Genomic DNA, 169,069 nt, shown 5'->3' on the forward strand with positions numbered 1-169,069 from the left:
CCGGCATTGCCGCCGAGGAGGACGGACACCCCTGCCTGAACGCGCCGCCACAGTTGCCGCCCTTCGTCCAGGGCGTCGAGCAGTGCGTCCACCCGGCCGTCCAGGAGGACCACATCGGCCGCACTGCGGGCCGGATCGCTGCCGCGGGAACTGACACCGATACCCACGCTGGCCGCGCGGATAGCCGCAGCATCATTGGCACCGTCCCCGACCATGGCGCACACGCGTCCGGCGCGCTCGAGAGTCTGCACCACCTGCACCTTGTTCTCCGGAGTCATCCGCGCGAACACGAGACACTTCTCGACGGCCTCCTCCTGACCACGATGCGAGAGGGTGTCCCAGTCGGAGCCGCTGATCACCTGCTCGGACGACACGGTCAATCCCAGTTCCTGTGCGATGGCGGTGGCAGTGACGGGATGGTCACCGGTGAGCAGCCGCACCCCGACCTGCTGGCGTTCCAGTTCCGGCAGCAGGCCGGCGGCCTCCGGACGCGGTGTGTCCGCGATCCCCAGGAATCCGACGAGTTCGAGCCCGCTGCTGCAGAGTTTCTCGAACACGGCACCGTCGTCGGCAGCGCGCCGGGCCTGGAACGCGGTGACGGTGCGCCGCGCGACGGCGATCACCCGAAGCCCGTCGGCGGCCATCGCGAGGACCCGGGATTGCACTTCGTCGTCGTCGATATCGGGGCATGCGGCCAGAACCGTCTCCGGTGCACCCTTGAGACACAGGTGTGTGCCGGACAGTGCCGCCGAATAGGGTCGTCCCGATCGAAACGGGAGGTAGGACCACTGCGCCTCGTCGCCGCAGTCGAGCTGCTGGGCGGCCTCCGCAATGGCGACGTCGGTGGCATGGTCCGCGGGACGTCCGTCGGGCGTCACGGCACTACGCGCAGCGCACATCAGCAACTCGTCGTGGTCGACGGCAGGCTCGGGCACGACTCTGATGACACGGAGCCGGTTCTCGCTCAGCGTTCCCGTCTTGTCGAAGCACACTACGTCGACGCGGCCGAGTGCCTCCACCGAGCGCGGCGCTCGCACAAGAGCATTCGACTTGGTCAACCGGCGCGCCGCCGCCTGCTGCGCGAGAGTGGCGACCAACGGCAGCCCCTCGGGAACCGCCGCGACCGCGACCGCGACGCCGCTGGTGACCGCCTGACGCAGTCCCGTTCCGCGGAGGAAGCCGACCGCGGTGACGAGGGCCCCGCCACCGACGCTGACCGGGAGCACACGGTCGGTGAGGCTGCGCAGCTGAGCCTGCAAGCCGACGTGCGATGCACCGGTGGGACTGATCGCCCCGGCACGTCCCGCCTCCGTCGCCTCCCCCACGGCAGTGACGACCGCGGTGGCCGTTCCGGTGAGAACTGTGCTACCGCCGAACACCATGCAGGAGCGCTCGCTCAGCGGTGCACCGGGTGTCGGCGACGTCTGCTTCGCCACCGGCAGCGACTCCCCGGTGAGGGAGGATTCGTCGACCTCGACACCGGACACCTCGATCAACCGGCCGTCCGCGGGAACGACCTCTCCCGGACCGATCTCGATCACGTCACCGATCCGCAACCGCGATGCCTCGACTCGCTCGCTGACCCGCTCCTGCCCGGATCCGCTCACCCGATGTGCGGGCGGGTCGCCCGCAGCGAGGAGCCGGCTCAGCAGTCGTTCCGCATGCAGGCGCTGTACGGCGGACAGTGCCGCGTTCCCGGTCAGCACGGATCCCACGAGCACAGCGTCGATCGGCGAACCCAGCAGGGCGCTCGCCGCCGAACCGGTCGCGAGAATGGGTGTCAGCGGATCCGACAGTTCGGTGCGCATCGCGCGGCCGAAGTCCCAGACGAGCGCCACCGGCCAGGCCGCGAGACTGCTACCCCATTCGAGCGGTGCCAGCGCCCAGTCGAGCGCACGGGGGCGCGCACCTATGTCGCCGTCGCCTTCCTGAGCAGGAAGGAGTCGCCGCACCTCCTCGACAGGCATCTCGTGCCAGGCGTGCACGGGGGCCGACGGCGGAACGGACGCGTTGATCACGCGCCGCGCCAGCGAGTGTCCTGTCCACAGGCCGGCCGCCGCACCGGCCGTGATCGGCCCCGGGCCCCGTCCGCGCACACCGGGAAGCATCAAGAGTGCGCCGAGTACCGATGCCGCCGTGGCGATCTCGACGCCGCGCCGGCTCGCGGTCCGCGCGTCGGGCAGTGCACGGAGAATCCGCCACACCCCGGCGAGATCGTCGACGAGCACGTCCGCCGGCCACGGCGGGGCCGCACCGTCCACCAGGACTCCGACGCCGACATCAGCGGACGCCAGCGCGCTGGGCGCCCCCGCTGCCACCACCGCAACAGTCGCGCCCTCGGCCTGCAGATGAACGACCGTGTCGCGAAGATCGCGGTCGGGTGGGCCGCGGAACTCGCCCGCGCCACTGCTGGGATGGAGATCGTCGAATGCTGAACGGAGACTCCCGAGCGACTCCGTGTCCACGGAGACCACCGCGACTCCGGAGGTGCGTGCCTGCGCGAGCACCGCGGCCGCGAGCGGGTGATGAGCCGGTGTGACGAACACGGCCGCGTCCTCGTGCTCGCCTGCAGCGTCGAGATCACCCGGCAGGTCGGCCAGAAGGTGCCAGCCGGGCCCGAGCTCTTCGCGGTCGACGGCCGATCGCGCGGCTTCCCAGACCTTGGTGCGATCGGCGTCGCGCACTCCGCGGATGCGACTGACACGCAGCTCCGCCGTCTGCAGAATCGACGGATCCATCACGACCGTATCTACCCGGTCGAGGCACCGGAGCGCGCCGGGGCGCAACGTCAACGCGCCGTGGCGGTCCGCCAGACCACGTCCCAACGTGGCCGCGAATGTCTCGCGGGCGGTGCGGGTCGCCTTGGGGGCTGCGACCAGCACGGCGTCGCCTGCCCCGGCGGCACTGCGTGTGGCGACACCAACGGTGGCCGCGCCGACCAGCTGCGCAACAGCCGCGCGGTCGGCATGCCGTTCGACGGGACCGGATGTGCGGTCGGGTTGTTGCTGATGCGGGGAGGTGTGATCGGCAGCGTTCGCCGCCAGCTGAGGCTCACGGCGGTGCCAGGCCTGCCGGGCAGACCACGCTTCGGCGGTCAGCGCCGACCGCAAGCCCACGTCCACCGCCAGGGACGACGGCGCCTGACGAATGACATCACTGAGTGCCTGGGCGGTGGCCAGGACGAGTTCTGCCGCATCCGGCCCCAACCGGTCTTCGACGAGCTTTCGCAGTCGCGGCTGATAGTTCACGGCCGTGACCACCGTGGTCAACGCCGAACCGGGCACCTGGGGAAGACGCAGGGCGCGGCCCGCGACGGCCACCGCCAGGCCGGTGGTGACCGCCGCTAGAGCGAGGCAGCTCTCGGCGAGCGTCACATCGTCGCCGGGCAGTTCCGACGGATGGTCGCGATCGTCCCCGGTTCGCGCCCGCTTCTCGGCGGTGGACACGATGGCGCTCAGCTCCTCGACCGACGGGGCACCCTCGCCGTGGGACACGATCAGCCGGGACAACGGGCGGTTGAGCTGCACGCTCTGAACGCCGGTCGTGGCGCGGACAGCGTCGAGTACCTCGGCGGCCACGTCGTCGCCGCGGGGACTGTCGAGTCCACGAACCTCTATCCAAACCCGGCCACGCCCGGCACTGGTGCGGCGTGCCGGCGTTCCGCCGACAGCCTCGGCGGCGATCGACGTCGCGACCCGAGCGGTGGTCGTCATCAGATCGGCCGCGACGGCGCCGCTGTGCGTCACCACACCCACCCCGAAACCGACGCTGCGTACCGGTACGGACGCGGCGGCGGCGAGATATCGACGTAAACCCACGTCGCCTACTTCGCGCGCGTCGATCGTGAGGCCGACGCCGACCCTGCACGCGACCTCGCGGGCGGTAGCGCCTTCGCCGGAGTCTTGCGGGCAATCGCCTTCTTCGCCGGGACCGACTTCTTTGCGGGGGCTTTCTTGGCGGAAGCGTCCTTGACGGGAGCGTCCGGTGTGCCCGCCGGCATCTTTGTTGCCGCAGCCGCCGTCTTTGCCGGAGCTTTCTTTGCCGGGGCCTTCTTTGCCGGGGCCTTCTCGACAGGAGCCGCCTTCTCCGGTGCCGGGGCGGCCCCGGGAGAGGGCGCAACGACCGACGTCGCCGCAGGGTTCGAAGCAGGAGCAGCGCCGGAGGTAGGAGCAGCGTTCGCGGCCGGCACATCCCTCTGCGGCGGTGACGAGGTGACGGATTCCGAATTTGTCCGAACGCGGGAACGGGCGGCGTTGATCTGCCGCAGCGCCAACGCCGTTCCACCGACAGCGACGACCACCGGCCACTCGACGAGACCGATCGCACCTACCGCCGCCAACGTCGCTACCGCCGTCGACGTCGAATGGCTGCCGCTGTCGAACCCGCTTCGGGCCCCACTCGCGGCGCCGCGCACAGCCCCGGTCGCGACGCCCCGCAGACCGCCGACGACGCTACCGATCGCGGCACCGCCGACCGCACCGACAGCACTCGTCGTGGCGGTCGCGACCCCGGTCACGGCGCGTACAGTGCCGTCGACGATGTCCATATCGGCTCCCCTCGGCTGTGTCCACAGACCACCGCAACGCGGCGGCATCACACACTGCGTTACCCACCCCAGGGTATTCTCAATCCCGCAGACCGGCGAGCCAGATTTTGCAACACCTGGCCGATACTCAGATGCTGTTCTGCCTCAAGTCAATTCGCTCGCCCTGCTCGGTGCGCCAGAAACTCCACCCGTCGTGCGTCTCCACGTCACCGCTGATATGACTGGCAACCGCGCTGGCCGCGGTGGTGGGGTCGGGAAAGCGGCGGCCCTGCATCGGACCGCGCACGATTTCGAGGCTGTGTGTATCGGAGTCGAAGCGCCCCACCAACCGGTACCCCTCGAAGTCGGCGACCACCTCGAGTCGGGTATCGATCACCTCGTCCAACAGAGCGGCCGCTTTGGCGGGCTTCTTCCGGGCATTCGTGCGAGCCAGCGCGTCGGCGTGCAGCGCCTCCGCGGTCTTCGCCCGCTGGGCGTCGCTGTACAGGCTCGGGTCTTTTGCCCCCGACAGTCCCAGCAGATCCCAGCGACCCCGTCCGTGCGCGACGCGACTCAGTGGAATGGCGTGGTGTCCGGTTCGCGTGCGGCCGGGGGTGTCCATCATCCACAGGTCCACCTCGGCGCGGATGTCGTCGGCGACCTCGGCGGACGGAACCACGAAGAACTCGTGAGGTTCGCTCGCCAGGTCGACGAACACCCAGAACTGCGAGCCCGTGTCGTCGTCGTCGAGCGACTCGTCCTGCTTACGGGCCTGCCAGTCGCCGCTGAGCTTGGACCGCACCCGCACGATGCGGCTCTGGCCGTCGTCACCCCAGACCTGAACAGGATTGCGCCGCGAATGGGTGAGCCGGACTGCTTTGCCGCCTCGTTCCGTGACGTCGGCGATGAAGGCCTGGATTCCCCGGCTGGCGGTGTCTTCCACTTGTGTACGTGTCCATCCGTGATGCTGCGTCCCGTACGCAGGTGGAGAGAGGTGTGGCGACGGGTTTGCACAGCACGACTCGGCGTTCTTCCCTCACCATACGTGCAACTACCCGCCCAGCGGTATCACCCGGGCGCGCGAGCCGCATCCCGCGCCTCGGCGAAACCACGCCGACACCGGCGCGCCGGGCTAAGCGTCCACCACGGAGTGTTTCGACGCACTATGACGTGCTTTGCTGCTCACAGCCGATGCAGCAGCGAGCGCTTCCTCGAACTCGCGTCGACCCGATTGCGATCCGAGCAGCATCGCGAGCCGGGTGAGGAAACCTTCCCGGTCCGTCTCGTCCGCCTGGTCGAGTGCCTCCGACAGTCCCATCCACACGTTCTCGCGTACCAGTTCCTCCGGTGTCGCACCAGCCTCGGTATGAGCGGGGACGACACCGGAGGTCGGCGCGGTCGCAGACCTCAGGTGCTCGTGAACCTTCCCGAGCAGCGATACATCGCGGATCCGGCACAGGACGAGCCCGTCCGGGCGGATGACGAACAACTCCCCCTCGGACGCGCCGAGGGCCCGCGACAGCACACCGTCGCCGTCGTCGAGCACCGTCAGGTCGGTGGCCGGGTCCACCTCGACACCGGCGGGAGGAACCACGATCGCCCGCACCGATTCGGGCGACAGCGCCATGGCGAGTGCGGCGGCGTGAACCGCGATCACGTCTGCTGCTGCGACGTCGAGTCCGATGCCGAGCACAGCGAATCCCGTTCCACATACCTCATTCAATGACGACTCCACCGTGCCGCTCGTCGTGACGACGCGCACCCGCCGATCCTCCATCGGGTCGCCGGGCAGCACTCCGGTCGTGCCCTGGACCACCGGCCAGGTCAACGGTGACAGGTGTGCGTGCGTGGCGCTGGACTGTCGCGGGTTGATCAGGTGAGCGAACTCCGGACGGGTGGTTGCCAGCGCCAGCACTGCGTCGCGGGTGGTCCGGTAGCCGTGACTCCCCGGCGACATGATGAGCGTCGACTTGCCGGCGTTGTCGACGTTCTGTTGCCACGCCCCCCGGCGTTCCGTCGAATACGCTTGCAGCAGCACCTCGTCGGCGGTTCCGTGCACGACGGCGGCAAGCTGCCAGGCCAGGGTCTCCGCGTCTTCCATTCCGGAGTTCAACCCGCGCACACCGAAGATCGGCACCAAATGGGCGGCGTCACCCGCGAACAAGATCCGGTCGTGCGTGAAGGTTTCTAATGCGAGCGCGTGCGCTCGGTAGAAACCGTGCCATTCGAGGGTCCACGGCACGTCATTCTCGAGCCACTCGAGGTGCCGGGCGATGCGGTCGCTGATCCGGTGTTCCTGGGTTTCGAGTTCGGCGTCGTCCGAAGGATCGAGCTGGTAGTCGATGCGCCAGATGTCCCGCGGCTGCTGGTGCATGATGATCGTGGACCCGGGATTGCTCGGCGGATCGAACCACACCATCCGCTCGGCAGGCAGCTTCGACTCCCAGTGAATGTCGGCGATCACGTAGCTTCCCTCATAGCTGTTGCCCTGCAACCGAAGTCCTGCCAACTCACGCATCCGACTTCGGCCACCGTCCGCGGCGACGACCCAGCAGGCACGGAGCGTCCGCGCACCGAAGGCAGTATCGATGTCGAGCGTCACTTCCGTGCCCGCCCGCACGACGCCCACGACGCGCGCCGACCAGTGCAGCGTGATCAGCGGATGCGCGAGCAAAGCCTCTGTCATGATCTGCTCGATCTCGGACTGCGAGACGTTGACCATCGGTCCCCGCACATCGTGCTCACTGTGCGGCATCTGGAAGTGCAGCACCTCCTGATCGCGGTAGTAGCTGCGACCGCCGACCCACGGAAGAACGATCTTCTCGAGTTCGGGTCCGACGCCGAGTCGGACCGCCACCTCGAGGCTGTGCCGGGAGATGCAGATGGCGCGGCTACCGAACGACACCTGGTCGGCAGACTCGAGGACCGTTACCGCGATTCCGCGCTGCGCGAGTCCCAGCGCGACGCCCATACCCACCGGCCCGGCGCCCACCACGACGACGGGCAGTGGCTCGTCAACCGCTGTCATCGACGTGAAGTCGGTCGCCGGGTACTTCGGGGGTTGGAAATAGGTGGACATGTCAGGAAACCTTCTCTTCGTCGCGAACGTCGTTCGTCTCCGGCAACAGCAGAATGGCGACCAGACTGACGACCGCGATCACGACGAAGTACGCGGTGACGGCCATCGAGTTCTCGAACACCTGGAACAGCCACGTCGCCATGAACGGCGCCAGCCCGCCGCCCAAGATGGCGCCGATCTGGTAGCCGAGCGACGCCCCGCTGTACCGGATGTGCGCAGGGAACAGTTCGGCGAACAGTGCCGACTGCGGGCCGGCGGTGGTGCCCAGAACCGCAGCCATCACGACCATGGCGAGCAGCATCACCGGAATCGATGCCGTGTCGATCAGCGGGAAGAACACCGCCGCCATGACGACGAGCGCCACCGAACTCCAGGTGTAGACGCGCCTACGACCGAAGGTGTCGGATTTTGCGGCCGAGATCGCCATTCCCGCCATCCACACGGGGCATGCCACGATCAACAAGGTGAGCATCGTTCCGCGGCTGAAGCCGAGTTCTGTGGTGCCGTAGGTGAGGACGTAGACCATGAACACATAGGCGATGCCGTTGGTCGCGATGAAGGTGCCCGCCGCCAGCAGGACGGTCCGCCAGTTCTTGGTCAGAACCTCGACGATCGGCATCTTGACGACGGCGTCGGTCTTCTTCACCTCGGTGAAGGCGGGACTCTCGAGCACGCCCAAGCGGATCCACATCGCGACTCCGACCAGTACCGCGCTCATCAGGAACGGCACCCGCCACCCCCAGGTCTGGAACGCGTCGTCCGGCAAGAGCTGAGTGACGGCGAGGAACACGACGTTGGCCATGATCACCCCGGCGGGTACGCCCATCTGCGGAGCGGCACCATACAGTCCGCGCTTGCCGGCAGGCGCGTTCTCGGTGGCCATGAGGACGGCCCCGCCCCACTCGCCGCCGACGCCGATGCCCTGGACGAACCGCAACACCACCAACAGGATCGGGGCGGCCACACCGATCGCCTCGAAGTTGGGCAGCAACCCGATGCCGACGGTCGCGGCGCCCATCATCGTCAGCGACAACACCAGCATGGACTTGCGGCCGATCCGGTCACCGAAGTGGCCCATGACGACGCCACCGATCGGCCGGGCGATGAAACCCACGGCAAAGGTGGCGAACGCGGCCAGTGTGCCGGCGAACGTCGAAGCGCCGGGAAAGAACTGGGGTCCGATCACCAGGGCGGCGGCAGTGCCGTAGATGAAGAAGTCGTACCACTCGATCGCGGTGCCGACGAAGCTCGACAGGACCGCCCTGCGAGCTTCCTTGGGAGACACCGTCGGTGCCGCCTCGGTGATTGCCGTCATGAATCTGCCTTCCCGTCTGCCGCGCCCACTCATCGCGCTAGGAAAACAATGACGCGCCTCACAAGCCTTGAAAAGCGGGACTATCCCCGGTTCATGTGCGGAAAATCCGCGGAAGGTGGAAGAGGCCCAGTTCAGGCCGGATCGCCGTCGCCGGTATTGGTGGAAACGAACCGGATGAATGCTCGCGCCGCCCGGCTCAGCGTCGCCCCCTGATGCCAGGCGACCACCACGGTCACCGACGGCGGCTTCGGTTCGGCGATCGGTTTCACCACAACGGGCAGGCCCTCATAGGTCACGTCGACCCGGGGTCGCTGGAGCAGCAGCGTCCATCCCAGCCCACGCCCCACGAAGGCACGGGCCGTTTCGAAGTTGGCGGTGCGGTAGGCCACGCGCGGGGCGAACCCGGCGCCTCGGCAGACGTCCATCGCGTGATGGGTGCTCGGCGGCGCGTCCAGCAGGACCATCGGGTGCTCGGCCAAGTCCGCCAGCCGCACCGGCCCGTCGATGCCTGCCAGCGGGTGATCGGCCCCGAGCACCACCATCGGCTCACGGGTCATCAGGGGAACGGTGCGCCACTCGGGCGAGAGCTCGAGGTCGTACACGATGGCGACGTCGAGTTCGCCGCCCTCGAGTTCGGTGCGGAGCCGGTTCTGCGTGTCTTCCCGGAACTCGACGGAAGCCCTCGGATACTCGGCGGTGAACGAGTAGAGCATCGCCGGGAGAATCGTCGGCCCGAGCGCCGGATAACACCCGACCGCAATGGGGCCGGCCACCACACCTCCCGCACCCGACGCGTCGGCCTGCAATTCGCCCGCCTGCTGCAACAGGGTGCGTGCCCGGGACAGCACCGCTTCGCCCGTCGGCGTCAACTGCACCCCGCGGGCGCGGCGGCGGACGCACAATTGGGCCTTCAGTGCTTTTTCGAGGTCGGTGACGGCCGCGGACAGCGCGGACTGCGACAGATGTAACCGCTCGGCAGCACCGCTGATGGTGCCCGTTTCGGCCACGGCCACGAACGCCGCCAGCTGGCGCATCGTGTACGCGGGAACGTTGTCGGTCCGGGGCATGAACGACACGGTAACGTGCGCCGCCGGTCAGCGAACAGGTCTGAAGCCTGCTCCGAAGCTCTGCTGTGCGTCGATGTCCGCCAGGATGGGACCGATCTTTCCGTAGATGAACGGCGCCTCCGGGGCGGCGTCGAGCCCGGCGCTGATCCCGACCAGCTTGTCGCCCACGACGAGCGGCCCACCCGAATCACCCGGACCCATGAGGGCCCAGTTCTGCAGGTGAATTCCCGCGAAGGCAGCAAGGGCCCCGCACGTCTTGCCGGTGGTAGGGCCGTATTTACAGGCGATGTTCCAGGGTTCCGCGTCGCCGACACTATTCACGATGACGTCACTGCCCTCGCCGTACCTACTCGGCGCGACGACCGCCGGATTCAACTCGAGCACCGCGTAATCCACCGCATGGAACGTTCCGGCGGGATTCGTCGACCAGATGTCGGTCTCCCACCCGATCGGTCCGCGGTCCGCCTCCCCGATCTTGTAGATGGGGGTGCCGGCCTGCTGATGGCAGTGCCCGATCGTCAGGGCGACGAGACGGCCGGCATCGTCATTTCCGACGGCCGCGATGGTGCAGAAGCCGTCGACGTCGGGATTCGTCGTGTATGCGGTGCCCGGTCCGACATGGACGCCCGGGTCGGCATGCGCTGCAGGCGTACTCACGAAGGCCACAGCCAGCAGCCCGGTGAGGAGGAGAAGCGCATTCTTCATGGTCAGTCCTGTCCGCCCGCCGACGCGTGGCCCCGAAGCCCCGCGGCCACAGCCTAACCGACCTCGCCCCGGACGGCGCGTCAGTCGGCGGCGAGCATCCTTGCACCACAGGCGTTCAGCTCAGTCGACAGTGCGCCGGGGACGCACTGTCTCACTCACATCGGGGAGCTCGTGGCCAGCAACACCCGTAGGCTGTCGGTGACGACGCGGGCGGAGATCGTGGGATCGATCGCGCGCTGAATGCCCAGGCCCACGCCCAGACCGAGGATGCTGCTCGCCGCATCCTCGGCCGGCATCGGCAGCGTGACCCCGAGCGACTCCGTGAACGACGTCAAGAGTTTCACCGCGATGTCGCGCGCGGCGCCGAGTGTGGCGGTGAGCGCCTCGCGCAGCTCCGGATCGTGCCGGGAGAGCACGATCAGTTCGAACTCGAGCATCGTCCATCCCACGTCACCGAGAGTGTTCTCCGCCCAGGACTCGAACGCGCCGAGCCGGTCTTCTACGGTGTCGCCGTGGCCGAGGGCCGCCGCGATTTCGGCGCCTTTCGTCGCGTGGATCGAACCGAGGACCTCGAGGCACAACTCCTTCTTGTTCTTGAAATTGGAGTAGACCGCGCCCTTCGAGTAGCCGGCCGCGTCGGCGACCTTTTCGAGCGACGTTCCCGCGTAGCCGTCGGCCAGAAAGAGGTCCCGTGCTGTGGACACGAGGTGCGCACGCGTCTGCGCCTGACTCTCCGACCTGGTCAAACGCCCCATGTGCACCCTTTCTTCGGCGGCCTTCGAGATTAATCCAACATTTCATATACCGTCGGTATCTGAAATCTGCTAGGTTCTGCATATGACGCCCAGTGACACACATCTCAATAGCGGCTTGGTGCTCGTCGGTGGCACTCGAACTCAACTCGCGAAGGGAGTGCGTGCATGACGCACTACGACATCCTCGTCATCGGCGCCGGCATATCCGGCATCGGATCGGCCATCCGGCTGAAACAGAACGGCATCGAGAATTTCGTGATTCTCGAGAAGGGCGACGCGCTCGGCGGGACCTGGCGCGACAACACCTACCCGGGCTGCGCGTGTGACGTACCCTCCGCTCTGTATTCCTATTCCTTTGCCCCCAACAGGGAATGGTCTCGCCTGTTCGCCGGGCAGGAGGAGATTCGCCGCTACATCGAGCGGACGGCCGGCCACCACGGAATTCCCGGGCACGTGCAGTTCGGAACCGAAGTCCAGCGGGCTCAGTGGAACGAGGACACCCGGCGATGGACGGTCGCCACCACCGCAGGAACCTTCACGTCCGACGCGATCATCGCCGCGGCGGGACCGTGGAACGAACCGCTCGTCCCCGACGTCCCCGGACTCGACACCTTTCCCGGTGAGGTCTTCCACTCGTCCCGCTGGAACCACGACTTCGACCTCACCGGTCGACGCGTCGCCGTCGTCGGAACCGGGGCGTCCGCGGTGCAGTTCGTTCCCGCGATCCAACCGCACGTGGCGGAACTGCACCTTTACCAGCGGACGGCGCAGTGGGTTCTACCCAAACCCGATGTCGCACTGCGCGGCGTCGAGCGCGCCGTCCTGCGCCGGGTTCCCGGCGCGATCCGGGCGTTGCGGCGGGTCGAGTACACCATCATGGAGTCGCTCGGACTCGGGTTCCGGCACCCCTGGATTCTGAAGGTGGTGCAGCAGATCGGTAAGGCACAGTTGCTGGCCCAGGTGCGTGATCGCGAACTCCGAACGTCCCTGACGCCCGATTACACGCTCGGGTGCAAGCGCCTGCTGATGTCGAACACGTACTATCCGGCGCTGACGCAGCCGAACGTGGAGGTGCATGCCAATGCCGTCGCGTCGGTGCGTGGGAACGTGGTGGTGGGCACCGACGGCGAGGAACGGGAGGTGGACGCCATCGTCTTCGGCACCGGCTTCCACATTCTCGACATGCCGATCGGGGCACGAGTTTTCGATGGCGAGGGCCGGAGCCTCGACGATCACTGGAAGGGCAGTCCTCAGGCGTATCTGGGCACCACCGTCGCGGGCTTCCCCAACGCCTTCGTCCTGCTGGGACCCGCGCTGGGCACCGGCCACACCTCGGCATTCATGATCCTCGAGGCGCAACTCGACTACGTGATGCAGGCGCTCACGCACGCCCGCAGCAGGGGGTGGAGCCGGTGGGAACCGCGCCGAGAGGTGCAGGACGCCTTCAACGCGCAGGTGCAGAAGGCTCTGGCCACCACCGTCTACAACGCCGGTGGGTGCCAGAGCTACTTCCTGGACGTCAACGGGCGCAACAGCTTCAACTGGCCGTGGTCGACCGATCGAATGCGTCGCCGCCTCGGCCATTTCGACGAGGCGGCGTACGAGGTGTCGTGCGAGGCTGTGGTTACAGCGACTTCGCGATGATGCCCTTCATCACCTCGTTGGCGCCCGCGTAGATCTTCTGTACGCGAGCGTCCTCGTACATGCGGGCGATGAGGTACTCGCGCATGTAGCCGTATCCACCGTGCAATTGAACACAGCGGTCGATCACCTCGCACTGTTTCTCGGTGAGCCAGTACTTGACCATCGCCGCCTCGGACGGGTCGAGTTCACCGCGCAGATGCTCCTCGATGCAATGGTCGAGGAACACCTGGCAGGTGCGCGCGATGGTCTGGCATTCGGCAAGCTCGAACGCAGTGTTCTGGAACTCGAACAGGCTGTGACCGAACGCCTGCCGCGACTTCGTGTACGCCACGGTGTCTTCCACCGCACGCTTCATCGCACCCGCGGCCTGCGCCCCGATGATCAACCGTTCCTGCACCAACTGGGCCATCAACTGCCCGAAGCCCTGCCCCTCGGACTCACCGAGCAGATTATCGACGGGTATCCGCACGTCGGTGAAGGACAACTCCGACGTGTCGGCACCGTGCTGGCCCACCTTGTCGAGGACGCGTCCGACGGTGAAGCCGGGACAGTCCCGCAGATCGACGATCACCAGCGACACACCCTTGGCGCCGGCCTTAGGATCGGTCTTGACCGCCAGGACAATCATGTCGGCGGACGCACCGTTGGTGATGAACGTCTTCGAACCGTTGATCACATAGTCGTCGCCATCACGGATGGCCGTGGTTTTGATCGCCTTCAAGTCGGAACCGGCGCCCGGCTCCGTCATGCCGATCGCACCGAGGATTTCCCCGGTCGCCATTCCCGGCAGCCACGCCTTCTTCTGCGCTTCCGAGCCGTACTCGACGAGGTAGTGCGCGACGATACCGCTGTGCACGGCGATTCCGAACGCGAGGTCACCGGCGTAGCCCTGGGCCTCGAACACGGCAAGGTCGTGGGCGAACGTGCCCCCGCCCCCGCCGTATTCCTCGGGCACGGAGCAGCACAACAGTCCGAGCTGACCGGCAGTGTGCCACACAGATCGGTCGATGCGATGTTGCGCGTCCCACTTGTCGTTGTGCGCGACCACTTCTCGCTCGAAGAACCCGGTCGCGAGCTCGGACAAGGCCCTTACTTCGTCGTCGTGCCACGATGGGACGTGCTTCTTCATGTCCGTACGCCTCAGACTCGACGGAACAGCGCGGCGAGGGCCTGGCCCCCACCGATGCACATGGTGACGATGCCCAGTTCGAGGTCCCGGCGGACCAGGTCCTTGGCGACCCGCAAGCTCAGGATGGCGCCGGTGGCGCCGACCGGATGCCCGAGCGCGATGGCCCCGCCGTACGGGTTGGTCTTTTCCGGGTCGAGCTTGGCGTCCCGGATCACCGCGGCCGCCTGCGACGCGAACGCCTCGTTCAGCTCGATCACGTCGATATCACCCGGGGTGGTGCCGGTCTGCTCGAACAGCTTCTGCAACGCCAACACGGGGGCGTACCCCATCAGACCCGGGTCCATCGCCGCGGTCGCGACGGCCTCGAGGGTGACGAGCCCGGTCAGGCCCTTCTCGCGGGCGGCGGACTGGGTGGCCAGCACCAGGGCCGCGGCTCCGTCGTTGATACCGGACGCGTTGCCGGCGGTCACCGAGCCGCCCTCCTCGAACGCCGGACGCAGCTTCGCGAGGGTTTCGAGGGTGGTGCCGGGTTTGGGGTGCTCGTCGACCTCGACGGTGATCGGACGGCGCCCGCTGATTTCGACCGGCGTGATTTCCTCGGCGAAAGCGGCCTTCGCGGCGTCGGTGGCGGCGCGGCGCTGGCTCTCGACAGCGAACTCGTCCTGCTGCTGCCGGCTGACGTCGTACTTGCGGGCGACGGCCTCGGCGGTGCGGCCCATGTGGACACCACCGAACGGGTCGGTGAGGATCGCGACTGTGCCGTCGACGAGCGAACGGTCACCGAGCTTGTACCCCGACCGGGCGCCGAAATCGTAGAACGGCATCCGGGACATGCTCTCGTCGCCACCGGCGAGGGCGAAGTTCACCCCACCCCAGCGCATCTGCTGCGCCGCGGACCACACCGCCTGCAGGCCGCTGCCGCAGAGGCGGTTGACCGTGTAGGCGGGGGTGCTCTCGGGCAGACCTGCTGCGAGGGCGACCCGGCGGGCGTTGTAGGCGTCCGGCCCCACCTGACCGATGCAGCCCATGACCACCTCGTCGATGTCGTCACCGGCGACCCCGGCCCGCCCCAGCGCTGCCCGCGCCGCGGTCGCACCCAGCTCGTGCGCGGGCACACCGGCGAGCGTGCCACCGAAGCTGCCGACCGGCGTCCGCGCGCCGTCGATCACCACGATCGGTTCAGAAGAATTCATCAGATGCCCTTCCGTCTTGCTCCCGGTCCGGGGAGATAGTAGGACATCAAAGTAGCGCGCCCGTCGAAACGGGTGTCGAGTGACCTGCGTGTGGTTCCTCGGCGACCCCACTGCGTCGACGAACTTCGTCGCCTTTATCCCGGGTACGCCCAGAGGGCCGTTATTTGTGCAGACAGCACTGCACCTCGGCGTCTCCGCGTGACCGTGGCACCCCGATCTTGCCGATCCAGAGATGCCCATGGACGTCTCTCGGTCCACCCATAACCGGGCCTCGCGCAGTGCCGCTCCCTTTAGGGCGCCGATGCCCGTCCTGCCCGCCGAGCGGCACATCAGACGCGCGTTGCGTGCCAAGTGCTATCGGACCGGCCGTCCGGCACGACATGCTGTAATCATGCACAACAGACGAAGCAATCGCATGACCGACCTTGGCCAGCAGACAGCCGGCGTGTGCAAGCAGTTGGGCACGCTGGCCGACGTGCAGCGCCACCTCGACAACGCCGCCGCGGTGCTCGGGGACGTGATCGCGTGAACACGCCCGCTGACCTTGACGAGCAGGTCACCGCAGTGCGGGATGCGCTACACGGCCTACGCCGAACCCTTCTCGACCTCGAGCGCACCTACGCAGACCTCGATGCGACCGCGCTCGCGGTGGACGACCTCGGCGCCCTGGCCACGGCGCCGGAGGTGTTGGAGAGCGCCGTCGATGCCCTCCGCGCCGCCCAGGACACCCTCGGAACCGCTGACGCCGACCTCGACGTGGCGAAACGACACACCTCACGGCTGAAAAGGCGCGAATGACCGCGGCCGGCTTCCGCGGTTTCCCGGCGGTTCAACTCGCTGGAAAGTCCGCCGCAGGTCCACCCACCTCTTCTCGGCGAATGGTCGTGAATCAGTTCGAGCCGACGCACACCCCGAACGAATTCCCAAAAAGGGCAAGTCCACCAGCCTCGGCCGGCGGACCTAGGACACCGCGACAGTCCCGAAGCTTGGGGTGATTGCCCACTGGAACTGATCGAGATCGGGCGGACACATCCACAGGTGCGGCGACAACCCGCTGCCGGTGACCACCGCCACCGGGGTATACCGGAAACAAGCCTCCGCAGTTGTAAGCTGGCTGAGATCCGTGGGGGTCACGCCTCGGCAACCGCCGGGCCTCGCCAAGTACCGGCTGCCGGGGGATAATCCCACTAGGAGGATCGTTCGCGCCGAAGACGATGCCCTTGCACAAACGTCGACCCCGGCCCAGGGCCTCAGGACCGCCCGAGTGTGCCGGGGTCGGCCCGAGCAGGACGGGTGTGCTCGTGCGGCAGCAAACTGCGTGCGGACCCACACCGGAAAGCAACGACCGACGTGGAGCGCTCCGATTGATCTTTCTTCGCTGACATGCGGTAACAAGTCGGAGCCCGTCACCGAAATAACAGATGACGCAGTCAACCGCGGGCGCTGGAGCCGAAAGGCGAGCAGGCAGGTGAACGGACTGCTCAGCACGCTGCCGGAATGGCACCGGGAGATCGTGATCCTTCGCCTCGTGGTCGGTAAGTCAGCCAGGACCCGGCCGTGGGGAGTACCACGGAAGCTGGCGGCATGGCTCAACACCGAGCCATCGCAGGTGACGAGGGTAGGTGAGAGATTTGGCTAGGGGCATCACCCGCAACGGCAATCCCGATGCCGATCTCCCAGACGACGACGCACCGGTGGACGTCGCGGCAGTACGCCGCGACGACGCGCTGATCGACGCGATCGCCGGTGGTGGTCCCGTCGCATCGGATTCGTCGGAACAGGACCAACTCGCGCTTCTGCTGACCAACTGGCGCGCCGATATCGTCGCGGCGCCGATGCCAACCGGTCCGCTGCTCGACGACGTGATCGCGGCGATCGACGCCTCCGACACCCGTTCCGCACGCAGCGCCGCCCGCGGCACGCTCCGCCTGTTGCGACCCATCGCCGGCGCTGCCGCCGCGATCGCGATCGTCATAGGTGGCGTCACCATCTTCTCGTACAACGCCGCACCCGGCGATCCACTCTGGAGCGTCAAATCGGTGGTGTTCAGCCAGCAGGCCGATTCGACCGTCGCGCAGATCGACACCACCTCCCAGCTGCAGGAAGCCGAGCGGCTGATCGCCGCGGGCGACGCGGAGGCGGCGAAGAACCTGCTCGAGGGGGCCGCCGACCGTGCCGGCGGGGTCCGCGACGCCGACACCCGCAACGAACTCGAAGCATGGCGGGCGAAGCTGGCCGCAGAACTCGAGAAGATCGCTCCCACCACCCCGCCGACGACGACCACAACGGCCGGTACCGCCACCACCGAAGCGCCGACGACGACCACCGAACTGCCGGCTACCGTGCTGGAAGCACCGGGTTCCACGACGGCGCCCGGAGTCGAGCAGCTGCCGGAAACCCCGCCCCCAGATGTGCAGCTTCCCGGACCACCGCCCACGTCAGTGCCGCCGCTCCTCACGACGACGCTCACGCTTCCACCCGAGACATGGCAGTCCCCCAGCCCTGAACCCACCATCACGATGGTCCCGCCTCCGCAGCTGCCCGCGCCTGTGCCACCGGACGACCCGACTACGCAACCACCCCCACCGTCGGAGAACCCGACCATGCAGCCACCCCCACCGTCGGACAACCCGATTACCCAACCGCCCACCCAGGAACCACCCCCGGAGCCTTCTCCGGCACCGCTCCCGCCGCCAATCCCGACCAGCTGAAGACACGGCGGCCGCGCGGCGCTCTGCGGTTCCCGCAAACATTCGCTGCGAATGCTGGGCACCAGGACGCACCCGGCCCGAAGTCAGATGCGATGCACGCTTGACACCGGACGACAGGTGGAAGGTCCGCGCGGCGGGCGCGCCCCGATGATGCGCGAAACTTCCCTACTACTCACCGGGGCCGCCGGCTCACCGGTCGAGTATGCCGACCACGCAGCACCGGAACGGCGAAACGACACACGTCATGTCAACGAACCCACGCCCCGCTGACGACGCTGAAGAAACCGCTCGCGCTGATCATCGAGCAACACCACACCACGGTGCTGAACGCGGTGATGTTCACGGGCAATCAGCAGGCGCACCGACGCGGTCCGCCGCGTCAGCTCGGTCGCCCGCCTGGCCGCTCTCCGATCGCCGAGCAAGTACGCCGCAGCACGGTCACACTCGATCAGGATCTGCTCGTACGCAAGCCGTATCGGCGCCTGTTCGTCGAGCCGAGCCACCGCCACGTCTTCGACCAACTGCAGCGGAAGCCGCGCCAGTCGATAGTTCACACGTAGAAGGGCCAAGGGCAGGGAGCTGAGTGTCACGCTCGGAATCGTAAGCACGACGAAATACCTTGTGCCTAGTGCCTTAAGTCCCGTTGTTGATTTCCACATTCTCCGCAGAGCGCGCTCGCGCCCAGTGGTTATCGTCCCGATCGCCGCCTTATTGCGGCAGCCGTGGGCTCCGGCGTCCTACATGACACACCCAGCACCCAGTTCACTGCGACCGACACGATCTCCCCGTGCGGGTATTCGCCGGAGAGACCGTCGACTCAGCCCCAAATGACCGGGTCCTCCTCAGACCCCAAGTTTCGCACCAGCCATCGCCCGTCGACCAGATGCATGAGGACCGGGCACACATAGCGGGGGTCGTATGGCTGCCACACGCCGCCCGCCAGTGTCGAGGTGTCGTACACATAGAGCACTTCGACTCCCGGGGCGACCAGCCGTGTGCCGGTACCGATTCCCCATGTCGCCGGATCCGGCAGCATCGCCCGGAACGACCGCACGTGTACGCGCTCGAAATGTACCCACAACGGATGATCCGGCTCTGGTTCGGCGAGGGCTGCCGCAACTGCCTCACCATCCCAACCGTCCGCATCGATATCGCGACGATTGTCCTGCACCCAGTTCCGGGCCAGCACCACCCGGAAATCGGGATCCACATTCGGCCACACCCACAGCAGATCCCCGTCCACACACACCGGAGTCAAGAACGCCCACGCCGCATTCACCAACTCGGCATGCCCGAGGAACCGCACCCGCTCGACCGGATCCATCGCACGAAGCTGCCGGTACGTCTGCCGCACCTCGGGCGGCAGGGAGTCGATCTGCTCGTCGGTCAGCTCCGGAAGAGACGACACCACCGATTCCGCACCTGCGCCGGAGGCTTCGTCCGGGGCGCCGAGCAATGCCCGGACGGCGTCGACGAACCGCGGGGTCAGCCGCGCGAGTACCTCGAGCAACTCCCCCACCGTGCGCGGCGGGAGCGTGTTGCGGGCGACCAGCACGTGTATGCACTCGAACACCGCTTCCGAGTCCAGATCGAGTTGATCGCACAGGAATTCGTCGGGGCGGACGACCTCGACGTCGAACGGGTCGAGCACCGCACGCGGAAAGTCCTTCAGATCGGCGGTCACGATCAAAGCCGCGCCGGATCGTACCGCCGCAGCCAGAACGTGCCGGTCCTTCGGCTCGTTGGCCATCGCGGGAATCAGCTCCCGATATCCGCGTGATTCCTCCTCCGCGAAGGGGAACGCCCTGCGCATCTGCTGCACTCGCCGCGCCGCCTGTTCGGGTGAATTCCCGAACCGCTCGCCAGACAGATTCCGTTCGACCTCGTCGAGTAGATCCGGCGTCCAGACCGGCCGGAACAGCTCGGCATCGGCGAGGGTGAGCAGCAGATCATTCAGCGTCTGGGAAAGCATGACGCACGCGTCGAGAACCACCCGGAAGGCAGCCATCTCGGATCAGCGGGTCGAGATGAAGCCGTCAGCGGCATCGCCGGAATCCGCGGTTTCTTCGCGGGCCATCTCCTCGAGTACCTGGCCACGACGCGCCCGTTCACCCTGCTGGAACTCGAGCACGTCCGCCAACTCCACCCGCCGATGCCGACCAGGTGAGGTGTACGGGATCTTCCCCGCCTCCAACAACCGCACCAACGTTGGCCGGGTGACGCCCAACAGGTCTGCGGCCTCCTGCGTCGTCAGCACCGTGCGATGCGGCTCCACCGTCACCGCCTGCCCCCGATCCAACGCAGTGACCGCGTCGACGAGTAACCCTCGGACACTGTCCGGCAGGGGCACCGACCCTTCCGGAGTCGAGATCGATACCTCCTCAGAACCAGCGAGAACATCCTTCAGCGCGGCGAGACGATCCCGATCGTCGGTGGGTGGCGGCAACACCGTGCGGTTCATCAGAGCGGCCATAGCCCACCATAAAACGAAAAAAACGAACACGCAATCAGCGCCACCGCCAGGCCTAGCCGCGCACCTACCGAGCCGGCCAATCCCACGCCGAGCTGCACGCGAGCACCTGGACAGGCACCTCACCCCGCCGAATGGCCGGTCCGGATCGGTGGGGCATGGAGAACTATAGAAACACCCGATCAATTCTTCACACGCTCGAGGCTTCCATGCTTGAAAACCCCGCCCCACCCCCGAGGACATCACCGGCAACGCTCAACCCCTCCGCTGCAGACACCGGCGCCCTCTGCCGGGATCGCCCCGAGCCCAGCCCAACCGGCAACCGCTTGGCCCGGCGACGACGCGCCGCCCGCACCGGCGTTCCCACCGGCTCTCCCGAGCTCGACTGGCTACGACAATCCCTGCACGCCTGCGATCTCCTCACCAGCGTGCACTCCATCAGCCCCACGGACCGGGCGCTCGTTGCCTTCGCCATCGAATGGGCCCCCTACGGCGGCGCCGACGCCGAGGACCTGTTCATCAGATTCGGCGTACAACGCAACAGGTTCCTCCATCTCCTCCAAGCCGCGATGACCCCGCGACCATCAGACCTGGGCCACCTGCGCAACCTCAAGACCACCCTCTGCAACGACCTTCTCCGCGCATGGAATGACACCCCACCACAACGAGAACTAGTGCCGCAGGTTATCGGCACAGAGGTATTTGAGGGCAGCACAGAACCGTCGGCGAACGCGAACCAACGCTGACAGCCGTCCAGGGCGGATGCGGTTGACGGGACCAGCCTTTCCGGACGAGGGACTTCACGTTTTCCCGTCGACGCCGAACCCCGTCGTGGACGTCGAGGACACCGTCACCGCGGTCGCCGAAACGCTGAGGGATTGGCGCTGCCCCTGGTGTGCCTACTGCTGCTCGCTGACCCAGTCCGCCATCACGTCCGCCAGGGCTTGGGCGCCGCGGTTGCAGTCGCCTGGTTCGGCGAACTCGGCGGGCGAGTGGGACACGCCGGTGGGGTTGCGGACGAACATCATCGCCGTGGGCACCTTTGCGGACAGGATCCCGGCGTCGTGTCCGGCCGCCGTCGGCAGAACGGGCACGTCACCGAGGTGCGCGAGTGAGTGGCGCAGTCGTTCGCGGGTGGACTGCGGGAACTCGACGATCGGTGTGACGGATTCGGCGTCGACGTCGAGACCGATACCGTCGGCGGCCGCGTATGCCCGTGCCTCCGCGGTGATTTGCTGGACCAGCTTGGTCAACGTCTCCTCGTCTGCGGCCCGCGCGTCGAGCCACGCCCGCACTTCCGACGGAATGGTGGAAGTACCGGCTCGGCTACGACGATGCGCTCGACGTCGTCGGCGTGCACCTCGTCGGCGGCATCCTCGGCACCGTTCTGATCGGATTCCTCGCAGATCCGGCCGCACCCAGCGGCGCCGCGGGACTCTTCTACGGCGGCGGTGTGGACGTGCTGTGGCGCCAATGTGTCGCCGTGGCAGCCGTTGTCGGCTATTGCTTCATCGTCACGCTGGTGATCGCCGCGGCGCTGAAGAAGTTCATGGGCATCCGCGCCGACCAGGACAGCGAATACGACGGCCTCGACGTGTCCGTGCACGGCGAGACGGCCTACGTGCTCGATGCCGTCGGCCTCACCGGCGCCTCGAAGCACGGCACCGACGCGGTGCTCGGTGCGGAAGCAATCACGACCAGGGCGGCGGACCCCGCCAAGGCCTGATCCCGGTCTCGACACAGCCGATGGCCCTGCCCCGCAGCACTCCGCGGGGCAGGGCCACCGTGTGATCAGCTACGTCAGACTCTGAGCCAGACTCCGCAGCCTCGCGCTGTAGTTGTTCGGCTGAGCGGACAGGAACTGACTCAGCAAGATCGTGTCGAATTCCTCCATGGCGGCCGAATCTGCAGTAATCGGATCATGATTCGCCACCTCGCGCTCCAGAAGTTCGACCGCATCACGCCAGCCGCGGATTGCGGGGCTTCCGAGTTCCATCTGCGGCTCGAATATCAGCGGTTCAGCGAGAGGGCTTCCCAGGATTTCCTGCAAGTGCTCCTCGAGACCTTCGCGCGCCAGGCGGATGATCAGCTGAGATTGCCCTTCATGCCACTGCATGGTCGCGGGGCGCCCCGGCTGCAGAATCGACGCGACCGACATCGTCGAATCGAACTCCTCAGCGCCAGAGGTAATTCGGGCCGTACCCGACAGCGGGATCTGAACGAGGAAGAAGTCGCCGAGCTCATCCGAGCTCATCCGCGCATCGGTGCCGTAGTCGAAATAGTAGAGCCCGATCGCGCCCGCGGTGGCCAGATAAACCGGCTCCAGACGATCGAAGGGCAACGCGGACCCGTCGTCGGACGCTATCTGAACTGTCGCTAACACGGAAACCACGACCTTTCGAAATCAACCGCCACTCTACGCCCGGCGCGGAGGCAGAGGAAGGTAGAAATCTCGATGACTGCCGTCAGTCCTCGTGGTGGTCGGGGTATGCGGTGACCGCGAGAAATCGGATCGGCAACCGCACGAGATCGTTGGGACCGTGCAAACCTTCACCGTCGAGGAGCAGCGAATCCCCCGGCCGCAGCGTGTACTCGGCCTCACCATGCCCATACACCATGACACCTTCGAGCATGTAGAGCAGTTCGGTGCCCGCGTGCTGGAACAACGGGAACGTCTCGCTGGCGTCGGTGAGTGTGACCAGCACCGGTTCGAGTCGCTTGTGCTGCCCGCGCAGTGAGCCGAGAAGTTCGTAGTGATGCCCCACCCGGGTCCCTCGCCCGACGATGACCGCACCGTGGCCCGCCTCGACGTACACGGCGTCGCGGGCAGCGTCCGCACCCCGGAAGAGTGAGGTCACGGGTACGTCCGGTCCCGCCGCCAGCCGCGCCAACGTCGACAGACTGCACGACGTCTGCGAGTTCTCGATCTTCGACAACATCGCCTTGGAGATCCCGACTTTTGCCGCCATGTCCGCCACGGAAAGCCCACTGGCCTTGCGGAGCGCGCGCACCTGCTTGCCGATCACCTTCTCGAGATCAGGGCCGGTCGGCGTATCGGACGGCACCTCACGCTCGACGGGCGCGGGATCACCCGTGTCGCGGTGAACCCCGGTCTCCGGGCGCGCCTCGCTGCAGCGGACTTTCCGGCCGCGGCGATCTTCTACTGGTGAGCCGTGCAACCTCGACGACACTGATCATGAGGGAGAGTGCCCGAGCTCAGCCCAGAGCCAGGTCATACTCGGTCGACGCCTGCGCGCTCGGAGTGCGTTCCGAGTTCAGGAATTCGCGGACCAGTTGCATCGTCAGAGCGGGCAGCTCCAGCTGAGGAACGTGCCCGCAATGAGGAATCACTACCGATTCCGCGGTAGGCATCGCCTCGCTGACGTGGCGAGCGAAGCCGGCCGGAACGAGTCGGTCCTCGCTCCCCCACAGGAACAACGCCGGTGTCCGAAGGTTGGGGAGTCGTCCCCAGAACCCGGTATCGCCGAAAGCTTCCTCGGTATAGATGTTGAACAAGGCCGACAGCGCAGCGCGACGGTGTGCACCGGAGCTCATGGCAATCTCGAATTCGTCGACGGCAGCGTCGAACCAACTCTGTGGCACTCGGTTCGGGTCGGCGAACATCGCCTTCACACCCGCCATCACAACAGGACGCGGCACGGGGGCCGTGGGTAGGCGCGCCACATCCACGGGCAGCAACTTGACGAGTGGTACCAACTGCCGGAATCGGCGGAACGCCGGCGACGGACAGAGCAGGACCAGCTTGGCGACCGCCTCGGGATCGTGCATGGCCAACTCGAGTGCGAGGCGGCCACCGAGAGAGTTGCCGACGACGATGGCGCCGCGGGCGTCGACCGCATCGAGGAAGGCTCGAAGCCAGGAGTACAGCTGATGGGCGGTATAGGTCCAGCACGGTGCTTCCGAGGCACCGAACCCCGGGGTGTCGGGCGCGATGACGCGGTGGTCCTCGGCCAGGTCGGCCAGCACCGGGAGCATGGACGCGTTGGTGGCACCGAGGCCGTGGAGGAGAACGACTGGCGGCGCGTCGGCTCGGCCCGCTTCCAGGTAGGCCGTGCGTACGCCACCTGCGTCGACTTCCCGCGACTGCGGCCGCGTCGACAACTCGACATCCGGCGCAAACGCCCCGCCGATCTGAAGCACGGTCGCGAGGCTGCCGCGTGTGACGAGGTCGCCGTCCAGAAACGCGTCGACCCCGCTACGTCGACCGATCAGGACGTCGGCGAGCGTGTCTGCGTCGGTCCGGATGGTGCACGTGGGCTTCCGAGGACCGTCCGCACTGCGGAGTTCTGCGACACCGCTGTCGATCGACACGGTCCAGTGACCGTGACCGGCGATGTCGAGTACCACGGTGGCCGACTCGCCGCTCATCACCGTGTCGGTGAGGTCGCGCGGGAAGTGGGTGGCCAGCATGCTGGCTGGATCGATCGGTTGCCCCTCGCCCATGTGCTCTTCCTTCATTAACTGCCGCGGCGCGTGTCCCCCGGCGTCGTGGGCAGCCGATTACCCGGCTGATCGGAAGTTGAACATTCCGAGCTTCCGAAGGGGACTCCTCGTTCATCGGGCGAATGACAATGTCCGACGCCTCGACGTGAAAGTTTTCTGACGCGTGCGTGACACATCCCGTTTCTGGGTACAGGTTTCCTCACATGTTCACCGCGCTCCAGCAGTGCGGGCTGGGTGAGCGTCGGGTGGCGAGAACGCCGCCACCTACGTCACGTCACGATCGAGGAGTTCACATGCCTTCATATACGGACCTTCCCAAGCCACTGTCGGACGTGTGGGAATGGCAGGTGCATGGCTTGTGCCGTGGCGTCGACTCGTCGCTGTTCTTCCACCCGGACGGACAGCGCGGGCGCATCCGGAAGCAGCGTGAGCTGCGAGCCAAGCAGCTGTGCAACCGTTGCCCGGTGATCGTCCAGTGCCGTGAGCACGCGCTGGCTGTCGAGGAGCCCTTCGGAGTGTGGGGAGGAATGTCCGAATCCGAGCGGCAAGCCGCCATCGAACACCGGCGAGGCGACATCGCCATATGATCGCCGACATCGGCCCGTAGATTGGATACGTGTGCGCGCCGGTTCAAATCCGGTGCAGCGGCTCTATTTGCGCTCCGGACTCCCCGACCATGCCGTCAGTTCGGCGATGTCGCCGTACAGCGCCGACTGGTAGGTGAGCATCAGCTCCTCCACTCCGTCGAACTGATCTCCCACGTGGTGGGTGTTCACGGCCGATAGTTCCCGTTCGCCTGAGCGGGCGATGAGGTCGTCGATTCGACTGTCCAGGCTCATCGCCCGGTTGACGGCCAGCACGGAGCGCAACTGCACTTCGGCTCGGGAGAGCAGGTCACCGATCCGCGCCAGCGCCGCAACGCGGTCCACCAGCTGGTCCCACACCGGTGTCAGTGCAGTCTGCCGGAGTTGAATCTGCCGCCGACCACTGTCGGAGTGCGTGACGCGCAGTGCCTCGTCGAGCTCGAGGCGAATGCCGCGCAACGCCACGGTGTCGACAGCGATCTGCGTCAGCTCGTCGGCGAGGTCGAGTTGGTGCCGCTGGACAGCGAAGTGCTCGGAGCGCCACACCGGGGACCCGTCGATCCTGTCGTACAGCATTCCGGCGAGGTAGAGGAGCGTGTCGTAACCGTCGGCGAAGGTGTCTTCGTCGAGGTCGACGCCGCGGCCGAGAGCGTCGGCCACCCTTCTTCCGGCCGCCGCCATTACAGTGTTCTGCGACGCCTGGCCGATCCGCTCCGCAGCGGTACCGCGCGCAATTTTCGCAGCCCGCTCGAAGGCGCTTCCGGTCAACGGTGTCGGCGTCCGCTGCAGAGCCCGAAAGAGCGCCTCACGCTTCTCGAGGTCGAGATGCACGCCCTCCCTCCGATCACGGCGCATCGCCCTCACACCGCTACCGTAATGCGCTGTCGACATCACCACTGCCGACCGATACGCCTGCAGTTTCCTGGCGAGTTCGGTGGCGCGGTACTTGAAGAGCAGCTGCGCCGGCCCGGGGCGCAGTGTGTCGCAACGATGGGCCACCTGGTGGTATTCGTCCGTCAGAAGACGCAGGTGACCGAACCCACCGATCGATGGGATCGTCCTGCCGGTGCGACGGCGGTTCGCGAGCACCTGCCGGGTGGCCGCGTCGAGGTGTCCGGCAGCGATCAGCACGGCAGCCTGATCGGACAACGGCGGGTGCGTTCCCGAAATCGTGGCTCGCTCACACCAACGCCGAACCTCGAAAGAAATCCGAGCCCTACGCTCTTCGTCGGTGTCGATCATCGGCGGGATCTCGCCGTACGGGGACTGGCCACTCTCCGACATCGGACCTCCTGCACACCGGCTTCTGGGCAGATCGCTCTCTAACTACTGTCCCAGAAAGTAGACGGACGCGCCGCGACCGCTTCGGCCGGACGCAGTTCTAAGCTCTCCGCATGAGTCTCTCGGTCCGCGCGGTGCTGCTACTCACCACGGCGTTGCTGATGACCGGGTGCGCAGGCTCGGTGAGCGGATCCGCCGATACCGCGGCCGCCCCGTCGACCGCCTTTTCCGCCACTACCCCGTCGAAAACGACCACGTCGACGCCCCCTACTTCGATGCGGAGTGCGGCCCCGTCAACTCCGAGCGTGGTTCCCAGTGCAGTGACGAGCGTGCCCGCAAGAACCCGGGAAGTCGATCCGCAGCATTACGCGGGTACCGCGGCGGGGAGCTTCTACTTCACGACGCCCAGTACGAAGTTCCACTGCGCGATCCTGACCGGCGGCGACCTCCCGACGGCAGGTTGTCACGGCCAGATGCCGGAGTCGGCTCCGGAGGTTCCCGGATCCGGCGCCCCCGACATCCCGGTACCGCCCAACGCCGTCGAAGTGACTGGTTCCCGCTCGGGTCAGTTCATCAGCGCGGGTGATCCGCGGTACTACCCGCTGGGCGGTTCGCCGGCCACCGTTCTGCCGTACGGCAGGTCGCTACGCGTGAATGATCTGACCTGCCACGTCGAGGAGACCGCGGGCGTCACCTGCACGAGCGACGCCGGGCACGGATTCACCGTGTCCGACAGGAAGTTCCGCGTGTGGTGAAGGGCCCCTCACGACGGCGCAGCCGGGTGCGTACGGTGGCATCCGCTGTCAGTGGTTTCGCAGGGCATCAATCAGCTCACCTTTGCGTTTCGACGAGTATCCGGATAGTCCGACATCCTTGGCTTTCTTCTTCAACTCGTCGACGGTCCAGTCCTCGTACGACTGCGACTTTCCGCCCTTACGGCCGGTTCCGGAGCGCCCGCGCTTGGCGGCCGCGTTCGCGATCCGCGCCGCTTTCTGCTTCGACGCGCCGTCCTTGCGTACTTCCTCGTATACCTTCTCGTCTTTGATCGATGACCGCGGCATGGTGTGTCTCCTCGATGGGAAAAGGTCCGGCACTGTCCGATTACCCGGGCGGCTGTAGATCACACAAGATGACTCGGCGTCACGCCGGCCGGATCAACGATGGTGGTTCCGGGGAACCAGCTTGTCGTCAATGCGGTGACGGTCGCCGACGTCTGTGACGAGCGGGGTGTCAGCGGATGCACTGCTGTGACGGCGTGCATCGGAAGTGGCGGCTCCCCCGGAGCGGCATTACGGGTACGGAAGCTGCTCGCCGCCGCGGGCCGCCAGGATCGGCTCCATGACGCCGATCTCCTCGCTCTGCTCCTTGATCATCGATGTCGCCAGCTGCGCCACCGCGCGCGTGGTGGCGTGCTGGGCGGCGTAGGAGGCCATGTCGAGGCCACCACGATGGTGGCGGATCATGAGCTGAAGGAAGGCCGTCTCGGCCGCCGGTCCCGTGAGCCGACGAAGCTCGTCCATCTCGGCCCAGCTCGCCATTCCAGGCATGTGGGCGCCGGAGTGGTGACGGTCGGTTCCCATCCACGCCATCGGTTGCGGGGAAGTCTGCGGTTGGTCGAGCAGCATGAGCCAGCCGCTGAGCACACCGATCTCCTGGTTCTGGGCGGCGGTGATCTGCGTGCACAGTGCATCGATCATGGGCTCACGCGGAGACGCCAGGGCGTGACACAGTTCGATCGCCTGCAGGTGATGGCTCGACATGTCCTGTGCGAAGCCCACTTCCAGAGGCTCGAGCGACATGGTGGCGGCGCGCGGCTGGTCGGGCTGGTGCTGCCACCATGCCCCGACGACCACGCCGAGAAGGACACACGCGAGCCCTGCGGCCGCATAAGCAAGACGTTTCATGTCAGCGGGTACACACCGTTCCGGAACTGCAGCGCCAGGAAGCCGTTGTCCATGCACGTCACCCATAGTTGGTCGCCGCGAAACTCCGGAGGCGACATGCACCAATCGCTGGACATGTCGATTCCGATCGGCCGGGTACCCGGCCCGACCGCGTCCGCTCCGTTGATATCGCCCTCCAATGCGGCCCGCGCGACCGCGATCGAACCGATCAGCGGAAGGCCGACTATCGAGCCCAGAGTCGCGTGCGTCGAGTTCTCGAGCCGACCGGCCTTGTCCGGTTGCCCCGGCGGAACGAAGTACGCGATCTCCTTGATGTCGTGCAGGTCGCGGACGTCGAAGACGCGAATACCGGATTGGATCCAGCCGCAAGCCAGCGCCGTGGGGTCCACGGGCCGATCCACACTGCAATAGTGCGCGTCGTAACCGAAGGCGCCGTTGCCACCGTTGTCCTGGGCCCACACGTCCATGTTCTGCGGCAGGTTCACCTCGAGCTTGATCGTGTTGATCAAACGCAGATTCGCATCATCGGACGAGTCGATCACCTTCACGCCACCGGATCCGCCTTCGTCCACGGTGAAGATGACCGGTGCGCCGTCCACGGTGACGGGGATGGTGTGCTGCGTCAGCTGACCGTCCGACCACAGTCTGCGGCCCACGTGCGGCACCACGGGAAAGAGATCGCGGCGCTGAACGGCGCTGATGTCCAGCACGGTGATACCCGCCAGCGTCGAAATATACATGCGGTTTCCATCAGGCGTGATCCCGAAGCCGTGGTTCGACACACCGGTCAGGCCCGTCCAGACCACGCGGGGTTCGGCGGGGTTGCTGACGTCGACAGCCGACAACTGGCCGCCGGCAGTGCCTGCAGCCCAATATGTCCGGCCGTCCGGCGAGAAGCCGCCCTCGTGCGTCGTGATCGGCAGCGGGAGCGACAGCTGCGTTCCCGTCCCCGGATTGAGGAGCCGCGGACGCGTGCAGTCCTGGGATACGTCGTAGATCGAGAATCCGCCGATGCCGGTCAACAGTCCGACGCCCGTGCCCGCGAGCAGACCGCGCCCTGGATCGACCTTGAGCGACTCCCAGGTGCCGGCCTGCATCGGCGGCTCGATCAGGGTCCCGGTGTGACGCGGGCGGGCCGGGTCGGATACATCCACTACCTGGACGCCAGGGCCTGGGCGGTCGAGCCGGGTGGGAATATTCGATCCCACATACACGCAGTTGCCATACGCGGCGCTGACGATTCCCGCCCCTTGACCCTGGAGTTGGCCGACCAGTCCGAGGTTGCACGAGTGCGGTTCCTGGCTGCGTCCACTCCGGCGGTCCGCGAGCGGCACCTGCCCTTGTATCCCCGACTCCTGATCCGACCCCGGTCCGCACTCGGCGCGATCGACCGCTGTGCGTTGGACGGAAAGGAAATCCGTCACCGGGTCTGCGACCGCGGGCGCGGCAACGAGCCAGACAGCGAGGACTCCAGCTAACGCGGCAACCCGGCGACCTCGGTGGGAGCGGTGTGAACCCATGCGCGACATGCTAGGTATTTCACACCAGAAACACCGGCGTTTCTGGAAAACAGTTCGATTCTTCGATTCGCGCACCGGCACCGCGCCGAAACGGTGCCGAGGGTGTAGCGACGCCGAACAGGCTCGGTGCGCGTCTACCCTGGCACCATGCGCGAGTCGGCAGGATCCACAGCCATTGAGCCACTTCCCGCAGGCCGCCATCGGCTCGACCCGACGGCGGTAGCGGCCTCCCAGCGGTACCGCATCGACATTGCCGCCCTCGACGTTCTGGCCGAAAAAGGCTACGCGGCAGCAACAGTGGCCGACATCATCACTTCCGCGCGCGTGTCCCGACGCACGTTCTACGAGTTCTATGCGAACAAGGGTGAGTGCTTCGTCGCCGTGTGCGCGCTCGCGACCCGGATCATGGCGGAAGAACTCGACGCGGCCACAGACACCTCGCTGCCCTGGCAGCTGCAGCTGCGCGCCCACATTCAGCGATACCTCGAAGTCCTGGCCGCACAACCCGGCGCAGCGTATGCCCTCACTGTGCAGACGTTCGCCACCCCCGAGCTTCGGCAGGCCCGCGAGGCGATGTTCGACAGTCTTCTCGATCGAATGCGCGGACTTCATCAGCTCGCCCGTCAGCAAGATCGCACGCTCCCCCACCTGCCCGACGACCTTCTGCGGCTACTTGTCGGGGGCTTCGACGAACTGTTGCGCACGAATCTGCGCGCGCGTGACGGGCACAGTCTTCCGTCGCTTGCTCCGATGATGACGCGGGCAGCGATAGCGATCCTGCAGAGTTCCGGAACAGCGGAGCGCTGACGGATGTCGACGTCGCCGAAGCCCACCCGACTCACCCTCGATCCGGAAGAATTGCTCGCGGCCGCGGTTGCCCAAGCGGAACTGGGCGCCCGGGAGGGCGGCATCCCGATCGGCGCCGCCCTCTTCGCCGGCAACGGAGACCTCCTCGGCAGTGGCCGCAACCGTCGCGTCCAACACGACGACCCCTCGGTGCACGGTGAAACCGATGCCTTCCGGGCCGCCGGACGTCAGCGTGACTATCGCTCGACCGTCATGGTGACGACGCTGTCGCCGTGCTGGTACTGCAGTGGACTGATCCGCCAGTTCAACATCGGGGCGGTCATCATCGGCGAGAGCGTCACCTTCACCGGAGGGCACGAATGGCTCCGGGAGCACGGGGTCGATGTGACGGTTCTCCGCGATCAGCACTGCATCGACTTGATGACCGAGTTCATCGAGACCCAGCCGGAACTGTGGAACGAGGACATCGGGGTCGCCGACTGAGGGAAGCCTGCTCTGCGCAGGGTGGCCTGATCCTCACCCCGGGGTCGGTATCGGTACCGAGCACGCTCGCACAAGATGGAATCACGTCAGAAACACCGAGCTGACACCCTCGCCGCCTCCGAGAAGGAACACCAGATGTCGAAGAGTCGTTCACCCCGAACCCGCGTGATCGCAGCGCTCGTAGGAGCCGCCGCTGCATTGTCGATCGGGATGGTGGGTCCGGCGGCTGTGGCTTCCGCCGAGCCTCCCTGCAAGGTCAACTGCCATCAGCCGAATCCGAAGCCACTACCCAAGGACCTCGGAGACAGCTGCCAGTTCTGCACATCGACGCCCGGCGGACCAGCGCAGCCGCCACCTCCGCCGCCGCCCCCGCCACCGCCGCCCGCCTGACAAAGACCAGCCGACACAGAGCCCCTCGCCCCGCACACGGAGCGAGGGGTGTCGGCGTGTCCGGGTCCGTGCGTCCCGAATCGACCGCATTCCGGCCAGGTGTTGCGCCCCACACCCGACACCCACCCCCTACCCTGAGTGCATGCGCATAGGAGCACATGTCCGCCAGGACGACGATCCGATTGGATACGGCGAGCGCCTGGGGGCAGACATCATCCAGATGTTCCTCACCGACCCCCAGAAGTGGAACAAACCGCCCACGCATCCGCGGACCGACGAGATCCGCGAGAGCCCCATCGACGTCGTCGTCCACTCCTCCTACGTGATCAACGTGGCGAGCCTCAACAACCGGCTCCGTATGCCCTCACGTAACGCTGTGGCGCAGCAAGCTCAGGCCGCCGCAGACATCGGCGCATTCGGACTGGTGGTGCACGGCGGCCACGTCCGCGACGGTGAGGACGTCAGCGAAGGGATAGTCAACTGGCGCAAACTCTTCGAGCGCCAAGCCGACAAGGGCGGTTTCCCGGTTCCGATCCTCATCGAGAACACGGCAGGTGGCGACTTCGCGATGGCCCGCCACTTCGACGCGATCGACAGGTTGTGGCAGGAGGTCGGCGACTTCGGTGCCGGCTTCTGCCTCGACACCTGCCACGCCTGGGCCGGCGGTGAAGACCTGGTGGGTGTGGTCGAGCGGATCAAGGCCATCACCGGACGCATCGACCTCGTGCACCTCAACAACTCGCGGGACGAGTTCAACTCCGCGCGGGACCGGCACGCCAACCTCGCCGACGGAACCATCGACCCGGAACTGCTCGCCGAGGTCGTACGCACGGCAGACGCACCCGTAGTCCTCGAAACGCCGGGTGAAGGACTCGCCGAAGATCTGGCTTTTCTCCGGGAGACGGTCGGAAGCTAGCCGGTATGGCTAACCGCGGGACGAGCCGGGGAGTGCACGCGAGGGCCCATTCATCCACGTTCACGTATTCGGGCCGAAGTTGCCAGACTTTTCAGCACCGCCTGGTGTGGATCCACACCGGAGGTACCTTGACATCACTGCACACGTAACTGGCCACGTAGACAGTCAACCGGTTGGTACTGCCCAACGTATCTGGGTGAGTCGCAGCTTCGCCAGGGGTGGACCGGCGGGTATGCATATGAGGCAAAGCCATCGGCGGACGACTCGGTCAACAGATACTGTGTCGGTCGAGATCATGGCCGAGCCGCAGCCGTCGCGATCGCTTGGGCGCGCCCCAGCACGATGTGCGGTGCCCATCGACGAACCTCGGTGCCTGGTGGTCAGTATTCTTGTCACACGTTCGAGAAAAGAGTTTGCGGATGAAGAGAGCTGACGGCGTCGGCGAGTGGGTGGCATATTCGGGCATCGGTGTCCACGAAGTAATCCTCGCCATCACAAGGGCCGCGGACAGAAACCTCGTGGAAATCGCGGACGAGATCGTCGCACGACTCACTTTCGAGATCGCTGAGTTCACCGCCGACGAGCCCATTGTCGAACAGTTGAACGCTGGTGCCGCACACAACTTCGCCATCACCATGCGGATACTTCGACACGAAATCGAGATCGATCAGGTTGATCCGTCCGAACCTGCGAATGAACTTGCCCGACTACTCGCCCAACGCGAGATTCCGATCACCGCACTGGAGCACGCCTACCGCCTGTACCAGGACAGTGTTGTTCGATGGTGCCTTCGGGAGCTGGCGATCCGCAGTGACGACGCGGCCGTAACCGCACAGGCTGCATTGGAGATCACCACACTGGTATCTGCCCACGTCAACCTGATTGCCCAGAATTTGTTGACGACGTATGAGGCTGAGCGAGATGCATGGCGGCTTCGGCGGAGCGCCTCCCGCTCCGCACGTATCAAGGACATACTGGGCAACCAAGCGATCGATATCGCTTCAGCCGAGGCAGCACTTGGCTACCGCCTCAACCAATACCACATCGGGGTGATCGTGTGGACAGTACGGAGCGAAAGGCCCGATGACGAGCTCAGTCATCATGAAGGAGCGGTAATTGCACTCGCCCGGCACCTAGGCATCTCCGGCCACCCGCTGTTCGAGCCGCGCGACGAACACACCGGATGGGCTTGGCTACCCCTTGGACAACAAGACAACCTCGACCTCGAGAAATTCGCTTCGATCACAGCGAATTGGGACCAGCCAGTTTCGGTGGCGGTTGGTGCACCTCAGAAGGGCGTCGCCGGGTTCGTCCGCACTCACTCCCAGGCCAATCAAGCTCGAACTGTTGCCCAGGCCTCGCGCGTCCCGACCCCACGAATCATTTCCATTGCCGATATCGGCGCGGTCGCGCTGATGTGCAGCGACCTCAGCGCGACTCGCGCCTGGGTCGCCGAAGTTCTGGGTCCGTTGGCCGCTGATGATCCGGCGGCCGAGGATCTACGCACTACATTGCGTGAATTCCTTCGCACCGGTGGGAGTTATGCCGCCACCGCCACTGAGTTGCACATGCACAGGAACTCCGTCGTCTACAGGATCCACAAAATCGAAGATCAGCTCTGCCAGAACGTGCGCGAAAGACGGCTGGAACTCGAGAACGCTCTAGAGTTGTGCTTCTGGCTCGGCGGGGCGGTGCTCGCTCCGGACCCGGACAAAGCCGGGACATCCTGATTACTGGTCTATAGCCGGCACCGAGAGGCAACCGGACACGTCGGACGACCCGCGAAGGGCGTCTCTGCTTCCTGTAGGGGCCACGCGAGGAAGCGATCACCTAGTCGCACGCTCGGTGCCGGTGCTCGCGCACGCTCATGCCGGACACCTGGGCAACGTGCAGTCGGCAACTGAGGTCTGTCGCGCACCAATGCAGCCGCCGCCGGTGAGTGTCGGACGCAGCCCAGATTATGACAGCCCACACAGCCGTTACCGAATGTGATGGGGCGCACAAAACTGGACCACATCTGTGTGCGGCCAGCACGGTGATATGCCGCCGGCACCCTCTTAGCGTCTAAGTAACAACTTCAATCCTGCCGACGCGACGACATGTGTGGACACAGAGCCGGGAGGCGGCCAGAACCTCTCGGAGACGAAAGATTTCATGCCACCAACGCTACCGCCGCAAAAGCAGAAGACAGAACGCTTTGACGGGTAGCTCACCGTCCGGGAACAGCCGGACGCCCGCGTGACCGGTTCGTTCGCGAAAGAAAACAGAGAAGGGGACTTCCAGATGTCGAACCGACACCTGCTTGTCATAGGCAATGGCTGCGGTGGTACCGAAGCGGCATTTGCCGCACGCACCTCCGGATGGGAGGGACCTATCACCCTGCTGGGTGACGAGAGGTTTCAGCCATACCATCGACCACCCCTCTCGAAGACCTACCTCAAGGGTGAAGTCACCGCAGAATCATTGCACCTGCGGGGCGACGTGGCATATGAACGCAGTGCGATCACCCTCCACGCAGGCCATCGCGCTCAGGCGATCGACCGCAAGCATCGCAAGGTCGCAATGTCCGACGGTACCGAAATCGGATACGACGAGCTGATTCTTGCAACGGGAGGCCGACCGCGGACGCTTCCGGTCGCAGACGCGCTTCCCCAGAAGCCCTCGAATCTCCACTATCTCCGCACAAGGACTGATGCAGACGCGCTTCGAGATGAACTGCGCCCCCAACGGAGCGTCGTTATCATCGGCGCCGGATACATCGGTTTGGAGGTGGCCGCGGCCGCCGTCCGGATCGGCATGACCGTCACCGTGCTGGAGGCTGCGTCCCGCGTACTAGCTCGCGTTACTGCACAGCCGATCTCCGAATATTACGAGGCCGTTCACCGTGAGGCGGGGGTCAATATCCTTACCAACTGCGTGGTAGAAGGGCTGGAGACTCGAGGAGACGGCCGCATCGAAGCAGTTCGCTGCTCGGATGGCACACGACTCGCCGCCGATCTGGTCGTCGTTGGTATCGGGCTGATACCGAACAGTGAATTGGCCGCAGAAGCAGGCCTCGAGGTCGATAACGGCATCGTGGTCGACGACGACCTTCGCACAGCTGATCCCCACATCATGGCTGTAGGAGATTGTGTTCGCCAGTACAGCCATTTGTACGACCGCTTCGTCCGTGTCGAGTCGGTCCCCAACGCACTCGAACAGGCACGCAACGCCGCTGCCGTACTGTGCGACAAGCCGACCCGCCCGACTGGCGCTCCATGGTTCTGGTCCGATCAGTACGACCTGAATCTGAAGATGGTCGGCCTGTCGGAAGGGTACGACCGCTTGGTGTTACGAGGAAGGCCCGAAGACCGTTCCTTCAGCGCCTTCTACGTAGTGGGTGACCGAGTGCTTGCGGTGGACACAATCAACCGACCTGCCGATTTCAACGTGTCCAAGCGACTTATCTCGGAGCGAATTCCTGTGACCGCGGACCTGCTCGCAGCGAGCGACGTTTCGCTCCGGGATCTCGTCACTTCGACACAACCGTCAATTGCAAGTTCCACAGCCAGAACCTAGGAGGTTTACCGACCATGCCGAAAGCAACCTTCATCTCCCCTGACGGAAACCACGACGAACTGAGCGTCGCGTCCGGAACCACTCTTATGCAAGCTGCAGTCGGGCACGGCATCCGTTCGATCGTGGGTGACTGTGGTGGCAGCGGCGCCTGCGCAACCTGCCACGTCTACGTGGAGCAGGAGTTCCTCGACAAGCTCACTCCCATGGATTCCAACGAGCAAGAGATGCTCGAATGCGCCTCCTCCCCCGTGCAAGACAACAGCCGATTGAGCTGCCAGATCGCGATGCACGACCACCTCGACGGAATCACCGTCGAAGTCGCCCCGACCCAGTGGTAGTTGACCGAACAGACGCAAACCAAACAGTACTGATCAGCGGTTCTTAATGCCGCACACGTCGACAGACAGATGAAGGAGCTCACATGAGAATGCAGGACAAGGTCGCACTCATCTCGGGCGGCGCACGAGGTATGGGCGCTTCCCACGCTCGAATGATCGTCGCCGAGGGCGGGAAGGTCGTCATCGGCGACATCCTTGATGACGAGGGCGAAAGTCTGGCAAAGGAACTGGGAGCGGACAAGGCGGTCTACACACGACTCGACGTTACCGATTACGCCGATTGGCAAAACGCTGTCGACCTGTCAGTGAGGACGTTCGGCAAGCTGAACGTCCTCGTGAACAACGCGGGCATCGTCAATATGGGGTCGCTGACCGACTATTCCATCAAGGAATGGGACGACATCATCGCCGTGAATCAGACCGGACCGTTCCTGGGCATCAAAGCCGCCACGCCGTCGCTGATTTCGTCTGCGCCATCGTCCATCATCAATATTTCGTCGACCGCCGGCTTCCAAGGCATCGCCGAACTTCACGGCTACACGGCCTCCAAGTTCGCCGTGCGTGGTCTGACCAAATCGGTCGCGCTCGAACTGGCCCAGCACGGCGTTCGGTCGAACTCCGTCCATCCCGGGACCGTATCGACGCCGATGAACGCCGACTTGGATGTGGCGGACTTCAACCCGATGAAACGCATGGGCAGCGTCGAGGAGGTTTCACAACTGATCATCTACCTCGCCAGCGACGAATCCAGCTTCGTTACTGGGGCCGAATTCCTCATCGATGGAGGGGAACTGGCGGGCATGGGGCCGCTCAGCTCGAAATAGCACCACCTGAAGATAGACAGCAACAGAGACCGAACGGTCCCACATCACCAACAAGCTATAGCGGAAGTGAGCGAATAATGGGAACAGCACCTGAAACGATCGTCCCAACCCCCGCAAGTAACTTGCCGGCGAATGTTTCGCCGGACCGGGTGGTTGATTTCGACATGTTCAACCCGCCCCACATCGACCAAGGCGCCCAGGAGGCATGGAAGCACCTCCAGGATCCCGGCATGCGCGATCTCGTGTGGACTCCCCACAACGGTGGGCACTGGATTGCAACGCGGGGCTCACTGATCCAGCAAATGTTCACGGACTTCGAGCACTTTTCGAGCGAATGCCCCTTCCTGCCCCGCGAGGCGGGCGAACAATACAGTTTCATTCCCACATCGATGGATCCGCCCGAGCAGCGACCGTATCGGCGCATTCTCAACGCGAGCGTCGGACCCCATACCATCGACCGCATCGGCGATGACATCAGGGAGACCGCACGGGCACTGATTGGGGACATCCGCACCACCGGCAGTTGCGACTTCACCAAGGAGTACGCGGAGGTCTTCCCGATCAAGATCTTTCTCATGATCGTGGACCTTCCGCTCAGCGATGCCCCGAAGCTGAAGTACATCGGGGATCAGATGACCAGGCCTGACGGCTCGATGAGTATGGGCGAGGCAATCGATCTCTTCTTCGAGTACCTGTCACCCTTTATCGACGCTCGTACGGAGAATCCGGGCGATGACGCGATCAGCACCGTCGTGCAAAGCCAGGTCAACGGCCGACCGATCACCAAGGACGAGGCACTGAAAATCTGCGGCCTTCTTCTGCTGGCAGGGCTGGACACCGTGGTGAACTTCTTGAGCTTCACGATGCACTTCCTGGCCACGCATCCTGAGGAGCGGCGCGCCCTTGTCGCTGATCCCCAGCTGATACCGACCGCCACCGAGGAGTTGCTGCGGCGCTTCGGATTGGTATCCGATGCCCGCCTGATCAAGAAGGACATCACCATCGACGGCGTCGATCTCAAAGCGGGCGACATGGTGGCGTTGCCGACCATGCTCTACGGTCTCGACGACCGCAAGAACAAGTGCCCGATGGATGTCGACTTCGGTCGGGAGGAAATCGACCACATTACGTTCGGTCACGGCGTACACCATTGTGCGGGCGCTCATTTGGCGCGTGTCGAAATTCAGACGACCTTGGAGGAGTGGTTGGGGCAGATTCCCGAATTCGAGGTTGCCGACCCGTCGGGGGTGGGCTTCCAGTCAGGAATCGTGAGCTCCATGACATCGGTTCCATTGCAGTGGACTACTGATTAATCGAAGACACGCCGCGATCGACATACTGGCCGATCAACGCCTCTCAGGAACGAGGGCAGTGCACCGTAGGTGGCATTCGTAGCGGATGCCGCCGAGGGAGTGGCCTCACGGCTATCAAGGGTCTCCCCTTATTCGCCGTGAGCCACTCCCTCGCCGCGGGCGCTGTCGTTCCGCATGTGTCTGCCCGTCGCGATGACTCGACATCGAACCGATCGATCACCGAGGAGAATCCTCCCAGTGCGCACATCTACGTTGACGTTGACAAGTCGCGACGCAGCTGCGATTCTGGTCACAGGGGAAACGCCGCCTTACGAGAACGTGACCAAGGCAGGACTCCGACGTCCGTTCGCCCCCAAGATTGGAGATGCACGCATGAGTAATTCGGTGACCCGAGTCCAGCAAGCTCTGTCCGACCTCGCCGCCGGCCGGACCGTTGCGCTCGCGGGCAGTGCGGGCGGCGATCCCGATGGCTACCTGCTCTTGGCGGCGGAGAAGGCATCCCCTGCCGCGCTCGCATCGATGGTCCGCCATAGCTCTGGTTTCGTCTGTGCGGCGGTCACCCGGCGTGTCTGCGAACGTCTCGGGTTGCCACCGATGGTGGGGACGATCCCGGACCAGGCCAGCGACTGGTATACCGTCTCGGTGGATGCGATCGCTGGGGTGGGTACGGGGATTTCTGCCGCCGACCGGGCACGCACCCTCGCAATGCTCGCCAACCCCGACAGCGCGACCGGCGACTTCACCCGCCCCGGCCATGTCGTACCGGCCCGGGCGCGCGAGAACGGGGTACTCGAGACCCGCGGTCCAGCGGAAGTCGTAACGGACCTCGCTCGTGCGGCCGGTCTACGACCGGTCGGCGCCTTTGCTGCGCTCGTCTCGGAGAAAGATCCCACCCGCATCGCGAACGAGGACGAAACCCGTGATTTCGCTCAGGCACAACAATTGACATGGTTGTCTGCGGACGACGTTGTCATCTATCGCCGGGTATCCGAACTACACGTCCGATGCACCTTCACCATCACTCGGGAAAGCCCTTACGGCGAGCTACTCACCTCCGGATTTCGGAGTGAAGTGACCGGCACCGATTACATCGCCTACCGAATCGGTCGACCCCAGAGTGCGGACGCGCCATGGATCCACGTTCACCGCGAATCAGACTTCGCCCCGCATGCCGACTCCACAGACCCTGATCGTCAGGCCATGTTTGCGCGGATAGCCGCACACGGTGACGGCGTAGTACTGATCGAACGCAACACGAACGACCTCGATTCGTACACCCTCACCTCAGAGCAGCAGGACCGCAGACGCATTGACCGGAATGCGGACATTGCACAGGTAATCCGAGAGCTCGGAATTTCGTCGTTGCAGCTGCTGGACCCGCCAGCCGATCTTCTCGGGACCCTGGAGATCATGGGAATCGAGGCGTCGGTGCTGTCCCAAGCTGATGCGGGTTCGACTGTGAAGGCACGGACCTGCACTACGACAAGCACCGCACACACCGTCGCCGGGCTGGTGCGACATGGTGACCAGCGGGGTCGTGAACTCGGCTTCCCCACCGCGAATCTCGAACTCGACACCGAAGCGGGGAGTCCCTCGTCCGAGGCTCACCTGGTGGATGGCGTGTGGGCAGGTCACTGCGCGCTTCCCGATGGCAGGTCGATCCCCGCCGCAGTCTCGATCGGTCGACGTTCGACATTCTACGGCCGTGTGGGGACGCGATTGCTGGAGGCACATCTACTCGATTTCGATGAGAATCTTTATGACCTCGAAGTCACCGTGCATCTCGAATACTGGATTCGCGGCCAAGCGACCTTCGCCTCGAAGGAAGAACTCATTGCCGCGCTCGAGGACGATGTTCGGCGCACCAAGGAGCTTCTGTCCGACACTTATCCCACCGCCGGATAGCTGAGCGGATCCCTGACGGAGACGGAACCGATCAGCGACGTGATGAATGCGTGCCATAGTTCGGCGGCTGGCGCGATCCTCGATCAGTGACCGCTCCAGAACCTTCGTCGCGACTCCGCAGAATCCAGACGACGTGTCACGACTGGCTGCGCTCAACCGTGGTTGCGACCTCCTCAACCCTGGTTGCGGCCCCATAGAGACGGTCAGCGCACTCCCCTGTGCGGTGGCGCGTGGGATGCGATCAGGAGGACCTCCAGTATCGCGATGCGGCCGGCGCCGAGTTCGATCGCATTGCGCAGGTGCAGCTTCATGCCGGGAAGAAAACGATGGGTCGGCGTTGCATCCACCGCCAGGGCAATAAGTTCTTTGGTGACGGCGCGCACGTTTTTCGTCTTCCATGGGAGACCGCAATACTCGCAGAATGCAGCGAATCCTTCGGGAGAGATCCGTATCAGCGCAGCAAGGAAACCAGGTAGCTCATCCTCTAGGCGCTGACGGTAGGGGTCGCTTCCTACGTATCGCTCCCAGAGGAGACGCTGGTCGGCATCGAGCGCTGAATTCGCCTGCTCGTTGTGCCGTTCCGAGGTGAGAGCGTGGAGGTGTTCGGCGGTTGCGAAGAGGGTGTGCACTCCGAGCCCCGACACCAGCATGAGTACCTCGTGGACTTGATCCGCGGTCGCTCCCAGGTCGAGCGCCTCCTGCATGTAGCGTTCGGCACCCACGATATCCATAGTGGTCACGGACGCGCGGACTGCGAGTTCGACCAGCGCGCGGGTCAGCGGGTCCAACGGTTCCCCGTCGCCGACGTCATTGAGGTACGCGTCGGCAACGGCGCGCAGTTGATCGAGCGAAACTTCATCGCGGATGGACGGTACCGACGGCCGCGCAGAGTCGGGCGGGCCCTCGGACTCGGTCACCGCGGGACGGCTTCCGTGTGCAGCAATCGGACGATAACGGTGGCTTCATCGGGACTACGGCGAGTACCGCACACCACGGAACCACCGACGGACGTGATCCGTTCCCCGTCGTCGGTATTCGTCATGTCGGCCTCGCTCGTGAGTCGGTACAGCGGCTTCTGGGTGAGGCCACAGAACTCGTGTTTTCCGCCTTCCGACGCTATGCGATCGCGAACACCGTGTCAATCAACGTTGAAGTAGATTTACATCAACGTTGATGGATTTCCCGTCTTCCGCCGCGTAGCATCCCCTACGTGGCCAGAACACCAGTGACGAGAAGCAGCGGTATGAGCCGGCGCCGCCGTAGCGCGCAGAATGACAGCAGCCCCAGCTATCAGGCGAAACGCCGTGAACTCCTCCAAACGGCGGCTGATGTGTTCCAGGAAAAGGGTTACGACGCCGCCACGTTGAACGACATTGCGGAGCGTTTCGGAACCGATCGGGCGTCGATCTACTACTACTTCGCCAGTAAGAAGGAATTGTTCCAGGCCCTGTTTCAGGACGTTGTGATCGGCGTTCTCGACGATAACGTTTCTGCTGGAACAGAGATCGCGGAGATCGACGCCGACGCCCCTGAGAAGCTCCGTCGACTCGTCGAATTACTGATGCTCTCGTACGAGAACAACTATCCCTACATCTACCTGTATATCCAGGAGGACATGGCGAAGCTCGAGTTCCAGTCGACCCCGTGGGCCAAGGACATGCTCCGGAAGACGAAGCGTTTCGAGGCAATCGTTGCCGGCGTCCTCGAGCAGGGGGTGGCAGAGGGAACCTTTCGTAAAGATGTTCCTACTGCACTGATGGCGAAAGCGTTGTTCGGGATGATCAACTGGACCCATCGGTGGCTCAAGCCTGGCTCGCACAGGGTTGACGCCAGACAGACCATTGACGCGTTCTGCGCGTTGTTCTTCCAGGGCGCACTGGCCAAACCCGCTTAGATCCGTCCAGCGTCTACGTAACTCTCATACTTTCTGACACTGACGTGGCCGACGTGGGAGATGTAAGTACTTCACGGCTGCGCGTAGCGCCTTGTGATGCTGCGGGCTTGACCGTGCCCCACACCGACGCTCGAGGTACAGGAACAAAGGGTTCTGGCCGCGCTTGCGAACAACTCTGCCGCGCCCGAGTAGTGCACGTTTAGCGAGGTTCACAGGCTGCTACGTGATCACGATTGCCGCCTACCTTGCACCGTGCGCACCATGCCCGGTGGTAACCGCCCGGGCGGGAGAGTGTGTCGTTGCAGCCCGGGCACTGTCCCGACGTGCCCCGGGCCGGGACGGACGCCACCGTCATACCGACCCCGGCACCGGTGTGCGCGAGAGCGTCGACGGCTTGCGGCGCGCGGACAGCGCGGCCCGATTGTTGTTCACCCGGCCGTGTCCCCGGGTTTCCAGGGTGCTGAGATCTTCCACCCCGATCACTGCCGCGCCCGCTGCTGCGGCGTAGTCGACGGTGTGACGGACGAAATGGAAGGCGAGTTCCCGTTTGACACCGACCGCGGCGCGGTGGGCGGGGAGGACAGCGATCTTGTCGTCGACGGAACCTTGTCAGGGGCAGGTCGGCCGAGATACGCATCGAGATCAGCGCGATCACATACTCGCTGCAGAACCTGTACGCCGGGAGCGTTATCCGGCCTTCCGACGCAGCCTTGCGAACTCCCACGACTGACAGTTCAGGTACACCGCGACCTCACCAATTCACATGAAGCGGAGAGTAGCAGACAGGATTAGGAAGTATCAGAGACTACGTCAACTGTTGGGAGCCTTTCGCCGTTCCCGAGCGGGTGGGGCGCCGTGAGCGCGCGACCTACATCGCGGCCCGCGGCACGTCCACAACCGTTCCTCGTCTACCGGCCGGTCCACTGCGGCTTTCGCTTCTCGGCGAACGCCGCTCGCCCCTCGAGCCGGTCGGCACTGGCCGCATACGCTTCGATGGGTTCGTAGCGGGTCGCCAACGCGATGTCCAAGGGCCAGTCCAATCGGGACAGCACGGCATCCTTGGCCGCCTGCACGGCGAGCGGGGATGCGGCCGCGATACGCTCGGCCCACTGGTCGGCGGCCTTACCGAGTTGCTCGGGTGCGACGACTTCGTTGACGAGTCCGTACCGTTCGGCGTCGACGGCAGTGATCCGGTCCCCGGTGAGAATCATCGCCATGGCGATGTGATGCGGAAGTTGCCGAATCGCGCGGTGCATGATGCCTGCCTCGCCGATGATTCCGACCTTCGTTTCCGGGATACCGAACTGGGCGTTGTCCGCCGCCACAATGATATCCGCGCACATCGCCAGCTCGAATCCGCCACCCACGGCGTACCCCTGGACGGCGGCAACGAGCGGTTTGCGCAGCTTCAGCAACGGGCCTCCGACGCCGGTGAGTCCACCGCCGAGGGCCATCCTGCGACCGTCGCCTTCCGTGCCGCCGCTCACGTCGGCGCCGGCACAGAACGCCTTCTCCCCGGAGGCTGACAGGACGGCCACCCACAGGTCCGGGTCGGCGTTGATTTCGGTCCACGCCTCGTACAACGCCTGGTCCATCTCGGCATTGATCGAGTTCAACGCCTTGGGGCGATCGAGTGTGACGCGTGCGATGTGGCCATCGCGTATGAACGTGACTCCGCTGCTCATGATGTTGCCTTTCCGGATGGTACTGACGAAGTGGAGGGTGGGGCATCGACCGGCGCACGGTACGAGGCAATGGCCGCCTTCAGGCCGACCTCGGCAATGAAGGCACGAACCTGCGCCACCGAGGGCGATAGATGTAACAGCGCGTCCATTTCTGCGCCACCCTGTGCGGCAGTGCGTACGCCCATGGCCTCCATAGCGCGGTTGACCGACAGTTTCTTGATGCGCAAGAGATCGGAAGGAACCCGGGCTATTTGGGCGGCGAGGCGTTCGACAGTCTCGACGACGGTGTCTGCCGGAACGGCTCGGTTCGCCCACCCCCATTCAACCGCGGTGTCACCGTCGATCGAGTTGCCGGCGATGAAGGCGAGTTCCTTCGCCCGCTTGGGTCCGACCAGCGGCGCCCACAGCGGGGCTATGTATCCCCCACCGAGCGGCACAGCCGGTTCACCGATGCGCGCATCATGCGCCACTATCGTGAGATCGGTGAATACACACATCTGCGTAGCGCCCGCGATGCAGTAACCGTGGACCGCCGCGATTACCGGTTTAGGGTGATCCCAAATCGCGAGATAGCGATTAACGTTGCGCGCGAGTCGTTCTCGATCCGACACCGGGTCCTTGGTGGTGGTATATTCGCCGACCTGGTCGATGTCGTAGCCGGCGGAGAAGCCCTTTCCTTCGCCGCGGATCCCGACGACGGGACCGCCGGTGGTGGCGAGACGCTCGAGGGCGTCGCTGAACTCGTCGAGGAGCGCATTCGACAGGGCATTCGCTTTGTCCGGGCGGTCAAGGACGATCCAGCTGATCGGCCCGCGGTGCTCGACACGCAAGTTCTGGTACTCGGTGTCTACTTTGGCGGTAGTGGTCGGCGTGGTCATGCCGAGGCACGTCCGATCGGGATCTGCTTCTTGACGTGGAAGTCGACGACACCTGCCGCGCGCAGTTCACGGCGAGTGAAACGCCAGCCGTGCTCGTCGTCGCGCACCAGAACATCGTGGTACTGGCCGAAGAAGTGGCCGTCCGGCTTGCCTTCCTTGGTGTACTGATGCCACGCATACAGCACCGAGCGGACGGTCGCAGTGCGCATTTCCTCGTCGAAGTCGACAACGACGTTGGAGACATGATGACTAGTGGCGGTGAAGAAGGTGCCGATTCCGTCGAGGGTCTTTCGATAGGCGTCGCGTCCCTCGGCGCCGAAGTCGGGTCCATACGCGACGTAGCAATCCGACGTGAACAGGGCCGCGAGATCGTCGGGCTGGTTCATATCGAGGTAGTACGCGTAGTCGTACAACACTCGTTCGACTTTCTGGGCCTCGACGAGTTCGGTCAGTTCTCGACTCGACAGTGCACTGGTAGTCATGATCTTCCTCCGATGTGATGTGGCGATGTGCTGAGTGCGGATTCCTCGATGCCAGGCGTGTACTGGCGGTGAAGCTGCGCTGAGGCGCCTCTGGACGAGAAACTACCAACAAGCTACACCGACTTTCAACGCTTGTGTAGACGCACTTTCCCCCCATGCACCGCCCATCCCGTGTCTCAGGATCAATATTTGAGCACTTCATGACGCTTCTGGCGTCCAACCCACGCTCCATCTGTTATCAACATGTTTGTAGAAATTTGTCAACGTTAGAGTTGACATTCCACGAAGGTCGATGCGACGATCGTCTTCAGAGCGACGCACGTCACATGCCCGACCGAGACGGAGACTTCATGCAGTTCCACCTCGAGCAGACCAGGGTGATCCCAAGGCGCTCGGAGCGCGAGGACGGCATGGCAGCACAGCGGTGGACCCGTACCCGCGAAACCAGACTCGACGCAAGCACACACACACCGATCAGGCCTTTGGGTCCTGAGCCGAGAAGGACAACCCGATGACACTCACCGACACCAACACAGTGATCGACCCGGGACATTTCCGGACTGTGCTCGGCCACTTCCCGACCGGCGTCGTGGCGATCACCTCCACTGATTCCGCGGGAGGTCCGGTCGGTATGGCCGTCGGCTCCTTCACATCGGTATCGCTGGATCCCGCGCTGGTCGCGTTCCTCCCCGACAAAAATTCCAGCACCTTCCCGAAGATCCGGGAATCCGGTCGCTTCTGCGTCAACGTGCTCGGCGCCGGCCAGCAGGACGTCTGCCGAAGTCTGGCAATGAAGGGATCAGACAAGTTTGCGTCGATCTCCTGGACGCCGACCAATCGCGACAATCCGCGTATCCACGACTGCATCGCCTGGATCGACTGCACAATCGAAACAATCCACGACGCCGGTGACCATTTCCTGGTGATCGGTCGGGTTACATCGCTCGAGGTCGATGATGCCGCCTCACCACTCATCTTCTTCCAAGGTGGCTACGGCTGCTTCTCGTCGACCTCCCTCACCGCGCCCGGTGAGGCTGACCTGCTGCGGCCCCTGAGCATCGTCGATCAGGCACGTTCGGAAATGGACGCGGTCGCCCGCGAACTGGGAGTCGAATGCTGCGCCTCGGTCGCGATTCGGGATCAGCTGGTCCTGGTCGGCAGCAGCATGTCAAGCACTCTACCGACGTCACCACACACCCGCCTCGGGCAGCGAATGCCCTTCGTACCCCCACTCGCCCTCCCACTGATGGCATGGTCCGAGGGACGCGAACGCGACAAGTGGATCGGACGCGGCGGCGAGGCTCTCGATCGTGCCTTGCTTGCGCAGGCGGTGTCCCGTGTCCGCGACCGCGGCTGGTCACTCGTGCTTCGCAGCGACGCACAAGTGCGGTTCGAAAGGGCCGTTGCGCGTCTGCCGCTTACCGGTGCCACCGGCGATCTGGCGTCTGACGTCACCGAGGCCGCCCGCGCCCTCAGTTTGGAGGGATACGAACCCGCCGAAATCGACCCTGCTGCCACCTATGACGTCCGGATCATCAGCGCTCCGGTATTCGGCAAAGACGCCCAACCGGTGCTGCTGCTGAGCCTGTACCAACTCCCCCGCCAACTGTCCGGCGCGACGGTCGAACAGTATCGGAATCGATTGATGACGGCGGCCGAGAGGGTCACCGCGAAGCTGGGCGGATGCACGCCCACCGTGATCTGACCATCCTCGAGGACGGGACGGTTCCGGCCGACCCAGTTGACAACGAAGGGAAAGCGATTGCCGGGCTTACTCATCGCCAACCGCGGCGAAGTCGCTTTGAGGATTATCCGCACCGCCCGCAGATCCGGACTTCGCACCGTCGCGGTTCACAGCGTCGACGACTCCGAAGCAACCCACGTCCGAGCGGCCGACGAGGTGTGCCCGCTGTCGAGTTGCGGCGCGGCTGCCTACCTCGAGATCGATCAAATGGTCAACGCAGCCATCACGTCCGGATGCACCATGCTCCACCCGGGATACGGATTCGCGAGCGAAAATCCGGAGCTGGCAGACGCCTGTGCACGCGCAGGTATCACATTCGTGGGACCCGACTCCGAGACCCTCCGGCTCTTCGGTGACAAGTCGGCGACGAGGGCTCTGGCCGAAGAGATCGGAGTTCCTGTCCTTCCCGCGACAAACGGTGCAACGGGTCTTCCGCAAGCGCTGGCCTTCATGGAAGCGCACTCGGGCGGCCCGGTCATGGTGAAGGCTCTCGCCGGCGGCGGCGGCCGCGGAATGCGGGTCGTCACAGACTCCGCCGACATCGGGCAAGCGCTCATTCGTTGTGGATCCGAGGCGCTGCGTGGTTTCGGGCAATCACAAGTCTATGTCGAGCGCTACCTTCCCCGCGCGCGGCACATCGAAGTTCAGGTGCTCGGCGACGGTGTCGGCGACCCGATACACCTCTGGGACCGCGACTGTACGATTCAGCGCCGCCATCAGAAGCTTATCGAGATCGCGCCTGCTTCGCATTTGCCGGACGCGACGCGATCGGCTCTTCTACGCTCCGCACTCGATCTCGCGCGGGCAACACACTTCCGAGGTGCCTGCACATTCGAATTCCTTGTCGATGCCGACTCCCCCGACATCTACTACTTCATCGAAGGAAATCCACGACTGCAAGTCGAGCACGGTGTCACCGAAGAAATCACGGGCGTGGACCTGGTCGCAGCCCAGATTGCCATAGCGGAGGGGGTGTCGCTGACGGACCAGGGTCTTTCCCAGGAGGCCATCGGAAACCCCCGCGGGATCGCTGTCGAAGCGCGAGTCACCCTCGAGCCCGCGGTCGCCCCCACACAGAAGATCACGCGATTCGACCTCCCGGCCGGGTCCGGTATTCGGGTGGAAAGCCACGGCTACGCCGGTATGCAGGCAACCAATGACTACGATCCGCTCCTGGCCAAGATCATCGTTCACCGACTGGGCGCGACCTTGGCACAGGTTCTCGCTCACCTCGAGACCCAGCTAGGTCATATCGTCATCGAGGGGGTGCCCACCAACCTGCCGCTGCTGCGCTCGGTGCTGGCCGACCCTGCAATTTCGGGCGGTGCGATGACGACGAGTTTCGTCGACGATTACCTGCTCAGATCATCGCGCATACCGGTGCAGGCGGAAGACAGCCAGGCGACCGACCTATTCGCACCGTCGGCCGGAACGGTGGTTTCGATCGCCGGCGAATCCGGGCAGTGGGTAGAGCAAGGGGAACCGGTTGCGATTCTCGAGGCCATGAAAATGGAGCATGAGATCATCGCCCCGGCCGCCGGACGGCTGGAGAAGGTGACCGTGCAGGTCGGCGATTTTGTCGCCGAGGGAGCCCGGGTCGCAACGCTTGCGGCGGTCGCCATCGACGACCAGCCCGCGGATACCACAATCGCAACTTGTGGACTTCCCGACTTGGACGACCTCCGTTCCGATGTCGCCGAAATCAGAGATCGCCACGAAGCCGGTCTGGACGCCGCCCGCCCACAAGCCAGCGCAAGAAGGCACGTGGCCGGGAAACGGACCGCCCGCGAGAACCTCGCAGACCTTTTCGACCCGAGCTCCTTTCGTGAGTACGGCCCGCTTGTCATCGCGGCGCAACGTCGAAGGCGGACGCTGGACGACCTCGAAGCCAATACGCCCGCCGACGGCCTCGTCGCCGGATTCGGCCGGGTGAGCGCGGCCGAGTCCGACGCACAGAACACCCAGGTCGCCGCCCTCGCGTACGACTACACCGTGCTGGCGGGAACCCAGGGACTGCAGAACCACAAAAAGGCCGAGCGGATGTTCGAACTCGCCCGGCGACGGGGCACCCCGGTGGTCATCTTCGCCGAAGGGGGCGGCGGCCGTCCCGGGGACACCGACAATCAGGCCAAGGCAACCGGGATGGACTTGGGGACGTTCGTCGCGTTGGGTCGGCTCAACGGACACGTTCCGACGGTGGGCATTGCGGCCGGCCGTTGTTTCGCGGGCAACGCGGCACTGCTCGGTGCCTGTGATGTCATCATCGCAACCGGCGACGCGAACATCGGGATGGGTGGACCGGCCATGATCGAGGGAGGTGGGCTGGGGGCGTTCTCGCCGGAAGCGATCGGACCCGCCACGGTCCAGGCGGCCAATGGGGTCGTCGACATTCTCGTCGATGACGAGGCTGCGGCCGTGGCCGCCACCAAGAAATACCTTGGCTACTTCCAGGGCTCTGCCCGTCAGTGGTCCTGCGCCGATCAACGTCGACTGCGCAACGCTGTACCCGAGCGACGATCGCGGGTGTTCGATATTCGTGCGCTCATCCACACCCTGACCGATGAGGAGTCGGTACTCGAGCTTCGAAAGGAATTCGGGCGAGGAATGGTTACGTGCCTGGCTCGGGTGGAGGGTCGACCGGTGGGCATCGTCGCGAACGACGGACGTCACCGCGGCGGCGCGATCGACAGCGACGGGGCCGACAAGATGGCGCGCTTCCTTCGGCTCTGCGATACCTATGAACTGCCGATTGTCTCCCTCTGCGACACCCCTGGATTCATGGTAGGCCCCGAAGCAGAAGAGACGGCTATGGTGCGGCATGTCAGCCGGTTGCTTGTCACCGGCCCTAATCTCGCTGTTCGACTGTGCGCGATCGTAATCCGCAAGTCCTACGGACTCGGAGGGCAGGCCATGGCCGGCGGAAGCTTTCGAGTCCCGGACGCGATGCTCGCTTGGCCGACTGGAGATCTCGGCGCTATGGGGCCCGAAGGGGCAGTGCGGCTCGGGTTCCGCCGAGAACTCGACGCGATCGACGACCCGCACGAACGCGAGCAGACCTTCCAGACTCTATTGGCCGACTACGAGGCCCAGGGGCGTGCCACGAACGCAGCATCGGTGTTCGAGATCGACGATGTCATCGATCCGGCCGACACCAGAGCGTGGATCGTCGAGACCTTCGACCGCGCAAACAGCAAACCCGTTGAGCGGGTTCGGTGGCATCTCGATACCTGGTGATACAGCAGCGGAAGCGCCCGCCCCCCGAGGGAGACGGGCGCCCGCTCACCGTCAGTCTTCGAGCGCCGCGCGATGCTGGTCCCGATCGACACCGCGAATCGTGAGGAGGGCGATCACGCTGATCACGGCGCAGCCGAGTGTGTAGTAGGCCGCGGACAACGGATCACCGGTCGCCGAGGCCATCCAGGTGATGATGTACGGCGCCGTGCCTCCGAACAAGGCCACCGAGAGCGCGTAGGTGACGGAAATTCCGGTGGCTCGGTTTCGCGTGCGGAAGCGTTCGGAAAGAAAGGCCGGCATCGGTCCCCCCACTGCACCGATAAGCACCCCAGCGAGCGCAAGCGCGGTCAGGCCACCCACGAAACCGAAGTTGAGCATGGCATAAAGGGGATAGGAAAGCACCACAACGGCCACTGAACCGCCCAGTAGGACAGGACGACGCCCCACTCGATCGGACATGGCACCGAAGATCGGCATGGAGATTGCCGCGATGAGCCCGGTGATCAACGCGAGCAGGTAGGAGCGTTCGAAGGACATCTCGAAGCTCTTCGACAAGAACGCCGGCATCCCGACCATGAAGGTGTTTCCGACCGCGTTGTAGACGACGACGGCACCCATCGTGACGAGAAAGTAGATCAACGAGCGTCCTTGCGGTGCCGACGAATCCTCCGACGACGGGTCATGCGCTGCGCGTTCGCTAGTCATGTGCTTGAAGTGCGGTGTCTCGTCGACGCGCATCCGCAGATAGAGGATGACGACACCCATTGGCGCAGCGAGCAGGAAGCCGACTCGCCATCCCCACGACGCCAACTGATCGGCGGAAAGGGCAATCGCCAGCACTGTTGCCACTCCACCACCGAGAACGAATCCCAGTGTGGTCCCGACGAAAGACCAGGACCCGTACACGCCGCGTTTGTTCGACGGAGCGGACTCCACCATCAGTGAAACGGCGCCGCCCATCTCACCGCCCGCCGACAGGCCTTGGCCGACACGGCAGAGAGTGAGAAAAATCGGCGCCAGCATCCCGATGTGGGCATGCGTGGGCAGGAGTCCTATAGCCGTGGTGGCCGCGGCCATCAGCCCGATGATCATCGCCAGTACGGGCCGGCGTCCGATTCGATCGGTCAAACGACCAAAGACGACTGCGCCGACAGGACGCAGGAAGAACGCGAGCGCGAAGATGAGAAACGTCGACAGGATCGCCGTCGTCGGATTGCCGGAAGGGAAGAACAGTGGCGCGAAAATCGGTGCCATATATGCGTAGATGGCGAATTCGTACCATTCGACGAGGTTGCCGAGAGACCCGGCGATCAGCGCCTTCCGGGAGGCACGCAGATCGAGCACCCTCTCGGTAGAGGAGTCCGGAGTAATGGCGTGAGTCATTGCGATTCCGTTCTGGTGAGAGCCAGCGAACCACCTAGTGGGATCGGCCGACACTGGTGTGTGATACACGGCACAGCCAGGAATGAGGCTGGCACATCCACAGTTCCCTGTCAACGGCGATGTAGATAGATCGCCGATCGCGCCACGCACTGCATTCAGTCGATTTTCAACTCACACGTTGACAAAGTGCGCGACCGGCTGCGACCATGGCAACAACGAATAATCAACGCGAACGTTGAACGAGTCGTCATCGCTTGATTCTCTGCCGCTACAACGTTCGGCCCCCGCGAGAGGTAGTCAGATATGCAGACAGCCAGTCCGGTCACATCCGCAACCGCGACCGAGTCGAGTCAGTTCAACCCGGATCGCCTCAGTGAGTCCGAGGTACGGACTGCGGTTTCCATCGCGAATGTCCCCGCTCTGCTCATGGTGGTCTACCAAATGACCGGAGACGGGAAGTGGCTCGAGCAGCCCTACCGCCCCACACGCGGCAAGGGTCTCGGCGACCACGACTCCGGAGGACTCACCGAGGAGATCCAGGAGGAAATTCGCCAGGCGGCAGTGCACGCAATCCTGGACTTCCAGGCCGGAGTCAAGCCCGCGATCGAGGCACCGACAGCTGAACAGACAGTCCGGATGATCAGCGTCTGCATGGGCGAGCCAGTCGCAGACCAGTACGGTCCGATGTTGTCGCTGGAGCTGGCGCGACGCGCAGCGCCGAACGCCCCCGAGCTCGCACTCCCCCCCGTCGATCCACCCGTCGGATTCAACGTCATCGTGATCGGCACGGGTGTCGCCGGCATCGCAGCAGCTCATCAGCTCGAAGACATGGGCATCGATTACATAATTCTCGAAAAGCAACCGGAAGCCGGTGGCAACTGGTGGCAGAACACTTACCCCGGCGCCGGCGTCGACACCCCCAGCCACCTGTATTCCTTTTCGTTCGCCAAGAACGACTGGAACACCCACTTCGAACTACGCAACGAACTGCAGGAGTACTTTGGGCGCGTCCTCAAGGAGGTCGGCGGCAACGAACGAGTCCGGTACAACACCGAAGTTCTCGCCGCGACCTACGACGAGACGTCACGAGGGTGGCACGTTGAGGTACGAAACGCTGACGGATCGATCGAGACCTTGCGCTCCAATGTCGTCATCAGTGCTGTCGGTGTTCTCAATCGGCCGGTAACACCGAATCTCCCCGGCATGGAGAGCTTCCGCGGAACGAGTTTCCACTCAGCCAACTGGCCCGAAGGACTCGAGGTCGAAGGCAAGCGGGTCGCCATCGTCGGTACCGGCGCCAGCTCGATGCAGATCACTCCCGCCATCGCGGATCGGGTCGAGCACCTGACGGTCTTTCAGCGCTCACCACAATGGGTGGCACCCTTCGAGAAGTTCCGGATGCCCATCCCTACGGAACTTCGGCGACTGTTGCAGTCGTGCTCCCTTTATCACAGCTGGTACTGGATTCGACTGTTCTGGCAGTTCGGCGACAAGGTCATCGAATCCCTGCGCGTCGATCCCGAGTGGGAACACCCCGAGCGGTCTGTCAACGCTCGGAATGATGCGCACCGTGAGTACTTCACTCGGTACATCACTGCACAGGTCGGCGACCGTACCGACCTCCTCGACAAGGTGATGCCCGACTACCCACCGTTCGGCAAGCGCATCCTGCTCGACAACGGTTGGTACGAGGCCCTGCGTCGGGACAACGTCGACCTCGTCAACGAATCGGTCGCCGCCGTGACCGAGACGGGACTCGTCAGCGCATCCGGAGCCGAGATCGACGCCGACATCATCGTCTGGGCTACGGGGTTCGAGGCCGCCCGCTTCGTCTCCTCGCTGGATGTGCGCGGAGTCGATGGACTGTCCCTGCGAGAAGCATGGAATGATGACGACCCACGGGCGTACCTGGGCGTCTCGGTTCCCCAGTTCCCCAACTTCTTCATGCTCGGCGGCCCGAACTCCTTCCCCGGTAGCGGCAGCTTCATGTTCTTCATGGAAGTTCAAATGCGGTACATCCGGGGCCTACTGACCAAAATGTTCGAACATGACATCGCCGCCATCGACGCACGAACCGATGCAACCGAAGAGTACAACGAGCTCGTCGACACCACCCACGACCGCACCGTCTGGACCCACCGTGGGATGTCGACCTACTACCGCAACTCGCGCGGACGAGTCGTCTTCGTCATGCCGTTCCTCAACGTCGAGTACTGGGAGATGACCCGACGGCCCGACCTGGAGAACTACACAGTCAGATGATGGTCGAACACCAGTGAGGGACTGAAGTCCGCCGCGCGCGACTCACCCCGAAGCCGGTGCCGGTGCTGAAAACAGTCACACCGGCGCCGGCATTGAGGCGTACCGATGTCGACCACCGGACATCCCAGTGAAGTCCGCCTGGAAATGGTCACCCTCCGTTGACCGCTCAGTCCCGGTCTTCTGTGTGATCAGCATCCGTGCTGTGGTCAACGGACGGCTCCCCGAGGGCGTCGACTGCCGGATCGAACCTCAGCGAAGCGCCGTACTGATGTGCTTCGTGGTACCTATTCGGACCGAGTGCTTCGAGGGTCAACGCCTGACACTCGTCGTGGTAGACGGTCAGGTTGTGGAACAAAACTGCGGAACTACCCACGGAGCAACCCATCGCCTCGGCCGCGCCCATGAGTACGGCCGCCCGCTCGTACGTCTGTCGTCGGCATGCGATCCATGACAGAGCTTCCAAACAGACAGCACCGTCGAAGTCATCCTGCTGAACTGCCGCGACTTCCCTCGCCCACAATGAGTAAGATCGATATACCGACTCACCGCGGAATTTCGTGACCGCGAGTACTTGCTCATGGCAAGTGATAGCCCGAGGAGCGTCACCGTTCAGCTGGTACGCCATCCGAGCATCATTAGAGTACAGACGTGCAAGACGGAATCCTGTTCCTCCCCAAACACTCTGAGGGCTTCTTCCAAACGCGAGCATGCGCGAGGAAGATCGCGACTGTAGATCGGGTGGAGCCCATCGGCATGAGCAATCCGCGCATGAGTCAGCTCGTCCTCAGACGTGTGCGACCAGTGCCTCTCTCTCCGCGACGAAGTCAGCTGCGGCAGAGAAATCGCCCTGTACTTCGGCGAGAACGCTCGCGGCATACAAGGCCTTGACGCGTTCGGCCGTCGAATCCCGGGGTCTTGCGCGCGAGTGCACGACCGAGCCAGTTCCGTCCTTCGTTGAACCGGCCACGGGTGAGCCAGAACAGCAGCAGCGTCGCCGTCATAGTCAGGCTGGATTCGATCGCAGCATCGTCATCCCCGGCCAAGCTGAATTCCAACGCCTCTCGCAAATTCGAGTTTTGACGTTCGAGACGAGTGATCCACTCCAGTTGGTATGCACTGATCCACTCTGCCTCGGCTACCAAACGCCGATGCCAGTCGTGGTGACGCCGACGCAGGTCCACGAATTGGGCTGCCTCTTCCGCCTTCTCGCGGCCATATTCGCGGAGCGTCTCGAGCATCCGGAAGCACACTGTGGTGCCCCATTCCTCGCGAATCAGAATCGACTTGTCAACTAACGATGTCAACGCATCGAGTAGGTCTTCCGGTGACATCACCAGGCCGCAGATCCCATTCGCGTCATCCAGTTCGAACACTCCGGCGAATACCGAATCCGAGCCCATACCTGCCGTTCGCGGGGGGTGCACAGGTAATAACTCCAGTCGACCGATAGCCGCAGTGTCTGTTGCCGTGTCGGTGCACCACGACTGCCCACGGTCAGCAGTCTGTATCTGTCCGTGAGACGTTCGAGGACTTGTCGACACCGAAGCCACCCTTACCAATCTCCACAGGGTGGTCGAACCCGGCCGCAGTCAACTCCGTGGTGAGATCAACGGGCAGGTCACGTTGCGTAGCAAACGGGTCGCCCGCGACCATCCCTGCAGCTATTGCCGACGGCAACTTCGGGACAGGGCATGACGTACGAACGCCCCAGCATGATCGTGCAACATATCCCATGCGATCACCTCCCACGCTATTTCCAGATTGCGAGGTTCAGCTCTCGGATTCACCCATATCAACGGCCCCTACTGCGGACCTGGACCAAGTGCGGCGGCCGGTACCATTCCGAACACTCATTACGAGCACCGGGGAGAGTCCCCACCCCCGTTCAGCCGGTTCCGGCGGAGCATGCTCCCTGATCGCCCACCGTATTGCCATCAAGGTGATCTGCTAGCGGTCACCCCGCTGGCGCGGTAGGCCTGCGCCGATTGCGGCTCTCCTGCTGTGATCGAGGGTGGAGTTCGTCGAGGGTGAGGGCGCACGACGTTGTCCCAGTGGCGTTCTGGTTAGTCCAGTGGTCAGTTGGCTACACGTGTGGGAACGGCATGCGCGAGGCCAGGATATCGAGTTAGGTGTTCGAAAAGACGGTGATCGAGGGCATCGCTTTCGACCACACGGCCACGGCGGTGGCGCGCCCGGACAGCTGCCTGGTCCGCACCTTCGTCGAGGCCGACGCCCCGCGGGTGTGCTGCCGCGGACACGGAGTCACGGTGACGCGGCGCCCTGGGACCGGCACCGCCCCCGCCCGGGCTGCGGCGGATCAGGATCGACGAGATCTCGTACAAGAAGGTCCACAAGTATTTGACGGTCGTCGTCGACCACGACGCCGGCCGGCTGGTGTCGGCGGCCCCGGGTCGTGACGCGGCCACACCGTCCGGGTTCTGCGACCTGCTCGGGGCCGAGCAGGTCGCAGAAGATCACCACGTCACCTCGGACGCGGCCGGGTGGCGTGTGGGGTAGATCTTCCGGCTCCCGGTCGAGCAGGCCGCTGCCAAACTCGACCGCTGGATCGACTGGGCCCGGGGGACGCACCCCCGATGCCGTCATCGCACTCGCGGTGCTCAGCTCGGGGGTGCGCGCCGGGTTTCCGATCAGCTCTCGAGGCACTGGCAGGCCGTACGCAATCTGCCCGCGGCGGACGAGCCGAACCTATTGGGCGAGCATGCCGGCGTCGATAAGGTGTTCGGCACCGGTGATGTAGGAGGATTCGTCCGAAGCAAGGAAGAGCACGAGATTGGACACCTCGTTAGGATCGGCGATTCTTCCCAAAGGGATCAGTCCGAGCGCGTCACCGCCCGATTCATCGGTAGCTTCCACCATCATCGGGGTTTGAATAAATCCCGGATGAACGGAATTGACCCTGATATTTTTCGGCCCATACTCTATCGCGGTTGCCTTCGTCATGCCGCGTACCGCGAATTTGCTCGCAACGTAGGCGAGGCTGGGAAATCCGTAGTTGGCCGCGATTCCGGCGATGGACGAGATGTTGACGATGGCGCCGATTCCTGCGTGTTCCATGGACGGTAGGACCGACTTCATCCCGTAGAAGACCCCGTCTTGGTTGATCGCGCACACCGTCCGATAGTCGGCCTCACTCAGTTCTGCGGTCTGTGTAACGGGTCCGAGAATACCCGCGTTGTTGACGAGGACCGTGATGTCACCAAAGGCACGGACGCCGTGTTCGACCACCTCGGCCCACGACTGCGGATCAGTGACATCGTGATGAAGGAAAAGGGCATTGCCCCCAAGATCTTCGGCCAACTCTTTGCCAGCGGCATCAGACAAGTCTGTCAAGATGACCTTGGCGCCCTCCTCGACGAATTTCCGGGCGTGGGACGCCCCCATTCCGCGGGCCGCCCCGGTGACGAGTGCGACTTTGCCGTCCAGTCTGTTCATAGGTTGATTCCTTCTGCGAGAGTGTGCGACTTCAGGACTTCGATTCGTGGCTGCAATCGAGCTGGCTGATAACTACCCGAGATCTGCAGAGTCAGCTCTGGCACCGCGAATGTGACGAGCGTCGCAGATAACTACCCACCCTGTCAACGTCAACGTAAATGTAAACATCCGGCCATAGATGCCTAGAACCCGGTTAGCCGACTACATGTGCGTCACCGACGAAGGCCGTCGCTACCTGGTGGCGGCCAGTCATTCCAAGCTTGCGGAGGATCCTCACGACATGGCCCTCGACCGTGCGGGGAGACAGGACCATCCGCGCCGCGATCTCTTTGTTCGACAGTCCATCCGCAATAAGTCGGGCGACTTCGAGTTCGCGCGGTGACAGCAGTGCGGCAGCTGACGACCCCGAAGATCTGCGCTCGGTAGGCACTTCCTCTTTCAGGGCAAACCGGACCATCTCCGGTATCGACATCTCCGCCCCACGGCGGCGACATTGTGCGAACCGCTCATCCCCGAGACCGGTGCGGGCGGCCGACTCGAACTCGGCGCGCCGCTCCACCCAATGCCGGGATCCATAAAGTTGCATGCCGAACGACTCCCACATTCGCGACGCCGCGCCGAGAAGGACCGCCGAACGTTCTTTGGACCCTGCGGCCGCCTCCGCCCAACTGAGCAGGTCAGTTACCAGAGACGTGCCGACCACGTCGTCGAGAAACTCCCTTTTCAGGGCGAGGCTTTCCATCGCACGGCGCAGTGCCTCATCGTATCGTTCATCCGCCAAGGCAGCGAGACCGAGGCCATAAACGGCATAGGACAGCATCCATCGCTCCCCCGCGAGTTCAGAGTGCACACGCACAAACTCGAAATGCTCGAGCGCGCGCACAGTGTCCAGCGTGGAGCAGTAGAACATTCCCATTTCAATATGGAGTGCCCACAGCAGATCGATGTTCTCGGGCAGTTCCTCATACCGGTTCAGAGCGTCTTTGAATAGCGGTTCGGCCGACTCGAAGTCACCGTCCAGGTAATCCTTCAGTCCTTTGGTCTGCGTTGCGAAGGCTATGGTCGCGTCGTCATCGCACGCCGAGGCGAGTCGGATCGATTCGTCGAGAACGTCGGACGCCGCCGACCGATCGCCTTGCATTGTCTGGACCAGCCCCAGGGTCGCCAGCAGCCGGCCTCGGCGAGCTGTGGGAGCGGTATCTCTCTCGGCGATACGCATCAACCACATCCGATGCTCACGCACCGAAAATCCAGAGGACCAGAGGAACCAGGCCGTTGAGACGAGTTCGGTTGCGGTGGAAAGCATCTTGTCGCTTCCCGCCGATAGCGCGGTGTGCAAGGCCTTGCGCAGATTAGCCCGGTTGCTTCGCAGCAATTCGCCTGCCCGCTGTTGTCCGGAGCTCGCCCAGGACTCGACGGAGGACCTGACAAGCGTTGAGCACGACTCGAGGTGCCTCAGTTGTAGTGCGTCGGCTTCGGCCGGACTGAGCTTCCCGGCTCCGTATTCGCGGATCGTTTCAAGCATGCGGAATCGGGCCGAATCACCCCGCTGCTCGCGTTGCAGCAGCGATTTTCCCACGAGTGCGGAGATGCCGTCGAGGATCAATTGTGCGGGTAGGTCGTCATCGCTACACACCTGTTCGGCCATCGGTAGGTCGAACTCGTCGACGAAGACGGACAAGCGCGCCCATAGCTTTTGCTGGGCCGATGTACAGAGCTCGTAACTCCAATCGACCGTGGCCTGCAAGGTGCGATGCCGTTCGGGTCCGGACCGATTTCCGGTCGTCAGCAGCTCCAGTCGTCGATCGAGCCGCTGCTCGAGGTCTTGGACCGAAAGCACGCTCAATCGTGCGCAGGCGAGTTCGATCGAGAGCGGAATACCGTCCAGCTGGCTACATATTCGACGGACAGTGTCGCGATTGCGATCGGTGATGGAAAAGCCCGCAAGCACTGCTGCCGCTCGGCTTTCGAATAGCTGGAGGGCGGCGCCGACGGATCCGGAATCGTCGGAGCGTGTCGTCGAGAGTGGTGCCAACGTGAAAACGTGCTCGGCTGGGACAGCGAGACGTTCACGACTGGTGGCGATGATACTGACCTGCGTCGTGTGGCGAAGTAGGTAGGCGACAAGCTCCGCACAGGAATCGACGATGTGCTCACAGTTGTCGAGAATGATCAACATCTGCTTGTGCCTGAGGTAGTGAACCAAGACCTCCTCGAGCGGACGCCCAACCAGGTCGGTTTGACCGATCCCCAGTCCGTCGAGGACCTCCTGAGCAAGAAGCCCCGATGTCTTCAAAGACGCCAGTTCAATGAAGCGCACGCCGTCGGCGAATGCCCTCCGGAAGTCGGTGGCTGTCTGAACAGCGAGGCGGGTCTTTCCGATGCCGCCAGGACCGGTAATCGTAATCAGGCGTGTGGTACCCAGGAGCCGCCGGAGGGCGAATAATTCCCCGTCTCGACCGACGAACCCCGTCGAGAAGGTCGGAATACTGCTGCCGTACTGGGGATACGGAGCGACTTCTAGTGGCTGGTTCGACGATTCCGACCGAATGTGGCGCACCAACTTGGCGAGGGTGTTCCGCGATCTGTCCCAACCGATAGCACGGTGAATGTCGGCGATGCTGATGTCCGGGTCTTCGGCCAGCAGGGTCCGAATCGCCGGTTCGAAGGCGTCGGCGACCGACCCCTTCCGGGGACGGTGGTCTGTGGGCGGCTCGTCATAAGCAAGTGCGCGACGAACAGTATTCCGCGACATACCAAGACTCTCGGCAATCCCCTTGATCGTTGCGCCCTTCGCGTGCAGTTCGCGTATTTCGTGCCATTCGTCGGCGTTCACGATGCCTTCCTGGGTACCCCGCGCGGCGTGGTGTCAGGGAACCCCGTCCACTGCGCCATCGTGACACTGTGCAACTACGGGGTCAAGATCTGACAGCATGTGACACGACGCCGGCCATGACGCGCAGCCCCGGCGTGAAACCGGCTCTGACCTGCACGAAGATGTCTCTCGTACGAGCCCGACTAGATGCGTAGTGGATCGCGTAGAGGAACGGGTTCCATACACGCCGCTGAGTCGGCAGAGTGATGGGCACCACACCGACGCGGAGTTCCGATGAGGAGCTGTTCCGTTAGTCGGCGGCTCAGCGCCCGGCGGATGGAGGACACTCCGCCGGCATCCGATGGAACTCCCCTGGTGTTCACGATCGAGCGAGGAACGACATGGTTGACAATGGTGACTGGTGCGAGGTGCTACCGGTTGCAGATCTCCTGGTCCGCGGGGCCCGGAGCCATCCTGACCGGGACTTGATTGTCTTCCCGGACAGCCGATACACCTACGCAGACGTGCTCGAACGGGCAACACACGTTGCGCGGGGACTCATCGCCCTCGGGGTACGTCGAGGCGACCACGTCGGTCTGCTCGCCCCGAACGGAATCGAGTTCATCGAGGGCTTCTTCGGCGCGGCGCTGATCGGCGGTGTGATCGTTCCGCTCAATGCCCGACACAAGGCCACTGAGCTCGGGTACATCGTCCGAAACGCAGACTTGGCCGCAGTGTTGACGGTGTCCGGGGATGACGCTTATGTCGACTTCGTCGATGTCATGCACGACGCTCTTCCATCATTGGCCGAGGCCGCCACGGACCGGGACCTGCACCTCCCGGAGGCACCCCTGCTGCGGCAGGCGGTACTCCTCCGCGGTGAGAGCAACAACCGAGGGTTCGTCGGCCGCTCGACGCTTGATGGGTTGGCGGAGACGGTTCCCCCCTCGGATGTCGATCAGATTCGGCGGCGAGTCAGAATTCGCGACGCCGCAGCAATCTTGTACACCTCGGGCACAACGGCGAACCCCAAAGGGTGCATCCTTACCCATGAGGCTTTGACCCGCGGACCAGTCGAGCGCGCCGGCAAACGGCTCGTGACGGACGACCGTCACATCAGCTGGGCAGGTGGACCGCTGTTCCACATCGCCGCACTCTCGCCACTGATCGGGGCGATGGGTGCCGGAGGCACCTATGTCACCGACGTCTATTTCGAGCCCGGTCGTGCCCTCGCACTGATGAAGCGGGAGCGCCCGACCACCGTCTGGCCGTGGTTCCCCGCGATGATGCAATCGTTGATGGACCACCCGTCATTCGACGCATCAGTGCTCGACTCACTTCGCTATCTATTCTTGATTGGACCTCGCGTGCTGATCGAGCAGGTGCAGCAAACCTTCCCGTCCGCGGAACTCGTGGCCGCGTGCGGGATGACCGAAACCGCTGGCATCTACGCGCTCAGCGAGCGATCCGACACCATCGCCGACCGATCGGGAACCCAGGGCAAGGCCGCCCCTGGAATCGAGCTGCGCATCGTCGATCCCGACACCGGCGCCGAACAACCTCAGGGCACCCCGGGCGAAATGCTCGTGCGCGGGTATTGCGTCACGGAAGGCTATTACAAGGATCCGATCAAGACAGCAGCTGCCATCGACACGGATGGGTGGTTCCACACCGGCGATTTGTACAGCCGGACAGAGACGGACTGCCTCGTGTTCCACGGCAGGCTGAAGGACATGCTCAAGGTCGGCGGCGAGAACGTTGCCGCCATCGAGGTCGAAGCCTTCCTGTGTGAGCATCCGGCCGTCAAGACCGCTGCCGTGATCGGCCGACCCGACGAGCGTCTCGACGAGGTTCCGGTGGCGTTCATCGAAATTCGCGCAGGCCACAATGTCGAGCCCGATGAACTGATCGAGTTCTGCCAAGGCAGGATCGCCCGGTACAAGGTCCCCCGCGCGGTGCACCTCGTCCAACCCGATGACTGGCCGATGTCCGCGACCAAGATCAACAAGCGCGCACTCGCAGAGCGCCTCACGGAAATAGAAACCGGCGTCGGCGCGCTCTAATCCTGATCCGTAGTTATTCATCCACAGTACGACCATCCCGAATCATGTCTGGAGAAGTTCGTGACAACCCCTGAACAAAACATAGAAATCGCGAACAATTTCGCCAAGGTGTTCTCGACAGGAGACGTGGACGCCATCCTCGACTGCCTCCACCCCGATGCCACGTACTGGGTGTCCGGTCAGATCGAGGGAATGTCGGGCACCTACGACAAGAAGCGACTTGGTGAACTCCTCCGCGGTGTGACAAGCATCTACAAAGAAGGCGCGCTGCAGATTACACCTACAGGTGCAGTCGCCCAGGGTGACCGGGTTGCCGTCGAGGCGGAGTCCTACGCAGAACTCAACAATGGCCGCGTCTACAAAAACCAATATCACTTCTTATTCGAAATCGCTGACGGAAAAATCATTCACGTCAAGGAGTACATGGACACCAAACACGCTTACGACATCTTCTACTCCTGAGCTGACCCGCCCGGCGAGGCGCGGGTGCCCCAAAGTCCTCGCCCAGAAACACCCTCCCCCGATGAAAGGACAGAACAATGGCAATGGAAACAGGACTGATCGTCCACCCGTACATGCGCCCCGAACGAACCGCGCGCCAGACGTTCGATTGGTGCGTACAGCAGGCCATCGAGACCGACGAGATCGGCTTCGATTCGATCATGTTCTCCGAGCATGCCTCACAGCGTTGGGAGAATATCCCCAACCCGGAGTTGATCATCGCCGCGGCCGCACGCCAGACCGAGCGGATCAAGTTTGCGCCGATGGCTCACATCCTTCCCCACCACAATCCGGCGAAGCTCGCGATCATGGTCGGCTGGCTGTCTCAGATCCTCGAGGGCCGGTACTTCCTCGGCGTCGGTGCCGGCGCCTACCCGGACGCCTCCTACATTCATGGCATCAAGAACGGTGAAGACACCCAGTTCACCAACGAGATGGTCCGCGAGTCCCTCGACATCATGGAGAAGATCTGGAAGCGCGAGCCCTTCTTCTACGAGGGACGTTTCTGGAACGCCGGCTACCCGGAAGAGAAGCACGGCGACGAGGGCGACGACCAGCACAAGCTGGCCGACCTCAGTCCCTGGGGTGGTGCACCGGAAATCGCCGTGACCGGATTCAGCGCAAAGTCACCGTCGATGAAATTCGCCGGCGAACGCGGATTCCGGCCGATGTCGATCTTCTCCGGGCTGGACGCCCTGAAGATGCACTGGGACATCTACTCCACCGCCGCGGAGGCCAATGGACACGTCGCTGACCGTTCGCGCTATCACGTGTCCCAGACGGTGTTCGTCGCCGACACGGACAAAGAGGCGAAGCGGCTTGTGATGGAAGGGCCGATCGGATACTGCTTCGAGCGCTACCTCATTCCGATCTGGTGGCGATTCGGGATGATGGACGGATTCATCAAGGACGCCGGAGCGGACAGGGCCGACGTCGACCTCGAATGGGTTGTCGACAACGTGTTCTGTGTGGGCTCACCCGACACCGTGGTGGAGAAGATCAACACGTTGTTCGAGGCCAGCGGCGGATGGGGCACGCTGCAGATCGAATCCCACGACTACTCCGACGATCCCGCCCCCTGGTTCAATTCTCTCGCGATGATCCAGAGCGAAGTAGCGCCGAGGATTTCCCTTCCGCAGCCCGCCGTCTCCGCCGGATAACAAAGTCGAACTAGAGACCGGGGGCCTGCTCCGCGCACCGGATCAGGCCCCCGGCAGCTGGTCTCCAGACCACTCACTCGATTTCGAGCCACGAACACAACGGCCGATCGGAGCGTGGGGGAATCGCCAGTTCGCCAGGACGCGGAAGTCAGGAATTCGGCTCGTTGCGGTAACCGCTTCCCCTCGATCAACGGCATTCACATCTTGCGCCAGGACGGCTACCAGGCGTCGCCTCTGACACCGCACTGGAATTTCGTGAACAAACGTCGAGACATATAGGAGCAGGCATCAGCATGGCAACGATCAAAACCCGCGGAGCGATCCTGCGCGAACAGCCAGGTAAGTTCGAGATCGTCGAACTGGATCTCGACGAGCCTCGGCAGGGCGAACTACTTATCAAGATGGCAGCATCCGGTCTCTGCCACACCGAGGCCAGCATCGCCGCCGGGCACATGGGCATCGGCCACTTTCCGATGTGTGTCGGACACGAAGGAGCCGGCGTCGTGGAGATGGTCGGCCCCCATACTCCCGGCTGGGAGGTCGGCGACCATGTCGTACTTTCCTGTTTACCGCAGTGCGGACGCTGCAAGATGTGCGCAACAGGCCACGGCAACCTCTGCGACCTCGCACAGCACTTGATGCTCGGCTCCCGATTCGATGACCCCCAGAGCTGGCGGATGTCCCTCGACGGTAAACCGGTCGGTCAGTGGTGTGGTGTTTCTACGTTCTCCGAATACACCACGGTAGGTGTGGTGTCCGCAGTCAAGATCGACAAAGCCATCCCCCTTGACAAGGCCTGCTTAGTGGGGTGCGGCGTCAACACGGGTTGGGGATCCGGTTTCAACATGGCGCAGCCGGTCCCCGGCGACACCGTGATCGTCATGGGCATCGGTGGCATCGGCGCCTTCGCCTTGCAAGGAGCCCGTCACGGCGGTGCTACCAACGTCATTGCAGTCGATCCAGTGGAATTCAAGCGATCGACGGCTCTCGAGATCGGCGCGACACACGCCGCCGCCGATATGACCGAGGCGACCGAGATCGCCCGAAGCTTGACCAACGGGCAAGGCGCGGCGGCAACCATCGTCACCGTCGGCACCCTCGAGCCTGAACACATCACCGAAGCCTTCGACTCCGTCGCGAAGCGCGGCACCGTCGTACTCACTGCGCTTGGCGACTCGGCGCACATCGGACTGCCGATTTCTCCCTTCGAGCTGACGCTCTATCAGAAGCGAATTCAGGGATCGATGTTCGGCGGAGTATCCCCGATGTGGGACGTCACCAAGATGCTTGACATGTATTCGGCCGGTCAGCTCAAACTCGACGAAATCATCACTCGCACCTACTCCCTCGACGAACTCGATCAGGGGTACGCCGACATGCACGCTGGCCTCAACATCCGCGGCGTCATCATCTACTGATCCTCCGATGCCGCTAGCTCCAGCGACGCAGACCTCGAGCGGCATGCATGCCGGAACCAACCCGGGCACGTCGACAACTGTATCCGGGTCGGTTTCGGCAGTCATCGTTTGAATAACGACTTCATAAGATGTCCAAGAACCCCTCTGGCACTCGTACTTGCATCGTCACCCTATTCGGCAATTCATCGCTTCTTGTCCTGCCCGACAGCGGTCGCCGACTCCTGATTGCGACGCACTGCACCCTCGCGTATGAGGAAACTCGCATAACTTTTCGAAGGGATCAATATGACCGACGCGGTACTCGTGGACGTCGTCCGCCTCGCCTCCGGCAAGGGCAAGCCGGGCGGCGCGCTGTCCGGCACCCACCCGGTGGAACTCCTCGCGCACGTGCTGCGCAGCCTCGTCGAGCGCAACGGCATCGACCCCGCGCAGGTCGACGATGTCATCGGCGGCTGCGTTTCTCAAGTCGGTGAGCAGGCGGTGAACATTTCGCGTACCGCACTACTGTCGGCCGGGTTCCCTGATTCGGTCCCGGCCACCACCATCGACCGCCAGTGCGGTTCGAGCCAGCAGGCGGCGCACTTCGCCGCGCAGGGCGTCATCGCCGGCGCCTACGACATCGTGATCGCCGCGGGTGTCGAGTCGATGTCCCGCGTGCCGATGGGCACGACGACCCTCGGGCAGGACACGTCCGGCCCGGGCATCGCGGCCCGTTACCCCGAGGGCCTGGTCAACCAGGGAATCTCCGCCGAACTGATCGCCGCCAAGTGGAAGTTCGACCGCGACACCCTCGACGCCTACTCGGCCGAGTCGCATCGCCGCGCCGCCGACGCCGCCGCGAAGGGGTTGTTCGACAAGGAGATCCTGCCGATCGAGGTGACCAACGCGGCCGGTGAGACGGTGACGCACCTCGTCGACGAGACCGTGCGCGCCTCGACCACCGCCGAGGGGCTGTCCGGGCTGAAGTCGTCGTTCTACTCCGAAAAGTACGCGGCCCGGTTCCCCGAGGCGCAGTGGCACATCACCCCGGGCAACTCGTCCCCGCTGACCGACGCTGCGTCCGGCGCACTGATCATGAGCGAGGAGATGGCCGCCAAGCTGGGCCTGACCCCGCGGGCACGGTTCCACTCGTTCGCCGTTGCGGGCGATGACCCGGTCTTCATGCTCACCGCCCCGATCCCGGCGACGAAGAAGATCCTCGCGAAGTCGGGGCTGAGCATCGACGACATCGACGCCTACGAGGTCAACGAGGCGTTCGCCCCGGTGCCGCTGGCGTGGGCACACGAGTTCGGTGCCGACCCGGCCAAGCTGAACCCCCGCGGCGGTGCGATCGCCCTCGGCCACGCGCTCGGCTCCTCGGGCACCCGCCTGCTCGGCACACTGGTCAACCAGCTCGAGGCCACCGGCGGACGCTACGGCCTGCAGACGATGTGCGAAGGCGGTGGGCTGGCCAACGCCACCATCATCGAACGCATCTGACCCCGACGCCCAGCGGTGCTTCCACCGGCGGCCAAGACCCTCGATCCAGAAGACAAGCAGCGGCACTGGGCGTCCAACTCTTCGTCATACACGGCCACAACTATTCACGGTCGGCAATGCATCAGTTGTCCAGAACAGAGGAGAACCAATGAACATCACCGAAGCCGTTGCCGTTGTCGCCGGTGGAGCATCCGGCCTCGGCAATGCCACCGCCCGCACCTTGCACGAGCGTGGAGCACACGTCGTATTGCTGGATCTGCCATCCTCCGGAGGAGACGTCGCTGCGAAAGAGATAGGCAAGCGCGCCTACTTCGAGGCCGCCGACGTCACCTCCTCTGGTGACGTCCTGTCGGCGATCGACTTCGCCGCATCCCTCGGTGATTTGCGGGTGGTAGTCAATTGCGCTGGCGTGGGAACACCAGGCAAGGTTCTCGGAAAGAGCGGACCCCTTCCGCTCTCAGATTTCGAGCGGGTAATTCGCATCAACTTGATCGGAACTTCAACGTGCTTCGACTTGCAGCCGAGAGGATTGCGCAGACCGAGCCGGTGGACGGCGAGCGTGGCGTCATCATCGACACCGCATCCGTAGCAGCATTCGACGGTCAGATCGGTCAACCGGCGTACGCGGCATCGAAAGGTGGAGTCGCGGCAATGACCTTGCCGATTGCTCGCGAACTTGCGCGCCATCTCATCCGAGTAGTCACCATCGCACCCGGAATCTTCGAAACGCCGATGCTGGCCGGACTTCCCGCGGATGCGCAAACCTCACTCGGCAAGCAAGTTCCACACCCATCTCGCCTCGGCCGAGCCACCGAGTACGCGGCTCTCGCGGCTCATATCGTCGACAACGCCATGCTCAACGGTGAAACCATCCGCCTCGATGGGGCCATCCGCATGGCACCGAAGTAGACAGCGGCTCTATCACTTGGGCGGCGTAGTCGGACTTCGAGGTCAACGTGATAACTGCTGCCGACGGCCGGACCGCCGTGAGGAAATCGGCGATTTCGGTGCCGGCTTCTGCCTCGCCTGGGCCGACGGAACCATCGACCCGGAACTGCTCGCCGAGGTCGTACGCGGAAGATCCTCTCCGAACCGCACTCGACCAGTACGGTGATCTGATCCGCTGAACGAGGAGGAACTCCGTGCGACGCACACTCCCTGCCATCCTGATCGCCGCTGTGACCGCCCTGTCCCTGGCAGGATGCAGCAATTCCGACTCCGGCCCGGTCATCGACCAGGTGCGCGAGGCGGGCGTCCTGAAGGTAGGCACCGAGGGCACCTACACCCCGTTCAGCTATCAGGGCCCCGACGGTCAGCTCACCGGCTATGACGTCGAGGTCATCCGCGCCGTCGGTGACAAACTCGGTGTGTCCGTCGAGTTCACCCAGACTCCGTGGGACTCCATCTTCGCCGGTCTGGAAGCGAGGCGGTACGACCTGGTCGCCAACCAGGTCACCGTGAACGACGAGCGCACCCAGAAGTACGACCTGTCGACGCCGTACACGGTGTCGGAGGGTGTGATCGTGACCCGCGCCGACGACAACTCGATCACCGGACTCGACGATCTGAACGGAAAGACCGCAGCACAATCCGCGACCAGCAACTGGGCTCAGGTCGCAAGGGACGCCGGGGCAAACGTCGAGTCCGTGGAGGGCTTCGTACAAGCGATCACACTTCTGAAGGACGGACGGGTCGACGCCACCGTCAACGACAACCTCGCCGTCGCGGAGTATCAGAAGCAGACGAATGACGCGGGCGTGAAGATCTCGGCCGAGACCGGCGACACGAGCGAACAGGCCTTCGCTGCCCGGAAGGACAGCGGCCTGATGCCCGACATCGACAAGGCGCTCGCCGAACTGCGTGCCGACGGCACACTGGCGAAAATCTCGGACAAGTACTTCGGCACCGACGTGTCAGCGCCGAGTAACTGAGCCGGCACGCACGAGGAGCGCCGGAGTGGACGACGCAACGATCCAACTGATCCTGGACAACCTGTGGCCGATGCTGAAGGCCACACTCACCATGACGATTCCGCTGACTATCGTCAGCTTCACCATCGGTTTGGTCATTGCCCTGCTCGTCGCGCTGGCCAGAATCTCCTCGATCACGCCGTTGGCGATCGCGGCCCGCTTCTACACCTCGATCATCCGGGGCACACCGTTGCTGGTGCAGCTGTTCATCGTCTTCTACGCGTTGCCGCAATTCGGGGTGACGCTCGAACCGTTCCCGGCGGCGGTGATCGCGTTCAGCCTCAACGTCGGGGGTTACGCCGCGGAAGTCATTCGTTCGGCGATCCTGTCCATCCCGAAAGGTCAGTGGGAAGCTGCCCAGACCATCGGCATGGGATACACCACGACGTTGCAGCGGATTGTGCTCCCCCAGGCCGCCCGGGTCGCCGTTCCGCCGCTGTCCAACACGCTCATCTCGCTGGTCAAGGACACCTCCCTGGCCTCGACGATCCTCGTCACCGAACTGCTGCGCGTCGCGCAACTCGCCGCCGCACCCACGTTCGACTTCTTCGCCCTGTACGGTGTCGCCGCGCTGTACTACTGGGCGATCTGCATCGTCCTCTCGGCCGTTCAGGGCCGACTCGAGGCCCGACTCGACAGGTATGTGGCCAGATGACCGACACCCGCACCCCGCTGCTCCACGTTTCCGGCGTCGAGAAATCGTTCGGTGAACATCGCGTGCTGCGCGACATCAGCTTCGAGGTCCTGCCCGGCACCGTCACCGTGATCATCGGGCCGTCCGGTTCGGGAAAGACCACGGTGTTGCGAACACTCAATGCGCTGGACCGCGCGGACGCCGGCGTGATCTCGATCGGTGAGGTGTCGGTCGACTTCGCTGCCCAGGTGGACCGGTCCACCCTGGCTCGGTTCCGGGCACAGAGCGGCATGGTTTTCCAGGCCCACAACCTGTTTCCGCACAAGACGGTGCTTCAGAACGTCACCGAGGGTCCGGTGGTCGTCCAGAAGCGGCCGAGAGACGAAGCGCGCGCCGACGCTCTGGCACTGCTCACCCAGGTGGGACTGGAGGACAAGGCGGATCAGTACCCGTACCAACTCTCGGGTGGCCAGCAGCAGCGAGTCGGAATCGCCAGGGCGCTCGCGCTGAAGCCCAAACTGATGTTGTTCGACGAACCGACGTCCGCACTCGACCCCGAACTCGTCGGCGAGGTCCTACGCGTGATCCGCGATCTCGCGACCGAGGGCTGGACCATGGTGATCGTGACTCACGAAATCCGGTTCGCGCAGCAGGTGGCCGATCAGGTCCTGTTCATCGACGGCGGCGTCGTTCTCGAACGCGGTACGGCGAAGGACCTACTGACGAACCCGACCGGACAGCGGCTACGGCAATTCCTGCACCGCATCCTCGATCCGCTCTGATGGGTCAGCGAACGGCCTTCTCCAACAGCACGACGCTGGGCCATTCGACCTCGAAGTCGCGGCGGCCCACCAGGAAGAAACCCTGCTCCTCGTAGTACGTGCGCAGCCGACTGTTGGTCTCCACGCATTCGAGCCGGACGACGGACACGGCCTCGCTCCGGGCGTGCTCGTCCACCCACCGCAACAGTTGCGCTCCCAACCCTGGACTTGCATGGCGGCGATCCGTCATCACCCGCGCGACGTAGGTAGCGGGAATCTCGTCGTCGACCCAGATGTCGGGATCGGCGCGCAGTACGCGCAGGGCGCCCGCCACGATTCCACCGGAGCGCGCGACGCGCCATTCTCCGGCCTCGATCTGCTCACGCACATCGGCGAGCGACACATCACCGCGGCACGGCGGGTCGATCTGCTGCTCGGCAAGCCAATCCTCTGCGTCCCAGTGCATCTGGACGATGTCTTCCGCCTGATCCAGCACTGCCTGCTCCACCGTGACCGCCATGCACTCACAGTAGCGACCCCACGGTGAAATCAAATCACCGCTGCGCCCGTGTCGATCTGCGGTGATGTGACCGGGATTACAGTGTCCGTGTAGCCGCTGGAGCTTTAGCTGTGCATGTGTGGCAGAAGCAGATCTGCCTGCCCGACTTCGACGGGGGCCTCGTCGAGCCACTGCGCAGTCTGCTCCCGGGCCCGCCGTATCAACTCGTCCGCCTCGCCGAAATCTGCGGGGCTGGTGTCCAGTGGACAGAGGGGTGGCACGACCTTGATATCGGCAGCGCCCTCATAACGTTCGATATCGAGCGCAAGGCGTTGATTGATCGCGAGCGTCACCCCGAGCAGAGCCATCCCGAGTGCGCTGCGGGGAACCTCGGACAGCGTGCAGGCATATCCGGTGGGCAGTACCCACACCGTCGTGGCACCGAGTTCGATGGCATGCGAGATCGGGGTGTTGTTGACCACGCCACCGTCCATCAGCGCGCGACCCTCGACGACTACGGGCGGGAGAATTCCCGGAATGGCAGCGCTGGCAAGGACGGCATCGACAGCGGGACCGCTCGACAGCCGAACGTCCTTGCCGGTCAGCACATCGGCTGCGATCACGTGGAGCGGGATCGGAGCGTCCTCCATCCGCCCGAAGCGCAAATGCTTCTCGAGAATCCGCCGGATTCCCCGGTTGGAGACCAGATGATTGTCGATCCCGACGAAACCCACGAAGCCGGTGAACAGGCCGGTCGGGAACACCGAGCTCCGCTTCAGCCCGCGCCACAGATCGGCCAGTTCACGTAGATCCGATTCCGAGGACCCGGCCGCCAGCCAAGCGCCGTTGAGCGCACCCACAGAAGTTCCGACGATGAGATCGGGGCGAATTCCCCTGCCTATGAGCGTTTGCAGCATTCCGACCTCGATAGCTCCGAGGCTGGCTCCACCCGACAGAACGAAAGCGGTCGTCATGTCGCCACGGTAACCGGTCAGGTCCGGCGATACAGCGCATCGATATCGGCGGCGAAGCGTTCGGTCACAACTGGACGCTTGATCTTCAAGGTGGCCGTCAATTCCCCGTCCGCCTCGGTGAGGTCGCGGTCGAGGATGACGAACCGTTTGATCGACTCGGTGTGGGAGACGGTGGTATTCGCGTCGTCGACGGCATCCTGAAGCTCCGCGCGCAATTCCTCGTCTTCGCGCAGATCGGCGACCGATGCGTCGGCAGGCCGCCCATGGGCTGCCTTCCACTTGTCGAATTCCTGAGGATCGACCGTGAGCAGCGCACCGATGAACGGGCGACCGTCACCCACGACCACGGCCTGCGACACCAGTGTGTGCGAGCGCAGGCGATCCTCGAGGGGCCCCGGTGACACGTTCTTGCCCCCTGCGGTGATCAGAAGGTCCTTCTTGCGCCCGGTGATGGTCAGAAAGCCTTCGTCGTCGAGGTAGCCCAGATCACCGGTGCGGAACCAGCCGTCGTGCAACGCCTCCCGAGTGGCGTGCTCGTTGCGCCAGTAGCCGCCGAAGACGACGTCACCGCACAATTCGATCTCACCGTCCTCGGCGATGCGCACGCCGTGTCCGCCGAGCGGCCTGCCCACCGTTCCGATCTTTTGCGCCCCGGGAACGTTCACGCAATGCGCGGCAGTGGATTCGGTGAGTCCATATCCTTCGTACACGGGTACGCCCATCCCGCGGAAGAAGTGCCCGAGGCTCGGCATGAGCGCTCCGCCTCCCGAGATCGCCCACCAGCAGTCGCCGCCCAAGGCTGCCCGCAGCCTGGCGTAGACCAACTTGTCGGCGACGGCGCGGCGCAGCGCGAGCAACGCTCCCGGTCCACCGTTGTCCTGGGCCCGGCTGTACTCGACGGCCGTCGTCTCGGCGAAGTCGAAGATCCGCTTCTGCAGGCCACCACCGGATGCCGCCTTACGGGCGGCACCGTCGCGCACCTTCTCGAAGACCCGTGGAACACCGAGGATCGAGTGCGGGCGAAAACGTTCGAATTCTCCCGTGACCGTCCCGAAATCGGACCAGTGCGCCTGGGTGGCCCCCGCCTCGAACATTGCCAGGGACACCGCCCGGGCCAGAACGTGTGCCAGGGGAAGGAATGTGAGGACACGGTTGCCGGGACGCGCCACGTCCCCGATCGGCGCAGCGAGGAGGGCCCGCACCTCCGACAAGAAGTTGCGGTGCGTGAGAATGCACCCTTTGGGTCTTCCGGTGGTTCCCGAGGTATATACCAGCGAGGCGAGATCGCCCGCGGTCAGCGCGACGACTCGCTTGAACACCTCGGAGTCGTCGACCGAGCGTCCGGCCTTGATGAGGGTGCCCACCGCATCCTCGTCGATGGTGAAGATGTGCTTCAACGTGTACGGGATGCCGTCGCCCTCGAAGCTCGACGCATGAGCCGGCGTCTCCACCACGGCAGCCACCGCCCCCGAGTCCTCGATGATCCACCGGATCTGATCGGGCGACGAGGAGTCGTAGACCGGAACCGAGGCAGCGCCGGTCGCCCAGATGGCGTAGTCGAGCAAGGACCATTCGAACCGAGTGGACGACAGCAGTGCTACCCGGTCGCCCGGCCGGACACCATGGGCGATGAGGCCCTTCGCGACCCCGGTGACGAGTGCGGCGAAATCCTTGGCCGTCACGTCGACCCAGCCATTGGCCTCCGGCCGGGCGTACATCACCCGGTCGGGCGTGCTCTCGGCATGCGCGAACACCGTCAAGACCGCGTTCTCGTGCTCGGAGACGCTGAAGGTCGGCGGGCTCGTGAACTCACGCACGGGTGTCGTCTCCGTTGCTCTCGAAGGTCGAGGGGCGCCGCGAAGGGTCGTCTCCGCCATGACGGAATCGGCGCAGATGATCGGCGAACGCGGCGATGTCACGGTCCGACCAGGACGCCATCCGGTCGCGCACCTCCTCGACCCGCCGGGCATCCGCGCCCGCAAGCACGGCGACACCGGCGTCGGTGAGGGTCAGCGGATGGCCGCTGCGAAGCGGTCCGGCCTCGGCCCGCACCCACCCCTCGTCGATGCAGACACGCAGCTGCCGCGACACCGTGGAGCGGTGCACTCCGAAGGACTCGGAGATCTGGGTGGCCCGGCACCCGGGATTGCGGGCGATGTACGAGAGCAGCGAATGTTGAGCGAATGTCGGCGAACCCGCCGGAGGTCCGTCACCGGCGACGAGCTGGCGGACGAGCCGGACGAGTTCGTCATGGACAGCCACGACGCCCGATGCGGACGACTCACCCGATTCGACCTCGTTGTGTTGCACACTGCAACTATATCGAGACTCCCGCGCCTCGGCCACTCGCACCCACTTCCCTCGCCGCTCCTCGACCCGCCGCGGCGGCCGACACACTCACGCGTGGTGCTCATACTGCTATCCCCGACCCGGAAAAACCCGAAAGCGGGAAACCCTCGAGGGTCACAATTGGAGAACGCTTCGCCCTGTGCCGACTCCCAGTGCTGCAACGGTATCTGTCCGGCATCGCTCAGAACCTTCTGTGCGCGGGCTCCGGGTCCAGCTATCGGCCAGCAGCAAACCGCCGCATAAATTCGTTGCGACGGACAGAATTCTCGCGGCAGGCTGTCGAACATGCTCATACGACGGGAAACTGCCCACGACGTCGCCGCGATCGCCGAGGTCCATCGCCAGGCCTTCGACGGCGACGCCCCCGTCGAGGTCGACCTCGTCGAGCGACTCCGGACGAGCCCGGCGTGGATTCCGCCGCTGTCCTTCGTCGCCGAGTGGCACGACTCGGTGATCGGACACGTGTGTCTGACCCGCGCCACCGTTGCTTCGACGCCGGTGCTGGCATTGGGCCCCATCGGTGTGCTGCCGGGCCACCAGCGCGGTGGGGTCGGTTCGGCGCTCATGCATGCCGCCCTCGGCGCCGCTGATTCCCGTGACGAACCGCTGGTAGCACTGCTGGGCCACCTCGAGTACTACCCCCGGTTCGGGTTCGTCGCCGGATCCTCCCTCGGGATCGAACCGGACGAGCCTTCCTGGTCGTCCCATTTCCAGGTTCGCCGTCTCACTACCTGGGACACCGCCCTGTCGGGAATGTTCCGGTACGCCGCGCCGTTCTATCAACTCTGAGGCGAGTGCACAGTGTGCAGCTCCCGAGCCGCTGGTAGTTTGCCAATAGACAAGCAGGATCCGAGGTAACGACAGTGACGAACGCCGCCGACAGCGTCCGAACGGGCGACGTCGTCGACACCTCCGTGACGACGACCATCGTCCGGCGGGTCAGCCAGGGGTGCGAAGAAGAGTTCGCCGATTGGATTCAGGTCGGCCTCGGTCTGGCACGCCTCTTCCCCGGTTTCCTCGGCGGCGGATGGCTCAAGGAGAGCAGCACGTCCGCTGTGTGCGTCATCGTCCTCAAGTTCGAGACGCAGGCGGCCCTGGACAATTGGCTGACGTCTTCGCTGCGGAACGGATGGTTGCGGACCGGCGAGAACATCGCCGTCGAAGATTCCACCGACCGGATTTCGAGCATCGCGGGATTGTTCGACCCACCCCGGCCTGCGGATCGGTTACCCGACCCCGGTACGCCCACACCCACCTAGTCCGTGCCTGTGAGCGCACCCTCCTCCCTGCATGTCGGACTACTCGCCTACGGTGACTGACGTGACGTCGCCTTGGTCGGAGGGACAGGTCGCATCGGTAGCGGCCGATGCCGGCTCTCTCGCTGCCGCACGCACGCTCTCGGCGTCGTGGTCGGATACCGGCCACAGCGGCACCGCACTGTGGGGACTGTGCCGGGGTAGCGGCAGGAACCCGTACCGCACGGTGGTCGATCTCGACGGGCCCGCTTTCTCGTGTTCGTGTCCGAGCCGGAAATTCCCTTGCAAGCACGCGCTCGGGCTGCTCCTGCTCTGGTCGCAGGGGCGGGTCCCGGACGCGGCCGACTTCCCGCCGTTCGCGCGCGAATGGCTGGGACGACGGGCCACGCGGGCAAGCGAACCAGGTCTGCCTGCTCCCCCGTCGACCGCCCAGGGGAAGGCTGCCGAACGTCGAGCCGATCGGGTGGCCGCGGGCCTCGACGAACTCGACCTGTGGCTCACCGATCAGATCCGCGGTGGGCTGGGATCCACGGACACGTCACCCCCCGCATTCGATGCGGTTGCGGCCCGAATGGTCGACGCGCAGGCTCCCGGCGTCGCATCGGCGTTGCGTCGGCTCGCCTTCGCCGTCGCGTTGCGCCCCGACTGGCCGGCGAGATTGCTTGCCGAGTACGCCAAGCTGCATCTACTCGTGGTCGCGCATCGTCGTCTCCCCGAACTGCCGGAGCCGTTGCGGGCGTCGGTCCGCGCCCACGTGGGATACCCGGTCTCCACCGACAAGGTGCGTGGTGAACCGGCTGTGCGTGATCGGTGGATGGTGCTGGGCTCCCAGACCACCGAAGAGAAACGGCTCTTCACCCGCAAGGTGTGGTTACTCGGCCGGGATCACGGCCGTTGGGCACTCTTGCTCGATTTCGCCCACGGCACACCGAACTTCGCGAACGCCGTTCCGCCGCTCGGTTCCCTCGTCGACGCAGATCTGCACTTCTATCCCGGCGCCGCGCCGTTGCGCGCCCTGTGGGGCACCGACCACGGTGCGGCAGAACCGTTCACGACGCTTCGCGCGGGAGGCATCGACCCGGCCCTCGACGCCTTCGCCCACGTCATCGGCGCCGATCCGTGGGTTCGTTCGTGGCCCGTGTTGCTGGGCGGTGTCACGCCGACGGTCACGGACGAGGGATGGCTGCTGGTCGACGCCGAAGGGCGAGCGTTGCCGGTCACCGGTGACGAGAGAAATCTGTGGACACTGCTCGGCATCTCCGGTGGCCACCCGGTCACCGTGTGCGGTGAGTGGAACAGTGAGGCACTGACTCCGGTGTCCGTGTTCGACCGCGGTGTCGTCCACTCGCTCGTATCCGCAACGGCCCCCGCCGTCGCGACCCGCACGGCAGGCAGACGACGATGAGCGAACTTCTGTCGACGGCCCTCCTCGGTACGGCCCGGTCCACTCCCGCATTACAGGACCTCGCCACGGGGGCACTGGCGCAATCGATTACCGGCGATCCTGCCGAAGTGCTACTGGGTGCGGCCGCTCTGGAAAACGCCCATCGAGTAGGCGGGGTCACTGCCTCCCTGCACGTAGTGCCTGCGCCCGCCGACGAGGACGACCGAGTGCAACTGCCCCCGGCGGCGGCCGACCACCTGATGCAACTGCTCGCCGCCAGGTCGTGGACACTGACGGAGTGGTTCGCCGTAGCCGTCGAGCGCGGGTACCGAGCGCCGGATCATCTCGTCGCCGACCTGATGTCCGCGGCACGGAGCAACGACACGCACCGGGAGAACATTCTCCGGCTCACCGGACCACGCGGACAGTGGCTGGCCGCCCAGAACCCGGAATGGTCGATGCTCCGGCGGACAGCCGATCGCCTCGAGGTGTGGCATCGCGGCTCCCATACGGAACGTCTGCAGTGGCTCACGGCGATGCGCTCGGTGAATCCGGCGGCCGCCACGGCGGAACTGCAACGTACGTGGGAGACCGAACGCGGCGAGCACCGGGCCGCGTTCATGGCAGCACTGGCCACCGGGCTCGGTGACGCGGACGCCGCCCTCCTCGAGCACGCACTCGACGACCGGCGCAAAGATGTTCGCCAGCATGCAGTCCAGTTGCTGCGCCAACTTCCCCGCTCGGCGTACGCGCAGCGGATGGCTGCCCGCGCCCGCGCGTGGGTGCGGGTGGAGAAGAAGCCCCTCCGCACCCGCCTGGTGGTGAACATGCCGGGTTCGCTCGACGATTCGGCGCGGCGTGACGGCATCGAAAACGTGCACTTCAAGAACAAGGGAATTCGGAGTTGGTGGCTGCGAATGGTGGTCACCGCGGCACCACTGTCGGTGTGGGACGACATGATCGGATCCGCATCCCAGGCCCTGGACATCCGTATCGAGGATCAATGGCGTGATGTGATGACCGAGGCCTGGGTCAATGCGACAGTGTTGCAGCGCAACCCGCGATGGGCGTCCGCCTTCCTGCACAAACAGGGCCGGCAGACCGAGCGGCGCGTCGTCCCTCTCGTTCCCGCCGGTGAGCGGCTGCAGTACATACTCGCCGGCCACGCCGACTCCTATCTGCTGGGCGTGGACGGGGCGGCACTGTTCGAGGATCTCCCGCACCCGTGGCCCCTCGAACTCGCGCAACGCATCATCGCCCGATTCGAGGACATCGCGCTGCGGCACGCCTCGACAGGCAAGGAACTCGGACAATTGTCCCGGCACAGCCACTACTCGACGCTGCGCAGTGCCGAGACACACTTCCCTTTCAGGGCGGTTCCCCTGCTCCACGCGGCCGCCGAACGCACCCGCGACCACGGCTGGCAGCAGGCGTTCTCGACGGCCGCCGCCAACATCGAACACCGCCGAACGCTGCTGAAGGAGCTCGAGTGACCGAGATCGTGGCCGGCCAGGCCGACCTGCTGCGTCCCCATGCCGAGCAGAACTACGCCGAAGAACTTGCGGCCCTCGCCGCCCAGGACACCCGGCCGCGGCCGCCGTCGTGGAAGATGTCGCCGTGGGCCGTCGTCACGTACCTACTCGGGGGCGAACTCGAGGACGGCACCGTGATCACCCCCAAATACGTTGGCCCCCGCCGGTTGATGGAAGTCGCAGTCGCTACCCTGGCCACCGATCGGGCACTCCTGCTCCTCGGTGTCCCCGGGACAGCCAAGACGTGGGTGTCCGAACATCTTTCGGCCGCGATTTCCGGAACGTCGACGCTACTGATCCAGGGAACTTCCGGAACCCCGGAGGAGGCCATCCGGTACGGGTGGAACTACGCCCGGCTCCTGGCCGAAGGCCCCAGCGCGGGAGCCCTCGTCCCCTCCCCGGTGATGACCGCGATGGAGAGCGGCCGGATCGTCCGAGTCGAGGAGCTCACCCGAATTCCGGCCGACGTGCAGGACGCGCTCATCACCGTGCTCTCGGAGAAAACCCTGCCGGTGCCCGAATTGGGCATCGAAGTGCAGGCAGCCAAGGGTTTCAACCTCATAGCCACCGCCAACGACCGGGACCGCGGTGTGAACGACCTTTCCTCCGCACTCCGCAGGCGCTTCAACACGGTGGTCCTGCCGCTGCCCGCCAGCGAGGAGGACGAGGTCGCCATTGTCACGCGGCGCGTCGAGCAATTGGGCGCCTCATTGGAACTGCCGAAAATCCCCGCGACGGTCGACGAGATTCGCCGAGTGGTCACCGTGTTCCGCGAATTACGCTCCGGCGCCACCTCGGACGGTCGTACCAAGCTGAAGTCGCCGTCCGGAACATTGTCGACCGCGGAGGCCATCTCCGTGGTGACCAACGGATTGGCGCTCGCCGCGCACTTCGGCAACGGCACGTTGGGGCCCTCTGATGTGGCCGCAGGCATCCTCGGATCCGTACTGAAGGATCCGGTGGCAGACAAGGTGGTGTGGACGGAGTATCTCGAAGCGGTTGTCCGTGAACGCGAGGACTGGTCGGACTTCTACCGAGCCTGCCGGGAGGTCACCGGGTGAGTTCCGATGTCCGTGTCTTCGGCATCCGCCATCACGGGCCCGGATCGGCACGGTCGGTGCGACGCGCACTCGAGGCGTTCACTCCCGATGCAGTCCTGATCGAAGGGCCCGCGGACGCCGATCCGCTGATCGCACTGACGGCCGCCGACGCCATGAAACCGCCGGTGGCATTGCTAGCCTACGCCACCGGGGAACCGCGGACGGCTGCGTTCTGGCCTTTCGCAGTGTTTTCCCCTGAGTGGCAGGCACTCTCGTGGTCCGCGGAGCACGGAGTGGACGTGCGGTTCTGTGATCTCCCCGCTGCCCACACGCTCGCCGCCGAATCCGCCGAATCCGATCGCACAGACCCGTTGGCCCAGCTCGCCGCGGCCGCCGGATACGACGACCCCGAACGCTGGTGGGACGCAGTCGTCGAATCCGGCACCGGCGCAGACTCGTTCGACGCCATCACCGAAGCGATGTCCGTTCTGCGCAATGCCACCGACCTCGACGAGGAGACGAGAAGACGCGAGGCCTACATGCGCCAGACGCTGCGCAAGGCCATCAAGGGCGGCGCTCAGCGCGTGGCAGTGATTTGTGGCGCCTGGCATGCGCCGGCGCTCTCCGGGCCGCTCGGCCCCGCCACCGCCGATGCGCGAATCCTCAAGGGCCTGCCGAAGATCAAAACCTCACTGACGTGGGTTCCGTGGACCCATTCGCGTCTGTCCACGGCCTCGGGGTACGGAGCGGGCATCACCTCACCGGGTTGGTACCACCACCTCTTCACCGCCGGCGACCGTACGATCCCACGATGGCTCACCAAGGTGGCCCGCGTGCTGCGCGCCGAGGACCTCCCGGTGTCGAGCGCGCACGTCATCGAGGCGGTACGCCTGGCAGACACCCTGGCCGCCATGCGCTCACGTCCCCTGGCCGGCCTGTCCGAGGTCACCGAGGCAACCCGCGCCGTGATGTGCGACGGCAACGACGTCCTGCTCGACCTGATCACCCGGCGACTCGTGGTCGGTGAGGCACTCGGCGGCGTCCCGGACGACACACCCACCGTCCCGCTCGACGCCGACCTGCGTGCACGGGCAAAAACGCTCCGCCTCAAGCAACAGGCCACGGAGAAGACACTCGACCTCGATCTTCGAAAGGACATCGACGGCACGCGCTCCCGGTTACTCCACCGCCTGCAGCTCCTGGGGGTCGGGTGGGGCGTTCCCGCGAACAGCGAGATCAACGCCACCGGGACGTTCCGCGAAACGTGGTCACTGACTTGGAAGCCGGAACTCGCCGTCGCCATCATCGAGGCATCACTCTGGGGAACGACAGTCGAGGCCGCAGCCACCGCCAAAGTACGGGCCGAGGCGTCGGATGAGGACGTCTCCCTCGCCCAGCTCACCGCACTTCTCGAGCAGGCGCTGCTGTCGAACCTCACCGATGCGCTGCCCGAACTGCTACGTGCGCTGGACACGGCCGCCGCCCTCGACCACGACGTGATGCATTTGATGGATGCGCTGCCGTCCCTGACCCGGACCCTCCGCTACGGTGACGTCCGCGGCACCGACATCTCGTCCCTCGCCCGCGTCAACGACAGCCTCCTGGTGCGGATCTGCGCGGGACTGGGATCGGCGCTGTCGGGATTGGACGACGACAGCGCGATCGAGATGCGCCGGGCGATCGACGGGGTCCATGCCGCCGTGATGCTCCGCGACGAGGATCGCGCGTCGAAACGATGGCTGGGTACACTCGCCGGGCTCGTCGATCGCAGCGATGTGAACGGCCTGGTGATCGGCCGGATGGTCCGGCTGCTCCGCGACGCCGGCGCGATCAGCGAAACCGACTCCGCGACCAGGTTGTCGCGGGCATTGTCCGTCGGCGCCACACCGTTCGCTAAGGCAGGATGGGTGGACGGCTTTCTCGGCGGCGGTGGCTTGCTTCTCGTCCACGATCGGGAACTGCTGCGCCTGCTCGACACGTGGGTATCGGGACTGGGTGAGCAGGGCTTCGTAGACACGCTGCCGTTGCTGCGGCGAACATTCGGCGCCTTCGACACCGGGGAACGTCAGGCGATCGGCCAGTGCGTGCAGGGCGGAAACCGAACCGAAGCTGCAGCTCCGGTCGACCCGCGGCGGGCCGCGGTCGCGATCCGCACGGTGGCCGACATTCTGGGAGTGCCGTCGTGAGCGAAGACGTCGAGCGGTTACGACGGTGGCGGTTGCTGCTCGGTGACGCCGCCGAGGAGTCGACGGGCGGGCTGGGCTCCAAGTCGGATGCCGCGATGGACGGTGCGCTGTCCGCCCTCTACGACGCGAACCCCGAGGACACCGGTAGCCGTCGCCGCGGTGCCGGCCTGGGAAGCTCGGCGCCGAAGGTGGCGCGGTGGCTCGGCGACATCCGGACGTACTTCCCGAGCACCGTCGTCCAGGTGATGCAGAAGGACGCCGTCGAACCCGACGTCCACCTCGTCGGCACGCTGCTGAGCCTCAATCGGGTGATGCCCGAAACGAGCAAAGCCACCGCCCGCATGGTCGTCGACACAGTGGTCCGGCAGATCGAGGAACGCATCGCGCAGAAAACACGGACCGCGGTGACCGGCGCCATCAACCGGGCTGCGCGCACCACCAATCCGAAGCTCCGCGATGTCGATTGGAACCGCACCATCCGCGCCAACCTCGCCCACTATCTTCCCGAGTACAAGACCGTGGTGCCGGAACGGATGATCGGGTACGGACGTCGATTACCGTCGGTGCACCGCGACGTTGTCCTCGCCATCGACCAGTCGGGGTCGATGGCGTCGAGCGTCGTCTACGCCTCCGTCTTCGGCGCCGTTCTCGCATCGATGCGCGCACTGAAAACTTCGCTCGTCGTCTTCGACACGGCCGTCGTGGATCTGACAGACAAACTGTCCGATCCCGTGGACGTCCTGTTCGGCACGCAGCTCGGCGGCGGCACCGACATCAACAGGGCCATCGCCTACAGCCAGTCGCTGATCGACAGACCGACCGAATCGCTGTTCGTGCTCATTTCGGACCTGTACGAGGGCGGAATCCGCGGCGAGATGCTGCGGCGGATGTCTGCGATGAAGACTGCCGGGGTCCAGGTGATCGTGCTGCTGGCACTGTCCGACGACGGCGCCCCGTCGTTCGACCACGACAACGCGGCGGCCCTGAGTGTTCTCGGGGTTCCCGCATTCGCCTGCACACCGGACAAGTTCCCGGAACTGCTGGCGCTCGCACTGGAACGCGGCGACATTCGCAGGTGGGCAGACAGTCTTCAGACGGAGTGACGCGGGCCTAGCCGGCGGCCATCCGGCGGTCGCTGTGCAGTTCGGGGTGCGCGTCTGCGCGAATCCTGAGCAAGACAAGGCCGGAGACCGACGCGACGATGAGCGACGCGACCGTCCACTGAACGTGCAGCTCGGAAATCCCGACTCCCGCACCGACGAGTCCCACGAAAAGCAGGCTCCACATGATCGCTTTGACTGGACCGGACCCCATGGCAATGCTCCTTCACCGAGATTACGAACGTCCCCCGTGAGTTCTGGTGTTGCGCGCAGAACGTTATCCGCGTCACACCACCACCACCCGCGCGACACGTCGGAAACGCCGTAATTCGATACCAAGCCGAGACCAACCCCTGTGAGTACTTGTTAACCGCGAGCGGTTAACAAGTACTCAGTGATACTGGAGCAGTCCGGCCGGTACGAGATCTGACTCGCAAGTACTCCGACGTCCACCGCGGACTGTCTTTGCTGTGATGTGTCGGCCTCGTATCGACCGGACCAGCCCCCGTGCCTGATACGGGCCGGCCGGGCGGGTGTGACCTGATAGGAGCCTGACGCGACCAAGTCCCATCACTGTGTTGTCCACCCAGCCTCGACCGGCACGTGGCCACCGCGATGAAGGGATGACCTGTGTCCAGCATGACCGATATTTCCACCGCTGTCAGCCTCGAGATCTTCGTCGGGGTCGACACCCACAAAGACACCCACCACGCCGCGATCATCGATCACCTCGGCCGCCCGGTCGCGGATCACCAGTTCGACGCCACCCCGGCCGGGTACCGGAAACTGTTGTCCTTCATCACCGATGCCGGAGTCATCGCCTCGGTCGGGATCGAGGGCACCGGCACCTACGGGGCCGGCCTGACCCGGGTGCTCACCGAGGCCGGGTTGCCGGTGGTCGAGGTCGACAAACCCGACCGCCGCGCCCGACGCGCCCGCGGCAAGTCCGATCCGGTCGACGCCTACGCCGCCGCCACCGCAGCCCTGTCCGGGCGAGCGACCACCATCCCGAAGACCCGCGACGGCGACAGCGAGGCCCTGCGCTTCCTCTCCAGGACCCGCGCATTGGCGGTCAAGGCCCGCGCCGAGGCGTTGACCGCCCTGCGCGCGATGATCGTCGCCGCACCCGAACCACTACGCGGACAACTCCGGCACCTGACCCGCACCGACCTGATCGGCACCTGCGCCGGCCTGCGTCCCGACCCGGTCGCCGCCGGCGGCATCCTCGCCGCAACCAAGACCGCACTCCGCTCGACCGCCCGCCGCATCACCGCGTTGAGCGAGGAGATCAACGCCCTCGACACCGACCTCGCAGTGCTGACCCGACGCGCGGCACCCGCACTGCTCGCCGCGCCCGGCATCGGGATCGTCACCGCCGCCGAACTGCTGATCTGCGTCGGCGACAACCCCGACCGGCTCCGCTCGGAAGCCGCCTTCGCCACCAGCTGCGGTGTCGCACCCCTGCCAGCCTCCTCCGGCAAGATCTGCCGGCACCGGCTCAACCGTGGCGGGAACCGGCAGGCGAACCGGGCCCTGCACACCATCGTGATCAGCCGCCTCAAAACCGACACCCGCACCCGCGACTACATGGCCCGCCGCACCGAGGAAGGCAAAACCAAACGCGAGATCATCCGCTGCCTCAAACGCTACGTCGCCCGCGAAATCTACCGAGTCCTACACCCCACCCAAGTTGACTCCTCATAGGAGCATCACAGGCGGGTTTAGATGATGCTGATGGTCCCCTGGGTGGTCGCCGACGCGAGGACCCGGAGGTGGTCGTCGGAGCCGCCGAGGGTGTGTTCGATGGCGGTGAGCCGGCTGACATAGTGCCCGACCGGATACTCCGCGGTCATGCCGATGCCACCGTGCATTTGGATCGCTTCCTGCCCGATCTTGCGGGCCGAACGCCCGATCTGCAGCTTCGCACGGGAGGCGACCACCGGGTCGACGGTTCCGTCGGCCAGCGACATCGTCGCGTACAGACTCATGCTGCGAGCCAGTTCCAGCAGCACGTACATATCCGCCGCCCGATGTGTCAGGGTCTGGAATTTCGCGATCGGGACACCGAACTGCTTGCGGGTTTTCAGGTACTCGGTCGTCAACCGCAACGCTTCCTCCATCGCGCCGACCGCCTCCGCGCACAACGCCGCCTGCGCCCGGATCTGCGCGCCCTCGATCGCCGACGACGCGTCGCCGCCCTCACCGAGCGGCTCCGCCGGAGTATCCGATAGTTCGACCTGCGCGGCGCGCAGTCCGTCGTGAGTCGCGTAACCCGTGCGGGTAAGCCCGTGAGCGTCGGCGTCGACGAGGAACAGCCCGACCCCACCACCGGGGAGTGTCGCCGTGACGACCAGCGTGTCCGCGCTTCCCCCGTGCAGGACGGGGTTCTTGATCCCCGACACCGTCCAGGAGTCGCCGTCCTGCTTCGCGGTCGTGGAGACTCGGGTGGAGGGCCACCGCACCCCCGGTTCCCGATCGGCGAACGCCAGCAACAGGTTGCCCTCCGACACCTCCGGCAGGACTCGGCGGCGCTGCTCCGTGCTGCCTACCGCAGCGATCAGCCCGCCCGGAACGAGCACCGCGTCGAGTACGGGTTCAGGGGCGAGCCGGCGGCCGATTTCGGTCATCACCGACGCCACCTCCACCGGACCGGCGCCCATTCCGCCGTCATCCTCGGCGAAGCTCAAACCGAGCAGTCCCACCTCGGCGAGTTGCTTCCACACCTGCGGGCTCCACCCCTGCTCGGTGTCGGTGACGGCATTACGCTTCTCCGCGTCGTAACTGCGGCCGAGCAGTTCCCTGGTGGTGTCACGCAGCAGTTTCTGTTCGTCGGTCAGTTCGAAATCCATGACACACCCCTCACAATCCGAGGATCGACGAGGCGATGATGCTGCGCTGCACTTCGCTCGATCCGCTGTAGATGGACACCTTGCGGTAGTTCAGATACGTCGGTGCCGTCCGCTGCGCCCAGAGCGGCGAGGCAATACCCTCACCGGCCGCGAAGGGCAGCGAGTCCGGTCCCGCGACATCGGTCAACAACTCGAGCGTGGCCTGTTGCAGCTCGGAACCCCGCAGCTTCAGAAGCGACGACGCCGGATTCGGCTTCCCGTCGGCCGAACTCGCCACCACCCGCAACTGCGTCAACTCCAACGCGATGATCTCGTTCTCGAGTTCCGCGACTCGCGCGGCGAACAGCGGATCCTCCAGCAAGGTGCCGTCCCCGACCGCGATTTCTGCGGCGCGCTTCTTCGCCTGCGCTATGCGCACCTTGGAGAATCCGAGCCGGGTCACCCCGGTGCGCTCGTTGCCGAGGAGGAACTTCGCGTAACTCCAGCCCTGGTTCTCTTCGCCCACGAGATTCTCCGCCGGCACCCGAACGTCCTCGAAAAACACCTCGTTGACTTCGTGGCCGCCGTCGATGAGTTTGATCGGGCGCACCGTCACCCCAGGCGTACTCAGGTCCACGAGGATGAACGAGATACCGGCCTGCTTCTTGGGCGCATCCGGATTGGTGCGAGCGAGAACGAAGATCCAATCCGCGTGCTGCGCCAGGGTGGTCCATGTCTTCTGACCGTTGATCACATACTCGTCGCCGTCGCGGACGGCGCGGGTCTTCAGCGACGCAAGGTCCGAGCCGGCCTCGGGCTCGGAGAACCCCTGGCACCACCAGATGTCGAGATTCGCGGTCGGCGGCAGGAACTTTTCCTTCTGCCTCTGTGAACCGAACGCCGCAATTACCGGGCCGACCATGCCGGTATTGAACGCGAGCGGCTCGGGCACCGACGCCAACTGCAACTCTTCCAACCAGATGTGCTTCTGCACCGGTGTCCAGTCCCGGCCGCCCCACTCCACCGGCCAATGCGGCGTCGCGAGCCCGTTGGCATTCAGGATCCGCTGCGACTCGACGAACCCCTCCCTCCCCACCTCTTCTCCGCGCGCATATCGCTCACGGATCTCCGCCGGAATCTGCGTGGTGAAGAACGTTCGCATCTCGTCGCGGAACGCCAGCTCCTCGTCGGTCAAAGCCAGATTCATCGGGATTCCTTCGCACTCGAGGTCGGATTCATGTTCTGGATCCGACGTTACTCCCTCGTGCGGCTTCGCCGCCCGTGAGTACTTATCAACCGGCCACGGTTAACAAGTACTCACGGGTCAGGCGGTGCGAAGGACCAGCAGATACGCACCACCGGCGGCGTCGATCTGCGACTCCACCCGCAGGTCCGGAGCCAGCCGGGACAACCGGTCGAGCAGCCATTCCGACGCCTCTTCGGCATCCGACTTTCCCGGGCAGCGTGCCACCGCGACACGTCCGCCTTTGCGGCTCAACTGCTCGACCACGCCGATGATCGGTGCGGGATCGACGACGAACAACCGGTCCGGCCACGGCACGACCGGCTTGACCGCGCCCTTCTTGGTATTACACGCGCGGTGCGCCAGGCGTTCGGCGCCGCCCTTCGCCTTCGCCTTCTTCGCGGTGACAACGCTGTCGATACTGGGTCCACGCGGATCGTTGACCGACATGTCGGGATCCACCGGTTCGTCACACAGCCAGCAGCGCCACGATGCGCGTTCGCCGACCTCTTGGAGGGTGCTCATGCGCGCACACGCTACTCGCGCCGACTAGACAGGATCGAAGCCGGAGATCAGCCAGTCGTCACCTGAGCGCGTGAGTTCGACGTTGATACTCGTCGCCGTCGTGGCCGGTTCGGGTTCCGCGGCACTGGTCGTCGTCTGGTTCACGAACAAGAGCACTGTCGCCGTGTCGGCCTGTACGTCCACGGGACCGGCCGCCGCCACCGTCGCCTCGGTGGCTACCTGGCTCTCTTGCGCGGCCGGCACCACGACCTCCGTGGTGAACTTCGAGTAATAGTCGAGGAACTCTCCTGTCAGACGACCGCGGGCGGTGTCGACGACGCTAGCCACGGTGTCCGGCGTGTAGGACAGAAGGGCGACAGCGCCCTGCGACGCGGTGTCGGTCACCGCCGCGCGCACGTCGTCATCGACACGCTGGTCCGCTCGATACGTCGTCACGTAGAGGGTTGCTGCCAGCACCGCCGCCACCGCGGTGAGTGCAGCCAGGACGGAGACCCACCTGCGTGGGTTCCGCGACCACCATTGCACCTTCTCTTCTGCGTTCACTGCACGAATCCCGCCTTCACGATCTTGTACCGGCCGTCGTCGAGTTGCACCGTGACCCGCATCCGCTGTCCGCGCGGTTCTTCTGAAGCGCCACCGGCATTCGAAATCTTCTGTGCGACAGCGACTATCACGTCGGCGGAATCGCCGCTCTGCGATTCGATCGCGGCCTGCCGCACCTCGCCTTCGGACTGGACCCGCGCTTCCTGCATGACGGCGACGAGGTCCTTCGAGCGCGCCTCGAACTCGTCGCGGAACTCTCCGGCCGCGCCGTCGAGCACTCGCTGCACGTCCTCGTCGGCGCGCTCGAAGTTCATGGTCGTCAAGTTCACGACCCCTTGGCGGGCGGCGTCCAGTATCTCGGACCGCTCCCGTGCATCGCGCTCGGCCTGCCAGTGCGAGTAGCCGAAGGACCCGCTGAGGGCTAACAGCGCCAGCGCCGCCACCGACAGCACGCCGGCGATTGCCGTCCCGGACGTCCGCCCGGCCGACGGCGGTGCAGCTTCCAAGCCGGGCGCCGCCTGTGCTGTGCCCTCTTCCGGTGGAGTCGACTTTTCCGGGGAAGCGCTGTCCACGGCGGGCACGTCAGCCATCGATGTCCTTCGGTAGTGCGTGTTGTTACCTGGATCACCCCGAATGCTACCCGTGGGCAATATCAGATATTTTTCGCCCACCGACGCTCGCGACTTCCCGTCGGCGCATAGCTCGTGTCGGGTCACACGTACGGTCGGGTATCACTACTGTTGGGGACAAGGCAGGCGACTCGGAAGGATCCACGATGACCAGCGATTCAGGCGCGCGCAGCCGCGTGCAGTTCGGTGCCGGAGCGACGCCGGAACTCGTCAGCTCCCAGGGGCGGACCATCATCGCCGACGCCGTGGTCGCCAAGATTGCCGGCATCGCCACTCGCGAGATCAACGGTGTCTACGACGTGGGTGGCGGCACCGCCCGCGCAGTCGGCGCTCTCCGTGACCGGATCCCCGGCGCACGGGTCAATCACGCCCAGGGGGTCGCCGTCGAGGTCGGGGAAAAGCAGGCCGCCATCGACATCGGCATCGTGGCCGAATACGGCGTCGCACTACACGAACTCGCCGTCGGAATTCGCCGCAACGTCATCGCCGCCGTCGAGCGCATGACCGGGCTCGAGGTGACGGAAGTGAACATCACCGTCTTCGACGTCATGCTCGAGGAACCCGACATCGTGGCCGAGTCGGACCTCAAACCGAGGGTGCAGTGACAGGGTCAGGGTCGCCCTTGCCGGACACCGGCACCGAAGATCTGTCGGAACTGGTTGCCGCCGCCGTCCTCGCCACTCCGGGCGTCGCAGCCCTGCACGGCGGCCAATTCGGGGAAATCGCGACCTATCTGCCCGGCCGTCGTGTCACCGGGGTGACCATCGGCCCGTCGTCGTGCGCCGTTCACGTAGCCGTGCGCTACCCGGCGAATGTCGTCGATACCGCCGAAAACGTACGGGCCGCCGTCGAATCGCTGGTGAACGTCCCCGTAGACGTGACCATCGAAGATCTCTTGACCGAGACAGGACACACGCAATGAACAGTACAGTCACAGGGTTGGTCGTCGGGTTACTCCTCGCGATCGCCGGAATCCTCGGCGGCTTCAGCGGATTCGTCTTCGCGGTACTTCTCGGCGCGGTAGGAATGGCCGTCGGTGCACACCGGGACGGTCACCTCGACCTCGGCGCCATCCTCCGAAGCCGTGGCCGTGGCTGAACCCTCCCCCTCCGGATCGGCTGCCGGTGTCGACGAGGCGGCCGCCGACTACGACGCGTCCGGATTGCGCGGCGAGTTGGTCATCAAAGAGCGCGCCATCGTGAAGATCGCCGTCGCCGCAGCCCTGCAGGTACCCGGCGTGGTCAGGCAGTCCGGCGGACTGTCCCGGCTCACCGGTCGCGAACTCCCCCGCGCCGATGTGTCCACGGGCGCCGATGCCGTCGCCATCAACCTGTACATCGCGATGCGCTGGCCGTGCCGTCTCGACATCCTGAGCCGGCGTCTGCGTGCGGAAGTGAGCAGCCGCATCGAGGATCTGACCGGAATGCCGGTGTGCGAACTGAACATCGTGGTCGCCGGAACAGAGGCAGCCCCGGACGAGGACAGTTCATCGGACACGCCCTACCAGGACGACGACTCCCGCGCTCCGGACGCGCCCATTGTCCCGCTCCGACCGCGCACACCGCGGGCCACACCGGCCGCGGTACCGGCCGCGATCATAATCGCGGTCACAGCTCTGGGCCTGGCACTCGTCTCGGCGCGCGAACTGCTCATCATGCGAGGCACTTTCGCGAATGCACCCTGGATACGGAACACCGTGGAGTGGCTGGGACGACTGCACTGGTCGGAGTGGATAGTCCCGGCCGCAGTGAGCGCGATAGTACTCGGCGTCGTCTTCATCGTCGCGGCTGTCAAACCCCGCCCACGCACACATCTGCCACTGCGAGTCGGCGACACACCGATCGTCTGGTTTCGACCCACCGACCTCGCTCGCCATTGCAGCAGCCACGCCCGCACCGCTCCCGGCGTGCAGTCCGCGCACACCACGGTCGACCGCAAACACGTCACCGTTCGGGTGGTGCGCAGCGAAGCGTTCTCAGCGGGTGACGTCGCCATCTCGGTCCGCGAAGCGGTGGAACCGACCCTGTCACTGCTCGGCACCGCACCCGAACTCCGAGTGCAGGTGAAGCCATGACGCATCGCACCGCCGCCGTCAATCGTCTGATCGTCCTCGTCGTCGGCCTCATCCTCTTCGGTGTGGGCGCCTACGCCGTCGCCTGGGACCTCGGCGTACCGATCGTCCGGGAATGGGTGTCGCATTACGACCGCGCACGTGTCACCTCGTTGCCTGAGGAGAACTGGTGGGGGTGGGCGCTCGCCGCGGCGGTCGTCGGGGGTGTGTTGTTCGGAACGGTGCTGTTGGCACTTGATCTCACCAGGCGACGCACTGCGCCCGTTGCGGTGCCGGACCGCGACTCCGGAACCTTCGTCACCGTGGACCTCGGGTCTCTCGCCAACGGGGTGTCGAGTGAGCTCGAGCGGTACCCGGGGGTGCGGCAGACCCGCGCACGGGCAGTCAACGAACGCGGACTACCCACCCTGTCCGTCGTCGTGACCGCTGATCCGACGATCGACCTCGCCGACTTCACCCGCACATCGGAGCGCATCGCCGCCTGGGTTGCGGCGACGGTCGGTGACAACGAGGTGGCCACCCAGGTCCTGCTGCACCTCGATCGGGCAGATCAGCCGGCACAAAATTCCGAGAGCTGACCCGCGCACCCGCACGTACTCGGTACGTTCGGGCTCATGGAATATGTGGTGTTCTATGCGACCGATCCGGCCAGTGCAGCGCGTATCCCCGAGGTGTACCCACGGCATCTGGCGTACCTCGACGAGTTCTCCACTCGAGGAGGTCTGCTGAGTATCGGCCCGTTCGACGAGCCCGTGACTCATGGGTCGATGGCGATCTTCACGAGCCGGGAGCGAGCCGAGGAGTTCGTCGCGAACGACCCCTTCGTCCTCGAGGGCATCGCGCTCCCGGGAGAAATCCGCGAGTGGGACGCCCTGAGCTTCCGCTGACACCCCACGAGGTCGGACGAGAAAACGCCAGTGGCGCCCATCCCGGAGGATGAGCGCCACTGGCGTGTAGTGCAGCGTGATCAGCCGATCACAGGCAGGCGGGTGCCTACTTGTTGATCTTCGTGACCTTGCCGGCGCCGACGGTGCGGCCGCCTTCGCGGATCGCGAAGCGCAGGCCCTCGTCCATGGCGACGGGCTGGATCAGCTTGACGGACATCTCGGTGTTGTCACCGGGCATGACCATCTCGGTGCCCTCGGGCAGCGTCACAACGCCCGTCACGTCCGTGGTACGGAAGTAGAACTGCGGACGGTAGTTGTTGAAGAACGGCGTGTGGCGGCCGCCCTCGTCCTTGGACAGGATGTACGCCTGGCCCTCGAACTCGGTGTGCGGGGTGGTGGTGCCGGGCTTGACGACAACCTGTCCACGCTCGACATCTTCGCGCTTGATACCACGCACGAGCAGACCGACGTTGTCACCGGCCTGGCCCGAGTCGAGGAGCTTGCGGAACATCTCGATACCCGTGACCGTGGTCTTGGTCTTGGTTTCCTTGATGCCGACGATCTCGACGTCCTCGTTGACGTTGATCACGCCACGCTCGATACGACCGGTGACGACGGTGCCACGACCGGTGATCGTGAAGACGTCCTCGACGGGCATGAGGAAGGGCTTCTCGGTCTCGCGAACCGGGTCCGGGATGGACTCGTCGACCGCAGCCATGAGCTCGAGGATGTTCTTGGTCCACTCCGGGTCGCCCTCGAGCGCCTTCAGTGCGGAAACCTTGACCACCGGAGCGTCCTCGTCGAACTCCTGCGCAGCGAGGAGCTCACGGACCTCCATCTCGACGAGCTCGATGATCTCTTCGTCGTCGACCATGTCGGCCTTGTTGAGAGCGACGAGGATGTAGGGCACGCCGACCTGGCGGGCGAGCAGCACGTGCTCACGCGTCTGGGGCATCGGGCCGTCGGTGGCGGCGACCACGAGGATGGCACCGTCCATCTGCGCCGCACCGGTGATCATGTTCTTGATGTAGTCGGCGTGACCGGGAGCGTCGACGTGCGCGTAGTGGCGCTTCTCGGTCTGGTACTCAACATGCGAGATGTTGATCGTGATACCGCGAGCCTTCTCCTCAGGAGCCTTGTCGATCTCGTCGAAGGCCGAGGCCTCGTTGAGGTCCGGGTACGCGTCGTGCAGAACCTTGGTGATGGCCGCGGTCAGCGTGGTCTTGCCGTGGTCGACGTGACCGATGGTGCCGATGTTCACGTGCGGCTTCGTCCGCTCGAACTTCGCCTTCGCCACTGTGTGTCCTCCTGGACTGATTGATGCTTGCGGTATGCAGCAGTGCGGTTGTTATTACTGGGTCGTGCTTTCGGCCGGCTTAACCGAGGTTACTCGCCGGTCGCCTTGGCGATGATTTCCTTCGAGACGTTCGCGGGAACCTCTGCGTAGGAATCGAACACCATGGAGAAGTTCGCCCGGCCCTGGGTCTTCGACCGCAGATCACCGATGTAACCGAACATCTCCGAGAGCGGAACCAGCGCCTTCACGACACGGGCACCACTGCGTTCCTCCATGGCCTGGATCTGGCCACGGCGGGAGTTCAGGTCGCCGATCACGTCACCCATGTATTCCTCGGGTGTGGTGACCTCGACAGCCATGAGCGGCTCGAGAATGACCGGGCCGGCCTTGCGGGCGGCTTCCTTCAGTGCCTGCGAACCGGCAACCTTGAAGGCCATTTCAGACGAGTCGACATCGTGGTATGCACCGTCGAGCAGCGACAGCTTGAGGTTGACCAGCGGGTAACCGGCCAGGACGCCGTACTGCATCGCGTCCTGTGCGCCTGCATCCACGGAGGGGATGTATTCGCGCGGGATGCGGCCACCGCTGACCTTGTTCTCGAACTCGTAGGTGGCACCGTCTTCGCCGACGAACGGTTCCAGCGCGATGATCACCTTGGCGAACTGGCCCGATCCACCCGTCTGCTTCTTGTGGGTGTAGTCGTGCTTCTCGACCTTCTTGGTGATGGTCTCGCGGTAGGCGACCTGCGGCTTGCCGACGTTGGCCTCGACCTTGAACTCGCGACGCATACGGTCGACGAGGATGTCGAGGTGGAGCTCGCCCATACCGCCGATGACGGTCTGGCCGGTCTCCTCGTCGAGCTCGACGGAGAACGTGGGGTCCTCTTCGGCGAGCTTCTGGATCGCGGTGCCCAGCTTCTCCTGGTCGGACTTGGTCTTGGGCTCGATCGAGACCTGGATGACCGGGTCCGGGAAGCTCATGGACTCGAGCACGATGGGGCTGCTCTGATCGCAAAGGGTGTCACCGGTGGTGGTGTCCTTCAGACCGATCATCGCGTAGATGTGGCCAGCCACGGCCTCGTCGACCGGGTTCTCCTTGTTGGCGTGCATCTGGAAGAGCTTTCCGATGCGCTCCTTCTTGCCCTTGGTCGCGTTCATGACCTGGGCGCCCGGATCGATCCGGCCGGAGTACACGCGGACGAACGTCAGCTTGCCGAAGAACGGGTGCGCTGCGATCTTGAAGGCCAGAGCCGAGAACGGCTCGTCCTTGCTCGGCTTACGAGTGAGAACTTCCTCCTCGTTGCCCAGCGCGTGGCCCTGAACCTCACCGATGTCCAGCGGGTTCGGCAGGTAGTCGATGACCGCGTCGAGCATGGGCTGCACGCCCTTGTTCTTGAACGCGGAACCACACAGCACCGGGTACAGCTCGGACGCGACCGTCATCTTGCGGATGGCAGCCTTGATCTCCTCGACGGAGAGCTCCTCGCCGGCGAAGTACTTCTCCATGAGGGCTTCGTCGGACTCGGCAACGGTCTCGAGCAGCTTCTCGCGGTACTCGGCGGCCTTGTCGGCCAGATCCGCAGGGATCTCCTCGATGGTGGGCTCGGCACCGGTCGGCACGACACCGCGCCAGGTGATGGCCCGCATCTCGACCAGGTCGACGACACCGTCGAAGTCGTCCTCGGCGCCGATCGGCAGCTGCAGGACGAGGGGCTTGGCACCGAGACGATCGATGATGGTCTGGACCGTGAAGTAGAAGTCCGCGCCCATCTTGTCCATCTTGTTGACGAAACAGATGCGCGGAACGTCGTACTTGGCGGCCTGACGCCACACCTGCTCCGACTGGGGCTCGACGCCCTCCTTGCCGTCGAACACGGCCACAGCGCCGTCGAGCACGCGGAGCGAACGCTCCACCTCGACGGTGAAGTCGACGTGACCGGGGGTGTCGATGATGTTGATCTGGTTGTTGTTCCAGAAGCAGGTCACCGCGGCAGAGGTGATCGTGATGCCGCGTTCCTTCTCCTGCTCCATCCAGTCCGTCGTCGACGCGCCGTCGTGCGTCTCACCGATCTTGTAGTTGACACCGGTGTAGAACAGGATGCGCTCGGTGGTGGTGGTCTTGCCGGCATCGATGTGCGCCATGATGCCGATGTTGCGGACCTTATTCAGGTCGGTCAGCACTTCCTGTGCCACAGGATTCTTCCCCGCTCGTAGCTCGTGTATCGGGTGTCGGCCTCCCCGGTGTTCCACCAGCGGGGCCATTGTCTCGAGTTGTAGATCAGCCGGGCCCGCGTAGGGCCCGACGTAGCAACGACGCCGGAGCAGTCACGGTGAGGTGACTGCTCCGACGTGACGTCACCAGCGGTAGTGGGCGAATGCCTTGTTGGCTTCAGCCATCTTGTGAGTGTCCTCACGGCGCTTCACAGCGGCACCGAGGCCGTTGCTGGCGTCGAGGAGCTCATTGGCGAGACGCTCGACCATCGTCTTCTCACGGCGCTGCCGCGAGAAGGTCACGAGCCAGCGGAGCGCGAGGGTGGTGGAACGGCCCGGACGGACCTCGACCGGCACCTGGTAGGTGGCGCCACCGACACGGCGGCTGCGAACCTCGAGGGCAGGCTTGACGTTGTCCAGAGCGCGCTTGAGGGTGACGACCGGATCGGTGCCGGTCTTCTCGCGTGCCTGCTCGAGCGCCTGGTAGACGATGCGCTCGGCGGTGGACTTCTTGCCGTCCAGGAGGATCTTGTTGACGAGCTGCGTCACCAGGGGCGAACCGTAGACCGGGTCGTTGATGAGCGGGCGCTTCGGAGCGGGGCCCTTACGTGGCATTAGCTCTTCTCCTTCTTGGCGCCGTAGCGGCTGCGTGCCTGCTTGCGGCCCTTGACACCCTGGGTGTCGAGGGAGCCGCGGATGATCTTGTAGCGCACACCGGGGAGGTCCTTCACACGACCACCGCGGACGAGCACCATGGAGTGCTCCTGCAGGTTGTGGCCCTCACCCGGGATGTAAGCAGTGACCTCGACGGAGCTGGTCAAGCGCACACGCGCGACCTTACGGAGCGCCGAGTTCGGCTTCTTCGGGGTGGTGGTGTACACGCGGGTGCACACGCCACGACGCTGCGGGCTGCCCTTCAGAGCTGCCGTCTTGACCTTGGCGGTCTTGTCGCGGCGGCCCTTGCGGACCAACTGATTGATGGTTGGCATTTACCGGCTTTCTTCGTGTTGAACAGACTGCTCTGGACAAGCAACCTTGGCTGTTCTGAAATTAGGGATCTAGCAGTTGGGGCAAGGAAGCTACTGCCCCGCACTCGATCGACGGTGCGTGACGTGCACGCACCCCACGGTCGGGTGTGTCGCATACCCCCACACAGGCAGCCGGATGCTCGTTCCATGCAGCAAATCTGCACGAACGCGCGCACGGCAATACCTCGCTAGGCACACAGATCGGCCCGGGCATGCCGGACACGACCCACAACGATACCCGGCGGCGCGCCGGAAGGTCAAAGCGGGCGGGCGGTGGTAAGGGCTGCAGAGGTGAGAGGAAGGGCTTCCGGTTCGAGTGCCAGCACACTAGCTGCTCAGGTTGAGCGTCAGATCGGCGAGGGTGGACGCCGCCTTGCACGGATCCGCCGCGGCAGCGGTGAACTGCACCCACCAGCCGACCACACCCGAGGACGGCGACCCGACGCTCACCCCACAGGCTCCTGGATCCTCCGGTGGTCGCATCACCACGGCTCTGCGCCCCTGGATGGTCGACGACTCCACCTTGTAGCCCAGCTCCTCGCCCGTCTCCTTCTCTGTGTCGAGCGAACCTGTCTCGAACCAGTTGAAGGTGATCTTCACCGGACCGTTGGCGCCGACGGCATCCCAGCGGCAGATCGCGCCGAAGAAGCCGCGCTCGATGGCGTCGGCGGCGACGGATTCGGCGATCTGTTCGTCGGTGACTGCGTCGCACTCCTCGAGGAGGGCGGTGAACCTCTCCGTGTCACCCGTGACAGAGGCACCTTCGGGTCGGGGCGAACCGTCGATCGACGACCCGCATCCCGCGATCAGCCCGACCACCGACACGATCGCGGCCGTAGCCTCGGCCGCGCGGCGACGTCCGCCGCTCATCACCCCTCGGCTCATCTGGCCCCCACTCATTTCGCCCTCGACACGCTGAGTTCGGCGAGGTCCCGCGCAACCTTGCAGGGGTCGGCGGCCGGCCGGGCGTCGGCATACATCACCGACCAGTGGATGAAATCGCCGCCGAACTCCACACCGAGCTCGCACAGAATCCCCTCCGAGGAGGCGATGAAGCCAGGGTTCCCCTGGATGTCGATGTCGGTGGCCGGCCGGCCGATCAGTTCCGATCCCGCCCGTTCGCGGCCGATCGGACTGCCGCGGTACCAGGAGAACGTCACGCTGGGCCCGCCGATTCCCGCGGTTTCCCATTCACAGCCGACGGAGTTGCGGGTGACGCCGGTGAAGGAGGGCATACCGAATGCCGTCGACACTTCGTCGTCCGTGACTGAGCCGCACTGACCGAAGAACGGTCCCGGTTCGGTGATCTGCCCGGTGGCGGGCGGGGCGGCAGTATCGGTCCCGGCGTCGTCGCCGCCCCCGCAGCCGGCCAGGGCAGCCACGACTCCGACCGCGGCGAGCACTCCCCATTTCCTGCCCATGAACGCTGACTCTACCGATCCGGCCGGGGTGTGCCGGGTTCAGTCGACTGCCACCGCGTCGAGTGTCCGTTCGGCGCCGTCTGTGCCCCGTGGGAGCGCGGCGTCGAGTTGCGCAGCCCATTGACGTACCACCTCGGCGCGGCGTTTCGAATCGTCGGTGAGGACGTCGGCGAGGCCGAGCCCGCGGGCCAGGTCGAGAGTGGCCTGCACGAGGCGGTGTGCCACCGGGTCGGAGTCGTCGAAGCCGAAATGCTCGACGGCGGTGCGGTGGGCGACACGTCCGAAGCGTTCCTCGAGCGGCACGATCCGCGCCCGCAGCTCCGGGTCCGCCGCGGCTGCGGTCCACACCTGCAGGGCCGCTTTGAAGAGAGTGCCCGTGTAGTAGTCGACGAGCCGCGACACCACAGCTTCGGTGCGGCCCGCTCCCGACGGCAGGTCGGTGGCCTCCCGCCGGGCCTGCTCCATCCTGGCGTCGAACATCACCTCGAGGGCGGCAGTGATCAGATCCTCCCGGGTCGGGAAATGGTGCTGAGTGGCACCGCGCGACACCCCGGCGCGTTGCGCCACCAGGCTGACGGTGGTGGCGCCCCACCCCAATTCAGCGAGGCAGTCGATGGTGACCTCGAGCAGATGCTCACGCGTGACCCGGCTACGGTCCTGCTTCGGTTCGCGGGCCATGCGGTCACTTCCTCTCGTTGCGCTGTTCGCCCGTGCGCGGTTGACGAGTCCTGAGACTCGTCAACCGCGCACGGGGCCGGAGGCCCAGGTGGGCGGCCGCTTCTGCAGGAACGCCATCATGCCTTCCCGGGCTTCCTCCGACTCGAAGAGCCTCGCGGACTGCGTCGTCAGCTCGTCGGTGTAGCGGTCGAAATCGGCGAGCAGCGCCTTCGTGATCAGGGCCTTGCTCTCCGCCAGCCCCTGTGGTGACCCCTGCCGTAACTGATCGAGAATTTCCTCGACGATGTCGTCCGGGTCCTGCGCCGACTCACTGATCAGTCCGATCGCCTCGGCCTCGTGCGCGCCGAACTTTTCCCCCGTGAGGAAGTACCGTCCTGCCGCGCGTGCGTCGATGCGGGGAAGGACGGTCAACGAGATGATCGAGGCGGCGAGCCCCAGTCGCACCTCGGTGAGGGCGAAGGTGCTGCGAGGTCCGGCGACCGCGATGTCGCAGGCACCCACCAGACCCATGCCTCCCGCTCGGACGTGACCGTCGATCCGCGCCACCACCGGTTTGGGCAGCTCGACGATGGCGCGCAGCAGTTCCGCCATCTGACGGGTCCGGGACCGGACATCTCCACCGGTCTCACTGAGATCGGCCCCGGCGCAGAAGGTGCCGCCGGTGTGGGTCAGAACGACGCCGCGGACGTCGTTGTCCGCAGCGGCGTCCCGCAATCCCTGCAGGAGCTGCTCGACCAGCCTCCCGGAGATCGCGTTCCTGTTATGCGGCGAGTCCAGGGTGAGGGTGGCGAACCCGCGACTCACCTCGTACCGGACGAACCGGTCGGCGTGTACTTCGGTCATGCGCTGTCCGTTCGACATCAGTACGACTTCGGCAACCCGAGCGAGTGCTGGGAGACGAAGTTCAGGACCATTTCCCGGCTGACCGGCGCCACCCGGGCGATGCGGGCCGCACCGAGCATCGCTGCCAGGCCGTATTCCTTGGTCAGGCCTGCCCCACCGTGCGTCTGGATGGCCTGGTCGAGGGCCTTGATGCTCGCCTCGGCGGCGGCGTACTTGGCCATGTTCGCGGCCTCCGCGGCCCCGAAGTCGTCGCCGCTGTCGTAGAGCACTGCGGCCTTCTGCATCATCAGCTTGGCGAGTTCGAGCTCGATTTTGATTTGCGCAAGCGGATGCGAGATCCCCTGGTGAGCGCCGATCGGCGTCTTCCATACCGTGCGCTCCTTCGCAAACTTCACGGCCGCGTCGAGCGCGTACCGGCCCATACCGACCGCCATGGCCGCACCCAGGATGCGTTCGGGATTCAGGCCCGCGAACAATTGCATCAACGCGGCGTCGGCCTCGCCGACGAGTGCGTCCGCCCGAAGCCGCACGTTGTCGAGGAACAGCATGAACTGGTGGTCGGGCTCGACGATGTCCATCTCCATCGGCGTCTTGACGAAATTCTCGGCGTCAGTGGGGACGATGAACAGCGCAGGCTTCAGCTTGCCGGTCTTCGAGTCCTCGGTCCGCGCGACGATCAGGACGGCATCGGCCTGATCGACCCCGGAGATATAGATCTTGTTCCCCGACAGCACCCAGTCCTCGGCTTGATCATCACCCCTCGCTCCGCTCGACCGGTCCCGCCGCGCGGTGGTCGTGATCTGATGCGAGTTCGAACCCGCGTCGGCCTCGGTGATGCCGAATGCCATGATCTTCGACCCGTCGGCGAGTCCTGGGAGCCACTTCTGTTTCTGCTCCTCGGTGCCGTACTTGCCGATGATGGTGCCGCAGATGGCGGGCGACACCACCACGAGCAGCAGCCCGGCACCGTGCGCGGCAAGTTCTTCCTGGACCAGCGCCAGTTCGTAGATGCCCGCTCCCCCGCCGCCGTATTCCTCCGGAAGGTTGACGCCGAGGAACCCGAGCTTGCCCGCCTCGTTCCACAATTCGGTCAGTGGTTCACCGCGCCGCGCCCGAGGAAGCACGTAATCGACGTAGTTGAAACGCTCCCCGAGCCTCGACACGGAGGCACGGAGTTCCTTCTGTTCTTCGGTCTCGATGAAGCTCATGATTCTCCTTCAGCCTGCGCTGCTTCGACCACTGCCAGTACCGTTCCCACGTCGACCTGCTGACCGGCGATCACCGACAGTTCGGTGACCACACCGGATGCCGGTGCCTTGATCGTGTGTTCCATCTTCATCGCCTCGAGCCACACGATCGGCTGGCCGACGGTCACGGAATCGCCGACCTCGGCGCCGAGGCGGATGACCGAGCCGGGCATCGGGGCGAGTAAGGACCCCTCCGCCACCACGGTGCTCGGATCGGTGAATCGCGGCTCTGCGCGCAGGCTCACCGGCCCGAGCGCCGAGTCCACGAACACGTCGTCGCCGTAGCGCGCCACCTCGAACGATCTGCGCAACCCGGCAACGTCCAGCACGACCCTGCGCGCGGTCGCCGCGACGAGGGTGACATCGTCGAAACCGTCCGCCGTCAGCCCGTACCGGCCGAGTAGATACCGGACCTCGATCTCACGGTCACCTGTGCTGAACGTCTTACTTTGCGGAGCGGACGGCAGGTTCCTCCACCCACTGGGGAGCGTGGCGTTCACCGCCGCGACCTCGCGGTTGTGCGCCGCGTCCGCCAGGGCGGCGGCCAGCGCCGACAACCTGTGGGCGTCGGCCGACGCGAGCGGCCGCGACAACACCTCGAGGTCGTGGGTCGCGAAGAAGGCGGTGTCCGTGTCGCCTGCGAGGAACGCCGGGTGCCGGAGGACATTGACCAACAGGTCCCGGTTGGTGCGCAGCCCGTGGATCTGCGCACGGCCGAGGGCCGACGCCAGCCGGGTAGCCGCCTGGGACCGCGTCGCCGCGAACGAAATCACCTTCGCGAGCATGGGGTCGTAGTGCACGCCCACCACGGAGCCGTCGACCACACCGGAATCGAGGCGGACGCCGGGCGAGCGCAGAACGTCGAACTCCGTGGTCGTGCCCGGCACGTCGAAGTGGTGGACGGTGCCACTCTGCGGTTGCCAGTGCAGAGCCGGATCCTCGGCGTACAACCGAACCTCGATGGAGTGGCCCGACACAGTGGGATGCTCCGCGTCGAGAGGAACACCCGACGCCACCTGCAGTTGTTGTTCCACGAGGTCGAGCCCCGTGGTGCATTCGGTGACCGGGTGCTCCACCTGCAGGCGGGTATTCATCTCGAGGAAGAAGAACTCTCCCGCCTGGTCGGCAAGAAATTCGACCGTGCCGGCACCCTCGTAGTCGATGGCCTTCGCGGCGAGCCGGGCTGCCTCGAAAAGCCGCTCCCGCATCCCGGGTGTGGCCTCGACCAACGGGGACGGCGCCTCTTCGATCACCTTCTGGTGACGACGCTGGATGGAGCATTCGCGCTCCCCCACCGCCCACACCGTTCCATGACGGTCGGCCATCACCTGCACTTCGATGTGCCTGCCCGTTTCCAGGTAACGCTCGCAGAACACCGTCGGGTCACCGAAGGCCGACTGTGCTTCACGGCGAGCGCCTTCCAGTTGTTCCGCCAGGTCCGCGAGCTCGCGTACGACGCGCATGCCGCGCCCGCCGCCGCCCGCGGACGCCTTGACGAGTACGGGCAGATCGGCCTCGGTGACCGCGTCGGGATCGAGTTCGGCCAGGACGGGGACCCCGGCGGAGGCCATCAGCTTCTTGGACTCCACCTTCGAGCCCATCATCTCGATGGCGGGCGAGGGTGGCCCGATCCAGGTGAGTCCCGCGTCGTGGACGGCGCGCGCGAAATCGGCATTCTCCGAGAGGAACCCGTAGCCCGGGTGAATGGCATCGGCTCCGGCCAGGCGGGCAGCCTCGATGACGAGGTCGCCGCGCAGGTACGTGTCGGCGGGGCTGTTGCCGGGCAACCGGACCGCGGCGTCGGCCTCGGCAACATGCGGGCTCGATGCGTCGGCGTCGGAAAACACGGCGACGGTGCCGATGCCCGCCCGCCGGCAGGTGGCGAAGATGCGGCGGGCGATCTCACCACGGTTGGCGACGAGGACGGACCGGATCAGGTGTGGGGCGTCGAGGGTTGTCATGTGCTGCCTCACATCCGGAAGACGCCGAAGTTTTCGGCGCCTTCGATCGGGGCGTTGGCAATGGCCGACAGGCACATTCCCACCACGGTTCGGGTGTCGCGGGGATCGATCACACCGTCGTCGTACAGACGGCCGGACAGGAACATGGGGATCGATTCGGCCTCGATCTGGTTCTCGATCATGGCCCGCATGCCGGCGTCGGCCTCTTCGTCGAAGGCCTGGCCGCGCGCTTCGGCCGAGGCCCGGCTGACAATGGAGATGACGCCCGCCAACTGCGCACCGCCCATGACGGCCGACTTGGAACTGGGCCAGGCGAAGAGGAATCGCGGGTCGAATGCGCGTCCGCACATGCCGTAGTGCCCGGCCCCGTACGACGCCCCTAGGAGGATCGAGATGTGCGGGACGGTGGAGTTGGAGACCGCGTTGATCATCATCGAACCGTGCTTGATCATCCCGCCCTCCTCGTACTCCTTACCCACCATGTATCCGGTGGTGTTGTGCAGGAACAGCAGCGGGGTGTTCGAGCGGTTGGCCAGCTGTATGAACTGGGTGGCCTTCTGCGACTCCTCGCTGAAGAGAACACCGCGCGCGTTGGCGAGGATGCCGATCGGATACCCGTGCAGTTCGGCCCAGCCGGTGACGAGCGACGACCCGTACATCGGCTTGAACTCGTCGAAGTCGGAGCCGTCGACGATGCGGGCGATCACCTCTCGGGGATCGAACGGGATCTTGAGGTCGGCGGGGACGATGCCGAGCAGTTCCTCGGGGTCAGCGAGCGGTTCGATGACCTCGGCCCGGGGCGCGGGGCCCTGCTTCTTCCAGTTCAGTCGCTTGACGATGCTGCGGCCGATCCGGATCGCGTCCTGCTCGTCGACGGCGAAGTAGTCGGCGAGTCCGGACTTGCGGGCGTGCATTTCGGCGCCGCCGAGGGTTTCGTCGTCCGACTCCTCACCGGTGGCCATTTTCACGAGCGGAGGTCCGGCGAGGAACACCTTGGACCGTTCCTTGATCATCACGACGTGGTCGGACATGCCTGGGATGTACGCGCCCCCGGCGGTCGAGTTCCCGAAGACGAGGGCGATGGTCGGGATGCCCGCCGCGGACAGCTGGGTGAGGTCGCGGAACATGCGACCGCCGGGAATGAACACTTCCTTCTGCGTGGGGAGGTCGGCGCCGCCCGACTCCACCAGTGAAATGACCGGGAGCCGGTTCTGCCGTGCGATGTCGTTGGCGCGGAAACCTTTCCGCAGAGTCCACGGGTTGCTCGTGCCGCCGCGGACCGTCGGGTCGTTGGCCACGATCAGGCACTCGACACCCTCGACTACCCCGATCCCGACCACGGTGCTGGCACCGACCGGGAACTCGCTGCCCCACGCCGCCAGCGGGCACAGCTCGAGGAAGGGCGAGTCGGGGTCCAGCAGCAATTCGATGCGCTCGCGGGCGAGGAGCTTTCCGCGCTTCTTGTGCCGTTCGGTGTACTTCTCCCCGCCGCCGGCGAGCGCCTTGGCGTGTTCGGTGTCGATCTCGGCGAGTTTGTCGGTCATGGCTTTCGCCGCCGCCGCGTACTCGTCCGAGCCGGTGTCGAGAGTCGACTTCAGCGTCGTCATGCCTGATACCCCAATCGCTTGGCGGCAAGGCCGGTCAGTATCTCCGTAGTGCCCCCGCCGATTCCCAGAATGCGCATGTCCCGGTACTGCCGTTCCACTTCGCTCTCCCGCATGTAACCGAGCCCGCCGAACAGCTGAACAGCCTGGTTGGCCACCCATTCGCCCGACTCCACCGCGGTGTTCTTCGCGAAACACACCTCCGCGATGAAGTCCTCGTTCGATTCGAGCGACCGCTCGACCAGAGTCCGGGTGTACACCCGGGCCACATCGATCTTCCGGGCCATTTCCGTGACCGTGTTCTGCACTGCCTGCCTGCTGATCAGTGGCCGCCCGAAGGTTTCGCGGTCGCGGACCCACGCCACCGTGAGGTCGAGGCACCGCTGCGCACTCGAATACGCTTGGGCTGCAAGCGCGATGCGTTCGGTGAGAAAGGCCTGGGCGATCTGTGAGAATCCGCTGTTCTCGGCGCCGACGAGGTTGGCGACCGGCACACGCGCGTCGACGAACGACAACTCCGCGGTGTCGGACGCGCGCCATCCCATCTTGTCGAGTTTGCGGGCCACCTCGAAACCTGGTGTTCCCTTCTCGATCACGAGGAGGGACACACCGGCGGCACCGGGTCCGCCGGTGCGGACCGCGGTGACCACGAAGTCGGCGCGGCACGCGGAAGTGATGAAGGTTTTGGAGCCGTTTACGACGAAGTGATCGCCGTCGCGCACCGCGGTGGTTCGCAGGTGTCCGACGTCGGAACCGCCGCCCGGTTCCGTGATGGCGAGCGAGCCGATGAGGTCTCCGCGCAGGGTGGGCCGCACCCACTTCTCGATCTGCTCCGGGTCACCGGCCGCTGCCAGGTGCGGCAGGGCGATGCCTGAGGTGAACAGAGACGCGAACAGACCACCCGACGCACCGGCCTGATGCATCTCCTCGCAGATGAGGACCGCGTCTACCAGATCCCCACCCTCGCCACCGACGGACTCCGGAAATCCAGCGCCCATCAGCCCCAGTTCGGCTGCCTCACGGTGCAGTGCGCGCGGAATCTCACCGTCACGCTCCCAGTCCGCGAGGTGCGGAAGTATCTGTCGCTCGACGAAACCGCGCACGGTCTTGCGGAGCTCCTGCCGTTCCGGTGTGTCCCACACGTTCACGAACTTGTCCCTTCGGGGAGGAGTGCTTTCGGAATATCGACGTGCCTCGATCGCAGCCATTCACCGAGCCCCTTGGCCTGCGGGTCGAATCGCGCCTGGGACGCCACGCCCTGCCCGAGAATTCCCTCGATCACGAAGTTGACCGCGCGCAGTTTCGGCAGCACGTACCGCGTGACGGGGAGGTCGGCAGCCTCCGGGAGGAGTCGTTTCACTTCGTCGACTGTCAGGGTGTGGACCAGCCACCGCCATTGTTCGTCGGTGCGGACCCACACACCGATGTTGGCGTTGCCGCCCTTGTCGCCGCTACGGGCACCGGCAATGGCGCCGAGGGGACAACGCGTCGTCGGGCCACCGGCCGGTGGCCCCGGAAGCACCGGATCGTCGACGTCCTCGAGTTCACGCACCTCGGGAGACGGCTCGATGTCGACGCGGGCGCCGTCCGGCAGTACCGCGACGTGCGGAACTTCCTTGGCGTGCACGTACCCGGGCGTGAAAACCCCATAGGGCTGCCCTTGCCCGGGTGGAGCGGTGAGCGTGAAGCCGGGATAGCTGGCGAGTGCGAGTTCGACTGCGAGCGAGGAGAAGCTGCGACCCACCGCTGCGGCGTCGGAATCGCGAACCACACACCGCAGCAGCGCGCTCGCGGCTTCCTCGGTATCAGCGTCCGGGTGGTCGGTGCGAGCGAGCGACCACTGCAGTTCGGCCGGACGGGTGGTCAGCCCACTCTCGAGTTGTCTCCGCACCAGCGCCGCCTTGGCCTCGATGTCGAGGCCGGTGAGGACGAACACGGCCTCGTTCCGGAATCCGGCCAGCGTGTTCAACGAGACTTTCAGCTGGGGCGGCGGCGGCTCGCCCGTGACCCCGCTGATGCGGACACGATCGGCGCCGTCGTCGGACAGCTCGGCGGTGTCGATGCGGGCCGTCACGTCGGGGCCGGCGTACCGGCCGCCCGTGATCTCGTACAGCAGCTGCGCGGTCACTGTTCCGGCAGTCACCGCCCCGCCCGTTCCAGGGTGCTTGGTGATGACCGAGGATCCGTCCGCGTCGATCTCGGCGATCGGAAACCCGGGCCGGTCGAGGTCGGCGATCTCGGTGAAGAATGCGTAGTTGCCCCCGGTGGCCTGGGTGCCGCACTCGATGACGTGACCCGCCACGACCGCACCCGCCAGCTGATCGAAGTCGCCCCGTTGCCACCCGAAGTGCGCAGCCGCCGGTCCCACGATCACCGAGGCGTCGGTGACACGGCCGGTGACCACCACGTCGGCCCCGGCGTTCAGGCATTCGACGATTCCCCACGCCCCGAGGTAGGCATTGGCGGTCAGCGGACTGCCCAGTCCGAGTTCCGCGGCCCGCCCGATCAAGTCGTCACCCTCGACGTGAGCGATCTTTGCCTGCAGCCCCAGCGTGTCGTTCACTGCGCGCAGCGCCGCGGCCAAACCTGCGGGATTGAGTCCACCTGCGTTGGCGACGATGCGGACGCCCTTGTCCAGGGCCAGTCCGAGGCAGTCTTCAGCCTGGCGGAGAAACGTTTTGGCGTATCCCCGGTCGGGGTCCTTCATACGGTCACGACCGAGGATCAACATGGTCAGTTCGGCGAGATAGTCACCGGTCAGGTAGTCGAGTTCGCCGTCCTCGAGCATCTCGCGCATCGCCGACAGGCGGTCACCGTAGAAGCCGGAACAGTTGCCGATCCGCACCGTCATCGCGACCCTGCTTCCCGTCCCCCGCCGGCGGGTCCCGCGAAAGCCTGTGCAATGTCCAGCCATTGGTCGGCGTCTGGCCCGGTCGCGACGAGAGCAAGGTCTGCCCGGTTCGCACGCTGAGTGACGAGCAGGCAGAAGTCTTCTGCCGGTCCGGTCACCCTCTGGGCGGCGTCCTCGGGTCCCCATGTCCACGAAGACGATCCACCGGGCGCGGTCAGTTCTACGCGGAATTCCTCGGACGGCGCAGGAAGCTCGTTGACGGCGTAGGCGAAGTCGCGGGTGCGGACACCGAGGTGGGCGATGCTTCTCAGCCGCGCCGTGGGTGTCCGTGTCACTCCCAGAGCGTCGGCCACGTCCTGGCCGTGCGCCCAGGTCTCCATCAAGCGGGCCGTCGCCATGGACGCCGCCTTCATCGGCGGTCCGTACCACAGAATTTTCTGGTCGGGCGGCACCGCGGCCAGAGCAGCGGCGAGCTGTGCACGGGTCGTCCGCCAGTCCTCGAGGAGCTGCGCCGGCGGGAGGCTCGCGAACTCGCGGGCACCGGCGTCGACGAAACCTGCCGGGTCTTCCGCGGCAACCGCCAACTGCGTGGTGAACGCCTCGGGGTCGGTGATCGCCAACAGGGCGGCTCGATCGGTCCAGAGCAGATGCCCGATCTGGTGGGCGATCGTCCATCCCTCCGCGGGTGTGGGGTCTGCCCATCGGGAGTCCGGGAGGTCTGCGACCAGCGCATCCAGCGCCTCACTCTCGGCACACACGTCGTCGATGAACCTCTGCAGTTCGGCCATGCGACCAGCATCACACCAGCCCGGTAAAAAAGCAAGCACGATTGATTGTTTTTATCCTTGCCGTGTCGCCGGGTGCATTGCGGGCGGTCTGCTGCCACGCTGGGGACGTGATCCGACAGTTGCTCACTCAGGCGGCACTGAATCCTCTCCCCTCACCGCGGACACTCGCGACGCGCCTCGTACCGAAGTCGGGACATCGGGTAGCCGGGAAGCGCATCCTGGTCACCGGGGGTTCGTCGGGTGTCGGCGAGGCTGCGGCACGCCGACTCGCACATCTCGGCGCGGAGGTCGTGCTCGTCGCCCGAGGCGCCCAAGCCCTCGAAGCCGTCCGCGACGACATCCTGCGTACAGGGTGCGACGCGCACGCCGTACCCTGCGATCTGACCGACCCCGACTCGATCGACGCCATGGTGTCCCGGGTACTCGGCGATATCGGCCCTGTCGACGTCCTCGTCAACAACGCAGGGCGCTCGATCCGGCGGACGGTGGAAGATTCGCTCGACCGCTTCCACGACTACGAGCGCACCATGGCGATCAACTACTTCGGTTCGACCCGACTCACTCTCGCGTTGCTTCCGTCGATGCTCGAGCGTCGCGACGGCCACATCATCAACGTGGCCACGTGGGGTGTGCCCGCGGGTGTGATGCCCAAGTTCTCCGCCTACCACGCGTCGAAGGCGGCGGTCGGCGCGTTCGGCCGCAGTCTCGGTGCGGAACTTCGCGATCGCGGCATCGCCGTGACCACCCTCGACCTGCCTCTGGTGCGGACGCCGATGATCGCCCCGACCACGGACTACGACTCGATGGCGGCGTTGTCCCCGGAGCAGGCGGCCGAATGGTTCGTCACCGCCGTCCGGACGCGGCCCGTGGAGTTGCTTCCGGGATATGGGGAGCTGTTCCGGCTTCTGGGCTTCTTCGCGCCGACCCTCACCGACGCTTTGGTGCGGCGGGCCGGCATCTAGCCGGAATGCAAGACTTGGCTCTGTTCCGAAAGCCGCACACACCCAGAGGGAGCCGTTCATGACCGACGCTGTGCTCACCACCCGCGATGGCGACATCATCACGTGGACGCTCAACCGTCCCGAGGCCCGCAACCCGATCTCCGAGCCCGACGTGATCGAGGCGCTCGAGAACGCGGTGGCCGAGGTCAACGGTGACCCCAGCGTGCGCGCCGCCATCATCACCGGTTCCGGTTCGGCCTTCTCTTCCGGCGGCAACGTCAAGCACATGCAGAACCGCGAAGGAATGTTCGGCGGCTCACCCGCCGAAATCCGGCAGGGCTACCGCCACGGTATCCAGCGGATCCCGCTCGCCCTGCACCACTGCGAGGTACCGACCATCGCCGCCGTCAACGGACCGGCAATCGGTGCGGGGTGCGACCTCTCGTTGATGTGTGACATGCGGATCGCCTCCACCGCCGCCGTCTTCGCGGAGAGTTTCGTCAAGGTCGGCCTCGTTCCCGGCGACGGGGGTGCCTGGTTCCTTCCGCAGGCCATCGGCATGGCCCGCGCCAGCGAGATGGCGTTCACCGGTGACGCGATCGACGCCGCCAAAGCCCTCGAGTGGGGACTCGTTTCCCAGGTGACCGAGCCCGACCAGTTGCTGCCGGCGGCGCGGGCGCTGGCCGACCGGGTGGCGGTCAACCCACCCCAGGTGCTCCGGATGACCAAGAAGCTGCTTCGCGAGGGACGTCAACACAGCCTCGAAAGCCTGCTCGAACTCTCGGCGGCGATGCAAGCGCTCGCACACCACACCGCCGACCACCACGAAGCGGTCGGGGCGATGCTCGATCGCCGGACACCGAACTTCACGGGGCAGTGAATCGGTTCCGCCCGGCCGTACGACAGGTTCACCGCACCGCTGCGCCGGAAACACAGCGGCCGTGACCGAAACGTCCCCCAGCCAGCTCGTCCCTGTCCTGTCGGTCCTCGGATCGGTGTTGTCCGTCCAGTTCGGCGCCGCCTTCGGGAGCACGTTGTTCGACACGGTGGGCGCGTCGGGCGCCGTGGCACTGCGGCTCACCGTCGCCGCGCTGATTCTCGGCATTCTGGTCCGTCCACGATGGCGTCGGTGGACGCGACCGCAACGAGAGGGCATTATCGCCCTGGGACTTGCTCTCGCAGTGATGAATTCGGCCTTCTACGAGGCGCTGGCGCGGCTACCGTTGGGCACCACCGTCACCATCGAGTTCCTGGGGCCGCTCACCCTGGCCGCCGTCTTGTCGAGACGACTCCGCGACGGCGTGTGGGTGGTGGCGGCTCTCGCGGGAGTGTTGATGCTCGGATTGCGGGACACGGGCAGCGAGGCGCTGGACGCCGTCGGTGTCGCATTCGCCCTCACTGCGGGGGCGGCGTGGGCGGGCTACATCATCGCCGGTTCCCACTTGGCGGCGACGGTTCCGAGCGCCGACGGCCTGGCCGGTGCCAGCATCGTCGCCGCGGTGCTCACGCTGCCTCTCGGCGTGATCTCAGGCGGGACAGCACTGTTCGATCCCCACACTCTGGCGGTGGGCGCCGCGGTGGCTCTGCTGTCTTCGGTCATTCCGTACACTCTCGAACTGCGGGCGCTGCAGGTGATGAGTAAGAAGGTGTTCGCCATCCTCATCGCGCTCGAGCCGGCTGCTGCCACGCTCGCCGGGGTTCTCGTCCTCGGGCAGGTACTGGGACTGCAGACGCTGGCCGCGATCGCGCTCGTCGTCGCCGCCGGCATCGGGTCGGTGCTGAGTAACAGGTAGTTCATCTCCGCGTCCAGTTCATATCAGGGTCCCGACGTCGGCAGCGACGATGCGGTCCAATGCGCGCTCGGCCACAGCAGCGATCGTCATCGACGGGTTGCACGCGGCGGTGTTGCCGGGCATCAGGGCACCGTCGAGCACGTACAGCCCGCGCTGGCCCTGCACGCGGCCTTCGAGGTCGCACACCGTGCCCATGCAGGCACCGCCCAGCGGATGCCAGGTGGAGGGGAATACCGAATTGGTGTCCGTGAGTATGCTGCCCGGCCCGGCGATTCTTCGCACGGTCGGATCGATATGACCCTGCTGAATGACTGCGTCACCTTCCTTCGGCCAACGCAATACAGCGCCGTCATTCGCCGAGTCGTAGGCAAAGCTGCCACGGCCCTCACTGACGCCGTACCCGACGAGCATCGTGCTGCGGGCGTCGAAGGAGAGCGGTGGAATCGACGCCTGGATGACCGTGTGGGCGGACGAGGGGTCGTCCCAGTTCAGACTGCCGTAGACCACCGGGCCGCCCTGCGGAGCACCGAATTCCTCTTCGAGGCTTGTCCACACATAGATTCGGTCGGCATTGGTACCCCAACCGGCGCCCAATTGGTCGGGTAGGTCCGGAATCTGCCCCTTTGCCGACGCCCGCACCAGCAGCTTGGTGGTGTTCACACTGCCGGCGGCCATCACCAGAGCGGTCGTCGTGAGTATCTTCTTCTCGAGGACTCTGCCGGACGAGTCGATCCGGTCGACGTGCACGATCCATCGGCCATCCTTGGCCCGCTCGACGTCGGTGACCTGGTGCAGCATCTCCACTGTCACGCGCCCGGTCGCCTCGGCGGCGGCGATGTACGTGACGTCGACCGAGTGTTTACCGCCGTTGTTCACGCCGAAAGCGCCCTCGCCATTGGTATACGACGCTTTCACGCGCCCGTGGACCTCGTCGAGCGCGTAGTTCCAGTCGATCGGCATCGGAATCTTCGCCACGGGAAGACCGGCGCGCGTGACATTCTGCTCGAATACCCTTGCAGCCCGGTAATTCGGGCTGGCGACCAATTCGTCGGGAGCGACCGCGAGTTTCAGCATGCGCGCCACCCGCGGGTAGTGAATCCTGTCCATGGTCGCCCAGTCGAGCGCCTCCGGAAAATGAGAGTTGAAGACGGCCTCGGCCGGCTGCAGGGTCATCCCTTGATATACCAAGGACCCGCCGCCGACTCCCGCAGCGCACAGTGCGGTCATGTTCTCACCGAGCACCGTCTCGAGGAGACCTGTGTACGGCTCCATCGCCACCGGCGCGCCGAAGAGCTGTGGGCTGGATTCGTACCAGAGGATCCGTTTGTCCGGAGTTGTAGCGCGCGGGAAAGTTTCCGCGTTGGGACCTGTGGGCCAACGCATTCCACGTTCGAGCACGAGTACCGGCACGCCCGCCTCGGCCAGCCGAAGAGCTGCGACACCACCCCCGAATCCGGATCCGACGACGATCACCCGATGATCTTCGCGGGTGACCGAGGTTCGCGCACCACGGTCCTCGCGACTGACGCCGGCCTGGGCAACACGCGGGCTCGCCAACGCAATTCCCGCGGCGGCCGCGCCCGTCAGAAAGGACCGGCGATTGAGTGCAGACACAGCTTTCCCCCAGCTCTCGATGAAGACGTACTCGGCGAGATGACAAGATAGGTCGACGTGGTCACATCGCGCGTGAGCCGGCCAACCGGACGCACTTTGCGGGCAGAGCGCCCGAAGCAATCCCTCAGGCGAGGTCAAAACTAGACACTCGATCGAGGATGTGTCAAGAATCTCGTTCTTCAGAGAGGCGGAACCTGGGGCGCACACCGCTCCGGGTCGTCACGAGCCGAAGGGCATCGCCGGCAGTAGCCAGCGGGTGAGAAACCTGCGCAGGTCGTCGTCGGCGTGAACGGCTTCGTCGTCGAACATGATGACCGAGAGTCCCAGGCGGACCAGAATTTCGACGATGTCGTCCAGGTACGACTGCGTGTCGGGGTAGCGATCAACGAGAGGTGAGAGTAACTCGCGTGCAACGGGTTTGGCGCGACGCATCATTCCCGCGTCGAAAAGAGGGTTCCCCTGCACGGCCTGGAGCAGTGCCGCGAGGACCGGGTCCGCGTGCACCGCAGCCCGACTGGCGACGACAAGCTCGACGACGAGCTCGAAGGGCGTGTCAGTGGCGTCCAAGCGGGAACGGATGCCGCCCACCACCTCCACCGCAAGACCGGCGATCGCCTGCGACACCAGTTCCTCGCGTGACCCGAAGATGGAGTAGACCGTTTGCCGCGTAACGCCCGCGGCCTGAGCCACCGCCGCGATGGTGACCCCGTCGAAGCCGTCACTTCTGATCAACTCGAGCGTGGCATCCAGAATCTTCCTCCGCGACCGCATGGGGGCCATTATCGGGTACCGCCCTCACGTGGTCGCCCGGCCGTCGCACCGTCTCTCTCCGCGAGCCCTCTCCGCCTGGCAGTATCGACGCCGTGAGTACCGCGAACCTGTCCCGGGCCGAAACAGCCGAACGCAGCCGGTCGATCGAGGTGCTCCGGTACCGAGTGGAGCTCGACCTACTCGGTGCCGTCGACCCCGGCAGGGATACCTTCAGCACCACCACAACGGTGGAATTCTCCTCACGCTCCCCTGACACCTGGCTCGACTTCATCGGTACCCGGGTGGAATCGGTGACCGTCGACGGAACCGCAGTGGGCGTGCAGTACGACGGTGCACGTATCGCATTGACCGGACTACGCGAATCCTCTGTCGTGACCGTCGTCGCACACGGCGACTACTCGCGCAGCGGGGAGGGTCTGCACCGGTTCGTCGACCCGTCCGACGCACAGACGTACCTGTACACCCAGTACGAGCCGGCCGACGCCCGCCGGGTTTTCCCGTGCTTCGAACAACCCGACCTCAAGGCTTCGTTTACCTTCGTCGTCACCGCGCCGCGGGGCTGGGAGGTGATCTCCAACCAGCACGTCGACCGTCGCGACACCGTCAGCGACGGCCAGGTCGTCACCTTCGCAGCTACCTTGCCCCTGTCCACCTATCTCACCGCAATCGTGGCGGGTCCGTACCACAGGGTCGAATCCTCTTGGCAGAGAGGAAACCTCACAGTTCCGCTGAGCGTCCTGTGCAGGGCATCCCTGGCACGATATCTGGACGCCGGCACCATTTTCGAGATTACTCAGCAGGGTTTGGACTTCTTCGCCGACGCCTTCGACTACCCGTATCCATGGGGTAAATACGACCAGGTCTTCGTTCCCGAGTACAACCTCGGGGCCATGGAGAATCCGGGCTGCGTCACCTTCACCGAGGCGTACGTGTTCCGCGGGGCGGCGACCGATGCCCAGTACGAGGGTCGGGCCAACACGATCCTCCACGAGATGGCGCACATGTGGTTCGGCGACCTCGTCACCATGGTGTGGTGGGACGATTTGTGGCTCAAGGAGTCGTTTGCCGACTACATGGGGTCGCTCGCCAGTGCCGAGGCGACGCGGTGGACGCAGGCGTGGGTGGCGTTCGCCGACCGGCGCAAGGCCTGGGCTTATCTCCAGGACCAGCTCCCGACGACCCATCCCATCGTGGCCGACATCGTCGACCTCGAAGCCGCGAAGCTCAATTTCGACGGCATCACCTACGCCAAGGGCGCCAGTGTTCTGAAGCAGCTCGCGTCCTACGTGGGTCGGGACGCGTTCTTCGAGGGCGCTCGCCGCTACTTCCGCGCCCATGCCTTCGGAAACACCACCTTGGCCGATCTGCTGACCGAGCTGTCCGGCACATCCGGTCGCGACTTGACCAGCTGGGCCAAAGCCTGGTTGCAGACCAGCGGAGTATCGACTCTGGCCCTGGAGCGCAACGACGGGGGCGGTGCGAGTCTTTCGCAGACCGATCCCCGACCGCACCGGCTGGCGATCGGCATGTACGACTTCGATGAAGCCGGCGACCTGGTGTGCACCGAGCGAACCGAAATCGACATCACGACCTCGCGCACTCCCGTCGACCTCACAGATGCCCCGCTGGTGCTACCGAACGACGCCGATCTGACGTATGCGAAGGTGCGTCTCGACACTCGCTCGCTGACCACGGTGGAGAACTCCCTCGACCGGGTTCGCGACCCGTTGGCACGCGGGCTGATCTGGTCGTCCCTCTGGAATGCGACGCGGGACAGCGAACTGGAGGCAGCCCGCTATCTTGCCATGGCGCAGCGGTTCTCGCCTACGGAGTCCAACCCGGCTCTCCTGACCTCGGTGCTGTCGAATGTGCCCTTCGCGATCGAGCATTACCTACCCGAATCCGCCCGAGCGGACGCCCGCAGGCGATGGCTCGAGCACACCTGGAACGAAATGTTCGTCAGTGATTCCGGCGACCAGCTCACCTGGGCGCGCGCTGTCGCCGCTGTTGCGGCAACCGACGGAGGCCGGGCGGCGCATATTCGATCGATTCTCGACGGCAGTGCACCGCCGCCGTCCGGACTGTCTCTCGACCCCGACCTGCGGTGGGCGTTCTGGCTCGCTCTCGCCGCCACCGGTCATGCCGATGACACCGACCTGCACGCCGAATGGCAGCGGGACGACACCGGGTCCGGTCGCACCGCGTACCTGCGTGCGATGTCGGCCCGTCCGGAAGTCGCCGTCAAGGCGGAGGCCTGGGCGTCCATCTTCCACGACCACTCGCTGTCGAACGATCACCTCGACGCCACCATCAGCGGATTCCTCGCGGGAGCACGACGTGACCTCGTCGCACCGTTCGCGGCGGACTACTTCGCCGCAGTGCGTCCGATCTGGCGGGACCGGAGCATCGAGATGGCACGCCGGGTGGTGACCGGCTTGTTCCCCCGGGAGACGACCCTCGCCGCGGCCGACGCCTGGCTTGCAGCGAACGCCGACGCACCGGGCGCTCTGCGAAGACTGATCGTCGAGCAACGCGACCATCTCGCGCGCGATCTCCGGGCGCAGGAGTTCAACTGCGGATTCTGGACGCGCACGCCCTCGGACGAACCCTGACGCACGGGCGAGGAGCCCATATCATCGAGACGGGACCGGCATTCGCCCGCGGAAGTACCAGGAAAGGACACTCGTGGACCAGCACAACTTCGAGGTCGAACTCCCGTCGGATACGTCGTTCGAGTCGGCAGAGGAACACGTCCTGCAGGAGATCGTCGGTCCCCGGATGCTCCGCGAGGGCAAGGATGGTTACGCCGACCTGCACGTGCGCACCAAGGTCGAGAGTCGGAAGCCGGGAATCTCGATTTTCGCCGGGTCCTACAAGCTCTAGCAGAACTGTTACTCAGGCGACGGATCGTCGGCCGATCGCGAAGAGTTCCCGAGGCGAATCGATGCCCTTCAGCCTGTGGCTGCCGGCCGGTTCACACCAGAAGTCGTCGGTGTCCAGTTCGTCGTAGAACTCACCGGTGACCACCACCTCGTGGGCGGGTGCGACGGCCACCACGCGGGACGCCATGTTGACCGGTCGACCGAACCAGTCGCCCGCGCTCGGCACTGCGGTTCCCCAGTCGATGCCGGCTCGAAGTGGTGGCAACCCTTCCAGACGGGCGGCATCGACGAGGTCGAGTGCGGCGCCCGCGAGCGCGGAGGCATCCCACGACACCAGCATGACCGCGTCCCCGATCGTCTTCACCAAACGCACAGGCGAGACCACCAGGTCAGTGGCCAGGCGGTCGAGCCGTTCCGCGACCCGGCTCAGATCGTCCGCCGCGCCCTGCTCGCCGAGCAGCGTGAACCCGACGAGATCGGCGAAACACACCCCGATCTGCTGAGAACCCCGGATGTGCAGGTTCGAGTCACCGGCGATGCCGACCGCGTCCGAACGCAGCTGTTCACGCAGGCTCGTCGCAAGAATGTGCGCGAGTATCTGTGCCTGGAAATCTGCGATGCGGCGCACCTCCACCGCATACTGCAGGGCAACTTCCGGGTGATCACCCGCTGCCGCGAGACGGTCCTGGAGGAGTGCCTCCGCGGCATCGGCCAACGTCCAGATATTGCGGCCCATGACGCGTGCGGCCGCGAACATTCCACCTTCGTCGAGTCCCAGATCCCGGTACTGCTTCAATCCTCGAGCAAGGCTCACATCACCGTCGTTGTAGTACGCCCCGTCCTCGGACGCTCCCCTGCCGATGGCACGAAACCAACGGCGGGCATCCTCGACGGTGAGACCGGCCAACTGCGAGATTTCCTCGATGCTGTACGTGCCTTTCGGCGACAAGGCATGCTCGAGCAACAGGTGAGCGAGCCGGTTGCCCTGAGTCGCGGCGCGTAGTTCGTCGATCGTCACGTTCTCCGCGACCAGCGTGTCGAGCACGCCGATCCGGGCAGCACGGTCCGAACCCGAGAGCCCCTCCAGGAGACCGGCACGTTCGAAGTTCTCGATCTGAACACGATGCGGAACCGGACGGCGCAGTAAACGAGGCGCCGGGGACACCAGCCCTCCCGGCCGCGGCACGAGCCGCACGCCGACTCGCCGCGGAAGCCGCCGTTTCGCCCGGGAATTGAGCACGTCCTCATCGTCGCAGGCATCACGGCCTTGATCGCGGAGATTACGGGAAGTGCTTCCCGCGGACGGTGAGACCGAACTATATTCGGTGCATGCCGATTCAAAGTCTGTTGTTGGATGCGGCGGAAGCACACTTCGCACGCCGCGGAGTTCTCGAGACCCGACTGTCCGACATCCGGCAGGAGGTTGGGGCGAGCGTGGGTGCGGTGTACCACCACTTCCCCAACAAGGCCGAGCTGTACGCGCAGGTCTGGCTCCGCGCACTCACCGACTATCAAGATCAGTTCTGGACTGCACTGTCCGAGTGCGCGGACGCCCGGACCGGAATCGAAGGAGCGGTCGTACACCACCTCGCGTGGGTGTCCACACACAGGGACAGGGCCGCGATCCTGTCTGCGCCTCGTCCCCCTGCCGTCGACCAGCGTGTGCACGACAAGAACGCCGCATTCTTCCGCCAGGTGACGCACTGGTGGCGTGTCCACGAGCATTACGGCACGGTCCGTCGCCTCGGCTTCGATGTTCTGTACGCACTGTGGCTCGGACCCGCGCAGGAGTATTCCCGGCACTGGCTCGCCGGCTCGATGACCACCGAACCCGCCGCCGTGGCCCCGGAATTGGCGCGCGCCGCGTGGATGTCGCTACGAACTCAGGAGTGAACCATGACCGTGGATGTCGCCTTGACTCCGGACTCTGCCCGGGCCGTGCTGGAAGCGCAGCCATTCAGCATGCTCGTGGGCGCCCGCATGACGCAATTCGGCGACGGCCGTACCACCCTCGAGATCCCCGTCCGTGACGATCTACGGCAGCAGAGTGGTTTCGTGCACGGCGGCGTCCTGTCCTACGCCGCCGACAATGCGCTCACCTTCGCGGCCGGCACCGTGCTCGGCGCGAACATCATGACCGCCGGATTCACCATCACCTACTTGCGTCCAGCGCTGGGAGTGATCCTTCGCGCCGACGCTCGGGCCGACGCCGCGACCCGGCGGCAGGCTCTGTGCCGCTGCGACATCTACGCAGTGCAGGAAGACGGCTCAGAGGTGCTCTGTGCCGCCGCGCAGGGAACCGCGACGGTCAAGCAGACGCGGTAGCACCGCCGCCACGAGATGACACGATGTATGTCATGGCAGACACAGTGGACCATGCTTCCGTCGTTCACGCGCGCGAGCGCATCGACGGGCTGATCCGGCGCACTCCCACCTTCCGGGCCACCGTTCCGACGGCCCACGGTGACGTTCCGGTGATCTTCAAGCTCGAATTCCTCCAGTACGGCGGATCGTTCAAGGTCCGCGGCAGTCTCAACGCCATGCTTCACGCAGAGGAGGAGGGGCAGCTCGCCGACGCGGGTGTCGTCATCGCCTCCGGTGGAAACGCCGCGATCGGCGCAGCCTGGGCGTCACGCCTGCGCGGTGTGAGGTGCACCGTGGTGGTGCCGAACACCGCGCCCGACATCAAGATCGAGAAACTGCGGGCGCTGGGGGCGGATGTCCGCACGGTGGGTGACCGTTATGCGGAGGCCGCCGCGTACGCCGCAGAGCTCGCCGAGTCGTCGAACGCTCTGGCGCTGCACGCCTACGACCTTCCGGACATCGTCGCGGGAGCGGGCACCATCGCCCTCGAGATCCAGGACGACGTCCCCGAACCGGTCACCTACGTGGTCGCCGTGGGCGGCGGCGGACTGCTGTCGGGCATCGTCGCGGGCAGCCGCGACGACGACGCCATCATCGGTGTGGAACCGCGCGGCGCGGCCACCCTGCACACGGCCGTCGCGGCACGCCGTCCCGTAGACATCGACATCGACAGCATTGCCGGCGACTCCCTCGGGGCCACCCGGATCGGCTCGATCGCGTGGGCCACCGTGTCGGGGCGGCCCGTCGACAGCCTCGTCGTGGACGACAGCGCACTGCTCGACGCGCGAACGCTCCTGTGGGAGGAGTTCCGGATCGTCGTCGAACACGGCACGGCGGCGGCGCTCGCCGCGATCCTCACCGGCGAACTCGTACCACCCTCGGATCGACCGCTGTGTGTCGTCCTGTGCGGTGCCAACACCGCACTGACCAGCTACTGAAGGGCGAGGGATCAGCCGCGGGGTTTCAGCCGGCTGTTCGGCAGCTCAGGCGCAGGCAAAGCCGAACCGTCGTATCCCTCGACGGTTCCGAACCGGTAGTCGGCGGACCCTGCGCCACGGATTTCCGACTGCCAGTCCCGGCGGTAGCCGACGATGTCGTCGTGGCTGCGACCGAGGAAGTTCCACCACATGATCACCTGCTCGCCGAGTGGCTCGCCGCCGAGCAGCAGCAGCCGGGCGCGGGTCTCACCCGTATTTCGCAACGCCACTACCGAGGACCCCGGCGGCTGATAGCCGAGTTCCGCCCACTTCAACGGGGTTCCGCGTAGCCGGACGTCGCCTTCGTCGACCAGAACCCCGACTTCGAAACCGGGTTCGATGTCGAAGGTGACGTCGGCACCCGGATCGAGCAGGACCTCCGCCCCCAGCAGCGGCGAGAATGTCTGGACCGGCGATGTCGACCCCGCCGTGGTACCGAGAAACACCCGGACCGTTGCGCCGTCCAACTCCACCGGTTCCGGCGCATAGGTGTCGAAGGCGGGCGGCGCGTCCTGAGCCGAGGCGGGCAACGCCACCCACAGCTGGGCGCCGTGCAGAATGCGCGTCTCCGGCGTCGACACCTCCGAATGTGCGATGCCCCGCCCCGCCGTCATCAGGTTCAGTTCGCCGGGCCGGACCATGGCGTGTGAGCCGATGCTGTCGCGGTGCTCGATCTCGCCGGTGAACAACCAGCTCACTGTCTGCAGCCCGGTGTGCGGGTGCGGTGGGACGTTCATCCCCCCGGTGAGTCCGACATCGTCCGGGCCGTAGTGATCGGCGAAACACCACGCCCCGATCAGTGAACGCTCGCGCTGCGGCAGAGTGCGCCGGACCGGCATGGCGCGAGGACCGCCCAGCGGAACCTCGCGCGCGCTCAGCACCTCGATACCGTCGCCACCGGGACGGGACTCACACCGCTTCTCCACCGAATTCGCTTCCACATTGCTCACGATTCCATCGTGCCTTTCGTCGGCTCTGCGCGGTACTACGGGTGCGACGTTCGGGGTCTCGTCTCGTCGACAGACGCCACATCAGTTCTACAGAGGGGTGGCCTCGGTCAACGTCCGATCGGCCTTCATCGACGCGTGCGTCGGTGGATTCTCCGGCACGTGCGCCGGACGACGGGCGGCAAACTCCTTGCGCAGCACAGGAACCACCTCGCCACCGAGCAGGTCCAGCTGTTCGAGCACCGTCTTCAGGGGAAGGCCTGCATGATCGACGAGGAACAGCTGACGCTGATAGTCGCCGAAGAAGTCGGCGAACGTGAGGGTCTTCTCGATCACCTGCTCGGGCGTCCCGACCGTCAACGGCGTCTGCTCGGTGAAGTCTTCGAGGCTGGGGCCGTGCCCGTACACCGGGGCGTTGTCGAAGTAGGGTCGGAACTCGTCGACGGCGTCCCGTGCGTTCTTTCGCATGAACACCTGCCCACCCAATCCGACGATCGCCTGATCGGCACGCCCGTGACCGTAATGCTCGTAGCGCTCCCGATACAGATTGATCAGCGCGATGTAGTGCTCCTTGGGCCAGAAGATGTTGTTCGCGAAGAATCCGTCGCCGTGAAAGGCCGCGATCTCCGCGATTTCCGGGCTGCGGATGAAGCCGTGCCACACGAACGGCGCAATACCGTCGAGCGGCCGCGGCGTCGAGGTGAAGCCCTGCAAGGGGGTACGGAACTGTCCCTGCCAGTCCACGACCTCTTCGTCCCAGAGTCGACGCAGCAACCTGTAATGCTCGAGCGCCAGCGGAATTCCCTGGCGGATGTCCTGACCGAACCACGGATAGACCGGAGCCGTATTGCCGCGGCCCATCATCAGGTCGACGCGTCCGTCGGCGAGATGCGACAGCATGGCGTAGTCTTCGGCGATCTTCACCGGGTCGTTGGTCGTGATCAGCGTTGTCGACGTCGACAGGATGATCTTCTTCGTCTTGGCGGCGAGATACCCCAGCATGGTCGTCGGGGACGACGGGACGAAAGGCGGATTGTGATGCTCGCCGGTCGCAAAGACGTCGAGCCCGACCTCTTCGGCGTGTGTGGCAATGGTGGTCATCGCCTTGATGCGCTCGTGCTCGGACGGAGTGCGGCCGGTGGTGGGGTCGGTCGTCACGTCGCCGACGGTGAATATTCCGAACTGCATGAGATGTTCCTCCCGAACCGCATAGTCACGCGTGCATCAATTTGATACAACATTCAACCATATGCGAGTATTCCAGGTAGCTGGGAACGCGAAGGGCGGCAAGCACAGAAGTGCTTGCCGCCCCTCGACGCGATTACGCCGGATCCCCCGCGCAGCCGGTCAGTGCATCATGATCTGCGGAACATCCTCTGCTTCGAGCGACGGATTCACCGTCTTCTTCCGCGGCAACAGGAACGCCGGAATCAGAGTCACTGCGATGAGCACGGTCGCCACCATGAAGGTGTTGCCGAAGGCCTCGGCCGCGGCGTTCAGAATGCTGTCGACGGCGCCGGGAGGCTGCTGCGCGGCCACCTCGGGAACGTGCTGCATCGCCACGGTCTGGTTGTCGAGACCCCGATCGAGGAGCTGGTTCGTCAGAACGACCGACATGACGGCGGTACCGATCGAACCCGCGGTCTGCTGGACGATGTTCATCAGCGAAGAACCGCGCGCGACCTGCTCGTTGGACAGGGTGACGATGGCTGCGGTCATCAGCGGCATCATGGTGCAACCCATACCGAGGCCCATCACGAACAGCGCACCCATCAGCAGCCACGCCGGTGAATCCCCTGCGACCTGAGTGAACACTCCGAGGCCGACCAGAATCAGCGGCAGACCCGTGAGCACGATCTTGCCCGGACCGATCTTGTCGACGAGCCGACCGGCAACCGGCATGGTCAGCATCGCGCCGATTCCCTGCGGAGCCATCAGCAGACCGGCAGCCAGAGTGCTGTGTCCCCCGACCTGGATGAAGTAACTCGGGAAGAGCAGACCTGCACCCATGAACGCGACGATGAACAGCGAGGTCGTGATGACCGCGACCGACAACTGCCGGTTCTTGAACAGGCGGAGGTCGATCAGCGGGTGATCCTTGCGAAGCGCATGGAAGACGAACGCGATGATGAGCACCAGTCCGATGGCTCCGGACACCAGCACTCGAGCCGAGGCCACGGTGCCGACCTCGGGAATGGACGACACACCGAACAGGAACAGCGCCAGGCCGGGCGAGAGCAGCAGCATTCCGAGGAAATCGAAGGACTCCGACGGCGAAGGCTTGTCCGACGGCAGGATGATGAACGCCGCCGCGAGCGCGACGACACCGATGGGCAGGTTGATCAAGAAGATCCAGTGCCAGCTGGCCGCCTCGATCAGCCAGCCGCCGAGGATCGGACCGCCGATGGGTCCGAGCAGCATCGGGATACCGAGCACCGCCATGACCCGGCCGACTCGATCCGGACCGGCCGCCCTTGTCATGATCGTCATGCCGAGCGGCATCAACATGCCGCCGCCGAGACCCTGAAGCACGCGGAATCCGATCAGCGTCGTGATGTCCAAGGCAAAACTACACAGCACCGAGCCGAGCACGAACAGGATCAGCGCGGTCATGTACAGGCGCTTGGTGCCGAACCTGTCGGCCGCCCACCCTGTGAGAGGGATGACGGTAGCGAGCGCGAGCGTGTACCCGGTCATCGTCCACGCAACGGTGGCGTAGGTGCTGTCGAACTCGGTGGCGAATGTCGGCAGCGCGACGCTGACCACGGTCACATCGAGGATCGACATGATGGCGCCGAGCACCACCACCGACGCGATCTTGAGGACCGTGCCGTCGAGCTTGTCGGGCACCGCGGGCGCGGCGTTCGGCGATGTCATCCGAATGTCTCCTGGTTGTCTTCCCGCAGGAAGTTTCCTGCGAGGATCGGTTGTAGGGCCTCGATCAGTCGAGCTCGCTCGGCCTCCGGAATCCGCCATGCGAACTGTCGCAACTGATCACGCTTGCAGTCGATGTGCTGGTTGGCCAGCTTGTGCCCCGCCTCCGACAAGGACACGCGCTTGACCCGCCGGTCACGGTCGTCCTCCCGACGAACGACGAGACCGAGCTTGACGAGCTGGTCGACGTTCCGACCGGCTGCCGCCACCGAGAGCCGTAACCGTTCCGCAACCTCGTTGATCGGCAGTGGCTCACCGTGCTGCGCGAGCGCGAAAAGCATGCGTACCTGAGAGAACGTGAGGTCCAGCTCGATCAGGGCGTCCATCGACTCCGACTCCCCCACACACAACACTTGCGAGAAGAAATCGTTGAGTACATCGAAGAGAAGAGCAGGAGAGTTGTCGGCCACCCCGAAATGCTAGCGCGCATGCAACTATTGCTGAAGAGCAACTATGGCGCAACCGAATTATCGGTGTCGGGTATCACAGCGTCACTGCTCGCGATCCTGCACGAGTACGGCTTTGCCCAGCACGCGCCCTGCCTCGAGGTCGCGCAGCGCCTCCGCGGCGTCGGCCAGCGGGTATCGGCCCGTCACCAGCGGCGTCAGACCTCGCTCGATGTGCCCGAGGAGTGCAGCGTGCACCTCGGCCAGCGCGGCCGGTTCGGTACGGAGGAATTCACCCCACGCCGCCCCGACGATGCTGATGTTGCGAAAGAGCACACGATTCAATTTGACCTCGGGAATCGCTCCGCCGGCGAACCCGATGACCAGCAGCCGCCCTTCCGGGGCCAGCACCCGCACCGCTTCGTCGAATGCGTCACCACCGACCGGATCGACGACCACCTGTGCGCCGACACCACCGGTCAGGGCGCGAACATGCTCGCCCCAGCCTTCCCTGAGCCGCACGACCTCGTCGGCGCCCAATTCCCGCAGGAACTCCCCGGCACCGTCCCGCCGCACGACGGCGATCACCCGCGCGCCGTGGGCCTTCGCCAGCTGGATCGTCGACGTGCCGACACCACCCGCCGCGCCCAGCACGACGACCGTCTCACCGGAACGCACATGCGCGCGCCGTTGCAACGCGAACTCCATCGTCTGATAGTTGACGATGAGGGACGCAGCGGCCTCGAAGCTCAGCGAGTCGGGGATCGGCAGCACCTGTGCGGGCGGCACGGCGACCCGCTCGGCGTATCCGCCGACGTGCGAGACGGCCAGCACCCGCCGACCGGGTTCGAGCCCGCTGTCCGGCGGCGCCGACACGACAACCCCGGCCACTTCCGCCCCGGGAACGAACGGCGGCTCGGGCCGAAGCTGATACTTGCCGTAGCTGATGAGCAGGTCGGGGAAACACACCCCACTCGCCCGGACATCGATCAGCACCGCACCATCAGCCTGCGGTTCGGGCACCTCCTGCACCGTCATGCCATCCGGCCCGGACAGTTCCGTCACCACCACTGCGCGCATTCCCGAATGCTAGACGCGTACCGGGACCGGAAGTGATCAACGAGCGAAGAGACGTCTCCGCTTGCGGGCGACAGCCACCATTTCGACCTTGTCCGTCATCTTCACCCGGGGTCGGCCGGACCCTTCCGCGCGCGCAGTCTCGGCCTTGTCGATCGCCCGCCAGCCGGTGAAACCGATCTGCTCCGGCTGCCGGCGCTCGACGAGCTTCTTGACGTCCTTGCGGGTTCCGACGTCGCCGCGAAGTTTGCCCGCCTCGAAGTCCTCGAGCAGGGCGGCGACCGTCTCCTTGGCGCACGCCTTGTTGGTTCCGATGACACCGCTGGGACCGCGCTTGATCCACCCCGTGACGTACACGCGGTCGGATACGCGGCCGCGTTCGTTGGGGATGACGCCACGTTTCTCGTCGAACGCGACGCCACCCACGGGATTGCCGCGGTAGCCGATGGAGCGGAGCACGAGAGAGGTGTCGAGCGAGCCGTTGTCGTCGACGGGCCGGGCGACGACGGCGCCGGACTCGTCGACGACGAGTTCGTTGCGTCCGAAGCGCAGCGCCTCGGCCCTACCGGATCCCGTGATGTCGAGCGGGGACGTCAGGTACCGGAACACGATCCGCTTGTGTCCGGGCCGCGGAGTGCGTGCGGCGAACTCCTGCGCCAGCCGGACCTTCATCGCAGTGGCCGGGTCGTCGAGCAGTGCGCGGCTGCCGTCATCGAGGTCGAGATCGGCCTCGTCGATAACGACGTCCACGTTCTCGACATCGCCGAGCGCAAGGAACTCGGGGTTGCTGTATGCCGCTTGAGCGGGACCTCGGCGACCCAGGAGAACAACCTCCTCGATGTTGCTGTTGCGCAATGCAGCAAGTGCGTGGTCGGCGATGTCCGTCCGTTCCAGCTCCGCCACGTTCATCGTGAGGATGCGGGCGACGTCCAGCGCGACGTTGCCGTTTCCGACGATCACGGCCCGCTTCCCGGAGAGGTCGAACGTGCGATCGGCATAGTCCGGGTGGCCGTTGTACCAGGCAACGAACTCCGTGGCAGCGTGCACTCCGGGTAGGTCCTCGCCGGGGATGTTCAACCGTCGGTCGCTCGACGCGCCCACCGCGTAGACGACCGCGTGATGGTTGCGGAGGAGTTCGTCGTGGGTGATGTGCTTGCCGACCTCGACGTTGAGGTGAAATTCGAAGTTCGGGCGGTCGAGGCTCCACTCGAACATCCGCGTCACCTCCTTGGTGCCGGGATGGTCCGGCGCGACCCCGGCGCGGACGAGGCCCCACGGCGTCGGCAGCTTCTCGAACATGTCGACCTCGACGTCGGAGCGCTCGAGCAGCTCACCGGCGGCGTAGCAGGCAGCAGGCCCGGCACCGACGACGGCGACCCGCAGCTTCCCCAGATCCCGTCGCGGCGGGGTGGCGGGAGTGAGCGGAAGCCACCCCGTCGGCATGGGATTGGTCGTGTAGTAGTCGGCGTTGATGTCCTTGTAGCGGGTGAGCGATCCCAGGAGCTTGTCTTCCGGGAAGATCGCGTCCACGGGACAGGCGTCGACGCACGCCCCGCAGTCGATGCAGGTCTCGGGGTCGATGTGGAGCATCTCGGTCTGAGCGAACTCCCGCTCCTCCGGCGTCGGATGGATGCAGTTCACGGGGCAAGCGGAGACACAGCTCGCGTCGTTGCAGCACGCCTGCGTGATGACATATGCCATTTGCGGATTCCTCACACCTGTTCGGACCATGTGTTCGTGTGTGTTACACGAAGTAACAGTTATGGAAACTGTACTGAGAAACGCGTCTCCGAACAACCCTCGCCGCCGAATGCGAGAATCAGGAGACTGTCCACGAGCGAAGGAAACGCACCTTGTCACTCGATCAGCCACTGGCCGTGCTCCCCGATCGCGGCCGAGTTTTCGAGACTTCCTGGCCCGTACGCACCGGGGACATCGACGCGGCCAAGCGACTGCGCCTCGACGGAATCGCCCGCTACCTGCAAGACGCCGGGCTGGACAACCTCGAGGCCGTCGACGCCGCCGAGAGCCACCCCCTGTGGATAGTCCGCCGCACGGTCATCGACATCATCCGTCCGGCGGTGTGGCCTGAACGCGTGCACCTTCGCCGCTGGTGTTCGGGGTTGTCCACCCGATGGACGAACATGCGGGTACAGATCGAAGGCGAAAAGGGCGCCCTGATCGAGACCGAAGGATTCTGGATTCACATCAGCGCCGAAACCGGGATGCCGACGCGCATCGAGGACGGGTTCATCGATGCACTCGGTGAGTCCGCCAACGAAACGCGCTTGAAGTGGAAGCGCTGGCTGGTCGAGGACGCTCCGTCGACCGACGAGGAAGGCGTCGAGGAGACGCCGTTCGGGCTGCGCCGCACCGACATCGACCCGTTCGACCACGTCAACAACGCCGTCTACTGGCAAGCGGTGGAAGAGTTGTTGGCCGATCACGAGCACCCGGGTGGCGGCCGCCTCGTCGACAACCCGCACCGCGCCGTGCTCGAGTACCTGTCGCCGATCGTGTCGACGGACAAGATCATTCTTCGCTCGCGCCGCGACGACACGTCGTTGACGGTGTGGTTCCTGGTCGACGACACCGTGCGGGCAGTCGCCAAGGTAGGTCCCCTCTCCGTGTGATCAGACCATCTGCTGGGTACCGATTACCCGCAGCACATCGAGCCTCGCCCGGGCGTCGGAACCCGGTTGCGGCAGGTACACCAGCAGGTGTTGGTAGGCGCTCGGTGTCAGAAGCGTCTCGCACACGAGGTCGATCCGTCCGACCTCCGCGTGGAGCACGCTCTTGGTGTCGGAGCGGCGTACCGCCACGTCATGGCGGTCCCACAGCGCTGCGAACTCGGGGCTCCGCTCGCGCAGTCGAGTCACCAGTTCCGTCACGTCGGCGTCGCCCGCCCGGCGCGCCGCGGTGGCCCGCAGATCCGCGATCTGGTTCGCGGCGAGCCGCTCGTGTTCTTCCTCGGGGAACATCGAACGTTCCCCCGGGTGCACGAAATACCGCCACGGAAGGTAGCGGTCGAGACCGGAGAACGTGGACAGGTCCCCGAACAGGGCGACGTGCATGCGGTTCTGCAGCAGCACCTCACCGAGGTCGGAGATGACGCAGGACGGGGTGTCGTCAAGCTTGTCCAGTAGGTGCAGCAGTCCCGGCCCGACGTGCTTGTCTCCTACCGCACGCAGCGGTGGCACCTGTCCCGACAACAGGTACAGATGGTCACGCTGGTCATCGGTCAGCCGCAGTGCCCGGGCAAGGGAGCCCAGCACCGAGGTCGACGGGTGCGGGCCGCGAGCCTGCTCGAGCCGGGTGTAGTAATCGGTGGACATACCTGCGAGCAGCGCGACCTCATCGCGTCGCAGTCCGGGTGTCCGGCGCCGGACACCCGGCGGCAAGCCCACATCCGCAGGGACCAACTGCTCTCTGCGACGGCGGAGGAAGTCGGCCAGCTCGGTGCGGTCCATGGACCAACTGTGCCCCACCCGCGGATACCCTGCCAGGGATCGCCGGTCCCCCGATGAAGGGTCTCTGGTTGTCGTGTCCCGAGCGGATCACGCTGGTGTCGGTCCCACACCACGACGATCGTCAGGAGCACATCATGGTCCCCACAACCTCACTCGGAACCACAGGTCCCACCGTCAGCCGGATCGGACTCGGCGCCATGGGCATGTCCGGGATGTACGGCCGGTCGGAAGACGCGGAGTCGACCGCAACGATCCACTCCGCCCTCGATGCGGGGATCGACCTCATCGACACCGGCGACTTCTACGGGTCCGGTCACAACGAGACCCTGATCGGGGCAGCGCTGTCCGGCCGCAGGCGCGAGGACGTCACGTTGAGCGTGAAGTTCGGCGCAATGCGCGGACCGGGAGGCACGTGGGGCGGAGTCGACAACCGGCCCGACTCGATCCGCAACTTCCTCGCCTACTCGCTGCAGCGACTCGGCGTCGACTACATCGACATCTACCGTCCCGCCCGCCTCGACCCCAGCGTGCCGATCGAGGACACCGTCGGCGCGATTGGTGAACTGGTCGAGGCCGGCTACGTGCGGCACATCGGACTGTCGGAGGTGGGCCCCGAGACGATCCGCCGAGCGGCCGCCGTGCATCCCATTGCCGACCTGCAGATCGAGTACTCGCTGATTTCGCGCGGCATCGAGAACGAGATCCTCCCCCTGTGCCGCGAACTCGGCATCGGCGTCACCGCGTACGGGGTGCTGTCCCGCGGTCTGCTCAGTGACTCGCTGCGGTCGAATTCCGCGCTGGCGCCCGACGATTTCCGCGCCTACAGCCCGCGCTTCCAGGGCGAGAACCTCCGACAGAATCTGCGGCTCGTCGACACGATGGCCGAACTCGCCGCGCAACACGGGGTGACCGTCGCGCAACTCGCGATCGCCTGGGTGCTCGCGCAGGGCGGCGACATCGTCCCGGTCGTCGGCGCCCGCAAGGTCACCCGCCTCACCGAAACGCTCGGCGCGCTCGACGTGCACCTGAGCGCCGCGGACCTGGCCGGCATCGCAGAAGCGGTTCCCGATTCCGCGGTCGCCGGAGACCGCTACGCACCCGCGCAGATGGCCCAGCTCGACAGTGAACGGACCACGGCCGGGCAAAGCTAGTTCACAGCGTCGTGGCGGCCGGCGACCAACGGCTGCAGGAACTCGGCCCAGCGGGCGAACACCTGGTAGTGGCCGCCGCCCACCCAGATATGGGTGTCGGCGGCGCCGAGTCGCTGAACGAGGCGCCGATACATCTCCGGGGCCAGGATGTCGTCGGCGTCGCCGTAGAACACGTCGACCGGCTGGGTGATGTCCTCGGGCACGAACCCCCAATCGAGGAACGCCCACATGTCGTCGAGAATTCCGACGCCTCCCTGGACCAGCGCCTCTCCCATTTCTTCCTCGAACATCGGTTCCAGCACCGGGTCGAGCAGCACGTCCCGGTCCGCGGGGGCCTCCTCGGCGAGGTGTGTGACGAACTTCCGCAGATCGCGGCGGGACGCTTTCGACTCGTGTCGCGCTGCAGCGGTGGCGACGAAACGAGCATGGTTGAGTCGCCAGATCATACGCAGGTCGCGGTTGAGCACGAGGTCCCGGGAGCCTTGCTCATCGAACGGGCCGAGCGGGGAGGCCAGCACCAACCGGGTGACCCTGTCACCGAGCAGGTGCGCTGCGGCCAACGCGTGCGGTCCACCGCCGGACCAGCCGGCGATTGCGAATCGCTCGATCTCCAGCTCGTCCGCGAGAGCGGCGACATCCTGCGGCCAGTCCAGCAGACTCCGGCCCCGCAGCTGGGTGGAGCCCCCGACGCCGGGGCGGTCAGCGGTGATCAGCCGCAATCCGAGAGACCGGGTGAGGGTGTCGTCGGGGTACCGGGCGAGACGGGAGTCCCCGGTGCCGTGGGCGAAGACCACGGGTATGCCGTCGACGTCGCCCCACTCTTCGTACGCGAGTGTCCGACCGTCGGCTAGCTGGAGGGAGGCCACGGCTGCGACGCTACCGGCCGTTGCGAGGCCCGTCTCGACAATCCGAAACCATGCCTTAGCGTCTAGCCATGGCCACGCACAACACCCCGCACATCCGCACGCTGATCCTCATGCGGCACGGGAAGTCGGCATACCCGGCAGGAGTCGCCGACCACGACCGCCCGCTCGCCCCTCGGGGCCGACGCCAGGCCGCGATCGCCGGAGACTGGCTCAGGGCGATGCAGCCACCCGTCGATGCGGTGCTGTGCTCGACCTCCGTGCGCACCCGCGACACCCTCGCCGCCGCAGGGGTCACTGCACCAACTACCTTCAGCGAGGCGCTCTATGGTGCGTACCCCGCGCAGGTGGTCGCCGAGATCGCAGAGACCGACGCATCGGTGCGCACTCTGCTGGTCGTCGGACACGACCCTGGAATGCCCACAACCGCACTCGATCTGGCGGGCAACCCCGACACCGGGGATGCGGTGGCGATACGCGAGAAGTTCCCGACGTCCGCACTCGCCGTGCTCACCGTCCCGTGCAGCTGGGCCGAACTCACCTCGAGCTCGGCGTCGCTGACCACGTTCCACGTTCCGCGGTAGAACAGGCCCGACACAGAAGGCCCCACCCCCGAAGAGAAAGGGGTGGGGCCTGGTCTGGGTGAACGGCCGACGAGTCCTGAGACTCGTCAACCACTCACAGGGGCTGCGCCCCTACCGGTAATCGTTGCTGAACCCGTAATCGTCCAGCGGCACCGCAGCACCGGTGTTCTGGCCGAAGCCGTCCGGGCTGTAGTACTGGTCGTCGTAGGACGGAACCGCGTACGCCGCCGCACGTGCCTCTTCGGTGGGCTGAACCTGGATGTTGCGGTAACGGTTGATACCGGTACCGGCGGGGATCAGCTTTCCGATGATCACGTTTTCCTTCAGACCGATCAGCTTGTCCGAGCGGCAGTTGATTGCCGCATCGGTCAGCACGCGAGTGGTCTCCTGGAACGACGCCGCAGACAGCCACGAGTCGGTGGCCAGCGATGCCTTGGTGATACCCATGAGCACCGGACGACCGGCCGCAGGCTCGCCACCTTCGGACACGACCCGACGGTTGGCCGCCTCGAAGTCGGCCCGCTCGGTCAACGAACCGGGCAGGAACTCCGTGGCACCCGAGTCGATGATCGTCACGCGACGCAGCATCTGGCGCACGATGACCTCGATGTGCTTGTCGTGGATCGACACACCCTGGCTCCGGTACACCTCCTGGACCTCGTTGACGAGGTGGATCTGCACCTGGCGGGGGCCCATGACACGCAGCACCTCGTGGGGATCGGCAGCACCTTCCATGAGCTGCTGACCGACCTCGACGTGGTCACCGTCGGCCAGAAGGCGTTCGGTGCCGTCCTCATGCTTGAAGACACGCAGACGCTGACGCTTCGAGAGCTTGTCGTAGACAACCTCTTCGCCACCGTCGTCCGGGACGATGGTGATCTTGTAGAAGCGGTCGCCGTCCTCGAGCTGGACACGGCCGGTGACGTCGGCGATCGGGGCCTTGCCCTTGGGGACGCGGGCCTCGAACAGTTCCTGAACACGCGGCAGACCACCGGTGATGTCGTCTCCGGCGACACCACCCTGGTGGAACGTACGCATGGTCAGCTGGGTGCCGGGCTCACCGATGGACTGTGCGGCGACGATACCGACGGCCTCACCGATGTCGACCAGCTTGCCGGTGGCCATGCTGCGGCCGTAGCAGGTGGCGCAGACGCCGGTGCCGGTGGTGCAGGTGAGCACCGAACGGACCTTGACCTGCGTGATGCCCGCTTCGAGCAACGCATCGATAGCCGGGTCGCCCAGGTCGTGACCACGCTCGACGATGACGTTGCCGTTCGCGTCGACCGCGTCGGCGGCCAGCGTACGGGCGTACGTGCTGGTCTCCACGTGAGCATCGCGGATCATCGTGCCATCGGGCTGCTTCTCCGCGATGGTGGTGACGATGCCACGCTCGGTTCCACAGTCGACCTCACGAACGATGACGTCCTGCGACACGTCCACCAGACGACGGGTCAGGTAACCCGAGTCGGCGGTACGCAGCGCGGTGTCGGCCAGACCCTTACGGGCACCGTGCGTGTTGATGAAGTACTCGAGAACGGTCAGGCCTTCCTTGAAGGAAGACTTGATCGGACGCGGGATGAACTCACCCTTCGGGTTGGTCACCAGACCCTTCATACCGGCGAGCGAACGAACCTGAGTCATGTTGCCGGCGGCGCCGGACTTCACGATCATCGGGATCGGGTTGTCGTCGGGGAAGTGGGCCTCCATGGCCTTACCGACCTCGTCGGTGGCCTCGGACCAGATCTTGACCAGGGCGCTGTTGCGCTCGGTCTTGTTCAGGGCACCACGCTGGTACTTCTTCTCGATCTGATCGGCCTGAGCCTCGAAGGACTCCATGATCTGAGCCTTCTCCGGCGGCACGAGGACGTCGGAGATGGAGACCGTGACACCGGAACGCGTGGCCCAGTAGAAGCCGGCGTCCTTCAACTTGTCGACGGTCTGCGCGACCACGATCATGGGGTAACGCTCGGCGAGGTCGTTGATGATCGTCGCCTGACGCTTCTTCGGCATCTGCTCGTTGACGAACGGGTAGTCCGCCGGGAGCAGCTCGTTGAAGAGCACCCGACCCAAAGTCGTCTCCGCGGTCCAGCCGTCACCGTAGTTCCAGCCCTCGGGGAACAGCTCCGACTCGAGGTCACGAGGCGGGCGCTGCTGCGTGAGCCGCACCTTGATCTTCGCCTGCACGACCAGCGCACCACGATCGACGGCCATCTGAGCCTCGGCAGGCGAGGAGTACACGCCCTGTTCGGCGCCCTCTCCGTCGGAAGCCTTCAGCTCGCCGGTGGCACCCTCGTCCAACCGGGTCAGGTGGTACAGACCGGTGACCATGTCCAGACGCGGCATGGCGAGCGGTCGACCCGACGCGGGCGAGAGGATGTTGTTCGACGACAGCATCAGGATGCGCGCCTCGGCCTGCGCCTCCGCGGACAGCGGAAGGTGCACGGCCATCTGGTCACCGTCGAAGTCGGCGTTGAACGCCTCACACACCAGCGGGTGGAGCTGGATGGCCTTGCCCTCGACCAGCTGCGGCTCGAAGGCCTGGATGCCCAGGCGGTGCAGCGTCGGTGCACGGTTCAGCAGCACGGGGTGCTCGGCGATGACCTCTTCGAGGACGTCCCACACCTGTGCGCGCTGACGTTCCACCATGCGCTTGGCGGACTTGATGTTCTGCGCGTGGTTCAGGTCGACCAGACGCTTCATCACGAACGGCTTGAACAGCTCGAGCGCCATCAGCTTGGGCAGACCACACTGGTGCAGCTTCAGCTGGGGACCGACGACGATGACGGAACGACCCGAGTAGTCGACGCGCTTACCGAGCAGGTTCTGACGGAATCGACCCTGCTTGCCCTTGAGCAGGTCGCTCAGGGACTTCAGCGGGCGGTTACCGGGACCGGTGACCGGACGGCCGCGACGGCCGTTGTCGAAGAGTGCGTCCACCGACTCCTGCAGCATCCGCTTCTCGTTGTTGACGATGATCTCGGGGGCACCGAGATCGATCAGTCGCTTGAGGCGGTTGTTGCGGTTGATGACGCGGCGGTACAGGTCGTTCAGGTCGGACGTGGCGAAACGTCCACCGTCGAGCTGCACCATCGGCCGCAGCTCCGGCGGGATCACCGGAACAGCGTTGAGAACCATGCCCATCGGCGAGTTCTGATTCGTCTGGAAAGCTGCGACGACCTTGAGACGCTTCAGTGCGCGGAGCTTCTTCTGCCCCTTGCCGCTGCGGATGGTCTCACGCAGGTTCTCCGCTTCGGCGTCGATGTCGAAGTTCTCCATCAACTTCTGGATCGACTCGGCGCCCATGGCACCGGTGAAGTACTCGCCGTAGCGGTCGACCAGCTCGCGGTACAGCAGCTCGTCGACGATGAGCTGCTTGACGCTCAGCTTGGTGAACGTGGTCCAGATCTCGTCGAGACGATCCAGCTCCCGCTGGGCGCGATCGCGGAGCTGACGCATCTCGCGCTCGCCGCCGTCCTTGACCTTGCGGCGGACGTCGGACTTTGCGCCCTCGGCCTCGAGTTCGGCGATGTCGGCCTCGAGCTTCTGCGCGCGAGCCTCGAGGTCGGCGTCACGCTGATCCGCGACAGCCTTCTTCTCGACCTGCATCTCGGCTTCGAGCGTGGAGAGCTCGTTGTGACGCAGCTCCTCGTCGACACCGACGATGACGTATGCGGCGAAGTAGATGATCTTTTCGAGATCCTTCGGCGCAAGGTCGAGCAGGTAGCCGAGCCGGCTGGGCACGCCCTTGAAGTACCAGATGTGGGTGACCGGGGCAGCCAGTTCGATGTGGCCCATGCGCTCACGGCGAACCTTGGCGCGAGTCACCTCGACGCCGCAACGCTCACAGATGATGCCCTTGAAGCGGACACGCTTGTACTTACCGCAGTAGCACTCCCAGTCCCGGGTGGGGCCGAAGATCTTCTCGCAGAAGAGGCCGTCCTTCTCGGGCTTGAGCGTGCGGTAGTTGATGGTCTCCGGCTTCTTGACCTCGCCGTAGGACCAATTGCGGATGTCCTCTGCACTGGCGAGGCCAATGCGGAGTTCATCGAAGAAGTTGACGTCGAGCACGTAACTTCCTTTCCCCAGAGGGATTGTGGATCAGCGGTGGCCGCCGATACCTGACTGCCAATTCAAATGTGAACTACGCCCCCGGACCCCTGATTTCTCACGGGCCCGGGGACCGAAACCTAGTTCGCGAGGTCGTCGACCGTGGCCGCTTCGTTCCGGGACAAGTTGATGCCCAGGTTCGCTGCGGCGCGCTCGAGGTCCTCGTCGTCGCCGTCCGCCATCGCGATGGCCGCACCGTCCGAGGACAGCACCTCCACGTTCAAGCAGAGCGACTGAAGCTCCTTGAGGAGCACCTTGAACGACTCCGGGATACCCGGCTCGGGGATGTTCTCGCCCTTGACGATGGCCTCGTACACCTTGACTCGACCCACCACGTCGTCCGACTTGATGGTGAGCAGTTCCTGCAGCGTGTAAGCCGCGCCGTAGGCCTGCATCGCCCAGCACTCCATCTCACCGAAGCGCTGACCACCGAATTGGGCCTTACCGCCGAGCGGCTGCTGGGTGATCATCGAGTACGGACCCGTCGAGCGAGCGTGGATCTTGTCGTCGACCAGGTGGTGCAGCTTGATGATGTACATGTAGCCGACCGACACCGGGTACGGGAACGGCTCGCCGGAACGGCCGTCGAACAAGGTGGCCTTTCCGTCGGACGCGACCATCACTTCGCCGTCACGGTTCGGCAGTGTCGAACCGAGAAGACCGGTGAGCTCGTCTTCCTTGGCACCGTCGAACACGGGGGTGGCGATGTTGGAGTCCGCGGGAGCGGACAGCATCTCCTCCGGCAGCTGCTCGGCCCAATCGGGACGCGAGCCGTCGCCGGCGACCTGCACGTTCCAGCCCGTCTTGCCGATCCACCCGAGGTGGGTCTCCAAGATCTGACCGATGTTCATACGACGCGGAACACCGTGGGTGTTCAGGATGATGTCCACCGGGGTGCCGTCGGGCAGGAACGGCATGTCCTCCTGGGGGAGGATCTTGCCGATGACGCCCTTGTTGCCGTGGCGGCCGGCGAGCTTGTCGCCGTCCTGGATCTTGCGCTTCTGTGCCACGTAGACGCGGACCAGCTCGTTGACACCGGGGGGCAGATCGTCGTCGTCGTCGCGCGAGAACACGCGAATGCCGATGACCTTGCCGGTCTCACCGTGCGGAACCTTGAGCGACGTGTCGCGGACCTCACGAGCCTTCTCACCGAAGATGGCGCGCAGCAGGCGCTCCTCGGGGGTCAGCTCGGTCTCGCCCTTGGGCGTGACCTTTCCGACCAGCACGTCACCGTCACGAACCTCGGCACCGATACGGATGATGCCGCGCTCGTCGAGGTCGGCGAGGACCTCGTCGGAGACGTTCGGGATGTCCCGAGTGATCTCCTCGGCACCGAGCTTGGTGTCGCGGGCATCGATCTCGTGCTCCTCGATGTGGATCGAGGTGAGAACGTCCTCCTCCACGAGGCGCTGCGACAGAATGATCGCGTCCTCGTAGTTGTGGCCTTCCCACGGCATGATCGCGACGAGCAGGTTCTTTCCGAGGGCCATCTCACCGTTTTCGGTGCAGGGGCCGTCGGCGAGGACCTGTCCGGTCTCGACACGCTGTCCCTCGTCCACGATCGGACGCTGGTTGGCGCAGGTGCCCTGGTTCGAACGCGCGAACTTGCGCATCCGGTAGGTCTTGCGGGTTCCGTCGTCGGCCATGACCGTGACGTAGTCCGCGGAGACCTCTTCCACGACACCGGTCTTCTCGGTGATGATGACGTCGCCGGCGTCGACTGCAGCCCGCAGCTCCATGCCGGTGCCGACCAGCGGAGCCTCACTGCGAACGAGCGGCACCGCCTGACGCTGCATGTTCGCGCCCATGAGGGCACGGTTGGCGTCGTCGTGCTCGAGGAACGGGATCATCGCGGTTGCGACGGACACCATCTGTCGCGGCGAGACGTCCATGTAGTCGATGTCGGCGGACGACACGAACTCGACCTCGCCGCCCTTACGACGAACCAGAATGCGGTCGTCGGTGAAGTGACCGTTGGCGTCGATGGCCGAGTTGGCCTGGGCGACGACGTGGCGGTCCTCTTCGTCCGCGGTCAGGTAGTCGACCTGGTCCGTGACCTGGCCGTCGACGACCTTGCGGTACGGCGTCTCGATGAAGCCGAACGGGTTGACCCGTGCGTACACCGACAACGAACCGATCAGACCGATGTTCGGACCCTCAGGGGTCTCGATCGGGCACATGCGGCCGTAGTGCGACGGGTGAACGTCTCGCACCTCCAGACCAGCTCTTTCGCGCGACAGACCACCCGGGCCGAGGGCGGACAGACGACGCTTGTGCGTCAGCCCCGACAGCGGGTTGTTCTGGTCCATGAACTGCGACAGCTGGGAGGTTCCGAAGAACTCCTTGATCGCAGCGACGACGGGCCGGATGTTGATCAGTGTCTGCGGCGTGATCGCCTCGACGTCCTGGGTGGTCATGCGCTCACGAACCACACGCTCCATGCGGGACAGGCCCACGCGGATCTGGTTCTGGATGAGCTCACCGACCGTGCGCAGGCGACGGTTACCGAAGTGGTCGATGTCGTCGACCTCGACGGGGACCGTGACGCCGCCGGGGGCGGTCATCTCGGTGTCACCGGCGTGCAGGCGCACCAGGTACTCGATGGTGGCGACGATGTCTTCCTCGGTGAGGGTCGACGCCACGATCGGCTGCCCGATGTTCAGGCCCAGCTTCTTGTTGATCTTGTAGCGACCCACACGTGCCAGGTCGTACCGCTTGTCCTTGAAGAACAGGTTCTCCAGGAGCGTCTGCGCGCTCTCCTTGGTAGGCGGCTCGCCCGGGCGCAGCTTGCGGTAGATGTCGAGCAGCGCCTCGTCGGTGCCCGCGGTGTTGTCCTTCTCCAGCGTGGCCATGAGGATCTCCGAGAAGCCGAAACGCTCGGTGATCTGCTCGGTGGTCCAGCCGAGGGCCTTCAGCAGCACGGTGACGGGCTGACGACGCTTGCGGTCGATGCGGACACCAACGGTGTCGCGCTTGTCGACGTCGAACTCGAGCCATGCACCGCGGCCGGGGATGACCTTGACGCTGTGCAGGTCCTTCTCGGTGCCCTTGTCGACCGAATGGTCGAAGTACACGCCAGGGGAACGCACCAGCTGCGAGACGACGACGCGCTCGGTGCCGTTGATGATGAACGTGCCCTTGCCGGTCATCATCGGGAAGTCACCCATGAAGACCGTCTGGCTCTTGATCTCACCGGTGTTGTTGTTGATGAACTCCGCGGTGACGAACAACGGCGCCGCGTAGGTCATGTCTTTGTCTTTGCACTCGTCCGTCGAGGCCTTGACCTCGTCGAAGCGTGGGTCCGAGAAGGACAGAGACATCGAGCCCGAGAAGTCCTCGATCGGAGAAAGCTCCGCGAGAATGTCCTCGAGACCGCCGGAGATTGCGCTGTCGCCACGAGCGGCGGCGCGCTCGCGCCAGCTCTGCGCACCGATCAACCACTCGAACGAATCGGTTTGTACATCAAGAAGCCCGGGAACTTCGAGGGGTTCGCGAATTTTCGCGAACGAAACCCTCTTCGGGGCTCCGGGGATTCCGGAAACTGCCTTGGTCTGGCTAGAGACTGCCAAGATGCGTCCTTCCAGCACCTCACGCGGGCCGCTCTGTGCTGTTGCGACCGCCGCTGTATCTGCTTTGAATTTCGCTGGTTACAACCCGAACGAAACCCGTCACAGAGGCGAGAAGTGGAAACACTTCACAGCAGTTGAGACGAGAGGTGGACAGGAGGCAGCCAGCGCAACGTCCAAAAGTACACCCAAACTCAGCAGATGTCGAGTCAGGCAGCCGAAGGAGCACCCAGCCGGGCGCTCGGCCATGCGCCGGAAGCGCATGTTCACGCATCAGAGTGACGCGTGATCACCCCGGCGTCAAGAGTCAGCGTGCGTGTCGCGTCGTCTCCGCGTCGTCGAGAACCGCCCGCCGCGCCTGTTCACCACCCCTTCCCCGCAGCCCGGGGGCGGTGAACAATATGCCCACGCGATCGCCGAGACCTCGGGGGAAGGAGGGCCGTGACGCGCTGGAGTGCTCTCGTCGTTGCCCGCCCGAAGCTGGTCCTGACGGCGGTGATTCTTCTCGTGCTGGCGAGCGGCGCCTGGGGTTCGGGTGTGTTCGACCGGCTGAGCCTGGGTGGGTACACCGACCCCGGCAGCGAATCGGCGGGCGTCGAGAGCCTGATCGAGGAGGAGTTCGGCCGCCAGACGCCCGACCTCGCGGTGACCTACACGGCACGTCCCGGAGAGTCGATCGACGCCCTGGGTCCCGAGGTGTCCGCGCGGCTGGCGCAGATCGATCCGGCTGCGCTTGCCAACACTCCCCTCTCGTACTGGACGGCGCCGGCGCAGGCCCGGGAGTTTCTGCGCTCCACCGACGGCACCGAGGGACTCGTCGTCCTGTCTCTACGCGGCAGCGAGAACACCCGGATCGCCGCGTACCACGATCTCGCACCCCTTCTCCTCATCGACGGTGTGAATACCGAGTTCAGCGGATTCAGCGTGATCGCCAATGCATACAACGAGGAGTCGGAGAGCGACCTGATCACGGCCGAAGCCATTTCCTTCCCGATCCTCCTGGTTTTGCTCCTTGTCATTTTCGGCGGACTCGTGGGGGCCGCCGTCCCCCTGTGCATCGGCGGCCTCGCGATCCTGGGCGCACTCGGTGCACTGCGAGGAATCTCCTACGCCACCGAGGTCAGCGCGTTCTCGATCAATATCGCCAGCCTGGTCGGGCTGGGGATGTCCGTCGACTACGGGTTGTTCGTTGTAACCCGGTTCCGTGAGGAACTGCGGTCCGGGGCCGAGACCTCGGACGCTGTTCAGCGCACCATGGCCACCGCTGGACGGACCGTGGGATTCTCCGCACTTCTCCTCGTCTGCGGCTTCGTGGGCATGCTCGTCTTCCCGCAGGCGCTGGTCCGGTCGTTCGCCTACGGGGGCATGGCAGCCATCGGTATCGCCGCTGTCCTGTCCCTGTCGGCGCTACCCGCCGCACTCACCGTCCTCGGCCCCCGAATCAACTCGCTCACCTGGCGCCCGGGAGTGGTCGAACGTAGCGAGGACCGCGCGCACCGATTCTGGGGCGGTGTCGCCGCCCGGGTGATGCGGCGGCCCGTCTCTGTTGCCGTCGGCATCGTCGCCGGGCTGCTGGTCCTCTCCGCCCCGCTCGTCGGCGCCTCGCTGGGCGACCTGGATCACACCGGGCTGCCCGCGGGTCATCCGGCCCGCCTCGCCGTCGACGACCTGGCCACCGACTTCCCGCTCGCCAACAACGGTGCGACTCTCGTCCTCTTCGGCACCGACGGCAAGGCTCCGCCGGCTTCGGCGACGGCGCAGTTCTTTCAGGCGACGGCGGAGGTGGAGGGCGTTCGCCGCGTGGTTCCGGTCGGCACCACGGAAAGCTTCACCGCAATCCGGGCCATCTTCGACGACGCCGACAGAACGGAAGGGGCGATGACGACGGCAGCCACTCTCCGCGATCTCCCGGCGCCGGCAGGCACCGAGAAACACATCGGCGGGCTCAACGCCCTCACCGCCGACGGGCTGGACTCGATGGGCGCCACACTGCCGTGGATGATCGGGATCATGGTGGCCGTCACCTTCGCCCTGATGGTCCCGGCCTTCGGCTCCGTGGTCCTGCCGTTGAAGGCGATCGCGATGGCCGCCCTCAGCCTCGCCGCCTCGTTTGGGGTTCTGACGTGGATCTTCGAGGACGGTCACGGAGCCGAACTACTCGGCGTGACGCCGGGCCCACTGCCCGCGACGATGGTCGTCCTCATCATCGCCGTCGTGTTCGGACTCTCCACCGACTACGAGATCTTCCTGATGTCGCGGATGGTCGAGGCCCACGAGCAGGGCGCGTCAACGGAAGATGCCGTGCGGATCGGCACCGCGCACACCGGCCGCATCGTCACGGCCGCGGCCGCACTTCTCATCGTTGTCACGGGAGCCTTCACCCTCTCGGACCTGACGATGATGCGGTTCATCGGCCTGGGCATGATCGTGGCCTTGATCATCGACGCCACCGTGGTCCGGATGATGCTCGTCCCCGCCCTCGTCGCACTGATGGGTGAGGCGAACTGGTGGGCGCCCGGATTCCTCACGCCGCGACGGGTACCGCCCGACGCGAACGGACACTCGAAAACCACTGCCGCACAGACTTTGCCGGTCGACACGTCACGCCGATAGGCACACCGAACCGCACGATCCTTGCCGCCCTGACGAATTGGTTGTTCAGCTGACTACACAGTTCCGAGGCCGGTCGTCCGGGGAGCGTAGATCAGCTCAGCCTTCGCTGTCCGAGATGTCGGACAGCACCCACTTGCCGTCGACCTTCTCCAGCTTGACCGACAACGGTGTTGCCGCACTACCCTGCGCCACAGCGTCTCCCGTGGCGCTCACGTTCATGTGCGCCAGAAGTTCCGCCCTGTCTCCTTCGAGGAAGGTGACACCGATGTCGGTGACCGACGCCTCGGTGGCCGTCTTGGTCTGGATGGCCGCGTCTTTCGTCGTCGCCGCAGTCTGATCGAACTCGGCACGCTTGGCCTCGTTCAAGTAACCACGGGCCTTCTCGAAGTCCTGGTCGATCGTCTCGTAGCTGTAGGTGTACAGCGACTCGATCGCCTCGGTTCCGGCCTTGGTCACCTCCGCGGTGCCACTCTCGTCCACCCACGCGGTGTTGCTGATGTGCCCGCCCGGCTGAAATGCCGCCACGACCGCGAAGATGCCCAGCACCGCTGCGACAGCACCCAGTATCCCCACCAGCTTCCACGTGATACGGCTACCGCTGCTCTCCGGTGTCGCCTTCGGAGCCGACTGGGTACTGATACGCGGCTGCAGGTTGGGAACCTTCGCCTTCCCTGCCGCACTTGCCTTGGCCGTGGACACGGTCTTGGCGCCCGGCGCCGCCTTCTTCACCGGCGTCGACTTCGCCATCGATACCGGCTCACCCGTGCCAGCGGTCTTCGTGTCAGCAGTCTTCGTGTCCGGCGTCGCGGGCGTGTCGACGGCAGCCGCTGCCGCCACATTCTCCTGCCCGACAGGGCTTTTCGCGGTCGGGTCCTGCTCGGGATCAGTCGACGACTTCTTCGAGAGTTTCGTCGTGGGCGAAGGCGGCGGAGTTACTCGCGATGCCGGGTCGTCGACACGGTTGCGGGTTCCCGCTACCCGGGGACGCCTGCCCTTTGCAGCGCTGTCCGGCACGTTGTTACGGCGCTTGGGGGGCATAGTTCACCACTTTCTCATTGCACGACGAACTCTCGTCGACGTGGGCACCGCGGCGACGAATCCGGCGCGGCTCATCACAACTACTGACCGCCGGTGTCACCGGGCGCCGGAACCAACTCGGGCGCGGGGGCGGCCGGACCATCGGTCGGTGCCGGGGCCTGCTCCCCCGGTGCCGGTACCGGTGCCTGCTCTGCCGGTGCCGGTGCGGCGCCGTCGGCGGGCAGCGGGCCGTTTTCGAGGGGGATACGCGCACCCACCGGCTCGACGGAAGACGCCTTCCAGACACCATCGACGTCCTGCACGTCCAACCTCATGGTGACCTTGGACTTGTCGAAACGGTCAGGCCACGTCGTGGTGACCGCTACGACGACCAGCGCCTTCGCGAGGCCGTCATCCGTGTTCAGCTCCGTCAGAGTGCCCTGCATCAGTTCGGCCTTGCTCGTCGCACCCGACTGGCGCATCTGGTCGGTGAACCCGTCCATGGTCGCCTGAAGATCCTGGTTCATTTTGTCGCCCGTGATGGACGACTTCATGTTCTCGAAGGATCCTTCGAGGTTTGCGGAGTCGACCGAATTGAGGTTGATCGCCGCCTGCTGCGCACCGTTCAACGCGGAATCTCGTGCGTCGGCGATCGGCTTGTCCACGAAGAGCGCTCGCGCCCACCCGAAGCCAAACCATCCGGCTGCAATCACCGCGACCACCACCAGTGCGGTCACCGCAGCAAACGAGGCCTTCAGAGTTCTGTCCTTCCCCGGAGCCGATGAGTTCGACTCCGGGGGCGTGGTAGTTCGCGTCACACCAATACCCTACTGATTGTTTTCTTCGGCTCGCTCGAATGGAACCCGAGATGCTACTTGGGAGTAACCCCGAGAAGCGGAGCGAGCTGCGTTGCGATGGGATTCAAGTTGAGGGTGTCCGGCATGACCTTCGGTTTGAAATCCCAGGGTTGAATCGTGTCCGGATCGGCGAACACGATTCGGTCTGCACTTCGCACACCGGTCACGCTCCCCTGAGGCACGTCACAATTGGCCTCCGTGTTGTACGGGAAGTCCTGCTGGGTGTCGTCGAAGTTCGGATCCCGCCGCTGCATTTCGGCGAGGATTTCATGCGTCCCCTCGTAACCGATCGTGCACGACGGCGGGTTGTTCGTCTCGAGCACGATGCCCTGGTGCACCGTTCCGTCGTTCGGCGCGACGGTCGACGCGGAAGCGGCGATGGCCGGAAGGAACATCAGGATCGGTCGCAATGCGATCGCCTGAGGCGCCAGCTTCTGACCCAGCGCCGACAGGTTGGTCAGATCGGTCGTGAGACTGGGCCCCGTCCGATCGACCAGCAGGCCGAGTTCGTCGCTGGCAGGGATGCCGTTGTCGATGACCGCCCGCACGTCGGGGTCACTGGTGCGCAGCTGCGCAGCGACGGCGTCGAGATCCGAGCTGAACTGCATGATCGCTGACGACTGATCCGACTGCGTTGCCAATACCGTCTGGCTGTCGCGGATCAAGGTCAGGGTTTCCGGTAGAACGTCGAGCCCGTCATCGGTCAGCGTGGACAGAGCATCCGCCAGCGTCTGGAGATCCTCGCCCTTGCCGTTCAATGCCGTTCCCAGTTCAGTGGTGACCGTACGCAGCGCATCCGTCGGAACCGACCGGACCAGCCCGTTGACACTCATCAACACCTGCTCCACCGGCACGGGGGTCGAGGTGTTGGCCTCGGTGATCATCGAGCCCTCGGCGAGGTACGGGCCCTCGTTGCTGTCCGGCTGGAGGTCGACGTACTGCTCACCGATCGCGGAACGGTTGGCGACGACCGCCTTGGCCGAAGCGGGGATCTCGGGGCCGCCCTTCTTGAGCTTGAGTTCGACGTTCAGTCCGTCCGACGTGAGTGACAGCTCGCCGACCCGTCCGACCGGCACTCCCCGGTATGTCACCTCGGCATTGGTGAAGATGCCACCGGAATCCCTGAACTGTGCGTTCACGTCGTACTCGCCGAACCCGAGCAGATTGTCGAGACGGACGTACTTGGCGCCCACGTAGACAAGGCCCAACAGCGCGACCACGGCAAAAGCGACGAGCTGAACTTTGACCAGTCGCGATCTCACTGTCCACCCCCAATTCCGAACTGCTCGAGCAGTCCCCCCATCGGGTTCTGCGGGGACGGTGTCTCCGCGCCCGGGGTTGCGCCGGCGGGCGCGGTGCCGGGCAGCGCCGGGAGCCGCAGGCCCGAAGTCGGGACTGGAACGATGGGGGGCACCGGCAGCAGTGAGATCGTCGGCCAGCCCGGTCGCGGACCGTTGCCGTTGTAGTACGGGTTGGTCGGGTCGACGATCGGCTTCGGCTCGCCGAATTTCGGCGGCACGTACACCGGATTGCCCTGCCCGACACCGAGTGCGCTCAGCGCGTCACCGATCTGGAGATCGACCGACAGGAAAAGGTTGACCGAGCCACCGAGAGCGATCTGCTCCACTCCGTCCGGGAACGGAACCGTCGGGATGAACGCCAGGGAGTTGGGTAGGTCGTCGCCGGCATCGGCCAGCGCCTTGAGTGTCGGACGAAGCGCCAGGAGGTCGGCGATCAGATCGTTCTTCGACCGGGTGATGACATCCGTGCCGACCGCACCGAGCCGATCGAGCTGCACCAGCATCTGCGTCAGCTGCGGGCGTTGCTCGTTGAGCACCTGGGCAGCGATCGGCAGGTCATCCAGGATGAGCCCGATCTTCTCGTTCTGCTCGTTCACGCGCGTCGTCAGGGCGTCGAGGCCGTCGAGCGCCCGCGTGATGTCGTCCCGTTGCTGATTGAGACCGTCGATGAGCGTGTTGGCCTGCTCCAGCAAACTGCGGACCCGGCCTTCACGACCGTCGAGGGCAGTGCTCAATTCGTGCACGATCGGCTGGAGCTGCCCGACACCACCGCCGTTGAGCAACAGCGACAGCGCGCCGAGGACCTGCTCGATTTCGGTGGCGTGCCGGGTGCGATCGAGGCTGATCGTGTCGCCGCTCTGCAATCGGTCCGGATCCTTGTCTTCCGGCGGTTCGGACAACTGCACGAACTTTTCACCGAGGAGGTTGGTTTGTTCGATTGCCGCGACTGCATTCGCAGCCAGGTCCACCGACGAATCGAGGATGACCTCGACATCGGCCGTCCAGCCGTCCGGAGCCACCTTGATCGACTCCACCCGACCCACCGGAACACCGTCCACCTTGACGGCCGACTGGGGTACCAGGTCGAGCACGTCGTCGAACTGGATCGTCAGGTGCATGGGGTCGCTCCCGACGTCCGGCCCACCGGGCAGCGGAACACCGTAGATACCCTCCGACGAACAGGAGCTCACTGCGAGGGCGACAGCGCACACCCCGGCACCGACAATGACCGAACGCCTCATTCGCCCTCACCGCCTACTGCGTCGTCGAACCGTGGCGACACGACACCCGGCACCGTGCCGGGAGTGACCGTTCGCTGGATGTTCTCGCCGCTCAGGATTCCGAACGGGAGCACGAGCGTCGGCGAGGTCACCGATGCCGTGATCTGCGAGGTGATGTTCTTGCAGTTGTCGATCAACGGCTGCATCTGACGCCCCAGCGCTTCGAAACGCGGATCACCGGGCACGAGCCTGCCGAGGTCGATCAACTTGCAGATCACACCGGCAGGATCCTGAAGCTCGGGGAACGCCAGGCGCGACGCCAGGTTCCCGGACTCCGCGTCGTACGAATTGGCCAGGTTACTGACGGCCAACGGGAGCAATGTCAGCGAGTTCACCAACGAGTCGCGGTTGTCGGCCAGCGTCTGGGTGACCGGGACGAGATCGTCGAGATTCTCGGCGAGCAGCTCCCGGTTGTCGGCGACGAACTTCGAGACGTCACCGAGAGCGATGGCCAGCTGGTTCAGCGCCGCACCGAGGTTTTCGCGCTCGCCGGCGAGGAATCCGGACAGGTCGGCCAACTGCGTGTTGAACTCCCGGACCTGCTGATCGTTGGCAGCCAGAGCACTGACGAACACCTGGAGGTTCTTGACGGTGTCGAACAGGTCGCCACGACTCTCGTTGAGCGTACGTGCGGCGTCCGAGAGCTGATTGATGCTCTGCCCCAACGCCTCACCGTTGCCATCGAGGTTCGCGGCGCCGGTCTCGACGAATTCGGTCAGTGCACCCTCCTTGTTCGCGCCTTCCGGACCCAGGGCGGCCGAAAGCTTCTCGATACTCGCGTACAGCTCGTCCACCTCGACGGGCGTAGCCGTGCGATCCCGCGGGATCACGGCACCGCTCTCCATCGTCTCTCCGCCGGTATAGACGGGCGTGAGCTGAACGTAGCGGTCGGCGACCACGGACGGTGTGACCTGTGCGGCCTTCGCGTCGGCGGGAATGTCGATGCCGCGGTCGACCCGCATCTCGACCTTCACTTGATCACCCTGTGGCTCCACCGAGTTGATCGATCCGACCTTCACTCCGAGGACACGGACGTCGGAACCCTCGTAGATGCCTACAGACTTGTCGAAGTAGGCGGTGATCTTGGTGGTGCCTGCGCGGGTGAACACCCACCACAGCGCCCCCGCGACCACCAGCGCGACAATGACGATCGCCGCGATTACTGCGATCTGACCGCGGTTGGTTCCCCGGGTTTCTCCGTTGTCGGTGTCAGCCATCAGTTACCCCCCAACGTACGGACGGGATCACGGGGTCTGGGAATGTCCGGGAGACCCGGCGGAAGAAGGTTGACTACGACCTGGTCGAACCAGCGCCCGTTGCCGACCACGTTCGTGTAAAGGCGGACGAACGGTTCGTACAGTTTCATCGCCCTGTCCAGGTTCTCGTTGTTGGCCTTGAGAATTTCGACGACCCCGTTGAGTTGTTCGAGTGCGGGACCGATCGTGGCTTCGTTCTCGCGTACGAGACCTGTCAACTGCTGCGACAGCCTCTGGGTTCCGGTCAGCAGCTGTGAGATCGACTGCTGGCGACTGTTGAGTTCGGCGAGCAGAAGGCCTGCATCGGTGATCAGCCGGTTGAATTCGGCGTTGCGGTCGGCGAGTACTTTCGTCGTCGTACCGGTCGCGTCGAACAACTTCCGCAGTTCCTGGTCGCGGCTCGCGATGGTCTCCGACAGCCTGCTGACGCCGTCGAGCGACGCGCGGATCTCCGACGGCGTGCCCTCGAAGGCCTGCGACAAGGTCACCATGCTTTCCGCCAGCTGATCGGAGTCGATGTCGCCCACCGTCTCCGCTGCCGCCGAGAACGCTTCCACCACGTCATAGGGAGAGGTGGTGCGCTCCAGCGGAATCGGGTCATTGGGATTCAACGAGTCGGAACCCCGGGGGTCGAGAGCCAAATACTTCTGGCCCAGAATCGTTTTGATCTGAATAGATGCCGAGGTTTCGTTGCCCACCCACGCATCGGTGACCTTGAAGTCGACGTTGACGTGGTCTCCGTCGAGTTCGACAGCGGTGACCTTGCCGACCTTCACACCGGCGATGCGCACCTCGTTGGACGGCTTCAAGCCTGCAGCCTCGGAGAATTGCGCGGTGTAGGTCGATCCGGCACCGATCAAGGGCAGCGAGTCGAGGAAGAATGCCGACAGGGTCGCCAAGAGCACCACGAGGATGCCGAGGGCACCAGCCACTGCCGGGCTGCGACGTTTTCTCATCGTGTTTGCAACTCCCGTAGGCCGTCCAGCGAGCACCGTTTCGCCGAGTTGGTGTACAGCGGCTGGTTCACGGTCGGCAGGCCGGTGGGCAAGTTCAGTTGAGGTGCCGTTCCCGGGCCTGCAACGATGTCGATTCCGCACAGGTAGAACTGGAACCACGAGCCGTAACTGGCCGCCCGCCCGAGCTTCTCGAGCTTGATGGGAAGAGTCTCCAGAACGCCGTTGACCGTATCGGAGTTGCGGTTCAACGTCGTCGCCAGCGTATTGAGCGAAGTGATGGACTCCTGAATGGACGGCCTCGTGGGTTCGAGGAGATCTGCGGTCGCGTCGGTGAGGCCGGCGAGGGACGTGACCGCCGACCCGACGGTACCGCGCTCTTCGGACAACCCGGTGACGAGCTGCTGTGTGTTCACGATCAGGGCATCGAGCTGGTCGTCGCGCTGGTTGACCGTGGCGAGCACATCGTTGAGGTTGTTGATCACCGCACCGATCACCCGGTCCTTGTCCGCCACCGTGTTGGTGAGACTCGCGGTGTTCCGCACGAGTTCGGTGATGGTTCCCGACTCGCCCTGGAACACCTGGATGATCTGGTAGGACAACTTGTTGACGTCCTCGGCGCTGAGCGTCTGGAAGAGCGGACGGAATCCGTTGAACAGCGTCGTGAGGTTCACTGCGGGTTTGGTCCGCTCGAGCGGAATGGTGTCACCGGCGGTGATCTTCTTCCCCTGCTGGCCCTCGCCCTGCTGGAGCGAGATGTACCGCTGCCCCACAAGGTTCCGGAATCGAATCGTCGCAGTGGTGCTCGCGGGCAACCAATCTCGATCAGCCACGGTGAACTGCACCTCGGCGTCGCGATCGTCGACGATCGAAATCTTCTCGACCTGGCCGACTCGCACTCCTGCGATACGCACTTCGTCACCCTCGTTGAGGGAGGTGACATCCGAGAAGATCGCGTTGAACTTGGTGCCGCCGCCACCACCGAGGTTGGCGATGGTGGCCGCAAGCAGACCTGTGGCCAGGATCGTGACCACGGCAAAGATGATCAGCTTGATCAGCGGCGCAAGGAGGCCCCTCACTTGAAACTCACCTCAGTCCCCCTCATGGTCGGTGCACCGACGAGTGTCGTCCAGCTCGGCACGTCCTCGGGCGCCATGCCTCCTGCTTCGCCGTACACGACGTCGAGCGTGTCCTGTTCCATCTTCGAACCCGCATAGCTGGCGGGTGTGACCTCGGCTCCCCATCCCGGAACCTGGTCCGGCACGCCGGCCGGCGCGGGGAAGAAGTCGATGGTGGACGGTCCCGGGTTACGCGAAGGTACCTGGTAGGCACCGTCGTTGTACGACGACCCACCCGGATACTGCGGGAACTTGCCGCCGGGTGCGGTGACGTTGTCGTAGCAGGCGGGTCCGCGGTTGTCGAGCAGGCGCGGCTCGTCCTGGTTAGGCAAGTATCGGCCCTTCGGGTTGACGAACTGCACGCTGGCACGCACACCCGGGTTCGGGTCGTCCGGCGCAAGCAGTGCACGTGCGATGGGAGCCGTCTTCGCGAATCCGGCGAACGTGCAGCCGAAGCTCGGCGAATACCGGCCGAGAATCTGCAGCGCCTCACGGGAATCGGCCGCGATGTTCACGATCGACTCGGCGTTGGTCTGCAGGAGGTCTGCCGTGCTCGCACCCGTCCCGGTCAGGGACACCAGCAGTGTGGAGAGCTCGTTCTGCTTCTCCACCACGGTGTTCCCTGTGGTCCGCAGGTTGTCGAGCGCGTTGACCAGGTCCGGTGCCGCCTCCGAATATGTTTGCGAGAAGTCTGCGATACCCCGCAGGTCTTCCTGAATCGCAGGAAGTTCCGTGTTGAGTCCGGCGAAGATCTCCTCGAGCCGGTCGAGCGTCAGACCGAGTTCGGCGCCGCGTCCACTGAGTCCCTGCGACAGTGCGCCGAGCGTGTTCGCCAGGTCCTGCGGCGGGATCGCCTGCAGCAGCGGCAGCAAGCCGTCGAGGACCTCGCCGATCTCGACGGCATTTCCACTCTTGTCTTGCTCTAGAACGTCACCGGCCTGGATCGGCGGAGCCGTGTCCCCCTCCGGCACGATCAGCGACACGTACCGTTCGCCGAACAGGGTTTTGGGTAGCAATCGCGCCGTCGCGTTGGACGGAATGAGCTCGGCCTTGTCCGGCTGAATGGCCAGATCCAAGGTGACCTCACCCTCCTTGGTGGAGGCCGACCGCACCTCTCCGACGATCAGGCCACGCACCTTGACGTCCGCATTGGGCGGGAGCGCATTTCCGACGGTGTCGGTGACAAGCCCGATCTTGACCACCTTCGTGAACGTCTTGTTGAACATGCCGATCGTGACGGCCAGGAACAGAGCCAGGACAAGGAAGAACACCAGCCCCAGCACCCGTCGACCCACAACAGATGATGTGTTGCTCATCCGGCCACCCTCACTGTGGTCGTCGTGCCCCAGATGGCGAGGCTCAGGAAGAAGTCGAGTACGGCGATCGTCACGATCGCGGTGCGGACCGCCCTGCCCACGGCCACGCCAACGCCGGCGGGGCCGCCCGAGGCGTGATAGCCGTAGTAGCAGTGGATCAGGATCAAGACGAACGCGAAGATGAGGACCTTCGCGAACGAGTAGAGGACGTCTTGCGGTGGCAGGAACAAGTTGAAGTAATGATCATACGAACCGGTCGATTGACCATTGAACAAAGTGCTGATGAGCCGGGACGCAAGGTATGCCGCAAGAAGACCCACGATGTAGAGCGGAATGACGGCAACGAACCCGGCGACCATGCGCGTGGTGACGAGGAACGGAACACTCGGCACCGCCATGACTTCCAGTGCGTCGATCTCCTCGGAGATACGCATCGCACCCAGCTGCGCCGTGAATCCACAACCGACTGTTGCCGACAGCGCGAGAGCCGCGACGATGGGTGCGATCTCACGGGTGTTGACGTAGGCGGACAGGAAGCCGGTGAGCACGGAGCTGCCCAGCTGCTCCAAGGCTGCGAAACCTTGCAATCCGACGACTACACCGGTGAACCCGGACATCATCGCGATGACGCCGATGGTTCCGCCGATGACGGCGAGCGCCCCACTGCCGAAGGTCACTTCGGCGAGCAACCGCAGAACTTCCTTGCGGTAGTGCACGAGCGTGTGCGGCGACCACGCGATCGCCCTGGCGTAGAACGACATCTGCTCGCCGGCCCGGTCGAGCACGTTGAGTGGCGCACGCCCGACACGGCGCGCAGCCATGAGCGTCCGGTCACCGCGTCCCTTTGCGATTGTCATCGGGTCACGATCCCTTCGCCGGAACGATCTGGAGGTACACCATGGTCAAGATCAGGTTGGCAAAGAACAGCAGCAGGAACGTGATGACCACCGACTGGTTCACGGCGTCACCGACACCCTTGGGACCGCCCTTCGGATGCAAACCCTTGTACGCCGCAATGACACCGGCGATGACACCGAAGACGGCCGCCTTGAGTTCACCCACCCAGATGTCGGGGAGCTGCGCGAAGGCCGAGAACGATGCCAGGTACGCACCGGGATTGCCCCCTTGGAGAATCACATTGAAGAAGTAGCCGCCGGCGATACCGACCACGGACACCAATCCGTTGAGGAGAATCGCGACGAGAACCATCGCGAGGACCCTCGGCACCACGAGGCGCTGCACGGGGTTGATACCCAGAACCTCCATGGCATCGATCTCTTCGCGAATCGTTCGCGCACCGAGATCCGCCGTGACAGCCGAGCCCGCAGCCCCTGCCACAAGCAGTGCGGTCACCAGCGGGGAACCCTGCTGAATGACGGCGAGCACGCTGGCCGCTCCCGTGAACGACTCGGCACCGAGCTGCTTGATCAGCGACCCCGTCTGCAGTGACACCACTGCGCCGAACGGAATCGCCACCATAGCGGTCGGCAGGATCGTCACGCTCGCGATGAACCAGGCCTGTTCGATGAACTCGCGGAACTGGAATGGTCGTTTGAACGTGTTTCGTGCGACGTCGACGAAAAGCTCGACGATGTTTCCGGCCTGCGTCAGCGCACCGTTGACCGGCCGCAAGACGGAGCTGCGGGTAACCCCCATCCGTTATGCCTACCCTTGCCCGTGAGTGGTGTTCTCGTATCCTTCGCCCCGGTATGCCGGGAGGACCTGCGTATCTTCCTGGCTGTAGGCGTAGTCGTAGTCGCCGCCGTTGCCGGATGTTTCGTCGAGGCTTTCCTGAATTGCGGCCTGCGCGCTCGGCGGCAGGGTGTGCATGATGTGGCGGACGCGTTCCTGCCGGCGGGCCACGGCCTGCCGGAACGGCATCCCCGGCGTCGCCTTCATCTGCGGGACGATGCCCTCGACGTCGTCGACACCACCGGCATGGTGACCAGCGTCGACCATCGCCTGCTCCTGCGCCATCTGGGCCTCGTCCTTCTCCTCCGACATCCCGATCGGACCGATCATCGTGCCGTTCAGGAACTGCTTGACCACCGGCTCCTCACTGGTAAGCAGCACCTCCCTCGGCCCGAACATCACCAAATGCCGACGGAACAGCATGCCGATGTTGTCCGGCACCGTCCGGGCGAGGTTGATGTTGTGCGAGACGATCAGAATCGTCGCGTCGATCTCGGCGTTGATGTCGATCAACGTCTGCGAAATGTAGGTGGTGCGCACCGGATCCAGACCCGAGTCCGGCTCGTCCACCAAAATGATCTGCGGATCGAGCACCAGGGCGCGGGCCAAACCGGCACGCTTGCGCATACCACCGGAAATCTCCCCCGGCAGCTTCTCCTCGGCCCCGAGGAGGCCGACGAGTTCCATCTTCTCCATCACGATCTTGCGGATGTCGGATTCTGACTTCTTCGTGTGCTCGCGCAGCGGGAACGCCACATTGTCGAACAGGTTCATCGACCCGAACAGAGCGCCGTCCTGGAACAGCACACCGAACAGCTTCCGGATCTCGTAGAGCTCCTTGGACGAGCACTCGAGAATGTTGGTGCCGTCGATCACGATCGAGCCCTGCTCCGGGCGGAGCAAACCGATCAACGACTTGAGAAACACCGACTTACCCGTACCCGACGGGCCCAGCAGCGCACTGACCTCACCTGCCGGAAGGGTCAACGTGACGTCCTGCCAGATCCTCTGCGAGCCGAACGACTTGGTCAGTCCCTCGACGGCTACCTCGACACCCACCATTACCTCCGCGACCGTTCGATGCATACACCCCGTGTGGGTTGGGTCACTCTATCGCATCGAAGTGTTACCTGTGACAGAGTATGCTACTCACCGGTAAGAAAGCATGCCAACACCGGGTCCCACAATGCAAAACATACCCGCTGAGCTGCGGTGACGAGGGCGTTTTGAGCTGGTCGTACGTTCAGTTTCTCGCGCTGAATTTCGACACTCCGGAGTCCGTCCGGACATGAAAAAGGGCCACTCCCCACAAGTGGGAAGTGGCCCTCGTTCGTCCGCTCGGGTAGAGCAGCGCGAAACCGTCTTACTTGACGGTGATCTTCGCGCCTGCAGCCTCGAGCTTCTCCTTGGCGGCGTCGGCCGCGTCCTTGGCAACCTTCTCCAGGATGGCCTTCGGAGCACCCTCGACGAGGTCCTTGGCTTCCTTCAGGCCGAGGCCGGAGACGACCTCACGAACGACCTTGATGACCTGGATCTTCTTGTCGCCGGCCGACTCGAGGACGACGTCGAACTCGTCCTGCTCCTCGGCAGCGTCGGCGCCGGCAGCAGCCGGGGCGCCCGCAGCGGCAACGGCGACCGGAGCAGCCGCGGTGACCTCGAAGGTCTCCTCGAATGCCTTCACGAACTCCGACAGCTCGAGAAGGGTGAGCTCCTTGAACTGGTCCAACAACTCTTCGGTGCTGAGCTTCGCCATGATGGCGGTCCTTCCTGTAAGTCCCATGTCGCTGATCCGCGACCGGGCGGGGTTATAGCTGTGATGCGCGGGTGCGGATCAGCTTTCGGCGGGAGCCTCGGCCGGAGCTTCTGCTCCACCCTCGGCGGCCCTCTTCTCCTGCAGTGCGGCAGCCAGACGGGCCACCTGCGAGGCAGGAGCATTGAACAGGCCTGCGGCCTTTGCCAAGTTGCCCTTCATCGCGCCGGCAAGCTTGGCCAACAGGACCTCGCGGGACTCGAGGTCCGCAATCCGGTTGACCTGATCCACGGACAGCGCAGCGCCGTCCATGTAGCCGCCCTTGATGACGAGAGCCTTGTTGTCCTTCGCGAAGTTCTTAATAGCCTTCGCTGCATCGACCGGCTCGCCCTTGATGAATGCAATGGCGGTCGGACCGACGAAAAGGTCGTCAAGGCCTTCGACGCCCGCTTCAGCAGCGGCACGCTTGACCAGGGTGTTCTTGGCGACGGAGTAGGTGGCACCCTCTCCGAGAGCGCGTCGCAGTGTCGTGATGTTGCCCACCGTCAGACCACGGTATTCCGTGATCACAGCAGCGGTCGAACCCTTGAACTGCTCGGTGATCTCCGCAACTGCGGAAACCTTCTCAGGCTTTGCCATACTTCGCCTCCTCTCATGACAGTCGTTATCCCACTTCGGAGCCGCTGCGCACGTCCGAGGATCCGAACAGTGCACAGTCCACGACATGCAAAACGCCCCGGTGCAGGGCACACGGGGCGGAAAAGGAGGCATTCAGCCGGGTACGAAACCGCGACCGAGACGCATCCCCCTACCTCGTCCTCCTGCGTGGGCCGCCGGACATTCCCGGACTTTCAATCGCACCCTCGCGGGGACGATCACCAACGGTCTTGGGTAGAACATGATTTGGGGTGGAGTTCGAATCCTGCATGAACTCCGCAGCACAGACTACGGCATCACCGGCCGCGCCACCAAATCGGCGTCTTCACGACCAGGGGCGACGCCGCGCAAAAGCAGCTCGGCCGGTACGGAGATCTCCATACCGGCCGAGCTGTGCACAGGTGACGAACTTTACGCGTCGGCATCCTCGAGAAGGTTGCGGGTGCGGTTCGGGTCCACCGGGATGCCCGGGCCGGTGGTGGTCGAAACGGTGACCTTCTTGACGTAGCGGCCCTTCGCGGAGGACGGCTTCGCACGCAGGATCTCGTCCAGCGCGGCGCCGTAGTTCTCCACCAGCTTGGCGTCGTCGAACGACGCCTTGCCGATCACGAAGTGCAGGTTGGCCTGCTTGTCGACGCGGAAGTTGATCTTTCCGCCCTTGATGTCCGCGACAGCCTTCGTGACATCTGCGGTCACGGTGCCCGTCTTGGGGTTCGGCATCAAACCACGCGGTCCGAGGACGCGGGCGATGCGGCCGACCTTGGCCATCTGGTCGGGGGTTGCGATCGCGGCGTCGAAGTCGAGCCAGCCACCCTGAATCCGCTCGATGAGGTCCTCGGCACCGACGGCGTCGGCTCCAGCTGCCTCGGCCTCAGCGGCCTTTTCTCCGACTGCGAACACGATGACGCGGGCGGTCTTACCGGTGCCGTGCGGCAGGTTGACCGTTCCGCGGACCATCTGGTCCGCCTTGCGGGGGTCGACGCCCAGACGAACGGCAACCTCGACGGTCGCGTCCATCTTGCTCGACGACGTTTCCTTCGCCAGCTTCGCAGCCTGCAGCGGGCTGTACAGCTTGTCGAAGTCGATCTTCTCAGCGGCGGCGAGGTACGCCTTGCTGCGCTTTGCCATGTTTTCTGTCCTAACTTCTCACCACAGTGTGTGACCGACTGCAGTGGTGAATGGTTCAGTAGTGGTCAGGGCCTGGCCGGCCCTCCCACGCGTTCTCTCGACGGCCTCGGCCGTCATACGGAAACGGCTCAGCCGTCGACCGTGATGCCCATCGACCGGGCGGTGCCGGCGATGATCTTCGCGGCCTGCTCGATGTCGTTGGCGTTGAGGTCTTCCTGCTTGGTCTTCGCGATCTCGCGCACCTGGTCCATGGTCACCGAGGCAACCTTGGTCTTGTGCGGCTCGCCGGAGCCCTTCTGGACGCCTGCAGCCTTGAGCAGCAGCTTGGCAGCCGGAGGGGTCTTCAGCTTGAAATCGAAGCTGCGGTCCTCGTAGACCGAGATTTCGACCGGCACAACATTGCCGCGCTGAGACTCAGTCGCCGCGTTGTAGGCCTTGCAGAATTCCATGATGTTCACGCCGTGCTGACCAAGCGCGGGACCCACGGGCGGTGCAGGGTTAGCCTGACCGGCCTGGATCTGAAGCTTGATGAGCCCTGCGAGCTTCTTCTTCTTGGGGGGCATCTCGATTTCCTATTTGTTGCTGGGTGTGTTTCTTGCTACTGCAGTGCAAGTGTGTGTGGCGCTAGATCTTCGCGACCTGCGTGAAGGACAGCTCGACGGGCGTCTCGCGACCGAAGATCGAGACGAGAACCTTGAGCTTCTGCTGCTCCGCGTTGACCTCGCTGATACTGGCGGGAAGCGTCGCAAACGGGCCGTCCATGACGGTGACCGACTCGCCGACCTCGAAATCGACCTCGATGAGCGGCTTCGCGAAGCTCTCTCCCCCGGTGTCACCGGCGGACACTGCCGCGGCGGCAGCCTGCTTCTTCTGCTCCTGCTGCGGCAGCAGGAACTTGACGACCTCGTTCAGCGTCAGCGGCGACGGCCTGGAGGTGGCCCCGACGAATCCGGTGACACCGGGCGTATTGCGCACGGCTCCCCAGGACTCGTCGTTGAGCTCCATCCGGACGAGGATGTAACCGGGCAGAACCTTCCGGTTGACCTGCTTGCGCTGGCCGTTCTTGATCTCGGTGACCTCTTCGGTAGGAACTTCCACCTGGAAGATGTAGTCACCGACATCGAGGTTCTGGACACGAGTTTCGAGGTTAGCCTTCACCTTGTTCTCGTAGCCCGCGTAGGAGTGGATGACGTACCAGTCACCAGGCGCACGGCGCAGGGCGGCCTTCAGCTCGGCGACCGGATCCTCGGGCTCCTCGGCGACGACTGCGTCGTCAGCGGGCGCCTCTTCGGCGACGGCAGCCACGTCGTTCGACGGCTCGGCTACCTCGTCACCGGCACTGTCCGGAGCATCGATGCCCTCGTCGGCAGCCTCGACATCCACTTCGGCTGCCGCCTCGGCAGAAACACGCTCTTCGGCCAAGGCCTCATTCGTGTCGTTCTCGGGGGTGCTCACTGGGGCACTCGCTTCCTCTCGTCACTCACATACTTCGGATCCACCGGGGCGGACTCCGTCAACCGAACAACCAGGTGACGCCTTTGATGACCGCAAGATCGAGCACACCGATGAACGCCACCATGAACACCACGAAGACGAGCACAACGCTGGTGTAGGTGATCATCTGCTTGCGGTTGGGCCAGATGACCTTGCGCAGCTCCGCGATGACCTCGCGCAGGAACCGGCGAAGCCGCTTGAAAATGTTCTCCTTGTGCGGCTTGTCGGCACGGTCCTTCGTCGCGGGACGGGCCTTGGTGATCGTCTCGGCTCTCGCGCGTTCCGGCGTCTTCACGGAACTGGCAGCGACGCCGGTGCCGGCCTGCGACCGACGGCTCTGACGTTTGCCGCTCGGCCTTGCCGAGGGACTCTCGGAACGCGTGGTGGCGTCGGCCGCGGTGTCGTCGACACCGTCCGGGCGCGTCGACCCTGAAGTGTCGCCGTCGCGCTTGGCGCGCTCCTCGCTCACGTCGTTCCTCTCAGTCGCTGGCAATCCGGGGGCAGGGGCGACAGGACTTGAACCTGCAACCTGCGGTTTTGGAGACCGCTGCTCTGCCAGTTGAGCTACGCCCCTTTGGTCGGGTGACCTGGTCCCGAGTTACCTCTGGACCAATTCTTGCCCGACCTCTCTGTGATTACATGACACGCGCGCCGCCCTGTGTCGGCCGAACAGCACCGTAGGGCAGCGCGCAGCGCTGAGTAATCCCAGAAATCTCAGTGTACTTCAAAGCCCCGGAACAAACCCAATCCACCCGGCGGTCAGGCCAGACGGACCGTTGCCGTGGCACGACCGAAGATCTTCTTTCCTTCGGAGCGCGCCACGATAGCGACTACTGCAGTCTTGCTCTCTTCATCCACCGACTTGACCTTGCCGGTGTATTCGACCTCGGCGGCCTCGTCCTCGCGGACGTACACCGAGCTCGTGAAGCGTACATTGTATTCGGTGACCGCGCCGGGGTCACCGAGCCATGAGGTCACGAATCCACCACCGAGACCCATGGTGAGCATCCCGTGGGCAATCACATTGTCCAGGCCGGCGAGCTTGACGACTTCGTCGCTCCAGTGGATCGGATTGGGGTCACCCGAGACGCCCGCGTAGTTGACCAGGTCGCCACGCGTGAGACGCACAATGCGCTCGGGGAGTTCGTCACCCACCGAGACGTCCTCGAACTTACGAAGCGCCATGCATGATCACGTCCTTGACTGCGTGAGCGATGTTCTCGTCGACCTCGCCGCCGGTCCGCGCGACAAGCGTGGTCCAGGTGGTCTGCACGAGTTCGTCGTTCTGGTCGGTGACGATGTTCTTGGTGGTGATGATGTCGCTGCCACCCATCTGACGGAAGCCGTCCAGATAGACGTCGCAGAACAAGCGATCCCCGACCTTGATCGGCTTGTGGAACACGAGACGCTGATCCGTCTGAAGGATCTGACTCGGGTCGTAACCGGTGACGATCTCCTTGAAGAGGCGGCTCTGAGCGATGATTCCGACAAGCGAGATGAACGTGAGCGGAGCGAGCAGGCCGTCGTAGCCGAGGCCGCGGGCGGCGTCCTCATCGTGGTGAGCGGGGTGCCAGTCCTGCACGGCCCGCGCGTACTCGCGCACCTTCTCGCGACCGACCTCGTAGAAGTCGTCGACGCGGTAGTGGTGCCCCACCATCGCCAGCGCGTGCGCAGCCGGATCCTCGGGAACGTCCGGAGACACGCTCGTCTCGATCTCTGTCACAGTGTCAGTCACGCGAAAGAACCTCTTCTACCCTGGGCGTGGGAACGCGAGGGCAGCCTCGAAGCTTCCCTCGCGAACTCAACTCCCGGCCGGAACCGTGCTACTTCGACTCGCGATGCGACTGGTGGGTTCCGCAGTTGGGGCAGAACTTCTTGATCTCCAGGCGATCGGGGTCGTTACGCCGGTTCTTCTTGGTGATGTAGTTACGGTGCTTGCATACCTCGCAGGCCAAAGTGATCTTGGGCCGAACGTCAGTCGAGGAGGCCACGGGATGCCTTCTTTCGGGTGTATCTGATTACGAGCAATCAGGGTGGATCATGCATATTGTGTAGCGGTGACCGGACTTGAACCGGCGACGCAACGATTATGAGTCGTTTGCTCTACCAACTGAGCTACACCGCCTCGGTGTCGAGTGTCGCGCACGAAGCGCTTCACCACAATCCAGCGAGCCCCCTAACGGAATCGAACCGTTGACCTTTTCCTTACCATGGAAACGCTCTGCCGACTGAGCTAAGGGGGCGTGCTTCACTCGCACATCGCTGTGCGCTGAAGCCTTGACGAGATTACACAGAGTTCGCGCCGAGAACCAAATTGCCTGGTCACGGTTCTCCGAAACTCCACCCACCGGACGTTACGCGCTCCCGGGAACGATCGCGGAAAGCCCGAACCACAGGTACCCAACGACAGAACCCCGGTGAGCTGGTGCTCACCGGGGTTCTGTGTGTGGCAGATGTAGGATTCGAACCTACGTAGGCATAAGCCGACGGATTTACAGTCCGCTCCCATTGGCCGCTCGGGCAATCTGCCGGGTTGCACGAGGAGCGCGAATCTCTGCGAGATCGCTCTCCACTGCGGAAAGAAGAATACAACGAACGGCCCCCCGTTTTGCAAACCGGGTGGATACGGGCGGTTGCGAACCGATAGCGTCGAATCTGCTCACTAGCATTCAGGTGAGCGCCCGTCCGGATCGCGGCGGGGGAAACAGACGGAAACCGGGAGTGTGCAGTGGCTGATTCGTCCTTCGATGTGGTGAGCAAGGTGGAGCGTCAAGAGGTGGACAACGCCCTGCATCAAGCCGGCAAGGAGCTGTCGACCCGTTTCGACTTCCGCAACACGGGCGCGTCCATCGAGTGGTCCGGTGAGGAATCCATCACGCTGACGGCCGACACCGAGGAGCGACTACTTGCCGCCCTCGAAGTTTTCAAGGAGAAGTTGATCCGCCGGGACATCTCGCTGAAGGCCTTCGACGCCGGCGAGCCCGCGCAGTCGGGGAAGATCTACAAACTCACCGGCACGCTCGTCCAGGGCATCACCACCGAGAACGCCAAGAAGATCACGAAGAAGATCCGCGACGAGGGACCCAAGGGCGTCAAGGCGCAGATTCAGGGCGACGAGCTGCGCGTGAGCAGTAAGAAGCGCGACGACCTACAGGCAGTCATCTCCCTGCTCAAGGGGGAGGACTTCGGCATCGCGCTGCAGTTCGTGAACTACCGGTAGGCGCTCCGCGCTCGTGCGCCTTTCTGGTAGCTGGAGCAACCAGAAAGGCGCACGGGCGGTGAAGCCGCCTACCGGCCGGCCATCCGCTCGAGACGCTCGATGCGCTCGGCCATCGGCGGGTGGGTGGAGAACATGCGGCTCATCTTCTCGCCGGTACGGAAGGGGTTGGCAATCATCAGGTGCGACTGCGCGGCGAGCTGAGGTTCCGGGGGGAGCGGGGCCGCCTGGGTGCCCCGCTCGAGCTTGCGTAGCGCGGAGGCCAGGGCGAGAGGGTCACCGGTCAGTTCTGCGCCCGACTGGTCCGCTTGGTATTCCCGGGACCTCGACACCGCCAGCTTGACGATGGTGGCCGCGATGGGGCCGAGCAACGACACCAGCAGCAGCGCGAGCGGGTTGGCGCCCTGTCCCCCACCCCGTCCGCCGAACATGTTCGCGAACATGGCGAAGTTCGCCAGCCCGGACACGACGGCGGCCATCGTCCCAGCCACCGACGAGATCAGGATGTCGCGGTTGTAGACGTGCGACAGCTCGTGTCCCAGGACCGCCCGCAGTTCGCGTTCGTTGAGAATCTGCAGGATGCCGCTGGTGCAGCAGACCGCCGCATGCCGAGGGCTGCGACCCGTGGCGAACGCGTTGGGGGCACTGGTGGGGCTGATGTAGAGCCGGGGCATCGGCTGATGAGCTGTAGTGGCCAGCTCCCGCACGATGCGGTAGATGGCAGGCGCTTCCACCTCGGTGATCGGCTGCGCATGCATGGCCTTGAGGGCCAGCTTGTCGCTGTTGAAGTAGGCGTACGCATTCATGCCGACCGCGAACACGATGGCCAGCAGAAGGATGGTCGTGTTGCGGAACAACGCGCCGATGAACACGATCAGCGCCGACATGCCGACCAGCAGAACCAGGGTCTTAGCCCCGTTTGCGTACCCGCGCACGGCTCGCCTTCCTTTTCGTCGTCACCCGATCACGATCGCCCGAATACCGGATCTTGATCATTCAACGAAGCAGGGTGGTGAGACGGTTCCCGGTGTGTACAGCGTGGAAATCGCGCGAGCAATCAGGTTCGACGATACGGCTCAGCCGACGCGTTCGACCGTGTAATCGACCAGCTTGACGAGCGCGTCGTTGGCGGGACCTTGGGGTAGCTGGGCGAGCTGCGCACGCGCCTCCACGGCGAACTCCTCCAGCTTCGCCTTGGCCTGCGCCATCCCAGGCGACCGCGCGAGGAGCTCGAGCGCCTCGGCGACGTCGTCATCGTCGGTGACGGGGCCGTCGAGAAGCACACGCAGCCGGTCTGTCTCCGGTCCCTCGTCGCGCAGCGCATACAACACAGGAAGGGTGTGCACGCCCTCGCGCAGGTCGGTCCCTGGTGTCTTGCCGGACTGAGCCGACACCGAGGAGATGTCGATGATGTCGTCGGAGATCTGGAAGGCCGTGCCGACCGCGTCGCCGAGACGTTCGAGCCGCTCCACGTCGGCGGCGTCCGCGCCGGAGAAGGTGCCGCCGAAACGTCCGCACGCAGCGATCAGTGAACCCGTCTTCTCCCACACCACCTTGAGATAGTGCTGGATCGGGTCCTGCTCGCCGCGCAGGCCGATCGTCTCGCGCATCTGCCCGGTCACCAGTTCGGCAAACGTCTCGGCGATGATCTGGACAGCAGAGGGACCCAACGTGGATACGAGGCGGGAGGCGTGGGCGAACAGGTAGTCGCCCGCCAGGATCGCGACACTGTTGCCCCACCGCGAGTTGGCACTGGGCGCGCCTCGGCGCATCGACGCCTCGTCCATCACGTCGTCGTGGTAGAGCGTGGCCAGATGGACCAGTTCGACGACGGTGGCGGCGGTGACCACCGACGGATCGGACGCTTTCGGACCCAGCTGAGCGGTGAGCACCGTGAACAGCGGGCGGAAGCGCTTACCTCCGGCCTTCGCGAGGTGCAGCGCGGCCTCGGTGAGAAAGTCCTCTCCGTCGGAGAGTTCGCTGACCAGCAGTTCCTCGACCTGTTTCAGCCTGTCGCGGACCGTGGCAGCGAGCTGAGTGTCGCCGAGATCGATCCCGGCGACCGTAGTGCCCTCTACAGCGTCGGCAGCGGTGTGTGCTGCGCCCTCGGTGCTCACGTTCTCAGTACCCATTCCTGTCGTCAGTGACGGCTCGGTTCCCGCGCCGTCGGTGACGGCTGGTACCCACGGTAGAGAACCTAGCGGTTGCGGCGGCCATCGGCCTCGCCGCGGTCCCCGGGCGTGGCCTGACAGGATGTAGGTGTGGTCGTAGCAGAACAGTCGCCCGCGGGGTCCCCGCTTCCCGTCGCCGCCGATGTCCTGGTCATCGGCGCTGGTCCCGCCGGTTCCTCCGCCGCCACCTGGGCCGCGCGTGCCGGCCGCGACGTGGTACTCGTCGACGCCGCCGTGTTTCCCCGGGACAAGACGTGTGGTGACGGCCTCACCCCGCGTGCCGTCGCCGAACTCGACCACCTCGGCCTCGGTGAGTGGGTGCGGTCGAAGGGCACCAACCGCGGGCTCCGGCTCAGTGGATTCGGGCAGGAACTCGAACTCGAATGGCCCGGACGGTCGTTCCCCGCCGTGGGGAGCGCGGTGGCCAGGACCGAATTCGACGACAAGCTCCGAACGACTGCGGTCGAGGCGGGCGCCGTGATGGTGCAGGGGGCCAAGGCGGTCGGCGTCGAGCGGAACGGCGACCGGGTGAGCGCGGTGACGGTGCAGACCGGCGACGGGACGCACACCATCAAGTGCCGCACCCTGATCGTGGCCGACGGGGTCCGGTCGACGTTGGGCAAGAAGCTGGGCCGGGAATGGCACCGCGACACCGCGTACGGCGTCGCCGCGCGCGCCTACATTGCCACGGCGCGCAGTGACGATCCGTGGATCACCTCCCACTTGGAGTTGCGTGACGGCGCCGGCACTCTGCAGTCGGGGTACGGGTGGGTGTTTCCCCTCGGCACCGGCGAGGTGAACATCGGGGTCGGCACCCTCGCCACCGCCAAACGGCCGGCGCCGGGCGCGCTCCGGCCACTACTCGACCTGTACACGGCACAGCGGCGCGAGGAGTGGGCCTGGGACGGCGAACTGCGGGCGGTGGCGTCCGCGTTGCTGCCGATGGGCGGCGCGGTGTCCCACGTCGCCGGGCGCAACTGGGCCGTCATCGGCGACGCCGCGGCGTGTGTGAACCCGCTCAACGGCGAGGGGATCGACTACGGGCTCGAGGGTGGACGTCTCGTGGCCGAAGTCCTCGATGCGGACGATCTGACGGAGCTGTGGCCCACCATCCTCCGCGAGCGCTACGGGCGGGCGTTCTCGGTGGCACGTCGGCTCGCCGGACTGCTGACCGTGCCCCGGGTTCTCCCGGCGTCGGGTCCGGTGGCAATGCGCTCGCGCGCGCTCATGACCATCGCCGTGCGCGTGATGGGCAACCTCGTCACCGAGGAGGACAACGACCTCACCGCCCGGGCATGGCGTGCGTCCGGCCTGGCGTCGCAGAAGGCGGACACCCGGCCGCTGTTCGGTTGAGGCCGGTCAGCGGCTGGCGCGGTGCAGGGCAACAACCCCGCCGGTGAGGTTGCGCCACTGGACGTGTCGCCACCCTGCCGCCTCGATGCGCTGGGCGAGTTCGGACTGTGTCGGCCAGGCGCGAATGGACTCCGCGAGATACACGTACGCATCAGGGTTGCTGCTGACCGCGCGGGCGACCCGCGGCAGCGCCTTCATCAGGTACTCCATGTAGATCGTCCGGAACGGCCCGAACACCGGCGTGGAGAACTCGCTGACGACGAGGCGGCCGCCCGGCTTGGTGACGCGGGCGATCTCCCGCAGCCCGGCATCGAAGTCCGAGACGTTGCGGAGGCCGAACGAGATGGTGGCCGCGTCGAACACCGCGTCGGCGTACGGCAGGTGCATCGCGTCCCCCGCCACCATGGGAACCTGCCGGCCGATGCCCGCCTGCAGCATTCCCTTGGAGAAGTCGGTGGCCACGCACCACGCCCCCGACCGCCCGAGTTCGACGGTCGACACACCGGTGCCCGCGGCAAGGTCGAGAACCCGTTCCCCCGGCTTGAGATCGAGGGCCGACCGAGTCGCCTTGCGCCAACTGCGGTCCTGCCCGAAGGACAGGATGGTGTTGGTGAGGTCGTAACGCTTCGCGACGCCGTCGAACATCGACGCGACTTCGTGCGGATCTTTTTCGAGCGATGCCCGCGAACCGTGTGTAGTTGCCACACCCGGAACGCTACCAACCTCGTCGGGTGCCGGGATCGGCGCTAGTCGACGCCTGCCCGGCCGATGTCTGGGTTGGCCGCGCATGCTCGGGGAACGATCCCCGTGCCGTCGTCAGGCAGCCCGGGACGCGCGGAAGCCCGCAGACCCGGTGACCTCGGCGTAGTGGTCGAGCAGCTCGCTGCAGATGGCCGGCCACGTGCGGTGCAGCACCGATCGGCGGGCCGCCTCACCGAAGCGCGCCCGCATCCGCCGGTCACTCAGCGCCTCGACGGCACTGGGTAGCAGCTCGGCGAATCGCTCGACCGGCAGCAGGTAACCGTTGCGGCAGTGTGTGACGAGGTCGCGTGGCCCTCCGGCGTCCGGGCCGATTACCGGAATGCCGCTGGCCAGCGCTTCCTGGACGGCCTGGCAGAACGTCTCGTGCTCACCCGGATGCACGAACACGTCCAGGCTCGCGTAGGCCTCCGCGAGTTCCGTGCCGCCGAGTTGGCCGGTGAAGACGGCATCCGGCATCAGCTTCTGCAAACGGCCCCGCTCCGGCCCGTCGCCGATCACCACGAGCTGGATTCCGGGGTGTCCGGCCAGCGCGGCAAGTCGCTCTACATGCTTTTCCGGAGCGAGCCTGCCCACGAACCCCACGATCAGACGGTCCGGCTCCGGCGACCAGGAGTCGCGCAGGTCCGTACTGCGGCGAGACGGCGCGAATCGGCTGGTCTCGACTCCGCGGGCCCAGCGGTGCACGCGGGGAATGCGCTGCTCGGCAAGGGCCTCGACCGCAGACGTCGACGGCGCGAGGGTGCGCGTGCATCCCTTGTGGATTCGGCGGGTCCAGGCCCACGCCGCGCGGCTGGTAATTCCCAGGCCGTAGCTTTCGGCGAAACCCGCGACGTCGGTCTGATAGATCGCCACCGTCGGCACGTCCAGCCGGTGCGCCGCGCCGAGCCCGCCCGCGCCGAGCAGGAACGGCGACGCCAGGTGAATCACGTCGGGCTCGAACGCACGCAGTTCCGCCGTGAGTCCCGGTTGCGGCAGTCCGACGGGGAGGGAGCTGACTTTCGGAACCATGACCGCGGGCACCCGATAGACGGGCACACCGTCGTGTTCCGTCGAGGCAGGAGGCTGTGAACCGACGGTGTCCGGGGCGACGACCATCGCCTGGTGTCCGTCCCGCTGCAAATGCTCGAGAACCCGGAGCACCGAATTGGTCACACCATTCATGTTGGGCAGGAACGACTCCGCGACGATCGCTACTCTCACGACGCACAGCGTGGCAGTGCCCGTGGTCACGGCGGCGAGGACGATATGACCGACGCGCGAAGTTCCGGCGAACTCACGATGACATTGCCGGAGAAACCGCCGCGTCCTCTCGTCTGCGTAGATACCAGATCAGCGGTCCCGCGATGAGCCAGGTGACCACGATGAGCGACCCGGCAGGGATCACGGCGACACTCGCATCCCGGCCGGATACCCGGACGAGGTCCGGGTCGGCCCGTGCGTACTCGACGTCGATCCGTTGTCCGGCCGTCAACCGCGTCGGGTACAGCACGCCCAATTCCGGATTGTGCGTCACGCCGTCGGGCGTCACGAAGCTGATCGCCGACCGCAGCGAGCCGGCCGACAGCACCTCGGCCGTCGCGACACCCATGTCCGATTGGATCGTGCGGTCGTTCCGCCACGCTGCCACCACCAACAGCACGGCGAGGATCGAGATGCCGGCGGCCGTGACGACGATGCCGCGCCGCACCCGGCCCGTCACCCGTGCGTTCACAGCTGCGCCCGGACCGCTGCATGCAGTTCGCGCAGGCCGGAACGCTCGGTGGTCACCTCGAGCACCCGGATTCCGCGTTCACCGGGTGTCCCGGGGTTGTTCAGTTCGGCGGACAATTCTTCGAGCCCGACGAGGTGGTGCTCCACGCGATAGGCGGCGCACAACGCGGCGAGGTCCATGCCGTGTGGTGTGCCGAAGACCCGTTCGAACACGCCCGCGTACTGGGGGTCGCCCTGTTCGAGCAGTTCGAAGATGCCACCGCCGTCGTCGTTTGCCACCACGATGGTGAGATCACGGGGACGCGGTTCTCCCGGTCCGATGAGCAGCCCGGAGGCGTCGTGCAGGAACGTCAGATCGCCGAGCAGAGCCACCGTGCGGCCCTCCTCGTAGGCAAGGGCCGCCCCCACCGCGGCCGACACGGTGCCGTCGATCCCGGCGACTCCCCGATTGGACAGAACCCGGATCCGCGGCGACGGGTAACTGACGAGCGCGGCATCTCGCACCGGATTGGACGCCCCGAGGAGCAGTTGGTCACCGTCGGACAATGCGTCCATCACGGTGGCGGCGACGTGCAGGCCGGTTGCCTTCGGATGGGACGCCAGCTGGGCGCGCACCGCTTTGTCCGTGTGCTCGGTGAGGGTCCGGCAACGGGCGATCCAGGCCGGGTCCGGTTCACCCGAGACCACGGCGCGGGTGCCCGTGGCGAGAACGTTGCCGGAGACGTCGGGCCAGCGCGGGCCGGTGGTGAGCGCGTACACGGCCACGACCGGATCGGCGAGAAGTTTCGACACCGGCCGGTGCAGGGTGGGGCGGCCGGTGATGATTGCCTGCCGCGGTTTGAGCTGGGGCAGCGCCATCGGATGCACCGGTATGCCGTGGAGCGGCGCCGTCGGCTCGGCGACCGTCGGGAGTCCGGCGAGTTCGGGCCGTAGAGCCGACCCGTGACCGGAGATGACGATGGTGTCGGGGGTGAGGTCGAGCTCGACCGGCACGTCGAGCGTCGCGTGCTGAGTGGTGGTCCACGCCGCCCCACCCGGCCGTCCCTGCGGGATCGGCCCCTGCGCGTGGACGTCGGGAACGAGCGGTTCCCGGAGCGGAATGTCGAAGTGCACGGGACCGGCGTTGCCCGACCTCGTGCCGCGCGCGGCGGCGAGGACCCGGCACACGGCCGAACGCCACTGGCTGTTCTGACCGGCGTCGTCCTCCGCCAGCCCCAGGCTGATAGTGGCGCGGACCTGGCTCCCGAACAGTCCGAGTTGCTCGATGGTCTGGTTGGCGCCGGTACCGAGCATTTCGTAGGGGCGGTTGGCACTGAGCACCACGAGCGGGACCCGGGCGTAGTTGGCCTCGAGAACGGCCGGCCCGAGGTTGGCCACGGCAGTACCCGAGGTCATCACGACGGGCACCGGCCGACGACCGGCGACGGCCAATCCCAGCGCGAGGAATCCCGCGGTCCGCTCGTCGATGCGCATGTGCAGGCGCAGTCGACCCTCGAGGTCGGCCTTCTGCAGCGCGAAGGCCAGCGGTGCGTTGCGCGAACCCGGGCAGAGCACAACCTCGCGTACTCCCCCGCGGACCAGTTCGTCGACGACCGCGGTGGCTTGTGCAGTGGACGGATTCACACCATCCAGAGTGTCAGATCCACCGGCCGGTTCTGTCGGCGACCTCGTCAGGTGAGTTCGCGGCCACACCCCTCCGCTGACACGATGAACAGATGCGCACAGTCTTCGACCCCGCCGAACTTCCGCCCCGCCGCATGTACCAGGTGCTGACCGCGTCCGTGGTGCCGCGACCGATCGCCTGGGTGTCCACCCTCTCGGAGGACGGGGTAGCCAATCTGGCCCCGTACAGCTTCTTCTCGGTGTCGAGCACCAACCCACCGGTGGTGCAGTTCACCTCCGTCACCCGCAAGGACAGCCTGCGCAACATCGAAGCCACCGGGGAGTTCGTGATCAACGTGGCGACCGAACCCCTTATGAAGGTGGTGAACGCCAGTTCGGCCACCTACGACCACGACGTCGACGAGTTCGCGGCGCTGGGGATCGAGACCGAGGCGAGCGAGCACGTGCGTCCCGTGCGGGTGGCCGCCTCGCCGGTGGCGATCGAATGCCGCCTCGCGCAAATCGTTCCGGTCGGTGATTCGTTCGTGGTGATGGGCGACGTGCTGGCGGTTGCGGTGCGGGACGAAGCGGTTGCGGAGGACGGTCTGCCCGACTTCGCGTCCCTCGCCCCGCTCAGCCGCCTGGGCCGCAACGAGTGGGGGTTGCCGCCCGAAGTCGTGTTGCTGGACCGACCGCAACGACCCGAATAGCCGATCGATTGGTTAGGCTTACCTGACAAAATCGATTCCCTAGCCGGAAAGTAACCATCCATGGCCCAACGCAGCAAGTTCGTCAAACCCGAGACTCGCCGAATTGCGTCCGCCCGGGTGGTGGCCGGCAAGCAGATCAGTCCCAACTTCATCCGCGTCACCGTGGCGGGACCCGAACTGGACTCCGTGAAGCCGATGGGCTTCGACCAGTGGTTCCGGATGTTCATCCCCCAACCCGGACAGACCACTTTGCGGTTGCCGACCAGCGCGAGCAACCTCTGGTACGCGCAGTACAAGTTGATGTCGAAGGACACCCGGCCGGTCGTGCGCAACTACACGATCCGCGATTACCGTGCCGCCGGCACCGGACTGTTCGGCGACGAGACGGAGATCGACATCGACTTCGCCTCGCACGGCGATTTGGGTCCGGCTTCGGCCTGGGCCGCTTCGGCTTCGGCGGGCGACGAGGTTGCGATCCTCGACGAGGGCCGGATCTACAACCCGGCGCCCGGCGCCGAGTGGCAGCTTCTGGTCGGTGACGAGAGCGCGTTGCCGGCGATCGTCGGGATTCTGCGATCGGCGCCGCGGAACCTTCGAGCCGAGGTGTTCGTCGAGATTGCGGAAGCCGCCGACGCACAGGACGTTTCGGTGGGCGACGGAGTGAACGTGCACTGGCTGGTCCGCGAAAACGCAGGTGCCCGTCCGGGGCTGCTTGCGTTGGAGACGGTGCGGCAGGCAGATCTTCCGGCCGGGCCGTCGTACACCTTCGTCGCCGGGGAAAGTGACTTACCGACGGCTCTTCGACGCCACCTCGTGAACGACCGGCACATTCCCAAGACACACATTTCGTTCACCGGCTACTGGCGCCACGGCCACGCCGCCTACTGACCACAGGGAAGTGGGGGGGGGGGGGGGGGGGGGGCCGCGCCCCCGCCCCCGGGGGGGCGGGGGGGGGGTGGGTTGGGGTGGGTGGGCCGGACGGCCCCCCCCGCGGGCCGACGCCGGGGCGCGACCC

Annotated in this window: 150 protein-coding genes, 4 tRNA genes and 6 pseudogenes (1 of these 160 cut by a window edge); 61 read left to right on the forward strand and 99 right to left on the reverse strand. The window is 65.1% G+C overall.

Going from position 1 to position 169,069, the window contains the following annotated elements; genetic code table 11:
- The 8 genes and pseudogenes from R4P95_RS01025 to R4P95_RS01060 all read right to left on the reverse strand — a co-directional run.
- Window positions 1–3,818: pseudogene (locus R4P95_RS01025) on the reverse strand (HAD-IC family P-type ATPase) (its annotated part extends 491 nt beyond the left edge of the window); the annotation flags it as partial.
- A gap of 5 nt (window positions 3,819–3,823) precedes the next feature.
- Window positions 3,824–4,546 (reverse strand): hypothetical protein, encoded by a 723-nt coding sequence (locus R4P95_RS01030; protein WP_317746709.1) that lies wholly within the window; start codon window positions 4,544–4,546, stop codon window positions 3,824–3,826.
- Between the two features lie 127 nt (window positions 4,547–4,673).
- On the reverse strand, window positions 4,674–5,468 hold the full coding sequence (locus R4P95_RS01035) for a hypothetical protein (protein ID WP_213572978.1): 795 nt from the start codon (window positions 5,466–5,468) through the stop codon (window positions 4,674–4,676).
- Between the two features lie 189 nt (window positions 5,469–5,657).
- Complete coding sequence (locus tag R4P95_RS01040; RefSeq protein ID WP_213572979.1) at window positions 5,658–7,604, reverse strand: FAD-dependent monooxygenase; 1,947 nt, start codon at window positions 7,602–7,604, stop codon at window positions 5,658–5,660.
- 1 nt (window position 7,605) lies between these two features.
- Window positions 7,606–8,919 (reverse strand): MFS transporter, encoded by a 1,314-nt coding sequence (locus tag R4P95_RS01045; RefSeq protein ID WP_213572980.1) that lies wholly within the window; start codon window positions 8,917–8,919, stop codon window positions 7,606–7,608.
- A 131-nt stretch (window positions 8,920–9,050) separates the two neighbouring features.
- A complete protein-coding gene (locus R4P95_RS01050) occupies window positions 9,051–9,986 on the reverse strand; it encodes a LysR substrate-binding domain-containing protein (protein ID WP_213572981.1) in 936 nt (311 codons plus the stop codon).
- Between the two features lie 27 nt (window positions 9,987–10,013).
- On the reverse strand, window positions 10,014–10,691 hold the full coding sequence (locus R4P95_RS01055) for a serine protease (protein ID WP_317746708.1): 678 nt from the start codon (window positions 10,689–10,691) through the stop codon (window positions 10,014–10,016).
- Window positions 10,692–10,846: 155 nt separating this feature from the next.
- On the reverse strand, window positions 10,847–11,446 hold the full coding sequence (locus tag R4P95_RS01060; protein ID WP_317746707.1) for a TetR/AcrR family transcriptional regulator: 600 nt from the start codon (window positions 11,444–11,446) through the stop codon (window positions 10,847–10,849).
- A 165-nt stretch (window positions 11,447–11,611) separates the two neighbouring features.
- Between R4P95_RS01060 and R4P95_RS01065 the strand changes: the two genes are divergently transcribed.
- A complete protein-coding gene (locus R4P95_RS01065; RefSeq protein ID WP_317746705.1) occupies window positions 11,612–13,090 on the forward strand; it encodes an NAD(P)/FAD-dependent oxidoreductase in 1,479 nt (492 codons plus the stop codon).
- On the opposite strand, the gene R4P95_RS01070 is transcribed toward R4P95_RS01065, so the two are convergent.
- Both R4P95_RS01070 and R4P95_RS01075 read right to left on the reverse strand, forming a co-directional pair.
- Entirely contained in the window at window positions 13,071–14,219 is a 1,149-nt protein-coding gene (locus R4P95_RS01070; RefSeq protein ID WP_317746704.1) for an acyl-CoA dehydrogenase family protein, read from the reverse strand. The two genes, R4P95_RS01065 and R4P95_RS01070, sit on opposite strands and share 20 nt — an antisense overlap.
- 11 nt (window positions 14,220–14,230) lie before the next feature.
- A complete protein-coding gene (locus R4P95_RS01075) occupies window positions 14,231–15,412 on the reverse strand; it encodes a thiolase family protein (RefSeq protein ID WP_317746703.1) in 1,182 nt (393 codons plus the stop codon).
- 391 nt (window positions 15,413–15,803) lie between these two features.
- On the opposite strand from R4P95_RS01075, the gene R4P95_RS01080 reads away from it, so the two are divergent.
- The 3 genes from R4P95_RS01080 to R4P95_RS01095 all read left to right on the forward strand — a co-directional run bounded on the left by R4P95_RS01080 (window position 15,804) and on the right by R4P95_RS01095 (window position 18,123).
- Window positions 15,804–15,941, forward strand: a complete 138-nt coding sequence (locus R4P95_RS01080; protein WP_317746702.1) for a hypothetical protein — start codon at window positions 15,804–15,806, stop codon at window positions 15,939–15,941.
- A complete protein-coding gene (locus tag R4P95_RS01085) occupies window positions 15,938–16,210 on the forward strand; it encodes a hypothetical protein (protein WP_317746701.1) in 273 nt (90 codons plus the stop codon). The genes R4P95_RS01080 and R4P95_RS01085 overlap by 4 nt, the downstream gene beginning before the upstream one ends.
- Window positions 16,211–17,034: 824 nt before the next feature.
- A complete protein-coding gene (locus R4P95_RS01095) occupies window positions 17,035–18,123 on the forward strand; it encodes an anti-sigma-D factor RsdA (RefSeq protein ID WP_317746700.1) in 1,089 nt (362 codons plus the stop codon).
- A gap of 242 nt (window positions 18,124–18,365) precedes the next feature.
- On the opposite strand, the gene R4P95_RS01100 is transcribed toward R4P95_RS01095, so the two are convergent.
- From R4P95_RS01100 to R4P95_RS01110, 3 genes are all read right to left on the reverse strand, one after another.
- Window positions 18,366–18,713, reverse strand: a complete 348-nt coding sequence (locus R4P95_RS01100) for a hypothetical protein (RefSeq protein ID WP_317746699.1) — start codon at window positions 18,711–18,713, stop codon at window positions 18,366–18,368.
- A 227-nt stretch (window positions 18,714–18,940) separates the two neighbouring features.
- Window positions 18,941–20,131, reverse strand: a complete 1,191-nt coding sequence (locus R4P95_RS01105; protein ID WP_317746698.1) for a PIN domain-containing protein — start codon at window positions 20,129–20,131, stop codon at window positions 18,941–18,943.
- Between the two features lie 6 nt (window positions 20,132–20,137).
- Complete coding sequence (locus tag R4P95_RS01110; RefSeq protein ID WP_213572991.1) at window positions 20,138–20,596, reverse strand: helix-turn-helix domain-containing protein; 459 nt, start codon at window positions 20,594–20,596, stop codon at window positions 20,138–20,140.
- A gap of 206 nt (window positions 20,597–20,802) precedes the next feature.
- On the opposite strand from R4P95_RS01110, the gene R4P95_RS01115 reads away from it, so the two are divergent.
- Window positions 20,803–21,339 (forward strand): hypothetical protein, encoded by a 537-nt coding sequence (locus R4P95_RS01115; RefSeq protein ID WP_213572992.1) that lies wholly within the window; start codon window positions 20,803–20,805, stop codon window positions 21,337–21,339.
- A 153-nt stretch (window positions 21,340–21,492) separates the two neighbouring features.
- On the opposite strand, the pseudogene R4P95_RS01120 reads toward R4P95_RS01115, so the two are convergent.
- Window positions 21,493–21,912: pseudogene (locus R4P95_RS01120) on the reverse strand (M20/M25/M40 family metallo-hydrolase); the annotation flags it as partial.
- On the opposite strand from R4P95_RS01120, the pseudogene R4P95_RS01125 reads away from it, so the two are divergent.
- A pseudogene (locus R4P95_RS01125) lies at window positions 21,903–22,319 on the forward strand (ammonia channel protein); the annotation flags it as partial. The pseudogenes R4P95_RS01120 and R4P95_RS01125 overlap by 10 nt on opposite strands.
- Before the next feature lie 69 nt (window positions 22,320–22,388).
- Here R4P95_RS01125 and R4P95_RS01130 read toward each other — a convergent pair.
- The 3 genes from R4P95_RS01130 to R4P95_RS01140 form a co-directional block, all read right to left on the reverse strand.
- Window positions 22,389–22,985: a transcriptional regulator gene (locus R4P95_RS01130; RefSeq protein ID WP_317746697.1), complete on the reverse strand. Its 597-nt coding sequence runs from the start codon at window positions 22,983–22,985 to the stop codon at window positions 22,389–22,391.
- Between the two features lie 73 nt (window positions 22,986–23,058).
- Window positions 23,059–23,658 (reverse strand): XRE family transcriptional regulator, encoded by a 600-nt coding sequence (locus R4P95_RS01135; protein ID WP_317746858.1) that lies wholly within the window; start codon window positions 23,656–23,658, stop codon window positions 23,059–23,061.
- Window positions 23,659–23,809: 151 nt separating this feature from the next.
- Complete coding sequence (locus R4P95_RS01140) at window positions 23,810–25,057, reverse strand: alpha/beta fold hydrolase (protein ID WP_317746696.1); 1,248 nt, start codon at window positions 25,055–25,057, stop codon at window positions 23,810–23,812.
- Window positions 25,058–25,350: 293 nt separating this feature from the next.
- Between R4P95_RS01140 and R4P95_RS01145 the strand changes: the two genes are divergently transcribed.
- Window positions 25,351–25,644: a WhiB family transcriptional regulator gene (locus R4P95_RS01145; RefSeq protein ID WP_109328148.1), complete on the forward strand. Its 294-nt coding sequence runs from the start codon at window positions 25,351–25,353 to the stop codon at window positions 25,642–25,644.
- A gap of 63 nt (window positions 25,645–25,707) precedes the next feature.
- Here the strand turns inward: R4P95_RS01145 and R4P95_RS01150 are convergent, their stop codons facing one another.
- Window positions 25,708–26,925 (reverse strand): hypothetical protein, encoded by a 1,218-nt coding sequence (locus tag R4P95_RS01150; RefSeq protein ID WP_317746695.1) that lies wholly within the window; start codon window positions 26,923–26,925, stop codon window positions 25,708–25,710.
- 110 nt (window positions 26,926–27,035) lie between these two features.
- Here R4P95_RS01150 and R4P95_RS01155 point away from each other — a divergent pair, with 110 nt between their 5' ends.
- The gene (locus R4P95_RS01155) at window positions 27,036–27,677 is read left to right on the forward strand and encodes a hypothetical protein (RefSeq protein ID WP_317746694.1); all 642 of its coding nucleotides are present in this window, start codon (window positions 27,036–27,038) and stop codon (window positions 27,675–27,677) included.
- A 48-nt stretch (window positions 27,678–27,725) separates the two neighbouring features.
- On the opposite strand, the gene R4P95_RS01160 is transcribed toward R4P95_RS01155, so the two are convergent.
- The 3 genes from R4P95_RS01160 to R4P95_RS01170 all read right to left on the reverse strand — a co-directional run bounded on the left by R4P95_RS01160 (window position 27,726) and on the right by R4P95_RS01170 (window position 30,346).
- Window positions 27,726–27,983 (reverse strand): Rho termination factor N-terminal domain-containing protein, encoded by a 258-nt coding sequence (locus R4P95_RS01160; protein ID WP_109328146.1) that lies wholly within the window; start codon window positions 27,981–27,983, stop codon window positions 27,726–27,728.
- 228 nt (window positions 27,984–28,211) lie between these two features.
- Entirely contained in the window at window positions 28,212–28,826 is a 615-nt protein-coding gene (locus R4P95_RS01165) for a DUF305 domain-containing protein (RefSeq protein WP_317746693.1), read from the reverse strand.
- The gene (locus R4P95_RS01170; RefSeq protein WP_317746692.1) at window positions 28,823–30,346 is read right to left on the reverse strand and encodes a hypothetical protein; all 1,524 of its coding nucleotides are present in this window, start codon (window positions 30,344–30,346) and stop codon (window positions 28,823–28,825) included. The genes R4P95_RS01165 and R4P95_RS01170 overlap by 4 nt, the downstream gene beginning before the upstream one ends.
- A gap of 147 nt (window positions 30,347–30,493) precedes the next feature.
- On the opposite strand from R4P95_RS01170, the gene R4P95_RS01175 reads away from it, so the two are divergent.
- From R4P95_RS01175 to R4P95_RS01215, 9 genes are all read left to right on the forward strand, one after another.
- Window positions 30,494–31,153 (forward strand): TetR/AcrR family transcriptional regulator, encoded by a 660-nt coding sequence (locus R4P95_RS01175; RefSeq protein ID WP_213572998.1) that lies wholly within the window; start codon window positions 30,494–30,496, stop codon window positions 31,151–31,153.
- Between the two features lie 3 nt (window positions 31,154–31,156).
- The gene (locus R4P95_RS01180) at window positions 31,157–31,636 is read left to right on the forward strand and encodes a nucleoside deaminase (protein WP_317746691.1); all 480 of its coding nucleotides are present in this window, start codon (window positions 31,157–31,159) and stop codon (window positions 31,634–31,636) included.
- A 532-nt stretch (window positions 31,637–32,168) separates the two neighbouring features.
- Window positions 32,169–32,942 (forward strand): deoxyribonuclease IV, encoded by a 774-nt coding sequence (locus R4P95_RS01185; protein WP_317746689.1) that lies wholly within the window; start codon window positions 32,169–32,171, stop codon window positions 32,940–32,942.
- 518 nt (window positions 32,943–33,460) lie between these two features.
- Window positions 33,461–34,672 (forward strand): PucR family transcriptional regulator, encoded by a 1,212-nt coding sequence (locus tag R4P95_RS01190; protein ID WP_317746688.1) that lies wholly within the window; start codon window positions 33,461–33,463, stop codon window positions 34,670–34,672.
- Window positions 34,673–35,180: 508 nt separating this feature from the next.
- Entirely contained in the window at window positions 35,181–36,500 is a 1,320-nt protein-coding gene (locus R4P95_RS01195; protein WP_317746687.1) for an NAD(P)/FAD-dependent oxidoreductase, read from the forward strand.
- Window positions 36,501–36,514: 14 nt separating this feature from the next.
- Window positions 36,515–36,838 carry a 2Fe-2S iron-sulfur cluster-binding protein gene (locus R4P95_RS01200; protein ID WP_109328131.1) on the forward strand — a complete coding sequence of 108 codons (324 nt, stop codon included), beginning with the start codon at window positions 36,515–36,517 and terminating at the stop codon, window positions 36,836–36,838.
- Between the two features lie 83 nt (window positions 36,839–36,921).
- Entirely contained in the window at window positions 36,922–37,662 is a 741-nt protein-coding gene (locus R4P95_RS01205; protein ID WP_213573003.1) for an SDR family oxidoreductase, read from the forward strand.
- Window positions 37,663–37,826: 164 nt separating this feature from the next.
- The gene (locus R4P95_RS01210) at window positions 37,827–38,975 is read left to right on the forward strand and encodes a cytochrome P450 (protein ID WP_213573004.1); all 1,149 of its coding nucleotides are present in this window, start codon (window positions 37,827–37,829) and stop codon (window positions 38,973–38,975) included.
- Between the two features lie 372 nt (window positions 38,976–39,347).
- The gene (locus R4P95_RS01215; RefSeq protein ID WP_317746686.1) at window positions 39,348–40,880 is read left to right on the forward strand and encodes a 3,4-dihydroxy-2-butanone-4-phosphate synthase; all 1,533 of its coding nucleotides are present in this window, start codon (window positions 39,348–39,350) and stop codon (window positions 40,878–40,880) included.
- Between the two features lie 203 nt (window positions 40,881–41,083).
- Here the strand turns inward: R4P95_RS01215 and R4P95_RS01220 are convergent, their stop codons facing one another.
- Together R4P95_RS01220 and R4P95_RS01225 are read right to left on the reverse strand one after the other, a co-directional pair.
- Entirely contained in the window at window positions 41,084–41,797 is a 714-nt protein-coding gene (locus R4P95_RS01220; protein WP_317746685.1) for a carboxymuconolactone decarboxylase family protein, read from the reverse strand.
- Window positions 41,794–41,922 carry a hypothetical protein gene (locus R4P95_RS01225; RefSeq protein ID WP_283254026.1) on the reverse strand — a complete coding sequence of 43 codons (129 nt, stop codon included), beginning with the start codon at window positions 41,920–41,922 and terminating at the stop codon, window positions 41,794–41,796. The genes R4P95_RS01220 and R4P95_RS01225 overlap by 4 nt, the downstream gene beginning before the upstream one ends.
- Before the next feature lie 168 nt (window positions 41,923–42,090).
- Between R4P95_RS01225 and R4P95_RS01230 the strand changes: the two genes are divergently transcribed.
- Window positions 42,091–42,774, forward strand: coding sequence for a TetR/AcrR family transcriptional regulator (locus tag R4P95_RS01230; RefSeq protein WP_249353938.1), 684 nt, complete (start codon window positions 42,091–42,093; stop codon window positions 42,772–42,774).
- Between the two features lie 13 nt (window positions 42,775–42,787).
- On the opposite strand, the pseudogene R4P95_RS01235 reads toward R4P95_RS01230, so the two are convergent.
- From R4P95_RS01235 to R4P95_RS01250, 4 genes and pseudogenes are all read right to left on the reverse strand, one after another.
- A pseudogene (locus tag R4P95_RS01235) lies at window positions 42,788–43,383 on the reverse strand (zinc ribbon domain-containing protein); the annotation flags it as partial.
- 299 nt (window positions 43,384–43,682) lie between these two features.
- Complete coding sequence (locus R4P95_RS01240) at window positions 43,683–44,459, reverse strand: enoyl-CoA hydratase-related protein (protein ID WP_213573006.1); 777 nt, start codon at window positions 44,457–44,459, stop codon at window positions 43,683–43,685.
- The gene (locus R4P95_RS01245; RefSeq protein ID WP_317746684.1) at window positions 44,456–45,337 is read right to left on the reverse strand and encodes an enoyl-CoA hydratase-related protein; all 882 of its coding nucleotides are present in this window, start codon (window positions 45,335–45,337) and stop codon (window positions 44,456–44,458) included. The genes R4P95_RS01240 and R4P95_RS01245 overlap by 4 nt, the downstream gene beginning before the upstream one ends.
- Entirely contained in the window at window positions 45,334–45,819 is a 486-nt protein-coding gene (locus R4P95_RS01250) for a nuclear transport factor 2 family protein (protein ID WP_213573008.1), read from the reverse strand. The genes R4P95_RS01245 and R4P95_RS01250 overlap by 4 nt, the downstream gene beginning before the upstream one ends.
- A 511-nt stretch (window positions 45,820–46,330) precedes the next feature.
- Between R4P95_RS01250 and R4P95_RS01255 the strand changes: the two genes are divergently transcribed.
- Both R4P95_RS01255 and R4P95_RS01260 read left to right on the forward strand, forming a co-directional pair.
- Entirely contained in the window at window positions 46,331–47,524 is a 1,194-nt protein-coding gene (locus tag R4P95_RS01255) for a flavin reductase (protein ID WP_213573009.1), read from the forward strand.
- Window positions 47,525–47,581: 57 nt separating this feature from the next.
- Window positions 47,582–50,797, forward strand: coding sequence for a carboxyl transferase domain-containing protein (locus tag R4P95_RS01260; RefSeq protein ID WP_317746683.1), 3,216 nt, complete (start codon window positions 47,582–47,584; stop codon window positions 50,795–50,797).
- Window positions 50,798–50,848: 51 nt separating this feature from the next.
- Here the strand turns inward: R4P95_RS01260 and R4P95_RS01265 are convergent, their stop codons facing one another.
- Window positions 50,849–52,180 (reverse strand): MFS transporter, encoded by a 1,332-nt coding sequence (locus R4P95_RS01265; protein ID WP_213573011.1) that lies wholly within the window; start codon window positions 52,178–52,180, stop codon window positions 50,849–50,851.
- Between the two features lie 303 nt (window positions 52,181–52,483).
- On the opposite strand from R4P95_RS01265, the gene R4P95_RS01270 reads away from it, so the two are divergent.
- Window positions 52,484–54,442: an NAD(P)/FAD-dependent oxidoreductase gene (locus tag R4P95_RS01270; RefSeq protein ID WP_213573012.1), complete on the forward strand. Its 1,959-nt coding sequence runs from the start codon at window positions 52,484–52,486 to the stop codon at window positions 54,440–54,442.
- Window positions 54,443–54,608: 166 nt separating this feature from the next.
- Here the strand turns inward: R4P95_RS01270 and R4P95_RS01275 are convergent, their stop codons facing one another.
- Complete coding sequence (locus tag R4P95_RS01275) at window positions 54,609–55,067, reverse strand: hypothetical protein (protein ID WP_317746682.1); 459 nt, start codon at window positions 55,065–55,067, stop codon at window positions 54,609–54,611.
- Window positions 55,068–55,266: 199 nt separating this feature from the next.
- Entirely contained in the window at window positions 55,267–55,815 is a 549-nt protein-coding gene (locus R4P95_RS01280; protein ID WP_317746681.1) for a hypothetical protein, read from the reverse strand.
- An 805-nt stretch (window positions 55,816–56,620) separates the two neighbouring features.
- On the opposite strand from R4P95_RS01280, the pseudogene R4P95_RS33485 reads away from it, so the two are divergent.
- Window positions 56,621–56,947: pseudogene (locus R4P95_RS33485) on the forward strand (transposase); the annotation flags it as partial.
- A gap of 201 nt (window positions 56,948–57,148) precedes the next feature.
- On the opposite strand, the gene R4P95_RS01290 reads toward R4P95_RS33485, so the two are convergent.
- Together R4P95_RS01290 and R4P95_RS01295 are read right to left on the reverse strand one after the other, a co-directional pair.
- The gene (locus R4P95_RS01290; RefSeq protein ID WP_208962294.1) at window positions 57,149–57,895 is read right to left on the reverse strand and encodes a glucose 1-dehydrogenase; all 747 of its coding nucleotides are present in this window, start codon (window positions 57,893–57,895) and stop codon (window positions 57,149–57,151) included.
- 193 nt (window positions 57,896–58,088) lie between these two features.
- Window positions 58,089–60,731, reverse strand: coding sequence for a LuxR C-terminal-related transcriptional regulator (locus tag R4P95_RS01295; RefSeq protein WP_317746680.1), 2,643 nt, complete (start codon window positions 60,729–60,731; stop codon window positions 58,089–58,091).
- Window positions 60,732–61,111: 380 nt separating this feature from the next.
- Between R4P95_RS01295 and R4P95_RS01300 the strand changes: the two genes are divergently transcribed.
- The 9 genes and pseudogenes from R4P95_RS01300 to R4P95_RS01340 all read left to right on the forward strand — a co-directional run bounded on the left by R4P95_RS01300 (window position 61,112) and on the right by R4P95_RS01340 (window position 70,717).
- Window positions 61,112–62,773: a class I adenylate-forming enzyme family protein gene (locus tag R4P95_RS01300; RefSeq protein WP_213573015.1), complete on the forward strand. Its 1,662-nt coding sequence runs from the start codon at window positions 61,112–61,114 to the stop codon at window positions 62,771–62,773.
- Between the two features lie 60 nt (window positions 62,774–62,833).
- Complete coding sequence (locus R4P95_RS01305) at window positions 62,834–63,235, forward strand: nuclear transport factor 2 family protein (RefSeq protein WP_213573016.1); 402 nt, start codon at window positions 62,834–62,836, stop codon at window positions 63,233–63,235.
- A gap of 77 nt (window positions 63,236–63,312) precedes the next feature.
- Window positions 63,313–64,434, forward strand: coding sequence for an LLM class flavin-dependent oxidoreductase (locus tag R4P95_RS01310; protein ID WP_249353940.1), 1,122 nt, complete (start codon window positions 63,313–63,315; stop codon window positions 64,432–64,434).
- 302 nt (window positions 64,435–64,736) lie between these two features.
- Window positions 64,737–65,852, forward strand: coding sequence for an NDMA-dependent alcohol dehydrogenase (locus R4P95_RS01315; RefSeq protein ID WP_213578200.1), 1,116 nt, complete (start codon window positions 64,737–64,739; stop codon window positions 65,850–65,852).
- Window positions 65,853–66,137: 285 nt separating this feature from the next.
- On the forward strand, window positions 66,138–67,331 hold the full coding sequence (locus tag R4P95_RS01320; protein ID WP_317746679.1) for an acetyl-CoA C-acyltransferase: 1,194 nt from the start codon (window positions 66,138–66,140) through the stop codon (window positions 67,329–67,331).
- Window positions 67,332–67,479: 148 nt separating this feature from the next.
- A pseudogene (locus R4P95_RS01325) lies at window positions 67,480–68,240 on the forward strand (SDR family NAD(P)-dependent oxidoreductase).
- A gap of 233 nt (window positions 68,241–68,473) precedes the next feature.
- On the forward strand, window positions 68,474–69,262 hold the full coding sequence (locus tag R4P95_RS01330; RefSeq protein ID WP_213573019.1) for an amino acid ABC transporter substrate-binding protein: 789 nt from the start codon (window positions 68,474–68,476) through the stop codon (window positions 69,260–69,262).
- A 25-nt stretch (window positions 69,263–69,287) separates the two neighbouring features.
- Window positions 69,288–69,956, forward strand: a complete 669-nt coding sequence (locus R4P95_RS01335; protein WP_317746678.1) for an amino acid ABC transporter permease — start codon at window positions 69,288–69,290, stop codon at window positions 69,954–69,956.
- The gene (locus tag R4P95_RS01340; protein WP_283254028.1) at window positions 69,953–70,717 is read left to right on the forward strand and encodes an amino acid ABC transporter ATP-binding protein; all 765 of its coding nucleotides are present in this window, start codon (window positions 69,953–69,955) and stop codon (window positions 70,715–70,717) included. Before R4P95_RS01335 ends, R4P95_RS01340 begins: the two co-directional genes overlap by 4 nt.
- Before the next feature lie 4 nt (window positions 70,718–70,721).
- Here the strand turns inward: R4P95_RS01340 and R4P95_RS01345 are convergent, their stop codons facing one another.
- The 4 genes from R4P95_RS01345 to R4P95_RS01360 all read right to left on the reverse strand — a co-directional run bounded on the left by R4P95_RS01345 (window position 70,722) and on the right by R4P95_RS01360 (window position 74,521).
- The gene (locus R4P95_RS01345) at window positions 70,722–71,216 is read right to left on the reverse strand and encodes a GNAT family N-acetyltransferase (RefSeq protein ID WP_317746677.1); all 495 of its coding nucleotides are present in this window, start codon (window positions 71,214–71,216) and stop codon (window positions 70,722–70,724) included.
- A gap of 104 nt (window positions 71,217–71,320) precedes the next feature.
- Window positions 71,321–72,169: a patatin-like phospholipase family protein gene (locus tag R4P95_RS01350; protein ID WP_213573022.1), complete on the reverse strand. Its 849-nt coding sequence runs from the start codon at window positions 72,167–72,169 to the stop codon at window positions 71,321–71,323.
- Window positions 72,170–72,186: 17 nt separating this feature from the next.
- Window positions 72,187–73,986 (reverse strand): long-chain fatty acid--CoA ligase, encoded by a 1,800-nt coding sequence (locus R4P95_RS01355; RefSeq protein WP_317746676.1) that lies wholly within the window; start codon window positions 73,984–73,986, stop codon window positions 72,187–72,189.
- Window positions 73,979–74,521: a MarR family winged helix-turn-helix transcriptional regulator gene (locus tag R4P95_RS01360; RefSeq protein WP_317746675.1), complete on the reverse strand. Its 543-nt coding sequence runs from the start codon at window positions 74,519–74,521 to the stop codon at window positions 73,979–73,981. Before R4P95_RS01360 ends, R4P95_RS01355 begins: the two co-directional genes overlap by 8 nt.
- A 282-nt stretch (window positions 74,522–74,803) precedes the next feature.
- Between R4P95_RS01360 and R4P95_RS01365 the strand changes: the two genes are divergently transcribed.
- The 7 genes from R4P95_RS01365 (at window position 74,804) to R4P95_RS01395 (ending at window position 83,019) form a co-directional block, all read left to right on the forward strand.
- Window positions 74,804–75,307, forward strand: coding sequence for an N-acetyltransferase (locus R4P95_RS01365; RefSeq protein ID WP_317746674.1), 504 nt, complete (start codon window positions 74,804–74,806; stop codon window positions 75,305–75,307).
- A 74-nt stretch (window positions 75,308–75,381) separates the two neighbouring features.
- Window positions 75,382–75,777 (forward strand): antibiotic biosynthesis monooxygenase, encoded by a 396-nt coding sequence (locus R4P95_RS01370; RefSeq protein ID WP_213573026.1) that lies wholly within the window; start codon window positions 75,382–75,384, stop codon window positions 75,775–75,777.
- A gap of 61 nt (window positions 75,778–75,838) precedes the next feature.
- Entirely contained in the window at window positions 75,839–77,179 is a 1,341-nt protein-coding gene (locus R4P95_RS01375) for an SWIM zinc finger family protein (protein ID WP_317746673.1), read from the forward strand.
- Complete coding sequence (locus tag R4P95_RS01380) at window positions 77,176–78,651, forward strand: DUF5691 domain-containing protein (protein WP_317746672.1); 1,476 nt, start codon at window positions 77,176–77,178, stop codon at window positions 78,649–78,651. Before R4P95_RS01375 ends, R4P95_RS01380 begins: the two co-directional genes overlap by 4 nt.
- Window positions 78,648–79,751 carry an AAA family ATPase gene (locus tag R4P95_RS01385; protein WP_317746671.1) on the forward strand — a complete coding sequence of 368 codons (1,104 nt, stop codon included), beginning with the start codon at window positions 78,648–78,650 and terminating at the stop codon, window positions 79,749–79,751. The genes R4P95_RS01380 and R4P95_RS01385 overlap by 4 nt, the downstream gene beginning before the upstream one ends.
- Window positions 79,748–81,916, forward strand: coding sequence for a DUF5682 family protein (locus R4P95_RS01390; RefSeq protein WP_317746670.1), 2,169 nt, complete (start codon window positions 79,748–79,750; stop codon window positions 81,914–81,916). Before R4P95_RS01385 ends, R4P95_RS01390 begins: the two co-directional genes overlap by 4 nt.
- Window positions 81,913–83,019: a VWA domain-containing protein gene (locus R4P95_RS01395; protein ID WP_317746669.1), complete on the forward strand. Its 1,107-nt coding sequence runs from the start codon at window positions 81,913–81,915 to the stop codon at window positions 83,017–83,019. The genes R4P95_RS01390 and R4P95_RS01395 overlap by 4 nt, the downstream gene beginning before the upstream one ends.
- Before the next feature lie 7 nt (window positions 83,020–83,026).
- On the opposite strand, the gene R4P95_RS01400 is transcribed toward R4P95_RS01395, so the two are convergent.
- Window positions 83,027–83,230 carry a hypothetical protein gene (locus R4P95_RS01400; protein WP_109328063.1) on the reverse strand — a complete coding sequence of 68 codons (204 nt, stop codon included), beginning with the start codon at window positions 83,228–83,230 and terminating at the stop codon, window positions 83,027–83,029.
- A 425-nt stretch (window positions 83,231–83,655) separates the two neighbouring features.
- On the opposite strand from R4P95_RS01400, the gene R4P95_RS01405 reads away from it, so the two are divergent.
- Window positions 83,656–84,720, forward strand: a complete 1,065-nt coding sequence (locus R4P95_RS01405; protein ID WP_213573382.1) for an IS110 family transposase — start codon at window positions 83,656–83,658, stop codon at window positions 84,718–84,720.
- Between the two features lie 17 nt (window positions 84,721–84,737).
- Here the strand turns inward: R4P95_RS01405 and R4P95_RS01410 are convergent, their stop codons facing one another.
- From R4P95_RS01410 to R4P95_RS01430, 5 genes are all read right to left on the reverse strand, one after another.
- Window positions 84,738–85,865 carry an acyl-CoA dehydrogenase family protein gene (locus R4P95_RS01410; RefSeq protein WP_213573032.1) on the reverse strand — a complete coding sequence of 376 codons (1,128 nt, stop codon included), beginning with the start codon at window positions 85,863–85,865 and terminating at the stop codon, window positions 84,738–84,740.
- Between the two features lie 10 nt (window positions 85,866–85,875).
- Window positions 85,876–87,051 carry an acyl-CoA dehydrogenase family protein gene (locus tag R4P95_RS01415; RefSeq protein WP_213573033.1) on the reverse strand — a complete coding sequence of 392 codons (1,176 nt, stop codon included), beginning with the start codon at window positions 87,049–87,051 and terminating at the stop codon, window positions 85,876–85,878.
- Window positions 87,052–87,168: 117 nt separating this feature from the next.
- Entirely contained in the window at window positions 87,169–87,612 is a 444-nt protein-coding gene (locus tag R4P95_RS01420; protein WP_201453529.1) for a hypothetical protein, read from the reverse strand.
- 24 nt (window positions 87,613–87,636) lie between these two features.
- Entirely contained in the window at window positions 87,637–88,155 is a 519-nt protein-coding gene (locus R4P95_RS01425; RefSeq protein WP_317746668.1) for a twin-arginine translocation pathway signal, read from the reverse strand.
- The gene (locus R4P95_RS01430) at window positions 88,152–88,745 is read right to left on the reverse strand and encodes a hypothetical protein (protein WP_317746667.1); all 594 of its coding nucleotides are present in this window, start codon (window positions 88,743–88,745) and stop codon (window positions 88,152–88,154) included. The genes R4P95_RS01425 and R4P95_RS01430 overlap by 4 nt, the downstream gene beginning before the upstream one ends.
- A 185-nt stretch (window positions 88,746–88,930) precedes the next feature.
- Here R4P95_RS01430 and R4P95_RS01435 point away from each other — a divergent pair, with 185 nt between their 5' ends.
- The 6 genes from R4P95_RS01435 to R4P95_RS01460 are packed head-to-tail and all read left to right on the forward strand — an operon-like array spanning window position 88,931 to window position 91,742.
- The gene (locus R4P95_RS01435) at window positions 88,931–89,389 is read left to right on the forward strand and encodes an Asp23/Gls24 family envelope stress response protein (RefSeq protein WP_109328051.1); all 459 of its coding nucleotides are present in this window, start codon (window positions 88,931–88,933) and stop codon (window positions 89,387–89,389) included.
- Complete coding sequence (locus tag R4P95_RS01440) at window positions 89,386–89,706, forward strand: hypothetical protein (RefSeq protein ID WP_213573035.1); 321 nt, start codon at window positions 89,386–89,388, stop codon at window positions 89,704–89,706. The genes R4P95_RS01435 and R4P95_RS01440 overlap by 4 nt, the downstream gene beginning before the upstream one ends.
- Entirely contained in the window at window positions 89,703–89,882 is a 180-nt protein-coding gene (locus R4P95_RS01445) for a DUF2273 domain-containing protein (protein WP_109328047.1), read from the forward strand. The genes R4P95_RS01440 and R4P95_RS01445 overlap by 4 nt, the downstream gene beginning before the upstream one ends.
- Complete coding sequence (locus tag R4P95_RS01450; protein ID WP_397517750.1) at window positions 89,875–90,858, forward strand: DUF6286 domain-containing protein; 984 nt, start codon at window positions 89,875–89,877, stop codon at window positions 90,856–90,858. The genes R4P95_RS01445 and R4P95_RS01450 overlap by 8 nt, the downstream gene beginning before the upstream one ends.
- Window positions 90,855–91,433: a hypothetical protein gene (locus tag R4P95_RS01455; protein ID WP_159920449.1), complete on the forward strand. Its 579-nt coding sequence runs from the start codon at window positions 90,855–90,857 to the stop codon at window positions 91,431–91,433. Before R4P95_RS01450 ends, R4P95_RS01455 begins: the two co-directional genes overlap by 4 nt.
- Before the next feature lie 36 nt (window positions 91,434–91,469).
- Window positions 91,470–91,742 carry a YciI family protein gene (locus R4P95_RS01460; protein ID WP_317746666.1) on the forward strand — a complete coding sequence of 91 codons (273 nt, stop codon included), beginning with the start codon at window positions 91,470–91,472 and terminating at the stop codon, window positions 91,740–91,742.
- Window positions 91,743–91,848: 106 nt separating this feature from the next.
- Here R4P95_RS01460 and tuf read toward each other — a convergent pair whose 3' ends face one another.
- The 14 genes from tuf to R4P95_RS01530 form a co-directional block, all read right to left on the reverse strand.
- Window positions 91,849–93,039: an elongation factor Tu gene (gene tuf, locus R4P95_RS01465; RefSeq protein ID WP_109328041.1), complete on the reverse strand. Its 1,191-nt coding sequence runs from the start codon at window positions 93,037–93,039 to the stop codon at window positions 91,849–91,851.
- Window positions 93,040–93,128: 89 nt separating this feature from the next.
- A complete protein-coding gene (fusA, locus tag R4P95_RS01470) occupies window positions 93,129–95,231 on the reverse strand; it encodes an elongation factor G (RefSeq protein ID WP_109328039.1) in 2,103 nt (700 codons plus the stop codon).
- 162 nt (window positions 95,232–95,393) lie between these two features.
- Window positions 95,394–95,864, reverse strand: a complete 471-nt coding sequence (gene rpsG / locus R4P95_RS01475; RefSeq protein WP_072738343.1) for a 30S ribosomal protein S7 — start codon at window positions 95,862–95,864, stop codon at window positions 95,394–95,396.
- Window positions 95,864–96,238, reverse strand: coding sequence for a 30S ribosomal protein S12 (gene rpsL, locus R4P95_RS01480; protein WP_005252198.1), 375 nt, complete (start codon window positions 96,236–96,238; stop codon window positions 95,864–95,866). The genes rpsG and rpsL overlap by 1 nt, the downstream gene beginning before the upstream one ends.
- A gap of 366 nt (window positions 96,239–96,604) precedes the next feature.
- Window positions 96,605–97,147: a DUF3558 domain-containing protein gene (locus tag R4P95_RS01485; RefSeq protein WP_249354677.1), complete on the reverse strand. Its 543-nt coding sequence runs from the start codon at window positions 97,145–97,147 to the stop codon at window positions 96,605–96,607.
- Window positions 97,148–97,173: 26 nt separating this feature from the next.
- Window positions 97,174–97,698 carry a DUF3558 domain-containing protein gene (locus R4P95_RS01490; RefSeq protein ID WP_213573038.1) on the reverse strand — a complete coding sequence of 175 codons (525 nt, stop codon included), beginning with the start codon at window positions 97,696–97,698 and terminating at the stop codon, window positions 97,174–97,176.
- A gap of 39 nt (window positions 97,699–97,737) precedes the next feature.
- Window positions 97,738–98,376, reverse strand: a complete 639-nt coding sequence (locus tag R4P95_RS01495) for a TetR/AcrR family transcriptional regulator (protein WP_317746665.1) — start codon at window positions 98,374–98,376, stop codon at window positions 97,738–97,740.
- A 60-nt stretch (window positions 98,377–98,436) separates the two neighbouring features.
- Window positions 98,437–99,237: an enoyl-CoA hydratase family protein gene (locus R4P95_RS01500; RefSeq protein ID WP_317746664.1), complete on the reverse strand. Its 801-nt coding sequence runs from the start codon at window positions 99,235–99,237 to the stop codon at window positions 98,437–98,439.
- Complete coding sequence (locus R4P95_RS01505; RefSeq protein WP_213573041.1) at window positions 99,237–100,427, reverse strand: acyl-CoA dehydrogenase family protein; 1,191 nt, start codon at window positions 100,425–100,427, stop codon at window positions 99,237–99,239. The genes R4P95_RS01500 and R4P95_RS01505 overlap by 1 nt, the downstream gene beginning before the upstream one ends.
- Window positions 100,424–102,427, reverse strand: coding sequence for an acetyl/propionyl/methylcrotonyl-CoA carboxylase subunit alpha (locus R4P95_RS01510; RefSeq protein WP_317746663.1), 2,004 nt, complete (start codon window positions 102,425–102,427; stop codon window positions 100,424–100,426). The genes R4P95_RS01505 and R4P95_RS01510 overlap by 4 nt, the downstream gene beginning before the upstream one ends.
- Window positions 102,428–102,435: 8 nt before the next feature.
- Entirely contained in the window at window positions 102,436–104,034 is a 1,599-nt protein-coding gene (locus R4P95_RS01515; RefSeq protein WP_213573042.1) for an acyl-CoA carboxylase subunit beta, read from the reverse strand.
- Complete coding sequence (locus R4P95_RS01520; RefSeq protein ID WP_317746662.1) at window positions 104,031–105,179, reverse strand: acyl-CoA dehydrogenase family protein; 1,149 nt, start codon at window positions 105,177–105,179, stop codon at window positions 104,031–104,033. Before R4P95_RS01520 ends, R4P95_RS01515 begins: the two co-directional genes overlap by 4 nt.
- Window positions 105,176–106,882, reverse strand: coding sequence for an acyclic terpene utilization AtuA family protein (locus R4P95_RS01525; protein ID WP_317746661.1), 1,707 nt, complete (start codon window positions 106,880–106,882; stop codon window positions 105,176–105,178). Before R4P95_RS01525 ends, R4P95_RS01520 begins: the two co-directional genes overlap by 4 nt.
- Entirely contained in the window at window positions 106,879–107,670 is a 792-nt protein-coding gene (locus R4P95_RS01530) for a TIGR03084 family metal-binding protein (protein WP_317746660.1), read from the reverse strand. The genes R4P95_RS01525 and R4P95_RS01530 overlap by 4 nt, the downstream gene beginning before the upstream one ends.
- Window positions 107,671–107,789: 119 nt before the next feature.
- Between R4P95_RS01530 and R4P95_RS01535 the strand changes: the two genes are divergently transcribed.
- The 3 genes from R4P95_RS01535 to R4P95_RS01545 all read left to right on the forward strand — a co-directional run bounded on the left by R4P95_RS01535 (window position 107,790) and on the right by R4P95_RS01545 (window position 110,404).
- A complete protein-coding gene (locus R4P95_RS01535; protein WP_317746857.1) occupies window positions 107,790–108,632 on the forward strand; it encodes an SDR family oxidoreductase in 843 nt (280 codons plus the stop codon).
- Between the two features lie 58 nt (window positions 108,633–108,690).
- Entirely contained in the window at window positions 108,691–109,491 is an 801-nt protein-coding gene (locus R4P95_RS01540) for a crotonase/enoyl-CoA hydratase family protein (protein ID WP_213573045.1), read from the forward strand.
- A 61-nt stretch (window positions 109,492–109,552) separates the two neighbouring features.
- Window positions 109,553–110,404, forward strand: coding sequence for an EamA family transporter (locus tag R4P95_RS01545; RefSeq protein ID WP_213573046.1), 852 nt, complete (start codon window positions 109,553–109,555; stop codon window positions 110,402–110,404).
- Window positions 110,405–110,422: 18 nt separating this feature from the next.
- On the opposite strand, the gene R4P95_RS01550 is transcribed toward R4P95_RS01545, so the two are convergent.
- Together R4P95_RS01550 and R4P95_RS01555 are read right to left on the reverse strand one after the other, a co-directional pair.
- Complete coding sequence (locus tag R4P95_RS01550; RefSeq protein ID WP_317746658.1) at window positions 110,423–112,018, reverse strand: GMC oxidoreductase; 1,596 nt, start codon at window positions 112,016–112,018, stop codon at window positions 110,423–110,425.
- A 219-nt stretch (window positions 112,019–112,237) separates the two neighbouring features.
- Window positions 112,238–112,789, reverse strand: a complete 552-nt coding sequence (locus R4P95_RS01555; RefSeq protein WP_317746656.1) for a TetR/AcrR family transcriptional regulator — start codon at window positions 112,787–112,789, stop codon at window positions 112,238–112,240.
- A gap of 92 nt (window positions 112,790–112,881) precedes the next feature.
- Between R4P95_RS01555 and pepN the strand changes: the two genes are divergently transcribed.
- Together pepN and R4P95_RS01565 are read left to right on the forward strand one after the other, a co-directional pair.
- Window positions 112,882–115,401: an aminopeptidase N gene (pepN, locus tag R4P95_RS01560; protein ID WP_317746655.1), complete on the forward strand. Its 2,520-nt coding sequence runs from the start codon at window positions 112,882–112,884 to the stop codon at window positions 115,399–115,401.
- Between the two features lie 73 nt (window positions 115,402–115,474).
- Entirely contained in the window at window positions 115,475–115,672 is a 198-nt protein-coding gene (locus R4P95_RS01565; RefSeq protein ID WP_213573050.1) for a hypothetical protein, read from the forward strand.
- A 12-nt stretch (window positions 115,673–115,684) separates the two neighbouring features.
- Here R4P95_RS01565 and R4P95_RS01570 read toward each other — a convergent pair whose 3' ends face one another.
- Complete coding sequence (locus tag R4P95_RS01570) at window positions 115,685–116,836, reverse strand: adenylate/guanylate cyclase domain-containing protein (protein ID WP_159926985.1); 1,152 nt, start codon at window positions 116,834–116,836, stop codon at window positions 115,685–115,687.
- Between the two features lie 164 nt (window positions 116,837–117,000).
- On the opposite strand from R4P95_RS01570, the gene R4P95_RS01575 reads away from it, so the two are divergent.
- The 3 genes from R4P95_RS01575 to R4P95_RS01585 are packed head-to-tail and all read left to right on the forward strand — an operon-like array spanning window position 117,001 to window position 118,973.
- On the forward strand, window positions 117,001–117,564 hold the full coding sequence (locus R4P95_RS01575) for a TetR/AcrR family transcriptional regulator (protein WP_159920417.1): 564 nt from the start codon (window positions 117,001–117,003) through the stop codon (window positions 117,562–117,564).
- A 3-nt stretch (window positions 117,565–117,567) separates the two neighbouring features.
- Window positions 117,568–117,996: a PaaI family thioesterase gene (locus R4P95_RS01580; protein ID WP_213573052.1), complete on the forward strand. Its 429-nt coding sequence runs from the start codon at window positions 117,568–117,570 to the stop codon at window positions 117,994–117,996.
- A 32-nt stretch (window positions 117,997–118,028) separates the two neighbouring features.
- Window positions 118,029–118,973 (forward strand): serine/threonine dehydratase, encoded by a 945-nt coding sequence (locus R4P95_RS01585; protein WP_213573053.1) that lies wholly within the window; start codon window positions 118,029–118,031, stop codon window positions 118,971–118,973.
- Between the two features lie 11 nt (window positions 118,974–118,984).
- On the opposite strand, the gene R4P95_RS01590 is transcribed toward R4P95_RS01585, so the two are convergent.
- The 6 genes from R4P95_RS01590 to R4P95_RS01615 form a co-directional block, all read right to left on the reverse strand.
- On the reverse strand, window positions 118,985–119,962 hold the full coding sequence (locus R4P95_RS01590) for a pirin family protein (RefSeq protein WP_213573054.1): 978 nt from the start codon (window positions 119,960–119,962) through the stop codon (window positions 118,985–118,987).
- A gap of 87 nt (window positions 119,963–120,049) precedes the next feature.
- Window positions 120,050–121,147, reverse strand: coding sequence for an LLM class flavin-dependent oxidoreductase (locus tag R4P95_RS01595; protein ID WP_317746654.1), 1,098 nt, complete (start codon window positions 121,145–121,147; stop codon window positions 120,050–120,052).
- 159 nt (window positions 121,148–121,306) lie between these two features.
- On the reverse strand, window positions 121,307–122,836 hold the full coding sequence (locus R4P95_RS01600) for a DHA2 family efflux MFS transporter permease subunit (protein WP_317746653.1): 1,530 nt from the start codon (window positions 122,834–122,836) through the stop codon (window positions 121,307–121,309).
- A complete protein-coding gene (locus R4P95_RS01605) occupies window positions 122,833–123,303 on the reverse strand; it encodes a MarR family winged helix-turn-helix transcriptional regulator (RefSeq protein ID WP_213573056.1) in 471 nt (156 codons plus the stop codon). The genes R4P95_RS01600 and R4P95_RS01605 overlap by 4 nt, the downstream gene beginning before the upstream one ends.
- 81 nt (window positions 123,304–123,384) lie before the next feature.
- Window positions 123,385–124,359, reverse strand: coding sequence for an NADPH:quinone oxidoreductase family protein (locus R4P95_RS01610; protein WP_317746652.1), 975 nt, complete (start codon window positions 124,357–124,359; stop codon window positions 123,385–123,387).
- Between the two features lie 36 nt (window positions 124,360–124,395).
- Entirely contained in the window at window positions 124,396–126,057 is a 1,662-nt protein-coding gene (locus tag R4P95_RS01615; RefSeq protein WP_317746651.1) for an FAD-dependent oxidoreductase, read from the reverse strand.
- A gap of 152 nt (window positions 126,058–126,209) precedes the next feature.
- Between R4P95_RS01615 and R4P95_RS01620 the strand changes: the two genes are divergently transcribed.
- Entirely contained in the window at window positions 126,210–126,989 is a 780-nt protein-coding gene (locus R4P95_RS01620) for an acyl-[acyl-carrier-protein] thioesterase (RefSeq protein WP_317746650.1), read from the forward strand.
- Here R4P95_RS01620 and R4P95_RS01625 read toward each other — a convergent pair whose 3' ends face one another.
- Window positions 126,990–127,826 carry a helix-turn-helix transcriptional regulator gene (locus R4P95_RS01625; protein WP_213573060.1) on the reverse strand — a complete coding sequence of 279 codons (837 nt, stop codon included), beginning with the start codon at window positions 127,824–127,826 and terminating at the stop codon, window positions 126,990–126,992. It lies immediately after the preceding gene.
- 134 nt (window positions 127,827–127,960) lie between these two features.
- Between R4P95_RS01625 and R4P95_RS01630 the strand changes: the two genes are divergently transcribed.
- Window positions 127,961–128,977, forward strand: coding sequence for an aldo/keto reductase (locus tag R4P95_RS01630; protein WP_317746648.1), 1,017 nt, complete (start codon window positions 127,961–127,963; stop codon window positions 128,975–128,977).
- Here the strand turns inward: R4P95_RS01630 and R4P95_RS01635 are convergent.
- On the reverse strand, window positions 128,974–129,843 hold the full coding sequence (locus R4P95_RS01635) for an alpha/beta hydrolase (RefSeq protein ID WP_317746647.1): 870 nt from the start codon (window positions 129,841–129,843) through the stop codon (window positions 128,974–128,976). The two genes, R4P95_RS01630 and R4P95_RS01635, sit on opposite strands and share 4 nt — an antisense overlap.
- A gap of 68 nt (window positions 129,844–129,911) precedes the next feature.
- On the opposite strand from R4P95_RS01635, the gene R4P95_RS01640 reads away from it, so the two are divergent.
- A complete protein-coding gene (locus R4P95_RS01640) occupies window positions 129,912–130,424 on the forward strand; it encodes a histidine phosphatase family protein (RefSeq protein WP_317746646.1) in 513 nt (170 codons plus the stop codon).
- Window positions 130,425–130,535: 111 nt separating this feature from the next.
- Here the strand turns inward: R4P95_RS01640 and R4P95_RS01645 are convergent, their stop codons facing one another.
- Complete coding sequence (locus tag R4P95_RS01645; protein ID WP_109327993.1) at window positions 130,536–134,492, reverse strand: DNA-directed RNA polymerase subunit beta'; 3,957 nt, start codon at window positions 134,490–134,492, stop codon at window positions 130,536–130,538.
- Between the two features lie 119 nt (window positions 134,493–134,611).
- A complete protein-coding gene (locus tag R4P95_RS01650) occupies window positions 134,612–138,118 on the reverse strand; it encodes a DNA-directed RNA polymerase subunit beta (protein WP_317746645.1) in 3,507 nt (1,168 codons plus the stop codon).
- A gap of 420 nt (window positions 138,119–138,538) precedes the next feature.
- Between R4P95_RS01650 and R4P95_RS01655 the strand changes: the two genes are divergently transcribed.
- The gene (locus R4P95_RS01655; protein ID WP_317746644.1) at window positions 138,539–140,710 is read left to right on the forward strand and encodes an MMPL family transporter; all 2,172 of its coding nucleotides are present in this window, start codon (window positions 138,539–138,541) and stop codon (window positions 140,708–140,710) included.
- A 96-nt stretch (window positions 140,711–140,806) separates the two neighbouring features.
- Here R4P95_RS01655 and R4P95_RS01660 read toward each other — a convergent pair whose 3' ends face one another.
- The 24 genes from R4P95_RS01660 to R4P95_RS01775 all read right to left on the reverse strand — a co-directional run bounded on the left by R4P95_RS01660 (window position 140,807) and on the right by R4P95_RS01775 (window position 159,059).
- On the reverse strand, window positions 140,807–141,748 hold the full coding sequence (locus tag R4P95_RS01660) for a hypothetical protein (protein WP_317746642.1): 942 nt from the start codon (window positions 141,746–141,748) through the stop codon (window positions 140,807–140,809).
- A gap of 80 nt (window positions 141,749–141,828) precedes the next feature.
- Window positions 141,829–142,464 (reverse strand): hypothetical protein, encoded by a 636-nt coding sequence (locus R4P95_RS01665; protein WP_213578212.1) that lies wholly within the window; start codon window positions 142,462–142,464, stop codon window positions 141,829–141,831.
- 134 nt (window positions 142,465–142,598) lie between these two features.
- Complete coding sequence (locus tag R4P95_RS01670) at window positions 142,599–143,846, reverse strand: MCE family protein (RefSeq protein WP_213573067.1); 1,248 nt, start codon at window positions 143,844–143,846, stop codon at window positions 142,599–142,601.
- Entirely contained in the window at window positions 143,843–145,126 is a 1,284-nt protein-coding gene (locus tag R4P95_RS01675; protein WP_317746641.1) for an MCE family protein, read from the reverse strand. Before R4P95_RS01675 ends, R4P95_RS01670 begins: the two co-directional genes overlap by 4 nt.
- Window positions 145,123–146,382, reverse strand: coding sequence for an MCE family protein (locus tag R4P95_RS01680; RefSeq protein ID WP_317746640.1), 1,260 nt, complete (start codon window positions 146,380–146,382; stop codon window positions 145,123–145,125). The genes R4P95_RS01675 and R4P95_RS01680 overlap by 4 nt, the downstream gene beginning before the upstream one ends.
- Window positions 146,382–147,377 carry an MCE family protein gene (locus tag R4P95_RS01685; RefSeq protein ID WP_109327977.1) on the reverse strand — a complete coding sequence of 332 codons (996 nt, stop codon included), beginning with the start codon at window positions 147,375–147,377 and terminating at the stop codon, window positions 146,382–146,384. The genes R4P95_RS01680 and R4P95_RS01685 overlap by 1 nt, the downstream gene beginning before the upstream one ends.
- Entirely contained in the window at window positions 147,374–148,453 is a 1,080-nt protein-coding gene (locus R4P95_RS01690) for an MCE family protein (protein ID WP_213573070.1), read from the reverse strand. Before R4P95_RS01690 ends, R4P95_RS01685 begins: the two co-directional genes overlap by 4 nt.
- Entirely contained in the window at window positions 148,450–149,808 is a 1,359-nt protein-coding gene (locus R4P95_RS01695; protein ID WP_317746639.1) for an MCE family protein, read from the reverse strand. Before R4P95_RS01695 ends, R4P95_RS01690 begins: the two co-directional genes overlap by 4 nt.
- Window positions 149,805–150,665 (reverse strand): MlaE family ABC transporter permease, encoded by an 861-nt coding sequence (locus R4P95_RS01700; RefSeq protein WP_159920377.1) that lies wholly within the window; start codon window positions 150,663–150,665, stop codon window positions 149,805–149,807. The genes R4P95_RS01695 and R4P95_RS01700 overlap by 4 nt, the downstream gene beginning before the upstream one ends.
- A 4-nt stretch (window positions 150,666–150,669) precedes the next feature.
- Window positions 150,670–151,464, reverse strand: a complete 795-nt coding sequence (locus R4P95_RS01705; RefSeq protein WP_109327969.1) for an MlaE family ABC transporter permease — start codon at window positions 151,462–151,464, stop codon at window positions 150,670–150,672.
- Window positions 151,465–151,473: 9 nt separating this feature from the next.
- A complete protein-coding gene (locus R4P95_RS01710; RefSeq protein WP_109327967.1) occupies window positions 151,474–152,562 on the reverse strand; it encodes an ABC transporter ATP-binding protein in 1,089 nt (362 codons plus the stop codon).
- A 301-nt stretch (window positions 152,563–152,863) separates the two neighbouring features.
- Window positions 152,864–153,253 carry a 50S ribosomal protein L7/L12 gene (gene rplL, locus R4P95_RS01715; protein ID WP_012688867.1) on the reverse strand — a complete coding sequence of 130 codons (390 nt, stop codon included), beginning with the start codon at window positions 153,251–153,253 and terminating at the stop codon, window positions 152,864–152,866.
- A 78-nt stretch (window positions 153,254–153,331) separates the two neighbouring features.
- A complete protein-coding gene (rplJ, locus tag R4P95_RS01720; protein ID WP_109327965.1) occupies window positions 153,332–153,889 on the reverse strand; it encodes a 50S ribosomal protein L10 in 558 nt (185 codons plus the stop codon).
- A gap of 429 nt (window positions 153,890–154,318) precedes the next feature.
- On the reverse strand, window positions 154,319–155,035 hold the full coding sequence (gene rplA, locus R4P95_RS01725; protein WP_005252097.1) for a 50S ribosomal protein L1: 717 nt from the start codon (window positions 155,033–155,035) through the stop codon (window positions 154,319–154,321).
- Between the two features lie 128 nt (window positions 155,036–155,163).
- Window positions 155,164–155,598: a 50S ribosomal protein L11 gene (gene rplK, locus R4P95_RS01730; RefSeq protein WP_109327963.1), complete on the reverse strand. Its 435-nt coding sequence runs from the start codon at window positions 155,596–155,598 to the stop codon at window positions 155,164–155,166.
- A 61-nt stretch (window positions 155,599–155,659) separates the two neighbouring features.
- Entirely contained in the window at window positions 155,660–156,490 is an 831-nt protein-coding gene (gene nusG / locus R4P95_RS01735) for a transcription termination/antitermination protein NusG (RefSeq protein ID WP_317746636.1), read from the reverse strand.
- 58 nt (window positions 156,491–156,548) lie between these two features.
- On the reverse strand, window positions 156,549–156,998 hold the full coding sequence (gene secE, locus R4P95_RS01740; RefSeq protein WP_162603194.1) for a preprotein translocase subunit SecE: 450 nt from the start codon (window positions 156,996–156,998) through the stop codon (window positions 156,549–156,551).
- A gap of 32 nt (window positions 156,999–157,030) precedes the next feature.
- A tRNA-Trp gene (locus R4P95_RS01745) sits at window positions 157,031–157,103 on the reverse strand.
- Between the two features lie 185 nt (window positions 157,104–157,288).
- A complete protein-coding gene (gene hadB / locus R4P95_RS01750; RefSeq protein WP_109327957.1) occupies window positions 157,289–157,714 on the reverse strand; it encodes a (3R)-hydroxyacyl-ACP dehydratase subunit HadB in 426 nt (141 codons plus the stop codon).
- The gene (gene hadA / locus R4P95_RS01755; RefSeq protein ID WP_109327955.1) at window positions 157,701–158,264 is read right to left on the reverse strand and encodes a (3R)-hydroxyacyl-ACP dehydratase subunit HadA; all 564 of its coding nucleotides are present in this window, start codon (window positions 158,262–158,264) and stop codon (window positions 157,701–157,703) included. Before hadA ends, hadB begins: the two co-directional genes overlap by 14 nt.
- Before the next feature lie 88 nt (window positions 158,265–158,352).
- Window positions 158,353–158,520, reverse strand: coding sequence for a 50S ribosomal protein L33 (rpmG, locus tag R4P95_RS01760; protein ID WP_005252089.1), 168 nt, complete (start codon window positions 158,518–158,520; stop codon window positions 158,353–158,355).
- A gap of 61 nt (window positions 158,521–158,581) precedes the next feature.
- Window positions 158,582–158,654 (reverse strand) — tRNA-Met (locus R4P95_RS01765).
- 45 nt (window positions 158,655–158,699) lie between these two features.
- Window positions 158,700–158,772: transfer RNA gene (locus R4P95_RS01770), tRNA-Thr, on the reverse strand.
- A 204-nt stretch (window positions 158,773–158,976) separates the two neighbouring features.
- Window positions 158,977–159,059, reverse strand: a tRNA-Tyr gene (locus R4P95_RS01775).
- 198 nt (window positions 159,060–159,257) lie between these two features.
- On the opposite strand from R4P95_RS01775, the gene R4P95_RS01780 reads away from it, so the two are divergent.
- Entirely contained in the window at window positions 159,258–159,749 is a 492-nt protein-coding gene (locus R4P95_RS01780; RefSeq protein WP_109327953.1) for a YajQ family cyclic di-GMP-binding protein, read from the forward strand.
- 68 nt (window positions 159,750–159,817) lie between these two features.
- Here the strand turns inward: R4P95_RS01780 and htpX are convergent, their stop codons facing one another.
- Both htpX and R4P95_RS01790 read right to left on the reverse strand, forming a co-directional pair.
- Window positions 159,818–160,681: a zinc metalloprotease HtpX gene (htpX, locus tag R4P95_RS01785; protein WP_159920373.1), complete on the reverse strand. Its 864-nt coding sequence runs from the start codon at window positions 160,679–160,681 to the stop codon at window positions 159,818–159,820.
- A gap of 141 nt (window positions 160,682–160,822) precedes the next feature.
- A complete protein-coding gene (locus R4P95_RS01790) occupies window positions 160,823–161,878 on the reverse strand; it encodes a polyprenyl synthetase family protein (protein WP_249353948.1) in 1,056 nt (351 codons plus the stop codon).
- 129 nt (window positions 161,879–162,007) lie between these two features.
- Here R4P95_RS01790 and R4P95_RS01795 point away from each other — a divergent pair, with 129 nt between their 5' ends.
- On the forward strand, window positions 162,008–163,270 hold the full coding sequence (locus tag R4P95_RS01795; RefSeq protein ID WP_317746635.1) for a geranylgeranyl reductase family protein: 1,263 nt from the start codon (window positions 162,008–162,010) through the stop codon (window positions 163,268–163,270).
- A gap of 6 nt (window positions 163,271–163,276) precedes the next feature.
- Here the strand turns inward: R4P95_RS01795 and R4P95_RS01800 are convergent, their stop codons facing one another.
- From R4P95_RS01800 to menD, 4 genes are all read right to left on the reverse strand, one after another.
- Complete coding sequence (locus R4P95_RS01800; RefSeq protein WP_109327939.1) at window positions 163,277–163,975, reverse strand: demethylmenaquinone methyltransferase; 699 nt, start codon at window positions 163,973–163,975, stop codon at window positions 163,277–163,279.
- A gap of 111 nt (window positions 163,976–164,086) precedes the next feature.
- A complete protein-coding gene (locus R4P95_RS01805; RefSeq protein ID WP_317746634.1) occupies window positions 164,087–165,232 on the reverse strand; it encodes a glycosyltransferase family 1 protein in 1,146 nt (381 codons plus the stop codon).
- Between the two features lie 73 nt (window positions 165,233–165,305).
- Window positions 165,306–165,743 carry a DUF3592 domain-containing protein gene (locus R4P95_RS01810; RefSeq protein ID WP_317746633.1) on the reverse strand — a complete coding sequence of 146 codons (438 nt, stop codon included), beginning with the start codon at window positions 165,741–165,743 and terminating at the stop codon, window positions 165,306–165,308.
- Window positions 165,740–167,365 (reverse strand): 2-succinyl-5-enolpyruvyl-6-hydroxy-3-cyclohexene-1-carboxylic-acid synthase, encoded by a 1,626-nt coding sequence (gene menD / locus R4P95_RS01815; protein ID WP_317746631.1) that lies wholly within the window; start codon window positions 167,363–167,365, stop codon window positions 165,740–165,742. Before menD ends, R4P95_RS01810 begins: the two co-directional genes overlap by 4 nt.
- 92 nt (window positions 167,366–167,457) lie before the next feature.
- Here menD and R4P95_RS01820 point away from each other — a divergent pair, with 92 nt between their 5' ends.
- Both R4P95_RS01820 and R4P95_RS01825 read left to right on the forward strand, forming a co-directional pair.
- The gene (locus R4P95_RS01820; protein ID WP_213573077.1) at window positions 167,458–168,054 is read left to right on the forward strand and encodes a flavin reductase family protein; all 597 of its coding nucleotides are present in this window, start codon (window positions 167,458–167,460) and stop codon (window positions 168,052–168,054) included.
- A gap of 60 nt (window positions 168,055–168,114) precedes the next feature.
- Window positions 168,115–168,942 carry a siderophore-interacting protein gene (locus tag R4P95_RS01825; RefSeq protein ID WP_213573078.1) on the forward strand — a complete coding sequence of 276 codons (828 nt, stop codon included), beginning with the start codon at window positions 168,115–168,117 and terminating at the stop codon, window positions 168,940–168,942.
- The last annotated feature ends 127 nt before the right edge of the window (window positions 168,943–169,069 follow it).

This window comes from Rhodococcus sp. IEGM 27 (assembly GCF_033142305.1).
Taxonomy (GTDB): Bacteria; Actinomycetota; Actinomycetes; order Mycobacteriales; family Mycobacteriaceae; genus Rhodococcus_F; species Rhodococcus_F oxybenzonivorans.

What these genes read in the sequence shown, in the direction of transcription:
- R4P95_RS01030 (WP_317746709.1), bottom strand. Translation starts at nt 4,546, where the DNA reads ATGGACATCGTCGACGGCACTGTACGCGCCGTGACCGGGGTCGCGACC.
- R4P95_RS01040 (WP_213572979.1), bottom strand. Translation starts at nt 7,604, where the DNA reads ATGTCCACCTATTTCCAACCCCCGAAGTACCCGGCGACCGACTTCACG.
- R4P95_RS01045 (WP_213572980.1), bottom strand. Translation starts at nt 8,919, where the DNA reads ATGACGGCAATCACCGAGGCGGCACCGACGGTGTCTCCCAAGGAAGCT.
- R4P95_RS01050 (WP_213572981.1), bottom strand. Translation starts at nt 9,986, where the DNA reads ATGCCCCGGACCGACAACGTTCCCGCGTACACGATGCGCCAGCTGGCG.
- R4P95_RS01055 (WP_317746708.1), bottom strand. Translation starts at nt 10,691, where the DNA reads ATGAAGAATGCGCTTCTCCTCCTCACCGGGCTGCTGGCTGTGGCCTTC.
- R4P95_RS01060 (WP_317746707.1), bottom strand. Translation starts at nt 11,446, where the DNA reads ATGGGGCGTTTGACCAGGTCGGAGAGTCAGGCGCAGACGCGTGCGCAC.
- R4P95_RS01065 (WP_317746705.1), top strand. Translation starts at nt 11,612, where the DNA reads ATGACGCACTACGACATCCTCGTCATCGGCGCCGGCATATCCGGCATC.
- R4P95_RS01070 (WP_317746704.1), bottom strand. Translation starts at nt 14,219, where the DNA reads ATGAAGAAGCACGTCCCATCGTGGCACGACGACGAAGTAAGGGCCTTG.
- R4P95_RS01075 (WP_317746703.1), bottom strand. Translation starts at nt 15,412, where the DNA reads ATGAATTCTTCTGAACCGATCGTGGTGATCGACGGCGCGCGGACGCCG.
- R4P95_RS01080 (WP_317746702.1), top strand. Translation starts at nt 15,804, where the DNA reads ATGCACAACAGACGAAGCAATCGCATGACCGACCTTGGCCAGCAGACA.
- R4P95_RS01105 (WP_317746698.1), bottom strand. Translation starts at nt 20,131, where the DNA reads ATGGCTGCCTTCCGGGTGGTTCTCGACGCGTGCGTCATGCTTTCCCAG.
- R4P95_RS01110 (WP_213572991.1), bottom strand. Translation starts at nt 20,596, where the DNA reads ATGGCCGCTCTGATGAACCGCACGGTGTTGCCGCCACCCACCGACGAT.
- R4P95_RS01115 (WP_213572992.1), top strand. Translation starts at nt 20,803, where the DNA reads ATGCTTGAAAACCCCGCCCCACCCCCGAGGACATCACCGGCAACGCTC.
- R4P95_RS01140 (WP_317746696.1), bottom strand. Translation starts at nt 25,057, where the DNA reads ATGGGCGAGGGGCAACCGATCGATCCAGCCAGCATGCTGGCCACCCAC.
- R4P95_RS01145 (WP_109328148.1), top strand. Translation starts at nt 25,351, where the DNA reads ATGCCTTCATATACGGACCTTCCCAAGCCACTGTCGGACGTGTGGGAA.
- R4P95_RS01150 (WP_317746695.1), bottom strand. Translation starts at nt 26,925, where the DNA reads ATGTCGGAGAGTGGCCAGTCCCCGTACGGCGAGATCCCGCCGATGATC.
- R4P95_RS01155 (WP_317746694.1), top strand. Translation starts at nt 27,036, where the DNA reads ATGAGTCTCTCGGTCCGCGCGGTGCTGCTACTCACCACGGCGTTGCTG.
- R4P95_RS01160 (WP_109328146.1), bottom strand. Translation starts at nt 27,983, where the DNA reads ATGCCGCGGTCATCGATCAAAGACGAGAAGGTATACGAGGAAGTACGC.
- R4P95_RS01165 (WP_317746693.1), bottom strand. Translation starts at nt 28,826, where the DNA reads ATGAAACGTCTTGCTTATGCGGCCGCAGGGCTCGCGTGTGTCCTTCTC.
- R4P95_RS01170 (WP_317746692.1), bottom strand. Translation starts at nt 30,346, where the DNA reads ATGGGTTCACACCGCTCCCACCGAGGTCGCCGGGTTGCCGCGTTAGCT.
- R4P95_RS01175 (WP_213572998.1), top strand. Translation starts at nt 30,494, where the DNA reads ATGCGCGAGTCGGCAGGATCCACAGCCATTGAGCCACTTCCCGCAGGC.
- R4P95_RS01180 (WP_317746691.1), top strand. Translation starts at nt 31,157, where the DNA reads ATGTCGACGTCGCCGAAGCCCACCCGACTCACCCTCGATCCGGAAGAA.
- R4P95_RS01185 (WP_317746689.1), top strand. Translation starts at nt 32,169, where the DNA reads ATGCGCATAGGAGCACATGTCCGCCAGGACGACGATCCGATTGGATAC.
- R4P95_RS01200 (WP_109328131.1), top strand. Translation starts at nt 36,515, where the DNA reads ATGCCGAAAGCAACCTTCATCTCCCCTGACGGAAACCACGACGAACTG.
- R4P95_RS01205 (WP_213573003.1), top strand. Translation starts at nt 36,922, where the DNA reads ATGAGAATGCAGGACAAGGTCGCACTCATCTCGGGCGGCGCACGAGGT.
- R4P95_RS01210 (WP_213573004.1), top strand. Translation starts at nt 37,827, where the DNA reads ATGTTCAACCCGCCCCACATCGACCAAGGCGCCCAGGAGGCATGGAAG.
- R4P95_RS01215 (WP_317746686.1), top strand. Translation starts at nt 39,348, where the DNA reads ATGAGTAATTCGGTGACCCGAGTCCAGCAAGCTCTGTCCGACCTCGCC.
- R4P95_RS01225 (WP_283254026.1), bottom strand. Translation starts at nt 41,922, where the DNA reads ATGACGAATACCGACGACGGGGAACGGATCACGTCCGTCGGTGGTTCC.
- R4P95_RS01240 (WP_213573006.1), bottom strand. Translation starts at nt 44,459, where the DNA reads ATGAGCAGCGGAGTCACGTTCATACGCGATGGCCACATCGCACGCGTC.
- R4P95_RS01245 (WP_317746684.1), bottom strand. Translation starts at nt 45,337, where the DNA reads ATGACCACGCCGACCACTACCGCCAAAGTAGACACCGAGTACCAGAAC.
- R4P95_RS01250 (WP_213573008.1), bottom strand. Translation starts at nt 45,819, where the DNA reads ATGACTACCAGTGCACTGTCGAGTCGAGAACTGACCGAACTCGTCGAG.
- R4P95_RS01255 (WP_213573009.1), top strand. Translation starts at nt 46,331, where the DNA reads ATGACACTCACCGACACCAACACAGTGATCGACCCGGGACATTTCCGG.
- R4P95_RS01265 (WP_213573011.1), bottom strand. Translation starts at nt 52,180, where the DNA reads ATGACTCACGCCATTACTCCGGACTCCTCTACCGAGAGGGTGCTCGAT.
- R4P95_RS01270 (WP_213573012.1), top strand. Translation starts at nt 52,484, where the DNA reads ATGCAGACAGCCAGTCCGGTCACATCCGCAACCGCGACCGAGTCGAGT.
- R4P95_RS01275 (WP_317746682.1), bottom strand. Translation starts at nt 55,067, where the DNA reads ATGGCGTACCAGCTGAACGGTGACGCTCCTCGGGCTATCACTTGCCAT.
- R4P95_RS01290 (WP_208962294.1), bottom strand. Translation starts at nt 57,895, where the DNA reads ATGAACAGACTGGACGGCAAAGTCGCACTCGTCACCGGGGCGGCCCGC.
- R4P95_RS01300 (WP_213573015.1), top strand. Translation starts at nt 61,112, where the DNA reads ATGGTTGACAATGGTGACTGGTGCGAGGTGCTACCGGTTGCAGATCTC.
- R4P95_RS01310 (WP_249353940.1), top strand. Translation starts at nt 63,313, where the DNA reads ATGGCAATGGAAACAGGACTGATCGTCCACCCGTACATGCGCCCCGAA.
- R4P95_RS01320 (WP_317746679.1), top strand. Translation starts at nt 66,138, where the DNA reads ATGACCGACGCGGTACTCGTGGACGTCGTCCGCCTCGCCTCCGGCAAG.
- R4P95_RS01340 (WP_283254028.1), top strand. Translation starts at nt 69,953, where the DNA reads ATGACCGACACCCGCACCCCGCTGCTCCACGTTTCCGGCGTCGAGAAA.
- R4P95_RS01345 (WP_317746677.1), bottom strand. Translation starts at nt 71,216, where the DNA reads ATGGCGGTCACGGTGGAGCAGGCAGTGCTGGATCAGGCGGAAGACATC.
- R4P95_RS01350 (WP_213573022.1), bottom strand. Translation starts at nt 72,169, where the DNA reads ATGACGACCGCTTTCGTTCTGTCGGGTGGAGCCAGCCTCGGAGCTATC.
- R4P95_RS01365 (WP_317746674.1), top strand. Translation starts at nt 74,804, where the DNA reads ATGCTCATACGACGGGAAACTGCCCACGACGTCGCCGCGATCGCCGAG.
- R4P95_RS01380 (WP_317746672.1), top strand. Translation starts at nt 77,176, where the DNA reads ATGAGCGAACTTCTGTCGACGGCCCTCCTCGGTACGGCCCGGTCCACT.
- R4P95_RS01400 (WP_109328063.1), bottom strand. Translation starts at nt 83,230, where the DNA reads ATGGGGTCCGGTCCAGTCAAAGCGATCATGTGGAGCCTGCTTTTCGTG.
- R4P95_RS01405 (WP_213573382.1), top strand. Translation starts at nt 83,656, where the DNA reads ATGACCGATATTTCCACCGCTGTCAGCCTCGAGATCTTCGTCGGGGTC.
- R4P95_RS01410 (WP_213573032.1), bottom strand. Translation starts at nt 85,865, where the DNA reads ATGGATTTCGAACTGACCGACGAACAGAAACTGCTGCGTGACACCACC.
- R4P95_RS01415 (WP_213573033.1), bottom strand. Translation starts at nt 87,051, where the DNA reads ATGAATCTGGCTTTGACCGACGAGGAGCTGGCGTTCCGCGACGAGATG.
- R4P95_RS01420 (WP_201453529.1), bottom strand. Translation starts at nt 87,612, where the DNA reads ATGAGCACCCTCCAAGAGGTCGGCGAACGCGCATCGTGGCGCTGCTGG.
- R4P95_RS01430 (WP_317746667.1), bottom strand. Translation starts at nt 88,745, where the DNA reads ATGGCTGACGTGCCCGCCGTGGACAGCGCTTCCCCGGAAAAGTCGACT.
- R4P95_RS01435 (WP_109328051.1), top strand. Translation starts at nt 88,931, where the DNA reads ATGACCAGCGATTCAGGCGCGCGCAGCCGCGTGCAGTTCGGTGCCGGA.
- R4P95_RS01445 (WP_109328047.1), top strand. Translation starts at nt 89,703, where the DNA reads ATGAACAGTACAGTCACAGGGTTGGTCGTCGGGTTACTCCTCGCGATC.
- R4P95_RS01455 (WP_159920449.1), top strand. Translation starts at nt 90,855, where the DNA reads ATGACGCATCGCACCGCCGCCGTCAATCGTCTGATCGTCCTCGTCGTC.
- R4P95_RS01460 (WP_317746666.1), top strand. Translation starts at nt 91,470, where the DNA reads ATGGAATATGTGGTGTTCTATGCGACCGATCCGGCCAGTGCAGCGCGT.
- rpsG (WP_072738343.1), bottom strand. Translation starts at nt 95,864, where the DNA reads ATGCCACGTAAGGGCCCCGCTCCGAAGCGCCCGCTCATCAACGACCCG.
- rpsL (WP_005252198.1), bottom strand. Translation starts at nt 96,238, where the DNA reads ATGCCAACCATCAATCAGTTGGTCCGCAAGGGCCGCCGCGACAAGACC.
- R4P95_RS01485 (WP_249354677.1), bottom strand. Translation starts at nt 97,147, where the DNA reads ATGAGCGGCGGACGTCGCCGCGCGGCCGAGGCTACGGCCGCGATCGTG.
- R4P95_RS01490 (WP_213573038.1), bottom strand. Translation starts at nt 97,698, where the DNA reads ATGGGCAGGAAATGGGGAGTGCTCGCCGCGGTCGGAGTCGTGGCTGCC.
- R4P95_RS01495 (WP_317746665.1), bottom strand. Translation starts at nt 98,376, where the DNA reads ATGGCCCGCGAACCGAAGCAGGACCGTAGCCGGGTCACGCGTGAGCAT.
- R4P95_RS01500 (WP_317746664.1), bottom strand. Translation starts at nt 99,237, where the DNA reads ATGTCGAACGGACAGCGCATGACCGAAGTACACGCCGACCGGTTCGTC.
- R4P95_RS01505 (WP_213573041.1), bottom strand. Translation starts at nt 100,427, where the DNA reads ATGAGCTTCATCGAGACCGAAGAACAGAAGGAACTCCGTGCCTCCGTG.
- R4P95_RS01510 (WP_317746663.1), bottom strand. Translation starts at nt 102,427, where the DNA reads ATGACAACCCTCGACGCCCCACACCTGATCCGGTCCGTCCTCGTCGCC.
- R4P95_RS01515 (WP_213573042.1), bottom strand. Translation starts at nt 104,034, where the DNA reads ATGACGACGCTGAAGTCGACTCTCGACACCGGCTCGGACGAGTACGCG.
- R4P95_RS01525 (WP_317746661.1), bottom strand. Translation starts at nt 106,882, where the DNA reads ATGACGGTGCGGATCGGCAACTGTTCCGGCTTCTACGGTGACCGCCTG.
- R4P95_RS01530 (WP_317746660.1), bottom strand. Translation starts at nt 107,670, where the DNA reads ATGGCCGAACTGCAGAGGTTCATCGACGACGTGTGTGCCGAGAGTGAG.
- R4P95_RS01540 (WP_213573045.1), top strand. Translation starts at nt 108,691, where the DNA reads ATGACCGACGCTGTGCTCACCACCCGCGATGGCGACATCATCACGTGG.
- R4P95_RS01555 (WP_317746656.1), bottom strand. Translation starts at nt 112,789, where the DNA reads ATGCGGTCGCGGAGGAAGATTCTGGATGCCACGCTCGAGTTGATCAGA.
- R4P95_RS01575 (WP_159920417.1), top strand. Translation starts at nt 117,001, where the DNA reads ATGCCGATTCAAAGTCTGTTGTTGGATGCGGCGGAAGCACACTTCGCA.
- R4P95_RS01580 (WP_213573052.1), top strand. Translation starts at nt 117,568, where the DNA reads ATGACCGTGGATGTCGCCTTGACTCCGGACTCTGCCCGGGCCGTGCTG.
- R4P95_RS01585 (WP_213573053.1), top strand. Translation starts at nt 118,029, where the DNA reads ATGGCAGACACAGTGGACCATGCTTCCGTCGTTCACGCGCGCGAGCGC.
- R4P95_RS01595 (WP_317746654.1), bottom strand. Translation starts at nt 121,147, where the DNA reads ATGCAGTTCGGAATATTCACCGTCGGCGACGTGACGACCGACCCCACC.
- R4P95_RS01600 (WP_317746653.1), bottom strand. Translation starts at nt 122,836, where the DNA reads ATGACATCGCCGAACGCCGCGCCCGCGGTGCCCGACAAGCTCGACGGC.
- R4P95_RS01610 (WP_317746652.1), bottom strand. Translation starts at nt 124,359, where the DNA reads ATGCGCGCAGTGGTGGTGACGGAACTGTCCGGGCCGGATGGCATGACG.
- R4P95_RS01615 (WP_317746651.1), bottom strand. Translation starts at nt 126,057, where the DNA reads ATGGCATATGTCATCACGCAGGCGTGCTGCAACGACGCGAGCTGTGTC.
- R4P95_RS01625 (WP_213573060.1), bottom strand. Translation starts at nt 127,826, where the DNA reads ATGGACCGCACCGAGCTGGCCGACTTCCTCCGCCGTCGCAGAGAGCAG.
- R4P95_RS01630 (WP_317746648.1), top strand. Translation starts at nt 127,961, where the DNA reads ATGGTCCCCACAACCTCACTCGGAACCACAGGTCCCACCGTCAGCCGG.
- R4P95_RS01640 (WP_317746646.1), top strand. Translation starts at nt 129,912, where the DNA reads ATGGCCACGCACAACACCCCGCACATCCGCACGCTGATCCTCATGCGG.
- R4P95_RS01660 (WP_317746642.1), bottom strand. Translation starts at nt 141,748, where the DNA reads ATGCCCCCCAAGCGCCGTAACAACGTGCCGGACAGCGCTGCAAAGGGC.
- R4P95_RS01675 (WP_317746641.1), bottom strand. Translation starts at nt 145,126, where the DNA reads ATGAGGCGTTCGGTCATTGTCGGTGCCGGGGTGTGCGCTGTCGCCCTC.
- R4P95_RS01680 (WP_317746640.1), bottom strand. Translation starts at nt 146,382, where the DNA reads ATGGCTGACACCGACAACGGAGAAACCCGGGGAACCAACCGCGGTCAG.
- R4P95_RS01685 (WP_109327977.1), bottom strand. Translation starts at nt 147,377, where the DNA reads ATGAGAAAACGTCGCAGCCCGGCAGTGGCTGGTGCCCTCGGCATCCTC.
- R4P95_RS01695 (WP_317746639.1), bottom strand. Translation starts at nt 149,808, where the DNA reads ATGAGCAACACATCATCTGTTGTGGGTCGACGGGTGCTGGGGCTGGTG.
- R4P95_RS01700 (WP_159920377.1), bottom strand. Translation starts at nt 150,665, where the DNA reads ATGACAATCGCAAAGGGACGCGGTGACCGGACGCTCATGGCTGCGCGC.
- R4P95_RS01705 (WP_109327969.1), bottom strand. Translation starts at nt 151,464, where the DNA reads ATGGGGGTTACCCGCAGCTCCGTCTTGCGGCCGGTCAACGGTGCGCTG.
- R4P95_RS01710 (WP_109327967.1), bottom strand. Translation starts at nt 152,562, where the DNA reads ATGGTGGGTGTCGAGGTAGCCGTCGAGGGACTGACCAAGTCGTTCGGC.
- rplL (WP_012688867.1), bottom strand. Translation starts at nt 153,253, where the DNA reads ATGGCGAAGCTCAGCACCGAAGAGTTGTTGGACCAGTTCAAGGAGCTC.
- rplJ (WP_109327965.1), bottom strand. Translation starts at nt 153,889, where the DNA reads ATGGCAAAGCCTGAGAAGGTTTCCGCAGTTGCGGAGATCACCGAGCAG.
- rplA (WP_005252097.1), bottom strand. Translation starts at nt 155,035, where the DNA reads ATGGCAAAGCGCAGCAAGGCGTACCTCGCCGCCGCTGAGAAGATCGAC.
- rplK (WP_109327963.1), bottom strand. Translation starts at nt 155,598, where the DNA reads ATGCCCCCCAAGAAGAAGAAGCTCGCAGGGCTCATCAAGCTTCAGATC.
- hadB (WP_109327957.1), bottom strand. Translation starts at nt 157,714, where the DNA reads ATGGCGCTTCGTAAGTTCGAGGACGTCTCGGTGGGTGACGAACTCCCC.
- R4P95_RS01790 (WP_249353948.1), bottom strand. Translation starts at nt 161,878, where the DNA reads ATGGGTACTGAGAACGTGAGCACCGAGGGCGCAGCACACACCGCTGCC.
- R4P95_RS01820 (WP_213573077.1), top strand. Translation starts at nt 167,458, where the DNA reads ATGCGCACAGTCTTCGACCCCGCCGAACTTCCGCCCCGCCGCATGTAC.
- R4P95_RS01825 (WP_213573078.1), top strand. Translation starts at nt 168,115, where the DNA reads ATGGCCCAACGCAGCAAGTTCGTCAAACCCGAGACTCGCCGAATTGCG.